This window comes from Thermococcus thioreducens (genome assembly GCF_002214545.1).
In the GTDB taxonomy this organism is placed as follows: Archaea; Methanobacteriota_B; Thermococci; order Thermococcales; family Thermococcaceae; genus Thermococcus; species Thermococcus thioreducens.
Genome location: NZ_CP015105.1, coordinates 56,509 through 282,008, shown reverse-complemented (window position 1 = coordinate 282,008; position 225,500 = coordinate 56,509). Strand labels below are relative to the sequence as shown.

Annotated in this window: 223 protein-coding genes, 2 tRNA genes, 1 other RNA gene and 3 pseudogenes (2 of these 229 only partly in view); 97 read left to right on the top strand and 132 right to left on the bottom strand. The window is 53.0% G+C overall.

What is annotated here, in order from left to right:
* Positions 1 to 253, top strand: the end of a protein-coding gene (gene purF, locus A3L14_RS01395) for an amidophosphoribosyltransferase (RefSeq protein ID WP_055429227.1). It extends 1,082 nt beyond the left edge of the window; the window shows 253 of its 1,335 coding nt (coding positions 1,083-1,335); its start codon lies beyond the left edge, outside the window; the stop codon is at positions 251 to 253.
* Here purF and A3L14_RS01390 read toward each other — a convergent pair.
* The 12 genes and pseudogenes from A3L14_RS01390 to guaB all read right to left on the bottom strand — a co-directional run bounded on the left by A3L14_RS01390 (position 243) and on the right by guaB (position 11,473).
* Positions 243 to 731, bottom strand: a complete 489-nt coding sequence (locus A3L14_RS01390; protein ID WP_055429228.1) for a DUF3368 domain-containing protein — start codon at positions 729 to 731, stop codon at positions 243 to 245. The genes purF and A3L14_RS01390 overlap by 11 nt on opposite strands.
* Positions 732 to 816: 85 nt before the next feature.
* A pseudogene (locus A3L14_RS11900) lies at positions 817 to 951 on the bottom strand (UPF0175 family protein); the annotation flags it as partial.
* Positions 952 to 1,074: 123 nt separating this feature from the next.
* The gene (locus A3L14_RS01380) at positions 1,075 to 1,434 is read right to left on the bottom strand and encodes a type II toxin-antitoxin system PemK/MazF family toxin (RefSeq protein WP_055429229.1); all 360 of its coding nucleotides are present in this window, start codon (positions 1,432 to 1,434) and stop codon (positions 1,075 to 1,077) included.
* Positions 1,409 to 1,597, bottom strand: coding sequence for an antitoxin family protein (locus A3L14_RS01375; RefSeq protein WP_055429230.1), 189 nt, complete (start codon positions 1,595 to 1,597; stop codon positions 1,409 to 1,411). Before A3L14_RS01375 ends, A3L14_RS01380 begins: the two co-directional genes overlap by 26 nt.
* A 31-nt stretch (positions 1,598 to 1,628) precedes the next feature.
* Entirely contained in the window at positions 1,629 to 3,644 is a 2,016-nt protein-coding gene (fdhF, locus tag A3L14_RS01370) for a formate dehydrogenase subunit alpha (protein ID WP_055429231.1), read from the bottom strand.
* A gap of 55 nt (positions 3,645 to 3,699) precedes the next feature.
* Positions 3,700 to 4,293 (bottom strand): pyridoxal 5'-phosphate synthase glutaminase subunit PdxT, encoded by a 594-nt coding sequence (gene pdxT / locus A3L14_RS01365; protein ID WP_055429232.1) that lies wholly within the window; start codon positions 4,291 to 4,293, stop codon positions 3,700 to 3,702.
* 35 nt (positions 4,294 to 4,328) lie between these two features.
* Positions 4,329 to 5,336, bottom strand: a complete 1,008-nt coding sequence (gene pdxS / locus A3L14_RS01360) for a pyridoxal 5'-phosphate synthase lyase subunit PdxS (RefSeq protein WP_055429233.1) — start codon at positions 5,334 to 5,336, stop codon at positions 4,329 to 4,331.
* A gap of 133 nt (positions 5,337 to 5,469) precedes the next feature.
* Positions 5,470 to 6,303 carry a carboxylating nicotinate-nucleotide diphosphorylase gene (gene nadC / locus A3L14_RS01355; protein ID WP_055429234.1) on the bottom strand — a complete coding sequence of 278 codons (834 nt, stop codon included), beginning with the start codon at positions 6,301 to 6,303 and terminating at the stop codon, positions 5,470 to 5,472.
* Between the two features lie 58 nt (positions 6,304 to 6,361).
* Entirely contained in the window at positions 6,362 to 7,270 is a 909-nt protein-coding gene (gene nadA / locus A3L14_RS01350; protein WP_055429235.1) for a quinolinate synthase NadA, read from the bottom strand.
* A 42-nt stretch (positions 7,271 to 7,312) separates the two neighbouring features.
* Positions 7,313 to 8,500 (bottom strand): TIGR00529 family membrane protein, encoded by a 1,188-nt coding sequence (locus tag A3L14_RS01345; RefSeq protein WP_055429236.1) that lies wholly within the window; start codon positions 8,498 to 8,500, stop codon positions 7,313 to 7,315.
* A gap of 48 nt (positions 8,501 to 8,548) precedes the next feature.
* Positions 8,549 to 9,949 (bottom strand): L-aspartate oxidase, encoded by a 1,401-nt coding sequence (locus A3L14_RS01340; protein WP_074631472.1) that lies wholly within the window; start codon positions 9,947 to 9,949, stop codon positions 8,549 to 8,551.
* A 63-nt stretch (positions 9,950 to 10,012) separates the two neighbouring features.
* Positions 10,013 to 11,473: an IMP dehydrogenase gene (gene guaB / locus A3L14_RS01335; protein ID WP_074631474.1), complete on the bottom strand. Its 1,461-nt coding sequence runs from the start codon at positions 11,471 to 11,473 to the stop codon at positions 10,013 to 10,015.
* A gap of 485 nt (positions 11,474 to 11,958) precedes the next feature.
* On the opposite strand from guaB, the gene A3L14_RS01330 reads away from it, so the two are divergent.
* The 5 genes from A3L14_RS01330 (at position 11,959) to taw3 (ending at position 15,548) form a co-directional block, all read left to right on the top strand.
* The gene (locus A3L14_RS01330; RefSeq protein ID WP_324615390.1) at positions 11,959 to 12,222 is read left to right on the top strand and encodes a hypothetical protein; all 264 of its coding nucleotides are present in this window, start codon (positions 11,959 to 11,961) and stop codon (positions 12,220 to 12,222) included.
* Positions 12,223 to 12,354: 132 nt separating this feature from the next.
* Positions 12,355 to 14,346 carry an IGHMBP2 family helicase gene (locus A3L14_RS01320; RefSeq protein ID WP_232473431.1) on the top strand — a complete coding sequence of 664 codons (1,992 nt, stop codon included), beginning with the start codon at positions 12,355 to 12,357 and terminating at the stop codon, positions 14,344 to 14,346.
* Positions 14,347 to 14,382: 36 nt separating this feature from the next.
* Entirely contained in the window at positions 14,383 to 14,604 is a 222-nt protein-coding gene (locus A3L14_RS01315; protein WP_055429237.1) for a hypothetical protein, read from the top strand.
* Complete coding sequence (locus tag A3L14_RS01310) at positions 14,592 to 14,831, top strand: DNA-binding protein (RefSeq protein ID WP_232473382.1); 240 nt, start codon at positions 14,592 to 14,594, stop codon at positions 14,829 to 14,831. The genes A3L14_RS01315 and A3L14_RS01310 overlap by 13 nt, the downstream gene beginning before the upstream one ends.
* 123 nt (positions 14,832 to 14,954) lie before the next feature.
* Positions 14,955 to 15,548, top strand: coding sequence for a tRNA(Phe) 7-((3-amino-3-carboxypropyl)-4-demethylwyosine(37)-N(4))-methyltransferase Taw3 (gene taw3, locus A3L14_RS01305; protein ID WP_055429238.1), 594 nt, complete (start codon positions 14,955 to 14,957; stop codon positions 15,546 to 15,548).
* A 536-nt stretch (positions 15,549 to 16,084) separates the two neighbouring features.
* Here the strand turns inward: taw3 and A3L14_RS01295 are convergent.
* From A3L14_RS01295 to A3L14_RS01265, 7 genes are all read right to left on the bottom strand, one after another.
* A complete protein-coding gene (locus A3L14_RS01295; protein ID WP_055429240.1) occupies positions 16,085 to 16,357 on the bottom strand; it encodes a hypothetical protein in 273 nt (90 codons plus the stop codon).
* 63 nt (positions 16,358 to 16,420) lie between these two features.
* The gene (locus A3L14_RS01290) at positions 16,421 to 17,173 is read right to left on the bottom strand and encodes a hypothetical protein (RefSeq protein WP_232473380.1); all 753 of its coding nucleotides are present in this window, start codon (positions 17,171 to 17,173) and stop codon (positions 16,421 to 16,423) included.
* Positions 17,174 to 17,355: 182 nt separating this feature from the next.
* Positions 17,356 to 17,421: an antitoxin AF2212-like protein gene (locus A3L14_RS11895; RefSeq protein WP_232473429.1), complete on the bottom strand. Its 66-nt coding sequence runs from the start codon at positions 17,419 to 17,421 to the stop codon at positions 17,356 to 17,358.
* A gap of 42 nt (positions 17,422 to 17,463) precedes the next feature.
* Positions 17,464 to 18,144 (bottom strand): hypothetical protein, encoded by a 681-nt coding sequence (locus A3L14_RS01280; protein WP_055429241.1) that lies wholly within the window; start codon positions 18,142 to 18,144, stop codon positions 17,464 to 17,466.
* A complete protein-coding gene (locus tag A3L14_RS01275) occupies positions 18,131 to 19,012 on the bottom strand; it encodes an ABC transporter ATP-binding protein (RefSeq protein ID WP_055429242.1) in 882 nt (293 codons plus the stop codon). Before A3L14_RS01275 ends, A3L14_RS01280 begins: the two co-directional genes overlap by 14 nt.
* 71 nt (positions 19,013 to 19,083) lie before the next feature.
* Complete coding sequence (gene thsB / locus A3L14_RS01270) at positions 19,084 to 20,721, bottom strand: thermosome subunit beta (protein WP_055429243.1); 1,638 nt, start codon at positions 20,719 to 20,721, stop codon at positions 19,084 to 19,086.
* A gap of 160 nt (positions 20,722 to 20,881) precedes the next feature.
* A complete protein-coding gene (locus A3L14_RS01265; RefSeq protein ID WP_198300092.1) occupies positions 20,882 to 22,393 on the bottom strand; it encodes an alkaline phosphatase in 1,512 nt (503 codons plus the stop codon).
* Between the two features lie 218 nt (positions 22,394 to 22,611).
* Here A3L14_RS01265 and A3L14_RS01260 point away from each other — a divergent pair, with 218 nt between their 5' ends.
* On the top strand, positions 22,612 to 23,637 hold the full coding sequence (locus A3L14_RS01260) for a tetratricopeptide repeat protein (protein WP_055429244.1): 1,026 nt from the start codon (positions 22,612 to 22,614) through the stop codon (positions 23,635 to 23,637).
* A gap of 11 nt (positions 23,638 to 23,648) precedes the next feature.
* Here the strand turns inward: A3L14_RS01260 and A3L14_RS01255 are convergent, their stop codons facing one another.
* The 8 genes from A3L14_RS01255 to A3L14_RS01220 all read right to left on the bottom strand — a co-directional run bounded on the left by A3L14_RS01255 (position 23,649) and on the right by A3L14_RS01220 (position 28,105).
* Entirely contained in the window at positions 23,649 to 24,266 is a 618-nt protein-coding gene (locus A3L14_RS01255) for a hypothetical protein (protein WP_055429245.1), read from the bottom strand.
* Between the two features lie 99 nt (positions 24,267 to 24,365).
* On the bottom strand, positions 24,366 to 25,322 hold the full coding sequence (locus A3L14_RS01250) for a MarR family winged helix-turn-helix transcriptional regulator (protein ID WP_232473378.1): 957 nt from the start codon (positions 25,320 to 25,322) through the stop codon (positions 24,366 to 24,368).
* Positions 25,323 to 25,482: 160 nt separating this feature from the next.
* Complete coding sequence (locus A3L14_RS01245; protein ID WP_055429247.1) at positions 25,483 to 25,758, bottom strand: elongation factor 1-beta; 276 nt, start codon at positions 25,756 to 25,758, stop codon at positions 25,483 to 25,485.
* A gap of 19 nt (positions 25,759 to 25,777) precedes the next feature.
* A complete protein-coding gene (locus A3L14_RS01240) occupies positions 25,778 to 25,957 on the bottom strand; it encodes a zinc finger domain-containing protein (protein WP_055429248.1) in 180 nt (59 codons plus the stop codon).
* A gap of 195 nt (positions 25,958 to 26,152) precedes the next feature.
* Positions 26,153 to 26,434 carry a hypothetical protein gene (locus A3L14_RS01235; protein WP_074631327.1) on the bottom strand — a complete coding sequence of 94 codons (282 nt, stop codon included), beginning with the start codon at positions 26,432 to 26,434 and terminating at the stop codon, positions 26,153 to 26,155.
* Positions 26,435 to 26,588: 154 nt separating this feature from the next.
* Positions 26,589 to 26,666 (bottom strand) — tRNA-Ile (locus A3L14_RS01230).
* A gap of 13 nt (positions 26,667 to 26,679) precedes the next feature.
* A tRNA-Glu gene (locus tag A3L14_RS01225) sits at positions 26,680 to 26,757 on the bottom strand.
* 394 nt (positions 26,758 to 27,151) lie between these two features.
* On the bottom strand, positions 27,152 to 28,105 hold the full coding sequence (locus A3L14_RS01220) for an NAD-dependent epimerase/dehydratase family protein (protein ID WP_055429872.1): 954 nt from the start codon (positions 28,103 to 28,105) through the stop codon (positions 27,152 to 27,154).
* A gap of 89 nt (positions 28,106 to 28,194) precedes the next feature.
* Between A3L14_RS01220 and A3L14_RS01215 the strand changes: the two genes are divergently transcribed.
* From A3L14_RS01215 to A3L14_RS01170, 10 genes are all read left to right on the top strand, one after another.
* Positions 28,195 to 29,190 carry a sugar phosphate nucleotidyltransferase gene (locus tag A3L14_RS01215; RefSeq protein ID WP_055429873.1) on the top strand — a complete coding sequence of 332 codons (996 nt, stop codon included), beginning with the start codon at positions 28,195 to 28,197 and terminating at the stop codon, positions 29,188 to 29,190.
* A 12-nt stretch (positions 29,191 to 29,202) separates the two neighbouring features.
* Positions 29,203 to 31,569: a glycosyltransferase family 39 protein gene (locus A3L14_RS01210; protein ID WP_055429874.1), complete on the top strand. Its 2,367-nt coding sequence runs from the start codon at positions 29,203 to 29,205 to the stop codon at positions 31,567 to 31,569.
* A 99-nt stretch (positions 31,570 to 31,668) separates the two neighbouring features.
* Positions 31,669 to 31,896 carry a ribbon-helix-helix domain-containing protein gene (locus A3L14_RS01205; protein WP_014788819.1) on the top strand — a complete coding sequence of 76 codons (228 nt, stop codon included), beginning with the start codon at positions 31,669 to 31,671 and terminating at the stop codon, positions 31,894 to 31,896.
* A gap of 25 nt (positions 31,897 to 31,921) precedes the next feature.
* A complete protein-coding gene (sat, locus tag A3L14_RS01200; protein WP_055429875.1) occupies positions 31,922 to 33,061 on the top strand; it encodes a sulfate adenylyltransferase in 1,140 nt (379 codons plus the stop codon).
* 28 nt (positions 33,062 to 33,089) lie between these two features.
* The gene (locus tag A3L14_RS01195) at positions 33,090 to 34,025 is read left to right on the top strand and encodes a DHH family phosphoesterase (protein WP_055429876.1); all 936 of its coding nucleotides are present in this window, start codon (positions 33,090 to 33,092) and stop codon (positions 34,023 to 34,025) included.
* Between the two features lie 5 nt (positions 34,026 to 34,030).
* Positions 34,031 to 35,461, top strand: coding sequence for an alkaline phosphatase family protein (locus A3L14_RS01190; protein ID WP_055429877.1), 1,431 nt, complete (start codon positions 34,031 to 34,033; stop codon positions 35,459 to 35,461).
* A gap of 31 nt (positions 35,462 to 35,492) precedes the next feature.
* Positions 35,493 to 35,747, top strand: coding sequence for a DUF4258 domain-containing protein (locus A3L14_RS01185; RefSeq protein ID WP_055429878.1), 255 nt, complete (start codon positions 35,493 to 35,495; stop codon positions 35,745 to 35,747).
* A complete protein-coding gene (locus A3L14_RS01180) occupies positions 35,744 to 35,959 on the top strand; it encodes a DUF2283 domain-containing protein (protein WP_055429879.1) in 216 nt (71 codons plus the stop codon). Before A3L14_RS01185 ends, A3L14_RS01180 begins: the two co-directional genes overlap by 4 nt.
* 29 nt (positions 35,960 to 35,988) lie before the next feature.
* Complete coding sequence (gene cysC / locus A3L14_RS01175) at positions 35,989 to 36,534, top strand: adenylyl-sulfate kinase (protein ID WP_232473376.1); 546 nt, start codon at positions 35,989 to 35,991, stop codon at positions 36,532 to 36,534.
* A gap of 15 nt (positions 36,535 to 36,549) precedes the next feature.
* Positions 36,550 to 37,287, top strand: a complete 738-nt coding sequence (locus A3L14_RS01170; protein ID WP_055429880.1) for a sulfite exporter TauE/SafE family protein — start codon at positions 36,550 to 36,552, stop codon at positions 37,285 to 37,287.
* 137 nt (positions 37,288 to 37,424) lie between these two features.
* Here A3L14_RS01170 and A3L14_RS01165 read toward each other — a convergent pair whose 3' ends face one another.
* On the bottom strand, positions 37,425 to 38,153 hold the full coding sequence (locus A3L14_RS01165) for a hypothetical protein (protein WP_143597794.1): 729 nt from the start codon (positions 38,151 to 38,153) through the stop codon (positions 37,425 to 37,427).
* 481 nt (positions 38,154 to 38,634) lie between these two features.
* Here A3L14_RS01165 and A3L14_RS01160 point away from each other — a divergent pair, with 481 nt between their 5' ends.
* From A3L14_RS01160 to A3L14_RS01140, 6 genes are all read left to right on the top strand, one after another.
* Positions 38,635 to 39,258, top strand: coding sequence for a helix-turn-helix domain-containing protein (locus A3L14_RS01160; protein ID WP_232473375.1), 624 nt, complete (start codon positions 38,635 to 38,637; stop codon positions 39,256 to 39,258).
* Positions 39,233 to 39,475, top strand: coding sequence for a hypothetical protein (locus A3L14_RS11890; RefSeq protein WP_232473373.1), 243 nt, complete (start codon positions 39,233 to 39,235; stop codon positions 39,473 to 39,475). The genes A3L14_RS01160 and A3L14_RS11890 overlap by 26 nt, the downstream gene beginning before the upstream one ends.
* A gap of 83 nt (positions 39,476 to 39,558) precedes the next feature.
* Positions 39,559 to 40,107: a hypothetical protein gene (locus A3L14_RS11885; protein ID WP_232473371.1), complete on the top strand. Its 549-nt coding sequence runs from the start codon at positions 39,559 to 39,561 to the stop codon at positions 40,105 to 40,107.
* A 111-nt stretch (positions 40,108 to 40,218) separates the two neighbouring features.
* On the top strand, positions 40,219 to 41,562 hold the full coding sequence (locus A3L14_RS01150; protein WP_055429883.1) for an AlbA family DNA-binding domain-containing protein: 1,344 nt from the start codon (positions 40,219 to 40,221) through the stop codon (positions 41,560 to 41,562).
* A 39-nt stretch (positions 41,563 to 41,601) separates the two neighbouring features.
* On the top strand, positions 41,602 to 42,096 hold the full coding sequence (locus A3L14_RS01145; RefSeq protein ID WP_074631329.1) for an oligosaccharide flippase family protein: 495 nt from the start codon (positions 41,602 to 41,604) through the stop codon (positions 42,094 to 42,096).
* A 50-nt stretch (positions 42,097 to 42,146) separates the two neighbouring features.
* Positions 42,147 to 43,676 carry a flippase gene (locus A3L14_RS01140; RefSeq protein WP_055429884.1) on the top strand — a complete coding sequence of 510 codons (1,530 nt, stop codon included), beginning with the start codon at positions 42,147 to 42,149 and terminating at the stop codon, positions 43,674 to 43,676.
* Here A3L14_RS01140 and A3L14_RS01135 read toward each other — a convergent pair.
* From A3L14_RS01135 to A3L14_RS01095, 9 genes are all read right to left on the bottom strand, one after another.
* Positions 43,673 to 45,169 carry an alkaline phosphatase family protein gene (locus A3L14_RS01135; RefSeq protein ID WP_157726973.1) on the bottom strand — a complete coding sequence of 499 codons (1,497 nt, stop codon included), beginning with the start codon at positions 45,167 to 45,169 and terminating at the stop codon, positions 43,673 to 43,675. The two genes, A3L14_RS01140 and A3L14_RS01135, sit on opposite strands and share 4 nt — an antisense overlap.
* Positions 45,156 to 46,829, bottom strand: coding sequence for a hypothetical protein (locus A3L14_RS01130; protein ID WP_055429886.1), 1,674 nt, complete (start codon positions 46,827 to 46,829; stop codon positions 45,156 to 45,158). The genes A3L14_RS01135 and A3L14_RS01130 overlap by 14 nt, the downstream gene beginning before the upstream one ends.
* The gene (locus A3L14_RS01125) at positions 46,813 to 47,778 is read right to left on the bottom strand and encodes a glycosyltransferase family 2 protein (protein WP_055429887.1); all 966 of its coding nucleotides are present in this window, start codon (positions 47,776 to 47,778) and stop codon (positions 46,813 to 46,815) included. Before A3L14_RS01125 ends, A3L14_RS01130 begins: the two co-directional genes overlap by 17 nt.
* Positions 47,771 to 48,658 (bottom strand): glycosyltransferase family 2 protein, encoded by an 888-nt coding sequence (locus tag A3L14_RS01120; protein ID WP_055429888.1) that lies wholly within the window; start codon positions 48,656 to 48,658, stop codon positions 47,771 to 47,773. The genes A3L14_RS01125 and A3L14_RS01120 overlap by 8 nt, the downstream gene beginning before the upstream one ends.
* Before the next feature lie 73 nt (positions 48,659 to 48,731).
* Positions 48,732 to 49,274 (bottom strand): hypothetical protein, encoded by a 543-nt coding sequence (locus tag A3L14_RS01115; RefSeq protein WP_055429889.1) that lies wholly within the window; start codon positions 49,272 to 49,274, stop codon positions 48,732 to 48,734.
* Positions 49,271 to 50,578, bottom strand: a complete 1,308-nt coding sequence (locus A3L14_RS01110; RefSeq protein ID WP_055429890.1) for a DUF58 domain-containing protein — start codon at positions 50,576 to 50,578, stop codon at positions 49,271 to 49,273. Before A3L14_RS01110 ends, A3L14_RS01115 begins: the two co-directional genes overlap by 4 nt.
* 3 nt (positions 50,579 to 50,581) lie before the next feature.
* Positions 50,582 to 51,511, bottom strand: coding sequence for an AAA family ATPase (locus A3L14_RS01105; protein WP_055429891.1), 930 nt, complete (start codon positions 51,509 to 51,511; stop codon positions 50,582 to 50,584).
* Positions 51,501 to 52,529 (bottom strand): DUF4350 domain-containing protein, encoded by a 1,029-nt coding sequence (locus tag A3L14_RS01100; RefSeq protein ID WP_055429892.1) that lies wholly within the window; start codon positions 52,527 to 52,529, stop codon positions 51,501 to 51,503. Before A3L14_RS01100 ends, A3L14_RS01105 begins: the two co-directional genes overlap by 11 nt.
* Entirely contained in the window at positions 52,526 to 54,313 is a 1,788-nt protein-coding gene (locus tag A3L14_RS01095) for an Ig-like domain-containing protein (RefSeq protein ID WP_143597795.1), read from the bottom strand. Before A3L14_RS01095 ends, A3L14_RS01100 begins: the two co-directional genes overlap by 4 nt.
* Before the next feature lie 32 nt (positions 54,314 to 54,345).
* Between A3L14_RS01095 and A3L14_RS01090 the strand changes: the two genes are divergently transcribed.
* From A3L14_RS01090 to A3L14_RS01060, 7 genes are all read left to right on the top strand, one after another.
* Positions 54,346 to 55,119, top strand: a complete 774-nt coding sequence (locus A3L14_RS01090; protein WP_055429894.1) for a hypothetical protein — start codon at positions 54,346 to 54,348, stop codon at positions 55,117 to 55,119.
* Positions 55,110 to 55,355 (top strand): hypothetical protein, encoded by a 246-nt coding sequence (locus A3L14_RS01085; protein ID WP_055429895.1) that lies wholly within the window; start codon positions 55,110 to 55,112, stop codon positions 55,353 to 55,355. The genes A3L14_RS01090 and A3L14_RS01085 overlap by 10 nt, the downstream gene beginning before the upstream one ends.
* A gap of 34 nt (positions 55,356 to 55,389) precedes the next feature.
* The gene (locus A3L14_RS01080; protein WP_055429995.1) at positions 55,390 to 56,349 is read left to right on the top strand and encodes a DUF1616 domain-containing protein; all 960 of its coding nucleotides are present in this window, start codon (positions 55,390 to 55,392) and stop codon (positions 56,347 to 56,349) included.
* Between the two features lie 82 nt (positions 56,350 to 56,431).
* On the top strand, positions 56,432 to 57,028 hold the full coding sequence (locus A3L14_RS01075) for a TasA family protein (protein WP_055429896.1): 597 nt from the start codon (positions 56,432 to 56,434) through the stop codon (positions 57,026 to 57,028).
* 31 nt (positions 57,029 to 57,059) lie between these two features.
* Positions 57,060 to 57,878: an HAD-IIA family hydrolase gene (locus A3L14_RS01070; RefSeq protein WP_055429897.1), complete on the top strand. Its 819-nt coding sequence runs from the start codon at positions 57,060 to 57,062 to the stop codon at positions 57,876 to 57,878.
* Positions 57,875 to 58,309, top strand: a complete 435-nt coding sequence (locus A3L14_RS01065) for a ferritin family protein (protein WP_055429898.1) — start codon at positions 57,875 to 57,877, stop codon at positions 58,307 to 58,309. The genes A3L14_RS01070 and A3L14_RS01065 overlap by 4 nt, the downstream gene beginning before the upstream one ends.
* Positions 58,310 to 58,499: 190 nt before the next feature.
* Complete coding sequence (locus A3L14_RS01060) at positions 58,500 to 62,375, top strand: adenosylcobalamin-dependent ribonucleoside-diphosphate reductase (protein ID WP_055429899.1); 3,876 nt, start codon at positions 58,500 to 58,502, stop codon at positions 62,373 to 62,375.
* Positions 62,376 to 62,387: 12 nt separating this feature from the next.
* Here A3L14_RS01060 and A3L14_RS01055 read toward each other — a convergent pair whose 3' ends face one another.
* Positions 62,388 to 62,780 carry a hypothetical protein gene (locus A3L14_RS01055; protein ID WP_055429900.1) on the bottom strand — a complete coding sequence of 131 codons (393 nt, stop codon included), beginning with the start codon at positions 62,778 to 62,780 and terminating at the stop codon, positions 62,388 to 62,390.
* Entirely contained in the window at positions 62,777 to 63,754 is a 978-nt protein-coding gene (locus tag A3L14_RS01050; protein ID WP_143597796.1) for a hypothetical protein, read from the bottom strand. The genes A3L14_RS01055 and A3L14_RS01050 overlap by 4 nt, the downstream gene beginning before the upstream one ends.
* Before the next feature lie 365 nt (positions 63,755 to 64,119).
* Between A3L14_RS01050 and A3L14_RS01045 the strand changes: the two genes are divergently transcribed.
* The 3 genes from A3L14_RS01045 to thpR all read left to right on the top strand — a co-directional run bounded on the left by A3L14_RS01045 (position 64,120) and on the right by thpR (position 65,521).
* Positions 64,120 to 64,581 (top strand): phosphoribosyltransferase, encoded by a 462-nt coding sequence (locus A3L14_RS01045; RefSeq protein WP_055429902.1) that lies wholly within the window; start codon positions 64,120 to 64,122, stop codon positions 64,579 to 64,581.
* A 166-nt stretch (positions 64,582 to 64,747) separates the two neighbouring features.
* Positions 64,748 to 64,909: a hypothetical protein gene (locus A3L14_RS11625; protein ID WP_157628444.1), complete on the top strand. Its 162-nt coding sequence runs from the start codon at positions 64,748 to 64,750 to the stop codon at positions 64,907 to 64,909.
* 57 nt (positions 64,910 to 64,966) lie between these two features.
* Positions 64,967 to 65,521: an RNA 2',3'-cyclic phosphodiesterase gene (gene thpR, locus A3L14_RS01040; protein ID WP_074631336.1), complete on the top strand. Its 555-nt coding sequence runs from the start codon at positions 64,967 to 64,969 to the stop codon at positions 65,519 to 65,521.
* Here thpR and A3L14_RS01035 read toward each other — a convergent pair.
* Entirely contained in the window at positions 65,485 to 66,804 is a 1,320-nt protein-coding gene (locus A3L14_RS01035) for an ATP-binding protein (RefSeq protein WP_055429903.1), read from the bottom strand. The genes thpR and A3L14_RS01035 overlap by 37 nt on opposite strands.
* Before the next feature lie 73 nt (positions 66,805 to 66,877).
* On the opposite strand from A3L14_RS01035, the gene cca reads away from it, so the two are divergent.
* Positions 66,878 to 68,245, top strand: a complete 1,368-nt coding sequence (gene cca / locus A3L14_RS01030; RefSeq protein WP_055429904.1) for a CCA tRNA nucleotidyltransferase — start codon at positions 66,878 to 66,880, stop codon at positions 68,243 to 68,245.
* On the opposite strand, the gene A3L14_RS11620 is transcribed toward cca, so the two are convergent.
* Together A3L14_RS11620 and A3L14_RS01025 are read right to left on the bottom strand one after the other, a co-directional pair.
* The gene (locus tag A3L14_RS11620; RefSeq protein WP_143597797.1) at positions 68,168 to 68,392 is read right to left on the bottom strand and encodes a hypothetical protein; all 225 of its coding nucleotides are present in this window, start codon (positions 68,390 to 68,392) and stop codon (positions 68,168 to 68,170) included. The genes cca and A3L14_RS11620 overlap by 78 nt on opposite strands.
* Positions 68,393 to 68,496: 104 nt before the next feature.
* Complete coding sequence (locus tag A3L14_RS01025) at positions 68,497 to 70,233, bottom strand: hypothetical protein (RefSeq protein ID WP_055429905.1); 1,737 nt, start codon at positions 70,231 to 70,233, stop codon at positions 68,497 to 68,499.
* 124 nt (positions 70,234 to 70,357) lie between these two features.
* Between A3L14_RS01025 and A3L14_RS01020 the strand changes: the two genes are divergently transcribed.
* Positions 70,358 to 70,666: a hypothetical protein gene (locus A3L14_RS01020; RefSeq protein ID WP_055429906.1), complete on the top strand. Its 309-nt coding sequence runs from the start codon at positions 70,358 to 70,360 to the stop codon at positions 70,664 to 70,666.
* Here A3L14_RS01020 and A3L14_RS01015 read toward each other — a convergent pair whose 3' ends face one another.
* From A3L14_RS01015 to A3L14_RS01005, 3 genes are read right to left on the bottom strand one after another with little or no spacing between them, the layout of a single operon-like run.
* Positions 70,667 to 70,888, bottom strand: a complete 222-nt coding sequence (locus A3L14_RS01015; RefSeq protein WP_055429907.1) for a MoaD/ThiS family protein — start codon at positions 70,886 to 70,888, stop codon at positions 70,667 to 70,669.
* 20 nt (positions 70,889 to 70,908) lie between these two features.
* On the bottom strand, positions 70,909 to 72,777 hold the full coding sequence (locus A3L14_RS01010; RefSeq protein WP_074631337.1) for an aldehyde ferredoxin oxidoreductase family protein: 1,869 nt from the start codon (positions 72,775 to 72,777) through the stop codon (positions 70,909 to 70,911).
* A gap of 4 nt (positions 72,778 to 72,781) precedes the next feature.
* Entirely contained in the window at positions 72,782 to 73,309 is a 528-nt protein-coding gene (locus tag A3L14_RS01005) for a 4Fe-4S dicluster domain-containing protein (protein WP_055429908.1), read from the bottom strand.
* A gap of 126 nt (positions 73,310 to 73,435) precedes the next feature.
* Between A3L14_RS01005 and A3L14_RS01000 the strand changes: the two genes are divergently transcribed.
* The 3 genes from A3L14_RS01000 to ileS all read left to right on the top strand — a co-directional run bounded on the left by A3L14_RS01000 (position 73,436) and on the right by ileS (position 78,192).
* Positions 73,436 to 74,266 (top strand): DMT family transporter, encoded by an 831-nt coding sequence (locus A3L14_RS01000; RefSeq protein ID WP_055429909.1) that lies wholly within the window; start codon positions 73,436 to 73,438, stop codon positions 74,264 to 74,266.
* Positions 74,267 to 74,376: 110 nt separating this feature from the next.
* Positions 74,377 to 74,742: a hypothetical protein gene (locus A3L14_RS00995; RefSeq protein ID WP_055429910.1), complete on the top strand. Its 366-nt coding sequence runs from the start codon at positions 74,377 to 74,379 to the stop codon at positions 74,740 to 74,742.
* Positions 74,743 to 74,994: 252 nt separating this feature from the next.
* Complete coding sequence (gene ileS / locus A3L14_RS00990) at positions 74,995 to 78,192, top strand: isoleucine--tRNA ligase (RefSeq protein WP_055429911.1); 3,198 nt, start codon at positions 74,995 to 74,997, stop codon at positions 78,190 to 78,192.
* Between the two features lie 69 nt (positions 78,193 to 78,261).
* Here ileS and A3L14_RS11780 read toward each other — a convergent pair whose 3' ends face one another.
* The 3 genes from A3L14_RS11780 to A3L14_RS00980 form a co-directional block, all read right to left on the bottom strand.
* Complete coding sequence (locus tag A3L14_RS11780; protein ID WP_162840168.1) at positions 78,262 to 78,405, bottom strand: hypothetical protein; 144 nt, start codon at positions 78,403 to 78,405, stop codon at positions 78,262 to 78,264.
* 24 nt (positions 78,406 to 78,429) lie between these two features.
* A complete protein-coding gene (locus A3L14_RS00985) occupies positions 78,430 to 79,188 on the bottom strand; it encodes a hypothetical protein (protein ID WP_232473369.1) in 759 nt (252 codons plus the stop codon).
* Positions 79,189 to 79,344: 156 nt separating this feature from the next.
* On the bottom strand, positions 79,345 to 80,430 hold the full coding sequence (locus A3L14_RS00980) for a radical SAM protein (RefSeq protein ID WP_055429912.1): 1,086 nt from the start codon (positions 80,428 to 80,430) through the stop codon (positions 79,345 to 79,347).
* Positions 80,431 to 80,503: 73 nt separating this feature from the next.
* On the opposite strand from A3L14_RS00980, the gene A3L14_RS00975 reads away from it, so the two are divergent.
* Entirely contained in the window at positions 80,504 to 80,866 is a 363-nt protein-coding gene (locus A3L14_RS00975) for a ribonuclease P protein component 2 (protein ID WP_055429913.1), read from the top strand.
* Here A3L14_RS00975 and A3L14_RS00970 read toward each other — a convergent pair.
* Together A3L14_RS00970 and trmBL1 are read right to left on the bottom strand one after the other, a co-directional pair.
* Positions 80,863 to 82,212 (bottom strand): glycogen synthase, encoded by a 1,350-nt coding sequence (locus A3L14_RS00970; RefSeq protein ID WP_055429914.1) that lies wholly within the window; start codon positions 82,210 to 82,212, stop codon positions 80,863 to 80,865. The two genes, A3L14_RS00975 and A3L14_RS00970, sit on opposite strands and share 4 nt — an antisense overlap.
* A gap of 56 nt (positions 82,213 to 82,268) precedes the next feature.
* The gene (trmBL1, locus tag A3L14_RS00965; RefSeq protein ID WP_055429915.1) at positions 82,269 to 83,291 is read right to left on the bottom strand and encodes an HTH-type sugar sensing transcriptional regulator TrmBL1; all 1,023 of its coding nucleotides are present in this window, start codon (positions 83,289 to 83,291) and stop codon (positions 82,269 to 82,271) included.
* Positions 83,292 to 83,363: 72 nt separating this feature from the next.
* On the opposite strand from trmBL1, the gene A3L14_RS00960 reads away from it, so the two are divergent.
* From A3L14_RS00960 to glmM, 8 genes are all read left to right on the top strand, one after another.
* On the top strand, positions 83,364 to 85,310 hold the full coding sequence (locus A3L14_RS00960) for an alpha amylase N-terminal ig-like domain-containing protein (RefSeq protein ID WP_055429916.1): 1,947 nt from the start codon (positions 83,364 to 83,366) through the stop codon (positions 85,308 to 85,310).
* 123 nt (positions 85,311 to 85,433) lie between these two features.
* Positions 85,434 to 86,789 carry an extracellular solute-binding protein gene (locus tag A3L14_RS00955; RefSeq protein WP_055429917.1) on the top strand — a complete coding sequence of 452 codons (1,356 nt, stop codon included), beginning with the start codon at positions 85,434 to 85,436 and terminating at the stop codon, positions 86,787 to 86,789.
* A 39-nt stretch (positions 86,790 to 86,828) separates the two neighbouring features.
* The gene (locus A3L14_RS00950; protein ID WP_055429918.1) at positions 86,829 to 87,728 is read left to right on the top strand and encodes a carbohydrate ABC transporter permease; all 900 of its coding nucleotides are present in this window, start codon (positions 86,829 to 86,831) and stop codon (positions 87,726 to 87,728) included.
* On the top strand, positions 87,725 to 88,993 hold the full coding sequence (locus A3L14_RS00945; RefSeq protein WP_055429919.1) for a sugar ABC transporter permease: 1,269 nt from the start codon (positions 87,725 to 87,727) through the stop codon (positions 88,991 to 88,993). The genes A3L14_RS00950 and A3L14_RS00945 overlap by 4 nt, the downstream gene beginning before the upstream one ends.
* Positions 88,994 to 89,002: 9 nt before the next feature.
* Positions 89,003 to 93,055: a glucodextranase DOMON-like domain-containing protein gene (locus A3L14_RS00940; RefSeq protein ID WP_088886098.1), complete on the top strand. Its 4,053-nt coding sequence runs from the start codon at positions 89,003 to 89,005 to the stop codon at positions 93,053 to 93,055.
* A gap of 32 nt (positions 93,056 to 93,087) precedes the next feature.
* A complete protein-coding gene (locus A3L14_RS00935) occupies positions 93,088 to 94,206 on the top strand; it encodes an ABC transporter ATP-binding protein (protein WP_074631338.1) in 1,119 nt (372 codons plus the stop codon).
* 32 nt (positions 94,207 to 94,238) lie between these two features.
* Positions 94,239 to 94,643 carry a UPF0146 family protein gene (locus A3L14_RS00930; protein WP_055429921.1) on the top strand — a complete coding sequence of 135 codons (405 nt, stop codon included), beginning with the start codon at positions 94,239 to 94,241 and terminating at the stop codon, positions 94,641 to 94,643.
* Between the two features lie 29 nt (positions 94,644 to 94,672).
* Positions 94,673 to 96,034, top strand: coding sequence for a phosphoglucosamine mutase (gene glmM / locus A3L14_RS00925; protein ID WP_055429922.1), 1,362 nt, complete (start codon positions 94,673 to 94,675; stop codon positions 96,032 to 96,034).
* A 4-nt stretch (positions 96,035 to 96,038) separates the two neighbouring features.
* Here the strand turns inward: glmM and A3L14_RS00920 are convergent, their stop codons facing one another.
* Positions 96,039 to 96,854: an MBL fold metallo-hydrolase gene (locus tag A3L14_RS00920; RefSeq protein ID WP_055429923.1), complete on the bottom strand. Its 816-nt coding sequence runs from the start codon at positions 96,852 to 96,854 to the stop codon at positions 96,039 to 96,041.
* 289 nt (positions 96,855 to 97,143) lie between these two features.
* Here A3L14_RS00920 and A3L14_RS00915 point away from each other — a divergent pair, with 289 nt between their 5' ends.
* The 4 genes from A3L14_RS00915 to A3L14_RS00900 are packed head-to-tail and all read left to right on the top strand — an operon-like array spanning position 97,144 to position 101,463.
* Positions 97,144 to 99,018 (top strand): OPT family oligopeptide transporter, encoded by a 1,875-nt coding sequence (locus A3L14_RS00915; RefSeq protein ID WP_055429924.1) that lies wholly within the window; start codon positions 97,144 to 97,146, stop codon positions 99,016 to 99,018.
* A gap of 51 nt (positions 99,019 to 99,069) precedes the next feature.
* Entirely contained in the window at positions 99,070 to 99,405 is a 336-nt protein-coding gene (locus A3L14_RS00910; RefSeq protein WP_055429925.1) for a PqqD family protein, read from the top strand.
* Positions 99,406 to 99,417: 12 nt separating this feature from the next.
* Complete coding sequence (locus A3L14_RS00905; protein ID WP_055429926.1) at positions 99,418 to 100,683, top strand: M20 family metallo-hydrolase; 1,266 nt, start codon at positions 99,418 to 99,420, stop codon at positions 100,681 to 100,683.
* A 36-nt stretch (positions 100,684 to 100,719) separates the two neighbouring features.
* Positions 100,720 to 101,463: an RlmF-related methyltransferase gene (locus tag A3L14_RS00900; protein ID WP_074631341.1), complete on the top strand. Its 744-nt coding sequence runs from the start codon at positions 100,720 to 100,722 to the stop codon at positions 101,461 to 101,463.
* Positions 101,464 to 101,628: 165 nt separating this feature from the next.
* Here the strand turns inward: A3L14_RS00900 and A3L14_RS00895 are convergent, their stop codons facing one another.
* The gene (locus tag A3L14_RS00895; protein WP_055429927.1) at positions 101,629 to 102,819 is read right to left on the bottom strand and encodes a class I SAM-dependent rRNA methyltransferase; all 1,191 of its coding nucleotides are present in this window, start codon (positions 102,817 to 102,819) and stop codon (positions 101,629 to 101,631) included.
* 70 nt (positions 102,820 to 102,889) lie between these two features.
* Here A3L14_RS00895 and A3L14_RS00890 point away from each other — a divergent pair, with 70 nt between their 5' ends.
* On the top strand, positions 102,890 to 103,198 hold the full coding sequence (locus tag A3L14_RS00890) for a DUF5748 family protein (protein WP_055429928.1): 309 nt from the start codon (positions 102,890 to 102,892) through the stop codon (positions 103,196 to 103,198).
* 10 nt (positions 103,199 to 103,208) lie between these two features.
* On the opposite strand, the gene A3L14_RS00885 is transcribed toward A3L14_RS00890, so the two are convergent.
* From A3L14_RS00885 to A3L14_RS00875, 3 genes are all read right to left on the bottom strand, one after another.
* Positions 103,209 to 104,336 (bottom strand): tripartite tricarboxylate transporter permease, encoded by a 1,128-nt coding sequence (locus tag A3L14_RS00885; protein ID WP_055429929.1) that lies wholly within the window; start codon positions 104,334 to 104,336, stop codon positions 103,209 to 103,211.
* Positions 104,318 to 105,484, bottom strand: a complete 1,167-nt coding sequence (locus A3L14_RS00880; protein WP_055429930.1) for a hypothetical protein — start codon at positions 105,482 to 105,484, stop codon at positions 104,318 to 104,320. The genes A3L14_RS00885 and A3L14_RS00880 overlap by 19 nt, the downstream gene beginning before the upstream one ends.
* Before the next feature lie 64 nt (positions 105,485 to 105,548).
* A complete protein-coding gene (locus tag A3L14_RS00875; protein ID WP_055429931.1) occupies positions 105,549 to 106,298 on the bottom strand; it encodes an ATPase domain-containing protein in 750 nt (249 codons plus the stop codon).
* 280 nt (positions 106,299 to 106,578) lie between these two features.
* Here A3L14_RS00875 and priL point away from each other — a divergent pair, with 280 nt between their 5' ends.
* The 3 genes from priL to A3L14_RS00860 are packed head-to-tail and all read left to right on the top strand — an operon-like array spanning position 106,579 to position 109,695.
* Positions 106,579 to 107,784, top strand: coding sequence for a DNA primase large subunit PriL (gene priL / locus A3L14_RS00870; protein ID WP_055429932.1), 1,206 nt, complete (start codon positions 106,579 to 106,581; stop codon positions 107,782 to 107,784).
* On the top strand, positions 107,777 to 108,850 hold the full coding sequence (gene priS, locus A3L14_RS00865; protein ID WP_055429933.1) for a DNA primase catalytic subunit PriS: 1,074 nt from the start codon (positions 107,777 to 107,779) through the stop codon (positions 108,848 to 108,850). Before priL ends, priS begins: the two co-directional genes overlap by 8 nt.
* Complete coding sequence (locus tag A3L14_RS00860; protein ID WP_055429934.1) at positions 108,847 to 109,695, top strand: DMT family transporter; 849 nt, start codon at positions 108,847 to 108,849, stop codon at positions 109,693 to 109,695. The genes priS and A3L14_RS00860 overlap by 4 nt, the downstream gene beginning before the upstream one ends.
* Here A3L14_RS00860 and rnpB read toward each other — a convergent pair.
* The 4 genes from rnpB to A3L14_RS00840 all read right to left on the bottom strand — a co-directional run bounded on the left by rnpB (position 109,681) and on the right by A3L14_RS00840 (position 112,391).
* An RNA gene (rnpB, locus tag A3L14_RS00855) (RNase P RNA component) lies at positions 109,681 to 110,002 on the bottom strand. The genes A3L14_RS00860 and rnpB overlap by 15 nt on opposite strands.
* Before the next feature lie 41 nt (positions 110,003 to 110,043).
* Positions 110,044 to 111,660, bottom strand: coding sequence for a COG1361 family protein (locus A3L14_RS00850; protein WP_055429935.1), 1,617 nt, complete (start codon positions 111,658 to 111,660; stop codon positions 110,044 to 110,046).
* A gap of 42 nt (positions 111,661 to 111,702) precedes the next feature.
* The gene (locus A3L14_RS00845) at positions 111,703 to 111,984 is read right to left on the bottom strand and encodes a hypothetical protein (RefSeq protein WP_232473367.1); all 282 of its coding nucleotides are present in this window, start codon (positions 111,982 to 111,984) and stop codon (positions 111,703 to 111,705) included.
* On the bottom strand, positions 111,984 to 112,391 hold the full coding sequence (locus tag A3L14_RS00840; RefSeq protein WP_055429937.1) for a DUF61 family protein: 408 nt from the start codon (positions 112,389 to 112,391) through the stop codon (positions 111,984 to 111,986). Before A3L14_RS00840 ends, A3L14_RS00845 begins: the two co-directional genes overlap by 1 nt.
* Before the next feature lie 220 nt (positions 112,392 to 112,611).
* Here A3L14_RS00840 and glnA point away from each other — a divergent pair, with 220 nt between their 5' ends.
* On the top strand, positions 112,612 to 113,943 hold the full coding sequence (gene glnA / locus A3L14_RS00835) for a type I glutamate--ammonia ligase (RefSeq protein ID WP_074631343.1): 1,332 nt from the start codon (positions 112,612 to 112,614) through the stop codon (positions 113,941 to 113,943).
* On the opposite strand, the gene A3L14_RS00830 is transcribed toward glnA, so the two are convergent.
* From A3L14_RS00830 to A3L14_RS00795, 8 genes are all read right to left on the bottom strand, one after another.
* The gene (locus A3L14_RS00830) at positions 113,940 to 114,824 is read right to left on the bottom strand and encodes an EamA family transporter (RefSeq protein ID WP_055429938.1); all 885 of its coding nucleotides are present in this window, start codon (positions 114,822 to 114,824) and stop codon (positions 113,940 to 113,942) included. The genes glnA and A3L14_RS00830 overlap by 4 nt on opposite strands.
* A gap of 9 nt (positions 114,825 to 114,833) precedes the next feature.
* The gene (locus tag A3L14_RS00825) at positions 114,834 to 115,595 is read right to left on the bottom strand and encodes an NAD+ synthase (RefSeq protein WP_055429939.1); all 762 of its coding nucleotides are present in this window, start codon (positions 115,593 to 115,595) and stop codon (positions 114,834 to 114,836) included.
* Positions 115,592 to 116,068, bottom strand: coding sequence for a hypothetical protein (locus A3L14_RS00820; protein WP_088886097.1), 477 nt, complete (start codon positions 116,066 to 116,068; stop codon positions 115,592 to 115,594). The genes A3L14_RS00825 and A3L14_RS00820 overlap by 4 nt, the downstream gene beginning before the upstream one ends.
* Before the next feature lie 30 nt (positions 116,069 to 116,098).
* A complete protein-coding gene (locus tag A3L14_RS00815; RefSeq protein WP_055429941.1) occupies positions 116,099 to 117,106 on the bottom strand; it encodes an ABC transporter ATP-binding protein in 1,008 nt (335 codons plus the stop codon).
* A 10-nt stretch (positions 117,107 to 117,116) separates the two neighbouring features.
* A complete protein-coding gene (locus tag A3L14_RS00810) occupies positions 117,117 to 118,076 on the bottom strand; it encodes an ABC transporter ATP-binding protein (RefSeq protein ID WP_055429942.1) in 960 nt (319 codons plus the stop codon).
* Between the two features lie 10 nt (positions 118,077 to 118,086).
* Positions 118,087 to 119,544, bottom strand: a complete 1,458-nt coding sequence (locus tag A3L14_RS00805) for an ABC transporter permease (protein ID WP_055429943.1) — start codon at positions 119,542 to 119,544, stop codon at positions 118,087 to 118,089.
* Positions 119,545 to 119,555: 11 nt separating this feature from the next.
* Positions 119,556 to 120,611: an ABC transporter permease gene (locus tag A3L14_RS00800; RefSeq protein WP_055429944.1), complete on the bottom strand. Its 1,056-nt coding sequence runs from the start codon at positions 120,609 to 120,611 to the stop codon at positions 119,556 to 119,558.
* A 183-nt stretch (positions 120,612 to 120,794) separates the two neighbouring features.
* Positions 120,795 to 123,248 carry an ABC transporter substrate-binding protein gene (locus tag A3L14_RS00795; RefSeq protein WP_232473365.1) on the bottom strand — a complete coding sequence of 818 codons (2,454 nt, stop codon included), beginning with the start codon at positions 123,246 to 123,248 and terminating at the stop codon, positions 120,795 to 120,797.
* 394 nt (positions 123,249 to 123,642) lie between these two features.
* Here A3L14_RS00795 and A3L14_RS00790 point away from each other — a divergent pair, with 394 nt between their 5' ends.
* From A3L14_RS00790 to A3L14_RS00760, 7 genes and pseudogenes are all read left to right on the top strand, one after another.
* Positions 123,643 to 124,875, top strand: coding sequence for a dihydroorotase (locus tag A3L14_RS00790; RefSeq protein WP_055429996.1), 1,233 nt, complete (start codon positions 123,643 to 123,645; stop codon positions 124,873 to 124,875).
* Entirely contained in the window at positions 124,853 to 125,554 is a 702-nt protein-coding gene (locus tag A3L14_RS00785; RefSeq protein ID WP_055429946.1) for a dihydroorotate dehydrogenase electron transfer subunit, read from the top strand. The genes A3L14_RS00790 and A3L14_RS00785 overlap by 23 nt, the downstream gene beginning before the upstream one ends.
* A 47-nt stretch (positions 125,555 to 125,601) precedes the next feature.
* Positions 125,602 to 126,498, top strand: a pseudogene (locus A3L14_RS00780) (radical SAM protein); the annotation flags it as partial.
* 331 nt (positions 126,499 to 126,829) lie between these two features.
* Positions 126,830 to 127,513 (top strand): hypothetical protein, encoded by a 684-nt coding sequence (locus tag A3L14_RS00775; RefSeq protein ID WP_055429948.1) that lies wholly within the window; start codon positions 126,830 to 126,832, stop codon positions 127,511 to 127,513.
* 30 nt (positions 127,514 to 127,543) lie between these two features.
* Positions 127,544 to 128,395 carry a 7-cyano-7-deazaguanine synthase gene (locus tag A3L14_RS00770; RefSeq protein WP_055429949.1) on the top strand — a complete coding sequence of 284 codons (852 nt, stop codon included), beginning with the start codon at positions 127,544 to 127,546 and terminating at the stop codon, positions 128,393 to 128,395.
* 114 nt (positions 128,396 to 128,509) lie between these two features.
* A complete protein-coding gene (locus A3L14_RS00765) occupies positions 128,510 to 129,577 on the top strand; it encodes an ABC transporter permease subunit (protein WP_055429950.1) in 1,068 nt (355 codons plus the stop codon).
* Positions 129,574 to 130,830 (top strand): ABC transporter permease, encoded by a 1,257-nt coding sequence (locus A3L14_RS00760; RefSeq protein ID WP_055429951.1) that lies wholly within the window; start codon positions 129,574 to 129,576, stop codon positions 130,828 to 130,830. Before A3L14_RS00765 ends, A3L14_RS00760 begins: the two co-directional genes overlap by 4 nt.
* Here A3L14_RS00760 and A3L14_RS00755 read toward each other — a convergent pair.
* The 15 genes from A3L14_RS00755 to A3L14_RS00685 all read right to left on the bottom strand — a co-directional run bounded on the left by A3L14_RS00755 (position 130,819) and on the right by A3L14_RS00685 (position 146,390).
* Positions 130,819 to 132,003, bottom strand: coding sequence for an ABC transporter permease (locus tag A3L14_RS00755; RefSeq protein WP_055429952.1), 1,185 nt, complete (start codon positions 132,001 to 132,003; stop codon positions 130,819 to 130,821). The two genes, A3L14_RS00760 and A3L14_RS00755, sit on opposite strands and share 12 nt — an antisense overlap.
* On the bottom strand, positions 132,000 to 133,016 hold the full coding sequence (locus A3L14_RS00750) for an ABC transporter permease subunit (protein ID WP_055429953.1): 1,017 nt from the start codon (positions 133,014 to 133,016) through the stop codon (positions 132,000 to 132,002). Before A3L14_RS00750 ends, A3L14_RS00755 begins: the two co-directional genes overlap by 4 nt.
* A 130-nt stretch (positions 133,017 to 133,146) precedes the next feature.
* Positions 133,147 to 134,370 (bottom strand): alanyl-tRNA editing protein, encoded by a 1,224-nt coding sequence (locus tag A3L14_RS00745; RefSeq protein WP_055429954.1) that lies wholly within the window; start codon positions 134,368 to 134,370, stop codon positions 133,147 to 133,149.
* A 47-nt stretch (positions 134,371 to 134,417) separates the two neighbouring features.
* Entirely contained in the window at positions 134,418 to 135,071 is a 654-nt protein-coding gene (locus A3L14_RS00740; protein ID WP_055429955.1) for a V-type ATP synthase subunit D, read from the bottom strand.
* 27 nt (positions 135,072 to 135,098) lie between these two features.
* Positions 135,099 to 136,490, bottom strand: a complete 1,392-nt coding sequence (locus A3L14_RS00735) for an ATP synthase subunit B (protein ID WP_055429956.1) — start codon at positions 136,488 to 136,490, stop codon at positions 135,099 to 135,101.
* A gap of 5 nt (positions 136,491 to 136,495) precedes the next feature.
* Complete coding sequence (locus A3L14_RS00730; RefSeq protein ID WP_088886096.1) at positions 136,496 to 138,253, bottom strand: ATP synthase subunit A; 1,758 nt, start codon at positions 138,251 to 138,253, stop codon at positions 136,496 to 136,498.
* Positions 138,254 to 138,259: 6 nt separating this feature from the next.
* Positions 138,260 to 138,568, bottom strand: coding sequence for a V-type ATP synthase subunit F (locus A3L14_RS00725; RefSeq protein ID WP_055429957.1), 309 nt, complete (start codon positions 138,566 to 138,568; stop codon positions 138,260 to 138,262).
* Entirely contained in the window at positions 138,565 to 139,665 is a 1,101-nt protein-coding gene (locus A3L14_RS00720) for a V-type ATP synthase subunit C (RefSeq protein WP_055429958.1), read from the bottom strand. Before A3L14_RS00720 ends, A3L14_RS00725 begins: the two co-directional genes overlap by 4 nt.
* Before the next feature lie 5 nt (positions 139,666 to 139,670).
* Positions 139,671 to 140,282, bottom strand: a complete 612-nt coding sequence (locus A3L14_RS00715) for a V-type ATP synthase subunit E (protein ID WP_055429959.1) — start codon at positions 140,280 to 140,282, stop codon at positions 139,671 to 139,673.
* 38 nt (positions 140,283 to 140,320) lie between these two features.
* Positions 140,321 to 140,809 (bottom strand): ATP synthase subunit K, encoded by a 489-nt coding sequence (locus A3L14_RS00710; protein ID WP_055429960.1) that lies wholly within the window; start codon positions 140,807 to 140,809, stop codon positions 140,321 to 140,323.
* A gap of 15 nt (positions 140,810 to 140,824) precedes the next feature.
* Positions 140,825 to 142,801 (bottom strand): V-type ATP synthase subunit I, encoded by a 1,977-nt coding sequence (locus A3L14_RS00705; protein WP_055429961.1) that lies wholly within the window; start codon positions 142,799 to 142,801, stop codon positions 140,825 to 140,827.
* Between the two features lies 1 nt (position 142,802).
* Positions 142,803 to 143,114 (bottom strand): V-type ATP synthase subunit H, encoded by a 312-nt coding sequence (locus A3L14_RS00700; protein ID WP_055429962.1) that lies wholly within the window; start codon positions 143,112 to 143,114, stop codon positions 142,803 to 142,805.
* A 146-nt stretch (positions 143,115 to 143,260) separates the two neighbouring features.
* Positions 143,261 to 143,953 carry a potassium channel family protein gene (locus A3L14_RS00695; protein WP_055429963.1) on the bottom strand — a complete coding sequence of 231 codons (693 nt, stop codon included), beginning with the start codon at positions 143,951 to 143,953 and terminating at the stop codon, positions 143,261 to 143,263.
* A complete protein-coding gene (locus A3L14_RS00690; RefSeq protein WP_055429964.1) occupies positions 143,953 to 145,476 on the bottom strand; it encodes a preprotein translocase subunit SecD in 1,524 nt (507 codons plus the stop codon). The genes A3L14_RS00695 and A3L14_RS00690 overlap by 1 nt, the downstream gene beginning before the upstream one ends.
* Positions 145,473 to 146,390 carry a protein translocase subunit SecF gene (locus A3L14_RS00685; RefSeq protein WP_055429965.1) on the bottom strand — a complete coding sequence of 306 codons (918 nt, stop codon included), beginning with the start codon at positions 146,388 to 146,390 and terminating at the stop codon, positions 145,473 to 145,475. Before A3L14_RS00685 ends, A3L14_RS00690 begins: the two co-directional genes overlap by 4 nt.
* 331 nt (positions 146,391 to 146,721) lie before the next feature.
* Here A3L14_RS00685 and speD point away from each other — a divergent pair, with 331 nt between their 5' ends.
* Positions 146,722 to 147,153 carry an adenosylmethionine decarboxylase gene (gene speD, locus A3L14_RS00680; protein WP_055429966.1) on the top strand — a complete coding sequence of 144 codons (432 nt, stop codon included), beginning with the start codon at positions 146,722 to 146,724 and terminating at the stop codon, positions 147,151 to 147,153.
* 31 nt (positions 147,154 to 147,184) lie between these two features.
* On the opposite strand, the gene A3L14_RS00675 is transcribed toward speD, so the two are convergent.
* The 6 genes from A3L14_RS00675 to A3L14_RS00650 all read right to left on the bottom strand — a co-directional run bounded on the left by A3L14_RS00675 (position 147,185) and on the right by A3L14_RS00650 (position 151,989).
* Positions 147,185 to 147,691, bottom strand: a complete 507-nt coding sequence (locus A3L14_RS00675) for a PUA domain-containing protein (protein ID WP_055429967.1) — start codon at positions 147,689 to 147,691, stop codon at positions 147,185 to 147,187.
* A gap of 44 nt (positions 147,692 to 147,735) precedes the next feature.
* Positions 147,736 to 148,314, bottom strand: a complete 579-nt coding sequence (locus tag A3L14_RS00670) for a hypothetical protein (protein WP_074631347.1) — start codon at positions 148,312 to 148,314, stop codon at positions 147,736 to 147,738.
* Positions 148,315 to 148,341: 27 nt separating this feature from the next.
* The gene (locus tag A3L14_RS00665; RefSeq protein WP_055429969.1) at positions 148,342 to 148,857 is read right to left on the bottom strand and encodes a YkgJ family cysteine cluster protein; all 516 of its coding nucleotides are present in this window, start codon (positions 148,855 to 148,857) and stop codon (positions 148,342 to 148,344) included.
* Positions 148,858 to 148,987: 130 nt separating this feature from the next.
* The gene (locus A3L14_RS00660) at positions 148,988 to 149,515 is read right to left on the bottom strand and encodes a hypothetical protein (protein ID WP_055429970.1); all 528 of its coding nucleotides are present in this window, start codon (positions 149,513 to 149,515) and stop codon (positions 148,988 to 148,990) included.
* Positions 149,516 to 149,524: 9 nt separating this feature from the next.
* Positions 149,525 to 150,094: a hypothetical protein gene (locus A3L14_RS00655; protein WP_055429971.1), complete on the bottom strand. Its 570-nt coding sequence runs from the start codon at positions 150,092 to 150,094 to the stop codon at positions 149,525 to 149,527.
* 119 nt (positions 150,095 to 150,213) lie between these two features.
* Positions 150,214 to 151,989 (bottom strand): tRNA uridine(34) 5-carboxymethylaminomethyl modification radical SAM/GNAT enzyme Elp3, encoded by a 1,776-nt coding sequence (locus tag A3L14_RS00650; RefSeq protein WP_088886095.1) that lies wholly within the window; start codon positions 151,987 to 151,989, stop codon positions 150,214 to 150,216.
* Positions 151,990 to 152,088: 99 nt separating this feature from the next.
* On the opposite strand from A3L14_RS00650, the gene A3L14_RS00645 reads away from it, so the two are divergent.
* A complete protein-coding gene (locus tag A3L14_RS00645; RefSeq protein ID WP_074631351.1) occupies positions 152,089 to 152,841 on the top strand; it encodes a Nif3-like dinuclear metal center hexameric protein in 753 nt (250 codons plus the stop codon).
* Here A3L14_RS00645 and A3L14_RS00640 read toward each other — a convergent pair.
* The 5 genes from A3L14_RS00640 to A3L14_RS00620 form a co-directional block, all read right to left on the bottom strand.
* Positions 152,828 to 153,178: a hypothetical protein gene (locus tag A3L14_RS00640; RefSeq protein WP_232473363.1), complete on the bottom strand. Its 351-nt coding sequence runs from the start codon at positions 153,176 to 153,178 to the stop codon at positions 152,828 to 152,830. The genes A3L14_RS00645 and A3L14_RS00640 overlap by 14 nt on opposite strands.
* 30 nt (positions 153,179 to 153,208) lie before the next feature.
* Positions 153,209 to 155,950: an alanine--tRNA ligase gene (gene alaS, locus A3L14_RS00635; protein ID WP_074631353.1), complete on the bottom strand. Its 2,742-nt coding sequence runs from the start codon at positions 155,948 to 155,950 to the stop codon at positions 153,209 to 153,211.
* A gap of 65 nt (positions 155,951 to 156,015) precedes the next feature.
* Positions 156,016 to 157,050 (bottom strand): DUF5305 domain-containing protein, encoded by a 1,035-nt coding sequence (locus A3L14_RS00630; RefSeq protein ID WP_055429974.1) that lies wholly within the window; start codon positions 157,048 to 157,050, stop codon positions 156,016 to 156,018.
* A complete protein-coding gene (locus A3L14_RS00625; RefSeq protein ID WP_055429975.1) occupies positions 157,031 to 157,960 on the bottom strand; it encodes a signal peptidase I in 930 nt (309 codons plus the stop codon). Before A3L14_RS00625 ends, A3L14_RS00630 begins: the two co-directional genes overlap by 20 nt.
* A 4-nt stretch (positions 157,961 to 157,964) precedes the next feature.
* Positions 157,965 to 158,567, bottom strand: coding sequence for a hypothetical protein (locus tag A3L14_RS00620; protein ID WP_088886094.1), 603 nt, complete (start codon positions 158,565 to 158,567; stop codon positions 157,965 to 157,967).
* A 14-nt stretch (positions 158,568 to 158,581) separates the two neighbouring features.
* On the opposite strand from A3L14_RS00620, the gene A3L14_RS11615 reads away from it, so the two are divergent.
* Positions 158,582 to 158,971 carry a hypothetical protein gene (locus tag A3L14_RS11615; RefSeq protein ID WP_143597798.1) on the top strand — a complete coding sequence of 130 codons (390 nt, stop codon included), beginning with the start codon at positions 158,582 to 158,584 and terminating at the stop codon, positions 158,969 to 158,971.
* On the opposite strand, the gene A3L14_RS00610 is transcribed toward A3L14_RS11615, so the two are convergent.
* The 5 genes from A3L14_RS00610 to A3L14_RS00590 form a co-directional block, all read right to left on the bottom strand.
* Positions 158,937 to 159,692 carry a SipW-dependent-type signal peptide-containing protein gene (locus A3L14_RS00610; RefSeq protein WP_055429978.1) on the bottom strand — a complete coding sequence of 252 codons (756 nt, stop codon included), beginning with the start codon at positions 159,690 to 159,692 and terminating at the stop codon, positions 158,937 to 158,939. The two genes, A3L14_RS11615 and A3L14_RS00610, sit on opposite strands and share 35 nt — an antisense overlap.
* Before the next feature lie 30 nt (positions 159,693 to 159,722).
* Positions 159,723 to 160,295 carry a TasA family protein gene (locus tag A3L14_RS00605; RefSeq protein ID WP_055429979.1) on the bottom strand — a complete coding sequence of 191 codons (573 nt, stop codon included), beginning with the start codon at positions 160,293 to 160,295 and terminating at the stop codon, positions 159,723 to 159,725.
* A 152-nt stretch (positions 160,296 to 160,447) separates the two neighbouring features.
* A complete protein-coding gene (locus tag A3L14_RS00600; RefSeq protein ID WP_055429980.1) occupies positions 160,448 to 160,723 on the bottom strand; it encodes a winged helix-turn-helix domain-containing protein in 276 nt (91 codons plus the stop codon).
* Between the two features lie 351 nt (positions 160,724 to 161,074).
* On the bottom strand, positions 161,075 to 161,338 hold the full coding sequence (locus tag A3L14_RS00595) for a hypothetical protein (protein ID WP_055429981.1): 264 nt from the start codon (positions 161,336 to 161,338) through the stop codon (positions 161,075 to 161,077).
* Positions 161,339 to 161,473: 135 nt separating this feature from the next.
* A complete protein-coding gene (locus A3L14_RS00590) occupies positions 161,474 to 162,787 on the bottom strand; it encodes an RNA-guided endonuclease InsQ/TnpB family protein (protein WP_055429982.1) in 1,314 nt (437 codons plus the stop codon).
* 329 nt (positions 162,788 to 163,116) lie between these two features.
* Here A3L14_RS00590 and A3L14_RS00585 point away from each other — a divergent pair.
* The 3 genes and pseudogenes from A3L14_RS00585 to A3L14_RS11995 all read left to right on the top strand — a co-directional run bounded on the left by A3L14_RS00585 (position 163,117) and on the right by A3L14_RS11995 (position 166,686).
* A pseudogene (locus tag A3L14_RS00585) lies at positions 163,117 to 164,670 on the top strand (alanine/glycine:cation symporter family protein).
* A gap of 39 nt (positions 164,671 to 164,709) precedes the next feature.
* Entirely contained in the window at positions 164,710 to 166,092 is a 1,383-nt protein-coding gene (locus tag A3L14_RS00580) for an acetyl ornithine aminotransferase family protein (RefSeq protein ID WP_055429983.1), read from the top strand.
* A gap of 471 nt (positions 166,093 to 166,563) precedes the next feature.
* Entirely contained in the window at positions 166,564 to 166,686 is a 123-nt protein-coding gene (locus tag A3L14_RS11995; RefSeq protein ID WP_257789384.1) for a hypothetical protein, read from the top strand.
* Here A3L14_RS11995 and hisS read toward each other — a convergent pair whose 3' ends face one another.
* The 4 genes from hisS to A3L14_RS00560 all read right to left on the bottom strand — a co-directional run bounded on the left by hisS (position 166,687) and on the right by A3L14_RS00560 (position 170,496).
* A complete protein-coding gene (gene hisS / locus A3L14_RS00575) occupies positions 166,687 to 168,000 on the bottom strand; it encodes a histidine--tRNA ligase (RefSeq protein WP_055429984.1) in 1,314 nt (437 codons plus the stop codon). It abuts the gene before it with no gap.
* A 66-nt stretch (positions 168,001 to 168,066) separates the two neighbouring features.
* Entirely contained in the window at positions 168,067 to 168,681 is a 615-nt protein-coding gene (locus tag A3L14_RS00570) for a MarC family protein (RefSeq protein WP_055429985.1), read from the bottom strand.
* Positions 168,682 to 168,785: 104 nt separating this feature from the next.
* Positions 168,786 to 169,928, bottom strand: coding sequence for a cation:proton antiporter (locus tag A3L14_RS00565; RefSeq protein WP_055429986.1), 1,143 nt, complete (start codon positions 169,926 to 169,928; stop codon positions 168,786 to 168,788).
* Positions 169,929 to 169,950: 22 nt separating this feature from the next.
* Positions 169,951 to 170,496, bottom strand: a complete 546-nt coding sequence (locus A3L14_RS00560) for a CBS domain-containing protein (protein WP_055429987.1) — start codon at positions 170,494 to 170,496, stop codon at positions 169,951 to 169,953.
* Positions 170,497 to 170,652: 156 nt separating this feature from the next.
* On the opposite strand from A3L14_RS00560, the gene A3L14_RS00555 reads away from it, so the two are divergent.
* The 5 genes from A3L14_RS00555 to A3L14_RS00535 all read left to right on the top strand — a co-directional run bounded on the left by A3L14_RS00555 (position 170,653) and on the right by A3L14_RS00535 (position 175,132).
* The gene (locus tag A3L14_RS00555) at positions 170,653 to 172,104 is read left to right on the top strand and encodes an NAD(P)/FAD-dependent oxidoreductase (protein WP_055429988.1); all 1,452 of its coding nucleotides are present in this window, start codon (positions 170,653 to 170,655) and stop codon (positions 172,102 to 172,104) included.
* Between the two features lie 92 nt (positions 172,105 to 172,196).
* Complete coding sequence (locus tag A3L14_RS00550) at positions 172,197 to 172,802, top strand: DUF257 family protein (RefSeq protein WP_055429989.1); 606 nt, start codon at positions 172,197 to 172,199, stop codon at positions 172,800 to 172,802.
* A complete protein-coding gene (locus A3L14_RS00545; protein WP_088886093.1) occupies positions 172,792 to 173,403 on the top strand; it encodes a DUF257 family protein in 612 nt (203 codons plus the stop codon). Before A3L14_RS00550 ends, A3L14_RS00545 begins: the two co-directional genes overlap by 11 nt.
* A 62-nt stretch (positions 173,404 to 173,465) precedes the next feature.
* Complete coding sequence (gene ttuA, locus A3L14_RS00540; protein ID WP_055429997.1) at positions 173,466 to 174,383, top strand: tRNA-5-methyluridine(54) 2-sulfurtransferase; 918 nt, start codon at positions 173,466 to 173,468, stop codon at positions 174,381 to 174,383.
* A 92-nt stretch (positions 174,384 to 174,475) separates the two neighbouring features.
* Positions 174,476 to 175,132 (top strand): DUF257 family protein, encoded by a 657-nt coding sequence (locus A3L14_RS00535; protein WP_055429991.1) that lies wholly within the window; start codon positions 174,476 to 174,478, stop codon positions 175,130 to 175,132.
* Here A3L14_RS00535 and A3L14_RS00530 read toward each other — a convergent pair.
* Positions 175,129 to 175,617: a hypothetical protein gene (locus tag A3L14_RS00530; RefSeq protein ID WP_055429992.1), complete on the bottom strand. Its 489-nt coding sequence runs from the start codon at positions 175,615 to 175,617 to the stop codon at positions 175,129 to 175,131. The two genes, A3L14_RS00535 and A3L14_RS00530, sit on opposite strands and share 4 nt — an antisense overlap.
* Before the next feature lie 73 nt (positions 175,618 to 175,690).
* Positions 175,691 to 177,649 carry an alpha-amylase/4-alpha-glucanotransferase domain-containing protein gene (locus A3L14_RS00525; RefSeq protein WP_055429993.1) on the bottom strand — a complete coding sequence of 653 codons (1,959 nt, stop codon included), beginning with the start codon at positions 177,647 to 177,649 and terminating at the stop codon, positions 175,691 to 175,693.
* Between the two features lie 154 nt (positions 177,650 to 177,803).
* Between A3L14_RS00525 and A3L14_RS00520 the strand changes: the two genes are divergently transcribed.
* Complete coding sequence (locus A3L14_RS00520) at positions 177,804 to 181,190, top strand: CARDB domain-containing protein (RefSeq protein WP_088886145.1); 3,387 nt, start codon at positions 177,804 to 177,806, stop codon at positions 181,188 to 181,190.
* Positions 181,191 to 181,260: 70 nt separating this feature from the next.
* Here A3L14_RS00520 and A3L14_RS00515 read toward each other — a convergent pair whose 3' ends face one another.
* On the bottom strand, positions 181,261 to 181,914 hold the full coding sequence (locus A3L14_RS00515; RefSeq protein WP_074631357.1) for a diacylglycerol/polyprenol kinase family protein: 654 nt from the start codon (positions 181,912 to 181,914) through the stop codon (positions 181,261 to 181,263).
* Positions 181,886 to 182,584 (bottom strand): HAD family hydrolase, encoded by a 699-nt coding sequence (locus A3L14_RS00510; protein ID WP_055428398.1) that lies wholly within the window; start codon positions 182,582 to 182,584, stop codon positions 181,886 to 181,888. The genes A3L14_RS00515 and A3L14_RS00510 overlap by 29 nt, the downstream gene beginning before the upstream one ends.
* A 74-nt stretch (positions 182,585 to 182,658) precedes the next feature.
* Here A3L14_RS00510 and A3L14_RS00505 point away from each other — a divergent pair, with 74 nt between their 5' ends.
* The 3 genes from A3L14_RS00505 to mfnA are packed head-to-tail and all read left to right on the top strand — an operon-like array spanning position 182,659 to position 185,279.
* Positions 182,659 to 182,907 carry a TIGR00304 family membrane protein gene (locus A3L14_RS00505; RefSeq protein WP_055428397.1) on the top strand — a complete coding sequence of 83 codons (249 nt, stop codon included), beginning with the start codon at positions 182,659 to 182,661 and terminating at the stop codon, positions 182,905 to 182,907.
* 1 nt (position 182,908) lies between these two features.
* The gene (locus tag A3L14_RS00500) at positions 182,909 to 184,084 is read left to right on the top strand and encodes a cation:proton antiporter (protein WP_055428396.1); all 1,176 of its coding nucleotides are present in this window, start codon (positions 182,909 to 182,911) and stop codon (positions 184,082 to 184,084) included.
* A gap of 37 nt (positions 184,085 to 184,121) precedes the next feature.
* Complete coding sequence (gene mfnA, locus A3L14_RS00495) at positions 184,122 to 185,279, top strand: tyrosine decarboxylase MfnA (RefSeq protein WP_055428395.1); 1,158 nt, start codon at positions 184,122 to 184,124, stop codon at positions 185,277 to 185,279.
* Here the strand turns inward: mfnA and A3L14_RS00490 are convergent.
* Complete coding sequence (locus A3L14_RS00490; RefSeq protein ID WP_074631359.1) at positions 185,272 to 186,132, bottom strand: cation diffusion facilitator family transporter; 861 nt, start codon at positions 186,130 to 186,132, stop codon at positions 185,272 to 185,274. The two genes, mfnA and A3L14_RS00490, sit on opposite strands and share 8 nt — an antisense overlap.
* A 348-nt stretch (positions 186,133 to 186,480) precedes the next feature.
* Here A3L14_RS00490 and A3L14_RS00485 point away from each other — a divergent pair, with 348 nt between their 5' ends.
* Entirely contained in the window at positions 186,481 to 187,710 is a 1,230-nt protein-coding gene (locus A3L14_RS00485; protein WP_055428394.1) for a flippase, read from the top strand.
* Positions 187,711 to 187,715: 5 nt separating this feature from the next.
* On the opposite strand, the gene A3L14_RS11610 is transcribed toward A3L14_RS00485, so the two are convergent.
* From A3L14_RS11610 to A3L14_RS00440, 10 genes are all read right to left on the bottom strand, one after another.
* Positions 187,716 to 187,916, bottom strand: coding sequence for a hypothetical protein (locus A3L14_RS11610; protein WP_143597799.1), 201 nt, complete (start codon positions 187,914 to 187,916; stop codon positions 187,716 to 187,718).
* A 90-nt stretch (positions 187,917 to 188,006) separates the two neighbouring features.
* Entirely contained in the window at positions 188,007 to 188,465 is a 459-nt protein-coding gene (locus tag A3L14_RS00480; RefSeq protein ID WP_157726972.1) for a sulfotransferase domain-containing protein, read from the bottom strand.
* On the bottom strand, positions 188,456 to 188,653 hold the full coding sequence (locus A3L14_RS12060) for a sulfotransferase (RefSeq protein ID WP_055428392.1): 198 nt from the start codon (positions 188,651 to 188,653) through the stop codon (positions 188,456 to 188,458). The genes A3L14_RS00480 and A3L14_RS12060 overlap by 10 nt, the downstream gene beginning before the upstream one ends.
* On the bottom strand, positions 188,653 to 189,669 hold the full coding sequence (locus tag A3L14_RS00470) for an SDR family NAD(P)-dependent oxidoreductase (RefSeq protein ID WP_055428391.1): 1,017 nt from the start codon (positions 189,667 to 189,669) through the stop codon (positions 188,653 to 188,655). The genes A3L14_RS12060 and A3L14_RS00470 overlap by 1 nt, the downstream gene beginning before the upstream one ends.
* On the bottom strand, positions 189,650 to 190,804 hold the full coding sequence (locus A3L14_RS00465) for a DegT/DnrJ/EryC1/StrS family aminotransferase (protein WP_055428390.1): 1,155 nt from the start codon (positions 190,802 to 190,804) through the stop codon (positions 189,650 to 189,652). The genes A3L14_RS00470 and A3L14_RS00465 overlap by 20 nt, the downstream gene beginning before the upstream one ends.
* Positions 190,801 to 191,169, bottom strand: a complete 369-nt coding sequence (locus A3L14_RS00460) for an acyltransferase (RefSeq protein ID WP_232473359.1) — start codon at positions 191,167 to 191,169, stop codon at positions 190,801 to 190,803. The genes A3L14_RS00465 and A3L14_RS00460 overlap by 4 nt, the downstream gene beginning before the upstream one ends.
* 70 nt (positions 191,170 to 191,239) lie before the next feature.
* Positions 191,240 to 192,391: a glycosyltransferase gene (locus A3L14_RS00455; protein ID WP_082431944.1), complete on the bottom strand. Its 1,152-nt coding sequence runs from the start codon at positions 192,389 to 192,391 to the stop codon at positions 191,240 to 191,242.
* A 124-nt stretch (positions 192,392 to 192,515) separates the two neighbouring features.
* Positions 192,516 to 192,839 (bottom strand): hypothetical protein, encoded by a 324-nt coding sequence (locus tag A3L14_RS00450; RefSeq protein WP_055428387.1) that lies wholly within the window; start codon positions 192,837 to 192,839, stop codon positions 192,516 to 192,518.
* Positions 192,829 to 193,911: a non-hydrolyzing UDP-N-acetylglucosamine 2-epimerase gene (gene wecB / locus A3L14_RS00445; protein WP_055428386.1), complete on the bottom strand. Its 1,083-nt coding sequence runs from the start codon at positions 193,909 to 193,911 to the stop codon at positions 192,829 to 192,831. The genes A3L14_RS00450 and wecB overlap by 11 nt, the downstream gene beginning before the upstream one ends.
* Positions 193,908 to 194,984, bottom strand: a complete 1,077-nt coding sequence (locus tag A3L14_RS00440) for a glycosyltransferase (RefSeq protein ID WP_143597800.1) — start codon at positions 194,982 to 194,984, stop codon at positions 193,908 to 193,910. The genes wecB and A3L14_RS00440 overlap by 4 nt, the downstream gene beginning before the upstream one ends.
* A 59-nt stretch (positions 194,985 to 195,043) precedes the next feature.
* Between A3L14_RS00440 and A3L14_RS00435 the strand changes: the two genes are divergently transcribed.
* The 7 genes from A3L14_RS00435 (at position 195,044) to A3L14_RS00405 (ending at position 202,286) form a co-directional block, all read left to right on the top strand.
* Positions 195,044 to 195,928, top strand: coding sequence for a glycosyltransferase (locus tag A3L14_RS00435; protein WP_055428384.1), 885 nt, complete (start codon positions 195,044 to 195,046; stop codon positions 195,926 to 195,928).
* 65 nt (positions 195,929 to 195,993) lie between these two features.
* Positions 195,994 to 196,608: an acyltransferase gene (locus A3L14_RS00430; RefSeq protein ID WP_055428383.1), complete on the top strand. Its 615-nt coding sequence runs from the start codon at positions 195,994 to 195,996 to the stop codon at positions 196,606 to 196,608.
* Between the two features lie 10 nt (positions 196,609 to 196,618).
* Positions 196,619 to 197,722: a DegT/DnrJ/EryC1/StrS family aminotransferase gene (locus A3L14_RS00425; RefSeq protein ID WP_055428382.1), complete on the top strand. Its 1,104-nt coding sequence runs from the start codon at positions 196,619 to 196,621 to the stop codon at positions 197,720 to 197,722.
* Between the two features lie 23 nt (positions 197,723 to 197,745).
* Complete coding sequence (locus tag A3L14_RS00420) at positions 197,746 to 198,693, top strand: UDP-N-acetylglucosamine 3-dehydrogenase (protein ID WP_055428381.1); 948 nt, start codon at positions 197,746 to 197,748, stop codon at positions 198,691 to 198,693.
* Positions 198,693 to 200,036, top strand: coding sequence for a nucleotide sugar dehydrogenase (locus tag A3L14_RS00415; protein WP_074631361.1), 1,344 nt, complete (start codon positions 198,693 to 198,695; stop codon positions 200,034 to 200,036). Before A3L14_RS00420 ends, A3L14_RS00415 begins: the two co-directional genes overlap by 1 nt.
* Before the next feature lie 100 nt (positions 200,037 to 200,136).
* Positions 200,137 to 201,270: a site-2 protease family protein gene (locus A3L14_RS00410; protein ID WP_088886092.1), complete on the top strand. Its 1,134-nt coding sequence runs from the start codon at positions 200,137 to 200,139 to the stop codon at positions 201,268 to 201,270.
* A 47-nt stretch (positions 201,271 to 201,317) separates the two neighbouring features.
* Positions 201,318 to 202,286, top strand: a complete 969-nt coding sequence (locus A3L14_RS00405) for a TIGR00269 family protein (RefSeq protein WP_055428379.1) — start codon at positions 201,318 to 201,320, stop codon at positions 202,284 to 202,286.
* On the opposite strand, the gene A3L14_RS00400 is transcribed toward A3L14_RS00405, so the two are convergent.
* Complete coding sequence (locus A3L14_RS00400) at positions 202,254 to 203,000, bottom strand: RAD55 family ATPase (protein WP_055428378.1); 747 nt, start codon at positions 202,998 to 203,000, stop codon at positions 202,254 to 202,256. The genes A3L14_RS00405 and A3L14_RS00400 overlap by 33 nt on opposite strands.
* Positions 203,001 to 203,148: 148 nt before the next feature.
* On the opposite strand from A3L14_RS00400, the gene A3L14_RS00395 reads away from it, so the two are divergent.
* Together A3L14_RS00395 and A3L14_RS00390 are read left to right on the top strand one after the other, a co-directional pair.
* On the top strand, positions 203,149 to 203,763 hold the full coding sequence (locus A3L14_RS00395; protein ID WP_074631362.1) for a hypothetical protein: 615 nt from the start codon (positions 203,149 to 203,151) through the stop codon (positions 203,761 to 203,763).
* 4 nt (positions 203,764 to 203,767) lie between these two features.
* Positions 203,768 to 204,064 carry a transcriptional regulator gene (locus tag A3L14_RS00390; protein ID WP_055428377.1) on the top strand — a complete coding sequence of 99 codons (297 nt, stop codon included), beginning with the start codon at positions 203,768 to 203,770 and terminating at the stop codon, positions 204,062 to 204,064.
* Positions 204,065 to 204,092: 28 nt separating this feature from the next.
* Here the strand turns inward: A3L14_RS00390 and A3L14_RS00385 are convergent, their stop codons facing one another.
* Positions 204,093 to 206,084, bottom strand: a complete 1,992-nt coding sequence (locus A3L14_RS00385; protein WP_088886091.1) for a DUF460 domain-containing protein — start codon at positions 206,082 to 206,084, stop codon at positions 204,093 to 204,095.
* A gap of 48 nt (positions 206,085 to 206,132) precedes the next feature.
* Complete coding sequence (gene pcp / locus A3L14_RS00380; RefSeq protein WP_055428376.1) at positions 206,133 to 206,735, bottom strand: pyroglutamyl-peptidase I; 603 nt, start codon at positions 206,733 to 206,735, stop codon at positions 206,133 to 206,135.
* A 60-nt stretch (positions 206,736 to 206,795) separates the two neighbouring features.
* Between pcp and A3L14_RS00375 the strand changes: the two genes are divergently transcribed.
* Genes A3L14_RS00375 through A3L14_RS00365 form a run of 3 tightly spaced genes read left to right on the top strand, consistent with a single transcriptional unit; the run spans position 206,796 to position 209,771 of the window.
* Complete coding sequence (locus A3L14_RS00375; RefSeq protein ID WP_055428375.1) at positions 206,796 to 207,908, top strand: geranylgeranyl reductase family protein; 1,113 nt, start codon at positions 206,796 to 206,798, stop codon at positions 207,906 to 207,908.
* Between the two features lie 9 nt (positions 207,909 to 207,917).
* Complete coding sequence (locus tag A3L14_RS00370) at positions 207,918 to 208,283, top strand: ASCH domain-containing protein (protein WP_055428374.1); 366 nt, start codon at positions 207,918 to 207,920, stop codon at positions 208,281 to 208,283.
* Between the two features lie 33 nt (positions 208,284 to 208,316).
* Positions 208,317 to 209,771 carry a prenyltransferase/squalene oxidase repeat-containing protein gene (locus A3L14_RS00365; protein WP_157726971.1) on the top strand — a complete coding sequence of 485 codons (1,455 nt, stop codon included), beginning with the start codon at positions 208,317 to 208,319 and terminating at the stop codon, positions 209,769 to 209,771.
* A 67-nt stretch (positions 209,772 to 209,838) separates the two neighbouring features.
* Here the strand turns inward: A3L14_RS00365 and A3L14_RS00360 are convergent, their stop codons facing one another.
* Positions 209,839 to 211,335, bottom strand: coding sequence for a carboxypeptidase M32 (locus A3L14_RS00360; RefSeq protein WP_088886089.1), 1,497 nt, complete (start codon positions 211,333 to 211,335; stop codon positions 209,839 to 209,841).
* A 157-nt stretch (positions 211,336 to 211,492) separates the two neighbouring features.
* Here A3L14_RS00360 and A3L14_RS00355 point away from each other — a divergent pair, with 157 nt between their 5' ends.
* Entirely contained in the window at positions 211,493 to 212,326 is an 834-nt protein-coding gene (locus tag A3L14_RS00355) for a carbohydrate kinase family protein (protein WP_055428371.1), read from the top strand.
* On the opposite strand, the gene A3L14_RS00350 is transcribed toward A3L14_RS00355, so the two are convergent.
* The 5 genes from A3L14_RS00350 to A3L14_RS00330 all read right to left on the bottom strand — a co-directional run bounded on the left by A3L14_RS00350 (position 212,323) and on the right by A3L14_RS00330 (position 216,253).
* On the bottom strand, positions 212,323 to 212,745 hold the full coding sequence (locus tag A3L14_RS00350) for a hypothetical protein (protein ID WP_055428370.1): 423 nt from the start codon (positions 212,743 to 212,745) through the stop codon (positions 212,323 to 212,325). The genes A3L14_RS00355 and A3L14_RS00350 overlap by 4 nt on opposite strands.
* Complete coding sequence (locus A3L14_RS00345; RefSeq protein WP_055428403.1) at positions 212,742 to 213,968, bottom strand: DUF58 domain-containing protein; 1,227 nt, start codon at positions 213,966 to 213,968, stop codon at positions 212,742 to 212,744. Before A3L14_RS00345 ends, A3L14_RS00350 begins: the two co-directional genes overlap by 4 nt.
* Positions 213,969 to 214,046: 78 nt before the next feature.
* Positions 214,047 to 215,000 carry an AAA family ATPase gene (locus A3L14_RS00340; protein WP_055428369.1) on the bottom strand — a complete coding sequence of 318 codons (954 nt, stop codon included), beginning with the start codon at positions 214,998 to 215,000 and terminating at the stop codon, positions 214,047 to 214,049.
* Positions 214,969 to 215,418, bottom strand: coding sequence for a hypothetical protein (locus A3L14_RS00335; RefSeq protein ID WP_055428368.1), 450 nt, complete (start codon positions 215,416 to 215,418; stop codon positions 214,969 to 214,971). The genes A3L14_RS00340 and A3L14_RS00335 overlap by 32 nt, the downstream gene beginning before the upstream one ends.
* Complete coding sequence (locus tag A3L14_RS00330; protein WP_055428367.1) at positions 215,408 to 216,253, bottom strand: DUF4129 domain-containing protein; 846 nt, start codon at positions 216,251 to 216,253, stop codon at positions 215,408 to 215,410. The genes A3L14_RS00335 and A3L14_RS00330 overlap by 11 nt, the downstream gene beginning before the upstream one ends.
* A 69-nt stretch (positions 216,254 to 216,322) precedes the next feature.
* On the opposite strand from A3L14_RS00330, the gene A3L14_RS00325 reads away from it, so the two are divergent.
* Positions 216,323 to 216,817, top strand: a complete 495-nt coding sequence (locus tag A3L14_RS00325) for a DUF2118 family protein (RefSeq protein ID WP_055428366.1) — start codon at positions 216,323 to 216,325, stop codon at positions 216,815 to 216,817.
* Between the two features lie 8 nt (positions 216,818 to 216,825).
* Here the strand turns inward: A3L14_RS00325 and A3L14_RS00320 are convergent, their stop codons facing one another.
* Positions 216,826 to 217,119, bottom strand: a complete 294-nt coding sequence (locus A3L14_RS00320) for a hypothetical protein (protein ID WP_055428365.1) — start codon at positions 217,117 to 217,119, stop codon at positions 216,826 to 216,828.
* A gap of 132 nt (positions 217,120 to 217,251) precedes the next feature.
* Here A3L14_RS00320 and A3L14_RS00315 point away from each other — a divergent pair, with 132 nt between their 5' ends.
* Entirely contained in the window at positions 217,252 to 217,746 is a 495-nt protein-coding gene (locus tag A3L14_RS00315) for an FKBP-type peptidyl-prolyl cis-trans isomerase (protein ID WP_055428402.1), read from the top strand.
* On the opposite strand, the gene A3L14_RS00310 is transcribed toward A3L14_RS00315, so the two are convergent.
* The 5 genes from A3L14_RS00310 to A3L14_RS00290 are packed head-to-tail and all read right to left on the bottom strand — an operon-like array spanning position 217,723 to position 223,999.
* Positions 217,723 to 218,625 (bottom strand): type II secretion system F family protein, encoded by a 903-nt coding sequence (locus A3L14_RS00310; protein ID WP_055428364.1) that lies wholly within the window; start codon positions 218,623 to 218,625, stop codon positions 217,723 to 217,725. The two genes, A3L14_RS00315 and A3L14_RS00310, sit on opposite strands and share 24 nt — an antisense overlap.
* Positions 218,626 to 218,630: 5 nt before the next feature.
* Positions 218,631 to 219,695: a type II secretion system F family protein gene (locus A3L14_RS00305; protein WP_055428363.1), complete on the bottom strand. Its 1,065-nt coding sequence runs from the start codon at positions 219,693 to 219,695 to the stop codon at positions 218,631 to 218,633.
* A gap of 10 nt (positions 219,696 to 219,705) precedes the next feature.
* Positions 219,706 to 221,565, bottom strand: coding sequence for a CpaF family protein (locus tag A3L14_RS00300; RefSeq protein ID WP_055428362.1), 1,860 nt, complete (start codon positions 221,563 to 221,565; stop codon positions 219,706 to 219,708).
* A 6-nt stretch (positions 221,566 to 221,571) separates the two neighbouring features.
* A complete protein-coding gene (locus tag A3L14_RS00295) occupies positions 221,572 to 222,552 on the bottom strand; it encodes a hypothetical protein (protein WP_055428361.1) in 981 nt (326 codons plus the stop codon).
* Between the two features lie 10 nt (positions 222,553 to 222,562).
* Positions 222,563 to 223,999, bottom strand: a complete 1,437-nt coding sequence (locus tag A3L14_RS00290) for a DUF515 domain-containing protein (RefSeq protein ID WP_055428360.1) — start codon at positions 223,997 to 223,999, stop codon at positions 222,563 to 222,565.
* Positions 224,000 to 224,091: 92 nt separating this feature from the next.
* On the opposite strand from A3L14_RS00290, the gene A3L14_RS00285 reads away from it, so the two are divergent.
* The 3 genes in view from A3L14_RS00285 to trm14 are tightly spaced (at most 5 nt apart) and all read left to right on the top strand, a layout consistent with a single transcriptional unit that may run on beyond the window.
* Positions 224,092 to 224,445, top strand: coding sequence for a TIGR04076 family protein (locus tag A3L14_RS00285; protein ID WP_055428359.1), 354 nt, complete (start codon positions 224,092 to 224,094; stop codon positions 224,443 to 224,445).
* A complete protein-coding gene (locus A3L14_RS00280; RefSeq protein ID WP_055428358.1) occupies positions 224,381 to 225,454 on the top strand; it encodes a GTPase in 1,074 nt (357 codons plus the stop codon). The genes A3L14_RS00285 and A3L14_RS00280 overlap by 65 nt, the downstream gene beginning before the upstream one ends.
* 5 nt (positions 225,455 to 225,459) lie before the next feature.
* A protein-coding gene (gene trm14 / locus A3L14_RS00275; RefSeq protein WP_055428357.1) for a tRNA (guanine(6)-N2)-methyltransferase crosses the window boundary here: on the top strand, positions 225,460 to 225,500 show its start. Its footprint extends 1,057 nt past the window's final position; the window shows 41 of its 1,098 coding nt (coding positions 1-41); the start codon lies at positions 225,460 to 225,462; its stop codon lies off the right edge, out of view.

The window sequence follows — 225,500 nt, the reverse complement described above, 5'->3', positions numbered from 1 at the left end:
GGCCGGCGCGAGGGAGGTGCACGTGAGAATAGCATCTCCACCGATAAGGTACCCGTGCTACATGGGGGTGGACATTCCTACCAGGCACGAGCTCATAGCGGCCTTTGGGAGCGTCGGGAAGGTGGAGAAGGCAATAGGCGCCGACAGCCTGGCTTACCTCAGCGTAGATGGGCTGAAAAAGGCCGTCGGGAGGAGGGACCTCTGCATGGCGTGCCTTACCGGAGAGTATCCGGAGTGGGCGTTCAGGTTTTAGAATACATCTCCTTCAGGGATTTCACAACTCCATCGCTGAAGTACACCCCTTTACGCCTTAGCTCTCTGATCAGCGAATCGAGATCCTCGTTCAAAATCCCTCGTTTCTTGGCCATAAAGAGAACGGCGAGGCTTCCAGAAACTTTAAGGCCGAGGGACTTCGCTATTATCCCCGGAATCTTCTCATCGAGGAGCAAAAGGGGCGCGTTTAGCTCCCTTGCAAGCACTATGGCTTCAGCCTCTCCCTTCTCAATTTCTCTCTCAAGGATTTCAACTCCGAGAACGTCCCTGACTTCAACAACCTCAATCCACTCAGCGTTTCTGACCTCTTCCGAACCAGGTTTTCTCTTGCCGCGTTCTACAACCTCTACCCATACTGCCCTCGGAATCACCACCGTCCCAAACAGCTCGTGTAAGACGTGAAGCTTCCCTATCTTCGCGAGGGCTATAAGCGGACCGGAATCGGCGACAACAATCATAGCAATCCCTCAAGGGTCTTGATGTCCTCTGAAGGTCGTCTTCATCGTAATTCAGGGAAACACCTCTGGATGCGAGGAGCTCCATCATCTCCCATCTGTCCACCCCAGCTATCTCGGCGGCTTTTCCAAGGCTAACGATACCCTCGCGATACAGCTCTATAGCCAGGTATACCCGAACCGCCCGTGAAAGCTCCCTTTCATCAAGACGAAGGATTCTCATAAGATCAGAGGGAACCTTAACAAGGACTTCTCCCATAGTGACCACCAAGAGGAATAGAGCTGAATTTCCTAAAAAACATAACGTTGTCCTCACCTACGAGTGTCCGAAGTGGGTGTTCAGGCTTTAATCAATGCCAAAAGTCCTTTTGAGGATATTTTTAACTTCCTGGAGCTTTTTGGGCGTTAACTTGGCTATTCTTTTGATTACAAGGGATTTCTCCACGGTAAAAACGGAGGAACAGTCGATAAAGCTTCTCTTTTTCAACTTCCCCTGTAGAAGGTCACTTTGAACCAGCTCAACCTGAAAATCCTTGAAATGGGGTTTGCTCGTGATCTTCAGCACCACAAGGTCATTACTTATGGAGTTCAGCTCGTCGGAACTCACCACTAAAACCGGCCGGAGTTTGCTTCCCAGGTAGTCCGTGAAAGGAAGTTCCAGAAGAACTATATCGCCCTGGTTAAATTTCAAAGAGCTCCTCGGCATCCTCTCCCTCCCTGAGGAGCTTTAGATATCCAATCTCCTTGAGGGCGTCTTTCTCTTCAATCTTCTCTATCCTTATCAGGAGCTTCGCGCCCTGGGGGATGTTGAGCTTTTCGAGGGGAATTATGATGTCTCCCCGGTATACGGCAACTATCACTTTGGACATAGTTAAAGATTGGAGAAGAAACTTTTAAACGTTAGCCTCTTTCGAGCTTCCTCACCCTGCACGCAGAGAACTTGAGCTCCGGCGTTCCGGCTTTGTTCAGGGCAGGGCTCGTTATTTTGTTCGCCTTGAAGTGGAAGGGAACCGCAACCACTCCGGAGGGAATACCGCCGAGCTTCGCGCGCATTCGTATCTTCCCGCGCCTCGTCTCAATCTCGACCCAGTCGCCATCGCTGATCCCGAGCCTCTCAGCGTCGCGTTCGTTGATTAACGCCCTCGGTTCCCCCATCAGCCTGACGAGAGATGGGCTCCTGAGGGTCATTTCACCGGTGTTGTAGTGGCTTATCAGCCTGATTGTCGTAAGTATGAAGGGGTACTCGTAGTCCGGCCTCTCCCAGGGCTGCACCTGCTCCACAGCGATGAACCTGGCCTTTCCGTCTGGCGTTGAGAACTCCCAGGTGTGGAGCCTCTTCTTCGGAAGGAATATCCCCTCCGAGTTCTTCAGTTCCTCAACGCTCCTTTCCTCCAGCGAGGGGAAGAGGCGGAAGTATTCCCCCGTTATCTCTTCAACGCTCGAATAGTTGAACCCGGGCAAACCGAGGGCCCTGCCGAGCATGGTAAGTATCTCCCAGTCGGGCTTGGAGTCACCCATCGGCTCGCAGATCTTATGGCTCCACTGAATCCTTCTTTCGCTGTTCATGTAGCTTCCGGACTTTTCGCAGAAGGCACTCGCAGGAAGAACGTAGTGGGCGTAGCGGGCAGTCCTGCTCATGAAAACGTCCTGAACAACGAGGAGGTCGAGCTTCCTGAGGGCATCTCTCACCCTGAGGAAGTCCGCCTCACTGACGGCAGGGTTTTCCCCGACTATGTAGAGCGCTTTAATATCGTTGCTCTCTATCGCATCCCAGAGCTCCGTGAGGTAGAGCCCGCGCTCCGTCGGGAGGTCTTCCACGCCCCATATCTTTGCCACACGCTTTCTAAAGCGCTCGTCGGTCAGCGGGACGTAGCCCGGCAGAAACTCGCTCAGCGCACCCATGTACGCCGCTCCCTGGACGTTGTTCTGACCGCGCATGGGGTATAGGCCACCTTTTTCCCCGATATAGCCCAGGAGGAGTGCTATGTCTATAACGGCCATGACGTTCTCAACGCCTGAAACATGCTGTGTCAAACCCATACCCCACATTATCGCGCCGCTTCCGGCCAAGGCAAAGGTTCTCGAAACTTCTCTGATAGTTTCAGCCGGAATTCCCGTTACCTTCTCCGCGTACTCCGGAGTGTACTTCATCACCGCCATCCTCACCTCGGAGAAGCCGGCGGTTCTGGTCTTTATGAACTCCTCATCGTAGAGCTCCTCCCGGATTATGACGTTCATCATGGCGTTCGCGAGGGCTATGTCGGTCCCCGGACGGATGATTAGCTTATAGTCCGCGAAGGCCATCGTTCTGGTTTCCCTGACGTCAACAACTATTATTTTGGCCCCATTCCTCTTGGCCTTCAGGATGTAGTCCATAACAACGGGGTGTGTCTCAGCGGGATTGTAGCCCCAGATGAGTATTGCCCCGAACCCCTCAAGGTCTTCGTAGGGGTTGGTCTGCGCCCCCGCGCCGACGGTCATCTTGAGGGCGTGGACGCTCGCCTCGTGGCAGAGGCGGGCACAGTTGTCTATGTTGTTGGTGCCGAAGAGCCTCGCTATCTTCTGGAGGAGGTAGTTTTCCTCGTTGCTCACCTTGGACGATGCCATGAACGCTACAGCGTCAGCACCGTACAGCTCGCGGATTTCGAGGAGCTTGCCCGCTATCTCCTCGATGGCCTGCCCCCAGCTTATTGGCCTCATTCTAGAGCCTTCACGCTTCAGGGGGCGCCTGAGCCTGTCCCCGGAAAGAACGAACTCTGTTGCGTGGAGACCCTTGGGGCAGAGCTTGCCCCTGTTGGGCTCGCCACCGTAAGGCTTTACTTTCATTGTTCTGGTGTCAACGAGAAGCCTGCAGCCAAACCCGCAGTAGGGACAGACGACAGTCCTAAGTTCGTCCACAACACCACCAATAAACATTTGAATGGCAAAGATAAAAAGCTTTCTGGAAGAAATTGATGAAGAAATGTTCAGATTATATCGCCTTCTCCAGGAGGTACTCGTGAACCCTTGTGTCATCAGTCAGCTCCGGGTGGAACTCCAGCCCGATTACGTTGCCGGCCTCGACTCCAACGACCCTGTCGCCGAGCCATGCTATCGGCTTCACCTTGTCGTTGAGGAGTTCTACTATCCTCGGGGCGCGGATAAAGACGCCGGGGAAGGGCTCGTCGCTGAAGGCCAGCTTTATCGGTGCCTCGAAGCTGTCCACCTGCCTGCCGTAGGCGTTTCTATTAACGCGAACGTCGAGCAACTTGAGGAACCTCTGCTCTGGCGTTGCACCGGTTACCTCCTTCGAGAGCATTATTAGACCGGCACAGGTGCCCATTATGGGCAGACCTTTCTCGCCGAGCTCTTTGATGGGTTCAAAAAGGCCGTTCTTCACCATGAGCCTCGATATCGTCGTGCTCTCGCCGCCGGGGATTATGATTGCGGAAATTCCCTCCAGCTGCCCCGGCTTCCTGAGCCAGATGACCTCTCCGGAAACCCCGAGGTTCTCCAAAGCCCTCCTGCTCGCCTCGATGTGCTCGCTGACGTCGCCCTGAAGGCCTATAACGCCTACCTTAACCATTCCCACCACCTCATTGAAAAGGGAAGGAAAAGAGATCAAACGCCCCTCTCCTCAAGGCGAACCTCCAGCTCTTCAATGTCCCTGCCTCGCATCGGCTCGCCGATTTCCCTGCTTATCTCGACCAGGACATCGGGTTCATCCCAGTGGTTGACGGCCTCAACTATGGCCCTCGCCATCTTCTCGGGCCGGGAGCTCTTGAAGATTCCCGACCCAACGAAGACGCCGTCCATACCCATCCCCATCATCAGGGCGGCATCAGCAGGTGTGGCAACTCCTCCGGCGGCGAAGTTGACGACCGGAAGGCGGCCGAGCTTCTTTATCTCCAGGAGAATCCTGTAGAGCCCCTCAACTATCTCGCCGTAGGTGTAGTGGCCGTAAACCGGCTCGTTTTCGAGTATCTGCTTGGGAATCCCACTGATGTCCCTTATGCTGGCGGCCAGCCTCAGGTAGGGCTCGGCGAACTTTTCAGCTACTCCGTAGACCTGCTCATCGGTCATCCTCTGGAGGAGTCTTATGTTGTCTGCGACGAGGCGGACATGTCTTACTGCCTCGACGATGTTGCCGGTTCCGGCCTCACCTTTCGTCCTTATCATGGCCGAGCCTTCCCATATCCTCCTCACGGCCTCGCCGAGGTTCCTGGCGCCGCAGACGAAGGGAACGGCAAATTCTCTCTTGTCTATGTGGAAATACGGATCGGCGGGAGTCAGAACCTCGCTTTCGTCTATCATGTCAACGCCCAAAGCTTCCAGAATTTTTGCCTCCGCGACGTGGCCGATCCTGACCTTAGCCATAACCGGAATCGTAACCGCGTCCATTATCTCCTGGATCTTCTTAACGGGGGCCATCCTGGCAACGCCGCCGGTCTTTCTTATGTCCGCGGGAACCATGTGGAGCGCCATGACAGAAACCGCGCCGGCTTCCTCGGCTATTCTGGCCTGCTCAGCGTTTGTGACGTCCATTATCACTCCGCCCTTGACCATCTTGGCGAAGCCCCTCTTGAGCCTCTCGGTACCCTTAGCCTCTATAACGTGGAGCTTTCCCATGGACACCACCATTTCAAGTTTTGGCTTGCAATATTATTCAAGAAAAAACTTGAATATAAACCTTGCCGCGGAAAAGCCGCACCGGCCCCCAAGAAACTTCAGGAAAAATAAGGCAGAGCAGAAAAGCCCTCGTTCAGGCCTTTCCAATTATCTCAAGGCTGACGTCGAAGTTCCTGACCGAGTGCGTGAGGTAGCCGAGGCTTATGACGTCGATGTCGAGTTTCGCATACTCCCCGATGTTCTCCGGGGTTATCCCACCGGAGACCTCGATCTTCACCCCATCGCGGAGGCCCTCGCGCTTTAGAGCCTCTATCGTCTCTGCTATCTCTCCGGGCGTCATGTTATCGAGCATAACCACGTCCGCGCCCGCCCTTGCCGCTTTAATGGCATCCTCAAGGCTCTCGACCTCGACCTCGACAACCTTGTAGACGCTGAACTCTTTGGCGCGCCTTATTGCCTCTTCGAGCGGGACCAGAGCGAGGTGGTTGTCCTTTATGAGTATTGCGTCGCTCAGCGAGAAGCGGTGCGGCTCTCCTCCACCGATGAGTATGGCCCTTTTGTCTATCGGCTTGAGGAGGGTTTTCCTAGTCCCTGCAACGCGAACCTTGGGATTTACGGCCTTAACCTTATCAACCAGCCTTCTGACCTCTGTCGCAATCCCGCTCATCCTGCCCATGACATTCAAAGCCGTCCTCTCGACGAGGAGTATCGCGCGCGCATCACCGGTCAGCTTGAGTATGATGTCCCCCTTCTTCACTTCTTCGCCGTCCCTCTTCCGGACCTCAACTCCAACCCCGAAGTGCTCAAAGAGGGCTTTGGCCTCCTCGACTCCCGCTATGACCCCGTTCTGCTTCGCAATGATTACCGCTTTTGCCTTCGTTCCTTCAGGTATAACCGCCTCGCTCGTGACGTCGCCGAAGGGGGCGTCCTCCTCAATGAAGCGGAGAAGGTAATGAAGAGGAATCATAAAGTTTCCCTCCACACTCAACAAAAACCTCGGAATCTTTCCCTCTCAACTTAACACCTCAGCTCATCTCAAGCATTTTCTCGATGGCTCTCCTGGCCTTTCGGGCTATCTCCTCCGGCACTTCAACCTCGTACTTTATGTCCCTGAGTGCCTCGTATATGTGGTTGAGCGTTATGGCTTTCATGCCGATGCAGACCGCATCTTCCTTAGCCGGGTAGAACTTAATATCTGGATAGAGCTTCTGAAGGCGGTAGACCATCTCATGCTCCGTGAAGACGACCCACTCGTTCCACTCTTTAGCCCTTCGTATCATCCCGCCGGTGGAGACTATGATGTCCGCCTTTTCTTGAACCTCCGGCTCGCACTCGGGGTGAACCATCAGCTTGGCGTTGGGGTAGAGCTTCCTCGCGCGCTCCACATCTCGAACGGTGAACTGTCTGTGGACGTAGCAGTGCCCGTACTCCGGCACGGGAATGACCTTCTTGCCTGTCTTTTTGGCCACATAGTTTGCCAGGTTCTTGTCCGGCCCGAAGATGATGACATCGGAATCGAGCTTTTCAACTATCTTGACCGCGTTGGCTGAGGTAACCGTGACGTCGGCGTAGGCCTTAGTCTCGGCGGTGGTGTTCACGTAGAGAACCACCGGCGCGTCCGGGTACTGCTCCTTGGCCTTGAGGATGTGCTCCACCTTGAGCATGTTGGCCATCGCACAGGTGGCCCTTTTACTCGGGAGCAGGACGGTCTTTTCGGGGTTGAGGATTTTTGCCGTTTCTGCCATGAAGTCCACTCCCGCGAAGACTATGACGTCGGCATCCACCTTTACGGCCTTCCTCGCGAGTTCAAGGCTGTCGCCGAGAAAGTCCGCTATCTCCTGGATTTCAGGCAGCTGGTAGTTGTGGGCCATGATTATAGCGTTGCGCTCCTCCTTCAGACGTTCAATCTCCCGCACGAGCTCCTCCATCTTCATGGTCTCACCTATGGAACCCTATGTTCCAGGGTATAAAAGCTTTCAGAGAAAGAGGGCAATATAGGCAACGCCCCCGGCGAAGAGGAGCAGCGCCGGAGAAAGGAGCCGCAGGTAGGTCCTCCGGAGCTCGGCCCCGTAGTATTCGGCGGAGAACACAAAGCAGAGGTGCACGGGACTGAAGAGCATCCCCATGTAGCCGCTCAGGTAAGCGAGGGCTATGTGGTCAAAGCCCGTGAAGAAGGGCAGGAGCAGGGGAAAGGTCATCCCCACGTAGGCGAAGCTTATGCCCGTCATAAGGCCGACGATGAAGGGCGTCACCATGAGGACGAGAACCACCGGCAGGTTCATCGATATCATTGCTTTTGGGAGCGTCTCAACGGCTCCAGTAGTTTGGAGCACGTATTTGAAATACATCACCGCAACGAGGAGAAAGACTATCCTGAGCTGGAGAGCATGAGCAATGACCCCTTTCAGGCTCACCCTCTTCAGGTTAGGAATGAGAGCCGAGAGGAAGCCAAGAAAAGCACCGTAGACCATGTCGATGCCCAGAACGATTGAAACGAGTATGATAACCAGTATAGGGTACGTGCTCTTCAGGAGAAGTATGAGGCCGGTTTTGACGTTTCCTTTTCCGGAACCGGCATCGGGAAGCGGGCGGATAAGGAGGACGTAACCGATGAGTGCCATAAGAACCGTCAGGGGAAACATCTTGGTGCTCATCTCCCGTATCGAGATTCCAACGAGAGCCGAGGCGATGACTATGGCCTGATACATCGGCCACGAGTGCTCCCATATGTGCCTGAACCAGTAGTTGACGAGGGTTTTGTCTTCAGCTTTCATCTCGAACTTCCCGGCGACCGGCTCTATCATGGGGGCCGAGACCAGTGCGCCAGCTGGCATCGGCATAAGTCCGATGAGGGCGGGAAGCATGGCCAAAGAGTACTTGGCCTTGGGAAAGAGGTTGCTCGCGGCAGTTTCCATGTCCTTCAGGTAGCCTATCTGGGAGAAGACTGAGGTCATGCCCATGATAAAGGCTATTATGAGCACCAGCCTTATCGTCTCCCACGAGGTGGCGGAGCGGTAAAGGGTCACAGCGGCATCCTCAGGACTCATTCCAAACAGGAAGGCCAGCACTATGGAGCCGACAAATATTGAGACACCGATGTTGATTTTAAGCCAGATGAGGGCTATTACTACCGCGAAGGAGGCGATGAGATAGAGCAGTTCCACTCGTTTCACCGAGCATGATAAGGATTCGATGAGAATTTAAAGCTTTGGTTAGAGCCTGCACATCCCGTCGAAGAAGCTCGGCCTCTCGAAGGCCTTCCTCACAGCTGGAAAGTCCTCGCGGTAGTGGGCGCCCCTGCTTTCTTCCCTCGCGAGGGCACACTCAAGGACTCCCCTGGCGAGCAGCTTTAACCTATGGTCCGCCTCAACCGAATCAAGCCTCTTTAAGCCCTCCCTCAGGGATGAACCACTCCTCACTATGCCCGCATGCTTCCAGAGTATCTCCCTGAGGGAATCGACGTCCCCCTGTGAATCGAAGTGATATTGAATCTCCCGAACTTCGCCGAGCTTTGGCCTGTCCCTCGCTATCGTCCTCGCGACTTCGAGGCCAGAAACGATGCACTCAAGGAGCGAGTTGCTGGCCAGCCTGTTCGCCCCGTGGAAGCCGTTGCTCATCGCTTCGCCCACAGCATAGAGGCCCTTGATGGCCGTCCTGTACCAGAGGTCAACGGCCATCCCGCCTATCGTGTAGTGCGCTATTGGCGAGACGGGAATTAAGTCCCTCGACGGGTCGATGCCGTCCTTCCTCAGGAAGGCGTATATCTGGGGGAAGCTTTTCTTGAAGTCCTCTATCGAGGTGGCGTCGAGGTAGACCTCCTTTCCAGCGAGCATCTGCCTGTATATCGCCCTCGCAACGATGTCCCTGGTGGAGAGCTCGTTGACGAAGCGCTTCCCGTCTTCCGTCACCAGCTTAGCCCCTGCCCCGCGGACGGCCTCGCTGACGAGGAAAACGCCGCTTTTCCCGATGTAGCCGGTTGGGTGGAACTGGATGAACTCCAAATCGCGAGCGGGGGCGCCTTTCATTACGGCATCGCCGATGAGAAGGCCGATAGTTAGCGGAGAACCCGCGGTGTACTTGAAGAGCCCCGCAAAGCCCCCCGTTGCTATTACAGTCGCGTCGAACTTCATGAGCTCCCCTTCGAGAAAGACGCCGTAGGCCTTCCTCTCCCTCACGGCGAGCTCTTCAGCGAAGCCCTCAACGAAGTGCACTCCTGCCTCTTTAGCAGCCATGTGGAGAACCTTCATCATGTGCTTTCCGGTCTCGTTCTTAATCGTGAAGACCCTGGGAAAGGAGTGACCGCCCTCGGTCTCATTGGTCTCGAACTCGATGCCGATTGAAGTCAAAAAGTCGTAGGCCTCGCTGGCTTTGCTCAGGACGTTCCAGACAACCTCTTCATCGTTGAGGTATTTACCTGCCCTAACCGTGTCGATGAAGTGGGCCTTGATGGAGTCGCCCTCCAAGATGGGCAGGGCTATCCCCGCCTGGGCGAGGTATGAGTTAGTGTTTTTGAACCCCTTCCCGATGACAGTGACATCAAAGCCGCGCCTCGCGAGGGCTATTGCAGCGGTCAACCCCGCGGCACCGCTCCCGATGATTCCAACGCTGGCCATAACTCTCCCCAGGCTGGACTGGGAGAAACGCCTTATAAGGTTTTCAAAAAGATGAAGAAGGAATCACTTCCCAACCGGATAGTTGGGAGCCTCGTTGGTGATGAAGATGTCGTGCGGATGGCTCTCCTTGACGCCGGCCTGGGTTATGACCACGAACTCGCCCTTCTCCTTGAGCTCCGGGATGTTCCCCGCTCCCACGTACCCCATTCCCGAGCGAAGGCCCCCCACGAGCTGGTAGAGGACGTCGCTCACGCTCCCCTTGTAGGGGACAACACCCTCAACTCCCTCCGGCACGAACTTTCTGGTCTTCATGTGCCCCTTCTGGTAGTAGCGCTCCGCTCCGCCTTTCATCATCGCCCCAAGGGAGCCCATGCCACGGTACTGTTTATAGCGCCTTCCGTTTATGACGACCTCCTTACCAGGTGCCTCCTTCGTTCCGGCCAGGAGGGAGCCAAGCATGACAGCGTCAGCTCCAGCGGCGATGGCCTTGACTATGTCGCCGGAGTAGCGGATTCCGCCGTCGGCTATGACGTGGAGCCCGTATTCCTGGGCCCTGTCCGCCACGAGGGCTATTGCCGTAACCTGCGGGACGCCGACGCCGGCAACTACCCTAGTGGTGCATATGCTCCCGGGGCCTATTCCTACCTTGACCGCGTCAGCAAAGGTGAGGTCGTCAACCGCTCTGGGGTTGGCGATGTTTCCGACTATCAGATCGGCATCGACGGCTTTCCTTATCTCCTTCATAGCTTTTATCGCCTTGAGGTTGTGGGCGTGGGCAGTATCTATGACTATGACGTCCACTCCGGCCAGGTCAAGGGCCTTGGCGCGCTCGATGTCGAAGGGCCCCACCGCCGCGGCAACCAGGAGGTCACCGTTTTCATCTTTTACCGCGTTCCTGTACTTCTTCCTCATCATTAGGTCGCTCATCGTGATTATTCCCACGAGGCGGCCTTTCTCATCGACGACCGGGAGACGGGCTATTCTGTTGGCAACCATCGTATCAAGGGCTTCCTCAACCGAAACGTCCTCGCCGACGGTTATGACTTCTCCCGTCATGACCTCCCTCACAAAGCTGCCCTCTTTGGCCGCTATGTCCTTCTTGGTAACGATGCCGACTATTCTGCCGTCCTCACCAACGACCGGAAGACCGTCGATGTCGTTTCTCTCCATGAGGAAGAGCGCGTAATCAAGCGTTTCATCGGGGCCTATGGTGATAACGTCCTCGACGATGAAGCGCTCGGCGCGCTTGACCTTTCTGACCATCTCGGCCTGCTCCCCAACGCTCATGTTCCTGTGGATGACCCCCAGGCCGCCCTCCCTTGCCATCGCTACGGCCATCTCCCATTCGGTAACGGTGTCCATCGCCGCGCTGAGGATCGGTATCTTGAGCTTCACGTTGGGGGTTATCCGGGTCGAGACGTCAACGTCCTTGGGCTCGACTTCCGTTGGTTGAGGTATCAGAAGAACGTCGTCGAAGGTGTATCCCTTAAGGGCATTAACAAGTTTGTGTTCAAATTTTCCCATTTTTCTCGCGCCTCCGCGTCCTTTTTAACATGAACATGGCATGGGTTTTTAAGGGTTTCCCACTCCTCCAACCGAACCTTTATCGGCCTTCGGGATAAAACTCCGAACTTCCAACTGTATTCATCCGGGTTTTACAAACGTAAAGCTTTTAAAGTTGGGGCGCCTCTCACCAGCGGTGATGTCCATGAACCTTGCAAAGGCACTCGCCCACCTGGCTCCCATAGCCATAGCGGCGCTCATCCTCATAATTGCCTGACGATAATCCATCATCCGATTTCATTGTTTAACAGTCATTCAAAATTTTGCCCCTTCTTTTTCTTATCCTGACAAAATGACGGAGAAACTTGGAAAAAATTAAAATAGTCAAACGCACCCCTTAACCGTGGTGATACCTATGGAGGCAACTGTAAGGTTGAACATAAGGGGGGAGGGCCAAACCCTCCGCTGATGGGAGCCTCAAAAGAAACCTCGGTTTTGAGGAGCTGTTGGGCGAAATCCTGAAGGAAGGTCTGTTCTGGGCGGCCCTCGGCCGGCCGTCGGAAGTGATCCCGTTTCTGAGGGGCAAGCTCCTGAGCAACGGCATCGGTGTCGACAACAGGCGCAGGGAATACCTGGAGTACCTGCTCGACGACCTGGAAAGGTTCTACAAGAGGGTCTCGTGGAGTGGGGAAATTGAAAAACGCCACTGGAAGGCCCTCAAGTCCTTTCACAGGGACATAGTCTCAGTTGTTTACTCCAGGAGGGCTTAGCTTTTTAACCCTTCTTTTCTACTTTCTCCGGGATGATGAGGGAAGTTTCGTCCGAGCGGTGAGGAAACTCGCATGGGCTGACCACCCCCAACCCTTTTAAGGCGCTCGTTCTTTCCCGAACCGGGAGTGAAAATGGAAGAAGGGATGCCCTCAAAGTTCATTGCTCACCTCAAGGAACTCGTGGAGCTTGAGAGAAAGGCCGAGATAGAGGCCATGCGCCTGGAGATGAAAAGGCTCTCCGGAAGGGAGAGGGAGAAGGTCGGAAGGGCCGTTTTGGGCTTGAACGGGAGGATTGTTGGCGAGGAGCTGGGATACTTTCTGGTGAGATACGGCCGCGAGAGGGAGATGAAGACCGAGATAAGCGTGGGCGATTTAGTGGTCATAAGCAGGCACGACCCGCTCAAGAGCGACCTCGTTGGAACAGTCGTCGAGAAGGGGAAGCGCTTTCTGACGGTTGCTCTAGAGACCGTCCCTGAGTGGGCGCTGAAGGGCGTTAGGATAGACCTCTACGCCAACGACATCACCTTCAAGCGCTGGCTGGAGAACCTGAACAATCTGAGGGAGAGCGGGAGAAAGGCGCTGGAGCTCTACCTGGGCCTTAGGAAACCTGGGGAGAGTGAACCCGTCGAGTTCGAGCCCTTCGATAGAAGCCTCAACGCGAGCCAGAGGATGGCAATAGCGAGAGCCCTCGGGAGCGGGGACTTCTTCCTCATCCACGGGCCGTTCGGGACGGGCAAGACGAGAACCCTGGCCGAGCTGATAAGGCAGGAAGTGGCAAGGGGCAACAAGGTATTAGCGACAGCGGAAAGCAACGTTGCCGTTGACAACCTCGTGGAGAGGCTCGTTGACTCGGGGATTAAAGTTGTCCGCGTTGGCCACCCGAGCAGGGTCTCAAGGAGCCTCCACGAGACGACCCTGGCTTACCTCATCACCCAGCACGAGCTATACGGCGAGCTGAGGGAGCTTCGCGTAATCGGCCAGAACCTCAAGGAAAAGAGGGACACCTTCACAAAGCCAGCACCGAAGTACAGGCGGGGGCTGAGCGACCGCGAAATACTCAGGCTGGCCTCGAAGGGGATAGGCGTAAGGGGCGTTCCGGCGAGGCTCATCAGGGAGATGGCGGAGTGGCTGAAGATTAACCAGCAGGTTCAGAAGACCTTCGACGATGCCAGAAAACTCGAGGAGAGAATAGCCCGGGAAATCATCAGGGAGGCGGACGTTGTTCTAACGACAAACGCCTCTGCCGGCCTTGATGTCGTTGACTACGGTTCCTATGATGTGGCGATAATAGACGAGGCGACGCAGGCTACGATTCCAAGCGTTTTGATACCGATAAACAGGGCGAGACGGTTTGTCTTAGCCGGCGACCACAGGCAGCTGCCACCAACGATACTCAGCGAGAAGGCCAAGGAGCTGAGTAAGACGCTCTTCGAGGGCCTGATCGAGCGTTATCCCGTGAAGAGCGAGATGCTCACCGTCCAGTACAGGATGAACGAAAGGCTCATGGAGTTTCCAAGCGGGGAGTTCTACGACGGAAAGGTCAAAGCAGATGAGGGTGTGAAGAACATAACGCTCACCGATTTAGGTGTTAAAAGCCCTGAGAACGGCCCATGGGGGGAGGTTCTAAAGCCCGAGAACGTGCTGGTTTTCATAGACACCGCAAGGCTCGAAAACCGCTTCGAGAGGCAGAGGCGTGGAAGCGAGAGCAGGGAAAACCCGCTTGAGGCGAGGTTCGTGAAGGAGGCCGTCGAGAGGCTTTTGGGACTCGGTGTTGAGCCGGAGTGGATAGGTGTGATAACCCCTTACGACGACCAGCGCGACCTGATAAGCTCCCTCCTTCCTGAGGAGGTCGAGGTTAAAACCGTTGACGGCTACCAGGGCAGGGAGAAGGAAGTAATAGTCCTCTCCTTCGTCCGCTCCAACAGAAAAGGAGAACTCGGCTTCCTGAAGGATTTGAGGCGCTTGAACGTCTCGCTGACGAGGGCCAAGAGGAAGCTGATCCTCATAGGCGACTCCTCAACGCTGAGTGCCCACCCGACATACAAGAGGCTGGTGGAGTTCGTAAAGGAGAGGGAGACTTTGGTTGATATTGCCACGTTGGAAGAATCTAAGGAGAAAGGTTAAAATCTTTCAAAAACAAAAGTCCTAACGGGTGTTGAGATGAGCAAAATCATAACCCTTTCCGTTCCTGACTGGGTTGATGAGAAGAGGTTCAAGGAAGCCTTTATGAGGGCACTATTGGAGAGTACCCCCGAGAGACTGAGCGCAGAGGAGCTCAGAAAGTTACTCGGAATTAAAGAGACCGAAGACGAAATTGAAGTTCCCAAAGAAGCTGAGAACGTAAGGAAAAAGGACAGGGAGCGGATTAAATGGCTGTCATAGACACAAACGTTGCCATAGAACGTCTCAGGAGAGGAGCGGAAATAGATGAGAGCATAACTGGAGTTACCTTCGTGGAGTTTCCAAGGGTCGTGAGGTACCCGCGTTTCAAAGGGGATGTCCTGTTTCCAAATCTTGACGATTACCTTCTCGCCCACGAGATTCAGGAAAAACTTCTCAAGAGGGGCACCCCAAAGGGCTTTGCAGATTTACTCATAGCGGCTATATGAATTAATCGAGGCGAAGAGCTGATAACTTACGATTCGGACTTCAAAGAGATAGCTAGAGTCTCGTCTCTAAAACTGATTCTTCTCAAACGTTAAGCCTTTAAACTCTTCTCACAACCCGAAACCATGTTCCTCTACTCGAAGAACTTCGACGAGCAGAAGGCTAAAGCGATGAAGGGCCTGAGGAAGGCCTTAGAGGAGGGCAAGGTGGACGAGGACATCATTTCACTTCTTGAGAAAATCAACTCCCTTGAGAACTACTTCACGACCTCCTCCTGCTCCGGCAGGATTTCGGTCATGGAGATGCCGCACTTCGGCGATAAACTCAATTCGGTCTGGCTCGGCAAGTGGCACAGGGAGGTTGCTTTTGAGGAGGTAATGGAGGCGGTTAGGAGGCACCGCTCCGGCCAGCTGTGGTTCCTCGTGAGGAGTCCAATCCTGCACGTCGGCGCGAGGACGATGGAGGACGCGGTTAAACTGCTCAACCTCGCCATCGGCCTCGGCTTCAAGTACTCCAACATAAAGAGCGTCAGCCACAAGAAGCTCCTCGTTGAGATACGCTCGACAGAGAGGATGGACGTCCCGCTCGGCGAGGACGGCGAGTTATGGGTGAGCGAGGAGTACATCGAGAGAATCGTGGACATCGCGAACGAGCAGGTGAGAAGGTTTAAGGGGAAGCTGAAGAGGCTGGAGGAAGAGATTGAAAAGTTAAGAAATTAGCGAGGAAAGTGAATACTATTTAAAATATTAACCTCTACCTTGCAAAGAGGTTCAACACAACTAGGAGCATGAACATTGCGATCATGAGTAAGATAGCTCCTGTTTGTTTTCTACCGACCCGTTGAGGAAGATAAAGGCCAGACATTCCAAAGAAGACATTTAGAATTGAGAGGACCAATAAGTTTTTGACGATAAATAGATTCGATTCGGTCAGAAACATATTGGATACGGGTTGAGGATATTTGATTGTAACTAAGTGACTTGCTATACTCCAGATTAAGAGGATTCCAGAGGCCCCAACAAGAGACGACAGGGCAATAAACTCAAAGAGCCCCTCAGACTTTTCATTCCCGAAGAGATACAGCGGGATACACAGAAGCCATGCTACCATAGTAGCAAAAAGAGGATATATCTCGATTAACATGAAAATTATGCTAACAAACGAAACTAGTACCAAAGAAAAATCTTTGAATTGCAGTAGAATTGTGCCCAAAAATCCCCAAAGAAGGAGATGATAAATAATACTCCTTTGTACATCATATTAAAAGGTATCCCTGCTCCCACGGATCTGTCCAATGTTCTTCTAAAATTACATGTAACTTTTTGAGGTCTTTCTTTCTATAGCCATGTTTCTCAAGAATTTTACCAATGAAAAATGTCATCGAAAGAATAATGAGAGCAAAAAACACTATCATGGTGAGAATCCATTCAAAAGTGATGTTTCCTTGATGTACCCATACAAAACCCCATAATGCAACAGTGATCAGCATCGTGAAAATAATCATTACAAATCCCTTCTTTCCCCGCATAGGGCTTCACCTATCAACCCGCCATCATCCTTCATCAAGTAAAAAAGTTAGTTAAAAATATTTTCAAGACACTAAAGCATTTATAGCTGCACATATTTGGGGGCAGAATATTGGGGTTAGGACTGCAGCACAACCACTACGGCATCCGGGGATAAACCCAGGACAAAGCTTTCCACATACACCCGCCTTTATAAAGAGTTCGCTACAGGCATACGAGCAACCCCCGCTAATGACTGTATTCCATCCCCAGTCGGAGCCACATAAGGCATTGCATCCTACTGTGCAAAATACTCCACCAAGGAGACAGGCCACTCCAAGCCACCCCCCACTGGAAGCCGTTGCGGCCAAACATATCACGGTAAAGGCAGAGGTACATGCAAGATCACATATATGTGAACACGCAGAATATGAGTCCATGATTATTGCATAACCAAGTTTTCCTTGGCTGTTGTACTCAGGTAGTTTAAGCCTCACTAGGTGCGAGAGGTGCCTTAACTCGTAAGCACTCCTGCCCCAAATCCAGCCCGTCTCGTCACCCCTGCGAAGCTTCATAAGAACCTTGTTCAGAGTCCAGTAGTAATCTGAAAGCGTAAGGTTACCGAGCACCAGCACAGTATCCCCGACAGGAAGAGCTTTATCCTTATCATGGGGAGCGATGTTCATCCCAGTAACAAAAGCCCTGTACTCCCCAGTCTCCGGGTCGGTTAGGATTTTAGTGATTAGCGTAAAATTATACTGACTTCTCTCGGCTCTATAAACAAGGTTATATATGGTATAGTTAACGGTGGCATTGTAGGCAGTAACCTTGACGAACAACAACTGTTCATGATCCCTTGTCATGTTGTACAGGGTGATTATTGAGACATTAACGTGAGCGCTCGTATTAAAAGCACCGCAGGAACTACCGTTCTGGCAGGCTCTCGCTGAGCTCCTCAAGCTTTCTAAGGAACTTCCCGGTTACTACTTTTTCCTTGACGACCAGCACTACCCCCTCATTATCACGAGATGGGGCTTTTGAGAGGCTTAAATACGCCTTCCTCGTAGATGGCCTCAATTTCCTTCATCTCTTTCATCAATAAATGTCTTGGTGTTCGACATATAGAAGCTCACCCCTCAAGCCCCTTAAATCTGAGGAGGAAGACCAGACCGAGGATTCCCCAGAGGAGCGTTGTTATAAGGGGCGCGCTCCCACCCGCTCCCGACAGAACTTGAGAGGCACTCACCGTCGGGAAGAAAATGAGAACCTTTGCGAGCCACTCCGAAAGGACGCTCACTGGATAGTAAACCGGTGGGAAGACCGTAAGGCCAGTAACCAGAAGGTTCGAGAGCCTCATCACCTGAACAGGCTCTTTCCCTTTAACACCCAAAAGGAAGCCAACTCCTACGCTCCAGAGCCACAATGAAATTATCGCCCCAAGCATTCTGGGAAAAGCCCCAACTCCGAGCCTCCAGAGGAGTATCGCCGTCAAAAGAACCACATAGGGAAAGGCCGGAACGCTCATTCCGACGGAGATGCCAAGGGCCTTCCTCCAGTTACTCCCGGGAAGGCTCATGATGATGTCATAGAACCGCGAGCGCGTCTTCATTCCGACCAGCTCTATCGCAAGGTCTGCTATACCAACCCCGGCTATGAAGCTGACGATTGCTCCGGCTAAAGCGGTGTTCAAAAACCTGCCCCCGCTCACGATGTAGACTATGAAGATGAAGGAGAGCGGCTGGATCGCGAAGCTAATGAGGGAGAACCTTCCCCGTGTTAGGGCCCTCGCGTAGTACTCAACGATCCCCATCACCGAGACCACCTGCAATGAAGACGTCCTCTATCGTCAGACTCTCCCTCCGAAAGGGTATTCCCGCGCTTTCAAGGGCTTCCATTATCTCCTTTTCCTCATGTCCGGAGCGGGCGTAGATGTAGGTATTTCTCCCGGCCTTTTTCAGGAGAAACCCCTCAAGCGTGACATCTCCGAAGGCAACGACCTTAGAGTGAAGTCCGCTCAGGTACTCCCGGGCTATCTCTTCAGGCCTTCCGAAGGCCCTCACTCGACCGCCCTTCAGGAGCAGGACGCGGTCGCAGACGCTCGATATCTCGTTGAGGTAGTGGCTGGTAAGGACTATCGTTGATTCCTCGGCCTTTTTCCTGATGACATCCCACAGCTTCAGCCTGTTCTCGACATCAAGGCCAACGGTGGGTTCGTCGAGGAAGTAAAGCCCGGCATCGGCTGAGAGTACCATGGCCAGCAGGGCCCTCCTGACCATGCCTCCGGAGAGGGTGGACATGGGCTCGTCCGCGTAGTCTATTCCGAAGAGCTTCATGGCGTCGTCCGCAGTCCTTCTGGCTTCCTCCCTCCCGAGCCCCCTCATCCGGAGGTAGTGGTAGGCGTAGTCCCTCGGGGTGAGCGTGTAGAAGTGGGCCTTAACGTCCTGGGGGAGGAGCGCGAAAAGGCCTTTTACCTGGCAGGGCTTCTTCCCAAAAATCCTGACTTCACCGGAGTCGGGCTTCAGAAGACAGCTCAGAATCCTTATAAGCGTCGTCTTTCCTGCGGCGTTGGGGCCGATTACCCCGACTATTTCACCATCTTCCACGGTGAAGGAAACGTCGCTGAGGGCCTTTTTTGAGCTGTACCATTTGGAGAGGCCTCTTACTTCAACCGAGGGCATACAAGAAAAGTTCCCATTGGACTAAAAATGCTTTTCGGAGGTGTTGAAAGGAAAGAAGAGGTCAAAGACCCTCAGTCGAGGTCGCTTCCGAAGTCCTCGCTTCCGCCCTTGTTGTCCTTGTCCTTCTCAAGCTTGCTGGCGGCGATGACGTCGTCGATCCTGAGGATCATTATGGCAGCCTCGCTGGCGCTCTTGATGGCCTGCTTGGTGACCCTGACCGGGGCGATGACGCCGCGCTCCATCATGTCGGCCGGCTCGCCCTCGAAGACGTCAACGCCGATGGTCGGTCCCTTCTCCTTGTGGGCGGCGATGACCTTAACGAGGGTCTCGATCGGGTCGAGACCGGCGTTCTCAGCGAGGGTTCTCGGGATGACCTTGAGGGCCTCGGCGAAGGCCTCGATGGCGAGCTGCTCCTTACCGCCGACCTCCTTGGCGAACTCGTCGAGCCTGATGGCGAGCTCGATCTCCGGGGCACCGCCGGCTGCCAGTATCTTGCCGTCCTCGACGATGTCCTTGACGACCTTGACGGCATCCTCAAGGGCGCGCTCAACCTCATCGACGACGTGCTCGGTACCGCCGCGGATGAGTATGGTTACGGCCTTCGGGTTCTTGCAGCCCTCGACGAAGATCATGTTCTCGCCGGCGACCTTCCTCTGCTCGACGAGCTCGGCCTCACCGAGGTCCTCGCTGGTGAGGTCGCGGACGTTGGTGACGATCTTGGCGCCGGTGGCCTTGGCAAGCTTCTCCATGTCGCTCTTCTTGACGCGCCTGACGGCGAGGATGCCGTACTTGGCCAGGTAGTGCTGGGCGAGGTCGTCAATGCCCTTCTGGACGAAGACGACGTTCGCTCCAACCTCCTTGATCTTCTCGACCATCTCGCGGAGCATCTTCTCCTCCTGCTCAAGGAAGGCCTGGAGCTGCTCCGGGCTGGTGATCCTGATCTCTGCATCTGTCTCGGTCTCCTTGACCTCAAGGGCCTCGTTTATGAGGGCGATCTTAGCTCCCTCAACCCTCTTCGGCATTCCCGGGTGAACGACTTCCTTGTCGATGACGACACCCTTGATGAGCCTGGTGTCCTTGACGCTACCGCCCTCCTTCTTCTCGAACTTGATGTTGTCGAGGTCGACCTTGTAGGTTCCGTCGACCTTCTCGGCGACCTGCTTGACGGCCTCCACAGCTATGTTGGCCAGGTACTCGCGCTCCTCCTCGGCGGCCTTTCCGGTGATGGCGGTAACGGCAGCCTTCTTGAGCATCTCAACGTCCTCAACGTCAACGTCCTTAGCTATCTCGTCGAGTATCTCCTGGGCCTTCTCGGCAGCGAGGGCGTAACCCTTGATAACTATGCTCGGGTGTATGTTCTGGTCGAGGAGCTCCTCAGCCTTCCTGAGAAGCTCGCCAGCAATGACGACGGCAGTGGTGGTACCGTCACCGGCCTCCTTGTCCTGGGTCTTCGCAACCTCAACCATCATCTTAGCAGCAGGGTGCTGGATGTCCATCTCGTCGAGGATTGTTGCACCGTCGTTGGTGATGACGATGTCACCGAGGCTGTCGACGAGCATCTTGTCCATTCCCTTCGGGCCGAGGGTCGTCCTGACCGTCTCGGCTATGATCCTCGCGGCGAGAATGTTGAGCCTCTGGGCGTCCCTACCAACGTACCTCTGGGTCCCCTCAGGCAGAATAACAACCGGCTGTCCTGCGAGCTGGGCCATCTCCGCTCACCTCCGTCCGTTTTTATTTTCTTCGACGGAGGACTTTTAGTTACAATTAGTGTTTCCGGTTTATGGTTCCTTTGGACTATTTATAAATTTTGCGGTTAGGGGTGGCCGGGAATCCGCAGAAGTGGGGGGAGATAGAAAAAGAAGAAAGGGATCAGGCCCCCTGCAGGATTGCAACAACGTCTCCGAGGTCTATTATGCCGTTGCCGTCCATGTCGATGGCCCTCTCAGTGTCATCGTCCACAGTGGCACCGAGGAACAGCCTGAGAACCAGGTAGGCGTCCTTGGCGTCCACCCTGTGGTCTCCGTTCAGGTCGCCCTCAACGGTGCTGGTGCCTGCGAAGGCGACGTTTATGGTGCCGACGCCGTAGACCATCAGCTCGGCGATGAGCCTTCCGGTCTGGGTGTGGTGGTGGAAGCCGATGAACTTGCTGGCGCCGGGGCCGTAGGCAAAGAGGGGCACCGGCTCGCCGGTGTGTTTGTGGGACGCGAACCTAACTCCGAGCCTCTCAGCCAGCACCTCGCCGATGCCGTTGGAGAGACCGTACTTCGGATCCTCCTCCGCGCGCTTCTGGATGTAGGCCACCTCATCGTCGCTCAGCTCGATGCCGGTGTACTTTTTGACGACCTCCTTTATGTCGCCACCGTTCTTGATCTCTGCCGCCATAGTGCCTGTGCTGGCCTTTATGTTGAGGATTCCCTGGACATCAACGACCTTTCCGTAGTTGGTTCCCATGGCGAGGCCGCCCGTCTCGTGGTCAGCGGTGACTACAACCAGCGTGTCGCCCCTCTGCCTGGCGTACTCAAGGACGTAGCCCACCACGTCGTCAAGCTCCTTGGTCTCGGCGAGGGCTGCCGCTATGTCGTTGCCGTGGCTGGCGTGGTCTATCCTTCCGGCCTCTATCATGAGGAAGAAGCCGTTGGGGTTCTTCTCAAGGAGCTCGATTGCCTTCTTGGTCATGTCGAGGAGCCCGACATCGTTTTCAGTCCTGTCGAGGACGTACGGTATGTGGCTTGAGGAAAAGAGGCCAAGCACATAGTCACCGCTGGCCGATTCAAGGCCGGCCTTGTCAAAGACGACCTGGTAGCCATAAGCCTTCGCGAGGTTCAGCGTCTCATCGTCAAAGTACTTTTTGCCCCCTCCGAAGAGGACGTTGACCCTGTTCTCAACGAGCTGTTTGGCTATCTCGGCCTCCATGTCCCTGTCCTCAACATGGGCTCCAAAGGCAGCAGGGGTGGCGTGGGTTATCCTCGTCGTGGTGACGAGTCCTGTGGACTTGCCAAGGGCCTTGGCAAGCTCAAGAACTGTGGTGAGCGTGTAGGTTTTCCCGCCTTCTTTGACCGTTGATATCATGCCGTTGTACGTCATGATGCCAGTGGCGAGGGCGGTTGCAGAGGCCGCGGAATCGGTAACCTCCCCCGACCGGGAGTACGTCATCTCAACGCCGCTGTACGGCATCTTCTCGATGTTCAGTGGGCCGTAGACAAGCCTCGTGAGCTGGAGATGGGCAAAGCCCATACCGTCCCCGATTATGAGGATGACGTTCTTGACGCCGTGGGGCGCTGAGATACTGCCTCCCGCCACAGGAGTGGTCGCTGTTCCTGCCTGGGAAAATACTAGTACGCCAACAAGCAGTACCAGACCCAGAACCTTCTTCACGTCCATGGCCACCACCTTCCGCACGGCCCCCCATACGGGGGGTGGGAGTGTGGGCATTATATCCAAAATGATATTAAAGCTTTTCGATTTTCAAACCGCAACGATGGTAAAGACGGCAAGTCCAAACTGCAGTTACTCCAAGGGTTCGGTTAGCGGAAGAAAGGCCAGAACCATCATCCACATACCTTTTTAACCCGCCCAGCTAACCAGAATTGGTGATAAAAATGGCCGACGTTAAAGCCCAGTGGGAGAAAGCTTTGAGCGAAAAGAACTGCGAGAAACTGCTCGAGCTTTTTGACGACTACATCGAAGGCATCGAAGATGAGGAGAAGCTGAGGGAAGAGCTGAAGAAGCTTGAGGAAGTCGTCATCGAGTGTGAGAACCCCTACGATTTAGCGCATGAGATAGCCCACGTATATGCTCATCTCGACGACGCCGAGAGCGGCATTGAGCTCTACAAGAGGATAGCCGAGAAGAAAAAGGAAGATCCGGAGGAGTACGCGACTGCCCTCTACTACCTGGCCGACGCCTACGAGCACTTCGGCATGCCGGAGAAGGCGATAGAGACCTACGAAGAGCTCCTTAAACTTGAGGAGGATGTTCTTAAGAACGAGAGGGAGATAGCGCTTACGCTGGCCAACATTGCGGTGAACTACGACGAGATTGGCGAGACCGAGAAGGCCATCGAGCTCATGGAGCGCGCGAGGGACATATTCGAGAGGCTCGGCGATGAAAAGAACCACATGATAAGCCTTCTCGATTTAGCGCACTTCAGGTACGAGCTCGGCGACTACGATGCTGCAGAGGCGCTTATAAAGGAGGTTCTCGGAAACCCACGGGAGGACGAGATAGAGATAAACGCCCGGCTTGTTGAGGCCGAGATATTCGCGGGCAGGGAGGAGTACGGGAAGGCGTTCAGAGCCATACGGGACGCTCTCCTCAAGGCAGTCAATGCGAGCGATGAGATTTTTGGCCTCGTCTTCGACACGCTCGTTGACTTTATCGAGGGACTCTTCAACGAAAGTGCCTATGAAACTATTGCCAATAACATGGAGTCCTTTGCGGAGCTCTTCGAGGACGACACTGCGTACTTCTTCAGGGCGATTGCTGAATTGGCGCGCTGGAAGGCTGGAGAAGATGGGGCAAAGGAGCGCTTCGATGAGCTGTATTCCAGGGTGGAAAACGAGGATCTTCGCTCGATTCTCGACGAGTGGAAGAGGCCAAAGCCGAGTTTGAGCTTGGGGCTTTGATTTTCCCCCATTTAAACGAAAGAGAGTTTCAGCACCTTAATGAACTTATCTAAGCCCCTGCTTCTGAGTCCTTTTTCAGCGAGTATGTCTCTGAGGATCAATGACTTCTCATAAAGGAGCCCCACGAGCCATTCAAACCTCTCCGGCTCAATAATTGTCCTTTGATGATTGAGCTCACCGAGCATCACCTCAAAATCAACACCATGCTCAAGCAGGCGAAGCAAATCATCAATGTCCTTGGCCCTGCCGAGAGAGGTAACCCCTTTGAACAGGAAAATGTCCTCAAGGGACATCAGCCGAACCTTAAGGGCCCTGAAATCCTTAAACTCGCTGGGAAGTGCAGACCGGGTTTTCATACCCTCCGACAGCGTGAGCCCTCCTAAGACTCTTTTCACAAAGACATCCAAGTTGAAATCACGCATCTCTGGGTCGAGCTTCTTGTAAACTGAGAATGCCCCCAGTTTAACTTTGTATTCGTGCGCAACCCTCTTCACGTAGATAACCCTGACACCCTGGCCTACTTTAAGTTCGGGTGAAGGGTTCGTGAGAACTTCATCAAGGAATCCCAGAACCCGAACGTTCTCAACCACCACATCTACGTCTGCGGTGGCGTCTTTTATGCCCCTCAATGCAAGATTGCCACCACCTATAAGGTAAAGCCTTATTTCCTCGGGATAACTCCCCAAGAGGCCAATAGAGCTGCTTTCTCGTCCAGCAGAGCAAACTCTTCAACCAACCTTTCTCTCGTTATCATCTACGGAACCTCCAAAGTACTGACGGTAGAGCTCCTCAACTTCATCCCTGGAAGGGAACGGATAACCTTTCTCTTTTCCGCCAAGATACTCAATAATCTCGTCAACGGCTCCAAGGACATCAAACTTAATGGCCAGACGTCTGAGCCGCTCAACGTTAAAACCCCTGGCTTTTAGGATGGTTACGACGTAGAGGAGCTCCCTCGCACCAGCCCCAACTGCCAGGGTATGAACAATGACCTCCTCGAGCGTTATCCCCCTGGAAGGCCAGTAATAGTGGTAGACTCCCCCAGATATTACACTGAGGCCGTAGCTTGAAAAGCGAGGGATGCCGGTAAGCTGGAAGGAATCCACCGCCAAGCCTTTGAAGCTCCCCGTAGCGAGGATGAACTCATTAACACCGCTCCAGAGGACTACCGAATCATGACTGAAGCTCTTTGCCTTTATTGAGTTCTGAAGGCGAAAGTATTCGTCGGCGAACTCTTTGACGAGCGAAAACCGTTCCGAAATAAAGTACCCCTCCTCGTTTTTCCCGACGATGAGCCTTTCCATCAGCTCCTTTAGGACGTGGTGGACAGTGTAGCGGTTAACGTTGGATCTCAGGGAGATTTCCCACACCGGCCTGGGCTCCTCAACGGCCATTCCGCCTATGACCTTAAGCTTTCTACCTGCCAAGAGAGAGATGAAGTTAACATGAGGAAACCTCGTTAGAAGCTCGTGGAAGAGTTCGAGGGGCTTGGAGCTGGAAGGAATGAGTAGAATCTCCTTTCCATCCTTCTGCCGCCCAATAAGGCCCTTTTGCTCTAGGGAACGGGCGATTATCGAAAGGCGAGAGCGGGAAACCCCGAGCTGCCCAGAGAGTTCTTTGAGGGTGGCCGGCCCATGCAGGACTGAGAGAACCCTGAGCTCTGCCCGGGTTAGCATGCCAATCATCGTGCTAAATTGTTAAAGATTTTATAAAAACTTTTTGATTTTTGGCACATCCCTTTGGAATGAGGACACATCCAACAGCGTTCATAACACGCAATGAAGGACACCGCAAGTACAGAACAAGAAAACAGAAGCCCTCCAAATCAAAGGAAGAGAAAAGGATTCAGATCCTCGAAACGGTCTCAACTTCCGCGCTCTCGACGTTCTCGACCTGCCTGAAGAGCTCCGCCACCTCGTCGTAGGAGTAGCCTTCCTCGTCCCTACCGAGGACGTAGAACTTGAGGGCGACGAGGCCAAAAGCGATAGGCTCGCGCTCGACCTTTGCCAGGCCGAACTTCTCGGGGATGACGGCCTTCAGCTTCTCCTCAAGCTCGTCGAGGTTGACCTCCGGGTCGGTCGGCATGACCTTTATAACACCAACAAGGTTGAAGTCAGCCATCTTTTTCACCTCCTAAACTTCACGGCCCCTCCCAGCCGCAGTTGGGGCACTTGTAGGGGACGCTTAACACCCTGCAGGATTCGCAGCGCCAGATGATCTCCTCGCCACAGTTCGGGCAGACGAAGTGAGTGGCGTGCTCCCTTGGGGTTATCTCCTTTCCGCATGATGTGCATACGGGTATCTCGAACTTGGCTTCCACTGCGAACACCTCCGAGAAAGGTGGTTTTTAATCACTGGTGGGCATTGAGGGAGTTGGCTTATAAACCTTTCTCCTGCTGAAGCTTTTGAAAAAAGCTTCACCAAAGAAACTTTGCTGGGCAGAGTTTCATCAAGTTTATGATTCCTCTTAGCAAGGAGCCCTTTTGTGAGTGTTTGCGTTTCCAGATACAGATTATTAAACGGTTTTGACTTCAATATCGGCGCCCTTTGGGCGCATTTTTAGAGAGAAACACGCACAGAAGAGCAAGTCAAAAGACACCCTACTTAAATGAGCCCACTTTAAAAGAGCGCTTAATTTTCCGCCAGCGCTGAAGCTTTTGGAAAAAGCTTCACCAAAAGCACGTAGCTCTTCGTGAAATGCCCAGATGAAGGGATTTTTACCAACAAGTGTCCATTCTTCAGCGAGAACATGTTGAGGATAAACCTCAAAAGGGGTTACTCTCTTCTTGACGCCCAAAGGGCGCCGATTTAAAGTTAAACCCTCACCGGAGGAGCAACTTGAAAAGTTCTCACACTTAAAACGGCCATTGGGTGAGAAATCACCCAAGGATTTAGTTTTCCAAAAGGAGCTACCAACTTTGATGAAACTTTTGCTTGGCAAAAGTTTCTTATGGTGGGCCCGCGGGGGTTCGAACCCCGGACCTCCCGCTTATCAGGCGGGCGCTCTGACCAGGCTGAGCCACGGGCCCACGAGAAGGATTCTGGTGCCCCGGCCGGGATTTGAACCCGGGTCGCGGGATCGAGAGTCCCGCATGATTGACCGGGCTACACCACCGGGGCGCGTCCGAGATTAGGGAGGAGGGAGGGTTTAAAAAGATTTCGGTAAACCTCCAACGGTCAGGGTAGATAAATAACGGCAGGGTTCATAAAACCGCAGTAAAAAGGCCCCCAGAACAGTGGAGAATACCCAATTCTGTGAAATTATTTCGAAAAGTTAGTATAAAATTTTGCAATAAATAAAAGCGAAGGTTTATATAGTTAAAGCCCCCAGTAGTATTTGAGGGGTACCGTGCGGGGGAGACTGAAGCGAAAGCTTCACCCCGGAACAAACCTGACCCGAGTGGTTTCATGAGCCACAACGGAACATGGAACCGCAATTAACAGGGAAGGATTTGCAAGGAGTGGAACTTCACTCCGGCCTCTTTCGTACAGTGCCCCTCACTATTCTCACGGTCTAACGATGCGACAGGAGTTCCTTAACAGTTCTCCTCACGGCTTCATAGCTGTTGAGCTTCGGTTTCCATCCCGTTTTCTTTGCCTTCTCTATGCTCAGGCGCATGAACTTGACGTCGCCCTTCCAGCCGCGGCCACCGTCGACGCCGCCGGTGAACCTGAAGACCGGCGTTAGTTTCATTTCCTCGCTGACTATCTCAGCTATCTCCCTTACCGTTATCCAGTCGTTGTTTCCGAGGTTGTAAGCGTCATAGGTTTTGCCTTCCTTCCCGAAGTGCTCGAAAATGTGGAGCATTCCATCAACGGTATCGCTCACGTGCAGGTAGCTCTTCCTCTGCGTTCCGTCCCCGAGTATCTCAAGTTCCTCCGGGTTTCTTCTCAGCTTGTTTATGAAGTCGTAGATGACGCCGTGATTGGAGCGCTCGCCTATGATGTTTGCCAGGCGGAAGATCAGGGCCCTGAACCCGAAGGTGTGGGCGTAGCCGCTTATCAGGGCTTCGGCGGCGAGCTTTGCCCCACCATAGACGCTTATCGGCTCCAAGGGGCCGTAATCCTCAGGGGTGGGTATTATCTTGGCGTCACCGTAGACCGTCGATGATGACGTGAATATAAGGTATCTGACGCTGGAACCCCTCATTGCGTTGAGCAGGTTGTACGTTATGAGGACGTTGGTCTCGTAGAGCAGTTCGGGACTCTGGGAGCCGATCCTTACTTCAGGGTTGGCGGCTAGGTGGAAGACTGCATCTACGCCTTCAACGGCCTTCTCCACAATTTCCCTCTTTCTCATGTCCCCCTCTATGAACTCGAACCCCTCATGCTCAAGCCAACGTTTGATATTGTCCAGACTTCCAGCACTCAGGTCGTCGAGAACCCTAACATTGTATCCCCTCTCCATCAGGGCATCAACGAGATGGGAACCGATGAAGCCTGCACCCCCAGTGACGAGAACCTTCATTCCTACCACCGCAGTTGATGAAACGGAATAATTTAAATACATTTGGGGCATATCCCCCTTCAGCTCTAGAGACGACCCCGGTGGTAGCTATGAAAGTTCTAATCATGGCCGGTGGATATGCCACGAGGTTGTGGCCGATCACAAAGGACAATCCCAAGGCCCTGCTTCCAGTTGGGAACCGCGTGATACTCGACTATATTCTGGAGAAGGCGGGGGAGCTGGAACTGGATACATACGTCTCAACGAACCGGTTCTTTGAAGCACACTTCCGGCAGTATGCGGAGCGGTATGGGGTGGGCCTGATAGTCGAGGACACCCTCCACGAGGATGAAAAGCTTGGGACAATCGGGGCGCTAAAAAACGCACTGGATGAGCTTGGCCCAGATGACTACCTCGTGATAGCAGGGGACAACCTGTTCTCCTTTTCCCTCCGGGACTTTCTGAACTCCTACGACGGGGGGACTCTTATAGCGGTCTACGACGTCGGTGACCTTGAGCTCGCTAAGCGCTACGGTGTTGTGGTTCTTGAGGGCGACAGGGTTATCTCCTTCCAGGAGAAACCTGCTGCACCAAGGTCAACCCTCGTGAGCACCGGCGTTTATGTCTTTCCGAGAAGGGTTATGGAGCGCATAGACGAGTACCTCTCCAACGGCAACCGTGATTCTCCCGGCTACTTCATCCAGTGGCTACTCGAAAGGGGCGAGGAAATAAGGGCGTACCGCTTTTCAGAGTACTGGTACGATATAGGTTCCGCCGATAGCTACCTTGAGGCACTGAAGACCCTCCTGAAGGAAAGCCATGTGGAGGAGATCCAGATCAGTCCCTACGCGAAGATAATACCTCCGGTTGTCATAAAGCGCGGTGCCAAAATACTCGGCCGGTCGATGATAGGGCCCTACGCCTACATAGGGGAGGAGTGCGTCATAGAGAACTCCGACATAAGCGACTCGATAATATTCCGTGGAACGATAATACGCAATTCGACCATATGGCGCTCAATCATAGATGAGAAGTGCGAGATAAGAAACCTTGAGCTGCGGAAGAGTTTGGTTGGAGGGCACGCGAAGATACAGAGGGGAGAATGAGGGGGAATGTTGATGGATGCTGACGAGATCAGAAAGAGGCTTGCTGTGGTGTGTGGCCTGATTTTAACCCCTAAGTACGCTGCCGTTATTCTAACGGTTTTAGCCTCCGCTATCAGGCTCCTCCCGATGCGTTTTAAATACCTCCTCGGCTATGACCCCTACTTCCACCTCGCATACATAAGGTATGCGTTGGAGAAGGGGGAGTGGGTGAACTTTTTCCCCTATGCTATCGGTCCGTGGGGTTTCCAGATACACAATTTCCACCCCCTCGGTCTCTGGATGACCCCAGCTTACGTGAATAAGTTCCTTTCAGTCTTTGGAGTGTCTCTCTATGATGCATTCAGAATAACGCCTGTCATCTTTGGGGTTCTGACTGTGCTGTTCACGTATCTGGCCATTTTGAGGCTCTATGGAAAGAAGGAGGCCTTTCTCTCGGCGTTCTTTCTGGCGGTTCTCTTCGGCCATGTCTTCCGCTCGATGGCCGGCTATTACAGGGGAGATAACTACATGCTCTTCTGGTACAGCGTGGCCCTGTCTGGGATTGCACTAGCCCTAACTTGGAAGCCGAGAAAATGGAGGTACGGGAGGCTGGCATTTTACCTGATACCTGCCCTTGCAGGTGGTTTTTCGGCGATATTCTGGCAGGCCTACTACCCGATATTCGCGTTTCTCCTGGCGAACGCGGTCTTACTCTCTGTAGGGGCCTTTCTCCTCGAAAGAGAGGGCTATCTGATAGACTCATTGATCCTCGCGGCCTCAACAGCCCTCGGGGCAGTGATTGCAAACTCTCTCGGGGGAATATTCGGGTACGGAATGGTTGGCTACAACCGCTGGCTGGGCAAGAAACTGGCAGAAGAACTAGGATTGAACTTTGGGTGGATAAAAGATGCATTCCTGCTGGCTTACCTGAAGTACGCAATCCCTCTGGCGGTTCTGACCATCCTGCTGCTCCTTGTTATTTCGAGGTTTCTCAGAGGGAAGAAGACTCGGATACTGGTCGTTGGTATCGGATTCGTCGTGTTTCTGTGGCTAGCGGTGACGTACTACGGAAGGGTCAGCGAACTCCTCCTGAGACTGTTCCCGGAGGCGCCAATAGTCGAGACACAGAGAACAGCCTTTAAAGACTGGTGGGAAGCCTATGGTTTAGGAGGAGTCATCCTACCGCTCTTTGCATTGAGGTTTTCCCCATCCAGGGTAAAACTCGGCGATTTCCTTCTCCTCGGAACCCTTCTGGTTCAGGTTCCAATGGTCATCTTGTGGACGAGGTTCCTGTTCATAGGCTCTATTTCGATAGCACTAAGTGCTGGAATTGGGTTAATCGCACTTTACGAGGTTCTCCATTCAAGGTTTTCTCCAAAGAAAAGCTCCGCACTGGCGTTGTCTGGGCTACTGATCCTCATACCCCTCGTGGGAGCTTACCAGGGGTTCCAGGCCACCCTTGGGGTTGAACCTCTGACCAACGAATACTGGGAGAAAGCTTTGAGCCATCTAAAAGAAAACTCCAATATGAACGACGTCGTCCTGAGCTGGTGGGATCAGGGGCACTGGGTGACTTACTTCGCTGGACGAGCGCCCGTTGCCCAGGGAGGTCCAAACAGGGCAGTTGCCCAGTACTACCTCGGACTGAAGAACGAGAGATACCTTATGAATCTTGGAGTTGATTACATAATCGTTTCATACGATATCATAATGAAGTTCGGCTCGGTGCTCAACACGGCGGGAGCCTCACCCTCCGAGTACGCCATGATCCCCCTGCCGTTGGTGTCATCGGCTGGCGGGATGCTCCTCTTTTCCTCCAGGGGGTATTCGATAATGGCAGTGCCCAAGGGCGACCGGTGGAGCGTTCAGGTCAACGTAGGGAGCGCCATAGTGATCCCGCAAGAAGTTTTCGTTGAGAGAGAAAAATCCTTGAAGAGTGTGGCTCTCACTGGCAGGCCGAACGCCGATGCCTACGTTTACATCAACCTGAACTACGGCTACGCCGTGCTGATGAACGGGAAAGCATTCAACACACCGCTGGCGAGGCTAATGTTCACCGATGAGTATCCTGAAGAGTACGAGCCATTTTATTCCGACGGGGGCTACATCAAGATATTCCGGTTTGAGCACCCCAACGTTGTTGTTACCGCCGAGAACGGCTCAGTGGTCCTCAGGTTCACAAACGCCACGGGAACTGGCATCGGCATCTACGGCTACCTCGACAACGGCACCCTCGTCTTCAAGAAGTGGTACGGGGTTAAAGGAAAGGACAAATTTACCCTGCCCGGTAACTTGAACGGGAGTGTCGTCGTCCGCTACACCTACGTCCAGAAGAAGACCGTGCTCGACAGGGGCGTGTTCAGAATAGACGACGTCCTTCACGGGACTGAAGGCGGATAGACCCGCCTCTGATTCCTCCCCCGATGCGAAATCTTTATATTCTCAGCTCATCGTTTAATTAAATGTAATTAAATATCATTAAGACAGGAGGTGTCTGTTATGGCAGAGGAGAAGAAGTACACGACCGTTTCCATACCGAAGCCCCTCTACGACAAGATTAAAGCCAGGATAGAGGGCACCGGATTCACTTCAGTCTCGGACTACGTCACCTACGTCCTCCGCGAGGTTCTGGCAAGCCTCGAAGAGGAGGAGAAGGAGGAAGTCTTCACCGAGGAGGAGGAAGAGAAGGTCAAGGAGCGCCTCAGGGCACTCGGCTACCTCGACTGAGGCCTTTCCTTTTTGAGGTGGTACCATGGTCTCAAAGCCCCACGGAGGCAGGCTCGTCAGGAGGCTCGTTGCCGAGAGGACCCGCGAGAGAATCCTGAGCGAGCAGAAGGAATATCCTCGCGTCCGGATCGAGCATGGTCGCGCTATAGACCTTGAAAACATTGCCCACGGCGTTTATTCCCCCCTCAAGGGCTTTCTCACGAGCGACGACTTCGGGAGCGTCCTCGACCACATGCGCCTGAGCGACGACACGCCCTGGACGATCCCGATAGTGCTCGATATCAAAGAGAAAACCTTCGACGAGGGCGATGCAATCCTCCTTTACTACGACGACCTGCCGATAGCGAGGATGCACGTCGAGGAGATATATACCTACGACAAGAGGGAATTCGCGGTCAAGGTCTTCAAGACGGATGACCCGGCCCACCCTGGCGTTTCAAGAGTTATGGACATGGGGGACTACCTCGTCGGCGGAGAGATAGAGCTCCTCAACGAGCTCCCGAACCCCTTCGCCAAGTACACCCTCAGGCCGGTCGAGACGAGGGTTCTCTTCAAGGAGCGCGGCTGGAAGACCATCGTTGCGTTCCAGACGAGGAACGTGCCCCACCTCGGCCACGAGTACGTGCAGAAAGCGGCACTGACCTTCGTCGATGGCCTCTTCATCAACCCTGTCCTGGGAAGGAAGAAGAAGGGCGACTACAGGGATGAGGTTATAATCAAGGCCTACGAGACGCTCTTCGAGCACTACTATCCCAGGGATGCGGCAACACTGGCGACAGTCCGCTACGAGATGCGCTATGCAGGCCCGAGGGAGGCTATCCACCACGCGATAATGAGGAAGAACTTCGGCGCGACGCACTTTATAGTCGGCCGCGATCACGCTGGAGTCGGCGACTATTACGGCCCCTACGAGGCCTGGGACCTCTTCGGAGAGTTCCCTGACCTGGGGATAACCCCGATGTTCATCCGCGAGTCCTTCTACTGCAGGAAGTGCGGCGGCATGGTCAACGCGAAGATATGCCCCCACAGCAAAGAGTTCCACGTCCACATAAGCGGCACCAAGCTCAGGAAGATGATAATGACCGGAGAACAGCCGCCGGAGTACATGATGAGGCCTGAGGTCTTCGAAGTCGTGAGGAGCTTCGAGAACCCGTTCGTGGAGTGATTTCATTATTTTTTGCGGGGTGAGTTAGGTGCATCTAATCATCCACCACTGGGACACCGATGGGATAACCTCGGCGGCGCTTCTCGTAAGGGCACTGGAGATGGAAGGGTTCACCAACATGACGGCACCGATAGGTGAGTTCCGCTTCGACGAGAGAATATGGGAGGCTGTTGAGAAAACCGAGAGGCTCTACGTTTTAGATTTCAACGTTCCGGGAGAGGTCGAGAAGGTTAACATCCCGACGCTGTTCATAGACCACCACACCCAGCCGAGAATCAAAAACCCACTTGTTGAGCAGGTGAATCCCTCACTCGGTGGGGAGTACTACCCCTCCTGCTCGCTCGTCGTCTCGGAGCACTTCGGGATATGGAACGCATGGAGCGCCCTCGGTGTCGTTGGGGATATAGGGAAGAAGGCCTTTGAGCTGGATAAGGTCAGAAAGCTCCTGGAAAGGGAGGGAATCTCGCGGGAAGATGCGCTGAGGCTCGTTGAGCTCATCGACTCCAACTATATCGCCATGGAGAGGGAAGCTGTGGGGAAAGCGGTTGAGGTTCTCTTAAGCAGAGACCTCAAAGAGCTCCTCGAATACGAGCCGTGGGTGAAGAAGGTGGAAGCGATCAGAGAGGCCATAGAGGGGGCAGTTTCAAACGCCGAGGAGCGGGACGGCTTCGCCATCGTTCACTTTGAGAGCCCCTTCAACGTAATCTCCAAGGTCGCGAGGAAGCTCGTCTGGGAGCTCGGTTACAGGGGCGCGGTGGTCATCAACGGGAACTTCCACGGGAAGGGCCAGGTGTACTTCAGGATCTCCGCGAAGGAAGCGGAGATGATAAATGTGGCCGAGATAATAGAACGCGTTAGGGCCCTCGGAGCCAACGCCGGCGGCAAGAGGGAAGTTCTGGGATGTATCTGCGGGAGAGATAAAATCAGCGAGGTAATGGCGATCATCGAGGAATATCTGAGGTGAGGAGAATGGAGTTTGAAAGGAAAGTTAAGGAGGGAATGGAGCGGACGAAGAAGGTCCTCGTCATAGGGCTGGATTCAGCCCCGCCGGAGCTGCTGTTCAACCGCTTCATAGACGACATGCCCAACGTGAAGAAGCTCCTCGAAAAGTCGGTTTACGGCCCGATGCAGACCGGCATTCCGGCGATAACCATCCCCATGTGGATGGTGATGGTCACCGGCAAGACGCCGGGCGAGCTCGGCCTCTACGGCTTCAGGCACAGGAGCGGCTATTCCTACACCGACTACTGGATAGCCCACAGCAAAAAGGTGAGAGAAAAGACGCTCTGGGACTACCTCGGCGAGCGCGGAAAGAAGTCGATAATAGTGGGCGTTCCTCCGACCTACCCGCCGAAGCCGATCAACGGCCACCTCGTGAGCTGCTTCATAACGCCAGATGCAAGCGTGGACTACACCTATCCAAAAGAGCTGAAGGGCGAGATCGAGAGGCTCGTTGGGGAGTACATCTTCGACGTCCCCTTCAGGAAGGAGGCAAAGGACGAGGTCAAGGAAGGCATCTGGGAGATGACGGAGAAGAGGTTCGAGGTAATACGCTACCTCATCCAGGAGAAGGAGTGGGACTACTTCCACTTCGTTGAGATTGGCCTTGACAGGCTCCACCACGCCTTCTGGCGCTACTTTGATGAAAACCACCACCTCTACCCTGGCAAGGGGAACAAGTACGAGAACGTCATTCCAGACTACTACAGGCTGCTGGACAGGGAGATAGGCGAGACGCTCAAGCTCATAGACCTCGACGAGACCGCTGTCTTCATCGTCTCCGACCACGGGATAAAGGCCATGCACGGCAACTTCGCGGTCAACCAGTGGTTAGCTGAGGAGGGCCTGCTGAAGGTGAAGAACCCCGAGGTTCTCCACGACGGAAAGGTCAAGCGCTTCGAGAGCCTTGAGGTCGACTGGAAACAAACAACGGCCTGGGGCTGGGGCGGCTACTACTCGCGCGTTTTCCTCAACGTCCTTGGAAGGGAGAAAGCCGGAAAGATACCGCTCTCCAGGTTCGAGAAGGTAAGGGACGAGGTTGCCGAGCAGATAAAGTCAATACGCGGCCCGAACGGCGAGAGGTGGGACACGAAGGTGTTCTACCCCGAGGACATCTATCCGATAGCGAAGGGAAGCAAGCCGGACATAATGGTCTACTTCGACAACCTCAACTGGCGCGCGGCAGGAACCGTCGGTCACCCGAGCAACTATCTCCCAGAGAACGACACCGGGCCGGACGATGCCAACCACTCCGAGTTCGGAGTGTTCTCGATGTACCTGCCCGGCTTTGACGAGAGTAAAGCAACGCAGCTGACCATCTACGACTTTGCCCCAACCATGCTCAGGCTCTTCGGGATAGAGGGGCCGCTGGCGGAAATGCATGGGAAGAGCATCCTTTAGGCTTTTTTAGATTTTATATGGGTGAAGACCAATGGAAATCAGGTTCATCCCCCATGCGCTGGAGAGGATCGAGGAGAGAGGACTATCCAAAGAACTCGTGGATGAGGCCATTTCGAATCCGGACAGTGTTTCGGGAGGATACTTCGGGAGGAAGGTCGCCCAGAAACGCCTGAACGGCAAGCTGATAAGGGTCATCTACGAGGAGACGTCTGATGGGGTGATTGTGGTCATCACGGCATACATAACCTCCAAAGTCAGAAAATATGAAGGGGGTGAGAAGCGATGAGAATATCATACGACCCAAAACACGATGTCATGTACATAAAGTTCTCGGATGCAAAGATCGTTGAGACGGTGGAAGTTGAGGAGGGGGTGCTGATAGACTACGGCGAGAACGGGGAGATAGTGGGCATAGAGATAATCAACGCCTCCCTGAGAACCCACTCGCACCCGTTGAACGAGATAACCGTGAGGATCGAAGAGGCCACTGTCCACTGACTCTGCTATCGCTGGACGGAGGAGGTAAAATGGACGAGCTGAAGAACCTTGAAAAAGGATTCACCATCTGGCTCACGGGGCCGAGCGGCGCCGGAAAGACGACTTTAGCGGTAAAGCTCGCGAGGAAGCTCAGGGAGATGGGCTACCGCGTTGAGATACTCGACGGGGACACGATAAGGAAGACGCTGTACCCGGAGCTGGGGTTCAGCAAGGAAGCGAGGGAGATGCACAACCGCGTTGTCATCCACATGGCCAAGCTCCTCAGCAGGAACGGGGTAATAGCGATAGTCTCGCTGATTTCGCCCTACAGGGCGGTCAGGGAGTACGCAAGGAAGGAGATTGGGGACTTCATCGAGGTCTACGTCTACGCCCCGCTTGAGGTGAGAATCCAGCGCGACCCCAAGGGGCTTTACGCCAAAGCCCTTAGGGGAGAGATAAAGGGCCTGACCGGCTACGATGGAATTTATGAGGAGCCTGAGAACCCCGAGGTTAGGGTGGACAGCTCGAAGATGACGCCGGAGGAAGAGGTCGAGGCGGTAATAGAGAAGGCCAGGGAGCTCGGCTACCTGCCCTGAACCGGAGGGAGGGCATTGCAAGCCACCTTTGCTGTGCTGGGCTTCCTCGTCGGCTTTCTCGTGGGCCTCACGGGTGTCGGCGGCGGGGCGCTGATGACCCCTTCCCTAATCTTTCTCGGTGTTGAACCCCTAACCGCGGTCGGAACCGACCTGCTATACGCCACTGTCACCAGAATATTCGGAGTCTTTTTCCACGGGAGGAGGGGCAGGATAAGGTACGACATAGCGCTGAGGCTATTTGCCGGCAGCATTCCTGCGGTAGTCCTTGGCGGAATAATCCTGAGGGGGATTGACAGGGGAGTCCTGAACGAGTACCTTACACCTCTCCTCGGGGGCATACTGGTTCTCAGCGCGGTTCTGGGCCTCCTCAAGGGTGAATTCGACCTCCCGGTGAGGCCGAGGTGGGCCTACGTTTATCTGCTCGGCTTCATCGTTGGCCTGACCGTCCAGTTCACCTCGGTAGGGGCGGGGGTTATAGTGAGCTTCACGCTGATGAACGTGGCCAAACTAGACCCGAAGGACGTGGTGGGGGTTACGATAGTCTACGGGCTGGCGCTTTCGGCCTTCAGCTTCCTGAACTATGCGGGCATCGGTGGGGTTGATTACGGCCTTGCAGGGACCCTTATCCTGGGGACGGTTCCGGGAGTTTACCTCGGCACCCATGTGAACCGTACAGCGGATAGGGAGAAGCTTAAAAGGGCCATGAACGTGATAATACTGCTGATTGGACTGTTCACGCTGCTCGGCAGGTGAGGGGCTTGGACGAGGTGAACCGTGCGCTTCATAGGATGGCGAGGGGAACGGAGATTGTTTTTGTCGGGACTGTAATTTCAATGCCCTTTCATCCCTGTAATAGTGTGGTTACATTACGAAAGCTCCGCTCTTTAGGGCTAAAAAATATCATGCCCAGACAACTCCGTGAGCATTTCCCTGCATCTTTCTAAGCCCTCTTGGAGGCGTTCAATGGTCTCATCCTTTTGCTTCAGCTCTTTACGCAGGGAGTTTATCATGTTAATGAGTTCGACCTCCCTCACCCGGTGTCTCATAACCACCGCGTAGATTCTCCTGCTTTCAGCAAAACGCATGTAACCTTTCCTCTCGAACTTCCCCTCCATGGACTCGTTTGCAGTGTCAAGGAATAGCTTTGCCTCCTTTAATTTTCCCTCTTCGAAGTACTTAACCGCCATCCACTTCCATGTCGCAATTCTCATGTTTTCCAAATCCTCGTTGAATTCCCGAAATTCGTTCAGAACCTGCTTGGAGAGTGGTGCGTCTCTCTTCATGAACTCCTGAAGGAGGAACCCGATGTATTTCCATCCCTGATTGTTTATCTGGTACATGTACTTATAACCGCAGTTGTACTCCCTCCCCTTCCTGTTTCTGCACTTTCTCTCCACCTTTCTCCTCCTGAGGAAGCCCATGGTGTAGAGCCACCTCAGGTCGTTTGAGACTAGCTTTGGCTGAAGGCGCTCTATCCATTTAGGGTCACTGGTGAGGTTGAACATGATCAGTGTGAGGTCCTCGGATACGGTTTTTGAATCGAACTCATCACTTCCGTATAATTCAGCGAGCATCAGAAGCGACCACTTGTAATCAACCATAGGTTTCTGCATGGTCATCACCCAATTAAGTGATGACTATTCAAATTTTTAATATGTTCTGAGGAGACTGCTCGACCAGCGAGATCCAGCGTCAAGTTTTCACGCTGATTCATTTGGATTGGAATTTCGAAGCAAAAATTGGGATCTTGTTCGCTAACGTTCTGATTTTGCGCTCTCTGGAATTATATGAATTTTTTGTTAAGTCAACATTTCATTAGAAGCTGCCATGAACTCACGCTCGATGATGCCATTAATGTGGAGAGGATCATGAAGGCCCTTCTCCTTTCAGGCTGCCTGCGTTCACAGGACTTGGAATTATCGACGGCCCAGGTGAAAAAGTTCAAAACCACCAGCTTTTAGGGAATTAGACAGTCTTGCTCAAGAAAGACCATGAATTGAAAAGGTGAACCCCCTAAGCGGTGCAAGCCAAACTGCCCACGTTTTGTTATCATCAATATCAACAAAAGACTTTTAAACATTTGTTGATATTGCAGATTCGGTGGAGAAAGTGAAGCCCCCTACTTCCAGGGAAAAAGTTTACAGCCTGCTTTTTGACCACAGCCCAATCTCGATCCCCGAAATCTCCAGAGTCACCGGGATGAACTATAAGTATGTTTTCCAGGTTGTCAGAACTCTACGGAGGGAAAATTATATAACAAAAACGCCAAGCGGGAAGCTGGTGGTTCTGGACAGAAAAGGGCTGATATTCAGATGGGCAAAAGACAAGGAGATAATACTAAATTCTCTAAGCCCCGTAACCATGAAGCTTATCCCTGATTACGACCTGAGGGATCTTGTTCTCTTCTCCGGAAACTCCGCCCTCTGGCTGCTCGGCAAGGTAATCAGCCCGGCAGGGGGAATTCTCTACACCAGTGAAAAAACCTTTGAGGGACTCCTTGAGCTCAAAGATCCTGAAGGCTATCCCTTCAAGGTTTACATTTACGATGACTTCTACTTCAAAATCCGGAAGGAACTCAACGGGTATTACATTCCAAGCTGGGGAATGATTTTAGCAGATATGCTCGTTCAGGGGACGTATACGAGGTTCTTTGACGATGTTTTTGAGACCATCGTTTCCACGATTAAAGGTGAGAAGGATGAAAAGGCCCAAACTTTCCGATGACATATTTATTGAGGTTTATGATTCGAGGAGCCATAACAACGAGGTTATCAGGGAGTCAATAAATGCAATGTTCAAGATTGCTGAGGAGCTAAAGGGAAAGGTCATCCTTATTGGGGGCTGGAGTGTTTACTACTGGGCAGACAACGTTCTGGCCTACAACGGGGTTCCGTCAATCGACATTGACTTTCTCGCAAGGGCTGAAAGCTTTGAGAGATAAAGGAGGTTATGAAGAACCTTGGATTCCAAGGTGTGGCCTTCAGATTTGCAAAGCCTATCAAAAGCTTAATCGTCAGGGATGAAGTGAAGGTTGATTTCCTCTTTGACGAAAAGCCTTCTCGGCTCAGCTTTGATACCCCATTCGCTTCGCTAATTTTCAGAAATCGGTATTATTCGAAGGTCCACTTTGAATTTCGTGATTTTAATAGAAATACAATCGCTGAAGGGGACGTTGACGTGGCTTTTCCTGAGGCAGTCCTGGCTTTAAAGTTCGACATCTACACCAATGCGGAGGATTATCCAGACGACAAGAGGGACAAGCACTGGAAGGACGTAATTGATGTTTACTCTCTTGTAATGGGCTTCTACAAGAAAAGAGATGCGTGGCTCGGAGGGGACTTCTATCTCAGGAAGGACGTTCTAAGCGAGCTCTACAGGGCTAAAAGCTATCGTCCGACTTCAGTTTATGAGATTTTAAAGGGAAGTCAGTACCGGGAGGACATTAGGGTAATGCTGGCTGACTACGTCGGCTTCAAAGTCTTTGAGGAGAAGCTATTTGAGAGGAAATTAAAAGAACTTGAGGACGTCCTCAAAAAACGCTGGCAGATCACAGTGAAGGGTGAACCTCCATGAGTGAGGCAAGTCAGGCTTTACAAAAGATTGCAAGGGGACGGAGCTGTTTTTTCTCCATTATGCTGGAAAGCTTATTAACTAATTACTCCCTCAAAATGTTAGGTGGGCTGTATGGATGTTAAAGACCTGATTAAGAATGGAGAGAGTGAAACTATTGAGTTTAAGCGGGAGCTGAATGATTCCGTGTATAAGACGCTGTCGGCATTTGCCAACACCGACGGTGGGATTCTGCTCCTCGGTGTTGGCGATGATGGAAACATTTATGGCTTTTCTGGGAACTTGGACAGCTTAGCCAGGTCAATAAGACACAACCTCGGGATAAACCCGTCCATAAAGGTTGAGGAGATTGATGGGAAGAAAGTCGTCATTATTGAAGTTTCTCAATCCCCTGTTCCAGTTTCTTTCAGGGGGAGATACTACAGGAGGGTCGGTGCCCAGACCGTTGAGATGGGCTGGGAGGATTTGCAGAGGTTCTTCCTTCAGAAATCTGGGGCCACATGGGATTCTCTGCCATCTTCTGCAACGTTAAAAGATCTGGATGAGGAAACTATCAGAAAGTTTGTCCATATGGCCAGGAACAGGCTGCCGTACATCAATGAAAACGAGGACGTTGAGTCAATCCTCGATAAGCTGGGACTTCTGGAAGATGGAGAGATAACCAACGCTGCTCTTCTGCTCTTTGGGAAAGAGCCACAGAGGTATTATATCCAGGCCAAGGTGAGAATAGGACGCTTTAAAGATCCAGTAACAATTATAGATGACAAGGAGATTGGGGGGAATCTCTTTACCCAGGTTGAAGAAGTCATGAAAGTGATAATGGGCCACATTGGAGTTAGGTATGAGTTTGAGGGAGAACTTAGGAGAAAGGAAATCTGGGATTATCCTTTGGATGCCCTTAGAGAGGCCATAATAAACGCCCTGATTCACAGGGACTACACCGACCCGAGCAACGTGCAGATTAAAATCTTTGATGACTTCATCTGGATATGGAACCCCGGGAAGCTACCAGAGGGGATTAGCCTTGAAGACCTGAAAAAGGAAATGCACCCTTCCAGGCTTAGGAATCCTAAAATTGCCCAGGTTTTCTACTATGCCGGACTGATCGAGAGGTGGGGAACAGGAACGTTTAAGATAGTGCGTCTTTGCAGAGAGAGCGGTTTGCCCGAGCCTGAGTTTAAGGAAGAGGCGGGAGGCTTCGTTATTATTTTGAGGAAAGATATTTATACAGAGGAGTACCTGAGGAAGCTCGGTTTAAATGAGAGGCAGATTAAAGCCGTGCTCTATGTGAAGGAGAAAGGGAAGATTGGGAATAAGGAGTATCAGGAGCTGTTTGGAGTTTCAAAGCCAACAGCTTCCCGAGAATTGGATAACCTTGTTAAGAAAGGAATTTTAAAGAGAATTGGGGTTACAGGGAGAGGTACCTATTATGTGATAAAGGAATCAAAGGTATCATAAAGGGCTCATAAAGGTATCATAATTAAAAGGGTGACACTCATGAGCGATGCGACTCAGGCCCTACACAAAATCGCAAGGGGCACAGGGATAATATTTGCGGGGACGGTTATTTCAATGTTCTTCGGGTTTTTGAGCAGGGCGATAATAGCGAGGGAGTTCTCGAAGGCCGAGTATGGAGTGTTTAATTTGGCCTTGACCGTTCTGAGCATAGGGCTCGTTATAGCCACGCTCGGCTTTCAAAATGCTCTGCCCAGGGAGGTCGCGTTCTACAGGGAGAAGATGCCGGAAAAGGTTGACAGGTTGATTTCAACGGCCATCGCCATAACAGCGGTGAGTGCGGTGACAACGGCCCTCCTGATATTCTTCCTGGCCGGGGACATATCTTTGATCTTCCGCGAGGAGCGCCTGGTCAGCGCGCTCAGGGTCATAGTCCTAGCCCTCCCCTTCTCGGCTCTGACCGCAGTCATCATCTTTTGGTGTCGAGGGACTTTAGGAATGCAGTTGGACAAAGAGCGGCATTTTTTTATACTCTAAAATAATAAGAACATCGCAAAGGAAGGCAAATTCTCCTCAGGTGAGTCATCATGGATGAGACAAGCCAGGCTTTGCAGAAAATCGCAAGGGGGACGGGGATTGTGTCTTTTGGAACTGTATTTTGGTTGTTTTTTGAATTTTTAAGCAGAACAATCATAGCGAGGCATTATTCAACTTCAGAATATGGTGTTTTTAATCTATCCCTGACTGTTTTGAGTATTGCTCTTGTAATAGCTACCCTAGGCTTTCAAAATTCCCTTCCTAGGGAAGTTGCATTTTATAGAGAGAGGGAACCTTCGAGAGTTAGTGACTTGATTTCGACAGCTTCGATAATTGTAGCACTGAATAGTATAATTTGGACGATAATTTTAATCCTTGGGGCAGAGGATATTGCTCAAATTTTTAATGAAATGAGGTTAGCTTACGCTTTGAAAATAATAGCTTTTGCGTTGCCGTTTTTGGCTTTAATTGGAGTGACAATTTCAATCTCCCAAGGCTTTGGTAGGGTTAGAGAAAAGGTTTATTTTCAAAATATTATTTATCCCACACTGTTTTTGGTTCTTGTTTTGGTTGGAACTTTCTTGAACTTTCCATTTACTTTCGTGTTCTTTGTTTACGTTGTCGCTCAAGCTTTTACGCTTTTAGCGTTAATTTTTGATGTGTGGAGAGTTAGGCTTTTTGGGTTTAGGATTTCACTGAATTTAAAGATTGGGAGCGGGCTCGTAGTTTTTTCTCTTCCTTTGCTGTTTATGGGAATTTTGATTTTTGTCATGAATTGGACTGATACGCTAATGCTCGGTTATTATAGCTCATCGGAGGCCGTAGGGCTTTACAATGCTGCCTCACCATTGGCTAAGCTGATTCAAATATTTTTAATATCTGCTGGATTTATTTATGTCCCCATAGCGTCTCAGCTTTACGCTCAGGGAAGAATTGAGGAGATTGGTAGGGTTTATCAACTCCTTACAAAATGGATTTTTGTTCTCACTCTGCCGCTTTTCAGCATAGTGTTCCTTTTTCCAAGGACTACTATAAACTTCTTCTTTGGAACGAAATATGCTGAGGCAAGTTCTGCTTTAAGAATTTTAGCTTTAGGTTTCATGTGCCATACCCTCATGGGACCAAATGGTTGGAGTTTAATCATAATTGGTGAGACAGTATTTAATATGGTTGGAGATTTATTTGCTGCTATAACTAATATAGTCTTGAATGTTATTTTAATTCCTCTCTATGGGATTGAGGGTGCTGCTATGTCAACTGCTGTTTCATATTTTGTCGCTAACGTATTTAGATCGTTTTGGCTCTACAAGAGGACAAAAATCCACCCGTTTAGCTGGAATTATGCAAAGCTGTTAGTTATTAGTTTTGTTTTACTTGGAATTATCCAAACCATCCATTTGAGAGTCTCAAATATATGGTATGAAATTTTAATTTTAGTCATTTTCCTGCTAGTTTACTTATTTTTGAGTTTATTAAGTAGAAGTGTAGATAAAGAGGATGTTGAATTATTTTTGGCAATAGAAAAAAAGTTGAGGATTGAGTTAAAAATAATAAAAAGAACTTTAAGAAAGTTTGTTTAGAATTTGCCTTTTATTTTTAGTTTTTGAATTGCTTTTTTTAGTTTTTCATCTTCGTATTTTTTCTCATAGTAACTTGAATTAACGTATTTTGGCTTTTTTCTGGTGAATTCGCTATCTTCTTCAAAAATTTCTATTAAAACTCTACCATCCATATCGTTTGGAATTGGCAAGCCAAAGATATGGAGAATTGTTGGGGCGATATCATAAATTTTTGCATTTTTTATTTTGTATCTTCTTTTAATTCCAGAACCATAAGCAAAGAATATTCCATACAGCCTGTGATCTCCATTTTGGAAATATGCAACGTCTATAAGATCTCCGTAATTTTTTAATGTGTAGCCCTCCTTGGGCAGTATTATTAAATCTGGAGCACTATCTAAGCATTTCCCAAAGTATATTTCACTTTTTTCATAAACCTTAGCTATCACTTTCTCATTAGTATATGGATCTTTTAGTGAATATAGTTCTTGTTTAAGCTTGCTAATGATTCTTTTATCTTTTCTTTTGAGATAAACTGCCGCAAATGCTCCTTCGCACTCATACATTACGTCTGGGTTAATTAATTCAACTTGAGTTCTTGAACTCTCTAATATTTTTCTCTTTATGAATTCTGGTAACAAGCCATAAAGCTTGGCAAAATATATAAGCAATCCCGTTTTTTTTGCAAAGTTAATTAGCCACTTTGTGACACTTGAGATGCTACTACCTCTTTCTTTGATTAGTCCTAATTTAGCAAGAACTAAACTTAAGTTTATAGTCTTTTCTATTTTGCCAAAGCCATGGTCAGAAACTATAAATAGTAGTGTTTCATGGTCTATTTTCTCGAGAACTTCACCAAGAAAACCATCCAAATATTTCCAGTACTCTTCCATCTCCCTTGTTCCCCATAATATGTGCTGAATTCTATCTGGACCTATAAATACAAAAAACATTAACCTCCAAGGCTTATTATCAAAAAGATACCAAAATAACTCAATTCTCTTTTTTGTCATTTTATATAAGTGGGTAATAAACTCTTTTTCTTTTCCCACATATTTACTCCAGTCAAGCTCAATGATATAATCTGGAATTTGTTCTAATAATTCATTTCTGAATTCTGGTGGATAAGTAAACTCAGAATCTAAGGAAGGAGTGAGCATGCCAGTAACCATGATTCCATTTATTCTTCGAGGAGGATATGTAAATGGGACATTAATAACAAGAGTTCTATCTATATAATCCCATAGTTCTTTTGATTTTTTATTTCTTGAAGTATATATTAATTTTTTCCAACCATTTTCAGTTTTTATTATTCTAGCAAAGCTGTATATTCCATGATTTCCAGGATTTTTTCCTGTTACCATTGAGGTCCATGCTGGAGGTGTTACTGGAGGAATTGTGCTTTCTAAAGGGCCAAACGCTCCTAGATCTATTAGACGCTTAAAATTTGGAAGTTTCCCACTGTTTGCCCAATTCCAAATAGTCTTCCAGTCTGCTCCATCAAATCCTATCACTAATACTTTCCTCATACTTTATCACTCCTTTAGTTTTGTCAATGCAAAGCAGGAAATCACGAGAGGCATAAATAATCTTTCCGAGTATCATGCACTTTTTTCGTTCATTATAATATTGTTCTTCTTCACCGTACATTTTAGCTAATTCATAAAATCCCTTATCAAAAATTAAAAGGGCAGTAGTAGCAGCGCTTGGTTTATAATTTTTCAGAATGTATAACATTCTTACAATAGGGCTTCCTTTTTTTATGACTATTGAATCATTTGAGTTGCTAAACTTGTTTTCTATGAAGAATATACCCTGAATTTCTGAAAGAGTTACATGGTCATATCTCTCATTGCCATAATGAACAAATATGTGTAGAAACGGCGAGATCAACAGAAAGATTATTAAAAGCACCTTAAGATGACTTGCACTTAGTTCTGAGATATAATACACAAATGCTGGTATTGAAAATAAAAAGACTCTGATTAGTAGTTCATTTCCGTATGACCCAACTACAATAACTGATGTTAAGATACTTATTTCAGCTAAAGTAAATAATATATCAGTAGTTTCCAATTTTTTATTATATCTAATTCGTTGAATAAATCCAAAAATGGCTAAAATTACGGAAAGTATTGCAAAAATGATCATGGCTTTAGCTACAAGTACGTGACTATAGTCTCCCTGAGCTCTTGCAAGAGTGCCATGGAAAAAGTAAAAGTATGATGATAGTCCCAATTTTAAGAAAACTTGAAAGTTATCTACTATTTTATGTATATTTTCTCTTAGGTAATCATATGAAAAATATATGCTCCAAGAAACAAATAGTAATACAAATATAATAAAAGTTCTGTGCTTGATGTTTATAATTCTTGGTATCCGTCTAGTATTCATCATTATGAATAGTAATAATAAAAATCCGCCTGCAACTAATGAGGACAGGAAATGAGTTGTTATCAATCCGATTAATACAAGCATAAGAGCAAAATATATTTCTTTGGGAGAATTTATATTTGCTAATAATAAATAATACATTAACAACCATAGCAAAAACCCTAATGATTGAGGGGAAAAATAGCTCTGATTAATCCAGTTCAGCATAGGGAAAAGCAAGACTGCTATGTACTTTTTATAGCCTTTTCCTTCTATTTTTAAAAATATCAAGTAGACAAAACCCATATATATTAAAGTTATTATTAGTGGGTATATCCTTAGAAAATTGAATTGATCAGATTTGGTTGGTAATCCTATTAGATACAAATATGCTCCCAAAATAGAGAACGATGGCCAATTATGATAAAATATGCGATTTGAATCTATTGTTCCCGTTTTAAGTATAAAATCTGAGAATGAGTATGCAAAATAAGTATATCGAAATCTAGGAAGAGGTTCTATGTACACAGGAAGTGAAAAAAGTAAAAATGCAGTATAAAACATCTGAACTAAAAATATGAATTTAGATTGTATCAAAAGTATATTTAAGATAATATTTATTGTAAAAATTAACAGGGAAAGAAGATATACTATGCCAGCACCTGTTTCAAGTAGCGTAGGAAGAAGCCCCATTTCTTTGAAAGTTACTTCTTGACGGTACAAAGAAATAAGGGAAAGTGTTGCCAGTACTATTGAAATAATAAATGAGAGCATCACAATGTGTTTACTTGACATGTTCATTATCTTTCCACCTTGTGCTGTTTATAGTCAATGCTCCAATAACCATGCCCACGATTATTACGACACCTGTTGCTATTAAAACTCCTAATTGTTCCAAGCCAGACCTTGGATTTTTAAATTTTAAAATGTTGATTAATCTTTCGGGAATCGATACTTTTATGAGGTATCTTCTCATGTAAATATCTTGATTATTGAAGGTTCGGTGATACCTTTTTGCAATTACTATCGATTTTCCGTAATTAAATCCTCTCTGGAGAACATATGTAAATTTGGCTCTATATGGGAAAATTTTATGATACACAATAGCTCTTGGTGTATATAGGACTTTATATCCCCTTGAGGCTATTCTAAAAAATAATTCAGTTTCCTCCCCAACCAATTGCTTATTATCTACTCTTCCAAAATTTGGATTAAATTTCCCTATAGTATCAAAAATGTTCTTTTTGAATGCCATATTTGATCCAAATAATCTCTCAACAAACCTCTCTTCATTTTTAAAACCTTTATAGGTACAACCTATTGTCCAGTACAGCTCTTCTGGAAGCCATGATGGTTTTTTAGTGAGCCATAATGGATATATAGGCCCTCCAACAGCTACTATATCCTCCTCTTTGTAATTATTAAATGCATTAACAATTTCTTCTATCCAACGTAGGTCAGGTATAGCATCATCATCCAAAAAAGCAACTATCTCTCCTGTTGAATATAAAACACCTGTATTCCTGGCTCCAGATAGTCCTGGAGGTTCTTTATGTAAAATAACTTTAGAAACTTTATCTCCAACTATCTTAATTAGTTTTTTATACGTACTTTCTTTTCGATCTACTACAATAATAATTTCTAAGCTTTTGTAGGTTTGAGACTTTAAAGCATGAATAATATCTAATATATCCTTGACACGGTTTTCTGAAAATGCCGTAATTATAACAGAAACTAGAGGGTTATTCATTAGTTTGCCCCCCTTTCACCATCCTCGCTAAGACGTTCAGCGTCAGCCCCGCAATGAACAGCTGAATCCCGATGATCACGAAGATGCCGGCGCCTATGGCCTGGGTCAGATAAACATTACCCCCCTGATAATATGGCTTCAGCGCCATATACCCGAGGATGCCTGCGGTGATGAATGATATCAGACTCAAAACCCCAAACAGCAGCAGAGGCCTCCTGTACCCTATAAGCCCGATAATGCTCGCCAGCACGCCAAGACCATGAGTAAGGGGGTTCTTCTTGTGCCTGTTTGGGACATCGTAGCGGACGCTTATCGGCACCTCCATGAGTTTAATCCCCCTCTCGCTCGCCTTCACTATCATGTCCGTCTCTATTGAGTAGCCATCACTGTTTAAGTCCAACCTCTCAAGGGCCCTCCTGTTCAGCGCCCTGAAGCCGCTCTGCGAATCGACATCAACGTTCGAGGCCACTTTGGTGCTTTTGTTCAGCACCCACAGCCCCAGCCGTCTGTAGACGGGGATTTCCTTTTTGCTTCCGTTCAAATACCTCGACCCTATCACGAGATCCGCCTCGCCCCTGATTATGGGCTTCATGAGGAGGGGTATCTCGTCGGGATTGTGCTGGCCATCTGCGTCAAGCGTAACAACAATCTCATACTCACGGCTCAAAGCGTACTCGAAGCCCGTTTTGAGTGCCGCACCCTTGCCCCTGTTGACTGAATGCCTTATCACGACCGCCCCGGCTTTCTGGGCTATCTCTGAGGTTCTATCGGCTGAGCCGTCGTCAACGACTAAAACGTCCCCGTACTTCCTGGCTAAGGCAACGACCGAACCAACCGTCAGCTCCTCGTTGTAGGCCGGGATGAGTATCAGCGTCCGCATGGAACTCACCGTTACAATTTGGGGGGATACACAGCGCAGAGGACACGCAGGTAACGCAACAACTCCCTTTTCATCACTCCCTAAACAGATCAACCTTTTTAAGATTTCCCCTGAGGGTCGTTATGACGGCCAGGAACAGGGCGAAACCTGCCAATACGACGGCCTGGTTGGAAGCGCCCCCCGGGACGTCCAGATAGCCCCTCGCCGCTGTGAACAGGAGGAGCATGGCACCAATAACACCGGCAACCCTAGTGTCTATCCTGAACCTCACCGCGAAGTAGAAAACGCTTCCGGCTATGAAGGCCTCCGGGAAGAAGATGCCAGCAATCAGGAACGGAACAACGAAGAGCTCAAGCCTCGATATTCTCCTCCCGAGGAGGGAGTCGTCGAGGAGGAGCACCATGGAGGAGGCGTAGACCAGGGCGGTGACCAGGCCATCGTAGGTGTACAGGCCTGACGAGAAGACTTCTCCGCCGGTGTAGAGGGCGAAGAGGAAGTACGCCACCAGCCCAGCGTCGCGATTTTTCATGGAGACTATGTAGACCAGTGGGGCGAGGAGGAGGACACGGCTCCCGGTCATCAGGCCCGCAATCACCGCGGATATTACCCCTATCATCTCCCCCACCCCTCCAGTTTCATGATTTCCCTTAGGTAGTCGCTCGGGCCGAGGTCTATCGTAGGCGCCAGGAGGTTGAACTTCCTCAGGAGGTTCTCCCTCTCAACGTAAGCCCTGTAGAGCCTCTCAAGGGTCTTCTCGTCCAGCCTCCCGGAGTAGAAAAGCACGGGGTTGGGGGAGAGCACCATGACCCTGTGGGCCCTAACGGCAGTCGCTATGGCCCGGTAGAGCTCCCGCGGGTTGCTGAGGTCGGTTATGAATATTATGTACGACGGGTTCTTTACCAGGGACAGCCCTTCAAAGACCCCAGTGGGGCCCTTCCTGCCCTTCCTCAGGGGCAGAACCTTGCCGAGGAACTCCCTGGCCTTTTCGCCCATCCGGATGTCAAACTCAAAGCGCATGCTCATAGCCCCGCCCTTTCCCCTGATTGAGAGCCTCTCCCTGATGGCCTCCACCTGGGACGGGCCCTTTCCGGGCGGGAGGAGTTCTGCACGGGCATCGTCGTAGATGACCATGCCGACCCGGAACCTGCTAACGAGGTTGGCCGCAAGCTGCAGGGCAAGGGTCGAGGCGTAGTCTATCTTTGCCCTTTTTATGCCCTTCCGCATCTCGGAGGTGTTGTCGAGGAATATGTAGACGTCCGCGTTCTCCTCCCGCAGGAAGTCCTTCACAACCAGCTCGCCGAGCCTGGCTGTTGCCTTCCAGTCTATCCTCTTGAAGTCGTCCCCGTGCTGGTACTCCCTCAGGTCCTTTATCTCCAGGCTCTCTGTCCCGAGGAAGGCCCCCTTCCTGTAGGCCTCGGCGAGGCGGAGGTTGTGGTCGGCCCTCACCGCGTCCCTTATGCCCTCAATGCTCGGACGAACCAGAACCCCCAACCCTTCTCCAAGGACGAACTCCTCCACGTACAGGCCCCTCGGATCAAGGGCGATGGCCCTCGGGGGCCTTAGCGTGAACCTCCCCTTCGCCCTGGGGACGATGGAGTATGTGACGGTCTTCTCCTCCCCGGAACCGAGGAAAATCTCGACGGGTTCGGCCTCAAAGCCGGGGGTTTCCTCGCGCACCCTAACGAAGACGTCTCCCCCGGTGTTCCTGAGCCTCAGGGCGGCGGTTACAGCCTTCCCCTCCTCAAGCTTTGTGCCCTCGATGGCCCTCTCGCCCGAGACCCCAATCCTGGTTACCAGCCTGAGTCCGTAGAGGTACAGGAGGAGGAAGACCCCCAGCAGGGCCGGGGCCACGTTCCCCCCGAGGTAGCCCTCAAGGACGAGGAGGAACGATAGAAGGATCAACAGGTCTTCGCGCTTCATCGGCTACACCGGGATTTCAGTCTCCCTGAGGACGTCGAGGATGACGTCCCTCACCCTGATCCCCTCAAGTTCGTACTCCGCCTTCAGGAGGAGCCTGTGGACGAGCACCGGGACCGCGACCTTCTTAACGTCGTCAGGTATGACGTAGTCCCTGCCGTCAAGAAAAGCTGCTGCTTTGGAAGCGAAGAGCAGGTGCTCTCCTGCCCTGGGCGATGCGCCGAAGAGAAGCCTCTCATCCGCCCTTGTGGCGGATACCAGGGAGTATATGTACTCTATGACCTCGTCGCTGACTTTAACCCTCTTTACCTCGCCTATAAGCCCTATGAGCTCCTCGTGGGTCACTATCGGCTCGACATCGTAGAACTCCCCGAGGCTCTTTCTCTTGAGGAGGGATATCTCCTCTTCCCTGTCTGGGAAGCCTATCTCTATCTTGAGGAGGAACCTGTCCAGCTGGGCCTCGGGGAGGACGTACACTCCCTCGTGCTCCAGCGGGTTCATGGTTGCTATGACGAGGAAGGGCTCGGGCAGCGTATGGGTGGTGCCCTCTATGGTGACCTGCCTCTCCTGCATTGCCTCAAGGAGCGCGCTCTGAGTCTTGGGCTGGGCCCTGTTGACCTCGTCGGCCAGAACAATGTTGGCGAATATCGGACCCTTCTTGGTCCTCCACTGGCCGGTCTTCTGGTCGTAGTAGACAACGCCGATTATGTCAGCGGGCAGGAGGTCGGGGGTGAGCTGTACGCGGGAGAAGCTCAGCCCTATGGCGTTCGCAAAGGCCTTGGCTATAGTCGTTTTTGCCACTCCAGGAATTCCCTCTATGAGCACGTGCCCCTCGGAGAGAAGGGCCACCGTCAGCAGCTCTATCACGTCGTCCTTTCCAACGACTGCCTTACTTATCTCTTTCCTCAGCCTCTCCATGAATTCCTTACCGTCCATGGGCACCACCCAGTTTTGAACCGGTCTCTATTTCCCGGAGGATGGTTTTTAACTTATCCCCGTCGAGGCCCCTCTCCTCAAGCCTCTTCACGACCTCTTCAACCGGCTCCCCCTCCCCAGGGAAAAGCCTCATGAGGAGGAGAGCGAAGCGGTGCATAAGCCATCCGGTGAGGCCGCTTTCGACCGCCAGTGCCAGCAGGGCTATAAAGAGGACGTAGTAGAAGACGAGCTCCCTGTTGACCGCCCGCCTTATGACCATCGTCCCCGAGGAGTAGGGGTTGAAGTCCGCATGGTGGGCCTCGTCTATGTAGAAGGTCTTTTCAGGGAGGGAAGAAACAAGGTTCCTCAGAAAGGCCTCGTTCTCCCGGAAGAGGGAGTTGGTGAAGATATCAGGGTCGGAGACGAGAATTATCCGTCCCTTCCCGTAAGGAACTTCCACAACCAGGGGGAATGCACCGTACTCCTTTCCAAGCATCGAGGCGTTGCTGGAGTACACAAGAACCGTGGAGTTCCCGGCGTTGAGGACTGCCGAGGGTCTGCTCATCACCAGCCTCATAACGCCCCCGGCAAGCTCCGCATCGCGGATATCAACCGTGAGGGGGAAGTCCGAGTTCTTGGAATATGTCAGGCTGGTTAGGGGGATTTTCGAGAACCTCACCCTGAGCCCGAGGCCCTCAAGCACCTGGTTGCCCGTCCCAAAGTCGTCGGCAAGGAGTAAAGTATTGCCATTTTCAAGGAACCTCCTCAGGGAGTCTATCTCACCCCCCGAGAAGTCGAGGTTCGGCCCAACGACCACGAGCGTGCCCTTGAAGTTCTCCAAACCCGAGGAGTCGTAGGGAGCAAGGAGCGGGGTTATTTCTCCGGTGGAGTAGAGGAGCTTCCCGAAGCTGGAAAGACCGTTCCAGTTGGTGTTGAGCACGCTGTAGGCGGCGTCGCTCTTGAAGACCGGAACCGATAGGGGCATAACCAGGAGCCCCACGCCGACGACCAGGAGTATGCCGTACACGACCCTGTTCACAGCTCATCCCTCACGAAAACTCCCACTATAATGAGCGAGGCATGCTTGACCGCACGGAGGACTTCACGGAGCCCGAACTTTTTCTTACCGTAAACTGTAACCTCATGGAGGCGGGTGAGGATTTTAAGGTGCTCCGCGAAGGGCTCATGCCTTAAGGCGGACACCAGCTCACGGGGAGTTGTGGACCCAGGAAGGTCGTACAGCCTCTTCAGGAGGCCGTAGACGGTGCGGTAAGCCTTTCCAATATCCGGTCTTTCCTCTCCTTCCTCCCCAATAGGTGGGAACGCTGGTGCTTCAGGTACCTGTGAGGAAGGCACCCCTCCAACCCGTCTTCTGGCTGTGAACCTGTAGGCGGTGAAGGCCAGAAGGAGAAGGAACACGAAAAGAAGGAACCTCCTTGTGTAGTCCACAGGGGCTGCCTCCAGGGTCAGAACGTTGGACGATGACGGTGCCAGGGTTTCACTCCCGGCGAAGTACGCGTAGACCTCGTGCCTCCCGGGGGAAAAGCTGAGGGTGAATGTGAACTCCCCTTTTGCCACGAGTGTGGAATACCCCTTCCCGTCCACATAGATTGTGAGGGGCAGCGGGTAGGTGCTATCAACCTTACCCCGTATTACCACCTCCTCTCCTGCCCTGACTCGGCTCCCATCATGGAACAGCCGTATCGCGGGCCTTCTCAGAGGGGGTGTCAACACCAAGCCAGCGCTTGTCGGGAGGTGTATCCCGTCACCCGGGAAGAGGACGGTAGCGTTAACGGTCCCGGAGACGTTGGCGATGAAGAACCTGACGCTCCCGTTTTCGTCGGTTATGCCGTAGTACGTGGAGCTGTCCGCCGTAAGGATGACCCTCTTCCACGGAAGGGCCCTTCCAAAGTAGTCCACGAGGTGGCCCTCGACCAAGACCCCACCGTCAGAGATCGCGGTAACCAAAAGCTTCGTGGGCACGCCGCTCACGTTGATCGTGAGGACGTTTGAAATGACCTCAAAAGTGCCGTTGAAGCCAACGGCATAAGCTTTGTAAGTTCCGGGCCTCGGGAAGGAGTAATCCAGATGGAAAGTGCCGCTGGTGACGTTAGCGGCCAGGTTCTCTCCCGAGACGACCACGTGAATATCCCTCAGGCCGAGGGTAAAGCCGTAGAAGGTAACGTTTTCCAGGGCCATGGGGGAGGGGTTGGAAATGAAGAGGGTGAAGTTTTCGGGGACCTGGACCTGATCAAGGAGCTCCTCATACCTGCCGGCAAGGGCCTCAAGGGCATCGAGCTTCGGATAGAGATCCGCAGTGTTAAAGGTCAGCACCGTACCGTTCTTCCCTTTAAGGGTTATCTTTGATATGGCACTCAGAGCATCACGGGACTCCCTCAGTCCCCTCTTCATACGCACGAGGGCGGCCCGTGCAGCCGCGTACTCCCCCTCTGAAAAGCTCGCCCTGAAGGAAGCCTCCCCAGAGGCCACCTCAAAGGCAGCCGAGCCCAGGGAGAGGAAGTAGGGAACCAGCTCAAGGGGCCTCTCATCGATACCCGCCCCGGAGTAGAGCACCAGGGTCTCGTAGGTTGTGTTCGCGAGGGCGTACAGCTCAAGGGCGCTCTCAACCGTGCCGTTCTCGCCGTTCAGAACCCCATCCAAAACGGAGGAGAATTCCCATAGCATTGAGCTGAAGTAAACGTAAGTCCCGTACTCATCAGGCCTAGCGGAGTAATAGTTGGAGCCTTCACCCGCAACTGCAGGAAGGCCGAGAAGCAGTATGAGCACCACCATTAGAGCGATTCGCTTCCCCATTTCAATCAACAACTCATCATAAGACAAATCTTTTAAGGTTAATGGTTGTTGTGAGCGTGGGGAAAGGGATGGAGACGAAGGACATCATCGGAGGAGCCCTAGTGGTCTCAGGGGGGGTCCTGGCCCTCCACGGCTTCCTGAACGCTCTTTCGAACCACATCAACCTCGGGGTAGCCGGCATGTTCCTGGGGGCCGTTATCCTTACTTTTAAACCCTCCTCCTACGTTAAGCGTGACGCCCTCAGGTACGTGACGGGCTCCTACGAAAGGTTCTTCGAGTCATTCGTGAGGAACCTTCACTTAGAGGGCAACGCTGTGTACATACCCCCCTTTGAGAACCTACCAGAGGGGGGTATTTTTGTGCCCCTCCACGAGAGATTCGAGCTAGACCTTGCGAGGCTGGACACCGAAACGGTCTTCCTGACGGATGTCCCTAACGACAGGGCCATGGGGCTCTTCCTCGGGCCCATTGGCCTGGACCTCCTGAAGAGGTATGAGGAACACCTTGAATACCCCCTCAGAGGGAGCGGTCCCGGCACCGTTGAGTCGGCCGCCGGGGCTGTGCTGAAGGCCCTGGGACTCGCCAGCAGGGTCTATATAGAGGGACTGGAGAACGGCTTCCGCGTTGTCATCCAGCCGGATGTGGAGTGCAGCCCCGAAATATGTGAAAAGATAGCGTGCCCTGTATGCTCCTCCATCCTCCTCGCACTGGCCAGGGCCACTGGGGAAGTGCTCTACACCCGGAGAGTCGAGGAAAAGGACTACGGGATCGAGATAGAGGTTGAAAGGCTCGGGGGCGTTGAAGAGTGGATGTAGAGGATTACATACTGCTCTTCCTCTCAATCTGGGTTCTGGGCTCAGCTCTTACCGTCAAGGGCGTCGACGTCTTCCTAACCCTTACGCTAATAGGCCTGCTTATAGCCATGGAAGTTGGCGGCCTCTTCATGAGCAGGGAGCAGAAGGAAAACCTCAAACCAATGGTGGAGCTCCTCCTGATAATATTCGCTATAATAGTGACGAAAAAGGTCTACGAGGTGCTGAGCGGTGGATGAACCAAAGGGCCTCTGGAGGTACTGGGATTTACTGATGATCATCGGACTCTCGGTGGTCCTTGACCTCCTGATATGGCTGTATCCGGAGAGCATTCTGAGAAAAGCCCTCGGTTTAGCTTTCGTCCTGTTCTTCCCTGGCTACGTCTTCATAACTGCCCTGTTCCCCGAAAGGAAGGAGCTGGACAACCTTGAAAGGTTAGCTTTAAGCTTCGGCCTCAGCATAGCCATAGTCCCACTCATAGGCTTAGCATTAAACTACACCCCCTGGGGGATAAGGCTCATCCCAATACTCGTCAGCCTGACGGTTTTCAACCTGATATTCGCGGTTGTAGCGATCTACCGCAGGGAGAACGCAATAGAGCCATGGATTCCGTGGACAACGGTTGAAAAAATAAAGGAAGAGCTCGAATGGGAGGAATCAAGCAAACTCGACAAAGCACTGACGGTTATTCTGATAATCGCCATAATAACCTCCATCGGAACCCTCGCCTATGTCATAACGCACCCAAAGCCAGGTGAAGCCTTCACCGAGTTCTACATCCTCGGGCCAGAAGGAAAAGCAGCTGACTACCCAACCGACCTCTTTGCGGGAGAAAACGGGACGGTCATAATCGGCATAGTCAACCATGAGCACAGGAACGTGACCTATTACGTCCAAGTATGGCTCGTCAACCTCACCTGGGACAACACCACGAACACAACGGTGATCCACGAGATGTACCCCATGCCCGGCTGGTTCAACGTAACCCTGCCTAACGTCCCCGTCAACATAGAGGGGAACTGGACGCCGCAGTTCGAGACCAACTACACCTTCAGCATCGATAAGCCCGGCAGGTGGCAGGTCTGGTTCCTCCTCTTCAAGGGCACCCAGCCAGAACTTCCCCCGGCACCTCCCGATGGAAACTACGCCGAAACGGACGCCAAAAACCTCATCATCGAAGCCATAAACGGCACAATCCAGTCCCTAAAACTCAACGTGAACGTCAGACCGTGAGTCCATTCTTACCATTTTAAGAGAAAATTTTATAAGCTCCACTTGTGTAATCCCTCCGAAAATACTATATAAGGTGGTGTCGATGAAACGTGCATGGATTGTAGCAGCTGGCATTCTCGCGGCCCTGCTGGTGCTGGCCGGGCCAGCGAAGTCGTTCTTCACAGACGTCGCCCTCTCTCAGAACAACGAGATAAGCTCCGGGAAGTTCGACATAGCCATAAGCAGGGACGGAAGCAGGTTCTACAACGACCTTAAGCTCTTCGAGTTCTCAAATCTCAAACCGGGCGATGAGAGGACACTCACATTCTACATCAAAAACCGCGGCGACACCGATGTTTCCCGGCTGACGATGGTTCTCCACGTCAGCGACCTTGAGGACGGCTCCATGAGCCCAGCGGAAAAGGCCGTTGACAACACGACCGATGTGGGCGAGCTCAGCGAATACCTCATTGTGAAGGAGCTGAAGGTTTACCTCGGGGACGATTCGTGGACTGTTGACTCGGTAAAAGGCAAGAGCCTGAGGGAGCTCAGCGGTGAGGGAATAGGCCTCAGTGACAAGCCGCTCAAGGAGGGTGAGGTTCTGAGGATCAGCATGATCATGAAGTTTTCGGAAAAAGCGGGCAACGCGTGCCAGACCGACAGGGTGGTTGTGGACATGAAGCTCAGCGCCGAGCAGTGAACTTTTAAACCCCTTCCCCAATTCTTTTTCCATGCTGAGGAAAATCGGCCTCATCTTCGACATGGACGGCGTAATCTACCGCGGAAGCGAGCCCATTGAAGGTGCCCGCGAGCTGATAAACTTTCTGAAGGAGGTGGGCATTCCCTTCATTTTCCTCACCAACAACTCGACCAGAGACCCCGCCATGTACCGGGAAAAGTTGCTCTCTATAGGCATCGACGTCCCAGAGGAGGTTATAGTCACCTCAGGCCTCGCCACGAGGCTGTACATGGAACGGCACTTCGAACCCGGAAATGTCTTCGTCATCGGCGGGGAGGGGCTCCACAGGGAGATGGAGCGCCTCGGCTGGGGAATCGTGGGCATCGAAGAGGCAAGAAAAGGTGCCTGGAGGCAAGTCCGCTATGTCGTCGTCGGCCTCGATCCAGACATGACCTACGAGAAGCTCAAGTACGCCACGCTGGCAATAAGGAACGGGGCGAGATTCATAGGCACCAACCCCGACACGACGTATCCGGCTGAAGAGGGCCTCTACCCCGGCGCCGGTTCAATAATAGCCGCGCTGAAGGCGTCAACCGGAAAGGAACCCCTGATAATAGGCAAGCCAAACGAGCCCGCGTACGAGGTGGCAAGGAGCAAGCTCGACGGTGTTGATGAGATATGGATGGTCGGCGACAGGCTCGATACCGACATCCTCTTCGCCAAGCGCTTCGGCATGAAGGCGGTGATGGTTCTGACTGGGGTAAGCACGCTGAAGGACGTTAAGGAGACGGGGATAAGGCCAGACCTCGTTCTGCCGAGCGTTAGGGAACTCCTTGAATACCTGAAGACCCTCACGGAGGAAGCCCAATGAAGCTTGGGGAACTCCTAGAAAGGCTTATATGGCAGGAGAACGAGCTCTACAACCTCCACAAGCTCGGTGAGACCTTCGCTACCTTTGAGAGACCCGAGTTAGTCGAGACCTTCCAGCTGATTGCCGAGGAGGAGCTGAGGCACCGGAAGACCCTCGAAGGAATGCTCTCCGAGGGGACGCTGGAGGAAACGGCAGTCATAGACTACCTCGACTCACTCTCCCTCGAACCCATGCTGAGCGATGAGCGGGCGGAGCCGGAGAGCCTTGAGGAGCTGATCCTCGAAGCCCTCGTGAGGGAAAAGCACGCCTACGAGCTCTACACCAGGCTCTCCAAAATACTGGACGGTTCCCTGGGACACATATTCAAAATGATGGCCGGGGAAGAGCTTAAACACGCCTACAGGCTCAAGCTGGTCTACGAGGGTCTTTGACGTTTGGATAAATTATCCGACATCTCCCTTTTCTACCACCTTACATACCAGGCAAAGTTCAGGGGATAAATTCGTCACCCCGGCAACTTCCAACGGGGTAAGGTATATGTAGGGGTGGCCGGCATAGACTTTTGCTGATGCTTCTACTAATGGGGGCGACGATAAACAGCTGTATGTCAGGGGTGTTTATATGCCGGTTGAAAAAGTGATGAAAAGGGACGGCAGAATTGTCCCGTTCGATAAAGAGCGTATAAAATGGGCTATACAAAGGGCAATGCTTGAAGTCGGCGTCCGCGACGAGAAGCTCCTCAACAAAGTCGTTAGAAGGGTCGTCAAAAGGGTCAACGAGCTGTACGACGGCCAAACCCCACACATAGAGAACATCCAGGATATAGTCGAGCTGGAGCTCATGCGCGCCGGACTCTTCGATGTCGCAAAGGCATATATACTCTACCGCAAGAAGAAGGCCGAGATAAGGGAGGAGAAGAAGAAAATCCTCAACAAGGACAAGCTGGACGAAATAGACAAACGCTTCTCAATCAACGCCCTCCGCGTTCTGGCTTCCCGCTACCTCATAAAAAACGAGAAGGGGGAGATAATTGAGAGCCCCAGGGAGCTCTTCGAGCGCGTCGCGGTTCTCTCAGTCATCCCAGACCTGCTCTACGACGAGCGCGTTTTTGACAAAAACGGAAACCACGAGCAGGACTTGGGCAGGGTTGAGCACTACCTGGGACTGCTTGACGAGTACGACGGAAAGCTCTCCATTGGAAGGTTCAAGCTCAACAAGTACCACTTCGAGAGGCTCCTCAACCTCTACCGCGAGCTGGCCGAGAAGGGCCAGATGAAGGTGCCGATCGACGATGTAATAAAGATGCTCGAAAACGGCGCCTTTGATGACTACGAGGGCGAAGTCGAGGAGTACTTCAGGTTGATGACGAGCCAGATATTCATGCCCAACACGCCGGCGCTGATCAACTCCGGCAGGCCCCTCGGGATGCTCTCGGCGTGCTTCGTCGTGCCGATAGAGGACGACATGGAGAGCATAATGAAGGCAGCGCATGATGTTGCCATGATACAGAAGATGGGAGGAGGTACTGGCCTTAATTTCTCAAAGCTCCGTCCTGAGGGCGATTTTGTCGGCTCCACAGCGGGCGCTGCATCGGGCCCTGTCTCGTTCATGCACCTCATCGACGCCGTCAGCGACGTCATCAAGCAAGGCGGCGTGAGGCGCGGGGCCAACATGGGCATCCTTGAGGTCTGGCACCCGGACATAGAGAAGTTCATCCATGCCAAGGAGAAGAACGTCGGAACGAACGTGCTGAGCAACTTCAACATCAGTGTGGGCATCTGGGCCGACTTCTGGGAGGCGCTCAAAGAGGGCAGGCGCTACCCGCTCGTCAACCCGCGCACCGGCGAAAAGGTCAAGGAGATAGACCCCAAGAGCCTCTTTGAAGAGCTCGCCTACATGGCCTGGGCCAAGGCAGACCCCGGTGTGGTCTTCTTCGACGTCATCAACAAAAGAAACGTTCTGGAGCCGGCGAAGGGCGAAAAAATCCGTGCGACAAATCCGTGTGTCGTTGGCAGTACTAGGGTTCTGACCCCAGAAGGTTACATAAAGGCGGAAGAGCTCTTCAGACTCGCAAAAGAGCGCGGAAAGAAGGAAGCGGTTGCAGTCGAGGGGATAACCGAGGGTGGAGAACCCTACGCATACTCCGTCGAAGTTCTCCTCCCCGGAGAGGAAAAGGTCGAATACAGAACGGCCCACGGCAAAGAGCTCGTCATAGCTGACCCCATAACGGTGCTGGCCTATGTCTGGAAGGTTGGAAAGAAGACTGTCGCGAGGGTTAAGACAAAAGAAGGCTATGAGATAACCGCTACACTCGACCACAGGCTGATGACACCGGAGGGCTGGAAGGAAGTTGGAGAGCTCAAGCCGGGTGACAAAATACTCCTCCCCAGGTTTGAGATCGAAGATGAGTTTGGAAGCGAGAGCATAGGCGAGGACTTGGCTTTCGTCCTCGGATGGTTCATTGGGGACGGCTACCTCAATACAAACGACAAGAGGGCATGGTTCTACTTCAACGCAGAAAAGGAAGAAGAAATCGCCTGGAAGATTAAGGAGATACTGGCCAAGCACTTTGGAATTAATGCGGAACCCCACCGCTACGGCAACCAGATCAAACTCGGCGTTAGAGGAAAGGCTTACAAGTGGCTTGAAAGCACTGTAAAAACCAATGAAAAACGCGTTCCGGAGCTCGTGTACAGGCTCAGGTCCAACGAGATATCTGCGTTCCTCCGCGGCCTCTTCAGCGCTGACGGCTACGTGGACAACGATATGGCAATAAGGCTGACTTCCCGCGACAGAGAACTTCTGCGGGACGTCCAGGATCTGCTTCTGCTCTTTGGAATCCTGTCCAAGATATACGAGAGACCTTATCCCAGTGAGTTCAAATACGCCACCAAGGACGGTGAGGAGAGAACCTATAAGGCCGAGGGCTATCATGAGCTCGTCATAGCCAACTACAGCAGGAAGCTCTTTGCGGAGAAGATCGGCTTTGAAGGCTACAAGATGGAAAAGCTCAGCCTTAAGAAGACCAAGCGGGACGAGCCAATTGTCACAGTTGAGAGCGTTGAAATACTCGGTGAGGAGCTGGTTTACGATTTTACAGTTCCAGAAAAGCACAGCTACATAAGCAACGGCTTCATGAGCCATAACTGTGGAGAAGAGCCTCTCTACGACTACGAATCGTGCAATCTGGCCTCAATAAATCTCGCAAAGTTCGTGAAGTACGACGAGAACGGCGAGCCTTACTTTGACTGGGACGAGTACGCCCATGTCATTCAAAAGGTCGCCAAGTACCTCGACAACGCAATAGATGTGAACCGCTTCCCGCTGCCCGAGATAGACCACAACACCAAGCTGACGAGAAGGATAGGGGTCGGAATGATGGGCCTAGCGGACACACTCTTCAAGCTGGGCATAGCCTACAACAGCAAAGAGGGCTACGACTTCATGAGGAAGGCCACCGAGTACCTCACCTTCTACGCCTACAAATACTCGGTTGAAGCCGCGAAAAAGCGCGGGCCCTTCCCGCTCTACGAAAAGAGTAAATACAAGGACGGCGAACTGCCGGTGGAGGGCTTCTACCACCGCGAGATATGGAACCTACCCTGGGACGAGCTGGCCGAGGAGATCAAGCGCTACGGTGTGAGGAACGGAATGGTCACCACGTGCCCGCCGACCGGCTCGGTTTCGATGATAGCCGACACCTCCAGCGGAATCGAGCCCATATTCGCTTTGGTTTACAAGAAGAGCGTTACAGTTGGAGAGTTCTACTACGTCGACCCGGTCTTCGAGGCGGAGCTGAAGAAGAGGGGGCTGTACAGCGACGAGATACTCAGGAAGATAAGCGACAACTACGGCTCGGTGCAGGGCCTTGAAGAGATTCCCGAGGACATGCAGAGGGTTTTCGTCACCTCGATGGACATCCACTGGCTCGACCACATCTTAGCCCAGGCGAACATCCAGCTCTGGCTCACCGATTCAGCAAGCAAGACCATCAACATGCCGAACGACGCCACCGTCGAGGACGTTAAAGCTGCCTATCTCCTCGCCTACAAGCTAGGCTGTAAGGGAATAACAGTCTACCGCGACGGCTCGCTCTCGGTGCAGGTCTACAGCGTTGAGGGCGAGAAGAAGCAGCGCGTCAAGGCCAAGCCGAGCGATTATGCGGTGGAGAAGCTTAAAGCCGTCGTTGAAGCCGAGCCCTGGCTCTCGAAGTTCATCAACGTCGAGGCAATACTCAACGGCACCAACGGGAAGGAGAAAACAGAGAGCGCAGGCATAACCTTCTCGATAAGCAGACCCGTTGCGGCAAAGCCGAAGCACGAGCACCCCCACCACGCCGAGAAGCCGGACATGCCTGAGGAAAAGATAAAGGAGCTCCTCGGCGTTGCCTACTGCCCGGTCTGCTACGAGCAGGATGGGGAACTCGTCGAGCTTAAGATGGAGAGCGGCTGTGCAACGTGCCCGCGCTGCGGCTGGAGCAAGTGTGTCATCAGCTGAAGCCCTTTTCTCTCAGCTTTTATACCCCATTTCTTCGAGGCGTATCCTGTAAGTCCTGTGAAAGAAGAAGACCGTCATAATGACAATTAGGGGCAGAGCATACCGAAAAGGCACAGGAAGGAAGGCCACCAGGGCCACGGAGAGTATGTAATACGCCATAGTCCTCTTGCTACGACGGTACTTCTCGGCGATTTTCCTCTCCCTCGGGTTCCGCATCAGGGCAAAGTATATTACCAGTGGAAAACTTGCCCCATATATAAAACTCCGGAGCCCTTCCCAGCTAAAACCCGGGAACCTTTCCGAAAGAGGGGTTGCAATCACGTAGATGGCGAACACAATGGGTATGAAGAGATAAATAAAGAGAAACTCTGCCCAAAACTCACTCAGGACTTCCCTCATGCTCATTTATTAATCCCCCCGACACTCAACGCTCCTGGAGGCCAGTAGTCAGGTAATGAAATATACGCACTCGCAGGATCAGCAGCCCACATTCCATCCCTGACAATACCAAAGTTTTCTAGTGCCCATGAGACCGCCAGATCTACAGCAAATTCTACTACTTTCGAAGTTATTGTCCCCACTATTGGATCCCTTAATATTACTGCGGTAGCCCCATCAGCTATTAAGCCTGCTACATCAGTAGTAACATCTTCTAGCCACTTATTTCCGAAGGTGTGTACGTAGGTCACATAGGTAGTGATTGCACCACCCCTCCCGAGCAGATACTCTGTATTTATATCGTACATAACTTGAATAACCCCACGTTTGATCTGGTCACCAACTTTAAAAGTCAAATGGTGTTCAAGAACACCACTGTTCCAGTCAAAGTCTGGATCGTCCACAACCTTTACAACATCATGGTTTCCAAACGCGCTACCAGACTCTAACTGGCCACCCCACACATCTACTGGTTTCACAAGAAGGTTTTCACTAGTCTTCCCAACCACAGTCGTTATTGATATGACATCCATGTCCCCACTGTCAGCCAGATCTTCAGTCAAATCCCATTCCCAGTAATAGTCAATAAACAAAGTAGCATATTGTTGCTGAATAAGATATTCTATAGTCAAAGTAAGGTCACTTTGCGAAACCCATGTGTCAGGATGAGGTAAGCCCTTACCAAATTTTTGAGACTTTACTGAAGAAATTCCTCTCGATACAGGAATACTGAAAGTCTTTTTGATTTCTCCAAGTTTAACAATTCCATATTTCTCTAACAGCATGTCTGCTTCCCTCGTCCGTTCTTGTGCTTTTAGCGCTACATATTCCTTCATAACTTGCTTTAAAATATCCCTTGTAATCTCTGGTCCATATCCTTGCATACCCGATGCCTCAACGGGTAGGGCACTAATACCAAACACTAGCAGTACTAATATCATGCTACCCAGGATCTGATGTTTCATATAGACCATCCTCCCAACATTTTCATTACATTTGTTGATGATCCAATATATAAGTTTTTCTATTTACTAGAAGTAATTCTTTTTCCTTTTTTTTTTCAGTAGTGTTTCTTTCTAATTATGATTTATCTAAGACTTTGGGACAAAAGGAAGATGAGTAAGCTTATGAATAGATTAACACAACTATACATTAATTCAAAACATGTTCTCAGATATCACCAAAAATTAATTTTAACATTTTCCTGCCAACGGAGGCTTTTTAAGCCGAGGACTTTAACTTCTACCCATCACCCGAAAGCCTTAAGTTGTGAGGGTCAAAACTCACGCTATTCGGAGGTGTTGAGATGGACAAGGTTTACCTCACGTGGTGGCAGGTGGACAGGGCGATATTCGCGCTTGCCGATAAGTTGAGGGAGTATAAACCCGATGTCATAGTCGGCATAGCGAGGGGCGGGCTCATCCCGGCCGTGAGGCTCAGCCACATCCTCGGTGACTTAGAGGTCAAGGTAATAGACGTAAAGTTCTACAAGGACATCGAGGAAAGGATGGAGAAGCCTGTCATAACCATCCCCCTCCACGGCTCCCTGGAGGGCAAGAAGGTCGTTATAGTGGACGACGTCAGCGACACGGGAAAGACCCTCGAAGTCGTCATCGATGAGGTCAAGAAGGCCGGGGCGAGCGAGGTTAAGGTGGCCTGCCTCAGCATGAAGCCATGGACGAAAGTAATTCCGGACTTCTACGTTTTCAGAACGGACAAGTGGATAGTCTTCCCCTGGGAGGAGTTCCCGGTTGTGGTGAGGGAGTGAGGTTTTCTTCTCTCTTCCCACACTTTCCGTTGCATCACTATGCAACTCTTTTACTTTAGCAGATGGAAAGATTTATAAGGGCGAATTTGTTAGAAAGTATTGCAACCCACCCAAGCAAGTGTTAGGAGATCCTATCATAATTATGGCATAACTAAGGGGTGAGAAAATGAACTACAGGAAAATTCTAGATTTCCTAATCTTTCTTTATATTTTAGCAATATTTCTCCTGAAGCACACAAAGTCAAAACGTTTGGAAGGACTGCCACTGGATACCATGTGGGAAATCGGAGTAATAGCGTTCATCCTGATGTGGTTTCTAGGGTGGTGAAGGTTAAGAAATTCGAAACCCCTTTAACCCCTCCCCCCAACTTTTCTCGGTGGTGTTATGAGGGCGTTCATAGCCATCGAGGTTAGCGATAGCGTTAGGGACAACCTCCTTAAGGCCCAGGAGAGAATAGGGAGCAAGTCAGCAAAGATAAAGTTCGTCGAGCGCGAGAACTTCCACCTAACGCTCAAGTTCCTGGGGGAGATTGACAAGGCAACGGCAGAAGAGGTCAAGAAGGCTTTAGCAGAGATAGCTAAAAAACATAAGAAGCACCGCGTTCGCGTTAAGGGTATAGGCGTCTTCCCGAACCCGAACTACGTCCGCGTAATCTGGGCAGGAATAGAGAACGACGAGGACATAAAGGCGATAGCGGCCGATGTGGAGAAGGAGATGCGCCGCCTGGGCTTCAAAAAGGACAAGGACTTCGTGGCGCACATAACCATAGGCAGGGTGAAGTTCGTGCGCGATAAGGTTGAGCTGGCGATGGCGCTCAAAGACCTTGCCAATGAAGACTTCGGCGAGTTCGATGTCGAGGCCATAGAGCTGAAGAAGAGCACGCTGACTCCAAAGGGCCCAATCTATGAGACCGTTGCGAGGTTCGAGCTGGCCGGGTGAAGCTGAAATAAAAAGAGTGGAACCGGGATTATCGCGAGGTTGTTTTCTTCAAGGAACTCAAGCTTGTCCTTTGAAAGGAGTATCTTTTCCTTTATCCCAACCCTTGGAAAGTCCGAAGACTTAACTCTGTTCCTCCACTTAACCTCAACTCCAAAGCCGGCAGTTATAAAGTCCACCTCCCTGGAACCGCTGAAAAAGTAGGTGGGATACAGGCGTTTCAGATGTTCGCCAACAACCCCCTCAATTATCCTATCGGTCTCGGGCCCCTTCCCAAAGAGCCTCCTAAAGGTTTGAACGAGTAGGGGGTCGGCAAAGTAGAATTTACGCTCCTTTCGAAACATGGGGACGAGCTCATGTAGTTTGACCTGAAAGTAGTTCCGCCCAATGAACAGCTCCTCAAAGAGTTCGAGATAATCCCTCACTGTAACATGAGAGCCTATCTCAAGCTCCTTAGCGAGGGAGTTCAAGGTTATCCCCTCACCATAGCGGCGGAGGAGGCCCAGTATTATTGAGAGTGCTATTCTCTCGCTTCTTCCGAGCCTGACAACGTCGAGAACCGTGGCGTTGTATATCATCTCATATGTTTCCGAGGTTATCCTGCCTTCCAGGAGTTCGTAGATTGACCTGGGATAGCCCCCTGAGGAGAGGTAAAAGTCAAGTGCCCCGCTCAGAACTTCGAGGTAGGGATAGAGCTCAAGGGCGTTTTCGTAGAACTCCCTGCCCGTCTTTGGAAGTCCGTGGGGAAGTTTGAGGTCCTTCAGTTTTGGCTCAAAGAGAATAGAAACCGTCCTAAAGTCCAGTGGAAGGAACTCCTCGACTTTTACCTTCCTCCCGGGAAAGCTCTCCTTCCTTATCCCGGCGGAAGTTGAGCCCGTAACCTGGAGTATCATCTTTGATGAAAGGGGAGAATCTAAGAGAAACTTAACCGACCGCTCCCAGCCCTCAACGAAAGTGACTTCATCGAGAAAAACGTAAGCCGTTCCCTTCACACTCCGGAGAAACGACTTAACAACCGAAACTATCTCACGATAGTCCCGCAGGAGATCGCACGAGAAGTAAAAGATGTTTCTCGGGCTGACTCCCGATTCTAGGAGGTTCGCTATAGAGAGCTTCATGTATGTGGTCTTGCCGACTTGCCTCGGGCCGATCAGGATTTTGTTGAGCGGCTCGAAACGATAGCCAATCCTCAGTTTTCTGGAGAGAGCTTTCCTAACCCGTTCGTCCTCGTATATCGCATCGGGGTCAGCCCACCAGGGGTTTTGTAAGACGGCCAGATCCTCCATCTCACATCATTGACAGCTTGGTAACAAAAGATATATAAATATTTTGATAGCTAAGTATCAACAGGTGCAGAGTATGGACACTGATGACATCATTGGGGAAGTTCTGACCAAAATCCGTCCAACCGAGGAGGAGAGGGCCTTCGTGGAAAGCCTGATGATGGAACTGAAGGCCATAGCAGAGGAAACCATAGAAAGCCTGGGCCTCGACGTTAAGCCCTACTTCGTCGGCTCGCTCGCCAAGGACACCTACCTGGCCGGAGACCACGACGTTGACCTCTTCCTGGCTTTCTCTCCCGACATCCCCCTCGAAGAGCTCCGGGAAAAAGGTCTGGAACTCGGCAAAGCCATCTCGGAGAAGCTCGACTCCTACGAAATCGCCTACGCGGAACATCCTTACGTGAGGGCGCGCTATAGGGGGGTTAAGGTTGACCTCGTTCCCTGCTACGACGTGAAGAGCTGGAGGGACGTGAGAACAGCCGTGGACCGCTCGATACTCCACAACCGCTGGGTTCTCGAAAACCTTGGGGACAGGAACGATGAAGTGAGGCTCCTCAAGCGCTTTCTGAAGGGGATAAACGCCTACGGGAGCGAGATATACATCAGGGGCTTCTCCGGGTATCTCGCGGAGATCCTCGTTATCAAATACGGCTCCTTCTTGGACGTCCTCAAAAACGCCGACTTCATGCTGAGGCAGAAGATAATCGACCCCGGTAACTGGCTCAAGCGGGAGTATGAGCTAGCCATGAAAACGGTCAGACGCGAGGCAGAAGCAGACAGGCCCCTGATAGTCATAGACCCCGTTGACCCGAGGCGTAATGTTGCCGCCAATCTGGGCTGGGAGCGCTATGGCTTTTTCTACTTCAAGGCCCATCAGTTCCTGGAAACCCCCTCAAGGGAGTTCTTCTTCCCAGAGAATAGGAAAAGCGGGAGCTATCTCGGGGAGCTGAGGAGGAAGGGAACCCACCTCGTGACGCTGGCCTTCGATGCTCCCAACCTTGTCGAGGACGTCCTCCTTCCACAGCTGGAGAGAACAGCCAGGGGCTTTGAAAAGGCCCTCCCGCGGGAAGGCTTCAGCGTCCTCGGCTGGAACGTTGGGCATAGCGGCAACAAAGCATTCATAATGCTGGAAGTGGACCGCAGGGAAAGGGAGAGGGTAATGATAAAGCCCGGCCCGGAGTTCTTCACGGAGAGAGGCTGGGACTTCTACCGGAAGAACGAGCGGGTGTGGATTAGAGGGAAGAGGCTCTTCGCGGAAAAGAGGGTGAAGGAAGACATCGCCGAGGTCATCGTTGAGCTCATTGAGAAGAACCAGGTCGCCATGGGGAAGAACGTGAGGGAGGCCATCAGGAGCGCGGAGATTCTGCTAGACTACGTTCCGAAGGAGCTGGGGGACGAGGCCTATCTCTTCCTGAGCAGAGAGAAGTGGAACCTGAAGGGCTAGCAGAAAAGCCTTCTTTCCAATTCCGTTCTTTTTGACGTCTTCAAGTATGCGCTTGAGCCTAAGGTATTCCTTCCCTCCAAGTTTAATAAGCAGGTGCTCCCAGGAGAACTCTCCATCGCCTGGATTACTCCGGTGTTTCTTGTCCACTCCCTCCACCTCCCCACGATGACGGCGCTACCAATATAGCACCAACACTTTTAAGTGTTAATCTAACAAAATTAGGAAACCTAACGCAAGGATAGAACGAATTTTTATAACCTGTGCTCACACCATTCCCCCTTTTCCCAGTGCCCGTGAACCTCTCCCGGTATGTGGCCCGTGTCCGCTACGGCCCAGCTGAGGTTGTAGGGTTCGATTAGACTCCTGAGTTCACCCTTCAGATCGCGCTTTCCAACGTAAAGAGCAGCTCTCGTCACGACGTTGTAAGCACTGTTGGGCACCTCCGGACTGAGCGCATCGAGCCATGCCCTCTCATCCGTCTCCCAGCCCTCCAGAGAAGGCATCGCTCCAAGGTTCCAGAGGTGGTAGAGACCCTCGAAGTTGAGGAGTTTTAGGCATGCCCCCACGAAGAGGCTCCGGAGCTCGTTCCCATCGAAGTACTCCATAAGCTCGATGAGAGCCTTGGCCATGACCGAGACGTTGCCGAAGGCGACGCGCGTGTCCAGGTTCTCCCAGAAGCGCGGGCAGGAGTGGTTGGCAAGGAGCATGAGGTAGTAAACCCTGCCAAGCTTTAAAGCGTCCCCCTCGCCGTTGGCCGGCTCAAGGGCGTAATCGGGGGAGGTTTCCATATCAAAGTGGTCATAGTAGTCCCTGAAGAAAATCCTCGCGTATCTGATTAAGAACTCCTCAGCATTTGAGGGCCCCACGCCGAGGTCTTCGAGGCCCTTCAGAACGCCGAACCTCACCGTCCTGTTCAGCTCCTCAAACAGCCTCGTGAAGGCGACCTTCCAGAGCTGGGAAATCTTCCTGCCGTTCACCTCCCTTGCGAAGACCTTTCCGTCGGCTCGTCTATAGCCAAGCCATCTGGAGTCGCTCGTCTTGCCGTCGGTGCTCAGGTCAAAGTAGTCGCTCCAGGCAGAGTAGTCCTTAACCTTCATCTCAAAGGAGCACTCGCCGTCGAGGCGCCTGTATTCCCCGGAGAGCTTCCTCCCCACGAACTCCATCGCCGAGACCCTCTCGACGCTGTTCGCCTCAAGCCCTTCCATCCATGCGGTGAAGCGGTCGAGCTGTGCCGGATTGCCGAGAAGGCTCTCAAGGTCGCTGGCGGTGAAGATTAGATAGGGGACGCCGAGGTTCTCCTTGTGGTCGTCGCGGTGGGATAGGGTGGCCGAGACCAGGCCGGGAACGTCGAGGGTGTTGAAGGCAAAGGCGTCGCTTATGCCCCACTCCCTTCCGAAAATGAAGGAGTTGCCGTAGCGGTTGCAGGAATGCTTCGCCTGGGGGAAGTCGTAGAGGAGCTGCCTCTCATCGAGGAGAAAGACCAGCTTCTTGTCCGTTGAGGACTCGATGATCTCGGCGGTTCTTCTCGTTATCACGGCCTCGGGGAGCCAGTAGCCGATTACGGGCTTATCACTAATCAGCGGAGCGTAGAAGTCGAAGGAGACCCTCGCGAGGATTCTCTGCTCAAACTCATCGAGGTGTGGCACTATCGGGTGGAAAGGCGTCGTCGGAACGGCGTCGAACCTCCTGAGAAGTTCAACGGCGTCCTCGAAAGTGCTTTTGTGGTAGTTGAAGAGCATGAGGAAGGTGAAGGGCTCGATATCTATGCTTATTCCCTTCATGCGTGAGAGTGTATCAGCTATGTGCTCGTAGGAGTAGAGCATCGCCTGTGTCCAGTTCTCACCCCTAACTTCTTCCCCGCGGATTCTTATGGCAACGGGGCTCTTTCTTTCTTCGTACTCGATGGGTCTATCGCCTTTGCCATCTTTAACGTAAACTATGTCGCCTGGCTGGTAGGCGTGGAAGTGGTGGGCGTACTTCATCTCCATTGTCTCACCGAGAGTGATACATCGCCGGCACTTATTTGGGTTTCGGAAGAATTAAAGGACATTTTTACCCACACCTGCCCGATAGGTTAATAAACCTGTGCATTGAGATACCGGCGGTGAGATGATGGAGCGCGAATTCAGGAAGATTCTGGGCGAAGACCTGGCGAACTACCTCGAACTCATGAGGGCCAAGCTGGCCTTTGCCGAGGAGCTCTACGGGATAAAGATGAACTACGTGCCTCTCATAACCGATGGAGAGATAGTCGTCCTCGACAAGAACGACGGGAAGATCAAGTGGCTTAAAACGAAGAGGCCACTCACATTGGACGAGTTCAAATCGCTGGCAGACAAGATAAAGGAAAACCTAGAAAGCGGTTTCGTCGAGATGCTCTTAGCCATGAACATGTCCTGCATCCACGGGCCCGGGGAGTGATCAGCCTCCATAGACCACGGGGAGGATTTTAAGGACGTCGCCGTCTTTTAGGACGTGGCTTTCATCGACCTTTATCTCATTCACGAGTATGTGGTGCTCACTCGTGCTTATCCCGAGCTCCCTAAGCAGTTCCCCAACGGTCTTGCCCTCCTCAACTTCGAGCTCAAGTTTAGAGCCGTGCCTTAAGGCGTGCTCGCCGTAGAGAACCAGCCTCACCTTCATAGCCACCACCAAAAAGGAAATCAAAGGCCGAGGCGCTTCCTTATGCGCCTGACTTCGCGCTCTGCTTCCCCAAGGCCGAGCTCTTCCAGGACTTCCTCCCTCGGGATTCCATGCTCGTCGTAGCCAACCTCCTCGTAGTACTGCCTCACCTTAGCCATTATCTCCTCCCTGCTCGGCGCTTTGCCCTTGACCGGTCCGGTCGGGAGGGGCTCGTAGAACCTCGGCGGGTTGTCGTCGTCTTCTGGCCCCCAGTAAACATCCGGCCCACCGAGGAGGAGCAGAATCCTCTGGAGGTGGATTATCCTCAGGCCGGTCTCGTTGAACCACTTCTCAGGGGTTAAATCAAAGCCTGTAACCGCGTTTCCGAACTCTATGATCCTCTCGAAGCCCGGCCTCGTCGTGAACATGCAGATAACGGCCGAGTCGTAGAAGGCATTCACCAGCTCGCCCTCGTAGCTCCTCGCCGGCAAACCAGCGGTCGCCGTGTGGTCGCCGCCCTGAACTGAGACGGCGTAGCTTATGTCCCTCGTATAGTCGAGGTCGCTTCTTATTCCGTGGGCACCGACGCCGATGCCCTTGACGTGGACGGCGTACTTGAGGGCATCAACACCCTTCATCTCGGAAATCCTGAGAGCGGCCCTGTAGGTTCCCTCCGCTAAAACCTCCCCGATGCCCTTTCTTTCGACTATCAGCTCAAGTAACCTCGCGAAGGCCTTCTCATCACCCCACTCAAGCTTGAAGCCGATGTCCTCCTCCGTGAGGATCCCGCGCTGGTAAAGCTCCGCTGTAAAGCCGAGGACGTTGCCCGCGTTTATGCCGTCGAGACCAAGCTCATCGACGAGGTAGGAGAGGTAGACGACCTTCTCGGGCTCGAAGATGCCCAGGTTCGTGCCCATGTAGGCCATCAGCTCGTAGTCAGGCGCGTCCGTTATCGACCCCTTGTACTCGCCGCAGCGGAGGTAGGATATCTTCATGCAGTTGACAGGGCAACCGTAGTCGGCCCAGTACTTCTTGACCCAGGCCTTCAGCTCGAAGTTCACCACACTTATCCTCTCGTCGTCGTGGTACTCCTCCTGCCAGTTCCTGACCGGCTGGCTTGAGCGGTCTTTCCCTACGCTGTAGCCGCCGGCACCGGTTCCCCACTGGCGGAAGGTGGTGAGGGTTAAGAGCTCCCTCTGGAACTCACGGAGCATGGACTTAAACTTCTCTGGGTCGTGGACTTTTGGCAGGGCCTTGTTGCCCTTAACCAGAACCGCCTTGAGGTTCTTGCTCCCCATCACCGCACCGAAGCCGCCGTAGCCGGCAGCGTGCATAAGCTTGCTCATTATGGCGGCGAAGCGCACCTTCTTCTCTCCACCCCTTCCGATGTACATCATGGCGGGCTCCTTGGGAACGCCCTTCAGCTTGGCCTTCTTCCTGAGCTCGTCGTGGACTTCCTTGAGGAGGGTCTTGTGGAGCTCGACGCCGCCCATTCCCCAGTACTTTGAGGCGTCGCGTATCTCTACCTCGTCGTCGTTTATGAAGAGGTAAACAGGCTCCTTCGCCCTCCCGCGGATTATTATCCCGTCGTAACCGCTCGCTTTGAGCTCTATCCCCACCTCACTGCTCAGGACGCTGCCAACGATCCCGTTGCTCTCCGGTGATTTGGCTACCACAGACGTTTTTATTCCCGGGTAGTAGCCCGTCAGCGGGCCGGTGAGGATCAGCAGGAGGTTCTCCTCACCGAGGGGGTCTACCTTTTCCCACCTCTCTCCAAGCTCCCTCCACAGAAGGTACGTGCCGAGCCCCCTGCCGCCGTAGAAGCGGAGCATTTCTTCATCTAGTTCGACGGTTTTAACCTTTCCAGTGCTCAGATCAACGTCCAGAAGCTTTCCAGCGTAGCCGTACATGATATCACCCCAGGAACTCCTCACCGTAAAGCTTTCTCGCCAGTTCTACGCTTTTCTCAAACGGATCCTTCGCGAAGGTTCTGTAGACGGAGCGGTACTGGCCCTTCACGAGAACCAGAGCATCGTGCCCGGCCTCGTGGCAGACCTCGACGCACTTTGGACTTCCTCCGCAGAGGTCGCAGATTACCACGCTTCCCTTGCCCACCGGAATCCTCGGGACGTTGCCGGGACAGGCAAGGTAGCACGCGCCGCACTCGGTGCAGTTTTCTTCCTTGACGAGAACGGCACCCGTTGCCTCGTCCACGCTCAGCGCATCGAAGTTGCACGCCTTTACGCACGGGTAGTCGGGGCACTGGACGCATGTGTGGGGGACGTTGACTCCCGGAAGGAGCTCGTATATCCTTATACGCGATGCTTCCGGCCAGATTATGCCCTCGTGCTCCAGGGAGCAGGCAATTTCGCACAGCCTGCAGCCGCTGCACTTGTCAGGGGTTATCAGAATCCAGATCTTCTCCACCGCTTCATCACCCATCGGGAACACCTGATTCCATGGTTGAAACTTCATCTATATAACTCTTGTGAAACCAAGGTAAAAACGTGAAGATGTAAGTTTATACGAAGGGAAGGCCTTATAAACGAGGGCAGACTACAGACGGCGATGAACCGCTCCGAGCTCGTACTCCTCGGCATCACCGCAATATGGGGGTTTACCTTTCCGGCCATGAAGGTTAGCCTCGACTATTTGCCCCCGATACTCTTTTTGGCTTACCGTTTCGGCATAGCGTCGCTCCTCATGCTCTTCCTTTTCCGCTCGAAGGTTTTGAGGCGGGAGACTTTCAGGGAGGGCTTCATCCTCGGGCTGACACTCTTCTTCGGCCACGGCTTCCAGATAGTCGGGCTGAAGTACACGACCGCCTCCAACTCGGCCTTCATAACGTCGCTCTACGTCGTATTCACGCCGTTCATAGCGTATTTCATTCTCCGGGACAGGCTCAAACTCAGGGACATTCTCTCACTCGCAATAGCCCTAACCGGCCTCTACCTCATCTCCGGGGCGAGCCTGAACTTCAACTACGGTGACCTGCTTACAGTTCTCTGCGCCCTCAGCTTTGCCTTTCAGATAGTCCTCGTCCAGCGCTTTGGAGAGAAGGACTACCTCAGCTTAGCCTTCTGGCAGATAACCTGGAACTTTGTCTTTTCGCTGGCCTTCGCCCTCCTGTTTGAGCCCTTCATCGTTCCCATGGACCCGCTGCCCTGGGCGGGGGTGCTGTACACGTCAATCTTCGCCACTGTGATAGCCTTTACCCTCCAGGTGAAACACCAGAGGAACACGAAGGCCCACAAGGCGGCGCTGATTTACTCCGCCGAGCCGATATTCGGGCATATAGCGGCGTTCTTAACAATAGGAGAGATCCTAAGCGCCAAGGGCTACTTGGGCGCCGCCCTGATAATGACGGGGATATGGAACGAGGTCAGGAACCAAGATTAACACTGGAATCAATTGAAATCTTCCCCGTTCCTACCGGGATCTTTGATGGACGTTTAGAAACAAAAGGTTAATAAATTCTTGGGGAGAATTATTCTCCGGGGGTGGTGGCCATGGTGCACGCGTACATCAAGGAGAGGACCAAGGAGTTCTCGAAGGAGGACAAGGAGAAGCGCTATAAGTACCTCGGAAAGGAGGTCATAGACGTCAATGCTCCCGGCCTCGACAGCATCCCGGAGTTCTACGGGATAGCGAACGCCATCTGGCACGACTGGAAGGAGGGGAAGATAAGCACCAGGACCGCCCTCGGGAGGCTTGCACTTCTAAAGCTACTCACCTACAAGACCAAGAACAGGAAGATAGCCAACATCCCGGAAGAAGACCTTGAAGAGGTCAGGAAGTTCATAGACTACGTGAGACAGGTCATAAAGAACGAGAGCAGGAGGAAGGGCGAGCCCGAGGAAGAGCGTCAGGTTTAAATCATCCTCACCCTAAATTCAACCGGGCCCTCCCCCTCACGCCCCTGGGAGAAGTGACCTGGGGTCGGTCGGGGAGGGCACAACCCTATATTCTGCAGTTCTCCATCCAAAAACCTTATAAGGGAAGTTCCCAATTCTGCCCCGATGCCCATGAGGGGGGAGTGTTTTATCCTTCGCTTCGCCCGTTTCGCGGCTTGAGCCCCCCTGTTCTAGGGTAGTCCATCCTAAAGATCATTTCTGGAGGGTTTTGACATGATAAAGGAACCGGAGTTTAGGGAGTATAACCCAGGGAAGCTTGAGGAAAAGGTCGAGCGCTTTTGGAGGGAGAAGGGCACCTATGAGAAGGTTAAGGAAAGCAGGGCAAACGGCCCGAAGTACTACTTCCTCGACGGGCCGCCCTACGTCAGCGGTGCAATACACCTCGGAACGGCTTGGAACAAGATAATCAAGGACATGGTGATAAGGTTCAGGACCATGCAGGGCTACAACGTCCGCAGGCAGCCGGGCTTCGACATGCACGGCCTCCCGATAGAGGTCAAGGTCGAGCAGGCCCTCGGCCTCAAGACCAAGAAAGACATAGAGACAGAGATAGGCGTCGACAATTTCATACGGAAGTGTAAGGAGTTCGCCCTCAACAACCTCAAAATCATGACCGAGCAGTTCAAGATGCTTGGGGTATGGATGGACTGGGACAACCCCTACATGACAATAAAGAACGAGTACATAGAATCGGGCTGGTTCACGCTCAAGAGGGCCTGGGAAAAGGGCCTCCTTGAGAAGGACAAAAGGGTTTTACACTGGTGCCCGCGCTGTGAGACGGCCTTAGCTGAACACGAGGTCCGCGGCGAGTACAAGGTAAGGGAGGATCCGAGCATATACGTCAAGTTCCCTGTTGAGGGCAGGGAGAAGGAGTACCTCCTCATCTGGACGACTACCCCCTGGACGCTCCCGGCGAACTTAGCGGTTGCCGTTCACCCGGAGTATGACTACGCCAAGGTCAGGGTCGAGACCGAGAACGGAGAGGAGTACTGGATAATAGCGAAGGCCCTCGTTGAGAGGGTTCTGAGCGAGGTCGGCGTTAAGGGGGAGATAGTCGAGGAGTTCAGGGGTGAGAAGCTTGAGGGACTCCGCTACGTTCATGTGCTGATGGATGAGTACCCTGCACAGAAGGAGTTCCGCGAGAGGTACGAGTGGGCTCACAGGGTTATCCTCGGCGAGCACGTGACCCTCGGAGAAGGTACCGGCCTCGTCCATACTGCCCCAGGCCACGGTGAGGAGGACTTCGAGATAGGCAGGGAATACGGCCTGCCAGTTTACAGCCCGGTCGACGACGAGGGACGCTACACCGAGGGAAGGTGGAAGGGAACCTACGTTAAAGATGCAGACCCGGAGATAATAGAGCACCTCAAAGCCAAGGGCTACCTTGTGAAGGCCGGAACGATAGAGCACAAGTACCCGCACTGCTGGCGCTGCAAGACCCCGCTCATATTCCGCGCCACCGACCAGTGGTTCCTCAAGGTCAGCAGGGTGAAGGACAGGATAATCAAAGAGAACGACGATAAGGTGACCTGGTATCCGGACTGGGTCAAGGTGCGCTACGACAACGGCGTCATGAACTCGGGCGACTGGGTCATAAGCAGGCAGCGCTACTGGGGAATACCGCTACCGATATGGCAGAGCGAGGACGGCGATATACACGTCGTTGGCTCCTTCAAGGAGTTAGTTGAGTTAGCAGTTGCGATAGAGGTCAACGGCAAGAGGATAGAGCTTCCCGAGATCTATGAGGAGAAGCTCAAGCTTATAGAGGAGAAGCTCGGCCCGGAGGATTTACACAGGCCCTACGTCGATGCATTCATCATAAAGGTCAACGGCAAGGAGATGCGCCGCGTCAAGGACGTCGTTGACGTCTGGTTTGACAGCGGAATAGCGAGCTGGGCTTCGCTGGATTATCCGCGCAACAAGGAGCTTTTCGAGAAGCTCTGGCCGGCAGATTTCATAGTCGAGGGCGAGGACCAGGTCACCAAGTGGTTCTACTCCCAGCAGGCCGCCAGCGTTATAGCCTTTGACACAGTCCCATACAGGCACGTGGCGATGCACGGCTACGTCCTCGATGAGAAGGGCGACAAGATGAGCAAGAGCCTCGGCAACATCATACGGCCAGAGGAGGTCGTCCAGAGGGAGGGAAGGGATCCCTTCAGGTTCTACATGCTCTGGGCGACGAACCCGTGGGAGAACCTGCGCTTCAGCTGGAAAGGATTAGCACAGGTCAAGAGGATGCTCAACATACTCTGGAACGTGTATGTGCTGTCAGCGACCTACATGAGCCTCGACAGCTTTGACCCGACGAAGCTCAAGCAGGAGGAGCTTCCATTCCGCGAGGAAGATAAGTGGATACTCAGCAGGGTCAACGGGCTCATAGGCGACGTCACCGAGGGAATTGAGACCTTCAGGCTCACAAGGGCCACCAGGGCGATATACCACTTCGTCGTTGAGGACCTCAGCAGGTGGTACGTGAGGCTCATCAGGAAGCGCATGTGGGTCGAGGGCGATGACCCTGACAAGCTGGCGGCATACTACACCGTCTGGAAGGTCTTCGACGTCCTGCTGAGGCTCATGGCACCGTTTACCCCGTACATAGCCGAGGAGATATACCAGAACATGCTGAGGCCGTTCCTTGGCGTTGAGAGCGTCCACATGCTCGACTGGCCCAAGGCTGATGAGGGGGCAAGGGACGAGGAGCTTGAGCGCGAGATGGAGGCGGTAAGGAAGATGGTCGAGGCAGGCTCTTCGGCAAGGCAGAGGGCCAAGATAAAGCTCCGCTACCCGGTCAGGAGGATAATCATAGAGACGGAGGATGAAACCGTCGCCAAGGCAGTCGATAGGCTTAACAGAATCCTGCGCGACCAGCTCAACGCCAAGGAAGTTGTTGTAGGAAAGGTGGAGCGCGAGCTCGTCATAAAGCCCAACTTCGCCAAGGTTGGCCCTGAGTTCAAGGGCGACGCGAAGCTCGTAATAGCATGGATAGGCGAGCACGGCAGGGAGCTCTACGAGAGGGGCGAGATGGACGTCGAGATTGAAGGAAAGACCTTCCACCTCACGAGGGAGCACCTGAGCATAGAGGAGAAGCTGCCGGACTTCTTCGTTGCTGAGGACTTCGAGGGCGGAAGGGTCTTCGTGGACAAGACACTCACGAGGGAGCTCCTCGCTGAAGGTCTCGCCAGGGAGTTCGTGCGCAGGATACAGGAGATGAGGAAGAGGCTTGATTTGGACGTCAACGACAGAATCGTCGTAACCATAGAGACCACCGACGAGAACCGCGAGCTGCTCAGCGAGAACCTCAACTACGTGAAGAAGGAGACGAGGGCAACAGAGGTAATCTTCGGCGAGGCGAAGGGCTACGTGGTTGAGTGGCCAGAAGTCCAGGCGAAGATAGGGATTGAGAGGGTTTAGTCCCTCCCACTTTTCCATGAGTTTTATCTTTAGCCACTTCTTTCAGTCTTTATCAATTGTTACTGGGGTTCACTCATTCATCCACTCTTCAACTTCTTTCAGCATTTCCCTGAATCTCTCAACTTCTTCCTCACTCATAGTTCCAAATGCAATCATCAGAACATCAAGGTTGCCTTTCATCTCCCTCCTTGAAGTGGGCTCCTTGCCTGCCATGTTGAAACCTTGGCCTCCCACTACTTAACCTTTACCTCCCCCAAGAACAATCCTCCACGCAACCCACAGCTGGGCAACAACGATGAGCGTTAAGATCAAAGCAGCCAACTTTCTGCTTTTCTTTGGCCCGTAGAGGCCAGCAAGTCCAAAGAGCAAGTTTAACCCGGAAAGCTCAAGGAGAAATGTTACAAGTTCCGTTTTCCGCCCAAAGGCCATAAGCTCCCCTATAGGGTCACCACCGGATGAATAACCAGAGTGGAGCGCTATTAGCCTGACTGCAACCAGGACTGCCGTGTAAAAAAGGTTCTGTCTTATTGTTAGCTCAATCAAGAAACCTCTATTCGGTTCCTTCCCCTTGAATAACTCGTAGAGGGCAAAGGGAAGCCCCATAACCCAGATGACCATGGAAACGAGGAGAACGAAGAAGGCAAAGATTCTGGCGAATATAGCAACCCCGTTCAGGATTCCTTTCACCGGGTCTCCGGTCATCATCAGGGCGCTCGCGAATAGGCCCCAGAAGACAAATGTTTTTCCGATTATGTTAAAGATTTCCTTCGAAAGATAGAGCCTCCCGTGGGTCTTTTCGATTATCTCGGGCAGTCTTTTGATGTCCTCCCGCGAGTATCCGTAGCGTTCAAGGGCCTTTCCAACGAAATATAGGGCAGTCAAGAGAAAGGGAACCAGCAGAAGGAGAACCGCGAAAAGAGTTACGGCGTTGAGGTTCTTCCTCGTTTGGGAGGAGAGAGTCCACAGGGCGAACCAGAAGCCCGGAACGAGAACCACGGGATGAGGTAGTCCTTGAGGAAGACCCGCATGGCGGTTAATATCCTCCTGAGTAAATAAGCCTTTCGAAACCCTTGCAACTTATGCCCCCGTAAGTTACCTACGCCCCCAGAACCTGCAACTCAAAAGAGTAAACCACAAAGAAACGGGAATGAACTAAGGCAGCGGAACCCTCTCCACCTCAAGCCTGTCGAAGGTCGGGTACTCCTCAACGATGAAGAACCGCACGTCGCCTTCAATCGCCTCTGCCAGCTCGACGGCAACCTCTTCAGGCATCTCTATCCTTCCTTTCTCACGGTTGAGGTAGAGCCACTCCGCAGGAACCTCCGCCTCCTCAACGAGGAGCGTGTAGAGCTCGTCGAGGTCGTCGTATTCAGCAATCCCAAACCGGAGCGTCCCGTCCTCGGTTATCTCCATGTAGGGCCTAGCGACGTTCCCCGCCATCCTCCTCAGCCTGTTCTTGAGCTGGACGGCGTCCTTCAGCCTGGCAGTGCACAGGTGGTAGCTCAGCGATGTGTTCTCCTCACCCCACTCTAAGAGCTTCAGGCCCAGCTCAAGGGAGCCCTTTATGGCGGCGCTCTCGTCGCTTATCGGCCTGTACCCCCTGTCGAGGATCGCCCTAAGGTTCGTCTCGCTGAACTCAAGCTCGTTCACGTTGAGAAACTTCGCTCCGAGATTGTCGAGGAAGTCAGCGTACCACCTCATCCTCTCGAACTGCCCCGGGATCGAGGGTATCTCACCCCCCACGTCCCAGGCGAAGTCGAAGGCGTTGCGAATGTTCTCGATTTCGACCTTGAAGAGCCTTGAGTTCGGATTGAATAGGTCAGGGTGGAAGCGTATCTCGTCCAGGCCAGCGTCGTAGAGCTTTTCGAGGTTCTTTTTGGTGGCCAAGGCACCGGTGGTGTAGAGGTGGACGTGGAAGTCCTCGCCAAAGCGCTCCTTCAGGAGTTTTATGTACTCCACAGTTCTGTCGAGCCTCGTCAGCGGGTCGCCGCCGGTGACGCCAGCCCCCCTGGCCTCCATCAGAAGGGCTTCCTCACTGATGTCATCAAGGGTTTTTACGGGTCTCTCGTTGGCGTAGACGACGTCTCCCCTCCGCGTCTCGCTCAGCGGGCAGTAGAAGCAGTCCCTCGGGCAGGCCCCGGTCGTGAAGAGGACGAGCTTCTCACCCCTAACGCAGAGCTGACAGCCTTTGGGAAGCTCGCGAACGGCGTATGAAAAGTAAGGCGTCTCCCAGACCAACCAACTCACCTCGCTAACCCTACACGGGGCAAGGGATTTAAAAAGGTTGGCGGACAAAGTTGAGCAGATGCCTATGAGAGAGAAGCCGAAGTACCTGCCTCCCACGCTCAGGGACAAGCACCGCTACATAGCCTTTCAGGTAGTCGGGGAGAGGCCGTTTAAGAAGGAGGAGGTAAAGAGGGCCATATGGGACGCGAGCCTTTCCGCCCTCGGAACCCTAGGCTCCGCCAAAGCCAAGCCCTGGTTCATCAAGTTCGACGAGAAGAGCCAGACCGGAATCGTCCGGGTTGACAGGAAGCACGTGGAGGAGCTCCGCTTCGCCCTGGCGCTGGTCACCCATATAAACGGCTCAAGGGCCATTTTCAGGACGCTGGGAGTTTCCGGGACGATAAAAAGACTGAAAAAGAAATTTTTGGCGGAATACGGCTGGCGTTAGCGAAGGAAGGGGACGGCCTTGTCAACGGCGCCCTCGTAAACCCTCATGTATCTTCTGCAGGCGTTCTCCCACGTGAAGTCCTCCCTCGCCCTCCTCTTTCCGTTCTCACGGAGCTTTCTCAAGGTCTCTTCGTCCAGCTCTTTGGCAAACACCATCGCCCTGGCTAGGGCAAAGGCGTCCCTCGGGGGGACGAGGATCCCGGTGGCGTTCTGGCCGGAGTTGATGTCTATCACCGTGTCTTTTATACCCCCAACGGCACTGCCTATTGGTACTGCCCCAAGGCACATCGCCTCAAGCTGGACTAAACCGAAGGGCTCGAAGTACGACGGGATTATAACAAAGTCTACCGAGCCGTAGAGCTCTCTGACGGTCTCTCTGCTGAGGAGCTCGGTAATCACCCTGACGTTCTCGGGGAAGCGGTTCCCGACGGCTTTTGCCCAGCGCTCCAGTTCGGGGTCGCCCTTGCCGATTATGATGAACCTCATCTCCCTAAAGGCCGGATCAGCAGAGAGAACCTCTATAGCCCTTAGAAGGGTGTCAACGCCCTTCTGGGCCCTGTCAAAGCGCCCTATGAACATGAACGCCTTCCCATCGCTCAGGCCGAAGCGCTCCAGAACGAGCCTCCTCCGCTCCTCTCTGGGAATATCCTTCGTCTCCATGAGCTCCTCGTTCCAGAAGGAGCAGTCTATGCCGTTGAAGACGTGAGTAACCTTGCCCTCGAAGTGCCTGAAGAACCCCCATTCCTCCCACAGATAGCTCCTGCTGACGGTCGTTACGGCGTCCGCTATGTACCCGGCGGTGTGCTCGGGATCTATATCGGGGTATGGGGCGAGTTCAGGGAGGTTTGCATCGTGGAAGTAGTGGGCTGGAATTTTCGCCTTGTTGAGCCTGTGGACGGTGAAGACACTCCTTATACCGAAGTACTTCTTCAAAAGGCCGAGGGCAAAGACCGTGTGCCAGTCGTGGGCGTGGATCACGTCCGGCTTAAAGGTTTCAATAAGCCCGTTCATAAGCCCCACGCTGGCCTTACCAAAGAGCACGGTTTTTCGTAACAGGTTCTCCCAGTTCGGGCCGTAGACATCTCTCTCGCTGAGAAGCCCTCCACCGAAAGAGTAGACAGTAACGCCGTTCTGCTCCCTCATCCTGACGGTTATATGGACAGACCTCCCGAACGCCGAGACCTTAAAAGAACCGGCGGGTTCACCAAGGTTGCTACCGTGATCGGGGGTGAAGACGACGACCTCGTTTCCCAGTTTGGCGAGCCCCTCCGCTATGCTGGTTATCGCCTCTGCAAGGCCGCCCACCTTGACGGGCAGGTACTCAAAGCCTATGATCAGAATCCTCATCAACATCACCCCGGCTTCTATAAGAAAATTTAACGAATTGAAAAGAAAGAACGGCCTCACTCAAGTAGGATGAACTTCTCCCCCTCAACGTCCTCGAAGTAGCTGCCGATACCGCCGACCTTAAGCTCATTTCCGTTGTACTTGAACGTTATGTTCGCCGTTAGCGGGGTGTATTCGTAGTCAACTATGGTGCCATCGAGAGTTACCTTCTCTTTGGTGTCTATCATCCTGCCCACTATCTCAGCTTTTCTCGGCATTCCTGCCATTTTCAGTACCGTTATCAGTGTTCTTATGTTGACCAGGGAGAGCGGCTTGGGGAGGGACTCATAGTCAAGAGGCTTAATGATCTCACTGTTGTCGAGATATATGGTATAGAACCAGTGCATGTAGTTCTGGATTATCTTGGGGCTCTTTGCCCAGAAGGAATAGAACTTCTCGCGCCTCCTGTCCCTTGGAAGGGCACCGAAGAATAGGGCGTAGTTGAGGTCGCCGATTATCCAGCTGGCCATGAGCCAGGGGGCACCGCCGGTTCTGGCAAGTATTATGTTGTCCCTCTTCAGCCAGTCGGGTATCTCATCGAAGTTGCTTATAATGACGAAGACAATGTCCTTCCTCGCGCGTATCTCGCCCTTGAGGAGCTTGAGGAACTCGAAGGGCGTATTTATGAGAACTTCATGATTGGCGGTTCTTATGACGTATTCAGCGCGCTCGACGGTGTTGTCGAATCCCTGAATCGTCCAGATTTCGGGCAGGTCCTCCCCGTGAACCTCGCGGTAGAGGTCGAGAAAGGCCACCTTGAGGTTCTCAATGTCTTCTATGAAGTCCTCCTTTATCTTTTCAAGCACTACCTCCGGGTTGACCGGCTTGTATAGCCTTGGAGAACCGTGCATGACGTCAACAAAGCCCTTCCTGTGGAGGGAGCTCAGAACGTCGTAAACCCTCGTGTGGGGAATGCCGCTCTCCTTGGTTATGTCCGTGGCCTTGCTCGGGCCGAGCTTGAGAAGGGTTATGTAGGCAAGGCTCTCGTACTTGGTGAGGCCAAGCCTCTGGAGTTTCTCAATGATTTCCTCTTCCTTCATGCCGAGACCTCCAAACTTTTAAGTTTCACTCGCAATAGTTTATTCATCAGTAGTGATACTTGGGTGGGAAAGGTGTATAAAATTTTCGGGTTCAAGCCCGACTGGAGGTTCGGCAGGGTCGCGGAGGTGGAGTTCTCGATACCGAGAGGGGGGAGCTACGCGTACCTCGTGGGGAACTTCAACGCATTCAACGAAGGCAGCTTTCGAATGATGCAGAAAGGAAAAAGGTGGATCATAAGGCTGGAGCTCCCCGAGGGAACCTGGTACTACGGCTTCTCGGTGGACGGGGAGTTCCTGCCCGACCCGGAAAATCAGGAAAGGGAAACCTACAGAAGGCTATCGTACAAGTTCGAGAGGAAGGTCAGCGTGGCGAGGATAATTGGGAAGGGCGAGTTCTTCCACAGGCCGAGCGCCACATACCTCTACTCCTTCGCCGGGAGAACCCATGTGATTTTTCGCTCACTTAGGGGGAAGGTCTCAAGGGCAGTCCTAAGGGCCGGGAACAGGGAAATCGTGATGAGACCGAAGACCCACGATGACATCTTCGAGTACTTCGAGGCGGTTCTTCCCGGTAAGGGGTCAATTGAATACTCCTTCCTCGTAGAGTCCGAAGGGGAAACCATCGAATACGGCCCGTTTGATGCCGAACCCTACAGGTCAGAGACCCCCGAGTGGGTCTTTGGGAGGGTGTTCTACCAGATAATGCCCGACCGATTCGAGAAAGGCATGTCGGGAACACCCAGAGGTGAGGCACTCAGGAGCGAGGAGTTCCACAGAGGGGATCTGGCGGGGATAATGGAGAGGCTCGACCACATCGAAGGCCTCGGTGTAAACGCCCTCTACCTCACCCCGGTATTCGAGTCCATGACGTACCACCGCTACGATGTTACGGACTACTTCATGGTCGACAGAAAGCTCGGCGGAGGGGTGGTCTTCAGGGAGCTGGTGAGGGAACTCAAAAAGCGGGACATCAAGCTGATTCTCGACGGAGTTTTCCACCACACGAGCTTTTTCCACCCCTACTTCCAGGACGTGATTGGAAAAGGTGGGGAAAGTAAGTACCGGGAGTTTTACCGTATCACAGGATTCCCAGTCATCTCCCAAGAATTTCTAAACACTCTGAAATCGGAAGAACCATGGCCAAAGAAATACAGAAAGCTCAAAGAAATGGAATGGAACTACGAGAGCTTTTACTCAGTTTGGATGATGCCGAGACTGAACCACGATACCCCTGAGGTATGGCGGTTCATAACGGAAGTAATGAAGTACTGGCTTGAGAAGGGCGCCGACGGCTGGCGGCTCGATGTCGCCCACGGTGTCCCTCCAGAACTGTGGAGAGGGATAAGAAAAGCCATGCCGAGAAATGCGTACCTCGTCGGGGAGGTCATGGACGACGCGAGGCTCTGGCTCTTCGAAAAGTTCCACGGCACCATGAACTACCCCCTGTATGAGCTCATCCTGCGGTTCTTCGTCGAGGGGAGCATGGACGCGGGGGACTTCCTCAACGGGCTGGAGCTTCTGAGCGCCTACTACGGGCCGGCAGAGTACACAATGTACAACTTCCTCGACAACCACGACACAGAGCGCTTCATAGACCTCGTGGGCGACAAAAATAGATACCTCTGCGCGCTGGCGTTTCTGATGACCTACAAGGGAATTCCCTCGATTTTCTACGGCGACGAGGTCGGACTCAGGGGCACAAGGAGTAGCGGGCTGGACTCCGGCAGGACGCCCATGGTGTGGGACGAGAAACTTTGGGACTGGGAGATACTGAAAACAACAAAGGCGCTGATACGGCTCAGGAGGGCAAGCAGGGCGCTCCAGGTCGGGGAGTTCAGACCCATATCTTTCAAGGACGGGCTTCTTCTCTACGAGAGGGTTCATGGTAGTGAAAGCGTCTTCATCGGGATAAACTACTCCGGGGAGAGGAGAGCCGTCGAAGTGCCCGAAAGGTACATCCCCGAAGGAAGGGCGAAGGTGGAGCTGGCCCCCTGGTCTTTCCTCGTGCTCGAAGGATGAACCCACCTTTTCACCGGAGTCCCATAATGGTCATGCCACACAGGATTGAACAGGAAAGCGCAAGGTATATATATCACTGCCGATGATACTATATCACCCAAAATCTAGGCGGGTGATAAGGATATGAAGAAGGGATTGTTTGCCCTGCTTTTGGTTGGAGTTCTGGTTCTGAGCGTCGTGGCCAGCGGCTGTATAGGCGGCGGTGGAGAGACCACCACTTCTCCAAGTCCAACAACCAGCTCCCCCAGCCCAACGGAAACAACGTCCCCAAGCGAGACGGCAACCACACCAAGCGAAACAGCCACCACCCCTGCCACCACAACTACTCCAGAGACTGAGTGCGGCAGTGGAAAGGTTGTCATCTGGCACGCCATGCAGCCCAACGAGCTCCAGGTCTTCCAGAGCCTCGCCGAGGAGTACATGGCTATGTGCCCCGACGTCGAGATAGTCTTCGAGCAGAAGCCCAACCTCGAAGACGCCCTTAAGGCGGCAATTCCCGCCGGCCAGGGGCCGGACCTCTTCATCTGGGCCCACGACTGGATAGGGAAGTTCGCGGATGCAGGCCTTCTTGAGCCCATCGATGACCTCGTTACTGATGACATCCTCAACCAGTTCGCCCCCGCTGCACAGGAGGCAATCCAGTACAAGAGACACTTCTACGCCATGCCGTTTGCAGCTGAGACCGTCGCAATAATATACAACAAGGACATGGTGAGCGAGGCTCCAAAGACCTTTGACGAGATGAAGGCCATAATGGAGAAGTACAACGACCCGAACAACGAGAAGTACGGTATAGCGTATCCAGTTAACGCCTACTTCATCTCCGCCTGGGCCCAGGCCTTTGGAGGCTACTACTTCGACGACAAGACCGAGATGCCCGGCCTTGACAAGCCTGAGACTATTGAGGGCTTCCAGTTCTTCTTCCAGAACATCTGGCCTTACATGGCCCCGACCGCTGACTACAACACCCAGCAGAGCATCTTCCTTGAGAAGAGGGCCCCGATGATGGTCAACGGCCCGTGGAGCATAGCCAGTGTTAAGGACGCGGGCATCAACTTCGGCGTCGCTCCGCTTCCGCCCATAACCAAGGACGGCAAGGAGTACTGGCCCAGGCCCTACGGTGGCGTCAAGGACATCTACTTCGCGGCCGGAATCAAGAACAAGGACGCCGCCTGGAAGTTCGTCAAGTGGTTCACCACCAGCCCGGAGGTCATCAAGGAGCTCGCCCTCCAGCTCGGATACATCCCAGTTCTCACACCGGTTCTCAACGACCCAGACATCAAGAACGACCCGGTCATCTACGGCTTCGGACAGGCGGTTCAGCATATGTATCTCATGCCCAAGAGCGCAAAGATGGGAGCAGTGTGGGGCGGTGTTGACGGAGCCATCAACGAGATACTCCAGGACCCAGCCAACGCTGACATACCGGCCATACTCCAGAAGTACCAGCAGGAGATTCTTAACAACATCGGAGGCTGAAGTATTTTTCCCTTTTCCTACCTTTTTGGAGGGATCGGGATGAAAAAGATCACAACAATCGCCCTGTTTTTAATCCTCCCAGGGATGGCAGCGTTCCTGTTCTTCAACCTGTGGCCGATAGTGTACTCCATATACCTTGCCTTCACCAACGCCCAGCTCGGAAACTTCCCCATACAGGCACCGCAGGCACCGAAGCTGACGTTCGTGGGGCTGGAGAACTTCAGGTGGATCCTCAGCGACGAGAAGTTCAGGAGCGCGTTCCTATGGACGTGGCTGTTTGTGCTGACGAGCGTCACCCTCAAGGTCCTCGCTGGAATCTTCCTCAGCCTGCTCTACAACAGCAAGTACGTTAAGGGGAAGATGGTTTACCGCTCGCTTTTGATAATCCCCTGGGCGCTCCCTCTCCTGTTCTCCGTTACCGTGTGGAAGTTCATGTTTGATCCGATTTTTGGCCCCATAAACCAGATGCTCAAATCCCTCGGGGTTCAAACTCTCCCCAACTGGATTAACGACCCGCTCTGGGGCTTTCTTGCCCTCAACATAATCGAGGTCTGGCTCGCCTATCCTTTCATGATAACGGTCATAACAGCCGCCCTCCAGTCGGTTCCCGAGACGCTGGTAGAGGCGGCGATAATAGATGGCGCCAGCTACTGGCAGAGGATAAGGCACGTGGTTCTTCCCATAGTGGGCAAGCCCATAGCCTTTGCCACGATACTGACCAGCGCGGCCAGCTTCCAGTACTTCATGGTGCCCTACATCTACAACGCAGGCCTCTTCGAGGATAAGTTCATACTGCTCTACGGTTTCAGGAAGGCCTTCGGTGCGACGCCCCACTACGGCAGGGCAGCGGCGGTGATGATAATAGCGACCCTCGTTCTGGCGGTGTACATGTACGTCAACGTTAGGATAACCAAGCTTCAGGAGGGTGCTAAAGGATGAGGCACATGAGAAAGGGCGAACTTGTGAGGAGCCTCGTTCTCACGGCACTGGCAGTGTTCGTCATGTTCATAATACTCTTCCCGGTCTACTACATCTTTGTGGTCTCAATAAGTCCGGGCTCAACACTCGCAACCACCGAGTTTCATCTGATTCCCCAGAACGTCAGCCTCGACTCGTACAGGGAGGTGCTCTTCGGGTTCAAGGGCAGCAAGATAAGCGAGAACTTCACGGGAACCATTGAAGGCAGCGCCAACATCCAGGACGGAAAGCTCTACATTACCAACGGCAGGCTCATCGGAAAGGTCAGGTACGGGCCTTTCACAGGGCTTACCTTTGAGATACCACTGTCCAGTGCGGTATTCGAGGTTTCTGCAGGCGAAAACGTACAGGGACAGCTGAAAGGGAACGTTAAGGGGCTGTTCGTCCTCACCAGAGTCAACGATGACGGGAGCATTGGCTTCGGACTTGTGAGAAATCTAGAGATCACAAGCGGCGAGCTCGGAGGAGCTTCATTCTCAGGAATACTCCTCCAGGGGCCGACGGGGAAGAACTACATAGTCATCAGGAACGGCGGAAAGGTCACCTTCACAAGGGTGGGAATGTTCGTCAACTCGGTGTTCTTTGGCTACCTCAAGAACAGCCTCATAATAGCCGGTCTGGCGGTGCTGTTGACCCTCATTTTCGTCGTCCCGGCGGCCTATGCATTCTCGCGCATGAAGTTCTTTGGAAGGGATCACGTCCTGTACTTCTACCTGATGTTCACACAGGTCGCTGGAGGTCTCGGCATAGCGGGCCTTATAGCGCTCTACGGCATGATAGTCAAGCTCGGCCTCTACGACAAGCTGCCAGTGCTGTCCTTCATCTACGCGGCTGGGGGGGTGCCATTCAACACGTGGCTCCTGAAGGGCTACATTGACTCAATCAGCCCGGACTTCGATGAGGCGGCACTCGTTGACGGCGCCAGCTACCTCCAGATAATCAGGTACGTGCTCCTTCCGATGGCCCTGCCGGGAATAGCGACCGTTGCGATATTCGCCTTCATAGGGGGCTGGACAGAGTTCATCCTGGCGAGCCTCCTCCTGACCGAGAAGAACCAGCCCCTCGCAGTCTGGATATACCTGCTCATGGGCGGCATCGGCAGGGGCATTGACTGGAGCTACTTTGGAGCGGCTGCCCTGCTCTTCGCCCTGCCGGTGTTCATAATGTTCATGCTCGCCCAGAACTACATAAGGAGCGGCCTCACGATCGGAGGCCTGAAGGAATGAGGTGATAGTATGAAGAGATGGATTGCCCTGCTGCTGGCAATACTCGTTGTTGGGAGCATCGTTGGAGCGAACGTTAAGACCGTTGGAGCGGCCGAACCAAAGCCGCTGAACGTGATAATAGTCTGGCACCAGCACCAGCCCTACTACTACGACCCGATCCAGGACATCTATACCAGACCGTGGGTCAGGCTCCACGCGGCAAACAACTACTGGAAAATGGCCTACTACCTCAGCCAGTACCCGGACGTCCACGCCACCATTGATTTATCGGGCTCGCTCATAGCCCAGCTCGCCGACTACATGAACGGGAAGAAGGACACATATCAGATTGTGACGGAGAAGATAGCCAATGGTGAGCCCTTAACCGTTGACGAGAAGTGGTTCATGCTCCAGGCACCTGGAGGGTTCTTCGACCACACCATCCCCTGGAACGGCGAGCCGATAACCGACCCCAACGGCAACCCGATAAGGGACTTCTGGGACCGCTATACCGAGCTGAAGAACAAGATGATGGCGGCCAAGGCCAAGTACGCGAATTTACCGCTCGAGGAGCAGAAGGTTGCGGTAACCAACGAGTTCACCGAGCAGGACTACATAGACCTCGCTGTGCTCTTCAACCTCGCCTGGATAGACTACAACTACATAATGACCCACCCCGAGCTCAAGGCCCTCTACGACAAGGTAGATGAGGGCGGTTACACGAGGGAGGACGTCAAAACCGTTCTCGACGCCCAGATGTGGCTCCTCAACCACACTTTCGAGGAGCACGAGAAGATAAACCTCCTCCTCGGAAACGGCAACGTCGAGGTTACGGTCGTTCCCTACGCCCATCCGATAGGGCCGATACTCAACGACTTCGGCTGGGAGAGCGACTTTGATGAGCACGTCAAGAAGGCGGACGAGCTGTACAAACAGTACCTCGGCGGTGGAACGGCTCTTCCGAAGGGTGGATGGGCGGCTGAGAGTGCACTGAACGACAAGACCCTCGAAATACTAGCCGAGAACGGCTGGCAGTGGGTCATGACCGACCAGATGGTTCTCGGGAAGCTCGGAATAGAGGGAACCGTCGAGAACTACTATAAACCCTGGGTTTCCGAGTTCAACGGAAAGAAAATCTACCTATTCCCGCGCGACCACGCGCTGAGCGACAGGGTTGGCTTCACATACAGCGGAATGAACCAGTACCAGGCCGTTGAGGACTTCGTCAACGAGCTCCTCAAGCTCCAGAAGGAAAACTACGATGGTTCTCTGGTTTATGTCGTCACCCTCGACGGCGAGAACCCGTGGGAGCACTACCCATACGACGGCAAGCTCTTCCTCACCGAGCTCTACAAGAAGCTGACCGAACTCCAGGAACAGGGGCTCATAAGAACCCTCACCCCGAGCGAGTACATCCAGCTCTACGGAGACAAGGCAAACAAGCTCACCCCCCAGATGATGGAGCGCCTTGATTTGACCGGCGACAAGGTTAACGCCCTCCTCAAGGCCCAGAGCCTCGGCGAGCTCTACGACATGGTCGGCGTGAAGGAGGAGATGCAGTGGCCCGAAAGCAGCTGGATAGACGGAACCCTCTCCACGTGGATTGGCGAGCCCCAGGAGAACTACGGCTGGTACTGGCTCTACCTGGCGAGAAAGACCCTCATGGAGAACAAGGATAAGATGAGCCAGACCGACTGGGAGAAGGCCTACGAGTACCTGCTCCGCGCCGAAGCGAGCGACTGGTTCTGGTGGTACGGAAGCGACCAGGACAGCGGGCAGGACTACACCTTCGACCGCTACCTGAAGACCTACCTCTATGAGATGTACAAGCTAGCGGGAGTCGAGCCGCCGAGCTACCTCTTCGGAAACTACTTCCCGGACGGCGAGCCCTACACCACGAGGGGCCTCGTCGGACTCAAGGAAGGGGAGGTAAAGAACTTCTCCAGCATGTCGCCAAGCTCAAGCGGCGTGAGCGTTTACTTCGACGGTGATGGGGTGCACTTCATCGTTAAGGGCAACCTCGACGAGTTCGAGGTGAGCATCTGGGAGAAGGGCAAGCGCGTCGGAAACACCTTCACGCTCCTCCAGGAGAAGCCCAACGAGCTTCGCTACTCAATGTTCCCGTTCTCCAAGGACAGCGTCGGGCTGATGATAACCAAGCACATCGTTTACCGGAACGGCAGGGCGGAAATCTACGGTGCAACCGACTACGAGAGCAATGAGAAGCTTGGGGAGGCGGCCGTCAAGGAGACGAGCGGGGGAATCGAGGTCGTCGTCCCCTTTGACTACATAGAGACCCCCGATGACTTCTACTTCGCGGTCTCGACCGTCAAGGACGGAAACCTTGAGGTGATAAGCACCCCGGTGGAGCTCAGGCTCCCGACGGAGGTCAAGGGAGTCCCCATAGTTGACATAACCGACCCGGAGGGGGACGATCACGGGCCTGGAACCTACACCTACCCGACCGACAAGGTCTTCGTTGAGGGAGCCTTCGACCTCCTCCGCTTCAGGATGCTTGAGCAAACCGACAGCTACGTCATGGAGTTCTACTTCAAAGACCTTGGAGGCAACCCGTGGAACGGGCCCAACGGCTTCAGCCTCCAGATAATCGAGGTCTACCTCGACTTCAAGGACGGTGGAAACACGAGCGCCATCAAGATGTTCCCCGATGGACCGGGAAGCAACGTAAACCTCGACCCAGACCACCCGTGGGACTTGGCTCTTAGAATAGCCGGCTGGGACTACGGAAACCTCATAGTCCTGCCGAATGGAACTGCCCTCCAGGGTGAGATGCAAATCTCGGCCGACCCGGTCAAGAACGCGATAATAGTCAAGGTCCCGAAGAAGTACATCCAGATAAACGAGGACTACGGTCTCTGGGGCGTTGTTCTCACAGGGAGCCAGGACGGCTTCGGGCCGGACAAGTGGAGACCGGTGGCAGTCGAAGCCGAGCAGTGGAAGGTCGGTGGAGCAGACCCACAGGCAGTCATCAACAACGTTGCCCCGCGCGTCATGGATCTGCTCGCTCCTGCCGACTTCAAGCCAACCCAGGAGGAACAGCTAAGCTCCTATGACGCCAACGAGATAAAGCTCGCCACGGTCAAGGCGCTTCCGCTCCTCAAGAAGGGCATAGTCGTGAACGACCCGGAGGGAGACGACCACGGGCCTGGAACCTACACCTACGCCACAGATAAAGTCTTCGTTCCGGGCCACCTCGACCTGCTCAAGTTCAAGATGGTCGAGGGAAGCGACGACTGGACGCTGGAGTTCTACTTCAAAGACCTTGGAGGCAACCCGTGGAACGGGCCCAACGGCTTCAGCCTCCAGATAATCGAGGTCTACCTCGACTTCAAGGACGGTGGAAACACGAGCGCCATCAAGATGTTCCCCGATGGACCGGGAAGCAACGTAAACCTCGACCCAGACCACCCGTGGGACTTGGCTCTTAGAATAGCCGGCTGGGACTACGGAAACCTCATAGTCCTCCCCGATGGAACCTCAATACAGGGAGAGCTCCAGATATCCGCGGATCCCACAAGGAACGCTATAGTGGTCAAAGTCCCGAAGAAGTACCTCAGCATCACAGACTACGGCCTCTACGCTTCAATCCTCGTCGGCTCCCAGGACGGCTTCGGGCCGGACAAGTGGAGGCCCGTCGCCGTTCAGGCAGAGCAGTGGAAGCTCGGCGGGGCAGATCCGCAGGCCGTCATCGACAACCTCGCGCCGAGGGTCGTTGACATGCTCGTCCCGGAGGGCTTCAAGCCGACCCAGGAGGAGCAGCTAAGCTCCTACGACCTTGAGAAGAAGACCCTGGCGACGGTGCTCATGATACCGCTCGTTGAAGGAACTGGCGAGGAGCAGCCGACACCAACAGAGACCCAGACGGAGACCGCCACCGAGACCACATCAACACACAGCGAGACGACGACAGCCACCCCGAGCGAAACAACGAGCACCCCATCAACAACCAGTCCAAGTGAAACCACCACAACGACCACCCCCGAAGAAGGCGGCGGAATCTGCGGTCCGGGAATCATAGTTGGCCTCGCAGTGGCGCCGCTCCTCCTCAGAAGGAGGCGCTGATCCCCAATTTTTTCCTTTTGAGAGGTGAGAACATGGCGGAAGTAAAGCTCATCAACGTCTGGAAGCAGTTTGGGGAGTTCACCGCCGTCAAAGACATGAATCTCCACGTTAAGGATGGGGAGTTCATGATCCTCCTAGGCCCGAGTGGCTGCGGAAAAACAACCACGCTCAGAATGATATCCGGGCTGGAAGAACCAACCAAAGGCCAAATCTACATTGGCGACAAACTCGTCGCAGACCCGGAAAAAGGAGTATTCACCCCCCCAAAGGACAGGGACATTGCAATGGTCTTCCAGAGCTACGCCCTCTACCCGCACATGACGGTTTACGACAACATCGCCTTTCCGCTTAAACTGAGAAAAGTCCCCAAGCAGGAAATCGACCAGCGCGTCAGAGAAGTCGCGGAAATGCTTGGACTAACGGAGTTACTCAAAAGAAAACCCAGAGAACTAAGCGGCGGCCAGAGGCAAAGAGTCGCTCTAGGCAGGGCAATCGTGAGAAAACCCCAGGTTTTCCTCATGGACGAGCCACTCAGCAACCTGGACGCGAAACTAAGGGTGAAAATGCGCGCCGAACTGAAGAGGCTCCAGAAGCAGCTGGGAGTCACGACGATATACGTCACCCACGACCAGGTCGAGGCAATGACCATGGGCGACAGGATTGCAGTCATAAACGCCGGCGTTTTACAGCAGGTTGGAACTCCAGAGGAAGTCTACGACAGGCCGGCCAACACTTTTGTTGCAGGCTTCATCGGAAGTCCTCCGATGAACTTCATTGACGCGACGGTAACCGAGGACGGCTTTGCCGACTTTGGAGAGTTCAAGCTCAAACTCCTCCCAGACCAGGTTGAAGTGCTCGAAGATAGGAACCTGATCGGGAAGGAGGCAATATTCGGCATAAGGCCAGAAGACCTCTACGATGCAATGTTCGCTCAAGTCAAGATTCCTGGAGAGAACATGGTCAGGGCAATGGTCGACATCATTGAGAACCTGGGAAGCGAAAAAATCGTGCACCTCCGCGTTGGTGACGTGACGTTCCTCGGAGCCTTCCGCTCGGAGTCAAAAGTGAAGGAAGGCCAGGAGATTGACGTGGTATTCGACATGTGCAAAGCCCACATCTTTGAGAAAAACACAGGAAAAGCAGTATTCTGAAGCTTTTTAAACTTCCCCCCCCATTTTCTTCCATGCCGGTTGAGGACTTCGCGGAGTTTCTGGCTAATGAAGTGCCCAAAGGAAAAATTGTGGAGCTGGGGATAGGCTTCCAGTTCAAGGTGGCGCTTAGACTGAAGGAGCTCGGCTATGACGTTCTTGCTGTAGACTGGAACCCGGACTCCGTTAAGAAAGCCGGGGAGTTGGGTATAAAGGCGGCTCGCGACGACCTCTTCAGCCCGAGGCCTGAGCTCTACAGGGACGCTAAAGCTCTCTACTCGGTCAGGCCCACACCGGAGATAGTGGGGCCTATCCTGAGCCTCGGAGAAAGGCTCAGGCTTCCGGTGTATATCCTCCCCCTAACGGGCGATGCGATGCCCAGGGGGATGAAGCTGGTGAACTACCGGGGACTGCCCATATACGTAGCCAAACCTATTTAAACCGCCTCCCAAGTAGTTACGGTGGTGATATGAAGCTCTTCGGAACGGCTGGAATTAGGGGCACCCTGTGGGAGAAGGTCACGCCTGAACTTGCAATGGACATCGGAAGGGCCGTGGGGACGTACGTCGATGGAGAAACGGTAGCCGTTGCGAGGGACGGAAGAACCTCAAGCGTAATGCTCCAGAGCGCCCTCATCTCGGGGCTCCTCTCGACGGGAAAGGAGGTTCTCGACTTTGGACTCATACCAACGCCAGCCCTTGCCTGGGGAACGCGGGAATACGGGGACGCTGGAGTCATGATTACAGCGAGCCACAACCCACCGACCGACAACGGCATAAAGGTCTTCAATGGCGATGGAACGGAGTTCTACGTCGAGCAGGAGAGGGAGCTGGAGGAGCTCGTTTTCTCTGGGAGATTCAAAAAGGCCGAGTGGGACGAGATAAAGACGGTGAAACCCACTGACATCACAGACGGCTACATTGGAGCAGTTCTCGACTTCGTAAACCACGAGACTAACCTGAAAGTCCTGTACGACGGCGCCAACGGTGCCGGGAGCGTTGTGGCACCCCACATGCTCCGCGAGATGGGGGCGAGGGTGATAAGCGTCAACGCCCACGTGGACGGTCACTTCCCGGGAAGGAAGCCGGAGCCGAGGTACGAGAACATAGCCTACCTCGGTGAGCTGGCGAGGGAGCTCGGCGTCGACCTCGTAATCGTCCAGGACGGCGACGCCGACAGGATAGCTGTCTTTGACGAGAAGGGGAACTACATCAACGAGGACACCGTTATAGCGCTCTTCGCAAAGCTCTACGTGGAGGAGCACGGGGGAGGGACTGTCGTCGTTTCCATAGACACCGGCTCAAGGATAGACCACGTCGTCGAGAAGGCCGGCGGAAAGGTGGTGAGGATTCCCCTCGGCCAGCCCCACGATGGGATAAAGAGGTACGGGGCAATCTTCGCGGCCGAGCCCTGGAAGCTGGTCCACCCGAGGTTCGGGCCCTGGATAGACAGCTTCGTGACCATGGGGCTCCTCATAAAGCTCATAGACGAGCGCGGAAAGCCGCTCTCGGAGATAATCAGGGAGGAGATACCGACATACTACCTCACCAAGAAGAACGTGAAGTGCCCGGACGAGTTCAAGGGTATTGCTCTTGAGAGGGCATACAATGCCCTCAAAGAGAAGCTGGGGGGAGAAGTGAAGGAGGTTCTCACGATCTCCGGCTACCGCTTCCAGCTGAAAGACGGCTCGTGGGTTCTCGTAAGGCCGAGCGGAACGGAGCCAAAGATCCGCGTCGTGGTCGAGGCACCGAGCGAGAAGAGGCGCGACGAGCTCTTTGAGCTGGCCTACGGAACTGTCAGAAAGGCCGTTGAGGAAGTAATGAAAAAATAAAGGGCTAAACGAACCTCGCGGGCCGCAGAGTCCTAACCGATATTTCGTTCTTTTCCACCATGAGTTTGAAGCCCTCTTTTGCAACGTATGTCTTAACGCCGGTGACGGTCTCTATGTATTTGGCCTCCTTGTAGGGGTTCGCGAAGTGCATCTTCATTCCTATGTGGCTCATCACAAGAACTTCCGGCTTCTCGTTCATCTTCTTGAGCATCATGACGATGTCGTCGGTGCTGAGGTGGTATGGAATCCCCATATCCCTAGGCCTCGTCACGGCGGCTATCAGAAGCTTTGAACCGTCGTGCCACTCTATGAGCTCATCGAAGTAAGCCGTGTCCGGGATGTAGGATATGTCGCCGTAGTGGGTTCTCATGCGGAAGCCTATCGTCGTGGGGTCTGAGTGGACGGTGGGGGTTATTATCAGCTCTTCATCGCCGATGGCTATCTTGCTTCCCGGTTCGGGTATGTGGATGCTCTCAAGGACGTCCATGTGGTACTTGCTGACCGCGGGAGTGTGTGTCTCATCGCCGTACACGACGCTCTTCGATGCTATGAGCATGCCCCTCTTTTTCAGTGCGCCGCCGGTCATGGCCTCTATCATTACCTCGACGTCGTTGCAGTGGTCGACGTGTCTGTGGGAGACGAATATTGCGTCCAGCCTCCTTGGGTCGAGCTTGTATCTCCAGGAGCGAACCAGCGCACCCGGCCCCGGGTCGACGTATATATTCCTGCTGGCGCGGATATGGAAACCGCCGGTGGAGCGGAACTGCGTTATGGTGATGAACCTTCCACCACCGCTGCCAAGGAAGGTAATCTCTATCAAACCGCCACCCCCGCTTTCTTTTGCAGACGTAGGAGTATCACTCCAGGAGTATATAAGGCATTGCCCCACCACCCTATGCACTTCCCGGCCACAGGTGTATGATTGCAGGTTCATACAAGTCGACTGGAACACAACGTCCATCAGATGGGAACACGCAGGAAGTCTCTATAACCTTTCGTAATAAAAGAACGTAAAGGTTCGACTTTAGAATTTTAAAAACTGGAACTCGGCAAAATGTTTTTAATTTGGTAGTAATTAGTTACTATGCTCAACCCATGGGGGTGCAGCCATGGAGTTTAAACCGTACATACCACCCGAAAAGTCCCTGCCGGAGTACACCATCAAGGCCTTTGTTTTGGGTGTTATTTTATCGATAGTGATGGGTGCAGCGAACGCATACCTCGGCATGTACGCCGGTATGACCGTCAGTGCCAGCATCCCGGCGGCAGTCATATCGATGGCAATACTCTTTGCCTTCAAGGACAGGAACATCCTTGAGAACAACATGGTCCAGACCGCCGCTTCAGCCGGTGAGTCCCTCGCAGCCGGAGTCATCTTCACCTTCCCAGCCCTGGTAGTCCTCGGGTACTACACGACCTTCCCGTACTACCTGGTGACCATAATAGCGGCCCTTGGAGGTTCCCTCGGTGCACTCTTCACAGTCGTACTCAGGAGGGCGTTCATAGTCGAGGAGAAGCTCCCATATCCTGAAGGTACCGCCTGTGCCGAGGTGCTCATAGCCGGAGACAAAGGCGGAAGCCACGCAAAGCCCATTCTCTACGGCGGAATCTTCGGCGGCCTCTTTAAGCTCCTCGGAAGCTCTGGCCTCTGGAAGGGCACGGTTGAAGCAGCAAAGATGGTCGGCTCCCGCGTCTACTACTTCGGAAGCGACCTCTCGGCGGCGCTTATCGCCGTCGGCTACATCGTCGGGCTCAACATAGCCTTCCTCGTCTTCCTCGGCGGTGCAATAGCCTGGTTCATAGCCATACCCATATACGCGGGCCAGATGGGCGCCACCGACCTCAGCCCGGTTGATATGGCGTGGGTAATTTGGAGCACCAAGATCAGGTACATGGGCGTTGGTGCAATGGTCGTCGGTGGAATCTGGAGCCTCATCAAGCTAAGGAACCCGATAAAGAGGGGCATCAAGGCCGGTCTTGAGGTCGCCAAGAGGAGGCAGGCGGGGGAGGCTGTCATCAGGACGGAGGAGGACCTTCCGCTCAACTACGTGCTGATACTCATAGCAGCCTTCGTGATACCGCTCTTCCTGCTGTACTTCCACATAATCGGCTCGATAGGGATCGCGGCAGTTATGGCAGTGATACTCCTCATCGTCGGCTTCCTCGGAAGCTCGATAGCCGGCTACCTCGCGGGTGTCGTCGGTTCCTCCAACAACCCGGTCTCAGGAATCACCATCATGAGCCTGCTCTTCACGGCCTTCGTGCTCAAGGCCCTGGGCCTCAGCGGGATGGAGGGAATGGCGGCGACCATTCTTGTCGCAGCGGTCATATGTACCGCGGCAGCAATAGCAGGTGACACCATGCAGGACCTCGCCACCGGTTACCTCGTCGGAGCCACGCCAAAGAGACAGCAGGTCTTCGAGATAGTCGGAACGTTCTTCGCGGCCCTCGTCATGGCCCCGGTGCTCAACCTCCTCATCCAGGCCTACGGCATAGCCGGAACCCCAACCGCCAAAGAGAACGCTTTGGCTGCCCCGCAGGCCTTCCTCATGGCCAAGGTCACCGAGGGCGTCTTTACAGGCAACCTTGAGTGGAACATGATCTACATCGGAGCCGGAATAGCGGTAGCCCTCATAATCCTCGACGAGATACTCGCCATGAAAGGCTCCAAGTTCAGAACCCCTGTCATGCCCGTTGCCGTCGGCATTTACCTGCCGCTCAGCCTCGGCGTCCCGATATTCATCGGCGGCCTCATCAGGTACTTCGTCGGCAAGGCCAGAGGGGACACCGAGGAGAAGCCGACCGACCCGGGTGTCCTCGGCGCCGCAGGACTCATAGCCGGTGAGGCCCTCATGGGCATATTCTTCGCGGCACTGATAGTTGGGGGCGTAGCACCGAGCGTTGGCTTCAGCAGCAACGTCCTTGGAGTTCTCTTCCTCGCAGGAATAGCCGTCTGGCTATACATGACGGGCAAGAAGAAGTGATTTTCCCTCTTTTTTCCCAACTTTTAAATTTTAAACGCCGGAGGAATAACCATGGAGAACTATCTGAACCTCATACCAGTCCGCAACGAAAAGATCGAGCTGAAAAAAATCGATGGGAAGTACTATCTTCTCGTCCCGATGGACTCAAAGCTTGACTTTCTCGCGAGGAAGCTCCACGGCGAGTACAGAAGGATAGAACTCGACGAGGTTGGAGTCTACATATGGGAGCTCTGCGACGGAAGGAGAACCGTGAGGGAAATAGGAAAGGCCCTAAAGGCACGCTTTGGAAATGAAGTTGAACCTCTCTACGAACGCCTGATAACGTTTCTCATCGAACTGGGGAAGAGATACCTGATTGAATTTAAAAAGACGGATGAGATATTTTAGGTGGTGGTATCTATGAGCGAAACCCTCGGAAAAGTCTCCCAAGAGATAGAAAAGCTCCGCGATGAGATGGTCGAAACCCTCGTCGAACTCATAAAAATCCCCGCCATAAGCCCAGACTACGGCTACGAGGGGGAATACGACAAGGCCCAGAAGTTGCTTGAGATAATCAAGGACTGGCCCTTCGACAAGGTTGAGGTCTACAACGCGCCGGACGAGAGGGCGAAAAATGGAGTCAGACCGAGCATTTTAGCGTACTACTACGGTGAAAAACCTGACGCCCCGAGGATATGGATCCTCACCCACATAGACGTCGTCCCACCGGGAGACCTGAGCAAGTGGACGGTCACGGAGCCCTTCAAGCCGGTCGTCAAGGACGGGAAGGTCTACGGGCGCGGAAGCGAGGACAACGGGCAGAGCCTCGTGGCTTCGCTTTACGCTGTAAGGGCCATGATGAACCTCGGAATAAGGCCGAAGAGGACAGTAATCCTCGCCTTTGTCAGCGACGAGGAAACCGGCAGCAAGTACGGAGTTGAATGGCTGATGAAAAACCATCCGGAGCTCTTCAGGAAGGACGACCTCGTCCTTGTCCCGGACGGCGGGAACGAGGAAGGCACTTTCATCGAGGTTGCCGAGAAGAGCATCCTCTGGCTCAGGGTTAGGGTTAAGGGCAAGCAGGTTCACGCCAGCATGCCGGACAAGGGATTAAACGCCCACCGCGTGGCGCTCGACTTTGCTTACCACCTCGACAGGCTCCTCCACGAGAAGTACGGCGAGAGGGACGAGCTCTTCGACCCGCCGGAGAGTACCTTCGAGCCGACAATGGTTAAAAATCCAGCGGACAGTCCGAACATAGCCCCCGGCGAACACGAGGTGGTTTTCGACTGCAGGATTCTGCCGAGGTACGGGGTAGACGATATCCTCACCGACGCCAAGGCCATTGCCGAGGAGATCAAGGAGAAATACCGGAAGGAGTTCGACGGCGAAGTTCTGCCGGAGATAGAGTTTGAGGTTCTCCAGCGCATGGACGCTCCGGCCCCAACCGACCCGAACAGCAAGATAGTGGTTCTTCTTAAAGAGGCCCTGAAAAAGCTCCGCGGAAAGGAAGCTAAGGTCGGCGGAATAGGCGGCGGAACCTTCGCGGCCTACTTCAGGAAGCTCGGGATTCCAGCTGTGGTTTGGGCGACCCTCGACGAGACGGCACACCAGCCCAACGAGTACGCGAAGATAGACAACATGGTGGAAGACGCCAAGGTCATGGCGGCCCTGGCTCTTCTCTGAGCGAAACTCTTTTCTTTTCCACGCTTACTTTTCTCCATGCACGCATGGAAGGACGGAAAGCTGGGACTGCCAGTTAGGGAGGCCGTTAGACTTTTCCCCGGGCTGGAAAAATACTTAGACGAGCGCGGAAGGCTCGACTTCTCGAACAGGGAGGCAAGAATACTCTACAACAGGGCGATAGCGAAGGCCCTCTTCGGGCTGGAGATAGAGTACCACCCGCACGGGCTGGTGACCACCCCCATCTCGCGCTACCTCTTCCTGAAGACGTTTCTCCGCGACGGCGAGAAGGTTCTTGAGATTGGAACCGGGCACACCGCGATGATGGCCCTCATTGCTGAGAAGCTCTTCAAGTGCGACGTTACCGCGACGGAACTTGACGACGAGTTCTTCAATTATGCCATGAAGAACATCGAGCGGAACGGGAGAAGAGTCAGGTTAATCAAGAGCAGCGGTGGAATAATCCAGGGAGTGATACCTGAAGAGGAAAAGTTCGACGTAATCTTCTCCGCTCCGCCCTACTACGAGAGGCCTACAAAGGGAGTTCTGACGGAGAGGGAAGGCGTTGGAGGGGGTAAATACGGAGAGGCCTTCTCGGTGATGCTCATTGAGGAGGCGATGGAATATCTGAAGCCCGATGGAAAAGTCGCCCTCTTTCTTCCGGACAAGGAGCCGCTAATAAATGCCATAACGGAAAAGGGAGAAGAGCTGGGCTACCAAGTCAAGGACGTGAAGTTCAAGGTCGGAACCCGGTGGAGGCACAGTCTGATACTGAGGCTGTAAGCGGTCGTTGTAATGACCATAACTTCTGCGATTTTGGTCGTTCAAACGATCAAATAAAAAAGGATTTCGGTCGGCAGAGCGACCTGTTTAGGGACTCGGACCGTGGGCGTCTCATCACTCACGCCGGTTTCAGAGGAGGTGCTTTCTCCTCATCGTCCCCCAAACTCATTTCATGTCCTCAACGTAGAGGAAGAGCGCCTTGAGGTACTCCGTATCTTTCGAGGCCATGAGTATCGGGTGATCCGGCGCCTGCGTCCTATACGGTTCGAGGAGCCTGAGGAACTTGCCCGCCTTTGCAGCAGCCGCTATGACCATATCCTTAAAGGTCTGCATGTCGACGTGCTGGGAGCAGGAGGCAGTGACGAGTATTCCCCCCTCCTTCACGAGCTGTAGGCCAGCGTAGTTCACGTTGAAGTAAGCGCGGAGACCCCGCTTTAAGTCCTTCTCGTGCTGGACAAAGGCCGGCGGATCGAGGATAACGATATCAAACTTCTCACCCCTCTTTATCATCTCCTCCATCACCGGGAAGGCCGAGCCAACGACGTACTTCATCCTGTCCTCTACGCCATTGAGCTTGGCGTTCTCCTTCACCATGTTGATGGCCCAGGGAGACTTGTCGACGGCGACGACCTCATCAGCTCCAGCAACAGCCGCGTGTATAGCAAAGCCGCCGGTGTATGTGAAAACATCGAGGACCCTCATTCCCGGCTTGACGTACTTCTCAAGGGCTATCCTGTTCTCCCTCTGGTCAAGGAAGAAGCCGGTCTTCTGGCCGCGCATATCAACGATGAACTTGGCTTTGCCTTCCTCGATCACCGTCCGGTACTTCTCCTTGCCGAGCAAAACCCTCTCTATCTCGGGCAAACCTTCCCTCCTCCTTGAGCGTCCGGTGTTTTTCTCGAAGACCGTCTCGATTTCCGGCTCGGCCTCCATTATTGCCTCGGCAAGGTCGAGCTTGAACCTCTCCATCCCTACGCTCGAAATTTGAAGGGAGGCTATCTCGTTGAAGCGGTCAACTATAAGGCCAGGCAGATAATCCGCCTCGCCGTACACCATGCGGTAGGCCCTGTCGTAGCCGAGGACCTTCTTGCGGTACTCGTTGGCCTTCCTGATCCTTTCGCGGAAGAGCTCCTTGTTTATCTCCGTATCGCGATCCTTGGTTACGAGCCTGATCATGATGTTGGAGTTGGGATTGACAAAGCCCTTTCCAAGGAACTTGCCTCCTCTGGTGTAGACCTCAACAATATCGCCGGGCTCGAACTGACCCTCCGTTCTCACGACACCCTTTTTGAAGACTATCATCGCGCCCTTTCCTATGGCTCTCGCGGCCTGAGCGTCAACGATTACCCTCGCCATCTCTCACCACCGTTTGAAGTTCGGCGATAGGTATATAACCCTTAGCGTCCTATATTATGCCGGTGGTTCTATGCACTTCGAGGTAGTGAAAGAGTTTCTTGAGGAGATAGGGGCGGATTGGATAGAAATCGATGGAGAAATCCACCTTGAGCCCGAGGTCTTCTATGAGGTCTGGAAGTACGTGGGTCAGCCCGACCTCGGCATGTACACGGTCGAAGATGAGGTCGTGGAGCCCGGTTCTTACGATCCGCCTGAGATGAAGTATACAGACATCAAGAAGGTCAAAAGGAAAAAAGCATACTTTACGACCCTAGACAACAAGAGGATAGTAACAGACTACGCCGAGCTTCAGAGGATTCTGAAGGAGAAGTCCATCTAATCCTCTCTTCTTATCCGATTATTATTTGGAGCATGAGAACCCCCATGCAGTTCGTCCTTTTGACACCAAAGAGCACCGCCAGGAAACCCACCATACCGCCTCCCGCCAAGACAAGAAGTCCGAGAAGTCCGTCGAAGTGCAGGGACAGGAGCACGAGGAGAGTTACTACCACACCGTTCATAAACCTGTAGGGCACGTAAGCCAGAACTCTGAGTACAGCACCCGCCAAAGCATCCCCATAACTCAGAACTAAGAGGGAAACAAAGACCGCCGCCAGGGCGTAGTACGGCAGAAACCCCCGGGCAGAGGGAGCCATGAGTGCCACAATGCCGTTTCTCACCCTCCCGGTTTCCAGGAAGTTCATGAAGGAGAACAGAAAGTTGGACGTGTTGACCGAAAATACAACTGCCAGGAACGAACGCTCGTCCTTTGAGAAAAAAGAGCCTATGAGGGCAGCCTGGGAGGCTGTAAAAGCTGGAATCAGCGAGGCCACCATTCCAAGGAACGTTCCCAGAAGGGAAAAGCCGATAAAGCGCTTTGCCTCCATTTCAATTTCCCCACTACCCGGGACAACATGTCCACCCCCGTCCACAAGCGCTGCAGCCAGCACGGGGATGCCAAAGAGCCCCGTGAAGAGGTGATAGTACGGCTCCTTCAGCGGAAGCCTGAACGCCAGAATCCCGAGCAGGCCGGATAGGAGGAACACCAGCACCGCATAGAGCCTCTTCAGACCGCTCTCAGTGAGGATTAAGAGAAGGGCCAGAGCCCCTACGGCCACCCTTCCGATCCGCGGAGCGTACAGCCGGGCCAGGATGGGATAGACCAGAGAGAGCGGTATCGCCATGAGCACCGCAAGGAAGCTCGCCCACAGCGCTATTCTGACGACCTCCATTGCCTTTCCACGAATAACGAGCCTGTGTGCAGGAAGAATCCCAAGGGCCGTCCCCTCGTCGGGAACACCGAGAAAGGCTGATGGGATAACATCAAGAAAAGTGTGTGTTAAACCCATCGAGAACAGCAACAGGTTATCGCCTGCACCGATCCCCGCCAGAAACGCCCCCAGCGTGTTCACATGGATTCCAGGGAGGGTACCGCTGATGGTTCCCGCAATAATCCCCTTCAGCATCTCCCCGAGCAAAGGTCATCACCCGACGGGACTTCAAAGGCGGGCATGCCCCTGTAGGTTGTGAAGAACCCATAGGCGGTAACGGTCTGGTTAACCTTTAGGGAAACGTTGAGGGACTTTCTGAGTTTAATAAGAACCCAGCAATTGCCATCTGTAACGTTCGCCAGTCCGAAGCCGTTTTTATACACTCTGACCCACTTTACACGTCCGAATACTCTGGCAAGCTCTCCCGAGGAGAACGAGCATATTCCATTAGGAATCTCCTCTCTGCTCTCAATGACGCGACAATCAATACAGTAGAGCGAAGACCTCCTCCTGACGGCTTCGAAGTAAATCCTATCGCCTACTCTCGCCTTGAAGTTGCGGAGCTTCAGTTCTGTGCAGTTGAGCTTGAGAGAACGGCCGGCACCAACCACGGTACAGTTTCCAAAGGCAATATCGCCAACGGACGCCTCAGAAACGGGAACCTTCTCACCGTATCCCACGAAGGATATATCATCCGGCGAGTCAACAATAAGGGAAAGCCTTGAGTAGAACCTGACTATGCCCACCACCCTAACGCGCCTTCCAGCCTCGACTTTCGTTCCGTAGGGGAGATAGAGGACTATCTCCTCACTTCCGTTCCAGATTACGGCTTTAGTACCGCCGTAAATGACCGTTCCGTCAATCCGCCAGGGCATGCCGTCTCTGGGCTCTTCCGGAAAACCTAAAACCCGGTGCCTTACGGGATAGAACCCGTTTCGATACCATATTCCATCCACCTCAACGAGCTCACCCTTCTCAGCGGACAATGGTAAGGCCAGTCTCACCCGATCCGGGGTTAATATGTAGTAGCCGGAGGATACCCAGTAGGCCCCTTTTACGGCTGATAACGGAAAAGTGGCCTCCGCCCGCTCTATCCGTACGTGCCTGATTCTCAAACCAGAGCTCGTGTTGTACATCCTCCCCTCCACCCGGTAGACCACGCCCTCCTGCAGGGATGAGTACACCCCAACGGAAGTACTGCCGTTGCTCAGGATGGAGAAGGAATCCGATGAATACACACAGACCCCGGTAAACTCATCGAGATCTCTGGGGGCGGCATCTATGGTGGCCATCATAATCAAAACCACTACCGAACCAATTAAAAGGACAATTTTAAGTTCTCTGTCTGTGACCATGATTAATGGTAAGAACCGGGACTTAAAAAGTTTACCCATAACGGGCGGGAATAAAGAAAAGATGTCAGTAGACCTCGCCGCTCGGGTAGACAACGATGCCTTCCTCGTTAATTTCGAAGGGATACTTCTTCATTGAGTGCTTGGTTTCGCGCATTTTTCTGATGAGGAGATAGCGCTTCAGTTCGACCTCTTTTTCCACGAAGTCCAGAAGAACAACACCCCTTGCTATGTACTCCTCCATTCCATAGCGGCTGATTCTACCTCTGCTGGGGTCTGGGGCTTCCGTTGTCAGTATCGACGTTACACCCATCTCAAGGAGTATCGTGTTCAGCTGGAGAAGAACTTCCCTTATCTTGCTCTCCTCCTGGAGCCTGAATGCAATGGATGGAATCGAGTCGATAACAAGTCTCTTGGCATTTATGGCCTTAACGACGCGGTAGATATAGCGGAGGAAGTCCTCGGCGTTGAGGTTGCCTTCGAGAACGTACTGCTCTTCGGATGGGAGGCCCACGACAGCGCTCACTCCATCAACTATGGCTATTTTTCTCTCCCTCTCGTACTGTTCAAGGTCCCATCCAAAGGCCAGCATTTCCTTTCTCAGATCCTGCGCCCTCTCCTCAAGAGTGACTATGACTCCAGGTTCACCGTACTCTGCAGCCCCCTTGTAGACAAACTGGACTCCGAAAGTAGTCTTACCGCTGCCTGTTGGGCCCGTAACCAAAACTGTGGTTCCCAGTGGAAAGCCACCCTGGATTAGATCATCAAAACCAGGAATGCCACTTTTTACTCTTTCGACAGTATACTTCATGACCATCCAAATCACCCATGAAATCTTTGCAAACTCTCTCTTTCCATCTAATATAACATGTGGAACCAAAAGGATATAAAACTTTTGGGGTTCAAGTGGTCACTCCACTTAAAATCAATATGGCTGAGGGATTGTTCGGGAGTTTACGTTATTATGGGTCACAACTGCCATAAACGACCGCTCTAAGGCTTTCTGGCGAATGCTCAAACGGGAGGATATATAATCCATGAACATCACGGAAACCGTTTTATGCCCCAAAGTCCACTTATCGGTGAGAGGTGAAGCCATGCTTGATCCTTTCAGTGATAAAGCCAAAAGGCTCGTGAAGGAGGAATTTGGTGGAATAACGGAATTACTGTTAATAATCCCGTCCTACGTTGGGATAGACCAGGCTTTGGAAAGGGTTTTATGGGTAAAGTCGGGCGAAATGCCAAGAGACCTCCTTGAGATGGGTGATATTCAGGATTTGCTGACGTTTTATGCGCTCCTTGGTGCCCTTGCGTTTTCCCCATACGGCATCGAGATGGAGCTCGTAAAGGAAGCAAACTCAAGGATATATGCCAAGAGGCTTAGGAGAGCAGGAAGGATAAGCGGAACCGCAACCGAGCTGAGAACGGTTGATGCTGGAGAGATACCCTCACGAGACAGAACGATACTCGAAAGAACCCATCACCACGAACTTCCACCTGATGAGAGGGACAAGCTGAGGTTGAGGTACAAGATACATCTTGGAAAGTTCCTGGAACTGTGGGAGGGAAGCCTCAAAGAGGTGTACATTAGGGAGGGATACGTCTACCTGACCACGGAGCAAGCGCTAAAGCTCTGGGAGAAATCATTTGAAAGGAACTTTGAGAGGGCAGTGAATCTCCTCTACGAGGTAAGGGATGAGCTACCAAGCTACTACCTCCAGCTCTACGAAAGGCTGGGTGAGATAGCGAGGGAATACTTCAAAGAAAGGCTTGAGAGGATGGGTTCAGCAGAGGCAGGGCTACTGCGCTTTGAACTCTTCCCCCCATGCGTGAAAATCGCCCTTGGGGGTGTTCCCGCAGGCCTGAGGAACTACGCCATAACTGTTCTCCTTACGAGTTTCCTCAGCTACGCGAGGCTGTGCCCAAGCCCATCCAGGAGGGACGTCAGAATACGGGACTGCGTGGGTGACCTGAGCGTGGTCGAGAAGGAAATACTGCCGGTCATAATCGAGGCAGGCAACCGTTGCTCCCCTCCCCTCTTCGAAGACCAGCCACACGAGGTCAAGAACATCTGGTACCATCTCGGCTTCGGTCTTACGGACAAACCCCGCCTGGAGGACAGCGGAAACTCCACGTGGTACTTCCCGCCGAACTGCTCCAAGATACGGGCAAACGCTCCCCAGCTCTGCAAGCCGGACAGGCACTGCAGGAACATCAAAAATCCACTGACGTACTACCTGAGGCGCCTCTATATCGAGAGCAGAAAGGGCAAGCAGAGCACAGAGGGTGGTGAGAATGGCTGAGCTGTTTAGAGAAGTTACCGAAAGGGAGCGGAAGCACTACTATTCAAAGGAATGGAGCGCCAAAAAACTCCCAGAGTTTATAGTCAGAACCCTTGAGGAGAGGGAGTTTGGGTTTGACCACACCGGAGAGGGACCGAACGACAGAAAGAACGTTTTCATGGACGTCCGCGACCTGGAAGACTATGTGAGGGCTACTGCCCCCTACGCAATCTATTCTTCGGTTGCCCTCTACGAAGAGCCCAAGGATATGAGCGGCTGGCTGGGAGCTGAACTTGTCTTCGACATAGACGCGAAAGATTTGCCCCTGAGAAGATGTGCTCACCTCCACGAGCACGGGCAGGTGTGTCCGATATGCCTGGAGGACGCCAAAGAGCTCGCAAGGGACACTCTGATAATCCTAAAGGAAGACTTCGGCTTTGAGAACGTTCACGTCGTTTATTCGGGGAGGGGTTACCACATAAGGGTTCTCGATGAGTGGGCGTTAAGGCTCGATGGAAAGGCAAGGGAGAAGATACTGGCATACATCAGTGCTGCGGAGGAGCTAAACTATAAAAGGGATATTGACAGTAATATGATAATGCTCTCTTCCGGCTACTACCGAGTATTTCGGTTGAGATTTGGATACTTTATAAAAAGAATTAGCAAAAGCCACTTGGAGAACTTTGGATTGAGTCCCCGGCAGATCCAGGATACCATTGAAAACAAAGAAAAAATCTATCAGGAATTTGTACTAAACGCAAAGTCCCCCAATGTCTCTTTTCCCAGTTCCCTTAAAAGACCTCCCAGAAAAGGCAAAAAAAGAAGCGGTCTAATGATACTCCTTAATGCATCGAGCACCTTCTCAAAGGCCTACTTCGACGGCCGCGTTACGGTTGACGTCAAAAGAATCCTTCGCCTGCCGTCAAGCCTTCATTCCAAGGTAGGGCTTATAGCAACTTACATCGGCCCAAGCGAGAAAAAGCTCGAAAGGTTCAACCCCTTCAAGGATGCAGTTCCCGGGTTCAGGAAGGAAGAGGTCAGGGAAGCCTACGAGGAATGGGTGGAAGAGCACGGGGATGAGATGTGAACGGAAGGCTGAAAATCATAATTTCAATGCTCATCTGGGGGAGCGTTGGAATATTCGCCCGCTTCTCAAACCTGTCCGGCTTAGGGGTCGCTTTCTTCAGGGTGTCACTTGGGGCGTTGCTACTGTTTCCCATTCTGGCCAGCAGTAAGGGGTGGGCGTCATCTCTTTTTTCGATTGTGGGGGCTAAATGGAAGCCCCTCCTTGCTCTGGGGGTTTCTCTGGCTTTAAACTGGGTCTTCCTCTTCACGGCGTTCAGCTACACCACCATAGCAAACGCGGTTCTCGTCTATTACATGGCTCCGATAGTAGCGACCCTCATCTCGTGGAGGTTCCTCGGGGAGAACCTAAGAATGAAAAGGTGGCTCCTGATAGGGACCGCCTTTGCAGGGCTCATCCTGATAATGAGCGGACAGGATGTCGACCTTGGAAACAGCGACTTCGTTGGAATCTTGCTCGCTCTAATAGCGGCCTTCTTCTATTCGCTGATTCCAAACCTCGGACGGTTTCTGCGCGATGTGGACGGGAAGACCCTGACCTTCCTCCAGCTCGCCGTGGCGTCGGTTGTTTTAGCGCCGTTCATTGCCGCATCGGGCGTTGGAGAGCCCGCCTGGTGGGCGGTTTTTATCCTTGTGAGCGTTCACACAGTACTGGCACTCTTCCTGTACATGGACGGGCTGAAGGAGGTTGAGGTCAACGAGGCGGCTCTGCTGAGCTACCTCGACCCCATGAGCGCGGTGGTCTATGCGTTTCTGATATTCGGAGAGGTTCCAGGGGTTAGAACAGCACTCGGAGGGGCCCTGATACTCCTCGCATCCCTGCTGGATATTAAGGCGAGGGGGTCGTAGCCCGCCTTCTGTCTCAAGGGAGCATTCGACTGAGCGGCCTACCACGGGGCTCCCACCGGGAACTCATCGCCCCTCCCTCGGCCTTGCACCCCGCGGGACGGCCGTTTCACCGCTCCCCGACGGGTCGTCTGCGGGTTAGCTCGGGCACCGTCGCCGGGCCCTTCGCCGCTTTCATCCCCATATCCGCCGGGACGTGTCGTTTCTGCGCCGTTGCCCTCCCTCTCGGGAGGTGCCTTGCGGCACCGCGGCCCCGGTGCGGTGGGCGGAACTTCCTCGGGAGCACCCCGAGGGCCCCCAACCCCCTCGCCTAGATGGGGTGGAGAAAATAGGGATAAAAAAGTTTGGTATTCACTTCTTCTTTGGAAGTTCTCTGTTCTCCCTGAACTTGGGCTCCTTGGGCCTCTTAAACCTTCCAAGGGGCGAACGCCTCTTGGGCTTGGGCCGGACGCGTTTTCTGGATTTTCCACCCCCGCGGGTGTTGTAGTAGAACGCCCCGACAGCCAGCAGGAGGAAGGCCACTACGAGGATCCCCACCCAGAGGCCCGCCGATGTTCCAGCGGGGGTCGTTGTCGTGGTATTTGACGCGGTTGTAGTGGTGGTTGTTGTAGCTGTCGTAGGTGGAGCTGGAGGTTCCAGATACAACTCACCTTTGGAAACGCTGGTTTCACCCATGGCGCTGAGCGTAAATTCATAACCAACTGCCAGTCCCACTGGAAGATTGAACCTCAGAGAGACCTCGTTGATTCCGGGCTTTATTGTGCTTTCCAGGGAGTCCTTATAGAGAACGCTTCCATTGGACACTATCCTGTAGGAAAGCTGCCCCTCAAAGGGTTCGGAGTTAGGGTTCTCAATGAGTATCTTGAAGACGACCTCGTTGTCGGGGACTTTCTCATAGGTTACGTCCTTTATAGTGGGGGGTGCGAGAACCTTGTACGAAACGTTGCTCTTCCCTATAACCCTTCTATCAAAGGTCAGCTCTATGAGGGACGTCAGCCCTCCGGACACGTTGGTTGGGAGGCTCACCTCAATGACGTTCGTACCTCCCCTGATCACGGTGGGTTCAACGGTTCTTGCAACCAGCGTCCCGTTCCTGTAGGTCTCCACGGTGAGATTCAGGTTAACGTTTCTCTCTGATAGGAGGGTTAGATATGCTCTGTTCTCCCCCCCAAGCTTTACCGTGTCCGACTGAAGGGAGGCCCCTACAAGCTTCACCCCAAACTTGACGGGAATCTCCCGCGAGTATCTGTATGTCCCATCATCATACTTGAGCACGTACTCCAGCCTGTACGTGCCCTCGGGCAGTTCATACCCTACAGGCACTTCAAAGCGAACTAAGTTGTCCCCAGGGGCCATGTTGAGGGTTCTGTTTTCGAGGAAATACACCTTCCCCCCAAGGGAAAAGGAGACGGTAGCATGAACGGGAACTCTTGAGTGCCCTATGTTGTTAACATGGGAAAACACCACTATAGTCTCTCCGTTGAGAACATAAGGGGAACCTGGACGCTCCTTAACATAGGCATCCGCCACCCCAAAATCCAGAGCCCCCTCAATCACATGGAGCGGCACTGTGGCGTGGACTATGTACATGGAGTTGTCAGAGGTAAACGCCAGGAAACGCAGATAGAGTGTGTATGTTCCACCTGAAACATTGGAGGCGCAGGATATGTTGTATGACACAGAATAGGTCTTCTGGGATGTCCAATCACTGAAAATAGTTGGAGTCAAGGTGAGATTAAAGCCCGGAACAACGTTGCCGTTATCATCTTCCACCCAGAATTTCTGATAGCTGACTATTTTAAAACTGAAGCCACCGGCATTCGTCAGCATTATCGTCCCGATACTGTAGTCCCCGCGGAGCAGGGTAATTTCGTCGTTTGTTGTAAAAGTGACAAACTGGGCGGAGGAGCCCGGGAGAAGTGCCATGACCAGAGTTAGGAGGATCAACGCAACCACTGCCTTCCGCATACGTTCTCACCATGTTTAGTTGTTCCTTTTCCCATATAAAGGCTACTCTCCATACAACAGAAGAACGACCCCCAGGAGCATCAAAAAGGCAAAAAAGACCATCATAAGCCGGTACCAGAGCACTTTGGAAAAGTGAGGGCCTATCACCAGGCCAAGGACGAAGAGCATGAACCCGTAAAAGACGGCGAATATCCCGAGAGCGGTGTTGACCTGTACCCCCATTATCATGAGAAGTCCCAGGAGTGCACCGGCAAGCACCGTAACGTGGGGGACGGTGAACATCAGGTAGTCGCGCAGAACCTTTAGGTCTTCGTCCATATCCATCACTCCGTTATGAACGCATACGTCGTTGTCGTCGGGAGGGCTTTTCTGATTTTCGGAAGGAGATATCTCGGATAGAGCCCCTCTATTTTTTCATCCAGGATATCGTAGGTACCGAGGATTTTCTCAATGACCTTAACCTCTGTTCTTCCCCTCACCCTGAAGTAGCCCCGGTACAGCGTGCTTATTTCAAGTACTATCGGTATCCTCAAACGTTCTTCCTCTCCCTCATCGAGGAGTGAGATGAGATACTCCAGCTCGGAACGCCTGAAGTGGTGATAGCTCCCATCGCGCAACCTGACCCTCGGTTCCTTTTCCCCCAACAGCTGTTTCAGAGTGGGCCTGTCCGCTGGAAGGTGAAGGTTTACCCGAGCTATCTCCCTGTTCAGTATGTCTTCAGCTTTCGGCATGTTCCCCCATACTCGCGGATCCAATAAACCTTTGCTTAACTTATATTTGTTGAAATTAAAAAGGATAAACGGCAAAAATAACAATTTTTTGTCAGTCAGCGGGAACTCAGACCACACAGTTGTCACAATGACAAAAATCCAGTAAAAAGGCTTTTATTGGAATAATCGTTCAATAAGATGGCATAAACACTGAACATTAGAGCAATAATAGGTGATAAATATGAACAGTTTGAGCGCGTCAGAAAAGGGAACCCTCTTCGAACCCAAGAAGGTGAAATTTATCCAGCTTATTTTCGTGGACATTAACGGAGTTCCAAAAGGCATGGAAGTTCCCATAGGGAGATACGACGAGGCCATAGAAGACGGCATAGCCTTTGACGGCTCCTCAATCCCAGGATTTGAAGGGATAGAGGACAGCGACTTGATATTCAAAGCGGACCCATCAGCCTACGCGGAGATACCATGGGAAGGAATTTCAAGGGTCTATGGATATATATACAAGGGCAGAAAGCCCTATCCAGCCGACCCCAGAGGTGTCCTCAGGGGTGCCCTTGAAGAACTCGAAAAGGCCGGATTCAGGGCGTACATAGGGCCGGAACCGGAGTTCTACCTCTTCAAGAAGAACGGTTCCTGGGAGCTCCAGATACCCGACAGCGGTGGTTATTTTGACCTCGTGACCCTTGACAGGGCCAGGGAGTTAAAGAGGGAGATAGCGCTCCACATGCCGGCCCTCGGACTCGTTCCCGAGGTTCTCCACCACGAGGTTGGGAAGGCACAGCACGAGATAGACTTCCGCTATGATGAAGCCCTAAGGACGGCAGACAACATAGTCAGCTTCAAGTACATCGTAAAGGCTATATCGGAGATGCACGGGCTCTACGCCACGTTCATGCCAAAGCCCCTCTACGGCTTTCCCGGAAACGGAATGCACCTCCACATAAGCCTCTGGAAAGACGGGGAGAACGCATTTATTGGTGATGAAGGGCTCAGCGAGACCGCACTTTACTTCGTAGGGGGTATACTCGCCCACGCAAAGGCCCTGACAGCAGTAACCAACCCCACTGTGAACAGCTACAAGCGTCTCGTCCCGGGCTACGAGGCCCCGGTATACATAAGCTGGGGCTACAGGAACAGAAGTGCGCTGATAAGGGTTCCGGCCTTCTGGGGCAACGGTGCCAGGATAGAGTACCGCTGTCCCGATCCGAGTGCCAACCCATACCTGGCATTTGCAGCGATACTGATGGCCGGGCTGGACGGAATAAGGAGAAAAATCGAGCCCGACGCGTATGTTGAGGAAAACGTCTATGAGATGGGCGATTCCAAGCGGAAAAGCCTGGGCATAGACACACTACCTGAAAGCCTTGGCGAAGCCTTGGAGGAACTCAAGAAGGACGGGGTCGTCAGGGAAGCCCTGGGCGGTGCATACAGGAACTTCATAGCATACAAGGAGCGTGAGTGGGAGGGGTATCTCGAATACCTGGGCGCTAAGGGTCTTCCCGAGGATACGAAGAAGGTTACTGAATGGGAGCTGGAGAGGTACTTCCACGTCTAATGAACCTCTTCGAGCACCTCTTCAATAATGCTCTCTTCCGGCTTTTCTTCCTCTTTTAGATGCACCAGGGCAGAACCCCCAATTATGAGAGCCGCTCCAACCAGCTGTTTGGCCGTAAGGGACTCACCAAATAAAAGGAACGCCAGTGCTATCGCCACGACAGGTTCAATCGTGGCGACTATGCTGGCCCTGCTCACCTCAATCTCCTTTAGGGCGTGGTTGTAGAGTATGTAGCCCAAGAATGTCGGGAAGAACGCCAGGGCAAAGAGGTAAGGAAGGGCGCCCGAGGGCACCGAGAAGGCCGTGAACGGAAGGAGGTAAATCATGCCGAAGAGGAGCGTGTAGAAGAGCGCTTTCTCGGGCTCGTCGTCCCTAACGGCGAACTTCGCCAGAACACCGTAAAGTGCGTAGGTTAAACCCGTCAGCAGTCCGAAGAGCAGAGCCTTTGTGGAAAACCGCACATCCCCCCAGTTCACAAGGAGAACGCCAAGCATAACCATTCCCAGGGCGGTGACCTTCTCCCTCACCAACGGCTCGTTGAAGACCAGCCTGCCGAGGACTATTGAATATACCGGGGCAGTATAGAGGAGCAGAACGGCAAATGAAACCGACGATATCGTTACCGTGTAGAAGTAGAGGGTGTAAAATAGGAAGATGCTGAAGAAGCCGTAGAGGGCGTAGAATCTGAGGCGGGAGCGCTCAAGGGAGAAATCTATGCCCCTGAGGCGGAGATACAGTGCCAGGAGGACTATGGCGAAGAAAACCCTGTAGAACACCATCGTGAAGGGCGTTAATCCAAAACCGTCAAGGTACTTGGCGAATATGCCCAGAGTCCCCCACATGGAGGCGGCTAGAAAAACGAAAATGTAGCCTCGCTTCATGAACCCACCTCAGAAGACCGGGCCGACCGGGAGGCGCCTCTTGTGTTCACTGCCCCTTATCAGCTTCTCGACGTACTCAACCCTTTCCAATGGTATTCCGAGCTCCTCAGCGATTTCACTCTTTTCCTTTCCGAGGTCAACCATGCGCCAGAGTATCTCATCGAGGAGGCGGTAGCTTATTCCAAGCTCGTCCTCGTCGGTCTGCCCCTCCCACAGCCCGGCTGTAGGCTTCTTCTTGATTATTCTCTCCGGAACTCCAAGAAGTTTCGCTATCTCCCAGACCTCTGTCTTGTAGAGGTTTATGAGCGGCGCGTAGTCGCTCGCACCGTCGCCCCACTTGGTGAAGTACCCCGTGAGAACCTCGCTCCTGTTGCTGGTTCCGAGGACGAGGCGGTTCATGGCGTTGGCGTGCGCGTACAGCAGAACCATCCTGGTCCTGGCCATTACGTTGCCCCTGCTCTTAACGTCAAGTCCACCGACTGCCCTCTCGAACTCATCCACAATGGGCTTTATACTGATCACCCTGTAATCAATTCCCAGGGCCTCACATACGAGCCTGGCATCCTCAAGGTCGCCGTTCTCGTAGTACGGCATTATCAGGCCGAGAACCTTATCCTTTCCAAGTGCCCTTACGGCGAGGTGTGCAACTGTAGCGCTGTCTATGCCCCCGCTTATCCCGACGACAACTCCGTCAGCACCTGCTTCCCCAACCTTTTCACGGATAAACCAGGTTATCCTATCGATAGCCGCGCCGTAATCAAGTACTCTCATTTTTTACCCTCCTTCACGTCCCTCAGGAACTGGGTGTATCCAATAAAGGAAATAACTATGCCTACAAGCATCAGCACGAAAGCGAGGAGGGAGTAGACGGCATAGGGGTAGTCAACGGCGGTCGCCCCATATGTATAATTCACGCTCCCATTAAAAACATATATCACTGGCCTCTCCTCGGGATGAAGCGTTATCTCACGGTTAGCAAGGGTGTAGTTCGTTATTTTGGTCCCCTGGATAAGTGAGAGGTTTGCACCGGATGATGAAAGGATCAGGGTCCTGTTATGGTAGAGGTATTCACTTTCAAATTTATCGTCTCCCAGGTAGTGCATACCCTCTCCAAGCGTCCCACTAGTGGAATAAGACTCGTTAACACGGTAGAAACCGGCAACCGATATCAGCAGTGCCAGAATGAGCATTATCAGGCCAGCCCTCAGAAGAGGATATCCCATCGCATCCCTGAGCGTTCCCATCGTCACCACCTAAGGAAAGAAAAAGAGAAGTCAGTACTTGCCAACGAGGTGGCACTCGGCCCAGTGGTTGTGCTCGTACTCGACGAGCTGCGGGTGTTTGGTGTCGCAGAGTCCCTTCTGGGCGTAGATACACCTCGGGTGGAAGCGGCACCCGGGCGGTATGTCGACGGCGTTGGGCACCTCACCCCTGATCGGCAGCTCCTTGATGACGTTTCTCCTTTCTGGCTTCGGCTCGGGAACCGCCGCCAGCAACGCTCTGGTGTAGGGGTGAAGCGGGTTGTCAATGACCTTCTCGACCGGACCCATCTCGACTATCCTTCCGAGGTACATGACCGCCATCCAGTCGGCGAAGTACCTGGCCGTAGACATGTCGTGGGTGATGTAGAGGTAGGTGACGCCCATCTTCTCCTTGAGCTCCTTCATCAGCTCAAGGATCTCGGCACGGATGGACACGTCGAGCATCGAGACCGGCTCGTCGGCAACGATGAAGGTCGGGTTCAGGATGAGGGCCCTTGCAATAGCGACACGCTGCCTCTGACCACCGGACAGCATGTGCGGGAACCTGCCGACGTAGTCCTCCGGTGGGGTTATCTTGACCATCTCAAGGGCCTTGTAGATGAGCTCCTCACGCTCGGCCTTGGTTTCGCCGATGCCGTGTATGAGAAGCGGTTCCTCAAGGATGTCGAATATCCTGAACCTCGGGTTCATTGAGCTGAACGGATCCTGGAATATCATCTGCACGTGCCTTCTGTAGTCGAGTATCTCCTCCTTGGTCTTGACGTTGGTCACGTCCTTGCCCTCAAGGTATATCCTTCCATCGGTGGGCTCCAGCAGTTTAACGATCAGCTTTCCTGTGGTGGACTTACCACACCCGCTCTCACCAACGAGGGCAAAGACCTGCTGCTTGTATATCTCAAAGCTAATGCCGTCCACCGCGTGAACCTTTTTCTGGGGGGCGCCCTTGATCGTGTCGATGAAGCCCCTCTTGATCGGGAAGTACTTCTTGAGGTTTTCAACCTTGAGTATCGGCTCCGCCATCTCTCACACCTCACAGCAGCCAGCATGCGGCATAGTGATCCTTATCAACTTCCTTAAGCTCGGGTTCCTGCTCCTTACAAACCTGCATTGCGTACGGGCACCTCGGGTGGAAGCGGCATCCTTTGGGCGGGTTGATGAGGTTGGGCGGCTGTCCCGGGATGAACTCCAGCTTCTCCACGTCCTCATGCAGTCTCGGTATTGCCGAGAGAAGCTTCTGGGTGTACGGGTGGGCCGGCTCGTAGTAGACCTTCTCGCTGTCTCCTATCTCAACGATCTTACCTGCGTACATGATGGCAACGCGGTCGCTGATCTCGGCGAGTATACTAAGGTCGTGGGTGATGAATATCATTGAAAGGCCAAGCTCCTTCTTCAGCTTCTTCATGAGGTTGATGATCTGAGCCTGAACAACGACGTCGAGAGCAGTCGTTGGCTCATCAGCGATAACGACGTCGGGCTCAAGGAGGAGGGCCGTGGCGATGATGACACGCTGCTTCATACCACCTGAAAGCTCGTGCGGGTAGCGGTAGACTATCTCGGGGTCGAGACCGACGAGCTCAAGGTACTTCTGGGCCCTGTCAAGGGCCTCATCCTTGCTCATACCCTTGTGGAGTATCAGCGGCTCGGTCATCTGATATCCGACGGTATAGACGGGGTTGAGGGCGTTCATTGCACCCTGGAAGATCATGGATATCTTCTGCCAGCGTATCTCCTTCCTAAGGACATCCTCCGGGAGACCAACTATTTCCCTCCCGTCAATCTTCACGCTACCGCTGACGATTTTGCCCGGCGGAGTCGGCATTCCCATAAGGGTAAAACCAAGGGAGGACTTGCCGCATCCGCTCTCACCGGCAAGTCCCAGCACTTCACCCTTCCTGAGGTTGAACGAGATGTTGTCGACGGCCTTGACGACACCCTTGCTGGTGAAGTAATACATCTTGAGGTCTTTAACTTCGAGTACGTTCCTAGCCATTTATACCACCTCACAGCCTCCTGAGCCTCGGGTTGAGTATCTTATCGAGGGCCGTACCTATGAGGACGAAGGTAAGGCCGACGACAGCGATTCCAAGCCCGGGCGGGAGAACCCACCACCAGTAGCCCTTGGTCGTTGCCGCCTGATTCTGGGCCGCGTTGAGTATCTGACCCCACGTAACGGCCGTCGGGTCACCGATACCGAGGAAGCTCAGTGAAGCCTCGGCGATAACCGCGCTCGGAACGCTGAGGGCTATGACCGCGAAGGCATAGGGAAGGAGCTGGGGCAGGATGTGCTTGAAGATTATCCTGCCGTTGCCGGCACCGAGTGCCCTAGCCGCCTCAATGTACGTCTGCTCCTTGATCTGGAGCGCCATACTTCTCGAAATCCTTGCTATTCCCATCCATCCGAAGATGACCAACAGCAGCACTATGAACATTAGTGTTATGTGTCCCATTGTGGCTCCGATGAGGATAAGTATCGGCAGGCTCGGAATTGAGGCAAATATCTCGTTGATACGCATCATGAACTCGTCGGCGTTTCCACCGAGGTATGCACTGGTAACTCCGTATACAAGGCCGATGACGGTGCTTAGGACGGAGACGAGCACACCAATGGTCAGCGAAACTCTGCTACCCCAGATGATGCCGGCCCAGAGATCCCTGCCAAGGTAGTCGGTACCCATTGTTCCGTAGCTCCTTCCAAGGAAGGTCACCTTTATGTTATCAAGCATAATCTTGTTCTTGTCGGGTGCGGGGTTGTTTATATCGAGGACAAGCTTGTAATTGCCCCAGAGGGGCTCGGGGTTTTCTATTATCTGGGTCACGTTCATCCCGGGCTCAACCTTGGCAAACATTGGGGCGACCATGTCGCTGATAAGGATCGTCTGAAGTGGAACTTCAAACATGGTTATCTCCCTGCCCTCTGTGACGTTGACGAGCCATATGTAGACGTTGGCCGATATCGTACTGTCCCTGCCCACGGAGATCGTGCCTGCGCTCAGGGGCTTGTTTTTGAGTAGGGGGATTTTCTTCCCATCCGGCCTCAGGAGGTACAGGTCAAATACTGGGGCATTCATTGGATCGCCAACAGATACGTTCAGCCCACGTATAATTATGCCCTGCGGCCCCAGGATATAGCGGTTGGGGAAGTTGTAATCAGCTTCAATTACAGTCCTTGTATCGGAGGGGTGAGTTATCTTCAGGTCGTTGATGTAGTATACTTCCTGAGGAACAAGCTTCTGGGAGGTGAACATATTGTACCAGGTCGGAGGAACGTTCTTGGGGTTGTCCTCCCAGTAGGCGGAGCTCCTCCACTTCTCTGGCAGATCCGGTATGGTGGTGTACGGTGCAGTGAGTGCAACAAGGACAAGGATAACAAGGAGAATGACACCGGCTATGCCGGTCTTCTCCCTCTTGAATTCTTCAAGGAATTCCTTAAATCCTTCTTTGACGTCGACCCATCTCATCGTGAATCACCTCACATCCTGGCGGAAGCACCGACCTTGACACGCGGGTCGAGGAATCCGTAGATCATGTCAGCCAGAACCACTCCTGCCAGGTAGAGCACCGTGAAGAAGTACGTCAGCCCTATGAGGAGGTTGGTCTCGTTCTGCTGGAGGGCAACCCAGTAGAGCCTGCCCATTCCGGGGTAGTTGAAGACGAGCTCGCTGATGATTGCACCGCCGAGCGATCCAAGGAGGGCGAAGATTATCATGGTGACTATCGGCGGGGCAGCGGCACGGAGGGCGTGGCCGTAGATGATCTTGTGCTCGGGAACACCCTTGGCCTTGGCGGCCATGATGAAGTCCTCCTGAAGGGTTCCTATCATGATGTTTCTGGTTGTCCACGCCCAGCCTCCAAAGACGACGAAGACGTAGGTGAACACCGGGAGGGCAAGCTTCCAGAGGACGTCCTTAACGTGGGCCCAGCCGGTGAGCTGTGGGTCGAACATTGAACTGAGCGGGAACCAGCCGAGCTTGAATGCGAATATCAGGAGGAACATCATTCCGGTCCACCACATCGGCAGACTGTACGTGAGCAGTGCAAAGATAGAAAGGCCCCTGTCAAAGACACTGCCCGCGTGCCTTGCAGCCCTAACCCCAAGGAAGATACCAAGTATGATGACTATTATCGTTGCCGTTGTGAAGAGCAGGATACTCCTTGGGACGGCGACCTTAATGATGTCGGAGACGTTGTTCGTACCGAAAATCGGCATGCTCGTCGTTCCGAAGTCAAGCTTGAGAGTACGAACGGCCTTTCTGTAAACCTTCTGCCAGTACGGGATGTTCAGTTCGTACTTCTCCTCAAGAGATGCCTGCTTTGCAGCCTTTGCCTGTTCAAAGGCCTCAAGGCCCTGGCTCTGCTTGATTTTAGCACCTTCAGTTCTTTCCCAAAGCATTAGTTCTTCATACATCTTCGACCTGTTGCTTTCTTCGGCAACCCTAACGAACAATGCTGAAATAATAAAGGTTACTATCAACAAAACAAGAAGGGCATTCACAATTCTAAATGCAAGGTACTTGAGATACCCCATTTTTTCACCCCCACGTAGGTTGCTCGTGTTTAATGTATCTTTTTCAGCATTGTAAAACTGACTTTATATATCTTACTGCATAGATGTGCACATTTTCATAAGAGTGCATTGCAGAAACCCGCAGTTAAAGCCCCAAGAGGTGAGGACAAAATTTCAAAAAAGAAGGAAAAGATCGAAACTGCTTCACTTCTTCTTGGTGAAGTACCAGGCGGCTCCTGCTATGATGATTATCACCAGGCCGACAACGACGTAGGTGGTTGTGCTGGTTCCGCCGGTCGGGGTCGTGGTGGTCTCGGTCGGGCTCTGGGTCGGGCTCGGACTGCTGGTGGTCTCGGTCGGGCTCGGACTGCTGGTGGTGGGCGGCTGAGTGGTCGTGGGGGTCTTAGTTACGTCGTCCCATGTAAGGCCTGAGATCTTGAGCATGACATTGGCGAGGTCGTCGACGTGCTCCTTGGTGAGGAGGTCGAGCCAGAGGACTCCCTCGGCACCGCTGCTGAAGGAGTAGGTCTTGTCAATTCCGTACTCCTTGCTCTTGGCGACGAGCTCTCCCATGGCCCAGTAGAGCTCCCACGGCAGGGTCGGGTAGAACACGTAGAATCCTGCGGTCATGTCGTCGGCGAGCGGGTGCTCGTAGGTACCGTAGACGACGTAGCCGTCATCTGTCCACTGCCAGCCGAGGATGTTGCCGAGCGTTCCAGCGGTTCCACCAAGACCCTCATCGTAGTACGGGTCGTCGGCACCGTCCTTGTAGGCCCAGGTGTAGAGGAAGGCTATGTAGTACTTGAGGTCGTCGATGTTGCCCTTAACACCGTTGTGCCACTCGCCAAAGTCACAGGTGACGGTAACCTTAACCTTGGCGGTCTTGCCAGCGTTCTCGGCTATCCAGCCCTGGGTCTGGTTGTAGATAACTGCATCGTCCGGGACAGTGAAATCACCGCGCTCAAGGTTCCACTTGCACCTGTACGGGGTGACGATACCGTCGAAGTTGGTGGTGGCACCGTAGTCCCTGATAAGGTTCCAGACCCTGACGCTGTAAACATCGCTCAGACCACCAACCGGGTTGAAGGCGCTCATGAACATGGCACCGGTTGAGGCGAACTGGGCGATCTTGAGGTGCTTGTCCGGAGTCTGGGCGGTCATGATGCTCCAGCGCTGGCCGATACCGGTGCTGGCCTCGGGGACGATCTTAACGACCCTCTGCTTGTTGGCCGGGTAGAACTCCCAGGTCTCGATCATGAAGACCCTCTCGCTCTCGAGGAGGCCTATGAGCATGCTTATCTTCTGGAGGTCCCAGTACTGCTCCTTGGTGGTTATCTTGATCGGGTCGGTCGGAACAAGGTCGGCGTTGATGTGCGGGGTTCCCTCGACAGCATCCTTGCTGATAACGAAGTAGGTCAGCAGGTAGGTGAGCTCCTCCTCGGTCCACTTAAGCATCGGACCGAGCTTGTCTGCGTTGGTGTAGTACTCGGCGCCTATCTTCTGGAGACCGGCGTTAACATCGCCGTTGCCTATGTACTTGAGTGCCTCCTCAACGGTAACGGTGTTGACGTGCTTGGGCTCAACTGCACCCGGAACGTATCCGTACCAGGCGGCGTAGAACCAGGCGGTGTAGTCGTCAATCCAGACGCTCGGGATACCGCTGGTACCCCATCCGCCGGTGTAGATGTTCCACTCGTAGTTGCTCGGCGGCTTGGCGAAGACGACCTGACCGGCCTTCTGCCTGTCCCAGAGGAGCCTGTCAACCTTGAAGCCAACCTTCTTCTCAAGCAGGTCGGCAACGTAGAGACCAATCTCCTTCCTCTCGTCCTCGATACGGATGATGAACTTGACGGTAACCGGCTGGCCGTCAAAGTACCACATTCCATCCTTCTTCTCAAGGGTGTGGCCGTAGTTGGCAACCTCCTGAGCGGCTTTCTGCATGGCCTGGTCAATCATCTGGAGGGCCAACTGCTCGTTGCCGGCGCCGGTTATTCCAAGGGCCTTGTAAACCGGCTCGAAGTACTTGTTGGCCGGGTGGCTGGGCCTTATACAGCCGAGCATCGGGGCACCGCTACCCTGGTAGATGTTCTGGACGATGTAGTCCCTGCTGACGAGGAAGTTCATCGCAAACCTAACTTCCCTGATGGCGAACGGGTTGAAGTAGACCTGGTCACCAACGGTAACGAGCGGAGCGTCCTTGTCCGGGTCGTGGTAGGTGTTGAAGGTCAACTCATTGTAGGAGCTGGCACTCTTATAGAGGTTAAGGTTCGCGAGAACATCGGCACCAAGACCCTGGTACTTTCCAGCAGCGAAGGCAAACATACCGAGGTCGTACTCACCCTTGGCGATCTGGAGGATAACGTTCTCGGGGTTCTGGACACCCTGGTACTCAATGACGTCGGCATAACCGTCCTTCGGGAGGGTGTTGGTGTAGATGGTCCTCGCACCGGTGAACTTCTCAAGCTTGAGGTAGAGGTTCTCCGGGGAGTACATGACGAGCATGTACGGACCATTGCTGATAACGAAGTGGCCGTACTGGAGGTACCACTGGAGGTCGGCCTTGAAGCGGGCCTTGGCCTCGTCGCTGTTCAGGGGTATGTCCTTGGGGGTGTAGTCAGCGGCGCTGACTGCATGGACTGAAAAAATACTAAACAACATCAAACCCATAATAAACAATCCCAAAGCCTTCTTCATACTCCACTGCCTCCTTCACTTTTTGGCAATGTTGCCACATATGGTGTATAATGGCATGAAGATATACATTGAAAGCCTATTTAAGGGTTACGTTCTTGTAAAAGTAGTGGCTTTAGAAAAGCCACCTACAGGCCCTAAAAGATTTCACAACTCTTATCTGTCTCTCAATGACATCTTGCGTTGTTTGTCATGTTCTAATTTTAACAATAACTGAGAAAAAGCCACCAAATATATTAAGAAGACCACATATGATTGGGGAAAGCCGTAAAAATCGTTAGCACCCGATTTTTATTCCCCAATTGAAGGTGTGGATGCAAAAAACTTAAAATAGAGTAGCATCCATCCCGGTGCGGGCGCTATGTACGACCTTGTCCTGAAAGGCAAATTCTTAAAGGGTAGGAAACTGATAGACGGGAGCATAGGGGTTCTTGACGGCAAAATTTCCAGAATATCCACCGGAGAATTAAAGGGAGAAGAAACGGTTAGGATCGGGCGTGGAAAGGTCATTCTTCCAGGCCTCATAGACGTTCACGTCCATCTCAGAGACTTTCGGCAGCGTTCCAAAGAGACAATCCGAACCGGTACTATGTCGGCGCTTCACGGCGGCATAACGGCTGTTTTTGACATGCCGAACACTGACCCACCGGTACTCGACTCATCGACATTTCGGAGAAGAGAAGCGGCATTCTCCGGTAGGGCATACACAGATTACGCGCTAAGTTTTCTCCTGAACGGTAACTGCGATGAAGCCAAAAAGGCGCAGGCAGACTTTTATAAAATATTCATGGGCGCCTCAACGGGTGGGATTTTTTCCAGCGACTTTGAAAGCGATTACTTCTGCGCCCCAGGGATCGTCAGCGTTCATGCCGAGGACGCCGGACTAATCCAGAAAAAACCTGAAAGACCACCAGAGGCCGAGATAACCGCCATAAAACGCGCCCTGAAAGCCGCCGAGAAATTCAGAAAACCCCTCAACATCTGCCATGTCTCCACTGGGGGCGGAATAAGCTCCATACTTAGAGCCAGCCTGCCGTGGGTCAGCTTCGAGGTCACACCACACCACCTCTTCCTGACGAAGAAGGACTACGAAAGGAACCCGCTCCTAAAGGTCTATCCTCCGCTGAGGGCCGAGGAACACAGGAGAGCACTCTGGGAGAACTTTTCCCGGATTCCAATAATAGCAAGCGATCACGCGCCCCACACACCGGAGGACAAGGAAAACGGAGCCGCTGGAATTCCCGGGCTGGAGACAGAGGTGGCACTTCTCCTCGATGCGGTGAACAGGGGGATGCTGGAGCTCCAAGATATAGTGGAAAAGATGCACGGGAATCCAGTTAGAATATTTGGAATAAGAAACAAGGGTCTCGAAGCCGGCAAAGACGCCGACTTCACGGTGGTGGATCTCAAGAAAGAGTGGATGGTTAAGCCGGAGGAATTTTACACAAAGGCCAAATGGAGCCCGTGGGAGGGCAGAAAGCTGAGGGGGAAGGTCGTGATGACGGTTCTCAGGGGAAACGTCGTCATGGAAGAGGACGAAATCATAGGAAATCCCCAGGGGGGCAGGGTAGATGCTGGAAAGGGTAGAGCTTAGGGAAGTTTGGAACGTTGCAGAGGACGTTAAAGCGTTCCGCTTCGATAAGAAGCTGGAATTCAGGGCGGGACAGTTCATAATGGTCTGGCTTCCCGGAGTCGGTGAGAAGCCCTTCAGCCTGGCGTGGAGAGACCTGATAGTGGTCAAGCGCGTCGGCCCGTTCACATCAAGGCTCTTCGAGATCGAGGAAGGTGACCACGTCTGGATCCGCGGGCCGTACGGCAGGGGCTTCGAGCCCAGGGGGGAGAGGATAGCCCTCGTGGGTGGCGGGATAGGGATTCCCCCACTATACGCCTTCGCAAGGCAGAACAGGAAAAAGTTGGGAGGTATCACGCTCATCTATGGTGCCCGCTCAAGGGACGAGCTGGCACTGATGGACGTTGAGGATTATGTTGACGAGGTCATCATAACCACAGACGACGGCTCGGCCGGAAGGAGGGGCTTTCCAACAGAGGTTCTCGCCGAAAGAAAGGGAGAATTTGACTGGGCCTATGCCTGCGGCCCGGAGCCGATGCTCAAGACCGTTCTCAGGGTCATGAACTATGAGAACGTCCAGATATCGGCTGAACGCTACATGAAGTGTGGAATCGGCGTATGCGGTTCCTGCAACCTCGGAAAGTACCTCGTCTGCAGAGACGGCCCTGTCTTCGACGGCTTCCAGCTGAGGGGACTGCTCTGACCAATCATCTTTTTAAACCCCTTTTCTCCGTTTCGGCCGGTGAGAGAATGAAGCGGATGAGCTGGGAGGAGTTCGCAAGGAGCATGGGCGTGGAGCCCCAGATCCTTGAGAACAAGGAGGCGAGGCTCTTAAAGGAGTTCGTGATGGACTTAAGGTTCCCCACTCACTGTCAGGGCTGTCAGGGGCTTGATTTAAGCAACCCAAATCCCGTTCACCACCCGAGCTATGAGCTAACCCCAGCCTGCAACCACGACTGCATATTCTGCTATTCAAACGTCGCGGTCAAGCTCGGGAAGGCCCCAAAGCCGGGCTACTACGGCTGGGAGGGGCCGTACGCCATAACGGTCTCCCAGTACGGTGAGCCATTGCTCAGCAAAAGGATAGTCGAAGTAAACAGGATGCTCCGCGAGAGGTTTCCGGAGGCGAGGCTCGACCTTCAGACCAACGGCTCGCTTTTGACGGAGGAGCTGTGGAAGAAGCTCGATTTTGACCTGGTCATGATAAGCCTCGACGCTTCAACGAGAGAGAAGCATTTGATGATAACGAACGCCGACACTTTCGACGCAGTCGTCAACGCCCTTAGAATAGTCGGAAGGGACAAAAGCGTCCGCTCGATTGTCAGGACGATATTCATGCCAGGTATAAACGACGAAGACATACCCAGGATAGCCGAGCTGGCCGCTTCGCTTGGTGTGGACGAGATGATGCTCCAGCCCCTCACGATTCACGAGCTGAACGTTGAGAGGCTTAAAAAAGCCGGGCTGGATTTTGACAGGGCCGAGAGCATAAGGGAATATCTGAAAAAGGCAATGGAGGCCAAGAGGTACATCGACGTCCGTATAAGCGGCTGTCAGCTGGCCATATACCGGACAATGGATCCGCTGACGCTGTTCAGCGCGAGGCGCGTTGCGAGGGATGTTGCCCCAATAGTGAAGAGGAAGAGGGCGGAGATAGAGGAAACCTGCGACGGGGCCTTCAGGCTCAATATTGATGGACTGAACCTGGAAGAGCTCGCGATGAAACTGAGCTCCCGCAGGATTGGATACACAATGAAAAACGGCACCCTCCGGTTTAAGGATGGCGATGCGGAAGTTGTGGTCTTTAAAAGCGGGAAGGTGCTGATAAAGGGCGTTGGAGAGGAGAAGGCGAGGGAGCTTTACAGGGAGTACTTTGAGAGATAGCACCCATATTTGGTTTGGAACAATCGGGCGTGAGTATCTCCACCGGGAGGAAACGTTAAATATTCCATTACCCATCTTTTATGGTTGGATAGCTATGATACGTGAGATATTGGCCTTCGTATTCCTCATCGCGTTCCTCTTCATCAACCTGGTTCTAATGCTTATGCGGACTTTTGGAAGCCTGGCCGGCATGACATGGAGGAAGGTCTTAAGGCTGGAGATACCGGAGAACAAAAAGAAGGGTTTAGAAAAGCTCTACACCCTCTTTTGGCTCACTGTTGGTATCTGGGCCTTCTGGAAGCTCTGGGGGACTTCCGGGGCCGCGGCAATATTCGGCTTCCTCGCCTTCAGGAGCGGGGCCAACATTACCAAAACTCTAATCTACGGCCTCCACGACCAGAGGATCATAGAGAAGTACACGGAAGACAGCAGGCTTTTGGGAATAATCGGAACGGCCACTAAGCTGACGATAATGCTCGAAACGGTCTTCGTTGTCGCCTTTGCGCTCGCCTACAAGGCTTTCTCAGTGACCCTCAGCCCCGGCGGAGTGAGCGCGAACACCTTCATCCTATCCCTCTGGGTTCTCGGACTTATCTTTGGACTGCTCTTCGGCCGGTTCATAGCAAGGAACAACGACGGAATACTCCTCCAGAACGCCGTAGCGGTTGTTGGGTTCTTCACAACCAGAAAGGGGAAGAAGAAAACCGAGGAAACCGTTGAGAAGGCCAAGAAAGCCCCCAGAAAACTTCGTTCAAAGTTCCCAAAGCTGGAAAAATAACTTTTTAAACCGCCCTTCGTTCCCCTCACTATGCTCAAGTGCTCACTCTGCATCCACGATGAGAGAACCGCAAAGATAGACATAATCGACGGCAGGCCAATCTGCAGGGAATGCCAGGTCTACCTAAAGCACCCCCTCAACAGGCAGAAAATCCGCGCCGAGCTTGAGGAGCTTATGAAGAAAGTTGACAGGGCAATCGTTGCCTACTCCGGCGGCAAAGACAGCACGGTAGCGCTGTATCTGGCAAAGGAGGTGTACAATGTCCCGGAACTGGAGGCGGTCATGGTCGACCACGGGTTTATGGCGAAAGAAGCCATAGAAAACGCGGAGAGGATTGCCAGGGCACTTGACGTCCCGTTCACGGTTCTGCGCTATGATTACTCAGACATTTTCCGCGAGGCCCTTCTCAAAGGGGATTCCCCCTGCAGGCGCTGTTCCAGGAGAACCCTGAAAAAACTTCACAAATACGCCCTCAGAAACGGCTACCGGTACATCATAACGGGCCACGAGCTTCCCTTCGGACACCGCCCCTACCGGCCCATGAAGGGGGGAGTGGTTCAGATAAGGCTCCTCTCCATGATGCCCGAGAAGGAGAGGCTTGAACTCCTCAAAGGCCTCCCCTTCGAGTTCCCAAAGCTACCGGGATACACCACCAACTGCCTCGTCCTCGGCCCGGCGCTTGAGAGGTACTGGGAGAAGCACGGCCACAGCTTTGAGCAGAGGAGGATAGCAGCGCTCGTGAGATACGGTCTCATGGACAGGGAAAAGGCCGAGAGGGAGCTCTCAAGGCCCATTGTGCCGGAGTTCCAGAGAAAGATTGTACTGCAACGTTTGGGTCTTGGGTATGCCCTTAACCTCCAGTCGTGTGCACACTATTTGTAACTCCCCGTTACGATTTATTTTAGGCCTGTTCTTCAGACGTTCATGTGTTACAACGTTAATACTTCTGTGCATTAGATTTTAAAGGTTTACACCAACGTAAAACAGGGGGTATAGATGCGCGGAAGATGGCATTTATACCTTGGAGTGCTCATTAAAAACCTAGTCCTGTTCCTGATCGGAGTACTGATTCTTGATTATATGGCCGTCCTCGGGCACATCAACGCAGAGCTGTACAACAGCGATGTCTATGGGGATTACCTTGACATGGTGAGCCACCTTCCGGAGAGCGTCAAAAAGGTCATAGAAAAACACGTCAGCCTCGAACAGCTGGCTAGAGAAATGGCCATGGACGCCCTCGGGCTCTCCAGCATACGGGAGCTCATGAAAGACCATCTCCAGGTGGCGTACGACTTCCTCAGCAACCCCTTTGAAAAAACGGGGAGCGGGTACGAGTACTACACATACATCCTGAAGAGCCTTCTGCTCGTGGTCCTGACCGAACTGTTCATACTGACGTTCGGCCTCTATCTGGGGCTGAGGGCGGGCTATAAGGGCGGCAAGACGGACAGGCTCCTATCCCTCCTCACCCCGCTCTTCTCGGCGATTCCTTCATGGTTCATAGCCGTTGTGCTCCTCTACATGCTGTACTGGAAGGTATCTCTCCTCCCAATAGACTTTGAGGGCTACCTACGGAGGACCTCTATTGATGGAGGCTCCCTGCCCGTTGTATATATCATCGGGCTTCTCCTACCGGTTTTCACCCTGGTTGTGGCGATGATATGGGAGTATGCATTCAACGTAAGGAACCTCGTCAGGTTTGAGAGCAACGAAGGTCACGTCCTGTACGACCGGGCGAAGGGCCTGCCAGATAGGAGGATAATGAAGAAACTCCTGAGAACCGCGCTGCCGGCGTTTCTGACGTTTACCACCTACAACTTCCTGGAGATCATGATGAGCGCCTTTGTAGTTGAGGTCATATTCGACATCCACGGCGTGGGCTGGATACTCGCCTACTCCTTCAGGCTGGGGCACGGTGTGAACGGTGTGGCATTTCGCTACAACAGCTACGGGGTCTTCTTCGCGGCTTTCGTTATGATGCTGTTCTACTTCATAAACGCCGTTGTTATGGAGTCGCTCTACATACACCTCGACCCCAGGGTAGGAAAGGAGGGACGCGAATGAAAAAGATTCCCAACAAGGTAAAGATTGCCGCGAGCATACTCCTCTTCTACCTCCTAGCAGCAGCGGTGGGACCGAGCCTTGCCAACGAGGAGGCAATACACAACTGGAACAACAAGATGTACTGGGCCGACAACCCGAAGCTCGTCCCGCCGAGCTGGATCAACCTTTTTGGAAAAAACCTGCCCCCAACGGAGAACCTGGCCCCCACGAAAATCGAGGGAAACCTCTACGTCTACGAATACGACTTCCGCTACTCCGAGGCTCCACAGGACATAATAGTTTACTCGGAGTTCCCGTGCGATATGACCATAAACATAACCCTCCCCGACGGCAGGGAGTATACTCTCTACCGGGGGCTGTCGAGGAGCAAGATAAGGCTCGGCATGATGTTTATGGTAATGGGAAAGATAGCCCAAGACAAGGGGCTGAACTACACGGACTCCGATCTCATTTTCAGAGGGGGCTTAGATCCAATATTCATGGGTAAAGATGGGGTGGAAAAGGGCACCTACATCATTGAGATAACCTCCGAAAATGAACCGAAGGTCAGAGTACTTGGGAGGGTCTACGGAATCCTCGGGACGGACTCGACCGGAAGGGACATCTGGCAGGGCTTTGTCTGGGGCTTCAGGGAGACGATGGTTATGGTGGTCACCGTTGGCTTCACCGCAGTCGCCATCGGCGCTGTTCTGGGCGTGCTGAGCGCCCTGTATGGAATCGCAGGCACAGTAACTGATGCCCTTACAAAGCTCTCGACAATACTGCCCCTCGTTCCGGTAATGGTGATGATGGTCCCGATTACCGGCAAGGTCACCTATGGCGGCCATCTGGAGGTGCCGTTCTGGAGCTTCGTCCTTCTGATGGGACTGCTCCTCTTCGGAAAAATAGCGAGAAACGTCAGGGCGCTCGTTGAGACGGAGCTGGGCAAGGAGTACGTGGAATCGGCGATAAGCCTCGGGGGCTCAAGGTGGTGGATATTGAGGCACCACGTATCCCGGGCGGTTCTGCCGTACAGCGTCTACCAGTTCTCAATAGTCATGCCGAAGGTTGTCGCGCTGGTGTCCCTCCTGGGCTTCTTTGAGGCAATACCTGGATTCAACTGGGGAACACTGCTGGGCAACATGATAACGGAGAACCAGCTCTTCAGCATGGCGTGGTGGATAGTGGTTCCCATTGGAGCCGCGCTGGCGGTGTTTGCGATGGCCTTCGTGCTGATAAACCTGAGCATAGAGGATAGGTTCCTAACCAGATGAGCCGCTAAGCAGGGTTAAACTCACACTCACCAGAACTATCGCCACAGAGGGAGAGAGCGGCCACCACCAGAGGGTGTAAATGGCGTTTTGAGAGAAGGCTTCGGCCACAAAGGAGCCCCAGTTAACGCCAGGGATTATCCCGAAGAGGCCGAGTACAGAAACCACCGCTATCATCTGGGCGAAGAGAAGCGTGGAGTACGAGAGGGCGTAGGGGACGACTGCCTTCATTATATGCCTCACGATTATCGCCAGGTCGCCCGCACCCAGGGCCCTCGCGGATTCTATGTACTCCTGAACCTTCTCGTGCATGACGATGCCCTTAACGGCACTCGCAAACTTCCCGACGAGGAGCAGGGACAGCACGAGGGCCAGTTCGACGGTTCCCATCTCAAGCTTGCCGTGGGAACCCGTCGAGGAGAGGACGAATATTATCACTATCGCCAGGGGGAGGTAGGGAATGGAGTTCAGGGCCTCCAGCAGAACCGAAACTGCATCCCCAAACCGGTTCTCGTAATAGCCTGAACCAATGCCCAGGAGGAGGCCGACGATTATTATCAGCAGGGTCGTTAAAGATGCCAGGATCAGCGTGTTCACAGTCGAACCGATGAAACCCACCCACAGGTCCCTTCCCTTGTAGTCCGTGCCGAGGGAACCGTAGGTGTCGCCAATTATCGCCGCCTTAACTCCCGCCGGATCGACCTGAACGGTGTAGTTTCCGGGAAGGGGCTTCTTAGCCCCGTCCATGAACAGAGCCTGGGTCGGCGTTATGAACGCCAGATCCTCCCTTCTCATTCCGAGCTCCTCAATGGCAAAGCGCCTCGCCTGGAGTGCCAGCTCAACGTTCGAGTTAACGCTCGTGGTGCCGTTTATCGTCCCTCCAAGTCTAACGACCTTCCCATCGGGGCGGAATATCGTTATGGACACCCTTCCGTCCCCCTCAAGCAGGATGTTGGAGGGGGCTGTTTGGGTCACGATGTAGTCAAGGGTCCCACTAAAGGCGACGGTTTTGGACGAGTCGGCAAGCCACACCGGTTTAGCGCCCCGGGGGTAGTCAACCCAGAAGATGTAGTTGTCCCAGTTGTCGAGCTTGACCTTATCCAGGGTGGCGTAAGAGAATGCCGTGAAAAGGAGGAACGCAACTAATATCGCCGCGCCGAGCGTTCTTCTCCTCATTTCCCACCCCTCGGTTCCAGCTTTATCGAGAGAACCTCAACGGTCATCGAGACCAGGAAGTTCAGGAGGACCAGCACCATGACAACGAAGGCGAACGTCCCAGGGAAGAAAAACACGCTGTCGGGGGTTATGATGAGCGTTGATGCGAGTACAGTCCCCAGGCCGTTGAGTTTGAAGAGGTAGTCAACGACAAGGACGAGCGTTTGTACTTCGATGAAGTTCTGGAGCCAGACGTGCATTACCGGGACTATGGAGGCCCTCACGATGTGCCTCTTCACCCTACTCTCGGGCAGACCCATCGCCCTCTTTGCTTCAACGTAGAACTGCCCGAACTCCTCCCTCATAACGACCGTTATGCCCTCCGCGAGCCCCCATGAGGCAACGAGGAGCACGGAGAGGACGGGGAAGACGAAATAGGCGAGCATTCTCAAGCCGGAGCCTTTGAGGCCGTTCGCCAGATCTGACGGAATGGGAGAGTAGATTATGAGCAGGAAAAAGAGTACTACAAAGAACCACACCGGGATGCCGTTGAAGGCTCTGGCGGCAGTTTGGAGGAAGCCGGAGAAGCGCTCGCTCTTCACGGCCCTAAACGACAGCAGAAGTGCCAGAAGAACGACGGCTACCTCAGCCATGACGAGGAAAATAAGGGTGTTGTAAACGAAGTCCCAGCTTGGCTTGATGAAACCGCAGAGGTAGCTCCAGCCCCGTTCCCGGGAAGGTCCGAGAAGGCCCTTAAAGGTGAGCACCAGGTACTCCAGACCGACCCTGAGGCTCGACTTTCCCAGCTCGGGATGGTTTTTAGGGGCGATGTATTTAACGTAATATTCAAAGGGATCCATACCGAGCTTTTCTGCCGCAGCCACAACCTTCCCCGCGTTGGGATTGTACTGGAAGAAATCTATAGCCTCCAGGTATGCCCTCTTCTCCACGACACCCTTTATGGCGTATCCAAGCACAAACGCGACCAGGAGGGTTACTATGGTATATCTTATTACTATCCGCCGCAGGGACAAAAGCACACCCCCGCAGGAAGGTGCGTACAGTCTTAACGCATTACAGTAAAAATTTCCGACAGTCTTTAAAAAGTTTTACTTTCAATTAAAGCCTGGCACCATCCCAAAAGAGAGGACCATAAAGGAGGCATCACCCAAGGTGGGCACTCAGAGCCCTGCGAGCGGTTTCTAGAACCTCTTCGGGCCTCACCTTGAACCCTCCCCCTCTCGCAAGGGTCTCACTTCCGCCCCCACCCCCGCCGACTTCCGAAAGAACCTTCCCCAGGAGGTCTCTCATCGAGATGCCTCCAACTTCCCTGTTCTTGGCGAATATGGCGTAGTTCTCGCCGGCCACCAGGGCCACAGTGCCGGGGTTCTTATCAACGAGGTAAACCACGAAGGCCTGGGCGTCTTTCATCGGGGCGTCCTCGATGTACGAGACGACTCTGATTCCATTGATTTCCTCTGCGTTGTCCAGCAGGGCCTTTGCCTTCCATCTCCAGAGCTCTCTTCTAAGGCCGTCCTTTTCCTCCTCAAGTTTCTCCATTTCGGCCTTGAGCTCCTTCACGCGCTCGACGAGCGGGCGGTTCTTGTTCGACATCTCATCGAGGCTCAGCCAGTAGTCAGCCATAAGCTCGTCCAGGTACTTCAGCGCCCTGTTTCCGCAGACGAACTCTATCCTCCACAGCTTCCTGCTCTTCCGGTAGAAGTTGACCACCTTTATGATACCGACCTCACGGGTGCTCCTCACGTGGGTTCCGCCGCAGGGGATGACGTCAACCCCGGGAATGGAGACTATCCTTATCGGGGGCTGGACTTTATCGGAGAGCTCCTTCCGGAGCTTTTTTCTGAGCTCATCGGGAAGCTCCTCGTAAACCTCCACCTCAACCGGAAGGTCCGACCAGACGATTCCGTTGGCAGCTTTCTCAACCTCAAAAATCATCTCCCATGTGAGCTCACCGAGATAGTCTATCTCTATCTTGTTGTAGGCCTCGAATATCTGGAAGCCCGTCGTGTTGGCGTCGTAGAGGTCCTTGAAGACCGCGGAGAGTATGTGCTGTCCAGTATGCTGGCGCATGTTCTCGTAGCGCCACTCGGCATCAAGGATTAACCTCACCGGTTCACCTGCCTCGGGAAGGCGGCCTTCAAGTTTCCCCTCGTGCCATATCTCGTCCTTTCCATCGACCTTTTCAACGATTATCCTGAAGCCCTCGCCGACTATAATCCCCCTATCTGAGGGCTGGCCACCGCCTTCGGGGTAGAAAATCGTCCTGTCAAGGAGCAATTTCACGTTTTTGCCGTCTCTCTCAGCCTTTTGAACAGTGGCCCCGGCCTCCCAGAGGTAAGCGTTGGCATAGAACAGCTTCTCGGTCATGTCACCACCGGAGGAAAAAGGAAGGCAGGAAATAAAAGGGTTGTTCCTCACGAACCCTCTGCATGGGTTCTTGCCTCTATCAGCGCCTTGACCCTCTTCAGCCTGAAGAAGTTCTCGCGCTCCATTTCGTCGAGGCGCTGCTTGATGAACTTGACGGTGGCTTCCATCCTGGGGATTATGATGTACTCAAGGGCATTGACGCGCCTCTTGGTGACCTCTATCTCCTTCGCGAGCCTCTTGAGTGTCTCCTCCACCTCGGCCAGGCGGACGGCCAGGTCAAGAACCTCCTCGAACTTCCCGGCGGCGAGATCCACCTTGGCCGAGCTGGAAACGAAGGCGTAGCCGCGCTCGTCCGCGCTCCTCCTGAAGGATTCTGCCTCGATGAGAGGAACCGGGACGCCCATGACGTTCCTCCGCTTTATCTCGACCTCCCTGTTGGGCTTCACGGAGAGGCCTATCTCCCTGAGGCGCAGGGTTCCAACGTCTATCTCAGCACTCTGAAGGGCAGAGAAGGCCTCAGCCATCTTCCTGCCCAGCTCTTCCCTAAGCTGGAGCGCCTCGTCGTATATCGTGAAGAACTCCATGACCAAGGCGTCCTGCTTGTCCTTGAGGAGCTTGTGGCCCTTTTTTGCCAGCTTAATGCGCCTCTTGAGGTTCAGGAGCTCCATACGGGTGGGCTTGACGTTGAGAAGCTCTGCCATCTCGACCACCTAAATGTTGAAGGGAGGTCAGCCCTCCCTCTTCCGGTACTTCGGGTGGTACTTGAGGATGTACTCCTTCCTGACACGCTTGAGCTCGCTCTCCGGAAGTTCAGCTAGGAGCTCCCAGCCGAGGTCGAGGGTCTCCTCGATGCTCCTGTCCTCGTCGTAGCGCTGGGCGACGAATTCACGCTCAAACCTGTCAGCGAACTTGAGGTACTTCCTGTCGGTCTCGCTGAGTGCCTCCTCACCAACAACGGCGACGAGGTCCCTCAGGGAACGTCCCTCAGCGTAGGCAGCGTAGAGCTGCTGGCTGAGCTGCGGGTGGTCTTCCCTGGTCATTCCCTTACCTATACCGTCCTTCATCAGACGGCTGAGGCTCGGGAGAACGTCAATGGGCGGGTAGATACCCTTTCTGTGCAGCTCCCTGCTGAGGACTATCTGTCCCTCGGTGATGTAACCGGTCAAATCTGGAATCGGGTGGGTGATGTCGTCGTCCGGCATCGTCAGGATGGGCACCTGGGTGATGGAACCCTTCCTGCCCCTGACACGGCCGGCACGCTCATAGATGGTCGCCAAGTCGGTGTACATGTAACCGGGATAACCGCGCCTTCCTGGAACCTCTTCCCTCGCCGCGGAAATCTCACGCAAAGCTTCCGCGTAGTTGGTCATGTCGGTGAGTATAACCAGAACCTGCATGTCGTAGTCGAAGGCGAGGTATTCGGCAACCGTCAGCGCCATACGTGGGGTGATGATGCGCTCGATGGCAGGGTCGTCTGCCAGGTTAAGGAAGAGGACGGCCCTTTCGATAGCCCCGGTCTCCTCGAAGCTCTTCTTGAAGAAGTTGGCCTCCTCATAGGTGATACCCATGGCCGCGAAAACTACCGCGAACTGCTCCTCTTCACCAAGGACCTTCGCCTGCCTGGCTATCTGGGCAGCGAGCATGTTGTGTGGAAGACCTGAACCGCTGAAGATGGGCAGCTTCTGACCGCGGATGAGGGTGTTCATTCCGTCTATAGCGGAAACACCGGTCTGGATGAAGTCCCTCGGGTAGGCCCTCGCGACGGGATTGAGGGGAGCGCCGTGGACGTCGCGCCTGTCCTCCGGGATTATATCCGGACCTCCGTCTATCGGCTTTCCGATACCGTTGAAGACCCTGCCGAGCATGTCCATGCTGACCGGAACCTTGAGAGTCTCGCCGGTGAAGCGGACGCGGGTGCTCTTTATGTCGAGGTCTCTAGTCCCCTCGAAGACCTGAACGATTGCCATGTCCTCCCTGGCCTCAAGCACCTGTCCCTTCCTCTTCTCCCCGCTCTCGGTCTCTATCTCGACGACCTCACCGTATGCCACACCTTTGACGCCCTGGACGATCATGAGCGGCCCGTAAATCTTGCTAACGGTCGAGTACTCCATTCCCGGCATCGGAATCACGCTCCGTACCTCTTAAAGAGCTCTTCAAACTGCTCGTTCGTCTCATCGATGAGGGCTTTGACCTTCTCTATCTCCGGCTCGAACTTCATACGGCCTATTTTCTCCCTGACCGGGAGCCTGGCTATCTCGTCGACCGGAATCCCCCTGTCGACGGCCTCCATGGTCTTCTCGTAGAAGTTGAGGATAACCCTCATCATGGTGACCTGCTTCTTCGGCGGGCAGTAGGTGTCCACCTCGTCAAACGCATCCTGCTGGAGGTAGTCCTCACGGAGCATCCTTGTGACTATGAGCACCGCCTTCTCCCTGTCGGGCAACGCGTCCGGACCGACGATTCTGACTATCTCCTGCAGTTCCGCCTCCTTCTGGAGGAGCGCCATTGCCGTGTCGCGCATCTTCCTCCACTCGGGATCAACGTTCTTGTGCCACCAGTCCTGAATTGAGTCGAGGTAGAGGGAGTAGCTCCTGAGCCAGTTGATTGCCGGGAAGTGTCTCCTCCTGGCCAAGTCAGCATCGAGCGCCCAGAAGACCTTGACGACCCTCAACGTGTTCTGGACGACGGGCTCGCTGAAGTCTCCACCGGGCGGTGAAACGGCACCTATGACGGAAACACTTCCAATCCTCTCGTCGCTTCCGAGGGTGACCACACGGCCGGCACGCTCGTAGAACTCGGCAATCTTACTGGCGAGGGAAGCTGGATAGCCCTCCTCACCGGGCATCTCCTCAAGCCTTCCGGAGATTTCACGCAAAGCTTCAGCCCACCTGCTCGTCGAGTCTGCCATCAGAGCGACATCGTAGCCCTGGTCGCGGAAGTACTCGGCGATGGTGATTCCGGTGTAGATTGAGGCCTCCCTTGCCGCGACCGGCATGTTCGAGGTGTTGGCTATGAGAACCGTCCTCTCCATGAGCGGCTTCCCGGTCTTCGGGTCCTTGAGCTTCGGGAACTCCTCAAGGACATCGGTCATCTCGTTTCCGCGCTCACCACAGCCTATGTAAACTACCACCTGGGCGTCGCTCCACTTGGCGAGCTGGTGCTGGGTGACGGTCTTTCCTGAACCGAAGGGGCCCGGAATTGCCGCGGTTCCGCCCTTGGCCTGGCTGAAGAAGGTGTCAATGGTTCTTTGTCCGGTGATGAGCGGAACCTCCGGCGGGAGCTTCCTCTTGTAGGGCCTCTTAACACGGACGGGCCACTTGTGGTACATCTTGAGCTCCTCTATGCTCCCGTCCGGCTTCTTGACCTTTGCTATGACCTCCTCTATGGTGTAGTCGCCTTCCTCGGCAATCTCGATTATCTCACCCTCGACCCACGGCGGGACGAGGATTCTGTGCTCTATGATGCTGGTTTCAGGAACGAGGCCGAGGATGTCGCCGCCGGTAACCTTATCTCCGACCTTGACCTTCGGTGTAAAGTGCCACTTCTTGTCCCGGGGCAGAGCCGGGGCGGTGAGGCCCCTCGCTATGAAGTCGCCGCTGAGCTCCCTGAGAACGTTGAGCGGCCTCTGAATTCCATCGTACATCGCGGTAAGAAGTCCGGGACCGAGCTCGACGCTCAGTGAAGCCCCGGTTCCTTCAACAGGCTCACCCGGTCTTATACCTGCAGTCTCCTCATAGACCTGAATGACCGCTTTGTCCCCCTCAAGGCGGATGATTTCTCCTATGAGCCCCATTTCGCCGACGCGGACGACCTCGTACATCTTCGAGCCTTTCATTCCGTCGGCAACGACGAGCGGACCGGTAACACGAATTATCCTTCCCATTTCCCTTCACCTCTTCAGCTCAACACCAATTGCCCTTCTAACTATCTCCTTGATCGCTTCTTCACCAAGCCTGGAGCCGGACTTGTCCGGCACCTGAAGGATGATTGGAAGGGTAACCTCCGGAAGTTCAACTTTCTGGACGAATCTCTCAGTTATCAGGATTATCCCTATATCGTCCCTCTCCACGAGCTCCTTCAGCTTGTTCTTCAGGCGCTCCATATCAAGTGGGGTGTCGTCGAAGGAATAAACCTCGTGGGCACCGGCGAGCTTGAAGCCGAGCGCGGTGTCCTTGTCCCCAAGCACGGCTATCTTCATGCAACATCACCCGCGAGTTCCTTTATTCTCTCAGGGTGAACTCCGTCCTCGATGAGCTTCGCTATGGCCCTGAGCTTCCTGACTTCCCTCTCCTTCTGGAGGATGTAGCTTAACGGAGCCGCGACGCTGAGCGGGTAGAACCTGTTGAGCTCGTTCATCCTCTCAATGATGTGCCTCTCAAGGGCCCTCTCAAGGACGCTGAGATCCCTCTCGACTTCCTCCCTGACGTCCCTGATGACCTTGCCGTACTTGGTAGAGTCCAGCTCGGCCAAGGCCATGCCCAGGTCGTCAACGTGGAGGAGGGGGTCAAGTTTTATACTCCCGCCTGGGATTATCAGCGGCCTTATTTCCTCCGCGGTCATTCCGGCGGACTTTGCCCTGAGAACGGTGAGTATGTTGGCTTTGTCGATTTTGAGCCTGACGAACTCCTCAAGGATGACGCGCTCGTCGTCTTTCCTTGAGAGGGCGTAGCTGAGGAGCTTTCCATAGTGCATCCTGTAGAGCTCTGTCTCGAACTCCTGGAGCGAGATCTCCCCAAGGAGCAACCTCTGGTAGGGCTCCTCGTAGGGAGTGCCCTCAAGGATAACGAGTATCTCCTCCATGGTCTTTGCCTCTGCCATGGCCTTGACCTTTGGAAGCATCGGACCTATCTCCATGACGTAGTCGCCCGCAACCTCGCCGGCGAACTTGGCCTTGACGACACTCGCTATGTTCCTGACGTCCCACTCCTCGAGCATGAACCTGAAGAACGGGTTAACCCTCTTCGGGAGGATCTTAATCATCAGCTCGTAGGTTCCGGCAAGGGCCTTTTCTAGGGCTCTCTCTATCTCCTCGACGGTGTAGACCGAAACGTCGGTGAGGTAGTCCTTGTAGTCGGTGTCCTCTAGACCAACGATGAAGTTCTGGAGCGTTCTGCTCTCGGCGAGCTCGTTGAACCTCTGCTCGCTCAGGAGCTTCGCCTCCATGGCCTTTATCCTGGCGTTGGGGTATGAATATGGGGTGTACTTCCACACTATCCTTGCCGTCTTATATCCCACCCAGGCGAACACCACAGCCAGCGTCGTGTTTAGGATTCCGCTTACGGCTCCTGCTTCCATTAACCTCACCCGAAGAGAGCCTTGGCTATCTCTGCCCTCAGTTCACTCTCAAACCTTTCTATCCTTGACTCGAAGGTGTTGTCGACCCTAACGGAGCCGTCGGGGGCCTCCACAAGAACGCCGCCTATGGTCGATATCGGCTCACCGAGGCTTATCTCCACGTCCCTTCCGAGCTTTGCCGCAACGGCCTTCCTGAACTCTCCCAGCTTGCTCTCAAGGAGCTTCAGGGTCTTCTCGTTGGAGCGAACAATGCAGGCATCTCCACCGAGCTCCTCAAGGGCCCTAACGGTAAGGTCGATGAGCATCGGGAAGTACTCTTCCTCGGAAAGCTCCGCGAGCCTTTCCCTGAGTGCAGTTATTACCTCCTGAATGAGCTCCTCCTGGACCTCAAGGCGCTTCTTCCGAACCTCAAGCCTCGCGTTGGCTATTATGCGCTGCCTCTCCGTCTCCGCCTGGGTCTGGGCCTTCCTGAGTATCCACTCGGCCCTCGCTTCGGCCCTCTTTCTCGCCTCTTCCTTAATCTTCTCCGCCTCCTTCTGGGCCTCGCTGAGTATGTACTGTATCTTCTGCTCCGCTTCCCTGTTTATCTCCTGAATTATCAGCTCTGCTCCATCCATCTTCCTTCCTCCTTGACCTATAAAGAAAGTTGTGGGAGTCAGAAGCCGACTCCGGTAACTATCATGATCAGAGCGCCGACGAGACCGAAGATGGCCATAGTTTCTGCCATAGCGGAGAATATGATTCCCTGGGTGAAGGTCTTCGGATTCTTGGCGACGGCACCGATGCTCGCGCTGGCGATGATTCCCTGGGGTATTGCGGAGAGGCCGGTGAGACCAACCACGAGACCTGCACCGAGGAGTATGGCACTCTTAACTATGTTGTCCATGCTGTTAGGGTCGGTGAACTTGAAGCCGCCACCGAGGATTCCAGAGACCATCAGGATGAGGAACAGCGTAATGAGGCCGTATATGCTCTGGGTCATTGGCAGACCCTCAAGGATGAGGGCGTTCTTAAAGTTCCTCTCATCCTCGGCGACGACTCCGGCCGCTGCGGCACCGGCTATACCGACACCAAAGGCCGAAGCTGCTCCAGCTATTCCTGCGGCAAGGGCCGCACCGAGGGATACGTAAACTATCGGGTCCATCTTTCATGCACCTCCTTAAGCTTCAAACTCCAGCTCGGAAACTTCTCTTTTTGCCCTGAAGGGCTGGAAGGGTTTACCTTCACCTGAGTAGAACGTTCCGAAAAATTCAACGTACTGAAGACGGAGCGAGTGAACGAACGCTCCGAGGGCGTTGATGGCGACCGAAAACAGCTGGCCGCCGGCAAACAGTATGATCCCGACGACTATGCCTATTGGGACGGGGCCGATGCTTATGCCCCAGACCATCTGGGCCAGTATGTTGACGACCATCGCGATTCCCGCCGTCGCTAGGGCCAGTGCCATGAGCCTCGCGTAGCTGAGCCAGCTGCCCACGAAGCCGAAGAAGTCCGAGATAACCAGGAGAACTGCCAGTGCACCGTTCTTGAGCTCGCTGAGTACGAAGAGCACCAGACCGACTCCGAAGAGTGCCTTCCCAGGCATGTCCAGCGCCGGATCTCTGCCCGCCAGGAACAGGAAGGTTATTCCGAGTATTATGAGCATCCAGGAGAGCTGGTCGAGTATCGCGTCCTTAACCTCGCCGTTCCTGAGCTTGACTATGAAGCCGAGGGTGTAGCCGGTGAAGAGGTGGGCTATACCTATCGCCAGGGCCAGCTGGAGCACCACGAGGGCATCCTGGAAGGTGTCCCAGACGCGCGGGACCGTGAAGCCTGCCAAATCGAGGGCGTTGCCGAAGTAGCTGCCGAAGATAACACCCATCGCCATTGTGAAGAACGAGCTTATAAGCAGGGTGTAGGCGAACTTGTAGGTGCCGTCGTTGAACTTCCTGTGCCCCTTGACGAGGAGCGCGGCTATTATCGCTATTATGAGGCCGTACATGAAGTCCGTGAGCATGAATCCAAAGAAGAACGAGTAGGTGAAGGTTATTATCGGAGTCGGGTCTATCTCGTTGTACTTGGGGACGCCGTACATCTCGGTGAGCATCTCGAAGGGCCTGGCCCAGCCCGGGTTCTTGAGCTTTATCGGAATCTCGTCGAGTTCCTCATCTGTGGGCTCCCTGACGTTGATGTAGGCGGTGCCGTTGGTCACCCTCTTGATGCCCTCCAGAACCTTGGGGACATCACTCCTGGGAAGCCAGCCGGTCAAAGCAAATGTCATGTTCGTCCTGGCCAGCATCGGCAGTACGGTTGACTTGTCGCGCTCGTTCTCCATGAGCTCCTGGTAGAAGAGGACATCCTCGTAGTACTTCTCGGCAAGCATCTCCGCGTCTTTCCTGGCGCTCTCAAGCTCCTCCTCCTTTCTCCTGAGCTTCTCCTCGTAGACGGCTATGAGCTCCCTGGGAGTCCCCTCACCTTCCGGAATCTCAAGCCTCTCAAGGGAGTACTTGGCCAGAATAGGGTTGGCCCTGTCGTAGTCGGCCTTGAGGAAGACGAAAACCGCCAGAACCTTGTCCTTCAGTTCCCTTGAAACTATGACAGCTCTGTTCTCCGTAGCCTTGGTTACCTCCTCAACTAGGGGCTTAAACCGGTTTCTGTCAACGGTTCCGACGACGATTTCCAGCATTTGGGTTGATCTGAGGTACGACACATCAAGGTTGAGAGCCGAAAGAAGCTCCAGTATCGCTATGTCGCCCTTTATCCTCTCGATTTCAGTCTGGGTGGAGGTTATCTTGCCCTCAACTGCCTTTATCTCGGGCTCAACTTGAGCAAGGAACGCTTCAACGTCCCTTATGAGCCTCTCGATTCCCTCGTACCTGTACCTCTTCCTTGCCCGCTCCTTCGGGAATATGAACTCCCTGATGCCGCCCCCGGTGGACTTTCTGTAGGCCTTAAGGAAATCTGCAAGCCTTGAGATGGTTATGCTGTACGAGGCGGCCTTCCTGTGGTACTCGTTGGGAGAATCACTCTGGGCAACTTTGACGTCGAGCTCCCTTATCTCCACAATACCGCTCTCGTGGAGGTACGTTAGGAGGCTGTCCTTGTACCTGTTAAGCGTGATGATCTCTATCCTGACCATCTCTTCAGGCTTGAACATTTCAGCCCCCTCTCACGAGCGCTATTCCAGCGGAGATGGCCTTCTCAAAGTTGTTGGTGGCTCTGACCTTGAGCTCTTCGATTTCAGAATCTCCCGCCTCAAGTATCTTCTTTGCCTCTTCCTCCCCTTCGAGACGTGCTTTTTCAATGAGGGATTCGGCGTTCCTTTCGGCCTCCTGCACTATGTTCTTTTCCAAAAGCTTGGCCTCTTCACGGGCCTTGAGGACTATCCTCTTGGCTTCCTCCTTGGCCCTCTCGATCCTCTCTTCCGCCCGTTTCTCTGCATCAACAATCTGCTTGATGACGTCCTCCATGATTAGCCCCCCAATGACACCGAAAACAGGTGATCCTCACGCCACCTTTGGCTTCCCTAATCGGTTTAAATAGTTTTTGGCCTATGAGCCGAGGATTTGACGGGGAAAGAACAAAAATGAACATGAAAGTTGAAAAAAATGTCATGTTAACTTTCATTGTTGGGTTTCTTCTTCTCCAAAAGCCTCTTCACGTCGTCGAGAACACTGTTCTTGGCGAAGATTATAACCTGTCCCCTGTCTGGAAGCTTTGTATCGCCAGAGGGAATTATCAGATTGCCCTTCTCGTCGTAAACAGCCACCATGAGTGCGTCCCTCGGCAGCTTCAGCTCCTTGACCAGCCTGCCCGCTATCTCGCTGTCCCCGTTGATGGTAAAGCGAACTATTTCAGCGCCCTCCTTTGGGAACAAAACGCGGTCGAAGCCCGGCGTGACTATGTTCCTGCTGATGTATTCAGCGGCTATCTCTTCAGGTGAAATCACAAAGTCGAAGTAGCGCTTCAGGTCAGTGACCTCCTCGAATATACGCCTGTTCTGCGGGTTGCTTATCCTGAGCGACGTCTTGATCTTCGGGTTGAGGTGCTTGGCCAGTATGCAGGCTAGCAGGTTGGCATCGTCCTTACCTGTCAAGGCTGCAAAGGCATCTGCCTGCTTTATGTTGGCCTCTTCCAGCGTTTTCGGGTCGGTCGCATCGCCCTCGATGACCAGGCCGTTGATGAGGAGGGAGAGCTCCTTGGCGCGCTCCTTGTTCATCTCTATTATCGTTACGTCGTGCCCCTCCTCCTCAAGCATCTTTGCCACGAGGAAGCCGACCCTGCCAGCACCCATTATCACGACGAACATCAGTCCTCACCGAGGAGGTATTTGGCTATCTCTGCATAGGCAGGCCTGGTTATCAGGATTCCGATGAGCACTCCGAGGATCGTCGTGAAGGCAAAACCCTTGAGCGTTCCGACGAAGTAAACCAGCAGGAAGCTCATGGCCGCTATCGTAGTCGCTGCTGACGCGAAGATGACGAAGAACGCCCTTCCCATCCTCTTGAGCATGCTTGAGCGCCTGCTTATCCTCGTGGTCTTCTCCCCACCGAGTAGCTCATCGGTTATGACTATCTGCTGGTCGACACCAGTACCTATGGCCGCGATGATACCGGCAATACTGGGCAGGTCAAGGTTCCACTTGATCAGCGCTGCAAAGCCAAGGATGATTACCGCCTCGAAGAGGCTGGTCGAGGCAACCGGTATGGCTATCCTCCACTTCCTGTAGTGGAAGTAGACGATGAGCAGGACGGTTATAAGCGCGCCGATGCCCGCGTAGAGAGCCTGCGTCCTGAAGCCCTCACCGAGCCTCGGGGATATGAACTCCATGCCGACGACGTTGAGCTTGACCGGGAGCGACCCGCTCTTGAGGACGGTGTAGATGGTGCTCGCCTCCTGCTCGGCCGTAAGCCTGTCCGGAGCACTTCCGGTTATCTGGACGTCCTGCTGGGGTTCCCCTACGGTAAGACCCTCGCCGAGGGAGTACGGGCCGTAAAGGCCAAGAACCCTTACGATAAGCGCGTGGTCACTCTCCCCCTGGGCCCTCGGGACGTACCTTACCGTGATGTTCATTGCCTCAAGCTGGGTCTGAAGCTCCCCCGGGACGTCAACGAGGACTATCTTGTCCTTGCCCTGAGCGAGCTTGACTATCTCGTCGGCGCTCTGGTTGGCGTAGGCAACGACGCTTATGTTAAAGGCCCTGGTAATCCTCTCAAGGAGCGTCGGTGCCTCCGGGGCGTTGGCGTTGAACTCCGAGCTGTTCATCGTCTTGTAAACGCTCTCGGGGACAATCATCAGAGAGTTGACCGGCGGGTCAAGGAACATGTCAACCGGCCAGCCGGCCTTACCCTTGGCAAGCTCGGCAAACTTTTCGGCTGCGCTCTTGGAGATTCTGAAGGGAACGCTCCAGCTGTTGTCGGGGTTTATCTTGTAGATACCCACATACTCAACATCGTTTCCCGTTCCAAATACCGTCCCCGCGAACTCCATATAGAAGACACCCTGACTCTCGATGACGCTCTTTATCTGATTCGCCTCCTCTGGAGAGGTAACGTTGGCGACTTTAATTAGCACTATCTGGTCTCCCTGGGCCTCAACGGTTATGTCTCTAAGGCCGAGGGTGTTCAGCCTCTTCTGAAGGGAGTCCGTTACGAGCTGCATGGTCTTGGTGTCAACGGGGTGTTCGGTCTGAGCAACGAGCGCGACACCGCCGCTTATGTCGATACCAAACGTGAGAGGCCTAACCGCAAGGGTCACTATCGAGCCTATGAGGAACAGAGTGAGCAGGATTATCCTCCAGTTCAGGAGGAGCTTTTTGGTTCTTCTCTTCATGCCTTACCACCCCTGACAGCTTCCCTAGTAAGGTACCACTTGAGCACGCCCGCGTTGAGAACCCACGTGTTCATGAAGTCCGCGAGCAGACCGAAGATGAGGACTATGGCGATGTTGTCTATTGTCTGACTCGTAGAGATTATCCAGAGAATCAGCAGGGCACCCAGGGTCGTGGTGCTCATCGTGAAGCCCGTCGAAACGGCCGAGAGGTAGGCCTTGTCTATGGAGTCCTCTTTTCTCTTGAGGAGTTTGGTCGTCAGGAGGATGTTGCTGTCAACAGTGTAACCTATGAGCATGAGCAGCGCCGCTATAGTGGCGGTGGTAAGCTCTATCCCGAAGATGCCCATCAGGGCAACTGCTATCGTCATGTCCGAGAGTGCGGAGAATATTATCGTGAGCGACGGCACGAGGTTCCTGAAAAACAGAAAGACCACGACCGCCATGGCGAGGAACGCAAATGCCAGCGCCCTTATTCCCTGCTGCTGGGCTATCTCTCCAAAGGTTGGCTGCACCTCGCTGTGGGTATATTCAGCGGCAGGATATTTCTCCTTCATGGCATCGATTATTCTAAGCGGGTCGGTGCCTATAGGCGCATAAACCCTGACACCGCTTGTCTCGACACCGGTGAAGCTCTCGACCCTGACGTCCACACCGATTTTATCGCTTATGTACTTGGCCAGTTCATCCGGGTTTGCATTAACCCCGTAGGCGGTAACCACAACACCGCCTCTGAGGTCTATACCCAGCGTTGGGAAGTTGACTGCGAGAAGTATCAACGCTATTACGAACACTACGAGCGGGTACATTATCATCTTTCTGTATTCCATCCTTGCCAGGAAGCTCAGCTTTTCCTGTTTCTTCGCCCTCACGGCGTCCCCTGCCGTGGGCTTTGCCTTTGATTTAGGCTTCGACATACCTTCACCCCTTCGTGAGTTTTAGTAAACTTGTCGTTAGTTGGAGGTATGAGTTTTAAAATTAGTGGTTCACGCCTAAAAAAGGCCATCGGTGAGCATGATTAAACTGGACGCAGAGGGGACTTAACCCATGAAAGAGCCTTCAAATCGGAATTGCAGGGAATCCTCCATGAGCTTTCGGAAAATTTCAATAACGGGCAGGATATAACCGCTCAATAAATTCCAGCCCAGTTCAGAGCAGTTCAACACCAGAACGGTCCGTTCACAGCTCTCCGCTTCAGGGCTTAACTTTAAAAAGGGTTCGTAATAGGAGCAACAAGAGGTGAGAGCCATGGCTGAGATAGAGACGATCGGGTTCCATTACGTTGTTGAGGCGGCAGGTTGCGATCCCGAAATCCTCGGTAACGCTGACAAGATAAGACAGATATTCCTAGAAGCAGCCAAGGTCGGTAAAATGGAGGTCAAGGCAAGCTATTTCTTCAAGTTCTCCCCCACCGGTGTCAGCGGGATGGTCATTGTGGCCGAGAGCCACATCTCAATACACACCTGGCCCGAGAAGGGCTACGCCGCTCTAGACGTCTACACCTGCGGAACCACCGCGGACCCTGAGAAGGCCGTTGACTACATCCTCGACAAGCTCCGCGCCCAGTACGCCCACGTTTCCGAGATAAAGCGCGGAATAGAGGAGGAAGACGAGACCTTTACCCACATGATACTCACGTGGGAGGAGAAGCTCGAAAGGAAGAACAGCGAAAAAGACTGAGGTCAGTTTTCTCTTATACTTCCTTTGCCAGCTAGCGCTTCCTCCTTATGAACTCGCCGATGTCGGTAACGTTCAGAATGAACTTTCTCCTGCTCTCAGGGTTTATCCGCCCTATGCCGAGGATTATCCCGTTTTCATCGTAGATAACGAGCTTCTTCGTCCCCTGCCAGCTGTATTTCCTCACGCCGCTCCTCGGCACGTCCTTCCCGGTCGTGAAGAGAAAGCCCGCCTTTGGGGTCAGCACGGCGTAGTTCTTCTTAACTTCCACAAAGTAGAAGAACTCCACGTTGGGATAGAACTTCTCGACCAAGTTTTTGTCCACCTTTATCGTGCCTACGAAGGTTCCGTAGGCGTAGGGCCTGGCTTTCATTCGCTCGATCTCCCGCCACAGACTTTCGTTCACGGCGTAAACATCGCGGAATCTCCCCTCAACCACCGCAAAGAAGTTATGCTTCAACTCGCCATACTTCTCGGCCTCGCGGAGGATCAAATCGTATTCCCACGATGAGGCCCGCCTATACCTCAGCTCACCCTCCATGAACCCACCTGTTGGGAGTCTTGGGCATTCCTTAAAAGGTTAGCTCAGCTTGAGTTTGTGAGGTTCGGGGGAGACACCTCAATCGGGTGTTCTACGACAACCGTGGCGTTTTCCATCCCCCCGTTCGTGTGGACGTGGATATAGTAGTCGGTGACCACCCACTGGGCCGTTGCAGCACTGATGAAGGCCGAAATACCTAAGAAAGCGATTATCGCGGCGGCAGCGGCCTCGGGAACCGTCTCCTCCAGCAGCCAGAGGGAGAGGATTCCAACGATGGATGAGGTAAGCCAGATGCCGAAGGCTATCGCCAAAAGGGGAGTTTCCATGCCCGCGAGGGTTTGCAGTATCACCCAGGCTGAGCCGAGAGCACCGAGGGCGAAGTACGCCGAGCCGAGTAGCCTGCCCCTTTTCGGCCTTGGTGAGATCCCCATGTAGTAGAGGGCCGCCATCCCCAGGAGGAAGTATATGACGATGAGAACGGGCAGACTCCAGGCAATTTTTGGATAGAGGGACCTCGGAACTATCCCCGAGAACATTATGGCCGGAAAGCCATAGAAAATCAGATTGATGACCAATTGAACGATGAACGGAGCGAGGAGCAGCGTGGTCTTCCAGTCCCCCATGTTTTAATATAGTCAAAGGGGATATATCTACCTTTCGAGCTCATCAATGAGCCTCGCGAGGCCATCCATGTCTGTCCTCTCGAACTCCCTCTCGAACTCGAGGCCGAGCTCCGCTATTTCCTCCGGCGTTATAAGTGTTTCAGGGTTTTCAGCGTTTATCCCCGGGCAGGATGCATCGTAATAGAGCCAGAGACTCTGGCCCCTGTACCGAAGCGGTTTTTCTCCCTCGACCCCGAGGGGCTTTCGCGAAACCATGAAGGGATAAATCCTGCAGATTACTGGGTTGACCCCATGAATCCGGCACTTTCCGGTTTCCGGGTCGTGGAAGACGCAGCCGAGGTCCCACTCTCTCACCGCGAGGACGAAGCGGATTTTGTTCCCTTCCACGGAAAACGTCACGAACTCTTGGGGGTCGTGGCCGGCTCTCGCTATCCTCCCTATGTCCCCCAGAGTCAGATACACGTGCCTCCCGCGGCAGCAGTCGAGGCAGTAGAGGCACCTGAAGGGCACAGGTTCGGTGAAGGGCCTCGGGTCGAACCTCATATGCCCTGGTCGGGTGAGGAAGTTAAAAACGCATCGGACACCTATGCCTGGCCCTCTGTTAACAGAACAGACTTTCTGCCATAATCTGGCGAGACCAATGAAAAAAGATGCCGAAGCAGGGTTTAACTCCTCAGCTTTTTCCATAGGCGACTTTGAAGGCCCCCCAGTCGGTTTTCTCGCCGTAGGTCACTGTAAAGTTAACCAGCTCGTACTTTTCAGGATTTTCCCCTGGCTTGTAGAAGATCAGGTGATAACCTGGCTCCACGTACCAGTAGAATGCTGAGGTCACCATGAAGAAGTACTTGGAGATGGCCAGCTTTCTCACACACTTCTCGCTCACGATGAACTTCTGCCCGTCCCAGAAGGCAACGTCCGCACACCAGCCGGGTGTCTGAATTTCCAAGAGCACGGAGTTCCCGTAGTCCTCGCTCCCCTTCAGTATCAGGTGGTTCTGCATGTCAACGGCGTTCTCCCAGGTGTAGTTGCCGAGTGTTATGTTATCAAGGAGGAGTATCTGCCCCTTCGGCGCGGCGACGCCGTATGGAACGGTCTTGTGGGTGAGGATGGGGTAGTAGATTATCCTGAAAATTATGATACCGAAGATAAGAACTATGAGAAGAACCTTAAGCCGAAACTCCGTTTCGTAGGATATCCTCATGGAACCACCTCATGACTTCCCAAGGGACACCTTAAACGCTCCCCAGTCAGTTTGTCCGCCGTATGTCACGGTGAAGTTTACCAGCTCGTAGTTCTGAACGGGGTTCTCTTTGTGGAAAACTATCACGTAGCCCGTCTCAAGGTACCAGTAGAGTATCTCCTTGGCCTCATGTGTCGGAACCCTCCTGAAGGCGTACTGACTCAGCTGGACTTCCCTGGCGCAGTCGTACTTCTGCTGCCAGCCTTTCGAGGAGCCGCCCCATACCCAAAGGTCAATGCACCATCCTGGAGTCTGGACTTCCAGGGTGAGCGTGTCCCCCAAGTTGTCGTTGCCCTTCAGGACAAGGATGTTGTTCCCGGACGTTGCCGGAACGGCGTCGGTGTAGTTCACGGAACCGAGGGTAAAGTTCTGGGCAAGGACGATCTGCCCCTTTGGGGCGGCAACTCCCCAAGGGTTGGTCTGATGGCTCAGCAGGGGGTAATACACTATCATGAATATGGCGATCCCAAAGATGAGCGCCAGTATGAGAACCTTGGCCCGGAAGCTTGTCTCATATGAAACACGGGGCTTTTTCACCACTCCGGCTCACCTCAGTCCATACCTGTTCACCGGTGCTTAAAAGTTTTACTGATGAGAAAAGGTCTTCCAACCAATGGGAAGAGCCAGAAAACCAAAGCCTGGAGAGAATAAAACACTATTCAGGTGTTTAAGTGCCCGTCGAAGTGCCCGAGGATTTCAAAGTCAGCGTACCCCCTATCGAGCCTCTTGGCGACGTAGGGCCCGTTTTTCCGGTAGCCGAACTTCCGGTAGTAGTTCCTAACTCCCACGCCGCTGATCACGAGCATCTTCCTGACGTCGAACTCCTCTCTCGCTATCCTCTCGGCCTCGCTCAAAAGCTCCCTTCCATATCCCCTGTGCTGCCACTCGTACTTAGGCTTTCCACCTATCGGCACGAGCGGGCCGTAAATGTGGAGCTCCCTGACTATGGCTGAGGGACAGCAGTTTATCTCCCTCCGGTGGGCCTTTTCACTCGGAATCCTCAACCTCAAGAACCCGATGAGGATGTCGTTTTTGACGTCCTCAAAGCTGAGGAATATCTCTTTACCTCCAGCCGCTTCATAGTCCTCACGGAGCAGTTTGATGTGCTCGATTTCGGACTGAACCCCGAACTTCTCCATCATGTGGCCGACTTCCCTAAAGCGAATCTCCCTCGGTCTTATGCCCCTCTTAACCAGCTCGTTGAAGACTAACTGACCCAAATTGGAGTGCTTGACGCCGTCAACGATGAGCTGAACCGGTATATCGCGCTGAATTCTCATCACGCGGACCCACTTGGGGAAGAGCTTATATGCCTCAACCAGAAGCTCAACGGCCTCCTCGGTGCGGTAGGGGCGGTACTTTCCTTCCTTCCACCAGCGGGAAAGCGGGGCATCTGCCGTAACGAGCGTGGGGTATATCTTCAGCATGTCGGGCCTGAAGCGAGAGTCTTCGAAAATCGCCCTGAAAGTGTAGAGGTCGCGCTCGAAGTTGCTTCCTGGCAAACCAGGCATTATGTGGTAGTTGATTTTAAGGCCTGCATCGCGGAGGAGTTGTGTAGCTTTAACTATCTCCTCGACACCGTGACCGCGCTTTGTCCGCTCGTGGATGAAGTTGAAAATCGTCTGGACGCCGAGCTCAACCCGCGTCGTTCCGAGCTTCAGCATCCTGTCTATGTGCCTCTCAAAGGCCCAGTCGGGGCGCGTTTCGATAGTAAGGCCTACCATCCTCACTCTGGCCCTCTCGTTCTTCCTCTGCTCGTCTTCGAGGTAGTGGTAGGGCTTTGCGTGTGTTTTCTGCCACGCCTCTCTAAAGGCGGGGTCTTCATCAAAGACGGACTCGTCTTTGTGGACTATCAGCCTGACGAGCTTCTCCTCAAGGTCTTCTATATCCTTAAAGTGCGGGAAGTCGTTCATCGCTTTGAAGGCACACTTGACGAACCACTCCTGGTAGTCCAGGTCAACCGCTGGAAAAGTTCCCCCCTGGATTATGACCTCAACCTTGTCCACGTCGTGCCCTATGTCGGTGAGCTGCTTTAGCCTACGCATCATGATGATGTACGGATGGTAGGCGCTCTGGACGGCCCTTAAAGCTGAAGGCTCCTTTCCCGTGTAGCTCTGGGGCGAGCCGACGCTCGGCCCGCCGGGGCAGTAGATGCACCTGCCGTGTGGGCACGGAAAGGGCTTGGTCATCATGGCAACTACCGCGACGCCGCTTATTGTACGAGTGGGCTTCCTTTTGAGCAGTTCCCTGAACTCCTCGCGCCTCTCCTCCGGGATGGCCTTGAGAATGTCAGAGTTGCCGGGAATCTTTGAAAGGTGATACTTCCTGGATACGGCTATCTTGTACCTGTTGAGCTCCTCACGGCTCTTTATCTCACCGTTCATGAGGGCCCTCGCGAGCTCCTCAACGGCCTTCCTAAACTCATCTCCATCCATCCCAACACCTCTCGGCTGGAGTTGAGGCTCGGTTTTAAAAGGGTTTGCTGGACATATTCAGTTAGTAGATAATTCACCATGTGGATATGGGGTGAGAAGATGAACCGCGACGAGCTCGTTGCCTTCCTCGATGAATACCTGCAGATTTCGGCTTATCCAGACAAATCGAGCAACGGCCTCCAGGTGGAAGGAAAGGAGGAAGTTGAGAGAATAGCCTTTGCCGTCGATACGACGCTAAGAACAATCGGGAGGGCCGCGAAGGCCGGGGCCGACATGATGGTGGTCCACCACGGCATGATATGGGGCGGTCTGGGATACATCACGGGGGTGCACTACAGACGCCTGAAGGCACTCTTCGATGCGGGCATTAACCTCTACGCGGCACATCTTCCGCTCGACGCACATCCCGAGGTGGGAAACAACGTCGGGCTTTTGAGGCTCCTTGGTATTGAGCCGAAGGAACCCTTTGGGGAATACAAAGGTCTGAGCATAGGCTTCCTCGGCGAGTTCGAGGAGCCGCAGCCGATAGAGAAGGTCGCCCAGGTAATAGCCGAAAAGCTCGATACAACCGTTAAAACCTACGAGTTCGGGGAAGGGGAGATAAAAACCGTCGGAGCCATCAGCGGGGCTGGAGCATTCGCCCTTGAAGAGGCGTGGAGAAGGGAGATAGATCTCCTCGTAACCGGCGAGTTTACCCACGCGGACTACCTGACTGCCCTCGACCTTGGAATAAGCGTTGCCGTCGCCGGGCACTATAAGACAGAGACCTTGGGCGTCAAGGCCCTGATGGAGGTCGTAAAAGAAAAGTTTGGGATCGAAGTTTTCTTCATAGACGAGCCTACTGGGCTCTGATGCTCCGTATCTTTTCCATGAACTCCTCCGGCCCGAGAATCTTAAGCTCTACGCCCAGCTCCATGGCATACTCGTTTATCCAGCCAAGGGAAGGCACCTGAAACGGGTACACCACCCAGAGCTCCGAGAAGCCGGCCCTGGAAGCCTTGACGATGTTGTAGAGGAGCCTCTGCCGGATCCATTTGTAGGAGTTCTCGAACTCGACTGCGAGCAGTTTCTTTCCATCGCTCAGTATCGCCAGGTCGATTCTAGTGCCGTCAGCCGTGCGATACTCTGGAACCGCAATCAACCCACTTTCCCGGGCTATTTCAGTCGCTTCCCTGGTCAGGGCCTTCACTCTGATTTCAACCACCCCAAAAGGTTTGAATCAGCCGAGGCTCTTCTTCACCTCGGCTATAGCCTCTTCCGCCTTCAGCGGGTTCCTGATTCTGCCCTGGGCGAGCTCCTTCCTTCCACCGCCGCCACCGCCGGCGACGCTCGTTATCACCTTCGCCAGCTCACCGGCCTTGAGGTCGAGGTTGTCCCCCACGGCAACGACGAAGTGGCCCTCCCAGCTTATGAGGACGACAACCCTCTTCTCCTTCCTGAGCTTGTTTGCCGCCTCGCGGAGGTCATCCATCTTCCCCTCGACGACTTTACCTATGAACTCAACGTCGCCGACCTTTTCGGCCTCGCTCTCAAGCTCGTAAACGAGGAGCTTCGCCAGCTCCTTCCTCAGCTTCTCCACCTCTTTCCTGGCCACCTTCCACTCGTTGAAGAACCTCTCGGCGGTCTCTGGAACCTTCTCCGGAGGAACGCGGAAGACCTCGCTCGTCCTCTTCAGTATCCTCTCGGTTTCCTGCATCCAGTTGATGGCAGCTTCTCCGGCGGCGAAGATTATTCTCTCTACGCCGTCCTGTATGCGCTCCGTCCTGAGAATCTTAATCGGGCCAATAAGCCCGGTGTTCGGCAGATGCGTTCCACCGCAGGCCTGGACGTCCCAGTCCTTGATGTTGAGAACCCTGATGATCCTTCCTGGGACAACACCACCCTGGTAGAGGCGGAAGCCGTACTTCATCTCGGCCTCTGTCCTCGGAAGCCACTCCCACTTCACCGGCCTGTTCTCCATGACAACCCTGTTGGCGAGGCGCTCGATTTCTCTGAGCTCCTCCTCGGTTATGCGCTTGTAGTGAGAAATATCTAACCTGGCCCAGTCGGTGCTGAGCTGAGAGCCAGCCTGCCAGACGTGCTTTCCAAGAACCCTAACCAAAGCGCCCATGAGGACATGGGTTCCGGTGTGGTGGCGCATGTGCTGGATTCTCCTCTCCCAGTCGATCTTCCCGTGGACGGTCATGCCCTCCTTGAATGCTTCAGGTTTATCAACGCGGTGGAGGATTACCTTTCCGACCTTCTGGACGTTGGTTACCCTCACTTCTTCGTCCCCAGCGGTGAGCACACCGGTGTCGTAGGGCTGGCCTCCCCCCTCGGGGTAGAAGGCGGTCTGGTCGAGAACGACCCAGTCCTCAATGACCTTGAGCACCTCCGCATCGAACTCCTTCATGAAGGGATCTTCGTAGTAGAGCGTCCTCGTGTCGGGCAGATCTTTGACCAGCTCAAAGTCAACAACGTACCTGGCGGCCTCCTCCTTCGCTGTCCTCTCGGCGTCCTTCGCAACCAAGGTGTAGAAGTTGTCGGGGATGTGAACATTAACCCCCTCACTCCTGGCTACTTCCGCGACTATCTCTGGAGTTAAGCCGTGGCTCTCGTAGAACAGGATCAGCTTTTCGAGGGGTATCTCGTCTTTTCCTGCCTTCTTGAGCTTGGCAATCTCGCGTTTCACTAGGTCGCTACCGCGCTTGAGCGTCTCGTGGTAGCGCTTCTCCTCGACGTTGACTATATCGAGGATTACATCTTCCATCTCCTTGAACTCCGGGAACGTCGGTGAGAGCTCCTTTATGTGCATGGCGACGATCTCAGCGAGCGGTATCTCCAGACCAAGCTCCCTCAAATGCCTTATGCTCTTCCTTATGAGGAGCCTGGCAAGATAGCCCGCCTTGACGTTCGATGGAATAACCCCATCTGCCAGCATGAAGGTTAAAGCCTTCGTGTGGTCTGCTATGGCATAGATGAGCTCGTAGGGCCTTACTGCCCTCTCAAGCTCCTCGACGCTTATGCCGACGCGTCTCGCGACTTCCTGGCGGAGAACCTTGAGGTCACCCATGTCCTCGATGTCGAACATTCCCGCCAGGCGGGAGTTCTCCATGAGGATTCTCTCGTCTATCCTCTCTATTCCAGCGAGTTTCTTCAGCGGCTCAACGACGTAGCCGAGGACGGCATCGTAAGCCGTCGGCGTCCCCTGGCTCATCCACACCAAGCGCTCAAGGCCGTAGCCGGTGTCGACTACCCTCGTCTCCATCGGGACATAGTAGTCGCCCTTTATCTCGACGACCTGGTCAGCTGGAGCGTTCTCCGGGGCCTTCTTGTACTGCATGAAAACGAGGGTTGCAACCTCCAGGCCGCGGTAGAGCACCTCAAAGGCCGGCCCCGCGTTTCCCCCACCGGCCCACGGGTTCTCCTTGAAGGTTATGTCCTCGGGCTTCATTCCGAGGTCTTTCGTAAAGAACTCGAAAGCGAGCTCGACCGTCTCGTCCATCCAGTATATTGGCTTACCGGGGTAGTTGAATGCATGATGAGCCATCATCTCAAATATCGTGAAGTGCCTGCCGGTTATTCCGACGTTGTCTATGTCGGTAAACCTTATCGAGGGCTGACTTATTGTGAGGGGGTTCGCGGGCGGGTCGGCCTCGCCGCTGATGACCCACGGCTGGAAGTCCATGATTGAAGCGCCAACGAGGAGGACATCATCGCGCCAGCGCGGTAAAACCGGGTAGCGCTTCACCCTTCCGTGGCCGTGCCTCTCGAAGAAGCTCAGGAACTTCTCGCGCATCTCCTCCAGGGTGTACTTCTTAGGTATGCCGGGCTTGCCTATAAAGGCGTACTCGTCACATGGCGGGTCGCCGCAGGTCTCCCTGTCCGGATCGAGCGTCCAGAAGGGCTTACCGCACACTTTACACGTTTTTCTTATCCATCCTTCCTCTTTGAACATCTCAGTGGTCATGTCCATGCTCATGAGCATCACCTTCTTACTCCTAAGCCTATCCCACAGTGATGCTAAAAAAGACTTTCGTTTGAACTTCATTTCTCCCCTTTGGTAATCCTTTCCCTGAAGTAGTAAAGCATCCCCCCGTCCAAGAAGAAGTAGACACCTTCGCTGGGGTCGTGGATCACGCGTTTGTTCATGTCTATGGCAGCTTCAACGAGGTCAGCAAGCGAAGCGAGCTCCACCCTCTCAGTGGACAGACGCTCAGGAAGCCTCCCAGAGCTTACCCACTTGGCGAGCTTTTTCTTCTCCCTCTCAAGCTCCATCTCGTTAACGTTGTATGCCGCCGGGTTGAACCTCCAACCCACGGCCACTGCAATCCCCGCGAGAACCGCAGAGAGAGCCGAGAGTGCCAGGAACATGACACGCTTTCCCTGGTTTACGGTTCGGTTTTCTGTAACAGTCTCGGTAAACGCCTGAGTGCCGTTTTTCAGGTCACTCGCGATGCTGTAAAATCCATCATAGGGGAAGCTTATGCTCCCCCGGAACTCCTGGGTACCCTCCACGGGTCTGCCGTTAACGGTGCCGGAGTACCTTATCCTGCCAACGAGCTCAACCCCAACGCTCTCCTTTGGAAGTTTCAGGATGTTTCGGGTGAGCTCTATCCGGTTAAAGATATCACTGATGTTTAGGGACAGGCTGTCCGCGAAGGAACTACCCGTTGAAGTGTTGGAGACCGCCCGGTACGTCTCCTCCACAACCCTCTCCTTGTCATAGGAGAGATAGTAAACAACCTTCAGCTCCCTCTCGAATTCGACGTTGACGTTATCTCCACTCATGTTAAAGTGAAGTTCCACCTCTGCTGTGGGCATTATGGACAGGGGGTATATCGGCAGTACAACTTTTCTTCCAACGTCCCATATAGGGTTGGGTTGAACTACAACGCCCATCCCTTCAATCCCGCCAGACCAGAGGTACAGGGTTCTGGTGACCGTAATCTCCTTGGTAACCGTTGTCGGAGTCGTGATGTACGCATAACCAAAAACCGCCGCCAGAAGCAGAAAGATTACGGTTAGAGGCACCCAGTACCGTTTTATCCGGGAGAGCAGGTTATATTCCCAGAGTTTCATGGTGCCGCCTCCTTACCCGGCTTTTTATATCCGGGAACTCCCTCACCCACAGAGGGAACGTTACGAGCGTCAGCAGGAGGGATATTATAACGTTCAGCGATTTAAGTATAAAAGGATTAACCTCGTATGCCTTGACCAGCCACATTACGGGGAGGACTGAGTTAACGGCAAGTTCGTAGTCCCCGGCGTACGTTTTACCGGGAGGCAGATAGACGTAGTCGGGTACGCCGTTTCTGAGCAGGAGAACCGGAAGCGTGCCCGTATTAACGACACCCCGGGGTGTTGCCTCTATCGCTGGGTGGAGCATCATAGTAAGCACAGCCATGGAGATAAAGAATATCCCAACGGCCCGCAGAGGCAGCACCTCCTCTACAGTCCTCGACCTCCAGAGTTTCAGCTTCTCTTCCCTTCTCTCCATTTTTGGAGAGTATCCCCTAAGGTACGAGAGCTCGCTGTACAGGACTATGAGCCCGGGGAAGACTATGAGAAGGAAATACACCGCGAGTTTGACTGTCCTGTTGGGATTGTGCCTTGTAAGGTATCCCAGATAGGGAATCGAGAAGACAGCCCTCCCAACGACATTCTCAGGGGGAACCAGGAATGGATCGAGATCCTCGTTGTTGTCACCCTTGGTCTGAAAGTATCTGTGGCTCCCGTTCGTGACCACATCAACGACCCTGTGTGTGACCAGTGTTTTTTCGTCTTTGGCATCAGGGGGGTGGAACGCTATGACGTCTCCGATTCCCACTGTGCTGGGATCAACTATTTCAATTACAACCATGTCTCCCGGGTTGAAGAGGGGTTGCATGCTTCCGCTGAGAACAACGAGAAGGTCAAGATTCCCCAAAGCGGGAAGGAGGATAAGGGCTGGTACAAGGAAAACCAACAGTATGAGATATTTTACCCTCATGGGGCTACACCCACTTAAACTCAATGGACGGGACGAAATAGGTTTCCTCGACGTGGTCGTTAAGGACAAAGGTTATCTCAAAGGCGGCCGAGACTATCGAGCCAAACTCAAGCTCAAGAGTATGAATCCCGCCCCCCAGCGTCACCCCAATCCCGATCCGGGCGGGGGAGGTGGAGTTAACATTAAACGTCATGTTATCTATCTTCAAGTAGTTAAGCCTTCCGCCACCCCACCATTTCACGACGACTCCCTTAAGAACGACGTCCCTACCTTTGTTGTCAATGTATATCCCGCTGAGAACTGCCTCACTGCATATTCTTCTGAAGCACTGGGGAGCATGCTCCAAGATACTAGGATCGTTTTTTGCGGTGGATATTACTCCACCCACCTCAGAGACATCCGAACTGCCGCCGTGATGACAGCAGGGGGCGTGGCAAAGAAAGGTGAGCGTCGCATTTTCATAAAAGACGGCGACGCTGGAGGGCGGGATAGCGGCGGCCAGTTCGGCGGGGATGGGCTCTGTGTCTGGGAAAAAGGAAAAAGATGCCTGGGGAATGTAGAGAGAAAAAAGTGCTACAGCAAAGGGAATAAGCATGAGCCTCTTCATTTTACCTCACCACCATGTCTGACAGCAGTAAAAGTGACACCGCAACGATCACCGCAATAAGTGACAGCTTACTCACCAGTTCGACCCCGCTGAGAATCTGCGAGTACGATACCTGGGTCGAAGCCAAGCGATTCAACAGGACACTTGCCGAGTTTACCACAGAGTTGTTTGAAACATCTATCAGGGGTATATCAACGGAAGCCGTACTGGTATTCAAAGGTGCGGGCGTTCGGGTCTCCCCATCTATAAGAAGGATTGGGTTGGAATCCGTAACATGGCTGGCCCCATACATCATCGTTGTGTACACCAGGAACCCCATGAGAACAAAAAGAAAGATGATGGAGAGCGACCTCATCGGCCTTCAACCTCTCAGGGGAGTATTACCTGAACTCCTCCGGGACTGAGGACTGTCTGAGACGAGTCTTGAGCCATTCCAACGTGCACTATAAGCTCGCAGACATCCCCCTGCCAGTCGTTCTGGGGATAGCCCATTTCCCTGACCTGAAGTGCCATTTGGAAAGTCGTGTAGTGTGTGCCATCAGGAGCACCACCGTTCAAAGCGGGAGGTGCGTAAAGACCTCTGATGACCTGTTTAGATAGATCATAGAGGGTAATGTACCCATCGCCATCAATGTCTGTGAGGTATGTGCCATCGTAGTGGTATCCACTGAGGTCGATGTAAACAAGGTTGAGGGTGGGGTTTGAGTTGGAGGGGCTCTCGCTGTACTTCATTGAAAGTACCAGTATCTCCTTCAGCCACTCCCCTATTCCCGTCAGGTTGGTATCTGACTCCGGCCCTGCAATCTGGCCATCGACGAGGTTACCGTTGTTGTCCTCGTAACACTTAAGTTCAAATACGATTTCAATGTGATCGGCCTCAACGCTCCCATTGTTGTATATCCTAATATCTCCCTCTTCTTGGACATTGATCCCGGGGTAAGCGTTGTAAAGGGTCCACTGGGCATCTGCACTTGTGGTGGTATCAGTCAGATACAAGTCGAAAGTACCCGCCTGTACAGAATTTCCCGTGCTGGTCTCGGTGTCCTGATAGACCGCCCACGTGCCGTAGCCGGTCCCTGTCAACACAAGGCCGATGAGGAGTAAAGCCACTGCAAAGCTCCGCATCACTGTCACCCCTTTAAAGAATTAAACCGGTCACGGAGAGTAACCGCTCTGCATTAGCTTGAACTCTACATCAATAGTAACCTCGTCGCCCTGAATCTCATTCCCCACTGTCGTTGGTATGTATACTTCGATCTTTATGTGGGCCATACTGCCCGCGGTCAAGCTCCCAAGAGAGTAGTAACCCTGGCTTGCCCACCATGAAAGTGTCTGGTTGTCTAAGAGAGTTCCATCAACATAAACCGCAACGTAGAGGTTGTCGTCCAAAACTGCATCATCAGGGGATCCTTCGGCCTCTGGGTTGTCCCCTCCGCTTTCTGTGTAGGTTACTTTCATGTAGAGATCCCCATCAATAGTTCCAAAGTTCTTGGCGTAGAAGTCAAGCCAGTCACCCCATCCAGGGTAAACATTCGTGACAGTGTAGCTGGGTATGCTAGGATCATCATACCACGTGCTTGCTCCATCTCCAAGCTTAAGGTCGAGCGTTCCAGCCGCGATGTAGTTGCCGGTGCTGGTCTCGGTGTCGCTGAAGTAGGCCCAGGTTCCTGCTCCGGCTCCCATCAGTACCATTCCCACCAAAACCAAGCTCAGCAGAGCACCCTTCATTTCCGAACACCTCCAGAGGAGCCCCATTATGCCAGGGGCATTAGTGGCTATCTATTTTCACGTATTTAAGGAAGAAGAAACGTTTTTTCGTAGTGAAATTACGGAACGATGTTACGGAACATGATTAAGTTGATTTGAAGAGTTAATTTAAGTCAGAGGACACTTTCCAGGCGGAACAGCTCATCTAACTCCCTGGCAATAACAACAAATTCCCTCAGAAATTCCTGGCCCTTTTCAGTAGCCCTGTAAATCTTCCTGTTGTTCTCAACAACCTCCACGAGGTAGCCCTTCCGAAGGAGATACCTTATGTAGCCACTCGCCAGCTTAAAGTTCAGGTTTGCCCTGTAGACTATCTGGGTTTTGGTTGCACCGGTGCCATTAGCAGAGCGCAGTATATCAGCTATTATTTCGACCTTTGACCTCCTCACAGCAATCACCTCAACACAGTTGAGATAAGATTCCAATCCCAGATTAGACACAAAACAGATTGTACCATCATTGTTGAACCGTTTAGATTAATTTATTATATTATTTAAGCTTTGCGTATATTGTAACGATTTGAGTGTTTTCCAGCTAAGTACATTCCAAATGAATATACATATTGTGGAAAATATAACAGCAACTCCCCAACATAGCTTAACTTGCATCTTGTATTACAAAAACGGCAATACTGTAACTAGATAACTAAACAATATTCCCTTAGCTCGGATGGGACTTTGTAGTTATTCCAATGAATTACAGTGGTGCTAACATGGGGCAAAATTGGATAACGCCAGTCATCACTTTTCAGGGTCATCCTCGTCAAGGAGGATTATTGGGAACTTGGCCTTCTTCAGCAGTTCGACCATTCTCCTGTAGGTCCTCCTTTGAACCTCAAGCTTGTGTCTCAAACTGGCGTTCTCTATGGCGAGTCTGTTGGCCTCATCAACCTTCAGGTTGAGTTGCATGCGGAGTTCGATTATCTCTTCCTCCAGCTCCCGAATTGAACGTTCGAGACGTTCAATCTCCTCCAGATACTCACGGCAGAGGTGCTCCCTTATCATTGCGGTCAGCCCCGCGAAACCTCCTCACCGATCAGGGGGCTCCAGACTCATCATCCCTGCAGAGGTTAGCCATTGGAGGTTAATAACGTTATCCAGACTGACCTCCTCCCGGCTGAGGGCGAGGGTTCCAACGGGTTAACCCCTCGCCACTGGCGGGGAGGTTTGAGGGGTTCTCATTAGGGAACCCGTTAGAACGGGTTCTTCGAACCCCTCTGGCCGGGTCTCCGGCCAGTTACCCCTACCCCCCATAAGAGCAGGAAGGCTCGGGGTTATGAGTTTCACCACCTTCTTCAAAATATTAAAAGCTCCCACAAGGTCAGCGTTCATAACAGCGCCCACCCTGTGGCACTTAAACAAACCCCTGAAAATTCTCCCGTTAGAATTGCGCTGGCCACAGAGAGGGCAGGATTGAGAAGTGAAAGCCTCATCAACAACCAAAACCTGAATACCATACTCCTCAGCAACCTCAGTTAAGCGTTTGATGACGTAATTAAACCGCCAAACGTGAGAGAGAATGAAATTCTGCCTTTTGCCCTTATCAGAGTTCCTTGCAATACCCTTCGGGTAACCAACTACAATTCTTGAAACGCCGAGCTCATAAAGCCTTCTAACAGTTTGCCTAACTGCGGTATTGATGTAATGCCTCGCTTGGAGTTTAGCCCTCTCGTGTATTCTCTTGAGCTTCCTGCTCGTTTTAGCTCCTGACTTGTTAAGTTTTGACTGATACTCAGCAATCTTCCTCCGCCAGTAAAAATCAATGCTTTTGAGTGGCCTTCCATTAACCAGAAAACTCTCACCGTTTTCAACATAAACGGCCATCAAATTGTTCACTCCCAAGTCAATTCCGGCAGAGAGGTTTCCCCTTGGCTTTCTCGGAACGCTTACCCATTCCCCACTTTCAAGCTTCTCCTCTACCGTAAAGCTAATGTGGGCATACCACTTCCGCCTAACGTCATCATAGGCGATTTCTAAGCGTCCTTGCTTGCCCTTCAAGTGTATTCTGCCCTTGAACTGGATTTTGAGTTTCCCAAACTTGCCGAGACGTCTCAATTCAATAACGTTCCCATCAATCTGATACTGGTCGTTCCTAAGGGGGATTACAAAGAGTTTTTTACCATTCTTTTCCTTGACGAATTTTGGTGGTTTCGGTTTAAACCATTCGGGCAGTTCACCCTTCTTTTTCTTCCTGTTGAGGGAGAAGAAAGAACGCCACGCTTCAGCGTTCTTTCTGGCCAGTTGTTGAACTGTTGAGCCACCAATCCAGTTTTTGAACTCGTGGTAGGCTTCTTTTTCAGTTGTTGAAAAGTCTATTTTGCCGAATTCTTTGAATTGTTTGAGCCTCCGGTAGTTGAGTTTGTTCCAGATTATTGCTGAAGCGTAAGCTAATTCAAAAAGGATTTTCTTTTGTTCCTTCGAGGGCTGGAGTTTGACCGCTACTGCCCGCTTCATTCTAAGGTATAGTATGCGTTTTATACTTTAAAAGAGTGTTGCTTTCCTGCTTAATGATTAATTTGCATGACACCGTACCCCGCCCTGAAGGGCGAGGCTTGAAAAAGAGAAAAGTCAAGAGCCCCCACCGGATGCCCTCCACTGCAGTCATTCCAATTTTACAAACACAATTGAAAGTGCGCCAAATACATGACATTTTATCCAATTATATTTCACAAACCTTAAAACCTATGATGTTCATAACCATTAACGTTAAAGTACACTAACGTCAGTAAACGTGGCATAAGGCATCTACATGCACTAGAATGAACTTATATGGGGGTGCTTCAATGGGCATGTTGGTGGACTTTATCAACTGGCTGGACGGAGAAGTCTGGGGCCTGCCGATGATAGTACTGCTGGTGGGCACCGGGCTCTTCCTGACAATAATACTGAAGGCGATTCAGTTCCGCCGCCTCGGGTGGTCCATAAGGTTCACCCTCTTTGAGGGCAGGAAAAAGACCGGCGAAGGTGACATTACACCGTTCCAGGCTCTGATGGCAACGATCTCCGGAACCGTCGGTATCGGGAACATCGCCGGTGTCGCAACGGCCATCCACTACGGTGGCCCAGGTGCGCTGTTCTGGATGTGGGTCACGGCGCTCGTGGGAATGGCCACCAGGTACTCGGAGGGCCTCCTCGGTGTCGCCTTCAGGGACAAACTGCCAGACGGCACCATGATAGGCGGAACCTTCAACTTCCTGGAGAAGGGCTTCGCCATGGAGAACATTCCCAAGACCGGCAAGTATCTTGCATCGATATTTACCCTGCTGTTTGCGCTCTTCGTTGGAAAGTCTGCAATGAGCTTCACAGGGGCGCTCCAGGTAGGAGCAATAATAGTTGCAGTCCTCTTTGCGATACTCGGACTGTTCCTCCTCAAGGACGACGCCTACCCGACTCTCGGGAAGGTGCTGGCGATACTCTTCGCGCTCTTCGCGGCCATAGCGGCCTTCGGTATCGGAAACATGACCTAGTCCAACTCGGTCGCAGATGCCGTCAACACCGCATTCAACGTCCCAACGTGGGTATCCGGAGCAATACTGGCGATCCTGACTTTCATAGTCGTTATAGGCGGTATCAAGAGGATCGGTGAAGTTGCCGAGATGCTCGTGCCCTTCATGGCAATAGTCTACTTCCTCTTCGCCATAGGCGTCTGGGTTAAATTTGCAGGAAAGCTCCCAAGTGCGTTTGCTTTGATATTCCAGGATGCGTTCACAGGGAGAGCAGTGGCAGGCGGCGCGATAGGCCAGGTAATCCTTTGGGGCGTCAAGAGGGGGCTGTTCTCCAACGAAGCTGGATTGGGTACCGCAACGCTCGCACACGCGGCAGCAAAGACGGACCATCCATCAAGGCAGGCACACGTTGCAATGCTTGGCCCCTTCATCGACACCCTGATAATCTGTACCCTCACCGGCGTCTCCATAGTCGTTACGGAGGCCTACAGCCTGTACCCCGACCTCAACGGCGCACCGCTCACCCAGGCTGCCTTCGCAGCGGCTTTCGGGCATGCTGGAGAAATAATGGTTGCAATAGGCATCGTACTCTTCGCCTACTCTACGATACTTGCCTGGTCGTTCTACGGCAGGCAGAACGTCATGTACCTCGCAAAGTGGCTTGAGCAGGACCCGGAGAAGTTCGCAAGGCTCTATCCGAGGCTTCACCTCGTCTACAACCTGCTCTTCGTTGTCTTCATCTACGTCGGTGCCGTAACAAAGCTGGAGACTGTCTGGACGTTCTCCGACATGATGAACGGACTGATGGCAATACCCAACCTCATAGGCCTGCTCGTGCTGTTCTGGTTCGTCAGAGAAAAGACCGACGAGTTCGTTGCGGCCAACCCGTGACCTTTTCGTTTTTCCCTTTAACATTTCGGGGCGGTAGTTATGTCTTCTGAGCATCCGAGAATAATTGTCACTCCTCCAGGCCCAAAGGCCAGAAAGCTGATAGAGAGGGAAAAGAGAGTCATCTCGCCGGGCCTCGGCGTTAAGCTCTTCCCCGTTGTCCCGGAGAGGGGCTACGGGGCACTGATAGAGGACGTCGACGGCAACGTGTTCATAGACTTCCTAGCCGGAGCGGCCGCTGCATCGACCGGCTACGCACATCCACGGCTTGTGAGAGAAGTCCAGGAACAGGTCTCCAGGATACAGCACTCAATGATAGGCTACACCTACAGCAGGAGGGCAATCGAAGTGGCCGAGATGCTGGCTGAAAAGGCCCCAATTGAGAACTCCCTGATTCTGTTCGGACTGAGCGGGAGCGACGCGATGGATTTAACCATGCAGACGGCGAGGTTTGCAACGAAAAAACCTTGGATAATATCCTTCATCGGCGCCTACCACGGGCAGACCTATGGGGCAACATCGATAGCGGCATTTCAGAGCTCCCAGAAGAGAAGACTGTCACCCCTGATTCCCAACGTAGTCTGGGTGCCCTATCCCAACCCCTACCGGAACGTCTGGGGGGTAGACGGCTACGAAGAGCCCGACGAGCTGATAAACCGCTTCCTCGACTACCTTGAAAGCTACATCTTTGCCCATGTGGTTCCCCCAGATGAGACGGCCGTTCTCATAGCCGAACCGATACAGGGGGATGCCGGAATAGTCGTGCCCCCGGAGAACTTCTTCATTGAGCTCAGGAAACTCCTCGATGAGCATGGAATCCTGCTCGCCATGGACGAGGTGCAGACGGGAATCGGAAGGACAGGGAAGTGGTTCGCGAGCGAGTGGTTCGGGGTTGAGCCAGACCTGCTCGCGTTTGGCAAGGGCGTTGCCAGCGGTATGGGACTCAGCGGCGTCATCGGGAGAGGGGAACTGATGGAAGGGCTTACGAGCGGCTCGGCACTCCTCACGCCGGCAGCCAATCCCGTCATCTCTGCGGCCGCATACGCCACGCTGAGAATAATTGAAGAGGAGAGGCTCCTCGAAAACGCTCTGGAAGTGGGCACGTTCATTCAGAAACGCCTGAGGGAGATGCAGGAGGATTACGATGTAATAGGCGACGTCCGCGGAAGGGGGCTTATGATAGGGGCGGAGATAGTCAAGCCTGACGGAAAGCCGGACCCGGAGCTGACAGGAAAGATATGCTGGCGCGCCTTCGAGCTGGGCCTCATCCTGCCGAGCTACGGAATGTTCGGAAACGTTGTCAGGATAACGCCGCCGCTGGTGATAACCAGGGAGCTGGCTGAGAGGGGCCTTGAGATAATGGAAGAGGCCCTGAAAGACGCACTGGCGGGAAAAGTCACCCACAGGGTCGTGACGTGGCATTGAGTGCCCCATGGCTCTTTTTAATATTTCTTCATCCGCTAACCCTTTAAGCTGTGTTTCAGATATTACATTTTTCTTTTGAAAGCCTCGCCGTTCACGGAGGGGATGCAGTATTCTTGAGTCAGCCATTCAAATTACCGAAAGCCTTTTAAGTTTTGGAGTGGTAAGGACTCTGAAAGAGTCCTTTGACGGGTAGTCCTCTTAGAGGGCTTTCACCGTGTCCCCTGCAAAAGCAGGGGAGGACGCTGGCAGGCGTCCTTCGAAAACTGCCCTCTTGGGCAGTTAGAGTTTGGGAGGGGCTTTGAAGCGATAACCCTGATCCGCTTTGCCGGTAGGGGTAACGGGCCCAAGACCGGGCCTGCGGGCTGAACTGAAAGGGGCGACCCGAGTAAGTGATGGGCCCGCGAACCGAACCGCCAACGGCGAGGGTTGAACCCCCTTCACGGCGGGGGAGAGGTCAGCCTGGGGCCAGAGATGTTCGAGTCGCTGAAAAGAGCCTACTGGAAATGGCGCTCCCGCTGTCCGTTCGTGAGGAAAATCGAGGAATGGAGAATGAGGAGAAAGGCAAGGGAGTTCAGGGTGGAGGTGAAAAGGTAATCAACCCCTCAACATCCCTGCGAGGACATCCACAACCTTCTCCTTTTCCACAGCCCTCTGCTCGCCGCTCTCCATGTCCCTTATTGTTACCTTGCCCTCCGCGAGGTCTTTCCTTCCGACGAGGACGACGTAGGGGACGCCCAGCCTTCCGGCGTAGTCCAGGGCCTTCCTCAGCTTCCTTCCGGTCAGCTCGTAGTCGGCCTTAACTCGGGCCCTTCTGAGGGAGGACGTTATCTCGATGGCAGCCCTTTTGAGCTCCGGCTCCTTTCCGATTGGAATCACGTAGACGTCGGGCCTTAGCTTTGGCTCCGGAATGAGGCCCTTCCACTCGAGGATCGGGATGAGCCTTTCGATGCCTATGGCAAAGCCCGTTGCTGGAGTCGGCTTGCCTCCAAAGACCTCGATGAGGTTGTCGTACCTCCCACCGCCGCCTATCGAGCCTATGCCGAGGTCGTTGGGAGCGATGGCCTCGAAGACTATGCTCGTGTAGTAGTCAAAGCCCCTCGCTATGCCGAGGTCTATGAGGATCTTCTCCTTCACGCCGTATGCATCGAGGAGGTCGACCAGCTCGTAGAGCCTCTTGATTTCTGCCTTTGCCCCTTCACTCGTAAAGAGCTCCTCTGCCTTGGGGAGCACATCATCAGGTTTCCCTTTGATCTCGATCAGCGAGAGAACCTTCTCAACCCCATCATCGTCAAGCCCAAACTCCTTCAATGCCCCAACGAAGTCCTCCCTGCTCATCTTGTCCTTCTTGTCTATGAGCCTCATCAAACCTACATCGTCCTCGACGCCGAGCATCCTGGCGAACTCGTCGAGGAGAACGCGGTCGCCTATGTTGACCGTGAAGTCCTCAAGGCCTGTGGCGAGGTAGCTCTCAACGAAGAGCGCTATCACTTCAGCATCGGCCTCCACCTTATCGCTTCCGAGGAGCTCAACGCCCGCCTGCCAGAACTCCCTATAGCGGCCGCTCTGGGGTTCCTCATACCTGAACATGTTGGCCATGTAGTACCACTTTATCGGCTTGGGCGCGTTCTGGAAGGAGTTGACGTAGAGCCGGGCCACGCTCGACGTCATGTCCGGGCGGAGTGAGATGTTCCTGCCACCCTTGTCGTCAAAGGCGTAGAGCTGTTCCACAACTTCTTCCCCGCTCCTCAGCTGAAAGAGCGTGGTGTACTCAAAGGTCGGCGTGAGAACCTCATGAAAGTTATAGCGTTCGAAGACCTCGCGGATTCTCTCAAACACCCATCTCCTCCTGGCCATTTCCTCCGGGAGGAGATCTCGCGTTCCTTTGACCCTCTCAAGTCTGACTTTCATCTTCAACCCTCCTTTTCCTGGGAAAAGCGGAAGGGGTTAAAAGGTTAGCCCAGGAGTTTTTGACGTTTATCCAGCAGACGTCATGAGCAGGTATATTCCAACGACGCCCTGCACCATCATCTGCGCCCCAATCGCCATCGTGAACATACCTATTATCCTTATGAAGACACCAAGGGTTGTCTTGCTGACGTTCTTGATGACGTAAAGGGTTATGAACATGGTGAGCGCCGTGAGGAGTATGGCGATGAATATCGCGGCAGTCGCGTGGTAGAGACCCTTCTCAGCCGTCAGGGTTATGGCGGTTGTTATAGCAGCTGGGCCCGCTATAAGCGGTGTCGCAACAGGAACTGCCGCAAGAGCGAGTATGTTCTTCTCCTTTTTGAGGGTCATCATGCCCCCGCTCTCAAGGGCCTCAAGGCCGATCTTGAAGAGCACGAAGCCGCCGGCGACGCGGAGGGCGTTTATGTCGATGTGGAATATCTGCTGGAGGATTATCTGTCCAGAAACCGCGAAGAGGAACAGCAGGAGAAAGCCTATGAGGTTGGCCCTCACGATAAGGGTTCTTATGTCCTCTATATGGAAGTCCTCCCTCAGGAGGCTGACCAGGAGTATCTTATCGCTCGGGTCTATCATGATGAGCATGAAGAGCGCCGAACTGAGTATCGAGAGCACCTCACTCATGTTCGCCACTGCGGTGAGGCGTTTATAAACCTATGCCCTAAAGTGTGCATAGCGATGACGAGACCGGCACTGCCTGAGCCGTGATGAGCACTCGGTTGGCCGAGCTAACCCTTTGAGAAGACGACCTTCAAGAGGGGAGGCGTCACGAGCGTCGTCGCCATTACCATCGCTATCGCTATGGAGAAGCTCTGCTGGCTAAGAACCCCCTCAGCCAGGCCTATGTTGGCCATTATCAGGCCAACCTCCATTCTTGGAATCATTCCAACACCTATCTGGAGGGACTCATGGGGGTTAAACTTCGAGAGGATTCCGCCGATCCCACAGCCGATGACCTTGCCGGCTATCGCCAGGAGGGAGTATATGAACGCAAATGTTCCAGCGGCAAAGACGACATGGGCGTCAGTTTCGGCGCCGACTCCGACCAGAAAGACGGGTATGAAGAAGGCATAGCCGAGGGTAACCACCTTGTCGGTTATCTTTCTGGCGTCCTCACTCCCAGCAACGAGGATACCCGCCAGGTAGGCTCCGGTTATTGCCGCTATCTGGAAGTACTCCGCTAGGTAAGCAAAGACCAGCATGACGACAAGGGCAACGGTGGTAACCGTTTCGGGCAGGTTTATTCTATGGGAGCCCCGGAGAACCCTCTTAACAATCCCCCTACCGAGGAGATAGCTGAAGAAGAAAAACGCGGCTATCTCAACGAGGAGTATGGCTATGTCCTGGGTGTAGACAGTTCCTTTGGTGTTCATTCCAACGAGTATCGTGAGTATGATTATGCCCAGTATATCGTCGACAACGGCCGCCGCCAGAATCGCCGCCCCAACGCGCGTTCTGAGACGCTTCATCTCCATGAGGACGCTGGCGGTCAGGCTGACGCTCGTGGCCGTCATGACGCCGCCGAGGAAAAGGGCCTCCATCCTCGGATAGCCCCATCCAATGGCCACAAGGTAACCGAAGACAAAGGGGAGGGCAACCCCGAGGGAAGCGATAACAAAGGCGGGAAGTCCGACACGCCTGAACTCCTCCATGTCGGTTTCGAGGCCTGCCAGAAAGAGCAGCATTATGACGCCGAGGTCGGATATAAGCCTTACACCTTCCCCGTATTTGACAAAATCCAGGAGGCTAGGGCCGAGAAGGATTCCCCCCACTATCTGGCCAAGAGCAGCCGGAAAGCCCAGCCTGCTGCTTATGTATCCCCCCAGCTTGGCCGTCACCAGTATCACCGCAAGCTCCAGGAAGACGTCCATGCTCCCACCTGATTGGAGGTTGTCAAAGCGAGACTATGCGGATGAGCCGGATTATGTCCTTCACCTCAAGCAGCCCATGAACGCGGCCCTTTTCATCAACCACCGGGAGGTGGTGCTTCCCCGTTTCGAGCATAATCCTTATGGCATGGCCCAGGTTATCATTGATGCTTATGGTTATGGGCTTCGTCACCATGATGTCCCTGACGTAGGTCGCCCTCGTGACTGAATACTTTTTGAGGAGGCCGAATCCCACTATTGAATGCCTCCTTGGGACGTCAAAGAAATGGAGCACGTCCTTCATCGTTACAAAACCAATGAGGTATCCCGAGTCATCAACGACCACAGCGGAGCTCTCCTCATCACCCATGCCCTCTATAAGGGCGATGAGGGAGTCGCTGGGTTTAACCTTCAGGAAATCCCTGTCCATGACGACACTGACGGGAACCTTCGAGATGTACCTGATGTTGTGGCTCAGTTCTTCCTTCCTCTTAAGCTGGAGGAGCCTCCTCTTGCTGTGGATTATCTTTATCTTCTTCGCCTTGGCGTTTTTAGATTTCTCCCCCGGCATGATCCCACTGAAAACCGTAGTGCCCAATTCTGTTTAAAGGTTTCGGGGAGTGATTACCATATTTCTGTCGAAATTTGGCACATAAAAAGAGTAAATTAACCAAAAACTTGCCAAAAAGTTTTTAAGGGATTGCCCATAAACCCCGGCAAGGGAAATATGGTTTCTGGGAAAACCTACGATGTCGTGGTAATCGGCGCCGGCCCGGCGGGACTTTTTGCGGCCTACGAGCTGGCGGAAAGGAGCGATTTTAAGGTTTTGGTAATCGACGAGGGTGGAGACATCGACCAGAGGATATGCCCAATGTACGAGCTCGGCTACTGCATAGGCTGCCAGCCCTGCCATATAATGAGCGGTGTCGGCGGGGCAGGCGGCCTAAGCGACGGCACGATAAACCTCCGCCCGGACATCGGCGGTGACTTAAGCGAACTTACTGGGGACGAGAACTACGCCTGGCAGCTCGTCTGGGAGGTAGACAGGATTTTCCTCAGGCACAAAGCGCCGAAGAACCTCTTCAAGGGCAACCCCGACCAGGTCAGGTATTGGGAGCAGAGGGCGGCACAGGCCGGAGTAAAGTTCATCCCGATAATCCAGAGGCACATAGGCTCGGACAGGACGCCCGGGGTTATCTCGGACATAAAGCGCCACCTCGAAGGCAAGGGCGTTGAGTTCCTCCTCTGGACGAAGGCCCTGGAATTCAGGCAGGGACGGGTGAAGGTAAAGAGGGGAAAGGACATCTTCGACATAAACACCCGCTACATAATCGTCGCCCCCGGACGGGGAGGGGCGGACTGGTTCCACGAGGTGGCAGGGAGGATAGCCCTCAGAGCAAGGCACGGGCCGATCGACGTCGGCGTTCGTGTTGAGGTGCCCGCGATAATCATGGAGCCCATAACGAGCATAAACCATGACCCCAAGTTCCACATATACACCGACACCTACGACGACTTCGTGAGAACCTTCTGCACCAACCCGAACGGCTTCGTGGTTGAGGAGCGCTACGACGGCTACGTTGGAGTAAACGGACACTCAATGCACGAGAAGAAGAGCAACAACACCAACTTCGCATTCCTGACGAGGATAGAGCTCACCGAACCGGTCGAGGACACCACCGCCTACGGGAGGAGCATAGCCCAGCTGGCGACGACGATAGGTGGCGGAAAGCCCATACTCCAGAGGCTCGGCGACCTGAGGCGCGGGAGGAGGAGCACATGGGCGCGCATAAGGAGGAGCGACGTCGAGCCGACGCTGAAGCACGTTACTCCAGGAGACATAGCGATGGCCCTGCCGCATCGCGTTGTCACCAACATCCTGGAGGGTCTGGAGAAGCTCGATAAAGTTCTGCCCGGAGTCGCCAGCGGCCACACCCTGCTCTACGCGCCCGAGATCAAGTACTACGCCATGAAGGTCGAGGTTGATGAGAACCTTGAGACGAGCATCGAGGGCATCTTCGCCGCCGGCGACGGGGCAGGTTTGAGCCGGGACATAGTGAACGCAGCGGCGACAGGATTGCTCGCCGCGAGGGGCATACTCAAGAAGGAGGGCCTCTACACGGAGAAGGACTTCAGGGAACCGGGTAACTGGAAGGCGAAGATAGAGAGCCTCGTCTGACCCATTATTTCCCTACAAAGATGCACCCCAACAACCATATGATACAAAAAGCATATTAGGTTCGAAGTTCATATATCCACCTAGTGAGAGCCATGAGAGACGTCATAAAGAAACTTCTCTCCACTCAAGATGGCATTGCGCTCGTGGAGTACGAAGCAAAGGACCATCCGGAGCTGATATTTTATGAAATAGTAAAGGGCTGGAAAGACATGGGGATTGAGCCCCTGATAGTGGACATATGGGACACCCTGCACATATTCATCCAGAACCTCAGATTTGCGGGCATTGAGCTCGAAATTGGCGAAGTTCCGGTGATAAAAGAGAAGGGTATAGTTATGAGGGGCAATGTGCTTGGTAGGGTTGATATTATAGAGGACTTTGAACACCATCTTGCAATATACGGGCAGGTTGCAAAGAACGTTCCCGAGAGAAGCAGGAACCACACCATAGTTCTGGGCATGGAGAAGTTTTCATTCACCTTTCTCGACAATCCAGCAAAGCTCGAAAGGTACTTTGAGACCGTAACCCGGAGATACTTACCTATTGAGGGTAAGATGAACTTCCTGTTCCTGAACACAAGCATAGCTTCGGAATACCTGACAAAAGGCCTGGAACAGGACTCTGATTATGTTTTAAGGGTCTCAGGAAGGACAGTTAAGCTCATCAAGCATCCCGGGGTGGGAGAAAATGAAATTTAAAGAGTACATCAAAACTATACAGCCAGGGGAGAGCGTGCTCATAGAGCACACTTCCCTTTCCAAACATCCACTGCTGTTCTACGCCATCGGCGAGACCTGCGGATGGAATCGAGTGTTGATCGTGGATGTAATTGATTCGGTTCTGCCCATACTGCGGTGGCTGAGACTCTCTGGGCTTCAAGTTCCAAAGGACACACCCCGGGTAAAGGCGGGGGGGGTTTCCAAGTGGGGCAGGCTGCTCCTTGAGGGCGACCCACACAAAGACCCGGGGATATTCCTGAGCAAGTTTACCCAGAAGCTAAAGGAATACTACTTAAAAAACCCCGGAACGGTAACGGTAATACTGAATCCCGAGAGGATGATACCCCTCCAGGGCAACAACAGGCGCTTCATCCTGTCCCTGGCTAACCTAGCATCAGCGTTCCTTGGGAATTCCACGAGAACGACGTTTTATTTTGTTAACTACGAGATGGTTGAAAGGATGTATCTGGCCCTTCTTGAGGAGGCGTTTACACGCGTCCTCATCGTCAAAAATGAGGGGAGGGTTCTAATAGCCAAGTCCCCCCATCTGGAAGAGGAGGGCATGAGCCTGGAGATATAACCGCGTTGGGGATTAAGATTAAAAGGCCACCACCTCCTCTATTTTCGGTGAGAGAAATGTCCATGAGGTGCAGGTTCTGCGAGAAACCAGCTTTCATTAAGCTCCACTACCCAAGAATGTACCTCTGCCCCGAGCACTTCACGGAGTACTTCGAGAGGAAGGTGAAGAGGACGATAGAGCGCTACAAGCTTATCGGGCCGGGCGAGAGGATTCTGGTTGTTGTGAGCGGCGGGAAGGATTCAGCGGTTACCGCCCACGTGCTGAAAAAGCTCGGCTACGACATCGAGTGCCTCCACATCAACCTGGGCATCGGAGAGTACTCGGAGAAGAGCGAAGAATATGCAAAGAGGCAGTGCGAGGCTTTGGGAGTTCCCCTCCACATCGTCAGGGTTAAGGAGCTTTTGGGCCATGGAATCGGCGAAGTGAGGACGAGACGGCCCACATGCTCCTACTGCGGCCTAACCAAGCGCTACATCTTCAACAAGTTCGCCTACGACAACGGATTTGATGCAGTCGCTACCGGCCACAACCTCGACGACGAGGCGAGCTTCATCTTCGCCAACCTGATGAACTGGAACACGCAGTACCTGGCAAAGCAGGGGCCGGTAACTCCGGAACAGTTCAACGGAAAGCTCGTGAAGAAGATAAAACCGCTCTACGAGCTGACCGAGAGGGAGGTCGTGGCGTACGCCCTGGCGAACGGCATAGAGTACCACATCGAAGAATGCCCCCACGCCGTAGGAGCTACAACCATAGAGTACAAGGGCATACTCAACGACATGGAGGAGAAGAGGCCCGGGACCAAGATAAACTTCGTGAAGGGCTACCTGAGGAAGAAGCACCTCTTCGAGGCCGAGCTCCAGGAGAAGGAGCTGAGGGAGTGCGAGGTCTGCGGGATGCCGTCGAGCGGGGAGGTGTGTTCCTTCTGCAGGTTCTGGCGCATGGAGAAAGCGCTTGATTTCAGCCTCAGAAGGAAGTAATCCATCCCGAAGCACGCTTAAACGTTCGATCTTCATCCACAATAGCATACCTTATTAAGGATATCAAACCCAATAGGTATAGGCGACCCGCGGTGAGTGTCCCAGACGGCCTCATGGATACGCTTTGGGAATCCCTCAAAAGGGGAGAGATAGTCCTGATAGAAAGGACAGACAGTGGGGACCAGTACTTTGGGCTATCCCAGTTAATACGGTGGGGAAATGAAAAGGGGTACACAGTGGTGGTTGTGGACATTTTTGACTCGCTTTACCTCCTAAAAGCAAAGGCGAAGCTGGCGGGAATAAGCGACGAAGTTTTTGATAAAGTCAAAGCGATTAAAATAGGGGGCAAAATCGAAACAGGAGACGTACTGGGATGGATACGGGACACCTCCGAACCCGTCATACTGGCAAAGAAGTTTGAGGAAACTTACGAGGAAGTCCTAAATTCAGAAGCCCCCTTACTGACCGTGGTCGTGGGGCTTGAAAAGCTCTTTGTGACCTCAGAATTCTACCCAAGGAACATTCAGGCCATAATAACCGCCATATCGAGATATGTTGGGGACGAAAGGCGGCTTTCAATACAGTTTCTGAAGGCCAAGGTAATTGACTCATCAAGGAGGTCTGTTGTGGACATCCTGGAGGATATTGCCACCACAGTGATAAGGGTTTCGAGGAAAGACAAGGTTACTGAGTTTTACGTCATAAAATCAATAAACAAGAGCCTGGAGGGACTAACAATCAGGGTTTAAAGGGCCATCCCCATGTGCCTTCTCGCTTTTCTCTTTATTCTGTACATCTCTGGAATCGAATAGTAGCCGTATATCACCATGACCCTGCCCGCTATGATGAGGAGCACCCCGATGTAGACCAGGAGGAGCGGGAGTCCGAGCAGGATGAGGCCGTACCCCCATATCACAGCGGGGACACCCGAGGCACGGTACAGGTAGTAGTTGGCCAGTATCTCGAAGAGGTACGCCACCGCCAAGAGAACCAGGCCCGCCTTGGCGGAACCAGCCAGAAGAATCAGGGCAGCGGCCAGCGATGTTACAACCGCAAACACGACGAATCTGAATATCCTGCTATCCCCGAAGACCTCCGCAAATCCGTTCATCCCGAGGGCGTACGCTCCGAACCCAAAGAGCGAGACTAGGAAGCCCAGAAAGCCCCCAGCAAGTCCTGCCAGTATCAGCACAACCTGACCTATGACGGCGTTCCTCGCGGCATCCTCTATCATTGTATCACCATTTGAAGTAGAAAGTCAGACTTAAAAATATTTTGGAAAATTGTGAGAACAGAAAGTTAAAAACTCATAGCTCCCGGAATTTAATCCGGAACCTCAGCTCCCCCTCCACTGGGAACAGCAGGGTGTAGCTGACGCCCTGCTGGATGAAGTCCCATCCAGCTTCGCTCTGGCTAAGGGTCTTTATCGGATACTTCCAGACCTTCGCCTCCCTGTCAAGCTCCACTCCCACCCTTCCGATGCCGTAAGGGTCGTTCACCTCAAAGCTTTTCGCCCCGAACTCCTCGGGCTTCTCCATGACGCTGTGAACGGCCAAGTTCAGCTCAACGCCGAAGAGGGCCTTGGCGTCACTCTTTACTGCATAGTCAACGACAAAGCCGTCCTCCTTCAACCTGAAAGACTTCTCAACCCTCGCAGCCCTTCCCGAGACAGTCCCGTTGCGCCAGAGGGTGATGCCCCCATCGGAGGTGCTGTAGTCGTATGTCCCCTTCACGAAGTCACCGAGCTCCAGGTATCTAGCAAGGCGGTACTCATCTATAGCCGTTTCCGGGTCGAGGAAGTGATCCTGAAGGAGCGCCCTGAGGTGGTTGTCGTAGGCAAGTTCCCGCCGTATTTCCTCTGGAATCTGCTTGCCAAGCTCGTGTATGCTCGCAACCCCCTCATCGCCCCCCTCTTCAGGGGTGGCCGCCTCAGGGACTTCGTGGTAGTGCTCCCACCGCCTAGCGAGAACGTCGTTGTAGTTGACCGCCCGTTTCTTTGAGCTTAGCTCGAACAGCGCTCCGCCGTAGGAGGGTTTAAACACCGCGTAGAAGCTCTCGTTCTCCAGAAAGACCTCATCGTGGCCGTCGAAGTCTATGTCCCTCACGAAAGTTCCAACCTTCACATGGCTATTCGCCCGGATGATGTTCTCCCAGACCGCCCTCCTGAGGTGGGGGAGGTAGACGCCGCCGAAGACGCCGTGCCAGTAGGCGTCGTTGCACTGGGCCTTGAGGATGAACTTTCTCGCCTCGGGGTTTTCCCTCACCAGCTTGCTCACCATCAGCATTCTCTTGTGCATGTAGTTGCTCTCGGGGTACTTGAAGAAGAAGTTCTTCCAGATTCCACCGCGGACGAAAACCCTGTATTTCTCAAACTTCCCGTGCTTCTTCAGTGTCTCCACGAATTCAACGAAGAGCTTTGCCTGCTCTGCCGGAAGGCTCCACTCGCTCATCTCGAAGTACGAGGCTATCGGGAGGTACACTATGCCCCTCGGCTTAAAGTGGGTTAGGTACTCGGAGTACAGCATAAGGTTTACCCTCTCATCGCTTGAAACGCTATCAAAGAACTCCCTGAGCCAGCCCTTTTCATACACCCACTCATATGTTCCGGGCCAGACCCCGAACTTTTCACCGTCGTCGTGGAAGACAGCAACCTTGCTCTCATCGCCGTCGTCGAGGGAATGGAGGTACTCCACAGTCTTCTCAACCGGACGGAAGGGTATCAAATATCTCAGCTTCTCGTCTATCGGGAAGACCGCTATTACTTCCCCGCCGTCCTCCGTGTAGTACGGCCAGAAGAGTTCCTCCTTGCTCAGACCGGCGCTCATGAAGTGGTAATCGTCAACAATGACGTACTCTATACCAGCCTGGCGGAGGCTCTTTACGAGCTCCGGCTGCCACACACGCTCGGTCAGCCAGACGCCCTTGGCATCGTAGCCGAGCTTCTTGGCAAAGTCCTTCAGAAGTCTTATCTGCTCTATCCTGTCCTCTTTTGGAATCGCCGCCAGGACAGGCTCATAGAAGCCGGCGACGACTATCTCAAGCTGCCCTTTCCGGACAAGGGAACGGAGAAGGCCAATATACTCGGGACGGTTCTCCTCCAGCCACTCAAGGAGGGGGCCGCTTATGTGAACCGCGACCTTCATGTTCGGGTAGTCTTCAAGTATCTCCATGAACGGCCGGTAGGAACGCTCGTAGGCACTCTCCAAGACCCAACCGAAGTTACCGAGAGGCTGATGGTTATGGATCCCGAATATGAAGTTCACCATGGCAACCACCCCTGTTATCACTACCAGTGATATGGAAAGAAAAGCATATAAACCTTTTTCTCCAAATATTCACTAACGGTGACTACCGTACACCCTTGGGGATTATGCACCACTGGAGGTGTGCAGATTGAAGAAAAAGGTAGCGCTGGTATTGATGGCGGTTCTCGTTCTCAGCCTGGGGCCCTTTGGCAGGTTTGCAAGTGCCCTCTATGGAACCAAGATCATAGACGGAAACCTGAGCGACTGGACAGTCTCTGATCTGATAGCGGTGGGACAGGACAATGGACAGGCCGGTGCGAATCTCGACAAAATGTACGTCTCCTGGGACGATCAGTATTTGTATATTGCGATAAAGACCAGCAACACACAGAGCTGGGACGTGGCTTACGGAATAGGAATAGACGTTGACCCGGGAACCGGCAACGGTTACGTTTCCGGTGGAGACTCATGGGGCAGGAGCATTGAGTTCTCAAATGGCTTTGCTCTCGACTATGAGATTTACTTCTGGTGGGGCTGGAACAGCGGAATGGGAACCGACAACTTCAACACCTGGACCGGAAGTGGCTGGAACTACAACAGCATCTCCAGCGTTGGCGGTAGCTTCGCCTACACCGGAGACACTTCAACCGGCCTGCAGACGGTCGAGATAAAGATACCGTGGAGTGCCCTGGGAGGAAAGCCCGAGAGGATAGCTGTGATGGCGTGGGTGACTGGAGGCGGTGGTTCCGCAGTGGACAGTTTACCGGTTGACCCTGCCATAGACTACACCAACATAGGCGCAGAATGGGGAGACACCGACACCTTCACCAACATGGCGGTCATCTACGTCGCCCCCAAGACCATAGACGGAAACCTGAGCGACTGGAGCAACGCCGACCTTCTGGTGGCAGGAAGGGACAACGGGCAGGCAGGGGCAAACCTCGACAGGATGTACGTTTCCTGGGACGATCAGTATCTATACATAGCCATCAAAACCAACAACACCGGAAGCTGGGACGTTGCCTACGGGATAGGAATAGACATTGATCCGGGAACAGGCAACGGTTACACAACCGGGACTGATTCCTGGGGACGGAGCGTTGAATTCTCCGGCGGATTCGCCCTTGATTACGAGCTCTACTTCTGGTGGGGCTGGAACAGCGGAATGGGAACCGACAACTTCAACACCTGGACCGGAAGTGGCTGGAACTACAAGAGCCTTGCCGACGTTGGAGCCAAATTTGCCTACACAGGAGACACTTCAACCGGTCTCCAGACCCTTGAGATAGCCATTCCTTGGAGCGCCCTCGGAGGAAAGCACTCCAGATTTGCCGTTATGTCCTGGGTGACTGGAGGCGGTGGTTCCGCAGTGGACAGTTTACCGGTTGACCCTGCCATAGACTACACCAACATAGGCGCAGAATGGGGAGACACCGACACCTTCACCAACATGCTTGTCGGTGAATGGTTCTTAATGCCTGACCTCACCGTAAGCGTAACCGGGCCCGGCGTTGTTGGCATTAACAGGCTTGGTGTTTACAACGTGACCGTCAAAAATGAGGGTTCGTTACCGGTCAGCAACGCTAGTGTTAGGGTGTACCTTGGTGGTAACCTCTATACGAACTGGACGGTCAACCTGAACGCAGGAGAGAGCAAGTGGTTCCTTTTCAACTGGAGCCCGAACGCCACAGGAACGTACACCATAAGGGCGGTCGTTGACGAGGAAAACGCCATCCCCGAGGCCAACGAGAACAACAACGAGTTCACCATGGACGTCCAGGTTGTCTGGGTGGGCAGCATAGACGTCGACGGGAACCCCGACGACTGGCCGGCGGTTAGCATCGCCCCGAACTCATACACTGTCCAGAACGGCGTCTTCATCTGGAGCGACGCTACGAACGACCAGAAGCACGACAAGGATCAGTGGCTGCCAGGGGGGACTTCAGCCCACGCCGACCTGACGGAGGTTGGCGTCACCAAGGACGACCGCTACGTGTACTTCCTCTTCAGGTTCGCCAACATGAGCAACATAAAAATCGGGGACAACGGTGCCACGTTCATAGCCGTTCCGATAGACTATAAGGACGGTGGAGCTACGTGGTTCGCAGGTGAAATGGACACCAACGGGGTCCTTCAGTGGGACATCCAGATGGCCATAAACCTCGGCGGAAGCCAGTACACGGGCCAAACCTCGGCCGTAGTCTCCTCCGGAACGGGCAAGACCTCCCTGCTGTACTTTGTAGACCCCGCCGGAAACATCGTGCAGGTCAGCGGCGCTCTCGTTGGAGTTAACCTCCACAAGAACACCGTTGAGGTTAGAATCCCGCTGAGCGTCTTTGGAGGAGCCAAGGAGTTCAGCTTCCAGGTTGCAACAGGCTTCAGCTACGGCCCGGCCGTATGGAACTTCGGAGACCCGTTCGCGAACGATGGAATAAGCGACATAGTTGACACCATAACCAAGGAGCCGAGCACCACAGAGGAGCTCTCCGACAATATCCCCGACTACTACATCAGGATCAGGATGGACAACATCGTTGAGAGTGCCACTCTGGTTAGTGTCAAAATGCAGAGGCTAATCCAGTACCAGAACTCCTTTGTCATGCTCAACAGGTTCTACGGTATACGGCACTTTGAGAGGGACTATGCCGCCTATAGCGACCTCTTAGAGAAGCTCAACGGCATGCCGCTCACTGACGACATGAAGGACAGGCTCAACGAGCTCAGAAATAAGGTCATGGATCTCCTGAAGCTCTACAACGAGGGCAAAGAGCTGATAGACAGCCCGAACTATGCGTTCGGTGCCTCACTCAAGATATACCGGGCCTACACCGGAATGAAAAAAATAGTCAGAGAAATGGAGTCAATGGTCGAAAAGGCCCAGAGCGGCGAGCTGGAAAGGGAAAAACACATGCAGGAGCTCGCCAAGAACCTGACCAAGACTATAGACGGCAACCTCGACGACTGGAACGTCCAGCCCATAGCCGTTGATGATACCGGCTACGGGCAGGACGGTGCGAACCTCAAGGCCCTCTACGTTGACTACGACGACCAGTTCCTTTACATAGCCCTCACGACGGAGAACAAGGCATCGTGGAGGGTTGCCTACGGCATAGCGATGGACTACAAGGACGGGGGCTACACCACCGGCACCGATGCATGGGGCAGGAAGGTGAGCTTTGACAAGGGAATAGACGCGCAGTTGTACTTCTTCTGGAACGGTGAGTTCTTCGGGGACAAGGGAACCAGCAACATAACCAGCGCACAGTTTGTCGTATGGGACGGTTCGGCATGGAAGTACGAGGAGCTCAAATGGGTTGGATTCTACGCCTACACCGGGGGAGCGGAGAACGGACTTCAGACCCTTGAGATAGCCATCCCATGGGAGGCCCTTGGAGGAAAGCCGGAGAAGCTCAGTATGGTGGCATATGTAACGGGACAGGGCGCCGGCGATTCTGCCGTTGACAGCCTGCCGCTCCAGGATGCTGTCAGGGACAAAGCGCCCGGCGAAGAGTGGGGCGACGAGGACACGTTCACCAAGTTCGCCACGGTCACCATAGAGTGACCTCCATCCACTCTTTTCTAACCATTTTTATCTGGTCTCATTGATGTGCATTGAGAACGTGGAACGAAAATCAGGCCAGGAAAATCCCCGCGATATACAGCACAACCGCTATCGCCAGCTGGTTTGAAAAGTTGTCATCCAGCTGTTCCCCCGGATCTTTCCCTGGCGGGAAACCGTAGAATTCCACCAGCATCCCAGTAAAGGAGCCAAGAACCGCCAAAAGGGGCCCTACAAGGGGCCAGAGCGTCAGAAGTCCAGAGAAGAAATACGCGGCACTGCCCTCAAGGCTCTTGCCGTTTTTGAAGCGGTGCCTGCCCAGGGATTTGCCGACTATAGCCGCCAGGGCATCCCCCACGGTTGCAACCGTGATGGCCCCTATCGCTATCTCCATGGGAAAGAAGTAGACAATGATGAACGCCGCCGCGGCAAAGTATATGTGGGCCGCCACGCGATAGCGTTCGTGCTCCCTCGTTATCTCCCGTATCTGCTTCTCCAAAACCTCAACGCGCTCGAAGACGTCGTTGTCAACGTATATCTTAAGCCTCCTCTTGATGCTGTCCCTGAGCTCCTCGATTATCCTGAAGGGTTCGAGCACGACGAAGAGGAAAAAGGCCACGCCTATGAGGGTGAGGGTGACCTCCCTCCCAAAGAGCAGGTACGAGACTGGAACAAGAAGGCCGGTGAGGTGAAGGGACTTACGCTTCAGCTCGTTTTTCATGCTCACGCCTTATCACCTCCAGGGCCTCCATGAGGTCTTTGACCACGTAATCGGCGTGCTTTGCGAGTCTCCCCTTGAAATACCCCCTGCTGACGAGTATTGTAACGGCCCCTATCTCCTTCCCGCCCCTCATGTCAGTGTCGTCCCTGTCGCCGACCATGTAGACCTCGTCCTCGTGGGGAAAGAGCTGCCTAGCCAGGCGAAAGTTGTGGGGGTCGAGCTTGCTGTGCCCCGTCTCGCCGCTTATGATAAGGGCATCAAAGTAGTCCTTTATGCCGAGGTATTCGAGCTTCTTCCTCTGCCACCTGGTCGAGGAGTCCGTTACGAGCACTATCCGGGCACCCATCCCCCTGAGCCCCTCAAGGAAAGGAACCGTGTCCGGGAACAGCTTCAGATTTGAGAAGAATACCCTGTCCACGAGCTCCTGGATCTCATCGAGCTCCCCAGGCGAGATGCCAACGTATATCTTCCGGAGGAGCCTCTCGACGATTTTATCGAGGTCCATCATGTGGAGCTCCCTGGACTGCTCAAGCTCGCGGTAGCGGGCTGTGAGTATGTAGAAGAACGCCTTAAACTTTCTCCTTTTCAGAAGGAAAGGGATGAGACGGAGTATCGTGTACTTTCCGGCCTCCCACGTGTTGCAGAGGGTATCGTCCAGGTCAACGAGCACAAGCATGTTGGAGAATTTGATTCCCGGGCATTTAAACCCTTTGGGTAAGTTTTAAAAGGCTAGCGAGAAGGCCTTAATGTATGGACAAGGGGGGCCTGCTCATCCTGGCCGGCATGGGAATGATACTGCTCGGATTCTTGCTAGTCTTTATTGGAACCGCAATTTCTGCTCTGGGCGGCGAGGGCGAGGTGGAAGGCGGCGGAGTAATAATGATAGGCCCAATACCAATAGTCTTCGGGACGGGCAGGGGGGCAGGCATTGCAGCGATACTCGCGATAATACTGATGGCACTCTGGATAATAGGGGCTCTGCTCGCGAGGAGGGGATGACGTGGACTTTCTGCCCGCGCTGGCGATTCTCCTGGTCGTTGCAAAGAGCATTGAATGGCTCTTTGAGAGGGTGGGGATACACCCGATAATAGCCCACGTCCTGACCGGTGTCATGCTGGGGCCCTTCGTGCTGGGCGTCATCGAACCGACGGAAGAGCTCGGAGTCCTGGCGGAGTTTGGGCTGATAATGATGATGCTCTATATGGGGCTCACCAGCAACTTCTCGGCGATAGCACAGAACACCAAGAAGGCCGTTGTAGTTGCCGGTCTCGGAGTCGCGTTCTCGTTCGTTTTGGGGTTTATCACGGTGATGTACTTCGGCAAGGGCACGACTGCGGCAATATTCATAGGGATAACCCTTGGAAACACGGCGATAGAGGTGACGAGCGGTGTTCTGGCCAAGGAGCGCGTCAAGAGGGAAGTCTCGTCAATAATCATGGGTGCAGCGTTCGCCGACGACATAATGGCGGTCTACCTAATAGGCATCATAACGGCCCTCGCCGGAGGGGGCCTTGACCTAGTCTCCTTTGGAATTTTGACCGTCAAGATATTCACGTTCATAGCGGTCACACTCCTCATCTCCGAGTACGTCTTCAAGAGGGCAAGGTGGTTCTACTCAATCGTCAGGAACCTGAACGTCTTCTTCACATTCACCCTCATTCTGACCTTTGCACTCGCAATTATAGCCGAGAAAGCCGGCCTCAACCAGATAATCGGTGCCTACCTGGCCGGTCTCACAATAAGCCGGCTGAGGGAAAGGAAGGACCCCCTTGTGGTCACCCGGATAAAGCTGAACGAGCTCATAGAAGACCTGCAGGTGGTCCTCACCGAGTTCTTCATACCCCTGTTCTTCATCTACGTCGGGCTCATGTTTAACCCTCCAACGGCCGGAATGAGCCTTACACTCATAGGGGCCCTTTACCTGTCCGCAGTTCTCGGGAAGCTCTTAGGGTGCGGCCTTGGGAGCAAGCTCTTCGGCCTCAGCTGGAGGGATTCAATACTGGTCGGCATAGGCATGGGCGGTAGGGGCAGTTTGGAGCTGGCCATACTGACCTTTGGCCTTTCAGCGGGACTGATAGACCAGGTTCTCTTTGCCAGCTTCATAGCGGTCTCGATGCTTACCGCGCTGACGACGCCAATGTTCTTCAAGGCCTATATCCAGAGGGCAAAAGCTTAAATCCCTCCCCGATGAGTAGTGTCAGGCTGGTGAGAGGATGTTTCCGAGAAAAGGCGCGGGCGAGAAAGAGGTTCTGGGGGAGCTTGAGGAGAAAACATCCTCAGATCTGACCTTCGATTCAGGAAGGATACTCGGCTCGATGTGCACTTATCCCCATCCCTTTGCCGTTGAGGTCGTTAGGAGGTACATAGACAGGAACCTCGGCGATCCCGGTTTGCATGTGGGCAGCCAGAGGGTGGAAGAAGAGGCCGTCGAAATGCTCTCAAACCTTCTGGGCCTAAAAAGAGGTTATGGGCACATAGTCTCCGGTGGAACCGAGGCCAATATTCTGGCGGTGCGGGCCTTCCGGAACATCGCAGAGGTCGAAAGGCCAGAGCTGATCCTCCCTGAAAGCGCCCACTTCTCCTTCCTGAAGGCGAGCGAGATGCTGAAGGTTAAACTCGTCTGGGCAAAGCTGAAGAAAGATTACTCGGTCGACGTTAAGGACGTCGAGGCTAAAATCACGGACAACACCATAGGAATCGTCGGCATCGCCGGAACCACCGGGCTGGGTGTGGTAGACGACATTCCCGCTCTGAGCGACCTTGCCCTTGACTATGGCCTTCCTCTCCACGTTGATGCGGCCTTCGGCGGCTTCGTGATACCCTTCGCAAAGGAGCTCGGCTACGAGATTCCAGACTTTGACTTCCGGCTGAAGGGCGTGGAGAGCATAACCATAGACCCCCACAAGATGGGCATGGTGCCCATTCCTGCCGGGGGGATAATATTCAGGGAAAAGAAGTTCCTTGAGGCAATAAGCGTCCCCGCACCGTACCTCGCAGGGGGCAAGGTCTGGCAGGCCACCATAACGGGAACCCGGCCTGGAGCGAGCGCTTTAGCTGTCTGGGCGATGATAAAGCACCTTGGCTTCGAAGGCTACAAGAAGGTCGTGAAGAAGGCGATGGAGCTGAGCAGGTGGTTCGCGGAGGAACTGAAAAAAATCCCCGGAGTTTACCTCATCCGCGAGCCTGTTCTCAACATAGTGTCCTTTGGAACCGGGAACCTTGAGGAGGTCGAGGAAGAACTAAAGAAACGGGGCTGGGGCATAAGCGCCCACCGCGGCTACATCAGGATAGTCATGATGCCCCATGTGAGGAAAGAGCACCTGGAGGCGTTTTTGGTGGATTTGGGGGGGATCATGAGGTACATCACTTAGTAACCCCCTTTATGTCCACGTGGACAAAGGCGACCTCCACCTCGGGGATTTCCTCTATTCTCTTCTTAACCTCCTCACTGATATCGTGAGCCTCTTTCAGTGTGAGTTCTGGGGGCACTTCAATGTGTAGCTCGACGTGGAGCTTGCTTCCAACGTAATGGGCCCTTAAATCATGGACACCGAGGACGTTGGGGATGCTCAGGGCAGTTTCCTTTATCCTCTCGCAGACCTCGAAGGGCGGGGCCTGGCCTGTCAGGTAACGGACGTTTTCAAGGATAATGCTTATCGAGACCTTTACAAGAAACGCGGCCACCACCAGACCGGCAAGGGAATCACCGTACTGGAAACCTAACTTCTGAGCACCGAGACCAACGAGCACCGCGACGCTGCTCAGCGCGTCGCTCCTGTGGTGGTAGGCGTCGGCTACGAGTATCTGGCTGTTGAGCTTTCTGCCAACGTAAACCGAATAGCGGAACATGGCCTCCTTGGAGAGAATGGACAGAATCGTGACGCCGAGCATCAGGGAATTGACCTGGATGGTACCCCCGTGGAGGATGCGATAAACTGCGTCCCTGCCTATCTCGTAGGCGACTATGAGGAGCGCCTCTCCGATCAGGAACGCCACCAGGGGTTCAAAGCGGGAATGCCCAAAGGGATGATCCCTGTCGGGGGGCTTGGAGGATATCCTTATCCCCGCGTAGCCTATGATGCTTGTTATCACATCACTCAGGGAGTGCACTCCGTCCGAGATGAGGGCTATGCTCGAATACATGAAGCCAACAACCAGCTTGAACAGGGAAAGTAGGACGTTGCCAACGATGCTGAGCCATATCGGCCTGTAAATTTCTTCCATGGTACCACCACAATTTTTGTGCATATGCACACAATATTTAAACTTTGCCATTCCCATTCGGATATTTAACTTTATTAGGTTTTCCAATTTTGTTAGGCTAATCTAATTCAAGGAACATAAAAATAAGCCGACGGTCAGTCCGTCACTCCATCATCACGAGCCTCAGACAAGGCTGAAATCATCATCCCGAAAAAGGTTGGAGATGGGCCTTAAAAGGGTTGCTCAGCGATCACCTTTCCCTCCTCACCACTCGGTTCGCCCATCAATCATCATCGCGTTCTGGAGTTCTCGCAGGGGCTTAAAACGGTTGCCCAAAGGTTTTTGTATCCCAAAGGCATTCTACACTCGATGTCGGAGAGCCTGAAACTGAGGCTGATAAAAAACGCCGGCTGGCTCTTTGGGGCGGAGATATTCTCAAAACTCCTAGCCTATGGAATAATAGTCATCTTGAGCAGAACGCTCGGCCCAGACGGGCTCGGGCAGTACTCGTTTATATTCTACTACATTGGCCTCCTCGGAATATTTTCAGACCTCGGGGTGAGCTTCTACTTCATGAGGGAAGTTGCGAGGGACAGGGACAAACTTAAAGAACTGCTCCCCGATGTCCTCGGCTTCAAGATAGTCCTGGCAATCCTCAACTTCGGGATAATAGTCCTTATAACACTCTTCCTCCCGAAGCCGGAATGGATGAAGCTCCTAATAGTTTTAGCTGGAGCTGAGGCAATGCTAACCTGGGTCTCACTTGTGTTTGTCAGAATGACGTATGCATTTGAAATCACAAAGTACGAGGCCATAGCGAGAACCGTCGAGAGGTTCTGGGCCTTCTTTATTGGTGGTGCAGTCCTGTGGCATTTCAAGGAGCTCTTCCCGTTCGTGGCAGTTCTCTTAGTTGGATACACAATAAGGGAACTCCTCAGGATAAGGTGGGGTCTCAGCTTCGTTCCAGGAAAGATTGTGGTTAGGTTCCGTCCAGCGGAATGGGCAAACCTCCTCAGGAAGTCCTACCCCTTCTGGCTGATTGGGCTCTTCACCCTGATTTACTACCGCACGGACATGGTGATGCTGAACCTTCTCAGGGGAGATTATGAAACGGGGATTTACAGGGCGGCGTACATGTGGATTCAGGTTGCGATGCTTGTTCCCAACGTTGTGATACCCACAACACTACCCTCCATGGCAAGGCTCCACAAGGAAAATAGGAAAACGCTTGAGGCCCTCTTTAAAAAGAGCTTCCAGACCTTACTTTTCCTTGGCCTTGCCGGCACCGCGGGATATTACCTTTTCGCAAAGCTCGGAATCCTCTTCGTATTTGGGGAGAAGTTCAAGGAGAGCGTCCCCGTGCTCAGGATTCTGGCCTTTGCTATTCCATTCATGTTCCTGAACTCGCTCTTCGGGAGCTACATGAACGCCACAGGAAGGGAGCTTACCTTTACCAAGATAACCGGCTTTACCGCTTTTCTCAATGTCACTCTTAACTATACCCTCATACTCCACTACGGGGCTACCGGTGCGGCGGTGGCTACGGTGGTGAGTCAAGGGGTAGCAAGTTTAGTTAATTTAAAACTATTGGACAGGTAATCAGATTACACATTTTCGTATCCCCATAAAACTTCCAAATCTCTGCCTATTAGATCCGAGAGTTTTACAACCTCAGGCTTAAAGCGCTTCATAAGTTCTTTTTTAAGGTCATTTGGAAGAGACTTGCGTTGAATTGGTCTTGTATTTAGTCTGATTATAGGGACTATAACGTGGTTCCAGATGGCTTTTCTAAGTCTTGGTGGCATGATATTCCCTAAGGGGGTCTTAGATATTTCGAATACAATCTTTTTATGAGGGGCACTCTATAGGTGGAAGCCCTATTGTACACCTCGAAATTAAGGGGTAAAGTCCACATTTTGGACACCTAAGAACTGGAGAATCTCACGATATACTTTTTCGGGATCGGCCTTTAGGTCATCAAATATTATCACCTTCACTTGAGATTCATCAAAATGCTTGTAATATCTTTTCAAGTGTTCAGCATATTTTATCCATCCTGAATAATACAGCATTGATGGGAATAAAACATATTTGGGAATCTGCTTCCACTGCCTTCTGAGGGGTTCCAGTTCCAGGGCTTTCTTAAAATCTTCAACATTCTCGTGCAACTCCCTAAGGAAGACACTATGAAGAGAATATAAAAAACTAACGGGCTCTCTAAAGAGTGCTATTATCTTTGCATCTGGATTGAATCCATAAATATTCTTCGCTGCCTCTTTAGAGTACAGATAAATAACCGAAGATTCACCAACAATTCTGTAACCTCGTGCTCCTCTAAAAAGCTCTAGATGCACCAAAAGTTCTTTCTCAATGTTTTTAAAAATTCCAACGTTTCTCTATGGAGGTCTGTACAGAAATGATTTGGCTCCTTTATGGGGGACATAAAAATCTCCGGATGCTGGTTGAGGTAGTGGTAGAGGGATGTTGTCCCGCTTCTTGGTTCACCGACAATGAATAAGTTGGGCAGAGTATCATGCTCCATTATTTTTCCCTCCTATTAGTTTTCCCAAGATATTCAAGCACGAGATTTTTGAGATCCTCTTTGGATACCCTTGGCGCATCTTTAGAGGTATATCTAATCCAAACAGACCCAACGGCTTTCTTAACTCCTCCAATGGTTACTCTGTACATATCACCCAAGTCATCTACATAATAACTCTCTACCTCACTTATCAAATCCTCATGGAGTTTTTCACCCGGCGAGAGACCAATTAATTCCACCAGGATATCTTCAGAATCAATACCCAGTAACGGAGCAATATCATGAACCATCACATCAACCAAATCCCCAAGCCTAAACGCAGGCATTTTCAATATAAACAGCTCACCCCCAGCTCCAATCTCGGTAGCTTTAAAGACTAACTTAACGGCATCCGAAATACGCATGATGAATCTCGTAACTTCTGGATCGGAGACGAAAAGCTTTCGCTTCTTCAACATTGTGGTTATAAAAACAGGAATTACTGATCCTCTTGAGTTCGCAACATTTCCAAACCTAACAACCACAAAAGAACTATCACCACCAGTCAAACGATTGGCATTAAGCGTTATCCTCTCCGCAATGAATTTTGTCGCCCCCATAACAGTAGTCGGATTAGCCGCCTTGTCAGTACTTATAGTCACAAATTTCTCCACACCATGATGAAGAGCTAAATCAACTAAATTCTGAGTCCCAATTATGTTAGTCTTCACGGCCTCAAAAGGAAACTCTTCTGAGATAACAACATGCTTCATTGCAGCGGCGTGGAATACAATATCCACGTTATACAGCTTGAAAACATTACTCGCACTCTGAAAATCCCGGACGTCCCCTACAACAAACTCCAAACGCTCATCAGAAAACTCCTTCCTCATGACAAAATGCTTTATCTCATCCCTGCTCATTACAATAACCCTATTAACATCAGTCTCCAAGAGTTGCCTAACAATTTCCCGACCAATACTTCCTGTACCACCCGTAACGAGGACGTTCTTGTTCTTAAAAATATCCGGTTTCATGAGTATCACCCCTCATCATGAACTCTTTAACCGACGATGCAACATACTCCAACTCCTTAACAGTCATGTGCGGGTACAACGGCAAAGTCAGGACTTGGGAAGATATACTTTCAGTTACTGGTAAATTGAGCTGAGAGTATCCCAAATTTCTAAACACAGTATATTTATGCACCGGCTCAAAATAAATCTTCGTGGAAATGCCTTTTTGAGCGAGATAATCCATTAACTTGTTCCTTGTTTTCTCTCCTTCCAAAACTCTTATCGTGTAAAGCTGGTAGACTGCAAAGTAATCTCTTGGTTCTTCCATAACTTTGATCCCATTTACTCTTTTTAGAGTGGTATTCATGAAGTGCGCGTTCTTTCTCCGCATTTCAATTAAACGGTCAACTTTTTTCAATTGAGACAAGCCTAGTGCCGCCAGAATCGTAGAGAGCCTCCAGTTATATCCAATTTCAACATAATCGCTCCTAGCTCCAGAAGTGAAATAATTCCCTTCCGTTACCCTACCATATGAGACTAATAATTTCAGCCGTCTGTGTATTTCTTCATTCTCCGTAACAACTGCGCCCCCTTCGCTAGTGGTGAATATTTTATTCTGGCAAAAGCTGAAAATTGCTGAGTCCCCGAAAGTTCCAACGTATCTCCCCCCGACTTTTGCCCCAAAAGCTTCAGCAGCGTCCTCTATTAGAATTAAACCATAATCCTCGGCGATCTCCTTCAGCTCTCTAACTTTGCATGGCATTCCACCATAATGAACCGCGATTATTGCCTTGGTTTTTGGAGTAATTTTTTCTTTAACATCCTCCGGATCCAGTCCAAGAGTTTCTTCTTCAATATCTGCAAAAATTGGCTTTGCTCCAATGTATAATGGAGCGTAAGCTGTTGCTATGAATGTGAAAGAGGGCACGATAATCTCATCGCCGGGTTTAAAGCCATAAGCCAGCATTAGCGCATGTAGTGCTGAACCGCCGGAATTAAAGGCCACACAGTGCTTGGTTCCAAGGTACTCGCAAATGCCTTTTTCAAATTCTTCGATTTGTCTTCCAATGCACCAGTGCATCCCAGAGCGAATAACTTCTTCAACGGCTTTTATATCGTCCTCATCCCAGTAAATTTTGAATAGTGGTATGTTCATTCTTCAATCTCCTCCAGCAGTTTTTTGATTTCTCCTTCGGTTAAGCGCCTGTGGATTCTCACGGGCACTCCAAAGGCTATAACGTTGTCTGGTATGTCTTTGTTAACAAAGCTGAATGCACCGATAATCGAGTTCTCTCCAATTGTTACTCCGGGCATTACCACACTATGACTTCCAATCCTTGCATTCTTTTTGATAACAACTTTCCCTTTTTTACCGTCTATTGTGGATTCCGAATATATTGAACAGTGGGATCCAATTTGGACATAATCTTCTATTACTACACCATACTTTGCGTTTATGTAAGTGAACGCACCAATGTCAGTGTACTTACCAAGCTTGAGACCTTCTGGGTACTGCACCATCCAATTCCACTTGGTTAGCTTACCATGCTCAATCTTAGGGGACTCCCAGTGTTCAAATCGAGACATAAAATCACCTCTCAATCACCTTAAATATAACCTCGGTGAGGTTCTCCACTACATTTGATTCTTTGCGATTTCTAAAAATCTTCCTATTAATTCTGCACATTTTCTTATGCAATTTTCTATTTGCAAGTATACTATCAATTAGTTTTGAGGCTTCTTCAATAGAATACGGATCAATAAATATAGCGTTTTTTTGCCCCATAAGTTCACGATAAGATTTGACATGCTTGTTGAGTATAGGGATACTACAAAGCAGTGCACCTTCCATGATAGACATACCGAATTGATCATCAACTGGAATATTAACGTTGAACTCTGATATAGAAAAGAGCCTTGCCATTTCATCTGCAGACAGAAATCGGTTTATGATTGAAACTTTGATATTTAGATTTTTTGCCTTGGACGCAATATTTTCAACATATTTATTATTATGCCCGAACGAATTAATAAACAACAGAACAATGCTATTCCTGAATTTAGACATGCTGATTATATCTATGAGAATATCGTGATTGTAAAAAGGACGCAATGCCCGGGGAGAGAATATTAAAAAGCAACTGGAGCTTTTTTTTATTGGATAATCTGTAGGTTTATAAAATGAATTCCGAACGGGGAATATAGTGTACAAGGAAAGTTTTTCAATATCCCTTAATTCAAGTATCTCGGCAAATCGTCGCAAATTAAAATGGAATTCAAGAACAACTAGATCAATTTTTTTATGGACTACATACTTAAATATCAATTTGCGAATATAATTAATACGTCCCCTATTTTTGTTTCCATACCTCCAGTCAGTCCCATAAGGAATATAAATCACAGGTTTTTTAAGAGGAACCACAAACAACGATAACAGGTACCATAAATTCATGTAATGGACAATGTGAACATCACACCATTTATCCAACTTTGAAAAGAGCAGTATAACACGGAAAGGCCTTTTAAGGATTTCAAATATTTTTTCTATTGGAGACTCAGCGTTATTAAATGCTATTATATCATATGACTTTGTACGATGCCACGAGCCAATTGAAAGGATGGTAATGCTTTCAATGGATTCGAGAAGTCTTATATGATTATCAAAAAAAGGACCCTTTGTACCCCACATGCATATTCGTATTTTTCTATTTTCCGGCATAGCTCCACCCCTTACCATAATCATTATATGCTTAGAGATATAGCTCACTTAATAGTTATTATTTTTTGTGATCACATACAGAGTATAGATTATAAAACCCCTTCCATGGGAGTTTTTAGTTTCGACTCGTTTTACTATTAAACGGAAACTATACTACAATAAATAGATTTAACAGGTTTTCACCGGTGATAACCTTCAAAGCAGCTTTAAAGAAGTTGTCTCCAAGTTGTTTTCTGTAAAACCCAACAGGCAAATGGAAAAACCTTGGAAAGAACACACTTACGTTATCATGCACATAATCCTGAAGATTCCTGTTTACTCCCCATGGCTGGGGAGAGATAACATAAACTTCATCAAAATAATCCTTCAGATAACTAACTTGCTCCTTAACAAATATTCCCCCATGGTGGGAGTTATCCTCATTTGGATACGAGTTCGTGATTATCAGCAGTTTCTTATCTTTAAAGTGCATAATCTTCACCTAATATCTTGACTATTTTCTCACTCGCTTTTCCGTCTCCGAATTTATAAGTGTAGGTCTCACCATTAGGTTCAAATTCTTTAATTGCTTTTAGGATTTCCTCCTTATCGGCTCCAACTAATATATTCCACCCATCCTCAACGGTCTCAACCCACTCTGTTTTTTCCCTCAAAGTAATGCACGGGACTTTTAAAAAGTAAGCCTCCTTCTGAACCCCACCAGAATCAGTCAAAATCTTCCCGGCATTCTCCTCAAGGACGAGCATGTCAAGATAACCAACGGGAGGTATTAGCATTACATTCCCCACCGATTTAATCTTCCCTATCAACCCGTAAGCCTTCAAGTACTTCTGAGTCCTCGGGTGGGCTGGAAAAACAATGAACTCCCCACTCTCAACAAACGCTTCAACGATTCTCTCAAGATTCCTTCTATTGTCAGTATTCTCGGCCCTGTGAACAGTAGCAAGAAGATATTCCTTGGGTTTTAAACTTAATTTCTCCAAAATCTTCGAGTTCCTTCTGGCAATCTTAATGTTGTGGAGGAGGGCATCGTACATGACGTCACCAGTTAAGTAGACTCCCTTCTTAATCCCCTCATTGTGCAGGTTTTTAACCGCAGTTTCCGTCGGTGCAAAGAGGTAGTCACTCACGTGATCGGTTAAAACCCTGTTGATCTCCTCAGGCATTCTCTTATCAAAACTCCTTAAGCCTGCTTCAACGTGGGCAACTTTAATGTGAAGCTTCACTGCCGCTAAAGCCCCTGCAAGGGTAGAATTAGTATCTCCATAAACAAGAACCAAGTCAGACTTTTCCCTTGTCAAAACTTCCTCAATCCTCTTCAGCATTTCACCAGTCTGATAACCATGAGTACCAGAGCCAACACCAAGATAATAATCCGGCTCCCGAATGTTCAACTGTTCAAAAAAGACCCTATTCATCTCATAATCATAATGCTGGCCCGTGTGAACAATAACCTCATCAATACCAGCCTTTTCAAACTCCCTCGAAACCGGAGCCATTTTAATAAATTGCGGCCGCGCACCAACAATCGTTGCTATTTTCATTTCAGCACCTCCAAGTAGAGAGTCATCAACTTACTTTCCATGATGTCCCAAGTGTACTTAGCCAGAAAAATCCTTCTCCCAAACCGTGCTTTCTTTCTGAGGATTTTGGGATTTAACTTGAGTTCCAAAAGGAGATTCTTGACATCCTCACGAGAATACTGGGCCGGAACAACGAACTTGCTAGCAAGTTTTTCAGGAAGTGTCCCCTTGACAACAATAACAGGCGTACCAACCCACATTGCCTCAAAAAGTTTGTTAGGAGACGCTATCCTATTGTTGGGAACTGCGGGATCGTAAAGAATAAATGTAAGGTGTGCCTTGGAGAGTTCCATAACGGCCTGTTTGTGAGATATATATCCTAAGAAATCCACAGGAGCATGCTTTATTTTGTCTTCCAGAATTCCAAGACCCGCAATCCTCATATTAACTCCTAAAGAGTAGGCAATTTCAATCATTTCCTCTATAAAGCGATCATTGGATAGAACACCTCCATAAAAAATTGTGAAACTCGACCATTTTTCTCTGCAAACATTAAATGGATTCATAGTGTTCATTACAACAACTACATGCCTTGGACGAGAACGCTTAATGAGTATTCGTGTCATCTCATGATTAACCGTAATAACAGCATCAGCAGTCCGGAGGAATAATGAATCAAAAAGTGTTATTAACATACCTAGTGTCTTATTGCTGACGAGACTATCGTAAAGATCATGAACGTCATAAACCCAATGAATTCCCGTGACAAGTTTAAGAAGAAAACCTAACAAAGCAGTATCAAAGTCATGAGTATGGATTACATCAAATTCTCGACCTTTTCGGAGATACTTCCAAAGAAAGATGACATAAAAAACCGGTAATTTTAGAAGAAATTCCACGAGAACTCCATATCTCGCAGGAACACCTATTCTCTCTACTTCAAGCCCGTCAATAACCTCAAAAGGAGGATGAGTTCCATCTCGATTCCATGCAACAACACGAACAAGATACCCTCTATCCAATAAACTTTTTGCTTCTTTATACACCCTCGGGTCCGGGTTAAATGAGTTTGAAACAACCATGAGCACCTTCATGACATTCAAAACTCAATCTTCACAATATTTATAAGAGTTTTCTATACCCAAGAATTTGTATGGAACCGTTGGTATCTATTATCATTCCAACATACAACAGAGAGAAACTTTTAGAGAGAGCAATAAATAGTGTGCTCAATCAGACTTTCGATAATTTTGAAATCCTCATAGTGGATGGTGCCAGAAGGAAAGATACAGAAGACCTCGTTAGGTCCTTTGGGGATGGAAGACTACGGTACATATCTCAAAGAGGGGAAGGCATTGCAAACGCCCGGAATATTGGAGTTAAAAAAGCTAAAGGAAAATTAATCGCGTTCCTGGACGATGATGATTCATGGGAGCCAGAAAAGCTTGAACGCCAAATTCAAGAACTGAAAAATCTTCCTGAAAGTTACGGGGTAATATATACAGCGTTCAATTATCTGTATCTACCTAACCAAAAAATCATAGGCGTTAAAAAACCGAAAGCCCAAGGAAATGTATATCGCCACCTTCTTCTAGATAATATCACAGGAACTTCAACAATATTGGTCAGGAAAAAGTGTTTTAGAAGAGCGGGATTATTTCGTGAGGAATTTATAACCTGTGAGGACTGGGACATGTGGTTGAGAATGGCAAAATTCTATCTATTTGCTTCAATAAACGAGCCCCTAGTGAATTACTCAATACATAAAGGTCAGTTTTCATTTTCCAAGTATCTACTTGGAAGGTACAAAATGATAGAGACTCATGGAGATATAAAACACAATCCGAGGGTTCTAAGCTACCACTTACTTCAAATTGGAACTCTTCGGATCATAAGTGGCGATAAAAAAGGGATAGTTGACCTCAAAAAGGCATTCCAGCTGAACCCGTTCATGAAAGATAATATAGGGAATATTGTCAATTCACTATTTGACATCAGAACAAGGATATACCTAATGAAATTCTTGAAAAGAATATAATCGCTGCGTTCGTTCTTACATAATCCTTATATGATTATGTTCCCTCTGTATACACGGTGATCAGAGTGCCTGAGGGATCTAAAAAATATTTCGTTCATCCTTTGGCTGTTGTTGAGGAAGGAGCCGAAATTGGGGAAGGAACCAGAATCTGGCACTTTGCCCACGTCCGAAAGGGCGCCAAAATCGGAAAAAACTGCAACCTCGGAAAAGACGTTTACATCGACGTAGACGTTCAAATCGGCAACAACGTTAAAATCCAGAACGGAGTAAGCGTCTATCACGGTGTTAAAGTCGAGGACGACGTCTTCCTCGGCCCGCACATGACCTTCACCAACGACTTATACCCAAGAGCATTCAACCAGGACTGGAAAGTCGTGCCAACCCTCGTGAAGAAGGGAGCTTCCATAGGAGCCCACGCCACAATAGTCTGCGGCGTCACCATAGGCGAGTACGCAATGGTCGGCGCTGGAGCAGTCGTTACAAAGGACGTCCCTCCCTTTGGCCTCGTCTACGGCAATCCAGCCCGCTTAAAAGGCTTCGTCTGCTACTGCGGGAGAAAGCTTGAGGAAAAAATATGTGAGGAAGAGGAACACGTTATCTTCAGATGCTCCCACTGTGGGAGGGAAGTTAAAATAAGAAAAGAAGACTATGAGCGTTATTTAAAGGAAAAAGAATTATGAGGCGGTGAAAATGAGGAACATCCCAATCGCCAAGCCCCTCATCGGGGATGAGGAGATAAACGCCGTCGTTGAAGTCTTGAAGAGTGGAATGCTGGCCCACGGAAAAGAAGTTGAGGCCTTTGAGAAGGAATTCGCCGACTACCTCGGCGCCAAGCACGGCATCGCCGTCGCCAACGGGACTGCCGCGTTGGATGTTGCCTTGAAAGCCCTCAAAATAGGCCCTGGCGATGAGGTGATAACAACTCCATTCACGTTCATAGCCTCAGCCACCTCAATCCTCTTCCAGGGCGCAAGGCCCATCTTCGCCGACATTGACCCGAAAACTTACAATCTCGATCCAAATGAGGTCCTAGAAAAGATAACGAACAAGACAAAGGCGATACTCGTCGTCCACCTCTACGGCCAGCCTGCGGACATTAAATCCTTCCAAGAAATAGCCGAGGATTACAACCTCTACCTCATCGAGGACTGCGCCCAGGCGCATGGAGCGGAGTTCGGAGGGCGGAAAGTGGGAACTTTTGGTCACATTGCAGCCTTCAGCTTCTACCCGACGAAGAACATGACGACTGGAGAAGGCGGGATGGTAGTTACCAACGATGATGAGCTCGCGAAAAGAGCCAAGCTCATCAGGAGCCACGGGCAGGCTGAAAAATACTATCATGTTGAGCTCGGTTACAACCTGAGGATGACCAACATGGCCGGAGCACTCGGCAGGGTTCAGCTGAGGAAGCTAGATGAGTGGAACAGAACCAGGAACGAGAACGCGGCAAGATTGAGCGAGGGCATTAAGAAGATCAGCGGGCTGGTTCCGCCCTACGTTGATCCTAGGGTGTATCACGTCTTCCACCAGTACGTCATCCGCGTTGAGGATGACTTCCCGATGGGCAGGGATGAACTGATGGCAAAACTCCGCGAGCGGGGAATCGGCACGGCCGTCCACTACCCGATGCCGGTTCACCACCAGCCCCTCTTCCAGAAGCTCGGCTACGAGAAAGACTGCTGTCCGAACGCGATTGAGGCTAGCAAGAGAGTCCTCAGCTTACCAGTACACCCTGCAGTGAGTGATGAAGACATCGCGTATATACTGGAAACCCTCAAAGAGCTCGCCTCTTAATCCCATTTATTCCGGTGATGAGAATGCTCCGCGTTGGGGTTGTTGGTGTTGGGATGATGGGACAGCACCATGTGAGGGTTTACTCGGAACTGGCAAGAGAGGGAAAAGTAGAGCTTGTTGGCATTGCCGATGCCAATTTTGAAAGGGCTAGGGAACTGGCGAGGAAATTTAACACTGTCCCTTACTCGGATTACAGAGGGCTGGTCAAGGAAAAGCTTGACGCGGTAAGCATAGCCGTCCCGACCTCCCTCCACAAAGATGTGGCTTTGGAGTTCATTAAAGTAGGGACGAACGTTCTCGTGGAAAAGCCGATAGCCGATAGTATTGAAAATGCTCAGGCGATAATAAACGCGGCGGAGGAGAACGAAGTCATCCTGATGATCGGACACATTGAACGCTTTAATCCTGCAGTCTTAAAGCTCAAAGAGAAAATAGACGAGGGGCTTCTAGGAAAAATTGTCACAATAAGCGCCAAACGTGTTGGCCCAATGGCAGCCCGTATCCGTGATGTGGGGATAATTATAGACCTCGGTGTTCATGATATTGACGTTATAAGCTATCTTTTTGGAGAGCCTGTAAGGACAGTGTATGCCAGAGCGGGAAACGTTATTCACCCTGCAGGAGTCGAGGATCACGCACTCATAACCCTGGGCTTCAATGACGGAAGCGGAATTGTGGAGACCAACTGGCTCACTCCACATAAGACGAGAACCCTGACGGTGGTGGGCACAGAGGGCATAGCCTACGTTGATTATATTGACCAGACGCTCAAAATATACAACCATGAATGGATTCGTGAGGCTAAGATCGAGAGGAGAGAACCCCTCAGAAACGAGATTGAACACTTCATCGAATGTATAGAGTATGAAAAGAAGCCCATAACCGACGGAAAAGCCGGCCTCCATGCACTTAAAGTGGCGATTAAGGCGTTGGAGAGCGCAAGGACTGGTCAGGTTCTGGAGGTGGAATAATGAAGCTCATCGGGCTGAAGAGGGAAGAGGTCAACTCAGCCCTCAAAAACGGGGACGTTACTATATCCGTCTACGGCATGGGCAAGATGGGGTTGCCTCTGGCCGCGGTTTTCGCTGACCACGGGGCCAATGTCATAGGTGTTGACATCAATGAGCGCATTGTGGAGATGATAAACCGCGGCGAAAACCACGTCAGGGAGGAGCCCGGGCTGGACGAGCTCGTGAGGAGGAACGTTGAGGCCGGCCGCTTAAGGGCAACAACCGACGGCGTTAAAGCTGCAAAAGAGGCCGACGTGATGATAATCCTCGTGCCCACCCTGACAGACGAGAGGGGCAACATAAAGCTCGATCCGGTTTATGACGTTGCTGAGAAGATCTCCCAAGGGCTTGAGAAGGGTGATATAGTCATCACCGAAGCCACCATGCCCCCTGGGACAACTGAAAGCCTGATTCCAATCCTCGAAAAGTCCGGCTTGAAACTCGGAGAGTTCGGCTTGGCCCACGCTCCAGAGAGGACCATGACTGGAACTGCCATCAGAGACATAACCGGCCAGTACCCCAAAATTGTAGGAGCAAGTGATGAGAGAACCCTCGAAGCGGTTATCGGGATCTACGAGACCATCAACAAAAAGGGTGTAATCCTAATGAGTTCCATCAAGGCGGCGGAGGCCGTCAAGGTCTTCGAGGGCGTTTACAGGGACGTGAACATTGCCCTGGCAAACGAGTTAGCATTATGGTGTGAGGAGCACGGGCTGGACGCGCTTGAGGTCTTTCAGGCTGCCAACACTCAACCCTACTGTCACCTCCACATGCCGGGAGCGGGCGTTGGCGGGCACTGCATCCCAGTGTACCCCTGGTTCGTCATTAATCTCGCTAAGAGGACGAATCCACGCCTGATAAAGACAGCCAGGGAAATAAACGATTCGATGCCCCACCATGTTGTTGAGCTTACGGTTAAAGCGCTCAATGAGGCTGGGAGGCCTTTGAAGGGGAGTAATATCTTAGTTCTCGGTTTGACCTTCAGGGGTGGTGTTAGGGAGTTCATGAAGGCCGCTGCGAAACCAATAATTCAAGAACTTAAGGAGTGGGGTGCCAACGTTTACGCTTACGATCCCCTGTGCACTCCAGAGGACGCGGAGCGGTTTGGTGCAGAGTGGAAAGAGGACTTTAAGGAGGTTGACGCAATAGTCATTACCGCAGACCACAGGGAGTTCAAGGAACTCGACCTCAAAAAGCTCGCGGAAGAAATGAGGACAAGAATCATAGTCGATGGAAGAAACATCTTAAAGCCTGAGGAAGCCCAAAAACATGGGTTCGTGTACCTAAGAGTGGGAGGATCATAATTGAGACTATCTCCGCTCCCTATCTTCCCCATTTTGATACACAACGGCATCACACTACATTTTTAAACCCCCACCTGAAAGGCTTTATTAGGTGGCCCAAATGAACAGCACCCTCATCACAGTAATCATCGGAATCGCTGCCTTCTGGATAATCCTCTACGCCCTCTTCGGAAGGAAAGAGGAGAAGGAAGAGGGCCTGGCAGTTGACATGTTCGTCGCCATGTGGAGAACCAAAAAGCTTCTAGGCTTTATAGACAGGGTTGCAGGCAAAAACAGACGCTTCTGGAAGGTTTATTCCGATGTCGGGATAGCCCTCGGCTTCATGGGCATGGCCTACGTCTTCTACGCTCTTCTTAGAACCGCCCTGCAGACCATCCAAACGGGCGGTGAGCAGGCGGGGGTTCAGCTCGTCATTCCCCGCGTTACCATACCCCTATGGTACGGCCTCATTGGCCTCGCCGTCGTCATGGTCGTCCACGAGCTCAGCCACGGGATTGTTGCGAGGGCAGAAAACCTGCCCCTGAAGTCAGTTGGTCTGGTTCTCCTCGCCGTAATACCAGGGGCATTCGTCGAACCGGATGAGGAGGAGCTTGAAAAAGCCCCACTCCGGTCAAGGCTCCGCGTTTATGGAGCAGGCTCGCTGGCAAACGTTGTAACGGCCATCCTCGCGCTTATCATAATAAACCTTGCAATAACCCCCGTCCTTCAGCCCGCAGGAATACTCGTCTCAGGCGTTCTTGAGGACGGCCCGGCCTTTGGAGTCCTCCAGCAGGGTGACGTCATAATCGCCATGGACGGGGAAAAGATAACCGACATGGAGAGCTTCATAAACTTCATGAACACGACCAAGCCAGGACAGCTCGTAACGCTCACGGTGCTCAGGGATGGTGAGGAGATAACCCTCCAGCTGAAACTTGGAGCCCACCCCGAGAACCCCGAAAAGGGCTACATCGGCATCTACCCTGCCCAGCACGTTGTATCCAAGATAGGCTACGAGAACATAATACTGCCCCTGTTCTTCACGCTCTACTGGATCTACGTGCTCAACCTGGGGATAGGCCTGATGAACCTGTTCCCGCTGGTGCCTCTCGATGGGGGCAGAATGCTCGATGACGTCGTCAGAACCTACCTGCCCGAGAAGGTCGCCAAGCCTGTAAGGTACTTCACAATAGGTGTCGGGCTCTCCCTTCTGGCACTGAACCTGTGGCCTGCACTGACAAACTTGGTGGGCTGAGCCCAACTTTTTTAACCCCTCCGTTTCCGGCCTAAATAGGTGAGCGAATGAAGTGCTCAAAGTGCGGCCGTGAAGCTGTATACCACGCACGCTACACGGGTAGGTACTACTGCAGGAAACACTTCAACGAGATGGTGGAAAAGAAGTTCAAGGAGACCGTCAAGAAATACCGCCTCATCGCGAAGGGGGAAAGGATAGCCGTCGGGGTGAGCGGCGGGAAGGACAGTGTCGTTCTCATGCACCTGCTTGCCAAACTCCGCGAGAAGTTCCCCTTCGAGCTGGTCGCAATAACGATCGATGAGGGGATAGCAGGCTACCGCCCGCCAAGCGTCGGGATAGCCAGGCGAAACGCCGAGAAGCTGGGGATAGAGCATCGCATCTACTCCTTCAAGAACCACATAGGCTTCACCCTCGACGAGACGGTCGAGATAATGGGGAGCTTCGAGAAAGGCGAGCGCGTTGGGGCGTGCTCCTACTGCGGCGTCTGGAGGCGCTGGCTTCTCAACTATGCGGCCAAAGATGTGGGGGCGGATAAACTGGCCGTCGGCCACAACTTGGACGACGAAGTCCAGATGTTCATGATGAACATCATGAGGGGGGACATAGCGAGGTTAGGAAGAACGGGCCCCTATTACGAGGAAATCCACCCGGAGCTGGTTCCAAGGATAAAGCCCCTCAGGGAAATCCCAGAGAAGGAGATCGTGCTCTACGCGATCCTCAACGGCATAGAAGTGGACTTCAGCGAGTGCCCCTACGCGGTGGAAGCTTTCAGGGCCGAGATAAGGGACTGGATAAACGAGATGGAGGAGAGGCACCCCGGCACCAAATACCAGATACTGAGGAGCTACGACAAGCTCTTCCCGCTGATAGCGAAGACCTACACAAAGAGAACCAGCGAACTCAACAGGTGCAAAATCTGCGGTCAGCCGACGACGGGTGAAATCTGCAAGGCATGCTCATTCAGAATTCAAGTAGAAGAAAAGTCAAAGGGGCATGAGCTCCACACGCCCCCCTGAAAGCCTGAACCTGTACTGGCTCTTCAGCGGGTTGAAGTCAGGCAGGGGGGACTTTCTTATCACCATCGTCTCCTCAAAGGGCGCGTTGGGGGAAACGAACTCGATTACATACTGGCTGTACAGCGATACCCACGAGACCAGTTTTTCGGAGGCCCTCCCCTTGTTCAGGAGAAAGATATTGAGTGGCCTCTTTCTTTTTTCGGTTATCCTCGCCCTCTCCTTCTCCGCCATGAGCCTCTGAAATATCGAGATGAAGTTCTCGGTGCCGAGCAGGAAAGCAAGCCCATCAATGGTGACGTCAATACCAACGGGCCGCCTGTTCCCAATGCGCTCCCTCAGGATTCTACGGTACACCCGTTCATACTTTGGAAGGAACGTCCCGGGGTCTATGTCAGCGGTGTAAATAAACTCCCGGGAGTACTCCACCCCATAGAACGAAGAGAACAGGTCTATAATGGCAAGATTCCCTTCCTGTCCCAGAGCTTCCACGTCAAAATTGACCGCCTTCAGTTCCGTGGCCAGTGCCGAAAAGGGGAGAACCGAATCGATTATGACCCCAAAGTCCCCGAGCTCCATGCGGTTTTTTAGCATTTCAAAGGCCAGTGCCCACCCCTTTGAGTACCTATCGTAGACTATGAGGAGGTTGCTGTCTTCCGTGAGCCCCCCTCCCAGGGCTTCATCGAGGGGAGGTATCCCAGTGCTCAGAATCTCCATGGTGCACCACCCATATTCGATGAATGCTCCTTAAAATGTGTTCGCAAATGAGGTATTTAACCATATTCCCTAAACTGCACTATCTCTGGGATTCAGAGAAACTTGAGGGTATAAATACAGGAAGGCCCAACATAAATCGGTGAGAATTATGGAGGAAGTCAGGGAACTAAAGGATGTTCTTGAGAGAGTCGAGGGCAAGCTCATAGCGGCGGGAAAGCTGTACGGGGCCATGAACTTCGGGGCCTGGCTCTCTGTGATGCTGTTCTACTACGTCATCATCGGAGTGGCAGACATACCATGGCAGTTCAACCTCGTTTACTGGCCCGTTGCCTTCATCGTTGCTATGGGTTTTACCGGGAGGGCATGGAAGCGGCTTCAGAAGCTTGGACGGGTCACGGGCAGAGAAGCGGAGGTCTCAGGAAAGGGCGGGATTCTGATAGCCCTCTCCTGGATCACTGGAATAATCTTGGGGTGGGGAATCATACCCCGCATGAGCCCAGGAGTCAACGCGGAGGCGAGCATGGCCGTTGGATTCCTGAGCTTCATAGCCTTCTCGGTCTTCGCTATGTGGCTGGTCTTTGCCAAGTACGGCGGAGTTGAGCGCGAGATAATCCCGGCGTTCCTCATCCCGGCCACTGGAATACCTGTTGCAATGAGGATGGAAACGGGCGCTATGGCATGGGCAGGCTTTCTCGTGGGACTGGGGTTCTCGCTGGCGGTGGTGGCTTACATCTACTCGGCCTTCAGGGCGATAGAGCGGTGATAGCATGGAGGCTCTCAGAGAGCTGAGCAGGAACCACACCCTGGGAAACCCCATAAGGTTAGGCGTCATGCTCTACCTCCTGCCGAGGGAGAGGGTTCTATTCAAGGAGCTCCTGGAGGTTCTGGAGGTAACGCCCGGAAACCTGGACTCACACCTGAAAGCTCTAGAAAAGGCAGGTTATATCGAGACCTACAAGGTCTTTGCCGACAGGCCGAGAACGGCCGTGAGGATAACTGAGAAAGGGGCCAAAGAAACGGCAAGATACCTCCGGACATTGAGAGCCGCTCTGGAGGGCGTTTAATATACCAATTCTTCCGAACCCGGAAATTTCAGTGCTTCCGGACTTCCTCTTCAGCCTTTCTCCGCAGCTCTTTTATGCGCTCTATTCTGTACTCCTCCACGAGGCGGAGGAGTCTCTCTGCCTCCTTCTCTTTATCCTCCTCTTCCCATCTGGCGAGCAGGTCTTCAATAGCCTTTTCGAGGGTCTCCCGCTCGACTACAGCGAACTCATCAACGCGCTTGACGTCGAGCTCATCGCCCGTGAAGAAGGGAAGGTGCGCCTCCCTGAAAACCTCCCTGACCGGCTCCGGAAGGGGTTTCTCGGTTATCAGCGCCCGGATTCCCTTCTCCACCAGCTCCTCCGCTATGGCCCTTCCTGCACCGGCCGGGTTCACCACGAACAGGACATCGCCCCGCTTTACACCTATCTCGCGCTCCAGTCTTTCGAGCTCGCGCCAGCTGAGGACGTTCATAACCTTCAAGGGGATGGCGGAGCCTCGAATCTCAACCACGTTCATCCTCTTTACCTGAACGAGGTCCCTGCTCAACCTTTCTATTACGGCCTTTGCTTCGCGGAGCTGCTTCTCAAGGATCTCTATGCGCTTCACCTTCGCCTCAAGCTCCCTCTCGCGGAGAACCTTCCTCCTGACTTCCTCGTCGTAGTCCGCTATTCTTCTCTCAAGTCTGCCTATCGTCTTCCGCTGCTCCTTTATTATCTCCCTCAGCTCGGCGTTCTCCCTCTCAAGGAACTCTATCCTCCTCTCCAGCTCGCGGATGCGCTTTATGTACGGCGTAACATCGATGCCCGGCTTCTCCTCCGGCGCTTCTTCCCTGGGTCTTTCGCGCAGTGTAACCCGCTGCATGGCCTCCCCGAGGTTGTAGCCCTGAATTACCAGAGCTTTGATCTCGTCGGCCTTCCTCGTAAGTCCCGCCTCACGGAGTTTTGCATCCACGTGCTCCAGCTTGGGCTTCATGCGGAGGTAGGCCTTGTAGGCCGCCGCCAGGGCATCCCGCTGGTGGTCGTCGTCAACGCTTATACCCAGGTTCCTCAGGAGTTCGTTCTTCTCCTCAACGCGGAGGCTCTCCCTGGGAACGAAAAGGTTGGCCTTGAAGGAGCGGGCAATTTTTTCAACGAATCCTGGGGCGGGGTTCACATCGGTAGCAACGATGACCGGATGGCCGACGTTGCTTATGAACCGAAAGACCTCGCCGACCGGCATGTTCCTCTCGCTGTGGAGGGCAATCACCCTTCCGTTCAAATCTATGGCCGCTATACCGACCGTTATCCCCGGGTCTATGCCCACTATGATGCTCCTCCTCTCGCGTACCGCCTCCTCGCCCCTGAGCGGAGCGAAGCCGAGTTCAGCCCTCTCAACCGGCTGGATTCTCACCTCGACGTCCCCGCCGCGGGTGGGCTTTATCAGCCCCGCGAGCTCTTCCCTGCCCGCGTAGACTTTGAACTCCCCCTTGGCCAGGCCGTAGTCCTTCTCCTCAACCTCCAGGTCAAAGGGTATGTCCGCCCTCCGGAGCCTCTCTTCTATCTCCCTCACCTTGTCGCGGACGAGGTTGTGAACGCGCTTCCTGTACCTGTCCTGGCTCCAGCCACCCTTCCCGTGGCTCCTGCCCCTCGTAACTTTGATTATCACCTCATCCTCGAAGGCAAGAACCTCATAGCCGACTCCTTTACTGGCCAGCAGGGCGGAAAGCTTGGCCTCCTCATAGGGGTCGAACCTGTCGGTTACCCTTATCCCGTGTTCCCTGGCTAAACTCTGAAGGCTCCTCTGCTCGCCCGGACGGCCGGTCACCTGGACGAGCTTCGTGCCCCCGGGAAGGGAGCGGAGGAACTTCCTGAGGTCGTCGCCGAGCTCGGTGACGCTGTCCATGGCCACTATATCCGGCCTTTTGGACTGGATGAATCGGATAAGGCGGTAGAGGGTGAACTCGCCCTTTCTCTCAAGCCTGCCGTTGAACCAGCTCACGACGGCAAACCTCTTGGGGTTCTCGCTTATTATGTCCACTCCGAGGATTAGAATAGGCCTCACCCTCTAAGGGTTCTGTGGAAAGGTTGGAGGGGCGGTTTAAAAAGCTTATCAGCCCCTCAGGGAGGTTCTGATGGCGACCTCTAAGGCCTTCCTTATCGTTTCAACGGCCATTGAGGGCCTCGGCTTTTCCAAGGCCTGTTCGTGGCTGAAGGGGACATGTATGAAGCCGGCCTTAGTTTCCATTCCCGCAACGGCTATCGTGTGGAGCGCCGTGAACATTGTGGTATTGCAGACGTAGGTCCCGGCGGTGTTTGAAATCCCCGCGGGAATCTTCTCTCCCCTCAAAGCCCTCACGATGGCCTTTATAGGGAGTGTTGCGAAGTATGCCGCCGGGGCGCCCTCAAAGACTGGCTCATCTTCTGGAGCAAAGCCGTCATTGTCGGGCATCGTGCTGTCCATGACGTTTATCGCAACGCGCTCGACGGTTATGTTCGGCCTCCCGCCGGCCTGGCCGGTCAGGATTACAACGTCCGGCCTCTCCTCGACAATCAGCCTTGGAAGAATCTTTCTGACGCCGTTGAAGGTCACCGGGAGCTGTCGCTTTATTATCTCTGCCCCACCAATCTCATCCGGAAGCCCCGAAACGGCCTCCCAGGAAGGGTTTATCTCCTCGCCGCCGAAGGGCTCGAATCCCGTCACGAGCACTTTCATGATACCACCGAAAAAGTTAGGTTTTTAGGTTTTAAAACGCACTCCCCTCGGTGGGTGGGAATGAGGTACGACGTCCTTATCATTGGCGCTGGGCCGGTTGGCAACTACCTTGCCAACCTGCTCGCGAGGGACTTCAAGGTCGCTGTTGTTGAGAGGAAGGGCTCCTTAGGGGGGAAAGCATGCACTGGCATAATAGGGGCCGAGAACTATGAGAGGCTCGGTCTTCCGGAGAGTGCCGTTTTGAACAAGCTCCGCGGGGCGGTTTTCTACTCGCGAATACAGAGCTTTGAGATAGAGAGAAAATCGCCGCAGGCTTACCTCGTGGACAGAAAGGCTCTTGAGAGGTGGCTGGCAGAGAGGGCCGTGGGGAAGGGCGTGGACTACTATATGGCGGCGGCCTTTCAGGGATTCAAAAACGGAAAGGCCGTCCTTCAGAGGTTTGGGGAGAGGATTGAGATCGAGGCGGACTTCTACATCGGGGCCGACGGTGTGAACAGCACCGTAGCCAAGGCGATAGGGGCCCAGACAAAAGGTGAATTCCTGAGCGGCTATGAGGCGGAGGTGGTTGGGAATTTCAATCCTGACTTCGTCGAGGTCTGGGTGAACAAGGATATAAACCCGGAGTTCTTCTTCTGGGTGGCACCGGTGAGCGAGAGAGTCGCCAGGGTCGGAACCTTCGGGAGCCTCGATGCTTTTCACAGGTTCCTGAAGATAAGGATGCTGAAGCCAACCTCGATAGTTGAGTTTAAAGCGGGCTCGGTTGCCTTCGGTGTGAGGAAGCCCTGGGTCAGGGGCAACGTTGCACTCGTTGGAGATGCGGCGCTCCAGATAAAGCCAACCACCGCCGGAGGAATAGTCTACGGGATGTACTGCGCCCATGCGCTGAGGAGGGCCCTCCTCGACGGAAGGCTCGGGGATTACGAGAAGGGATGCTTCTTCGTGAAAAAGCAGATCAGCTTCGGCCTGAGGTTCAGAAGGATCTTCAAAGGCATGAGCCAGGACGATATTGAGAGGGTCTTTGAGGTCCTCGGAAGTCCCGAAGCGAGAGAGGTCATAGAGGGACAGGCAGATTTCGATGACCACGTGAGAACCGCGAAGGCAATCCTTAAGAGGCCGAAGCTCCTCGCAAGGCTGATAAAGATAAGTCCCGCCATCGTCAGAAACCTCCTGTGAGGTGGTCCCATGACGACGTGGAGAATGGGCCTCCAGGGGGAGTATCTAAAGGCCATAGCCGAGGGCAGGAAAAAGGTCGAGGGCAGATTATACGACGAGAAGAGGCAGGGGATTAAGCCAGGAGACACGATAATCTTCGAGAACAGGCTGATGTGCGTGGTGAAAGATATCAGGGTCTACTCCTCCTTCAGGGAGATGCTGGAGAAAGAAGGACTGGAGAACGTCCTCCCTGGCGTCGAGAGCATCGAAGAGGGCGTAAAGATCTACCGCCGCTTCTACTCCGAGGAGAAGGAGAGGAAGTACGGAGTTGCGGCGATAGAAGTTGAACCGGTGGGGTGGATCGGGGAGCCGTTAAGTGAGGTCCCAAAAAGTTAAAGTCTCCTTTGCTATTTTAACATGGTGTGCGGTATGAGAGAGAAGCTCCCCATCATTCTTCTTCTGGTTTTCATCCCCGGTTTCATATTGCCGCCAGCCGGAGCCAGTTCATTAATTGGCAGAGGTGCGGAGCACTACATAAACGAGTATCAACTCCGAACCCTGAACGGTGTTTGGAACACCAGAAGCGTCTCCGGATGGGAGGCATTCAGGGGAAACGAGACGTTCTACCTCACATGCCTCAAAGTTATAGCCCTCGCAAGGAGCGGCTACCCGAGGAACTCCACGGAGTTCCGGCAACTCGTTGAATGGATAAAGTCAAAGCAGAGCAAGGACGGTTCCTTTCCGGCAATAATAACCGACGACTATCCAGAGCCGGACTCGGAGTGGTTCTACTGGGAACTCTCCAGATCGGCTGGAACCGGACTGGCGATTTTAGCCCTCCTTGAGGCAGGAGAAAACCCCAATTCCATGGAAATACAAAAGGCTGCCCAGTTCCTTCTGAGGAACGAGAGCGGGAACCACTGGGGGAGCACGGTTTACCTGTTCTGGGAACAGACGGGGCTCAACAGGGTCAACGAGTCGCCAAGCATCGTTGCAACTGCCTATGCAATCGCTGCCCTCTCAAGGCTCGGCCACAACGTCTCGGAAGAGTGGAGATGGCTGGAGGAAAGGCTGATGCCGGAGAGGCTCGTGGGCCCGTATCTGGACAACTTCTTCATGGGCTTTGTCTTCCCCATGCCCTACCGCGATATGAGGGGAGCGTACGAGAGTATAGTCCTGCCGCTGCTCTTTCTGAAGGAAGAGAAGGTGAGCCTTCCGAAGGAGACGCTTGATTTTATATCCTCTCTTCTCGAAAGGACGCAGTACATTGGAAACGCAACGCTGAGGCTGAGCTTTAGGGGGATTACCAACTACACGGTTGAAGAGAGGATTTATACCGCAAACGGCTGGGAAACCCTCAGAACATGGGGCGGAACCGGAAGAAGGGCCGAGATAAACGTCACCCTGGGGATCCCGGACCGGGGAAGCATCTTCCTGATACGCTCGGGGAGAGCCCTCCTTGAAAACGAATCCGGCTTCTTCAAGGGAAAAATGAGGCTCTATCCGGAATTTCCAAAAAACTATATACCCCTAATTGGGAGCGGGTATGCCAAAAGGACGGTTTTCCGGTTCAGGGATGGAGAGGACTACGCCGTAATAGAGCCCCCCAACCTCGACGGCTCCTGGAACCACGACGTCTACTCCACGGCGATAGCGCTGATATGGCTCCACATGGCCGGTGCGAAGGGAGGGAATGTAGACGAGGCGTTGAGATTCCTTGAGCTCGCAAGCCCAAGGAATAGCATGACCCTCGACGGCGATGCCTACGCGCTGATAGCCCTGAGCCTGTACGGAGGGAAGTGGGAAAGCAGCAGACCTGAACCGGTGGAGAGTGAGTCAAAGGCCCGACCAGAGATTTCATGGAGCCTGCCGGCGGTTTTTTGAATAGGGCTCCTAGTCGGGGGTCTAGTTGGCATAAAACTGGGAAGGAAATAAAAGCAAAAAACAAATCTCACAGATACCTCTCCTTCACCCACCTGATGAAGTAGTCAGGGTTCAGCTCCTCGCCGATGGACTTCTTAAGCAGCTCCTTCGGCGGGGATATTGAGCCGTACCTGTGAACCTTCTCGCGGAGCCAGGCCTTTATCGGCCCGAAGTCCGCATTGGCGATGTGCTCTTCCACGTTGAGGTCCCTCTTCATGTGGTAGTAGAACTGCGCCGCCAAGAGCGTTCCGATGCTGTAGGTCGGGAAGTAGCCGACCGTTCCGTGGGCCCAGTGGATGTCCTGGAGGATTCCCTCGACGTAGCTCTTGGGCCTTATGCCGAGGAGGTTCTCCATCTCGTCGTTCCAGAGCTCCGGGAGGTCTTTTGCCTTAACACCCTCGTTGAGCATCATCCTCTCAAGCTTGAAGCGGAGCAGAATGTGGAAGTTGTAGGTGACGACGTCGGATTCAGTCCTGATGAAGTCAGGCCTGACCATGTTGAAGTAGAGGTAGACGTCCTCCGGAGTGTAGTCCGCCATGAAGGGCAGGTTCTCCCCCAGGACAGGGTGAATGAGCTCTGCAAACTCCCTGGAGCGGCCGACGATGTTCTCCCAGAACCTGCTCTGGCTCTCGTGGATTCCAAGGGAAACACCGCCAGCAATCGGGCTGAACATAAAGCGTTCATCCTGCTGGAGCTCGTAGAGTGCGTGGCCAAACTCGTGAACCGTACTCAGTATAGTCCTCCTGAAGTCGTAGCCCTCGTAGCGCGTGGTTATCCTGACATCACGGATACCGAACTCGGTGGTGAACGGATGAGCCGAGACGTCGAGCCTCGCGCGGATGCCGAGCGGGTAGCCGAACTTCTGGAGTATCCAGAGGTTGACCTTCTCCATCCACTCCCTCTCATAGCGCTCCTTCTCAAGCGGGTGGCTCTGCGGGACTTTACCTTCTTCCATTATCCTCTCAAGGAGCGGCTTGAGCTCCTTCTCAAGCTTGCTGAACATCCTCTCGACTTCCCTGGTTGTGAGGCCCTCCTCGAACATGTCGAGGAGAGCGTCATAGGGCTCGTCTTCGTAGCCAAGGTAGTCTGCGGCGCGCTTTGCGAGATCTATAATCCTGTCCAACCAGGGCTCGAACTTGGAGAAGTCATCGCTCTTTTTGGCCTCCTCCCAGGCCTTGGTGGCCTGGCTGGTCACCTCGCTCATCTCCCTCAGGAACTCCGGCGGGAACGAGCGGCTTATTCTTATCGAGCGGTCGAGAACCCTGACAACGCCCCTCTCGTACTCGTTGAGGCCCTCTATGGACTTGGCCTTCTCCACCAGCTCGACGAACTCCGGCTTGAGGAGAAACTCCTGGGAAAGCACGGAGAGCTCGCCCTGGGCAACGGAGCGCTCAAGGATCCCCTCCTTCGGCATGTTGACCTCCATGTCCCAGCCGAGGACGCTCTGGGCGTGGCCTATCGCCCAGATGCGGCGGTATCTCGTAAGTATCTCCCTGACGGTCTCGTTCTGGAAGACGCTTTCCATGGGAACCACCTCATTTTTCTTTGGTAAACTCTTCTCCCAGGCTCTTTTAATCTTTTCGATGGACATCTAAACGGAAGGGTAGAAATCTATTACTCAACCGGAAATCGCTTAAATGGATAAGCACAAGTCCCTGAAAAAGTGGGTGTTGGTGATGATCATGAAGCTCGACCTGGCGGTGCTCGGCCACGTCTCAATAGACCACATACGGTTTCCGGGAAGGGAGGAGATAGTATACCCCGGTGGTGCGGCCGCGGCGGTTGCCACTTCGGCGGCGCTGGCCGGTGCGAGTGTTGGTTTGATAACCAAAGTTGGGGAGGACTTTCCGAAGGAATGGCTCGAAAAGCTCTCATTGGTTCTCGACGTTAGGGGCGTTCAAATCCTGCCCGGCAGGACGATTCACATATACATGATTTACCACGAGGACGGAAGCGTTGATGCCCCTGTTGATATGGGAGTCGCTCAGAAAATGGGCGAGACCCCAATCCCCGAGGAGTATATGGACGCGGGCCTGTTCCACATAGCCCCTATTCCACCGGAGGAACAGCTCAAGGCACTAAAAAGGCTGGAAGGCAAGAGAGTAAGCCTTGATTTCAACCCGACCTACATTAGGGACTACGAGAAGAAGACCGGGCTTATGAGGGAGATAATATCAAGGGTCGAGGTCGTATTCCCCAATGAGAGGGAAGCGTTGACGATAACAAAGGCCAGAACCGTGGAAGAGGCCGCCAAAATACTGCACAGGTGGGGGGCAGGGCTGGTTGTGATAACGCGCGGTGAGAGGGGGGTTCTCGTCTACGATGGAACCTTCAGGGAGTTTTCGGCACTCCCCATAAGCCCTGAAGAAATCGTTGACCCCACTGGTGCCGGGGATGCCTTCGCGGGCGGCTTTCTGGCGATGTACTCCAGGGGCGCAGCCGTTGAGGACTGCGTTAAAAAAGGACTGGAGAGGGCCAGGGAGGTTCTGAAAAAAACGGGGAGCTGGAGCATCTAAGAGGCCACAAACCGGGCAAAGAGGTACAGCACCACAAGGAGCAGTGCGGCCAGTGCAGTTACCTCAAACCTCGGGAGTGCGGGGGAGAGCATCGACATCAGCAGGTAGGTCGGGAAGGACATCGCAACCGCCGCAAGGAGGATGAGGTAGTGGTCCCTCGGAGCACGCTCCCTGTCCAGGTAGCCCATCTCAAGGGCAAGAACCGTCAGCGCCATTACGCTCAGACCGTAGAGACCGCCCGTTTTCGTGTAGATGAGAAAGGCCGCCGTCGCCAGCAGGAAAAGTACACCCATAAAGTACCACTGGACGGCCATTAGTGCCAGCGGCACCAGGAGGAGTGTTCTGATGTCACGCGTCCCAAGGAGTACGAAGAGGGGAATCAATGGGATGATGGAGTACAGCCTTCTCCTAATCTTCATAGCCCAACCACCTCCGCGATAGCGGCCTCAAGGGGCTTTCTGACGTCCCAGTCTATGATGATGCCGTAGGCGGACATATTCATCAGCACCGCCTTCCTCTGGAGGGTAAGGAGCTTCACCGCCAGCTCCTCCTCGCGGCTCTTTGGCTCAACCGCCGTGTAGGGATTGGGACTTATGACCACAACGTTGTAGCCGTACCGGGCCATTATTTTAAGCGCCTCCCTGCTCTCCTCTGTGAGGAGGGGGGAGAAATATAACAGCTGGGCTTTAGGGGGGAAGCGCGCCTTTATCAGGTGCTCGACCTGGTAGGCGATCATGTTGTTCTTATCGGGTTTCGCCGTGCTCAGGAAGTCTATGCACTTGAAGAAGTGCCTTTTGCCGTAGTCAACGCGGATCCAGAGCGGAACGTCTTCGGCCAGGAGAAGGCCAAAACTGGTCCCGTTGTTGAGGGCGTTGAGCATGAGGGAAGCGGTTGCTCTAATCAGATGGTCAAAGACGAGAGTGCCGGTGTAGGAGGCATCGACGATGAAGACGACGTCTACTTTTCTCTCGCTCTCGTACTCGTTGGCCATTATCCTGCCCGTCCTCGCGGTGGCCTTCCAGTTGATTATCTTGAGAGGGTCTCCCGGCTGGTAATCCCTGATCGCGTGGAACTCAACCCCCTCACCGACCCTCGGCGAAGGGAGCGGACCGACGGTTATCTTGGTTCCCCTGGTAGAGTAGGGCGTTGGGACGTCAGTAATTATCGGAACGCCCACTATCTCGCTGTAGACGTCAACCTTCCTGTCGACCCTGAAGAAGCCAAACGGGTCGAGGTAGCGCAGTCTTACCCAGTTGAACTCGTGGATTCCGCGCTTAACGCGAACCCTGTACCTTATCTCCCTCTCCTCTCCCGGCCGGAGGGAGAGGACGTGCTCCCTCTGCCCCTCCACCAGCTCCAAGCCGGGAGGTATGTCCTCTGTGATTTTCAACGTGGGTATCCTCTCATGGGACTTGATCCTGAGGACTATCTCGATCTCAGTCCCCTCAAGGAAGCGGTTGTGGGGTATTATCCGCTCAATCTCGACGTTGAGGCGCGGCTTGAAGAAGAACACGGCTATAAACAGAAGCCATATTGCCGGGAGCGTCAGATACACCATCTCCCAGCGCAGGAGGAGGAAGGCGAACATAACGATTAGCCAGAGGGCGATGAGAATCTCCTCTGCCTTCTCCGTCGGGAGCATCTCGTCGGTGGGCGCCTCCTCCCTCTCCTCAACGTGAGCGGTGCCGTATAGCGGGGGCTGGGCCTGCACCTTTTCACCTCACTCAAACTTGGGGACCGGAACGCGCTCAAGGAGCTTCTCCATTATGCTCTCCTGGCTGACCTTCGTGTACCACAGCTCCCTCTTGAGGATGAGCCTGTGGCTCAGCGCTGGAACGGCGACGGCCTTTACATCGTCGGGGATGACGTAGTCCCTGCCCTCCAGTGCGGCATAGGCCCTGGAGAGCTTGAGCAGGGCAAGGCTTCCCCTGGGCGAGGCCCCAACCTCTACCTCCTTCTTGTCCTCCCTCGTCGCCAAGACTATGTCGGTTATGTACTCCAGGATCGCGTCGCTGACGTAAACGTCCTCTATCGCCCTCTGCATCTCAACGACTTCCTCGGGGGTCAGGATTGGCGTTATATCGACCTCCTCCTTCTTCCTGGCCATCCTCCTCCGAAGTATCTCTATCTCCTCTCCCCTGCTAGGATAACCAACGCGGAGCCTGACGAGGAACCTGTCCAGCTGGGCCTCCGGGAGCGGATAGGTTCCCTCCTGCTCTATCGGGTTCTGGGTGGCAATGACTATGAAAGGCCTCTCCAGCTCGTATGTGCTCCCCTCAATGGTGACCTGCCTCTCCTGCATGGCCTCAAGTAAAGCGGACTGGGTCTTTGGCGGGGCACGGTTTATCTCGTCGGCAAGGAGTATGTTCGTGAAGATTGGGCCCCTCTTAAACTCGAACTCAAGGGTCTTCTGGTTGAAAACGCTGACGCCCAGGATATCGCTGGGGAGTAAGTCCGGTGTGAACTGGACGCGCTTGAACCTGACCCCCAGGGCAGCTGCAAAGCTCTTCGCCATGAGCGTCTTTGCTAAACCGGGCAGGTCTTCCAGGAGTATGTGCCCATCGGCCAGAATCGTCGTCAGTATGAGCTTCAGCACCTCGTCCTTTCCGACTATCGCCTTTCTGACCTCCTCAAGGACGGCATTACCTTTGGAGCTTACCTCTCCTATCTTCATATAGATCCTCCTCCAGGATTTTTAGAGCCCTTTCAAGGTTATCGAGAAAATCCCCCTCCGAACGGAGGGCTTTGATTGCCTCGTTGGGTTCGGAGGCAAGGGAATGAAAAGCCTTGTTATAATCGTCGGAGAGCGTGGCGTATATTCCCGCTATCTTCTCCTCGAGAAGGGAGCGGGCGACCTTCCCATTCTTGGCGCGCTCTATGAGCGTCACTATCCTCTCAACGTCGGTTTTTCTCTCGACCTTCCCCAGCCTTTCCCGCTTGGGAAGAGGAACGTGTATTTCAAATCCAAAGAGGATGAACGCCAAAAGGGCACCCAACACCAGAACGGCGAGCCATCTAACCAGGTATGAGCCGGCAATCATGGCGATGATCAGGGGGATCACGGCTATCGCGAGGGCATAATTAAACCTCATCCACACCCCTCCTCATCTCCCGATAGACCCTAAGGGCCCTCCTAGCATCATCCCATGTTATTTTCTCGGGAGCGTATTTGGCCTTTTCGAAGAGCCGTGTCAGCTCGACAAAGGCATCGTGCATGTACCTCACATGCTCTGCGTGTTCCCAGTGCGTCCAGCTCTCCTCGTAGGGAATTCCCAGGTAGTTGAGCCAGAGAACGGCGTTTTTATAAACACCAACGATGGCCTCCCTGGGGTTCTCGAACATCTCAAGTCCGAGCTCATCAAGCTTCTTATCGAACAGCTCGGCACGGAGCTTCATCTCTTTACGCTCCTTCTTCTGCAGGTATTCGCGGTACTGAATCACGGCAAGGTATGCAAAGACCACTATTACAACCACAAGGAGGGCATAGAGAAGGTACTGGGAAGACAACGCTTCCCTTGCAGGCGTCAAAGAGACGTTGTGGTAGGTGGGAGATTGGGTGGTGGACTGAAGGGGAAGTGAACCGTTCACCGAGCCGTTCACAGAAGTATCGTTGGCTGGAAAACCCAGGGGACGCTTTTTCATCATTCGGAAAACAACGCCCCCCACGATGCCACCAAACACAATGGCAATGTAAGTCAGGAAACCAAAGCCGCCGCCCTCATCCCGCCTGAAGGGATCCCTCCACCCCAGAAGGACGCCGATGATAACGAACAGGCCAACTATCGCGAGAACGATAAGAAGGACGCCGGTCCAGGGTGCGGAACTGCCCCTGGGTGCGCTCGATGTGGTTGCGCTGTAATTAATCATGAGCGTCATCAGTGAAAACAGCAGTCCAGAGAGGGCCAAGAATTTTACCCTGGTGGACATTTTTATCGGGAAGTGTAGAGAGGGCAGGTTTAAAAGCTTTTACCCATAGGTAAAGGTCAGGTGATGACGGTGGAGAGGGTTCCAAGGCTTTACGTTGAGGCCCCTCCGGGGGAGTGCATTGAGGGGGGAAAGGCGATAAAAGACTGCGTGATCATCAGCGGAAACGTTGAAGTATGGTTGAGGGAGGGCGAAACCGTTCCCGGCTTCGTTGAGGTGGATGGCTCCAAGTTCCTCGCGAAGGAAGTTTACGATAGGTTCTACCTCTACGTTGACAGAATTGAGGGAAAGCTGCTCGCAGATGCGGTTCTGGTGCTCCCCGACGGAAGGACAAGAATATACCTGAAAAAGGGCGACGAACTGCTCCTGCTCCCCGTGGAGGGATACACAAAGACCCTGATAGCAAACGTGGGGAACAGGGTAAGAACGGGCGACGCCTTCGCGGCGGTAACCACGAGAAAAGGCGAAGTTCACTACCTCAAGCCCCCGAAGACCGGGACGGTTGTGTTCATAGACGAGGTAACGAACAGGCCGCACTACGTTTACTACATCCTTCCGGAGGAGTAGGGCTCTCTTCATTCTTCCATTCCGGCTATCATCGCATCTATGCTGGACTTGAGGGCCAGGGTTATTCCGTCGAGGGGATCCATGCCCTTGAGGGTTCTGGTGTGCCTGGCGCTTGTTATTATCAGCGACCACCTGAACAGGTTTTCCTTCACTTTACGGCTCTGGAACATGGCTATGAACTTCTTGCCGTCCTTTGAGACCTCGATTATCTCAACATCGGTGTCCCCCAGCTTCGTGGAATACACGTCCCTAACGGTGAGGTCGCCGTACTCCTTCATGAGGGTTTCGGATAGGTACCCCATAATATCACCCCTTTTAAATGGTGTGACGTTCCTTATATAGTTGCCGTGTTTATCGTTCAAAGTGGAAAACACCAAAACCGTTATAAGGCGCCGGGTCAAGCCCCCATGAAGAGACTTTTGGAGTTGAAGGAAATGAAGATTGAAGCTGGAGATTTTGTGGTGTTCCACTACGTGGGCAGATTTGAGAACGGTGAAGTTTTTGATACCAGTTACGAGGACATCGCTAGGGAAAACGAGATATACGTGGAGGAGAGGGAATACGGCCCCCTCGGCGTCAACGTCGGGGTTGGCGAGATAATCCCCGGTCTTGACGAGGCCCTTATTGGTATGGAGCTTGGGGAGAAGAAAACCATCACCATACCCCCCGAGAAGGCCTACGGCATGCCGAACCCGGAGCTCGTTATAGATGTTCCAATCTCCGAGTTTACCAGTGCGGGCCTGGAGCCGGTTGAAGGGATGTACGTCATGACGGACTCAGGGATAGCCAAGATAGCCAAGGTTGGTGAGGAGAGCGTCACCCTCGACTTCAACCACCCGCTCGCAGGGAAGACCCTCATCTTTGAGGTAGAAATAGTGGACGTCCAGAAAGCTAAAGAAGAGGCCTCAGATTCCAATATTGAGGCCTGAAGTCCCCTGGAAGACCACAATACCCATCACCATTAGCAGCAGGCTATATTTGATGCCTGCTGAGTATTTTCCTTCTCTTATGACACCAATCCCCAAACCCGAAACTATGGCCTGGAGAGCAACAAAGGCCAAAAGTATCGTCCGTATAGTGCCAACCGGAAAAGTCACGTTCCCAGTACTCATTGCGAACATGACCTGAGCGACTATTCCTAATATCAGGGGTCCGATAAATCCGCTGGTTATTATGAAGAACATAACCTGCATGCCGGTCGAGGCTTTTCTCTCCTGCTTTATCCTGAGTATTTCCCTCACATCGTTTCCAACGTAGACTAGCACATCGCTCATAGGTGCGCCCCTCTCAAGGGCCTCAATAATTATCATCATGGAACGATAAATGACGGGGGATTTCATGTTCCTTATCGCAAAGGCACGAAGTGCCTCAGATGTTGGACGACCTTTCTTTATTTCGGCGACAGTCCTCCTGAATTCTTCCGTAAGTGCACCAAATTTAGTCGTCGTTAGCTCCTCCAGCGCCTCCGAGAAAGAGATCCCTGCCCTAAGGGAACTGGCCAAATAAAAGAACGCATCCGGCAACATTTTCTCCATATCCTCTATGCGCTTGGTGATTTTCCAGTAGGGATAACCAAAAGCCATTGCCGCAAAAAGTGCTACGAACGTTGCAACGGCATACACTGGATGAAGGAACAGCTCAGCAACAAGACCTCCGATTATCCCAATCAGCAGGGACACTATAAGGTACTCGGCGGCGAGGAAGTTTATGCCGGAAGAGTACATGAAAACCTCGTAACGCCTCATCCAGCGCTTGGGAACTATTCTCTCGACGATTTTTATCAACGCTGAAGACAATCCACCGGCCATCACTGTCACCTCGGCTCTCCCTTCTTAATCATGTTGACCACTATGAACGACAGCGCCGGGAAGGCGAAGAGCAGTATTACTGCAAGGGTTTCGGGGGGCATTATAAGTTGTTGAGCCATAACCGAACCAGCCAGTATTCCAACGACGAACATGGTGGGCATGACTATTGTCAGGAACATGTAGATGAAGGCTATACCGTTGACCCTCTGGACATACTCCACCAGTTTCATTCTGTATTCAAAGGCGAAGTCTTCTGCCATCTTGTAAAGGATCTCGGAGAGGTTTCCACCGAACTTCATTGCCCTGAGTATCTGCTTGACGACACGGCTGACGTTTTCCGAACCCATCTTCTCGTCAAACTTTGTAAGGGCATCCTCAAAGGACGAACCCGTCCTCATGTCCCTCAGGATGAGCTCAAACTCCTCAGAGATGACACCGTAATCCGCACGGGCAACGGAGAGAAGGGCCTCTGAAATACCAACGCCCGCACTCAGGAGAGACGCCATGTGCCTCAGGGCATAGGGCATGGCCCTTTCCACCTCAACGACCCTGCGCTTCCAGACCATCCTTGGGTAGTACCTCATGTACATGAAGCCGCCCACAAAACCCAGGAACCCCACCAGAGCGGACATATCAACCGGGACGTACAGGAGATATGCAAAGAGAAACCCAAAAATGCCCGCAAAAATTGCAACTGCAAGCATCAGGGCAACATACTTTTCTTGGGGCATCAGTATGCTTGCACGGTAAAGATCCTGGTCCAATCCTCTCAGTGAGTTTGTGAGCGCCTCCACAGGCCCTTTAAAGTAGCGTAGCACAGTGTCGGCGAGTCTCTCAGAAAATGGCCTCTGCATCTCTTTTTTTCGCCATTCAAGTATTTCTTCGAGTTCCTTCTCTTTTTCTGCTTCAGTTTTCTCTTTTTGAATTTCTTTCTGTAGCTCTTTAAGTGCCCTAAGCCTCTCCTGGACGCTCTTGCCCTGAGGAATTCTCCTTATAGGTTTCTCAGCTACTTCAACAGTCTTCCCACCCAGACGTTCCAAAAAGTCTGTGATGACTTTAACGACGCCCACGATTATCACCTTAGACCAGATTCTTAATCTGTCTACTGGTCTCGATGCCACTTTCAGCCTGAATCCTCCTGAACAGTGCCTCCTCATCTATGTAAAACTGCCTTATGTAGTACCCAACCTTCTCAATGCTTCGTATACCCCGCTCTATCATCCAGTCGAGGATTATCTTACGCTTCTCCTTTTCGAACTCAAGCTCCGATACACTCATCCCGGTGTGGTGAGCAAGGGTGTTAAGGGTCTTACTCGGGACTCCAGTGGGGATGAGCTCGTCCTTCGCGGGATCGTACTTGTAGAGCTTGTTCAGCTGGACGCTTTCCCCTTCTATACCCGATACCTCTGCGATCTCAGTAATGCGCCTTATGGTGCCCTTCTTCCTGCTGTGGAACCTCACCTGCATTATGATAATATCAAGAGCCGGTATCATTATCCTCGGAACATTCATCGGGGGACTCTCAAGGCGGACTATAGTCTCCCTCGCACTGTTGGAGTGGATGGTTCCCATACATCCATCGTGGCCCGTGTTCATGGCAGTGAACATCGTCCTGGCTTCGGGGCCACGAACCTCACCGACTATGATCCTGTCGGGACGCATACGAAGGGTGTTTTTCACGAGGTCATCCATCGTGATTTCTCCCCTGCCCTCAACGTTGGGAGGCCTTGTCTCAAGCCTGATCCAGTGTTCAACCGGGAGCTGAAGCTCGGCGGTGTCCTCTATCGTGATAACACGCTCGCTTGGCGGGATGAACATCGCCAGGGAGTTCAGGGTGGTCGTCTTTCCGGAACCTGTACCTCCAGCTACGAGAACGTTGGCGGGTTTAACTCCGAGACCGTCAACGAATATCCAGAGGAGGGCCGCTATATCTGTGTTCATGGTTCCATACTTTATGAGGTCAATTATCGTGAGCGGGTCTTTTTTGAACTTACGGATGGTTATGGTCGGGCCGTCGAGACTTATGGGGGGTATTGTGGCGTTGACACGGCTCCCGTCCGGAAGGCGGGCATCGAGGAGCGGGCTCTGCTGGTCTATCCTCCTGCCAACCTCCCTCGCAATGCGCTCTATGATGTTGAGTATCTCCTTCTCCTCTCGGAAGGTTATGTTTGTCTTACACATGTTAAAGCGCCTGTGCCAGACGTATACAGGCCTGTTCGTTCCGATAACCATTATCTCCTCAAGGTTGTCGTCCCTAACCAAGGGATCGAGCTTGCCGTAACCTATCATGGACTGGACTATCAGCTCCGTGAGAACCTCAATCCTGCCCTCGGAAAAATGGGGGGCCTCGTCCTTAATCATCCGCCTGACGGCGTTCATGAAGACACGCCGGCGCTCCTCCACGTCGGGGAAGGCGGTGGGGTCAATCTGAAGTTCGGTAATCGCCCTGTCCTTTATCCTTTTGAACAGCTCCTCCTCCTCACGGCTCAGCTTGGGGAGGCGTATCTCATATATGGGAACAGGCTCGCCCTTTACACGGAGTATGCGGACGTTTCCGTAGGCATCCAAAACCTCTGCCTTCCCGGCGTAGGTGGCCTCCTCCGAGCGGATAGAAGAACCCAGTATGTCCTGGAGAGTTGAGGGTGGCCTTGGCTTCGGAGCGGGCTTGAGCCCTCCAGTAGGGGCCTTTTCCTCTACCAAAATCTCCCCCAAGATGTCTGCCCCAGTAGGCCTGCTGGTTATCGCTTCCTCGGGAGAGGGGCGGCTGAGTATCTCTTCAAGATCAATGCCCCCCTCTTCCCTCACGAAGGGAAGGTGCTCCTCCTCTTTCTCCTTTTTCTTACCCTCCTTGAGAACGTTCTCAAGGAGGTCATCCTCCCCGCTCAGTATCTCATCAATCCACGAGACAGCTTCTTTCTTCTTTTTCTTCTCGCCCAGCACCAACGCTCACCGCCCCTCAGTCTTCCAGCTGACGTGATAGGTTATATCAACACCCTTACCCATGAATATTATCCAGACGGGGAAGTCAAAGCCTGCCTGCTCGGGTGGTTTAAGCTCCGGGACTCCAACTGAGACCCCGCTTATAAGGCTGTTCGAGAGCTGGAACATTCCGGGCATTGAGGGAAGAGGCTGTGGCTGGGTCTTCTGGGGTGGGTTGAGCCCCTTGTACTTCCAGATGAACTCCTCCATATAGTCCCTGTAGGTCATCGTGTAGTTCGGGGTGAAGTCGGTCATGTTAGCCCCATCAAATATGACCGGTATCGCAGCTGCAAAGAAGGTGTTGAATATCCCAGCCCCGTTTGGAACGTTGGTCAGGCGGAAGGTAACGTCCCCCTCATACCCGAGGATTTTAATGTGTCCATCTATAATTGGGAACATGCTCCTCATGTAGATAACTTTTGGGGTGTTTATAAGCTGGGGGTACACTACTCCACAGCTTAAAACGCCGATATCATCGAGGTCCTGGACGACTCCACTAACACTGCTTCCGTTGTACTCAACGGATGTTATTTTGGCTGAGTCACCGCACACCGTCTGGTAGTCGATGGTGGGTATGATGTATGAGTAGTGGGACGTTATTCTAAAGTTGACGACAACGGTTTCATAGGGCATTATCCAGAAGCCTGTGTAGTAGTTGAGGGTTGTTCTCTGGACGTTCGAGATGTTGTGGACAACGGTATCCCCCAGAAGAAAGGCCTGAACGCTCTCACTGTTATCCAGCCTGTAAACGGTGAAGTCATAGCGCGGGTTAACGACGATGAACTTGGGGAAGGGAGCGGTGTTTACAATGGTCACGTTTAGGTTTATCATCACCTCCCCCATGACTCCGATGTTGTTATAGGTGTCACCGGGGAGAGTGTAGGTAGCCGCACTAACTAGAGATGAAGCTAACAAAAGAATAAAGAGAGATGCTGTGAGGCGCTTCATTATGACCACCTCAGGTAGCGACCTTAGCGATGTAAAGGTACTGCTGGTTGGAAAGTATGTCGGGCACGAATATCGAGGGCACCTTCACTATCACCAGGAACTGGGTGTTCGGGTCAAGCACGAGCATGCCCGATTCTTTCTCAAGGCCAACTATCTCCCAGCCGTATGCCCTGAGCTGCTCCTTGACGTCCTCGCTGGCCTGTATCTTGCCTGCCGCGATGGCCTTGAGTATCTCCGTGAGGTCAACGGTGTAGCTGTAGCTGGCCGAGGCACTCTGGCTGGCCGTCTGGGAGTTGGTGTATATGTCGCTGATGGCCTGTCCGTTGGTTATGGAAGTGTCGCCCGGCGTGTACTGGGTGTTGTGCTGCTCGGTGTACTGGGTCGATGAAGTGGTGCTCGATGAACTCGTCTGGCTCTGTGCCTCGTTGACGGATATGGTTCCAGCCTGGGTCGGCAGGAGAACCAGCTCAACGTAGCCCTCGTTGACTATCTCCTTGAAAGGCGCGTTGGTCGCGTTCTTTGCGAATATCATGATCTTGTCTCCCGGAGCGAGGAAGGCACCGTTTATCTTGTCCCTTGAGAGGACGAGGGCGATGTCAACGAACTCGACCTTATAAACCTTGTACTGGATGAGCTCCCTGTAGTCGAGTATGCCTCCCAGAACGGACTTGGCCTCGGCCTTGGTGACTATCTTTTTGACGTTGTCCCTCTCAAGGATAACGTTCTGGGTCGGGATCGTGTCAATGACGTAGTAGTAGTACTCCCTCCACAGTTCCAGGAGATACGGGTCGGCGTTTACTGCGTTGACCTGCTGCTCGGTGGTGGCGCTCATGACCTGCTCTTCAAGGCTGTTCATGGAGTCAACAACCTTCCTCTTGAGATCGTCCGGCAGCGGCATTGCGAGAAGCTGGCTAAACTGGGCCTCGATTTGACTTATCTTCTCTTTCTTGGTCTGATTGAGCTGCCGCTCCATCTCAAGACGCTTCTGCTCCTCAAGGTAAGCCTGGTACTGGTTCCATGCCTCCTGGTAGGCAGCTTTGACGTCTATCGACTGAACCTCCTCAACCGTTTGGGCAGCGTTTATCTTTCTGATCAGCTCATCACGGGCGTTTTTTCCAAACGTTGTGTTCATGAGCTCGCTCCCGGGCTTAAAATAAGCGTTGACTTCTGCGAGTTTTTTGGTCTTAGCCTGGGTGAGCTCCTCTGCGGCCCGGTTTTCCATGTAAATGTAAGCCCCTATAGAAATTATCAAAATCACGAGTATGACTATTGATGCACCAATGAGAATGCGTTTTCTTCTTTCTCTCTCCCTGATACTGCCTACGGGACGGGGCTTTTTAGGGGGTTTCCTGACAGGGGGTTTGGCAGTTTTGGGAACTTCAGGCTCTACGCTGGCTTTACCCAGCTCTCTAAGGCGGCGGATTTTCGCCTCAATATCCTCGGACACGTTGAGCACCACCATCAATCGTTATCATAACCAGCTTCTCATGTCGAATAGTTTTTTGAACTTCAATCTTTATTTAGGTTTCGGTGAGATGTATGGGGCGGTTAGAGATTAGAGTAATGAAAATCCGGGGGAAATGTCCCGTTTTTAGCCCAGGGGACAGAATAGTGATCGATGGGGCAAGGGTCAATCTTGACGAAACCGATGCCATATGCACCCACGCCTTCGCATCACTGTTGCCGTACATAGTCGCACTGCGAAAGGGTATTAAGCCCAGTGAACTAGGGCTTGGCAGGGGTGAGAAAGCCTACGTCCAGTGCCTCGACCCGGGGCCGCCATACACCGACGGCGGTACAGTAATCTTTGAGATAACGGTGGTGAGAGATGAAGCAGAGGAAAGCGTGGAGAGTGGTGAGGGAGGTAATAGACGAGGCCGATATGATAATTGAGGTAGTTGACGCCCGCGACCCGATAGGGACGAGGAACAGAAAGCTTGAGAGACTCGTCCTGGAAGAGGGCAAACCCCTCCTCATCGTCATGAACAAGGCCGATTTAGTGCCGAAAGAGTGGGCTGAGGGGTACAAGAGGAAGAGCGACCTTCCGGTCGTTTTCATAAGTGCGAGGGAGAGAAAAGGAACCGGAATCCTGAGGAGGGAAATAAAAAAGCTCGCAAAGCCCCTTCTTGAGGAGCAGGAAAAAGTGAAGGTCGCCCTCATAGGCTACCCCAATGTCGGTAAGAGCACGATAATCAACACGCTGAAGGGGAAAAGAGCAGTGGGGACTGCCCCAATACCAGGCTATACGAAGGGTAAGCAGCTGATACGGCTGAGCAAAAGGATATGGCTTTTAGATTCACCCGGCGTTGTACCTATAGATGACTTCGACGAGCTCGTCATCAAGGGCGGCTTCCCAGCGGACAAGATAGAAGACCCCGTAAAGCCGGCCCTCAAGCTCATTGAGAGAATCCTGGAAACAAGGAAGGAAGCGATAACCGAGAAGTTCGGGATAGATGAGTTCGAAAGCGAGGAGGAGGTTCTGAGAAAGATAGGCGAAAGGAGGGGTCTGATAAAGGCCGGCGGAGAAGTTGATCTGGAGGAGACCGCCCGCTGGTTCCTCCGAGAATGGCAGACGGGTCGCTTTACCCTCTTCGGGAAGGAAAAGAGGAGGGAGGAAGACTTTACATGGGACTTCGAGGACGTCCTCGACGGAATCGAGGAAGACCTTCTCCTCGACCCGAGGAGAATCCTGTGGAAGTACGGGGAAGAACTCAGAAAAAAACTCGACAACCAGAAGCGCGTCGGGATACGTGAAATAGAGGGCTTTACCGTCGGGATAGCGACCGGCTTCAAGAAGTGCGACGGTGGAATAAAGCTCCTTGAGGAGCTGACTGGAAGACACATTCTGGCCAGCGAGTGCTTCGGGAAGAAGTGGAAGGGAGTAATAGCGATAATGGAGTGATGGGTATGAGGCTTTTGCTGACGACTTCGCAGGGGATTGAAGACCT

What these genes read in the sequence shown, in the direction of transcription:
- A3L14_RS00715 (WP_055429959.1), bottom strand. Translation starts at nt 140,282, where the DNA reads ATGGATGGAGCAGAGCTGATAATTCAGGAGATAAACAGGGAAGCGGAG.
- A3L14_RS00830 (WP_055429938.1), bottom strand. Translation starts at nt 114,824, where the DNA reads ATGAAGCGAGGCTACATTTTCGTTTTTCTAGCCGCCTCCATGTGGGGG.
- A3L14_RS00890 (WP_055429928.1), top strand. Translation starts at nt 102,890, where the DNA reads ATGCACTTCGAGGTAGTGAAAGAGTTTCTTGAGGAGATAGGGGCGGAT.
- A3L14_RS01145 (WP_074631329.1), top strand. Translation starts at nt 41,602, where the DNA reads ATGAGCGATGCGACTCAGGCCCTACACAAAATCGCAAGGGGCACAGGG.
- A3L14_RS01090 (WP_055429894.1), top strand. Translation starts at nt 54,346, where the DNA reads ATGGTTGTTGTGAGCGTGGGGAAAGGGATGGAGACGAAGGACATCATC.
- A3L14_RS01075 (WP_055429896.1), top strand. Translation starts at nt 56,432, where the DNA reads ATGAAACGTGCATGGATTGTAGCAGCTGGCATTCTCGCGGCCCTGCTG.
- A3L14_RS00550 (WP_055429989.1), top strand. Translation starts at nt 172,197, where the DNA reads ATGAGAGACGTCATAAAGAAACTTCTCTCCACTCAAGATGGCATTGCG.
- A3L14_RS01260 (WP_055429244.1), top strand. Translation starts at nt 22,612, where the DNA reads ATGGCCGACGTTAAAGCCCAGTGGGAGAAAGCTTTGAGCGAAAAGAAC.
- A3L14_RS00350 (WP_055428370.1), bottom strand. Translation starts at nt 212,745, where the DNA reads ATGAAGATTAGGAGAAGGCTGTACTCCATCATCCCATTGATTCCCCTC.
- A3L14_RS00280 (WP_055428358.1), top strand. Translation starts at nt 224,381, where the DNA reads ATGAAGCAGAGGAAAGCGTGGAGAGTGGTGAGGGAGGTAATAGACGAG.
- A3L14_RS00525 (WP_055429993.1), bottom strand. Translation starts at nt 177,649, where the DNA reads ATGGTGAACTTCATATTCGGGATCCATAACCATCAGCCTCTCGGTAAC.
- cca (WP_055429904.1), top strand. Translation starts at nt 66,878, where the DNA reads ATGGACACTGATGACATCATTGGGGAAGTTCTGACCAAAATCCGTCCA.
- A3L14_RS00565 (WP_055429986.1), bottom strand. Translation starts at nt 169,928, where the DNA reads ATGGACGTCTTCCTGGAGCTTGCGGTGATACTGGTGACGGCCAAGCTG.
- A3L14_RS00840 (WP_055429937.1), bottom strand. Translation starts at nt 112,391, where the DNA reads ATGCCGAAAGCTGAAGACATACTGAACAGGGAGATAGCTCGGGTAAAC.
- priS (WP_055429933.1), top strand. Translation starts at nt 107,777, where the DNA reads ATGGCTGAGCTGTTTAGAGAAGTTACCGAAAGGGAGCGGAAGCACTAC.
- A3L14_RS11780 (WP_162840168.1), bottom strand. Translation starts at nt 78,405, where the DNA reads ATGGCAGGCAAGGAGCCCACTTCAAGGAGGGAGATGAAAGGCAACCTT.
- hisS (WP_055429984.1), bottom strand. Translation starts at nt 168,000, where the DNA reads ATGAAAGTCAGACTTGAGAGGGTCAAAGGAACGCGAGATCTCCTCCCG.
- pcp (WP_055428376.1), bottom strand. Translation starts at nt 206,735, where the DNA reads ATGAAAGTGCTCGTGACGGGATTCGAGCCCTTCGGCGGCGAGGAGATA.
- A3L14_RS00755 (WP_055429952.1), bottom strand. Translation starts at nt 132,003, where the DNA reads ATGAGGAGAAGAACGCTCGGCGCGGCGATATTAGTTGCGTTCCTCCTT.
- A3L14_RS01220 (WP_055429872.1), bottom strand. Translation starts at nt 28,105, where the DNA reads ATGAAGGTTCTCGTCACTGGGGGTGCAGGCTTCATCGGTTCCCATCTC.
- A3L14_RS01120 (WP_055429888.1), bottom strand. Translation starts at nt 48,658, where the DNA reads ATGCGGACGCTGATACTCATCCCGGCCTACAACGAGGAGCTGACGGTT.
- A3L14_RS00845 (WP_232473367.1), bottom strand. Translation starts at nt 111,984, where the DNA reads ATGGATATGGACGAAGACCTAAAGGTTCTGCGCGACTACCTGATGTTC.
- A3L14_RS00950 (WP_055429918.1), top strand. Translation starts at nt 86,829, where the DNA reads ATGAAAAAGATCACAACAATCGCCCTGTTTTTAATCCTCCCAGGGATG.
- A3L14_RS00595 (WP_055429981.1), bottom strand. Translation starts at nt 161,338, where the DNA reads ATGATAAGGGAGCACCTCTGCCGTGAGTATCTGGAGGAGATTGAACGT.
- cysC (WP_232473376.1), top strand. Translation starts at nt 35,989, where the DNA reads ATGGACGAGCTGAAGAACCTTGAAAAAGGATTCACCATCTGGCTCACG.
- A3L14_RS00725 (WP_055429957.1), bottom strand. Translation starts at nt 138,568, where the DNA reads ATGAAGATAGCCGTGCTTGGGGACAAGGACACCGCGCTCGGCTTCAAG.
- A3L14_RS00605 (WP_055429979.1), bottom strand. Translation starts at nt 160,295, where the DNA reads ATGAAGGGTGCTCTGCTGAGCTTGGTTTTGGTGGGAATGGTACTGATG.
- A3L14_RS01265 (WP_198300092.1), bottom strand. Translation starts at nt 22,393, where the DNA reads ATGGACGTGAAGAAGGTTCTGGGTCTGGTACTGCTTGTTGGCGTACTA.
- A3L14_RS00790 (WP_055429996.1), top strand. Translation starts at nt 123,643, where the DNA reads ATGTACGACCTTGTCCTGAAAGGCAAATTCTTAAAGGGTAGGAAACTG.
- A3L14_RS01110 (WP_055429890.1), bottom strand. Translation starts at nt 50,578, where the DNA reads ATGAAGCGCGAAGACCTGTTGATCCTTCTATCGTTCCTCCTCGTCCTT.
- A3L14_RS00625 (WP_055429975.1), bottom strand. Translation starts at nt 157,960, where the DNA reads ATGAGGGTAAAATATCTCATACTGTTGGTTTTCCTTGTACCAGCCCTT.
- A3L14_RS00375 (WP_055428375.1), top strand. Translation starts at nt 206,796, where the DNA reads ATGAGGTACGACGTCCTTATCATTGGCGCTGGGCCGGTTGGCAACTAC.
- A3L14_RS01105 (WP_055429891.1), bottom strand. Translation starts at nt 51,511, where the DNA reads ATGGACGGTAAGGAATTCATGGAGAGGCTGAGGAAAGAGATAAGTAAG.
- A3L14_RS00345 (WP_055428403.1), bottom strand. Translation starts at nt 213,968, where the DNA reads ATGCTCCCGACGGAGAAGGCAGAGGAGATTCTCATCGCCCTCTGGCTA.
- A3L14_RS01375 (WP_055429230.1), bottom strand. Translation starts at nt 1,597, where the DNA reads ATGTCCAAAGTGATAGTTGCCGTATACCGGGGAGACATCATAATTCCC.
- A3L14_RS00510 (WP_055428398.1), bottom strand. Translation starts at nt 182,584, where the DNA reads ATGCTTGTGCTCGTTGACCTGGACGATACCCTCTGCAACACGTGGGAG.
- A3L14_RS01180 (WP_055429879.1), top strand. Translation starts at nt 35,744, where the DNA reads ATGAGAATATCATACGACCCAAAACACGATGTCATGTACATAAAGTTC.
- A3L14_RS00370 (WP_055428374.1), top strand. Translation starts at nt 207,918, where the DNA reads ATGACGACGTGGAGAATGGGCCTCCAGGGGGAGTATCTAAAGGCCATA.
- A3L14_RS01280 (WP_055429241.1), bottom strand. Translation starts at nt 18,144, where the DNA reads ATGGGGATCGTTGAGTACTACGCGAGGGCCCTAACACGGGGAAGGTTC.
- A3L14_RS00820 (WP_088886097.1), bottom strand. Translation starts at nt 116,068, where the DNA reads ATGGGAACGCTCAGGGATGCGATGGGATATCCTCTTCTGAGGGCTGGC.
- taw3 (WP_055429238.1), top strand. Translation starts at nt 14,955, where the DNA reads ATGTTCCTCTACTCGAAGAACTTCGACGAGCAGAAGGCTAAAGCGATG.
- A3L14_RS12060 (WP_055428392.1), bottom strand. Translation starts at nt 188,653, where the DNA reads ATGGAGCATGATACTCTGCCCAACTTATTCATTGTCGGTGAACCAAGA.
- A3L14_RS00450 (WP_055428387.1), bottom strand. Translation starts at nt 192,839, where the DNA reads ATGCACTTTAAAGATAAGAAACTGCTGATAATCACGAACTCGTATCCA.
- A3L14_RS00520 (WP_088886145.1), top strand. Translation starts at nt 177,804, where the DNA reads ATGGCGGTTCTCGTTCTCAGCCTGGGGCCCTTTGGCAGGTTTGCAAGT.
- A3L14_RS00695 (WP_055429963.1), bottom strand. Translation starts at nt 143,953, where the DNA reads ATGTTCGTCGTGATAATGGGTGCTGGCAGGGTCGGCTTCCTCGTGGCA.
- A3L14_RS00505 (WP_055428397.1), top strand. Translation starts at nt 182,659, where the DNA reads ATGGACAAGGGGGGCCTGCTCATCCTGGCCGGCATGGGAATGATACTG.
- A3L14_RS01065 (WP_055429898.1), top strand. Translation starts at nt 57,875, where the DNA reads ATGAAGCTTGGGGAACTCCTAGAAAGGCTTATATGGCAGGAGAACGAG.
- A3L14_RS00705 (WP_055429961.1), bottom strand. Translation starts at nt 142,801, where the DNA reads ATGTTCAAGCCTGAAGAGATGGTCAGGATAGAGATCATCACGCTTAAC.
- A3L14_RS01185 (WP_055429878.1), top strand. Translation starts at nt 35,493, where the DNA reads ATGGAAATCAGGTTCATCCCCCATGCGCTGGAGAGGATCGAGGAGAGA.
- A3L14_RS00735 (WP_055429956.1), bottom strand. Translation starts at nt 136,490, where the DNA reads ATGCCGGGAATGGAGTACTCGACCGTTAGCAAGATTTACGGGCCGCTC.
- ileS (WP_055429911.1), top strand. Translation starts at nt 74,995, where the DNA reads ATGATAAAGGAACCGGAGTTTAGGGAGTATAACCCAGGGAAGCTTGAG.
- A3L14_RS00800 (WP_055429944.1), bottom strand. Translation starts at nt 120,611, where the DNA reads ATGGGGTATCTCAAGTACCTTGCATTTAGAATTGTGAATGCCCTTCTT.
- thpR (WP_074631336.1), top strand. Translation starts at nt 64,967, where the DNA reads ATGAGGGCGTTCATAGCCATCGAGGTTAGCGATAGCGTTAGGGACAAC.
- A3L14_RS01275 (WP_055429242.1), bottom strand. Translation starts at nt 19,012, where the DNA reads ATGCCCTCGGTTGAAGTAAGAGGCCTCTCCAAATGGTACAGCTCAAAA.
- A3L14_RS00395 (WP_074631362.1), top strand. Translation starts at nt 203,149, where the DNA reads ATGGAGGAAGTCAGGGAACTAAAGGATGTTCTTGAGAGAGTCGAGGGC.
- A3L14_RS00340 (WP_055428369.1), bottom strand. Translation starts at nt 215,000, where the DNA reads ATGAAGATAGGAGAGGTAAGCTCCAAAGGTAATGCCGTCCTTGAGGAG.
- A3L14_RS01045 (WP_055429902.1), top strand. Translation starts at nt 64,120, where the DNA reads ATGGACAAGGTTTACCTCACGTGGTGGCAGGTGGACAGGGCGATATTC.
- thsB (WP_055429243.1), bottom strand. Translation starts at nt 20,721, where the DNA reads ATGGCCCAGCTCGCAGGACAGCCGGTTGTTATTCTGCCTGAGGGGACC.
- A3L14_RS00590 (WP_055429982.1), bottom strand. Translation starts at nt 162,787, where the DNA reads ATGAAGCGGGCAGTAGCGGTCAAACTCCAGCCCTCGAAGGAACAAAAG.
- A3L14_RS00685 (WP_055429965.1), bottom strand. Translation starts at nt 146,390, where the DNA reads ATGTCGAAGCCTAAATCAAAGGCAAAGCCCACGGCAGGGGACGCCGTG.
- A3L14_RS00930 (WP_055429921.1), top strand. Translation starts at nt 94,239, where the DNA reads ATGCCGGTTGAGGACTTCGCGGAGTTTCTGGCTAATGAAGTGCCCAAA.
- A3L14_RS00285 (WP_055428359.1), top strand. Translation starts at nt 224,092, where the DNA reads ATGGGGCGGTTAGAGATTAGAGTAATGAAAATCCGGGGGAAATGTCCC.
- A3L14_RS00455 (WP_082431944.1), bottom strand. Translation starts at nt 192,391, where the DNA reads ATGATTATGGTAAGGGGTGGAGCTATGCCGGAAAATAGAAAAATACGA.
- A3L14_RS00665 (WP_055429969.1), bottom strand. Translation starts at nt 148,857, where the DNA reads ATGAGGTTCGACCCGAGGCCCTTCACCGAACCTGTGCCCTTCAGGTGC.
- alaS (WP_074631353.1), bottom strand. Translation starts at nt 155,950, where the DNA reads ATGAGCATGGACATGACCACTGAGATGTTCAAAGAGGAAGGATGGATA.
- A3L14_RS11615 (WP_143597798.1), top strand. Translation starts at nt 158,582, where the DNA reads ATGTCTGACAGCAGTAAAAGTGACACCGCAACGATCACCGCAATAAGT.
- ttuA (WP_055429997.1), top strand. Translation starts at nt 173,466, where the DNA reads ATGAGGTGCAGGTTCTGCGAGAAACCAGCTTTCATTAAGCTCCACTAC.
- A3L14_RS00465 (WP_055428390.1), bottom strand. Translation starts at nt 190,804, where the DNA reads ATGAACATACCACTATTCAAAATTTACTGGGATGAGGACGATATAAAA.
- A3L14_RS01035 (WP_055429903.1), bottom strand. Translation starts at nt 66,804, where the DNA reads ATGGAGGATCTGGCCGTCTTACAAAACCCCTGGTGGGCTGACCCCGAT.
- A3L14_RS00785 (WP_055429946.1), top strand. Translation starts at nt 124,853, where the DNA reads ATGCTGGAAAGGGTAGAGCTTAGGGAAGTTTGGAACGTTGCAGAGGAC.
- A3L14_RS00765 (WP_055429950.1), top strand. Translation starts at nt 128,510, where the DNA reads ATGCGCGGAAGATGGCATTTATACCTTGGAGTGCTCATTAAAAACCTA.
- A3L14_RS01070 (WP_055429897.1), top strand. Translation starts at nt 57,060, where the DNA reads ATGCTGAGGAAAATCGGCCTCATCTTCGACATGGACGGCGTAATCTAC.
- A3L14_RS01390 (WP_055429228.1), bottom strand. Translation starts at nt 731, where the DNA reads ATGATTGTTGTCGCCGATTCCGGTCCGCTTATAGCCCTCGCGAAGATA.
- A3L14_RS00545 (WP_088886093.1), top strand. Translation starts at nt 172,792, where the DNA reads ATGAAATTTAAAGAGTACATCAAAACTATACAGCCAGGGGAGAGCGTG.
- A3L14_RS00310 (WP_055428364.1), bottom strand. Translation starts at nt 218,625, where the DNA reads ATGGCCGGTGGATTGTCTTCAGCGTTGATAAAAATCGTCGAGAGAATA.
- A3L14_RS01010 (WP_074631337.1), bottom strand. Translation starts at nt 72,777, where the DNA reads ATGTACGGCTACGCTGGAAAGCTTCTGGACGTTGATCTGAGCACTGGA.
- mfnA (WP_055428395.1), top strand. Translation starts at nt 184,122, where the DNA reads ATGTTTCCGAGAAAAGGCGCGGGCGAGAAAGAGGTTCTGGGGGAGCTT.
- A3L14_RS00810 (WP_055429942.1), bottom strand. Translation starts at nt 118,076, where the DNA reads ATGGCTAGGAACGTACTCGAAGTTAAAGACCTCAAGATGTATTACTTC.
- A3L14_RS01250 (WP_232473378.1), bottom strand. Translation starts at nt 25,322, where the DNA reads ATGATTGGCATGCTAACCCGGGCAGAGCTCAGGGTTCTCTCAGTCCTG.
- A3L14_RS00805 (WP_055429943.1), bottom strand. Translation starts at nt 119,544, where the DNA reads ATGAGATGGGTCGACGTCAAAGAAGGATTTAAGGAATTCCTTGAAGAA.
- A3L14_RS00365 (WP_157726971.1), top strand. Translation starts at nt 208,317, where the DNA reads ATGAGAGAGAAGCTCCCCATCATTCTTCTTCTGGTTTTCATCCCCGGT.
- A3L14_RS01025 (WP_055429905.1), bottom strand. Translation starts at nt 70,233, where the DNA reads ATGGAGATGAAGTACGCCCACCACTTCCACGCCTACCAGCCAGGCGAC.
- A3L14_RS00730 (WP_088886096.1), bottom strand. Translation starts at nt 138,253, where the DNA reads ATGGGAAGGATAATTCGTGTTACCGGTCCGCTCGTCGTTGCCGACGGA.
- A3L14_RS00760 (WP_055429951.1), top strand. Translation starts at nt 129,574, where the DNA reads ATGAAAAAGATTCCCAACAAGGTAAAGATTGCCGCGAGCATACTCCTC.
- A3L14_RS00795 (WP_232473365.1), bottom strand. Translation starts at nt 123,248, where the DNA reads ATGTTGTTTAGTATTTTTTCAGTCCATGCAGTCAGCGCCGCTGACTAC.
- A3L14_RS00570 (WP_055429985.1), bottom strand. Translation starts at nt 168,681, where the DNA reads ATGAGTGAGGTGCTCTCGATACTCAGTTCGGCGCTCTTCATGCTCATC.
- A3L14_RS00910 (WP_055429925.1), top strand. Translation starts at nt 99,070, where the DNA reads ATGGAGAACTATCTGAACCTCATACCAGTCCGCAACGAAAAGATCGAG.
- A3L14_RS11995 (WP_257789384.1), top strand. Translation starts at nt 166,564, where the DNA reads ATGTTCGAGTCGCTGAAAAGAGCCTACTGGAAATGGCGCTCCCGCTGT.
- A3L14_RS00630 (WP_055429974.1), bottom strand. Translation starts at nt 157,050, where the DNA reads ATGAAACTCTGGGAATATAACCTGCTCTCCCGGATAAAACGGTACTGG.
- A3L14_RS11625 (WP_157628444.1), top strand. Translation starts at nt 64,748, where the DNA reads ATGAACTACAGGAAAATTCTAGATTTCCTAATCTTTCTTTATATTTTA.
- A3L14_RS00995 (WP_055429910.1), top strand. Translation starts at nt 74,377, where the DNA reads ATGGTGCACGCGTACATCAAGGAGAGGACCAAGGAGTTCTCGAAGGAG.
- guaB (WP_074631474.1), bottom strand. Translation starts at nt 11,473, where the DNA reads ATGGGAAAATTTGAACACAAACTTGTTAATGCCCTTAAGGGATACACC.
- A3L14_RS01150 (WP_055429883.1), top strand. Translation starts at nt 40,219, where the DNA reads ATGGATGTTAAAGACCTGATTAAGAATGGAGAGAGTGAAACTATTGAG.
- A3L14_RS01080 (WP_055429995.1), top strand. Translation starts at nt 55,390, where the DNA reads ATGATCATCGGACTCTCGGTGGTCCTTGACCTCCTGATATGGCTGTAT.
- A3L14_RS00425 (WP_055428382.1), top strand. Translation starts at nt 196,619, where the DNA reads ATGAGGAACATCCCAATCGCCAAGCCCCTCATCGGGGATGAGGAGATA.
- A3L14_RS00915 (WP_055429924.1), top strand. Translation starts at nt 97,144, where the DNA reads ATGGAGTTTAAACCGTACATACCACCCGAAAAGTCCCTGCCGGAGTAC.
- A3L14_RS00770 (WP_055429949.1), top strand. Translation starts at nt 127,544, where the DNA reads ATGCTCAAGTGCTCACTCTGCATCCACGATGAGAGAACCGCAAAGATA.
- A3L14_RS00295 (WP_055428361.1), bottom strand. Translation starts at nt 222,552, where the DNA reads ATGAAGCGCCTCACAGCATCTCTCTTTATTCTTTTGTTAGCTTCATCT.
- A3L14_RS00470 (WP_055428391.1), bottom strand. Translation starts at nt 189,669, where the DNA reads ATGAAACCGGATATTTTTAAGAACAAGAACGTCCTCGTTACGGGTGGT.
- A3L14_RS01295 (WP_055429240.1), bottom strand. Translation starts at nt 16,357, where the DNA reads ATGCGGGGAAAGAAGGGATTTGTAATGATTATTTTCACGATGCTGATC.
- A3L14_RS00355 (WP_055428371.1), top strand. Translation starts at nt 211,493, where the DNA reads ATGAAGCTCGACCTGGCGGTGCTCGGCCACGTCTCAATAGACCACATA.
- sat (WP_055429875.1), top strand. Translation starts at nt 31,922, where the DNA reads ATGGTCTCAAAGCCCCACGGAGGCAGGCTCGTCAGGAGGCTCGTTGCC.
- A3L14_RS01340 (WP_074631472.1), bottom strand. Translation starts at nt 9,949, where the DNA reads ATGGCCAGCGTTGGAATCATCGGGAGCGGTGCCGCGGGGTTGACCGCT.
- glnA (WP_074631343.1), top strand. Translation starts at nt 112,612, where the DNA reads ATGAACAGTTTGAGCGCGTCAGAAAAGGGAACCCTCTTCGAACCCAAG.
- A3L14_RS00560 (WP_055429987.1), bottom strand. Translation starts at nt 170,496, where the DNA reads ATGCCGGGGGAGAAATCTAAAAACGCCAAGGCGAAGAAGATAAAGATA.
- A3L14_RS00905 (WP_055429926.1), top strand. Translation starts at nt 99,418, where the DNA reads ATGAGCGAAACCCTCGGAAAAGTCTCCCAAGAGATAGAAAAGCTCCGC.
- A3L14_RS00880 (WP_055429930.1), bottom strand. Translation starts at nt 105,484, where the DNA reads ATGGTCACAGACAGAGAACTTAAAATTGTCCTTTTAATTGGTTCGGTA.
- A3L14_RS00335 (WP_055428368.1), bottom strand. Translation starts at nt 215,418, where the DNA reads ATGAGGTTTAATTATGCCCTCGCGATAGCCGTGATCCCCCTGATCATC.
- A3L14_RS00740 (WP_055429955.1), bottom strand. Translation starts at nt 135,071, where the DNA reads ATGGCAGAGCTTCTCAACGTCAAGCCCACCCGTATGGAGCTCCTGAAC.
- A3L14_RS00530 (WP_055429992.1), bottom strand. Translation starts at nt 175,617, where the DNA reads ATGATAGAGGATGCCGCGAGGAACGCCGTCATAGGTCAGGTTGTGCTG.
- glmM (WP_055429922.1), top strand. Translation starts at nt 94,673, where the DNA reads ATGAAGCTCTTCGGAACGGCTGGAATTAGGGGCACCCTGTGGGAGAAG.
- A3L14_RS01215 (WP_055429873.1), top strand. Translation starts at nt 28,195, where the DNA reads ATGAAAGTTCTAATCATGGCCGGTGGATATGCCACGAGGTTGTGGCCG.
- A3L14_RS01125 (WP_055429887.1), bottom strand. Translation starts at nt 47,778, where the DNA reads ATGAATAACCCTCTAGTTTCTGTTATAATTACGGCATTTTCAGAAAAC.
- A3L14_RS00700 (WP_055429962.1), bottom strand. Translation starts at nt 143,114, where the DNA reads ATGGAGGACGTCATCAAGCAGATTGTTGATGCAGAGAAACGGGCGGAA.
- A3L14_RS00420 (WP_055428381.1), top strand. Translation starts at nt 197,746, where the DNA reads ATGCTCCGCGTTGGGGTTGTTGGTGTTGGGATGATGGGACAGCACCAT.
- A3L14_RS00720 (WP_055429958.1), bottom strand. Translation starts at nt 139,665, where the DNA reads ATGGAAGCAGGAGCCGTAAGCGGAATCCTAAACACGACGCTGGCTGTG.
- A3L14_RS01000 (WP_055429909.1), top strand. Translation starts at nt 73,436, where the DNA reads ATGAACCGCTCCGAGCTCGTACTCCTCGGCATCACCGCAATATGGGGG.
- A3L14_RS01310 (WP_232473382.1), top strand. Translation starts at nt 14,592, where the DNA reads ATGGCTGTCATAGACACAAACGTTGCCATAGAACGTCTCAGGAGAGGA.
- A3L14_RS01130 (WP_055429886.1), bottom strand. Translation starts at nt 46,829, where the DNA reads ATGAACATGTCAAGTAAACACATTGTGATGCTCTCATTTATTATTTCA.
- A3L14_RS00660 (WP_055429970.1), bottom strand. Translation starts at nt 149,515, where the DNA reads ATGAGGATATCCTACGAAACGGAGTTTCGGCTTAAGGTTCTTCTCATA.
- A3L14_RS01190 (WP_055429877.1), top strand. Translation starts at nt 34,031, where the DNA reads ATGGAGTTTGAAAGGAAAGTTAAGGAGGGAATGGAGCGGACGAAGAAG.
- A3L14_RS00580 (WP_055429983.1), top strand. Translation starts at nt 164,710, where the DNA reads ATGTCTTCTGAGCATCCGAGAATAATTGTCACTCCTCCAGGCCCAAAG.
- A3L14_RS00945 (WP_055429919.1), top strand. Translation starts at nt 87,725, where the DNA reads ATGAGGCACATGAGAAAGGGCGAACTTGTGAGGAGCCTCGTTCTCACG.
- A3L14_RS01380 (WP_055429229.1), bottom strand. Translation starts at nt 1,434, where the DNA reads ATGCCGAGGAGCTCTTTGAAATTTAACCAGGGCGATATAGTTCTTCTG.
- A3L14_RS01205 (WP_014788819.1), top strand. Translation starts at nt 31,669, where the DNA reads ATGGCAGAGGAGAAGAAGTACACGACCGTTTCCATACCGAAGCCCCTC.
- A3L14_RS01140 (WP_055429884.1), top strand. Translation starts at nt 42,147, where the DNA reads ATGGATGAGACAAGCCAGGCTTTGCAGAAAATCGCAAGGGGGACGGGG.
- speD (WP_055429966.1), top strand. Translation starts at nt 146,722, where the DNA reads ATGGCTGAGATAGAGACGATCGGGTTCCATTACGTTGTTGAGGCGGCA.
- A3L14_RS00900 (WP_074631341.1), top strand. Translation starts at nt 100,720, where the DNA reads ATGCACGCATGGAAGGACGGAAAGCTGGGACTGCCAGTTAGGGAGGCC.
- A3L14_RS00410 (WP_088886092.1), top strand. Translation starts at nt 200,137, where the DNA reads ATGAACAGCACCCTCATCACAGTAATCATCGGAATCGCTGCCTTCTGG.
- A3L14_RS00620 (WP_088886094.1), bottom strand. Translation starts at nt 158,567, where the DNA reads ATGAAGAGGCTCATGCTTATTCCCTTTGCTGTAGCACTTTTTTCTCTC.
- A3L14_RS00955 (WP_055429917.1), top strand. Translation starts at nt 85,434, where the DNA reads ATGAAGAAGGGATTGTTTGCCCTGCTTTTGGTTGGAGTTCTGGTTCTG.
- A3L14_RS00895 (WP_055429927.1), bottom strand. Translation starts at nt 102,819, where the DNA reads ATGGCGAGGGTAATCGTTGACGCTCAGGCCGCGAGAGCCATAGGAAAG.
- A3L14_RS00435 (WP_055428384.1), top strand. Translation starts at nt 195,044, where the DNA reads ATGGAACCGTTGGTATCTATTATCATTCCAACATACAACAGAGAGAAA.
- nadA (WP_055429235.1), bottom strand. Translation starts at nt 7,270, where the DNA reads ATGAAGATGGAGGAGCTCGTGCGGGAGATTGAACGTCTGAAGGAGGAG.
- A3L14_RS00400 (WP_055428378.1), bottom strand. Translation starts at nt 203,000, where the DNA reads ATGGAGATTCTGAGCACTGGGATACCTCCCCTCGATGAAGCCCTGGGA.
- A3L14_RS00610 (WP_055429978.1), bottom strand. Translation starts at nt 159,692, where the DNA reads ATGCGGAGCTTTGCAGTGGCTTTACTCCTCATCGGCCTTGTGTTGACA.
- A3L14_RS00875 (WP_055429931.1), bottom strand. Translation starts at nt 106,298, where the DNA reads ATGGTCATGAAGTATACTGTCGAAAGAGTAAAAAGTGGCATTCCTGGT.
- A3L14_RS00645 (WP_074631351.1), top strand. Translation starts at nt 152,089, where the DNA reads ATGAACCGCGACGAGCTCGTTGCCTTCCTCGATGAATACCTGCAGATT.
- A3L14_RS00320 (WP_055428365.1), bottom strand. Translation starts at nt 217,119, where the DNA reads ATGGGGTACCTATCCGAAACCCTCATGAAGGAGTACGGCGACCTCACC.
- A3L14_RS00460 (WP_232473359.1), bottom strand. Translation starts at nt 191,169, where the DNA reads ATGGTGCAGTACCCAGAAGGTCTCAAGCTTGGTAAGTACACTGACATT.
- A3L14_RS00555 (WP_055429988.1), top strand. Translation starts at nt 170,653, where the DNA reads ATGGTTTCTGGGAAAACCTACGATGTCGTGGTAATCGGCGCCGGCCCG.
- A3L14_RS01315 (WP_055429237.1), top strand. Translation starts at nt 14,383, where the DNA reads ATGAGCAAAATCATAACCCTTTCCGTTCCTGACTGGGTTGATGAGAAG.
- A3L14_RS00670 (WP_074631347.1), bottom strand. Translation starts at nt 148,314, where the DNA reads ATGGGGGACTGGAAGACCACGCTGCTCCTCGCTCCGTTCATCGTTCAA.
- A3L14_RS00815 (WP_055429941.1), bottom strand. Translation starts at nt 117,106, where the DNA reads ATGGCGGAGCCGATACTCAAGGTTGAAAACCTCAAGAAGTACTTCCCG.
- A3L14_RS00710 (WP_055429960.1), bottom strand. Translation starts at nt 140,809, where the DNA reads ATGGACCCGATAGTTTACGTATCCCTCGGTGCGGCCCTTGCCGCAGGA.
- A3L14_RS00315 (WP_055428402.1), top strand. Translation starts at nt 217,252, where the DNA reads ATGAAGATTGAAGCTGGAGATTTTGTGGTGTTCCACTACGTGGGCAGA.
- A3L14_RS11890 (WP_232473373.1), top strand. Translation starts at nt 39,233, where the DNA reads ATGAAAAGGCCCAAACTTTCCGATGACATATTTATTGAGGTTTATGAT.
- A3L14_RS01050 (WP_143597796.1), bottom strand. Translation starts at nt 63,754, where the DNA reads ATGATATTAGTACTGCTAGTGTTTGGTATTAGTGCCCTACCCGTTGAG.
- A3L14_RS00975 (WP_055429913.1), top strand. Translation starts at nt 80,504, where the DNA reads ATGAGAGAGAAGCCGAAGTACCTGCCTCCCACGCTCAGGGACAAGCAC.
- A3L14_RS00490 (WP_074631359.1), bottom strand. Translation starts at nt 186,132, where the DNA reads ATGGAAGAAATTTACAGGCCGATATGGCTCAGCATCGTTGGCAACGTC.
- nadC (WP_055429234.1), bottom strand. Translation starts at nt 6,303, where the DNA reads ATGATTCCTCTTCATTACCTTCTCCGCTTCATTGAGGAGGACGCCCCC.
- A3L14_RS00745 (WP_055429954.1), bottom strand. Translation starts at nt 134,370, where the DNA reads ATGACCGAGAAGCTGTTCTATGCCAACGCTTACCTCTGGGAGGCCGGG.
- A3L14_RS01020 (WP_055429906.1), top strand. Translation starts at nt 70,358, where the DNA reads ATGGAGCGCGAATTCAGGAAGATTCTGGGCGAAGACCTGGCGAACTAC.
- A3L14_RS00330 (WP_055428367.1), bottom strand. Translation starts at nt 216,253, where the DNA reads ATGTCCACCAGGGTAAAATTCTTGGCCCTCTCTGGACTGCTGTTTTCA.
- A3L14_RS00360 (WP_088886089.1), bottom strand. Translation starts at nt 211,335, where the DNA reads ATGGAAAGCGTCTTCCAGAACGAGACCGTCAGGGAGATACTTACGAGA.
- A3L14_RS00970 (WP_055429914.1), bottom strand. Translation starts at nt 82,212, where the DNA reads ATGAGGATTCTGATCATAGGCTTTGAGTACCTGCCCGTCAAGGTGGGC.
- A3L14_RS00850 (WP_055429935.1), bottom strand. Translation starts at nt 111,660, where the DNA reads ATGCGGAAGGCAGTGGTTGCGTTGATCCTCCTAACTCTGGTCATGGCA.
- A3L14_RS01015 (WP_055429907.1), bottom strand. Translation starts at nt 70,888, where the DNA reads ATGAAGGTGAGGCTGGTTCTCTACGGCGAGCACGCCTTAAGGCACGGC.
- A3L14_RS00405 (WP_055428379.1), top strand. Translation starts at nt 201,318, where the DNA reads ATGAAGTGCTCAAAGTGCGGCCGTGAAGCTGTATACCACGCACGCTAC.
- A3L14_RS01005 (WP_055429908.1), bottom strand. Translation starts at nt 73,309, where the DNA reads ATGGGTGATGAAGCGGTGGAGAAGATCTGGATTCTGATAACCCCTGAC.
- A3L14_RS00935 (WP_074631338.1), top strand. Translation starts at nt 93,088, where the DNA reads ATGGCGGAAGTAAAGCTCATCAACGTCTGGAAGCAGTTTGGGGAGTTC.
- A3L14_RS01165 (WP_143597794.1), bottom strand. Translation starts at nt 38,153, where the DNA reads ATGACCATGCAGAAACCTATGGTTGATTACAAGTGGTCGCTTCTGATG.
- A3L14_RS01210 (WP_055429874.1), top strand. Translation starts at nt 29,203, where the DNA reads ATGGATGCTGACGAGATCAGAAAGAGGCTTGCTGTGGTGTGTGGCCTG.
- A3L14_RS00675 (WP_055429967.1), bottom strand. Translation starts at nt 147,691, where the DNA reads ATGGAGGGTGAGCTGAGGTATAGGCGGGCCTCATCGTGGGAATACGAT.
- A3L14_RS00690 (WP_055429964.1), bottom strand. Translation starts at nt 145,476, where the DNA reads ATGAAGAGAAGAACCAAAAAGCTCCTCCTGAACTGGAGGATAATCCTG.
- priL (WP_055429932.1), top strand. Translation starts at nt 106,579, where the DNA reads ATGCTTGATCCTTTCAGTGATAAAGCCAAAAGGCTCGTGAAGGAGGAA.
- A3L14_RS00485 (WP_055428394.1), top strand. Translation starts at nt 186,481, where the DNA reads ATGTCGGAGAGCCTGAAACTGAGGCTGATAAAAAACGCCGGCTGGCTC.
- A3L14_RS00415 (WP_074631361.1), top strand. Translation starts at nt 198,693, where the DNA reads ATGAAGCTCATCGGGCTGAAGAGGGAAGAGGTCAACTCAGCCCTCAAA.
- A3L14_RS00650 (WP_088886095.1), bottom strand. Translation starts at nt 151,989, where the DNA reads ATGGATGGAGATGAGTTTAGGAAGGCCGTTGAGGAGCTCGCGAGGGCC.
- A3L14_RS01060 (WP_055429899.1), top strand. Translation starts at nt 58,500, where the DNA reads ATGCCGGTTGAAAAAGTGATGAAAAGGGACGGCAGAATTGTCCCGTTC.
- A3L14_RS00390 (WP_055428377.1), top strand. Translation starts at nt 203,768, where the DNA reads ATGGAGGCTCTCAGAGAGCTGAGCAGGAACCACACCCTGGGAAACCCC.
- pdxS (WP_055429233.1), bottom strand. Translation starts at nt 5,336, where the DNA reads ATGGGAAAGCTCCACGTTATAGAGGCTAAGGGTACCGAGAGGCTCAAG.
- A3L14_RS01245 (WP_055429247.1), bottom strand. Translation starts at nt 25,758, where the DNA reads ATGGCTGACTTCAACCTTGTTGGTGTTATAAAGGTCATGCCGACCGAC.
- trmBL1 (WP_055429915.1), bottom strand. Translation starts at nt 83,291, where the DNA reads ATGAAGGAAGAGGAAATCATTGAGAAACTCCAGAGGCTTGGCCTCACC.
- A3L14_RS00775 (WP_055429948.1), top strand. Translation starts at nt 126,830, where the DNA reads ATGATACGTGAGATATTGGCCTTCGTATTCCTCATCGCGTTCCTCTTC.
- wecB (WP_055428386.1), bottom strand. Translation starts at nt 193,911, where the DNA reads ATGAAAATAGCAACGATTGTTGGTGCGCGGCCGCAATTTATTAAAATG.
- A3L14_RS01320 (WP_232473431.1), top strand. Translation starts at nt 12,355, where the DNA reads ATGGAAGAAGGGATGCCCTCAAAGTTCATTGCTCACCTCAAGGAACTC.
- A3L14_RS01055 (WP_055429900.1), bottom strand. Translation starts at nt 62,780, where the DNA reads ATGAGCATGAGGGAAGTCCTGAGTGAGTTTTGGGCAGAGTTTCTCTTT.
- A3L14_RS01115 (WP_055429889.1), bottom strand. Translation starts at nt 49,274, where the DNA reads ATGATAGGGGTAATATCCGCGGTGATTGCGGGCCTGATGACCGGGAGC.
- fdhF (WP_055429231.1), bottom strand. Translation starts at nt 3,644, where the DNA reads ATGTTTATTGGTGGTGTTGTGGACGAACTTAGGACTGTCGTCTGTCCC.
- pdxT (WP_055429232.1), bottom strand. Translation starts at nt 4,293, where the DNA reads ATGGTTAAGGTAGGCGTTATAGGCCTTCAGGGCGACGTCAGCGAGCAC.
- A3L14_RS00440 (WP_143597800.1), bottom strand. Translation starts at nt 194,984, where the DNA reads ATGAAGGTGCTCATGGTTGTTTCAAACTCATTTAACCCGGACCCGAGG.
- A3L14_RS00940 (WP_088886098.1), top strand. Translation starts at nt 89,003, where the DNA reads ATGAAGAGATGGATTGCCCTGCTGCTGGCAATACTCGTTGTTGGGAGC.
- A3L14_RS00825 (WP_055429939.1), bottom strand. Translation starts at nt 115,595, where the DNA reads ATGAGAGTACTTGATTACGGCGCGGCTATCGATAGGATAACCTGGTTT.
- A3L14_RS11610 (WP_143597799.1), bottom strand. Translation starts at nt 187,916, where the DNA reads ATGCCACCAAGACTTAGAAAAGCCATCTGGAACCACGTTATAGTCCCT.